Origin of the sequence: Mesonia algae (assembly GCF_003253545.1) — a bacterium.
In the GTDB taxonomy this organism is placed as follows: domain Bacteria; phylum Bacteroidota; class Bacteroidia; order Flavobacteriales; family Flavobacteriaceae; genus Mesonia; species Mesonia algae.
This window is the reverse complement of record NZ_QKYV01000001.1, coordinates 1-230686: the sequence shown is the minus strand read 5'-3', so window position 1 is coordinate 230686 and position 230686 is coordinate 1. Positions and strand designations below refer to the sequence as shown.

The following is a 230686-nucleotide window of genomic DNA, read 5'->3' as shown; positions in this document are numbered from 1 at the left end:
ATTGGGAGGTTCTCACTCTACAGTTAACTTAGAAAGTTCAAATTCATCAGATAAAGCTTCATCTACAACCTTTGATTATTTAGCAATGGCATTTCCTGCCGGTAAACTAGGATTTGGTCTGGGGGTCATTCCTTATACATCTGTAGGTTATGAGTTAGAAGATATTACAGGTGAAAGCTCAAGTAGATTTACTGGTAGTGGAGGTCTTAATAAACTTTTTCTAGCAGCCGGTTATGAAGTTACTAAAGAGTTACGTGTGGGAGTTGAAGGGAGTTATAATTTTGGTAATATCAAAAATAAGAATCTTCTTTTTCAAGATGGCCTTCAATTTGGTACTAGAGAAACCAATAGATCTGACCTTAGCGGATTTAAAGTTAATTTTGGTGCGCAATACGAAAAGCTTTTAGAGTCGGGATTGCAAGTTACAGGTTCTGCTAGTTTCTCTCCAGCAACTAAAATAGATTCTGAAAATGAGAGGCAATTGGCGACATTGCTTTTAAATTCAGATAATGATGAGATTATTGCTGATTTGAGAGATTTAGAAGTTGAAGACAGTGAGTTAACTCTTCCATCAGAATTGAAAGTGGGTGGAGGAATAGGGCAGCCTAGAAAATGGTTTGCAGGAATAGAATATGGTAAAAAATCTTCAAGCGATTTTACTAATAGATCTTTTGAGTTAAATAATGTGGTTTATAAAGATGCAAACAGCTACAAATTGGGAGGGTATTATATTCCGAATTATAATGATATTACAAGTTATTTTAAAAGAATTGTTTACAGAGCTGGAGTTAGATATGAAGAAACCGGTTTAAACATAAACAATGAAGATGTAAATGAGTTTGGCATATCTTTTGGAGTAGGTCTACCAGCAGGAAACTTTTTAACCAATGTAAATTTGGGAGTAGAGTACGGGCAAAGAGGTACGACATCTAACAATTTAGTACAAGAGCAATTTGTAAACGTATTTTTAAGCCTTTCCTTAAATGACAAATGGTTTGTCAGAAGAAGATTCGATTAAATAAACAAAACAATAACTATATTCAACTATGAAAACTAAATTCTTAATCTTATTATCAGGAATTTTTTTAAGTGCAGGAGTAACAAGTGCACAGGAGGTAGATTGTAATACCGAACTATCATTGTTCTCTCAAAGTGCAAAAATAAAAGATTATAAGGCAGCAAAGCCACATTACGACAAGTTAATTAAGAACTGCCAAGATGGAAATCTTGCATTGTATCAATATGGGGAGCGTATGCTTAAGCATTTTGCTAAAAATGCGCCAGAGGGTGAGAAGAAAGCTTCCGCGGAAGCGTTGATCGAAAACTATAAGTTAAGACTTAAAAACCATCCAGGTAAAACTGAGGTTGGTGCAACTTATGCCAACATTGGTGAAGCTATGTACGATAATAATATGGGTACTAAGGAAGAGCAGTTGGCGATGTTCGATAAAGCTTGGAAAGAAGATAAAGAGTCTTTCAAAGATCCTAGAGCTTTGTATGTTTACTTTAATATCATGGTAGAGTTACAAGATACTGGAAAGAAAGAGTTACAAGATGTATTTAATCTTTATGATGAATTAATTAAAAAGATTGAAGAGCAGGAAGTATCTCGTGCAAAACAAGCAGAACCTTTATTGAAAAAGCAGGAAGAGGGAGAGAAGTTAAATTCTAGCGATGCTAGAACGCTTAAAAATTCTGAAATCTATTTATCTAACTTTAGTAAAATTAAAGCGGGTATTAATGGATTGTTAGGTGAAAGAGCAGATTGTGATAACTTAATCCCATTATACAACAAAGATTTTGATGCTAAGAAAACTAATGTAGAATGGTTGCAAAGAGCTGCTAAAAGGCTTTCAGCTAAAGATTGTACAGATGACCCTATTTTCTTTAAATTAGTTGAAGCATTGCATACAGCAGAACCTTCTGCAAAATCGGCTCTTTATTTAGGTCAGTTAGCTGCCAAAGATGGTAAATCTGCGAAAGCATTAGAATACTATAACCAAAGTGCTGAGTTGGAAGATAATAACTTAGATAAAGCTAGAGTTTATATGAAAATTGCTGGTAACTATAAAGCTAAAGGTAGTTTTTCTACAGCGAGAAACTATTACAAGAAAGCGTTAAATTTCCAGCCTTCTTTAGGAGTAGCTTACTTACAAATTGCAAGCATGTATGCTTCTAGTGTAAATACTTGTGGTGATTCAGCTTTTAATAAAAGAGCAGTATATTGGTTGGCGGCAGATTATGCAGATAGAGCAGGTAGAGTAGATCCTTCTATTCAGTCTACAGCAAGTCAAACTGCAAGTAGCTATAGGGGAAGAGCTCCACAAAAATCTGATATATTCCAAGAAGGTGTTGAGGAAGGTTCAACGATTAAAATTGGATGTTGGATTGGAGAAAATGTAAGAGTACCATCTATATAATTAAGATGTTGCAAACATATCGAAATCATATTTTAAGCATTGTCGTGATACTTTTCGCGACAATGCTTTTTTCTTGTCAAGACCGGCTTAATGAAGTAAGAAAGTGGGATTTAGATGAGGGGAAGCCTCAAACTGCAGGTAAGGGAATTAATCTCTTTTATACCGATAGCGGAAAGGTTAAAGCTAATTTGAGAACGCCGTTAATGAAAGACTTTACGCATTTAGATTTTTCTTACAGAGAGTTTCCTGATGGATTAGAATTAGATTTCTTCGATGAAGAGGATAAAAAAAATACCATTATAGCCGACTATGGAATTATGTATGAGCAAACAGATTTGGTAGATTTGCAAGGCAACGTAGTAATTACCACTGCAGATAGTACTGTGCTTAAAGCAAAACAGTTATATTGGGATCAACAACGAGGTTGGGTGTTTTCAGATATTAACTATAATGTAAAGTTAAACAACGGAGCTTTAAATGAAGGTGAAGGCTTTGATGCTAATGAAAAATTTGATAAATTCATATCTAGATCCAATAAAGGAGTACAAATAGTAGAAGAGACAGAATAATATGATGAGATTTTTTAAATATTTTGAGTATGCGTATTTGGTAATTGCCGCGTTTTTTGCATTTGAATCTTATAGAATTTGGAGTGTAGATAGAGATAGAGCCTATGTGTTTATTTTCTTTGTAGCCTTAGCTATTTTTATGTATTTCTTTAAAAGGAAATTCAGGAAAAAAATAGAACAACGTAATCAACCATAAATGGAAGTAGATATACTTATAATTGTTCTTTCCTTAATCCTTTCGGCGTTTTTCTCTGGTATGGAAATCGCTTATGTTTCGGCCAATAAAATTCATATTGAAATAGAAAAAAAACAAGGTAGTTTTCTTTCTAATGTATTGGCGAGGCTTACCAAAAAACCTTCAAAATTTATAGCAACCATGTTGGTGGGCAATAATATTGCTTTAGTTGTGTATGGTTTTTTTATGGGAGATCTATTGGTAGAATTGTTAACAGCGCAAGTCCCGTTAGAAAACGCCTTTCTTAATTATTGGTTTACCGATGGATTAATAATAAGTCAAACTATTATTTCGACATTGGTGATTTTATTTACGGCAGAATTTCTTCCAAAAGTATTTTTTCAGATTTACGCCAACAACCTACTTAAGTTTTTTGCCTTCCCAGCATACCTATTTTACTTGCTTTTTACATTTGTTTCTTCATTTATAATCTGGATTTCCGATTTGGTTCTCAAATTTTTATTTAAAACCGATGGGGATGAAGTCCAGCTTGCCTTCAGTAAAGTAGAACTAGGAAATTATATTAATGAACAAATGGATTCGGTTGAAGAAGACGATGATATCGATTCAGAAATACAGATTTTTAAAAATGCATTAGAATTTTCTGAAGTAAAATCACGTGAAGTGATGATACCACGTACCGAAATTATAGCGGTAGATGTTTCAGAATCCCCAAAAAATTTAATCAACATCTTTACGGAAACAGGACTTAGTAAAATCTTAGTCTATAAAGAAACTAATGATGATATCGTAGGGTATATCCATTCTTTTGATTTATTCAAGAAACCAAAAGACATTAAGACCATTATGATGCCGGTTCTATATGTGCCAGAAACTATGTTGGTTAAAGACGTGCTTAATATTCTTATCAAAAAAAGAAAAAGCATAGCGGTAGTGATAGATGAATATGGTGGGACGAGTGGAATTATGACTGTTGAAGATATTGTGGAAGAGCTTTTTGGTGAAATTGAAGATGAACACGATCCTGTAGTATTAATAGAAGAAGATTTAGGCAACGGTACGTATAGGTTTTCAGCAAGAATGGAAGTAGACTATATTAATGAAACTTATAAGTTAAATCTTCCTGAAGGAGAAAACTATGAAACTTTAGGGGGTTTTATCGTGCATCATACTGAAGAAATTCCTGAGAAAAACGGTCAGGTAACCATCGATGGTTTTAAGATTTTAATCTTAGAAGTTTCTAACACAAAAATAGAATTAGTACAAATTCAACCGATTGAAGAAGACTAATTTTAATATTCTTTAACTTTTTAAGGAATTTCTGTTTTATAGTTTCGGTAATTATCTTATTTTCGCCCACTATATTTAGACAAATTCATATTCAAAAATGGCAGTATTAAATAAAATAAGGCAACGTTCGGTTTTTTTGATCGTAATTATTGCATTAGCATTGTTTTCATTTGTGTTAGCAGATGTAATTAGAAACAGTGGTTTCTCAAAAAATCAAAGCAATGTTGGCGTAGTAAACGGTAACGAAATTTCTAGAGAAGATTTTGCAAGACAAGTAGAAGCTGTACAGCGTAATGGTCAAGGAAACGTAACTACTGCGCAAGCTGTAAATAGAGTTTGGGAGAATAAATTACAAGAAACTCTATTAGATGAGCAGTTAGATGAATTAGATATTGAGGTTGGTCAAGGGCAAATCAATAATATTTTAAAGCGTCAGTTTACAGGAAATCAAAACTTCATGAATGAAGCTGGTTTATTTGATTTTGCTGTAATGCGTGAATATGTAGCAAATCTTAAAGCTACTTCTCCAGAAGCTTATCAGCAATGGTTAGCTGTAGAAGAAAGTGCTGCAAAGCAAGCAAAAGCTTCTATTTACTATAACATGGTGAGAGCGGGAGTTGGAGCAACTTTATTAGAAGGAGAGCAGGCTTACAAAATGGAGAATGATAATATCGACTTAAAATTCGTGAAAATTCCTTATGAAACTGTTGGTGAGATTGAGGTCTCTAAAGACGAAATTAAAAGTTATTTAAAAGATCATAAAGATAAATATGAAGTAGAAGCTTCTAGAGATATTCAATATGTATTCTTTGAAGAAAAAGCTTCTGTTAAAGATGACGCTGATACGAAAGTAGCATTAGAAAAATTGATGAAAGACCGTGAGGAATACAATGAGGTTTCTCAAGCTAACGAAATGTTAGACGGTTTTGCAAAAACATCTAATAACGAAGAATTTGTGAATGAGTTTTCAGATCTTCCTTATGAAGAGCGTTTTACTTTTAAAGACGAATTAAATAAAGATAATGCTGAACAAATTTTCAGTCTTTCTGAAGGACAAACATTTGGTCCTTATAAAGAAGGAGGTTTTTGGAAAGTAACTAAAGTAACTGGAGTAAAGCAATTAACAGACTCTGTGAAAGCAGCTCACATTTTAGTAGCTCATAAAGATAGTCCTGTAGGAAGTGATTTAGAAAGAACAAAAGAAGAAGCTAAGAAATTAGCTGATAGTATTGTTACTCAAGTAAAATCAAATGATTCTTTATTTGCTAACTTAGCAAAAGATTATTCATCAGATACTACTTCTAAAGAGAATGGTGGAGATTTAGGATGGGTAAATTATAGAAATACGACTTCTTCAAAATTTATTGATTATATTTTTGATTCAAGTTCAGAGAAATACGGAGTTGTAGATACAGAATACGGTTACCACGTTGTGTTAATTGAGGAAGCAAAAGCGACACAAAAAGCGGTAAAAGTGGTTACTTTAAGTAAAGAAATTGAGCCTTCAGAAAAAACTACTAACGACTTATTCGCAACAACTACAAAATTTGAAATCGCTGCAGCGGATAAAGGTTTTGATGAGGTAGCTAAAGAAAACAGTTACGAAGTAAGACCTGTAAAAGGAATTAAAGCGATGGAAGAAGCTTTAAGAGGTATAGGAAATCAAAGAAGAATTGTACAGTGGTCTTTTAACGAAGAAACAGCTACAGGTGATATTAGAAGATTTGACTTGCCAAATGGTTATGTAGTAGCGCAGGTAACTGCTAAAAATGAGAAAGGATTGATGAGCGTAGAGGAAGCTTCTGCAACAGTAACACCGATCATTAGAAAAGAAAAGCAAGCTAAAATGATTAAAGATAAAATTTCTGGAAGTACTTTATCAGAAATAGCATCTAATCAAAAATCATCTGTAGAAACTGCTTCTGCTGTAAATCTAAGCAGTCCAGTTTTGCCAGGAGCAACGTCTGAGCCTAAAGTTGTAGGAGCTGCATTTTTCTTGGAAAAAGGAAAAGTAAGCAAGCCAATTGCAGGAGAAAAAGGAGTTTATGTAGTAGAGGTTACTAATAGAACTGAAGCTGCACCACTTAACTCTTACAGAATGATCGCTGCAAGAAAAACAAAAGAACGTGCTGCTCAAGCAACAACTCGTTTAGTTGAGGCTTTAAAAAGCAGTGCTGAAATTGAAGATAATAGAGCTAACTTCTATTAATCTTTAAATTCTATAAAAATAAAAAGTCCGCTATTTTAGCGGACTTTTTATTTTTAGTAAAATAGGTATTTACACTTTGATTAATTATAGTGTATACTTAACTAGTTTTTGGGTTACATATTATTATTAAAAACCATTTCACTAAATGGAATAATGGTAGTGTAGCCTAAGTCTTTAAAATAAGACATCATCTTGAAACTTCCTGTAACCAAAATAAAATCACCACCCCATCCTCCAAGGCTTTTAATGCTTCCTTTATAGTTTTTAAATAACTGTTCTTTAATAGTAGGTGTTTTTAATACTTTAGATAAAATTTCTTCGTGCTTATTAATGAGTTGTTCAAATTTAGATAGACCTATAGTTGGGTCAAGAATACTATCTGTAATCTTATTAATTTCTATTGTAGCCTCTTTTTTAGCAACCTGATCTAATGATCTATAATGCTGAATGGCTTCTCTGCTATTCTTTTTCTGATTTAAATAAACAAAGAAAATTTGATCGTTAAAGTTTGGTTGAAACGAGACTGATTTTACAAACGGATTTTCTTCATTTCTCTGGTAAATTATGGGAGTGTTTCTATCCGCGCAAGCGATATCATAACCGCTGCCTCCAAAAGTCTTTTTAAGCAGCTGGTAAGGGTTAATTTGTGCCCATTGAGATAGGTTATGAATTAATGTAGAAGAGGAGCCTAATCCCCAATCTCTTGGAAATTCCAAAAAAGAATTAATTTCGTATCCGTTCTTAAAATCTAATTTTGAAGAAAGCTTAAAAACTTCTTGTAAAATGAAGTTCAAGTTTTTAATGACATCTTCATTTTTGAGGTTTTCTTTCTTTATTCTATAATAGATCTGTTGATTATCAAAATTAAATTCTTGAGAAAACCATAAGCTACCATCTGCTAAAAAACTACTCCATTTAATACCAGATTTGTCGGTGTTTTTTACGCTTAATTTTTGTCCCAATTTGGTAGGCAATGCCAAAGCCTTTGCATCATCGAGAACAAGGTACTCTCCTGTAATTAGTAGCTTTCCGTGAGCATAATAAGTTTTATGCATTTCTTAATTTTTCTAAGACTTCTACTACGGCACTATGAGAAACGGTGTTGTTTTTAAAATGAGCCTTAACTTCTTGCTTTTCGGAAGGGCTAGCATTAAATTGGTTAAGAATATTCATAAGGTGCATTTTCATATGTCCTTCTTGAATACCCGTCGTTACCAATGATTTTATGGCTGCAAAATTTTGAGCTAAACCAGCTACCGCAACAATCTTCATAAGTTCTTTAGCAGAAGGGTTTCCTAACATTTCTAATGCCAATTTAACCAAAGGATGTAAATTGGTAAGTCCTCCTACTGTACCCAAAGCTAAAGGAATTTCTATAGAAAAAGTAAACTTTCCGTTTTCTACTTTAGCAGAAGTTAAGCTGCTGTACTGTCCGTTTCTTGATGCATAGGCATGTATGCCAGCTTCAACGGCTCTAAAATCGTTCCCTGTGGCAAGAACAACCGCATCAATACCATTCATAATTCCTTTATTATGAGTAACAGCTCTGTAAGGTTCCGCTTTAGCGATATTAACAGCTTCAATAAATTTATGAGCAAAATGTTGAGCATCTTCCTTATTTGGAAGTAAATCTTCAACAGGACAAGAAACCTCGGCTGTGGCGATACAATTAGGAACATAATTAGAAAGTATGCTCATGATAATCTCTAAGGGCTGTTGGTCTTCGCTAGCGTTAAAATATTTAGCAGCTTCTTCTTTTAATGTTGCAGCAATTTCCTCTAAACAGGAATTAATAAAATTGGCTCCCATAGCGTCTAAAGTTTCAAACTCAGCATGAATTTGATAGTAATTCGCTAATGCGGAAGTCTTATCTCGAAGTTCTAAGCTTAAAACTCCACCTCCTCTTTTTTCCATATTTTTGGTGAGAGGTTGGAGGCGATTAAAAATTAAGCTTTTTGACTCATTAAAAAATTGCTCTAACGCCGGGAAGTTTTGAGAAGATAAAAAATGAACTTGCCCCACCTTTCTGGTGTCAATAACGTTCGCTTTAAATCCACCCTTATCACCCCAAAATTTTGCAGCATTACTAGCAGCAGCAATAACAGAGCTTTCTTCTATTGCCATAGGAAGAGCATAAATTTCTCCGTTGATATTAAAATTTGGAGCTACTCCAAAAGGGAGGTAATAATTAGAAATGGTGTTTTCGGTAAACTCATCATGGAGCTTCTGTAATTTTTTATCGTCGTTCCAATATTGTTTCAATAAATAAGTAGCATTTTCACTATCCTTAAAGTAATTTTGGGTTAGCCATTCTACTTTTTCGTCTTTACTTAATTTAGAGAATCCTAAAATTTGCTTCATGAGTTGTTTTGTATAAAACACAAATATACGATTATGATAATTTTAGGATGTTAGTTTTAAAAGAAGAATAAGACAAATGCGACAGCTCCCTTATTGTTAGTAAGTAGGTATTTAACACTAAATGCCCTCCATTTTTAAGGATTTTTTAGTAAACTTGGGATTCAAAAATTCGATTTCCTCAACTTATGAAAATTTTAAAATTCGCATTGGTAGTATTTCTAACTACCACGAGCATATTAAGTGCTCAAAATAAACAAGTTACATTAGAAGAGATTTGGGGCGGAACATTCCGTCAAGAATATTTACAAGCATTACGTTCTTTAAATAATGGTGAAGAATATGTGGTTCAAAGTTATGACCGTAGCGCTAAAGCGATGAATGTAGATGTGTTTAGCTATGAGACAGGAAAAAAAACAAGAACACTAATTTCTTCTGCAGATATTGACGAGTTAGATTTTTTTCAAAGTTATTCATTAAGTGAAAATGAAGAAAAAGCCATTTTAGGAGTAGATGTAGAGTCTATTTTTAGAAGATCTTCTAAAGGAATTTTTTATGTATACGACTTAAAATCTAAGGAATTAATCAAAATCTCTGAAGATAAAATACAAGAGCCAACGCTTTCTCCTAGCGGTAAAGAAGTGGCTTATGTTTTTGAAAATAACATTTACATAAAAGACCTTGCTTCTGCTAAAGTAACTCAGGTGACCACAGATGGTGTAGACAACAAAATTATAAATGGGGTTACCGATTGGGTTTACGAAGAAGAATTTGCTTTTGTACAAGCTTACCAATGGAATAAGGATGGAAGCAAAATAGCTTTCTTAAGATTTGATGAAACTCAAGTTCCAGAATTTTCTATGGATATGTATGGCACTTACGGTAAGCAGCTTTACCCTAAACAAGAAGTTTTCAAATACCCAAAAGCGGGAGAAAACAACTCTAAAGTAAGCTTACATATGTATGATGTGTCTAAGGGACAAACCGCTAAAGTCAACTTAGAAAAAGAATATGAGTACTTGCCAAGAATAAAGTGGAGTAATGATGCTAATATTCTTACCGTGCAGGCTATGAATAGACATCAAAATAACTTAGACCTTATTGCTGTGAATGCTTCAAGCAAGGAAGCTAAAGTTATTTTAACCGAAAAGGATGAAGCTTATATCGATGTAACCGATAATCTTACTTTCTTAAATGATAATAGCTTTATTTGGACAAGTGAAAAAAATGGTTGGAACCATATTTATCATTATGATAGAAACGGAAAGTTAATTGATCAGGTAACCGACGGCCAGTGGGAAGTAACCGATTATTATGGTTTCGATGCAAAAACGGGAAGAATTTACTTTCAAAGTACAGAAAACGGAAGCATTAATAGAGACGTATTTTCTATAAGAGCCAACGGTAAAAATAAAGCACAGTTAACTCAAAAAAGAGGAACAAATAGTGCAGATTTTAGCGCAGACTTCACTTACTTCATCAATTCTTACACAAGTGCAACTACTCCTTATGAGTTTACGTTGCACCAAGCAAAAAACGGTAAGAAAGTACGAGATATTAAGGATAATAAAAAGCTATTAAAGCAATTAGAGCCTTATAATTTCTCTAAGAAAGAATTTTCAACTATTTCCGTTAACGGAAATGATTTGAATATGTGGATGATTAAACCTTCTAATTTTGATCCAAATAAGGAGTATCCATTATTTATGTTTCAATATTCGGGACCTGGTTCACAATCAGTTTCGAACTCATTTTTTGGAACCAACGATTACTGGTATCAACTCTTAGCAAATGAAGGATATATCATCGCATGTGTAGATGGTAGAGGAACTGGTTTTAAAGGGGCAGAATTTAAAAAAGTAACTCAAAATGAATTAGGAAAATATGAATTAGAAGATCAGATTGATGCTGCAAAGCAATTAGGAGATAGAACTTATGTAGATACGAATAGAATCGGAATTTGGGGATGGAGTTATGGTGGTTTCATGTCGTCTAATGCTATTTTAAAAGGAAATGATACTTTTAAAATGGCTATTGCAGTTGCTCCTGTAACAAGCTGGCGTTTTTATGATAGTATCTATACAGAACGTTACATGACAACTCCGCAGGAAAATGCTTCTGGTTATGATGAAAATTCACCAATCAATCACGTAGAAAAATTAAAGGGATCTTATCTTTTAGTACATGGAGGTGGAGATGATAATGTTCATGTTCAAAACTCTATGCAAATGATAGAAGCATTAATACAAGCTAATAAACAGTTTGATTGGGCCATTTATCCAGATAAAAATCATGGTATATATGGAGGAAATACAAGACTTCATTTATACACTAAAATGACCAACTTCATTAAAGAAAATTTATAAATAACTAACAATTACTATATGTCGTCAGTAGCTCAAGCTAATAGAAAAGAACTTTTTGGCCACCCAGTAGGTCTGTTTATACTGTTTTTTACAGAAATGTGGGAGCGTTTCTCTTATTACGGTATGCGTGGGATACTTACCTTATATATTGCAGCTTCGGCTACAGCTATAGATCCTGGGTTAGGTTGGAGTAATAAAGATGCAATTTGGTTATACGGTTGGTATACAATGTTAGTGTATGTGGCATCTATTCCTGGAGGTTGGATTGCCGATAAATTTTTAGGACAAAAGAAAACTGTTTTAATTGGTGGTATCCTTTTGTGTTTAGGACATGGGGTGTTGGCCATTCCGCAGGATTGGGCATTTTTTACAGGACTTATTTTAATCATATTAGGAGTTGGAGGTTTAAAACCGAATATTTCTACAATGGTAGGTGGTCTTTATAAAGAAGGAGATATTAGAAGAGATAGTGGATTTACTATATTTTACATCGGTATCAATGTTGGAGCCTTTTTAGCAAGTATTTCTGTAGGATTAGTAGCTTATTATTACGGATGGCATTACGGTTTTGGTCTTGCCGGAATAGGAATGGTGCTTGGGCAGATCGTCTTTATGTGGGGACAAAGGTTTTTAAAAGGAGTTGGTGAGTTTACTGGTGGAGAAAATGTTTCAGAGGCAGAAAAAGCAGCAGCGAAACGACCATTAAACAAAATAGAGAAAGATAGAGTAATTGTACTTTTAATCTCTTTCTTAATCGTAGTTGTTTTCTGGGGAGCTTTTGAACAAGCTGGAGGGTTAATGAACCTTTATACAGATGCTAAAGTAGATAGAACTATTGGATTGAGCTGGTTACAGGAAATTCCTGCGGCAGTTTTCCAATCTTTAAATGCTGGATATATTATTATTTTTGGAACTCTAGTAGGTGGTTTTTGGATTACCGTAAAGAAAAAGGGCAAAGAAGCTTCTTCATTATTTAAAATGGCTGTAGGGACCATTATTATGGGACTTGGTTATGTGTTTATGATGTTTGCTTCTCAAGAAGCAAGTGCAGAAGTATTTGGGAAGGCAGCAATGATTTGGATTTTCTTAGCTTATCTTTTTCATACTATCGGAGAATTATGTACATCTCCTGTAGCACTTTCATTTATTACTAAATTGGCACCTCTTAAATATGCATCTATAATGATGGGTGTTTATTTCGCAGCAACAGGTTTTGGTAATAAACTTGCTGGAAGTATTGGAGAATCTGCGCAACTAGAACCTTTTGAAGGAACTATGATCGTGCAAAAGCAAGAGGTTATTCCATTTATGGAAAAAGACAGTATTGAGGTTAAAAATAAACAGAATAAAGTAGTAGATGTTTATGATTACCCAATTAACTTAGATAAAAACTTCAGTATACGAAGTGATGTTTATTTGCAAGATGGAGAGGTGGTCTTCAGTCAAATTGATTCAGATGAGAATTTAAATAGATTGTTTCAACTTTCTAATGGAGAAGATAGCAACACTCCAGAACTCAAAGAAACTCTGAATGAAAATAACGCTACTGCAGAAAACCCTTATCATGCGAGTATCATCTTTGAAAAAGATCCAGATGCAGCTAAGGTTGCCGAAAATGTAGGTGATGGTAAGAATTACGGAGTTTCTTTCGTGTTAGAAGAAGAGCAGAGTGAGCAAGAATATAAAACGTTTATGTACCTAACAATATTCACTGTAGCTTTTGGTTTCTTAGTAATTTTATTCTTAAAGAAATTAAAGAAACTTACCCACGGCGCAGAGGATAACGAGAGAAGTATAGACGGCGATGAAAAAGATAACGAACCATTTGAAATAGCAGATCCAGAAATAAAGAATTAATATATGTCAACACTATCATCAACTCAGCACGATGAGTTTTTTAAGAGTAAAGTTTTAGGTCATCCAGCAGGATTATTTGTACTTTTTTTTACCGAAATGTGGGAACGTTTTTCCTTTTATGGAATGCGTGTACTTTTGATTAACTTTTTAACCATGGCTATTGTAGGCGTAGATTTTCCCGGCTGGGGATGGTCTGCAGAAAATGCAGGAGCTCTATTTGGTACTTATGCAGGTCTTCTTTATCTAACCCCAATCGTTGGAGGTCTTATTGCCGATAAATTAATTGGTTATCGTTGGGCGGTAGTTGTAGGGTCAATTTTAATGACGTTGGGACATGCGGCCATGGCAATAGAAACTGAAATTATGCTTTATGTAGGTCTTGGTTTTCTTATTTTAGGAACAGGATTTTTTAAACCCAACATTACTTCTATTATTTCTGAAATGTATAAATACCTTCCAGAGAAAAAAGATGGTGCATATACCATTTTTTATATGGGAGTAAATGCAGGAGCTTTCTTTGGGATGTTACTTTGTGGTTACCTTGCTGAAAAATTAGGTTGGAGCTGGGGATTCGGTTTAGCCGGAATTTTCATGTTATTAGGTACTTTACAGTTTTGGTTATCTAAGCCTCTTTTTGGTACTGTAGGTGGTGTGCCAGAAAAAGGTAAAGAAATAGAAGTTTCAGAAGAAGAAAAGAAAGATTATAAAGCGAATCCATTTACAATGATCGATAAAGTATTGATCGTTGCAAGTACAATTATTGGGTTTTTATATCTTATTAATGATCCAGTTTCAAAGATTGGAAAAGTCGATTTATTACCTCAAAAATTCTTTGTAGATCTTAGCTTTGGAGGAGAACCTATATCGGGATCTATTGGATATGCTTTGGTAGGATTACTCTTATTTTTAGTATTAGTAATAAGAAGAATATCGAGGTATAGTAAAGTAGTGAGAGATCGAATGATTGCCGTAGTAGTTTTTGCTTTTTTTACCGTAATCTTCTTTTTATGTTTTGAGCAGGCAGCTTCATCTTTAGTTTTGTTTGCGCGAGATTCTGTAGATAGAGAACTCACAGGTGCCGCAGCTCTATCTTTTAATATTATTAATGCATTGCTTACCGTTATTCCATTGGGAATTATTACTTGGGTTCTAGTTTCATTATGGAAACAAACTCATACAAAAATATTAGGAGCTAATATCGTATTAATGCTTTGCTTTTTGGGAATTTGGGCATTGGTATTATGGATGCTTTATAGAGAATTTTCTGGTGGAGATGTAGAAATTACAGTTTCATGGTTTAGTATTCTAAATTCGTTCTTTATTATTGCTTTTGCATCATTTTTCTCTAAATGGTGGGAAAGTAAATACAATCCATCTGCAGCTTTAAAATATGGGATAGGATTAGTACTTGTAGGATTAGGATTTGGTTTACTTGCCTTTGGATCTTACGACTTAGCTGAAGGAGTTAAAGTAAGTATGGTTTGGCTTATTTTGGCTTATTTGTTTCATACCTTAGGAGAGCTTTGTTTGTCTCCTGTAGGCCTCTCTTACGTGAGTAAATTAGTGCCAGCAAGAATGATTGCTCTTATGTTTGGAATGTGGTATTTGGCTATTGCCATCGGTAACAAAATTGCAGCTTCTCTTGGAGGAATGGTAGATCAAATTAAGGAAGATTATAGCTTATCTACTTTCTTCCTAATATTCACTATTATACCAATTGCAGCTGGAGTGTTAGTAGCGGTCTTAAACCCGCTTCTCAAAAAATTAATGCACGGAGTTAAATAGAATTAACATTTATACCATTCTCAATCTAAGGATTGGAATGGTATTTGATTTATTTTAGAAATGAAAAAAATATTAATTATAGCAACGGTTTTAATTTCGGCAGTAACTACTGCGCAAGAAATTAAGTGGATGAGTATGAATGAAGCTTTAGAAGCTCAAAAAGAAAATCCGAAGAAAATTTTTATGGATGTTTATACAGATTGGTGCGGACCTTGTAAGCTGCTAGATAAGAAAACATTCGCCAATAAAGACGTTGCTAATTATGTAAATAAACATTTCTATGCTGTAAAATTCAATGCGGAGGGAACAGAAAAGGTAGATTATCAAGATTTTACTTATACTAATCCTAATTATAAAAAGGGTCGCAAGGGTAGAAACAGTCAACACCTGTTTGCACACGCTTTAAAAATCAATGCATATCCTAGTATGGTATTTTTTGATGAAGAAGGTAATTCTTTACCAACAGTTACAGGATATAAAACTCCGCAGCAATTAGAGCTTTATTTAAAGATGATCGCAAATGATGACTATAAAAATATAACGACTACAGAAGCTTGGCAAGAGTATCAGTCTAACTTCAAAGGAACATTTAAAAATTAAAAGTTGATGAGAGAAATGTGCTAAGATGTTCAATTATCAATGACGAAAGTCCCTTTTTTACCAGTATGGTGAAAAGGGATTTTCTTTTTTATAGCTGTTTCTTCCCAACGTTTTAGGTAAGAATAGTAATTGCTTCCATCAGCAATAATATATTTAGGTTGTAGTTTATCAACAACTCTATCTAAATTTACTTTCGGTGAATTCATTAGGACTAAATAGTCAACCGAATTCAATTCTTTTATGTTATAAACAGCTGTACTATCGATTATAAATATACTTTTATGAAAGACATTGTAATAATTCTTTATAGTAGTTTTAAAATTAACATGTTTCAAATTGTCCTGAATCAATAAACCTTCAAAGGGTTTTAGTAGTAATGAGTCGGAGGTAATGAAGGCAAGTTGTTTGTTGGTTTGTAAACCTAAAATATTCTTCTTGTTTTGATGAAAAATGTAAAAACGTTCTTGTTTCCGTAAAGAATAAATTTCAGAAATATATAATCCCTCTATTATAAGCAAGCTAAGGCTTAGCAACCATAGGTAACGCCATTTTCTTTGATATACATAAAAAACCAACAAGAGTAACGCTATTAATGAAAAGTAGAGCATGCTTTGAGAAAAGTAAACTCTTTCTATAATAAATTGGTTTTGGGACGCAATAAAATGTACAAAGTTCAATACAGCTTCAATAATATATTCGAAAACAACTCTTGCAAACTCTGGAATAGGTGCAATAAAACTCCATGAAATACACAATATACAGGCTGTTAATACCAAAAATATAAACGGAATAAGAAGTAAATTACTAAGGAGAAATAAACCTGGTATTTGGTGAAAATAAAATAATGAAAGTGGAAAAACACCTAATTGTGCGGTGAGCGTTACGCAACATATTCCCCAAATTTTTCTAGGTAACCAATATTTAAAATATAATTGGCGGTTAAGTATAGGATACAAAGTAATAATAGAAAATACAGCAGCATAACTTAATTGAAAACCTATATGAAAGATATAACAAGGGTCATAAATCAATAACGCTACAGCGGAAAGAAAAAGCATATTTAGACTACTACTTTCTCGTTTAAATGTATGTGCAAAGGCAATGAAGCTAAACATGGTTACTGCTCGAGTAATAGATGGAGTAAATCCTACTATAAATGCATATCCCCATAAAATGACCACAATACAAATACTACTCACTATACGACCTGTTTTATGATAAGATAAAGGCTTAAAGAGAAACTGTAGGATAAGTAGAATAAAACCTACGTGTAATCCCGATACTGCTAAAATATGCAGCACACCAGCTTTAGAAAAATCATTATATATGTTTTTAGAAAGCAAGTCTTTTTTACCTAAGACCAAGGATTCTATAAATGCAACTTGGTTTAACTGAAAGCCCGATGCGTATAAATTAGCTCGTATTTTTTCTTTAAGATCTATAGAAATTTGTCGCCATGAAAATTCTTGAGAATGGATTGTGACCATCTCATCACGTTTAAATATGATCTTCCCATACACGTGTTGATGCTTCAAATAATTTCGGTAATTAAATTGATGCGGAATTTTAGGCTCGTTAACCAAAGAAATTCTCTTTTTAATAAATACACGATCTCCAGTATGTAAATGTGGAGTAAGTGAATCTCCATGAAATTCGGTTAAAAGAATTTCAAAAGGTTTGCTCTTTCGGTTTCCCGGAATTACTTCAGCGGTATAATTATGAGTGTAAGCATTGGGTTTTAAGGATTTTATGATTCTTAATTGGATGCTGCTTTGCTCATGGAATAAACTAGAGTCAATCGAATGATTTTGAAAAATATGAGCGCTAGAAATCATCATACCAAGTGCTAGAAAGCAAATAAAAGCAATGCTGATAAAAGTGTATGGCTGTGTGAATAGTCGCTTAGTGTAGAAATAAGCAACACCTAAAATTACCGTAGCAACAAGGCTTACAAATAATAAACTTTCTTGAGGTAAAGGAAAATAAAGTCCTAGTAAAATCCCTAAAATAAGAGAAATACATATAAGGACTAAAGGAAGATTAAGCAACTTCATTCTTAAAGTTACTCAAAAAATATGAATGTTAGAAAACCCGTCGAGCCATAACGTAAGCAGAATTCCAATATTTTTCATTGAGAGAGGATACAATAACACCTCTCGAAGTAGTGGAGTGTATGAAGCTTACATTCCCTGGAACAATCTCCACAACCAAACCTACATGGTTAATAACCTTTCGGCTTTTATTAGTTTGGAAAAACAGCAAATCACCAACATTAACTTGGTTGGTGTGAATTTTATAACCTCGTTTTGCCATATCTCTAGAAACTCTAGGCAATTGAATTCCTTCTTCTTGAAAAGAAGTATAGATTAAACCAGAACAATCCATTCCTTTCTTTGTAGTTCCGCCGTACTTATAACGTGTTCCTTGAAAACCTAAAGCATAATTGGTAATGCGAGTGGCTTCGGGTACAGGATCGTATTTATAAGAACTGCTTTTTTTTATTTTTGAGTTCGCAACTTTTCGGCTAGAACCACAAGAAGCTAAACTTGCAATGATCAATAACAGTAGAATTTTTTTTATCATGGTTGTAATTTTTCATAAATTAAAGAAGCAGTTTTTTCACTGGCGCCAATTCCGCCAAGCTTATTTTTAAGCTCTTTGTATTCTTTCAATATATTTTCTCTTTTCGGATTCTCTAAAATCAAATCGAGTTCGTTTTTTAACTTTTTAGAATTAAATTCTCCCTGGATTAATTCTTTTACAACCTCTTTATCCATTATTAAGTTGACTAAAGAGATGTAATCTAAGTTAATAATACGTTTAGCAATTTGATAAGAAATAGAGCTTCCTTTGTAGCAAACCACTTCGGGGACATTAAAAAGCGCAGTTTCTAAAGTAGCGGTTCCAGAGGTGACTAATGCAGCGCTAGCAACACTTAATAAATTGTAAGTTTTATTGCTGATAAGAAAAACCTGATTCTTTTTTAAAAACTGTTGGTAATATGCTTCATCTTGACTTGGTGCTCCCGCAATGATAAATTGATAATCAGGATAATGCGGAGTTATACTCAGCATAGTTTCTAGCATTTTAGAGATTTCTTGTTTTCTACTTCCTGGTAATAAAGCGATAATAGGCTTGTTGGGAAGTTGATTTACTTCTATAAATTGCTCGAAAGAAATTTCTTCACGTTGATCAATAGCATCCAATAAAGGATGGCCCACAAAATGAACAGGATATTGATGTTTCTTTTCGTAAAAATCTTTTTCAAATGGAAGTATGACATACATTTCATCCACATCACGCTTTATGGCTTTGATTCGGTTTTCTTTCCAAGCCCAAATTTGCGGAGAAATATAGTAGTGCGTTGGTATGTCTTGTTGTTTTGCCCACTTGGCAATTCTAAAATTAAAACCTGGGTAATCTATAAAGATAATGACATCGGGTTCATAAGCAAGTATATCTTTTTTACACAAAGCAATATTCTTGAAGATAGTCCTTAGGTTGGCAATTACTTCTGCAAAGCCCATAAAAGCTAGCTCTCGATAATGTTTCACTAAAGTACCGCCTACGGCTTGCATAAGATCACCACCCCAAAATCTAAAATCCGCAGCAGCGTCTTTTTCCTTTAAAGATTTCATAAGGTTTGCAGCGTGTAAGTCTCCAGAGGCTTCACCAGCAATAAGGTAGTACTTCATAATTTATAAAATTGGTCCGATGACATTAAAGTTAATAAGGGCAATTAAAATCCCAGTAAGAATGGTAAAAATAATAACTCCTCTAGCTCTGTAAATTTTGTTTTTCTTTAAAAAAACAAAAAAAGGAAGAAAATTAAGAATTGCTCCGAGGGCAATAACACTTCCTAAACGATTATTAGATTGCGCTATTTTTAAAGATTCCATCAAATCTGGATTTAAAAATAGCGTAGAATATAAAAATACTCCTGCGCAAGTGGCTAATAAGCCTATCAAAAAACCAATAAAAATCTCTTTCTTAATCATTGAGTTGCCAACTGTTTAATTCTTGTATAGAATGGTGTGCTGTTAAATCAAATTGAACCGGAACTACAGAAACATATCCGTTTTCTAAAGCCCATTCATCGGTATCCTCTCCTTTATCTTCATTTACAAACTTACCTGTAAGCCAGTAATAATCTCTGCCTTGTGGATTGGTTCTTTTATCAAACTCTTCTACCCAATGCGCTTTTGCTTGCCTACACACTTTAATTCCTTTAATTTCTTTTGCAGAAAGTTTAGGGATATTAACATTGAGAACCACTCCTTTTGGAAGTCCGTTTTCTAAAACATTATTTACTATGGTTTCAATAAATTTTGTGGTAGGTTCAAAATTAGCAGAAAGAGAGTAATCTAATAGAGAAAACCCTATAGCAGGAATACCTTCGGTACCCGCTTCTACTGCGGCGCTCATCGTTCCTGAGTAAATTACATTAATAGAAGAGTTAGAACCGTGGTTAATACCGCTTACGCATAAATCTGGTTTGCGTTTTAAAATTTCTTGTTTTGCGATTTTTACGCAATCTGCAGGAGTTCCAGAACAACTATACTCCTTGTGATCCTCTGTTTCTTCTAACTTTACAGGGTCACAATATAAATTATCATTAAGAGTAATTGCGTGTCCCATTCCACTTTGAGGGCTATCGGGAGCTATTACAACTACGTCTCCAATCTTTTTCATAATAGAAATAAGATGTCTTATTCCTGGAGCAGTAATACCATCATCATTGGTAACTAAAATAAGTGGCTTTTTCTTTGACATGGAAGAATTTTTACGCTAAAATACAGAATTAAAAACAATCTAGATCCATCAGAAAAATAAGCTTCCAACAACTTAACAGGATTTTAGCTGTGCACCTACGAAAAAAATATTAATTTAGGTCGATCTTTCGAGAACATACAAAAAATCAAAACGATTAATGATAAATGGCATAATTTTTAATGCTATATTGATAGAATGCTAATGAAAATAAAAAGATTTATGAAAAGGAACTATAAAATTTTCTTGTTAGGGTTGTTGCTAGCTGTTGCTTCTTGCAGTTTTACAACTAACAAAATAGAAACTGACGGAGATTCAGATAAAGATGAGGTGCTTATCGAACTTATATCTTTTGTATTAACGCAAGGTCATTACAGTCCAAAGGATATTAATGATGAATTCTCACAGGAAGTTTATAAAGATTACCTTAACGGAATTGATCCGCGTAAGCGATATTTTTTAAAGAGTGATTTAAAAGATTTTGAATCTTCTAAAAACAAAATCGATGACGAAATTTTAGCTCATAAAATTGACTTTTTCAACCTTACTTATAATAGATTACAAGAGCGTTTAGAAGACACAAAAGACTTTTATGCAGAATTGCTAGAGAAACCATTTGATTTTTCTGAAAAGGAAAGCATCAATACTAATTATGATGATTTAGAGTATGCTTCTAATAAGAAAGAATTAAAAGAAAGATGGAGAACTCAACTCAAATTTTCTGCACTTTCTACATTTTACGATTTAAAAGAGCAAGAAGATAAAAAGGTAGAAGATGATGAATCTTACCAGCCTAAGAGCGATAAAGAGTTAGAGAAAGAAGCTAGAGAAACTACAAAACAATCTTTAGATGAATTTTACAGCCTTAATGATGATTTAGAAAGAAAAGATTGGTTTTCTCTTTATATTAATGCCATTGTAGAAGAGTTTGATCCTCATACTTTCTACTTTGCTCCAGAAGATAAAGAACGTTTTGATATTCAAATGTCTGGTAGTTTAGAAGGAATAGGAGCACGTCTTCAAAAAAGAATGGACGAGATTAAAATTGTAGATGTTATTTCTGGAGGTCCAGCTTGGAGAGGAGAAGAATTGGAAGTAGGAGATATTATTCAAAAAGTAAAACAAGAAGACGAAGAAGAGTCTGTAAGCCTTATAGGGATGCCTTTAGACGATGCGGTTAGCTTAATCAAAGGGCCAAAAGGTACAAAAGTTGTTCTCACGGTAAAAAAAGTAAGTGGTTCTATTGAAGATATTGAAATCATTAGAGACGTAGTAGAGATTGAAGAAACCTACGCTAAAAGCTCTATGGTTGAAAAGGAAGGAAAGAATTATGGTTTGATTAACCTGCCAAAATTCTATTTTGATATGGAGAATAGAAAAAATAGAAATGCAGCTTCAGACATTGAAAAAGAAATCATAGCCCTTAAGAAAGAAAATATGGATGGTCTTGTTATAGACCTAAGAAATAACGGAGGAGGATCTTTATCTGCCGTAGTTGATATTGCTGGTTTATTCATTAAAGAAGGACCTATAGTGCAAGTACGTTCTGGAGATAATAAAGTAGAAGTATTACCAGATACAGACGATTCTATTTTATGGGACGGACCTCTAGTGATTTTGGTGAATGAATTATCAGCTTCTGCTTCAGAAATTTTAGCTGCAGCAATGCAAGATTATAAAAGAGCTATTATTATAGGAGGCAAGCAAACCTATGGTAAAGGAACTGTACAAGGTGTTGTAGATCTTAATCGTTGGATGAGAAATAGCGATTTAGGAGATATGGGAGCTTTAAAAATTACTAGACAAAAGTTCTATAGAGTTAATGGAGGATCTACTCAGTTAGAAGGAGTGAAAAGTGATGTAGTAGTTCCAGACCGTTATAGCTATATCGATTTAGGAGAAAAAGATATGGATAATCCTTTACCTTGGGATCAAATTGATTCTGCAGATTATGAGATTTGGGATGGTTATATTGGTTTTGAAGAAACCATTGAAAGTAGTAAAAAACGAATGGCTAAAAATGAACAATTAAAGCTTATCGATGAAAGTGCTCAGTGGATTAAAGAACAACGTGGGGTTGAAACTTTTAGTTTAAACTATGAGGAATATAAGTCGCAAATTGAAGAAAGCGAGAAAAAAGCAGAACGCTTTGATGTAATTAATGATTACAATAGCGATTTAACTTTCACTTCATTGCCTTACGAAGTAGAGCTGTTTAAAACAGATACTACCTTAGCGGAAAAAAGAACCCGTTGGCACGAGAATTTAAGTAAAGATGTATATGTAGAAGAGGCTATTCACGTACTTGAAGATCTGAAACTAAATAATATTAAAAAGTCTAAGATGGCAACGATCAAAGACTAAAGTTAAATGAATAAAAAGAAATCTAGTTCATTAACCCATTTAGCGCTCCAAAAGTTTAAAAAAAACTTTTGGGGCGTTTTAAGTTTCTGGTTTGTAGTTTTTTGTTTGCTTTTGGCTGTTTTTGCCTACACTCTTGCTCCAGATGATACGGCGAATGCTAACCAAATGCATTTATCTATACATTCTAAAAACCCTGGGTTTTCAGTGAAAATGTTGAGTTTTCCTATAGAAACTTCTTCTCAATCTGCTATTTCTTCTTTTTTCTTTGGGGAGAATATTTCTTCCGCAGAGATTCCAATTACCAATTACAAAATAAGTAATGATACTCTTTATGCAGCACCTTATACAGGTGAAGGAATAGAGGGATTAGCAAAGACCTATACGTTAAAAGAAGATTTTAAAGGTGTAGATTCTTGGCAACATGTAGAAGAACAGTTTATTCGGCAGAAGACATTTCTTTTAGGAACCGACAAATACGGACGGGATATGTTGAGTAGAATGTTGGTGGGAATTAGAATTTCTTTATCCATTGGGTTTGTAGCTGTTTTTATTTCATTAGTCATAGGTATTTCTTTAGGAGCTATTGCGGGATATTACGGTGGTAAAATAGATCAAGCCATTATGTGGCTTATCAATGTTACTTGGTCCATTCCTACCTTGTTGTTGGTAATAGCAATTACACTTGCTTTAGGTAAAGGTTTTTGGCAGGTTTTTATAGCGGTAGGACTCACTATGTGGGTAGAAGTAGCGAGAGTCGTACGTGGCCAAGTACTTGGAGTGAAAAAACTACAGTATGTAACTGCTGCAAAAGCCTTAGGGTTTAGTAATTTTAGAATCATTCAAAAACATATTATTCCTAATATAATCGCTCCCGTTATTGTGATTTCAGCAGCAAATTTTGCCGCTGCTATTTTGGTGGAAAGCGGTTTAAGCTTTTTAGGTATTGGAGCACAACCTCCTATGCCAAGTTGGGGTGGAATGATAAAAGATCATTACAGTTACATTATTCTAGGAAAGCCATATCTAGCCATTATTCCGGGCTTAGCAATTATGAGCTTAGTTATGGCATTTATGTTAATTGGGAATGCTTTACGAGACGCTTTAGATGTAAGAACTTAATTTTATACCTTTAAAATAAAAATATATGTCAACGATATTCACAAAAATTATCAACGGAGAATTACCAGCAAATAAGGTTGCTGAAACCGATGAATTTCTAGCTTTTTTAGATGTTAACCCAAATGCAAAAGGTCATACCCTTTGTATTCCGAAAAAGGAGGTTAATAAACTGTTCGATTTAGATGAAGAAACTTACCAAAATCTCATGAAGTTCTCTAGAAAAGTAGCTTTAGCTTTACGGAAAACAATTCCGTGTAAACGTATTGGGATGTCTGTGGTTGGCTTAGAAGTGCCTCACGTTCACGTACATTTAATCCCGTTACAAGAAATGGATGACATCCGCTTTGAACGTAAAATAAAAATGAGTAGTGATGAAATGGAGAAATTAGCGAAACAAATAGCAGCTAATTTTTAAATACAACTTATTTTAAAAGTTAGCAAATTTTCTTTGCTAACTACTTAATCATAAATTTCAAGAAAATGAATAGAATGAAAACAACGCCATTAATAGTTATTCTTTTAAGTGTTTTATTAATGTCTTGTAATGACAAGAAAGAGTCAAAATTAGAGGAAAAGACCTCAAAGTCTTTTAAAAATAAAGGACATGAGTTAGTTTCTACTATGGTTAATGAAGTAGGAGATTACCAAACATTATTAGATAAAGAAGATGTGGTCTACACTTATACGTATACGACTGCAGATGGAAAATCTGATATTTCTACAGAGAAATATATTTTTGATGGTGAGCTGTCTTATGGATCGTACGAGCATCACGAAAGAACATTTCCCGATCTTGAAGGACAGATTGAACAAGGATTTGACGGAGATGAATATTGGCTAAAACATAATGGAGAAGTTGTACAGGATGAAAAACGTTTAAAAAAAGTTGCTTTTAATAGACCTACTAATTTCTATTGGTTTGCTATGTTTCAAAAGCTATTAGACTCTAGCGTAAACTATGAATTTGTTAAAGAAGAAACAATAAATGAAGCTGAGTATGATATTGTGAAAATCACATTTAATTCAGATGATAATCAACCTACCGATATCTATCAGTTATACATAAATAAAGAAACCTCTATGGTAGATCAATTTCTTTTTACTGTAGCTGATTTTGGAGTGATTGAAACCCCATATTTAATGATATTGGATTATGATGAAGTTGATGGTATGCTAATTCCAGCTAAGCGTACGTACAAAAAATCTACTTGGGATGCAGCGATCACAGAAGGTCCTTGGACGACTGTGAATTGGACTAATATTCAATTTAATAATGATCTAAGTAAAGAGGTTTTTAAGAAGTAAATTTATGAGGTTTCGGTTTTCTTAAGAAGTTTTATCTCAAAAGTAGTCCCTTGGTTAAGTTCGCTTTTAAGTACTTTAATTCTGCCTTCATGATAGATTTCTATAATTCGTTTAGCTAAAGAGAGACCAAGTCCCCAACCTCTTTTTTTAGAGGTTACTCCAGGTGTAAAGATCTTTTTAAACTGACTTTTAGGGATACCCTTACCGTTATCGGAAATTAAGATTTGTACCCATTTGGTTTCTTCGTTAATTTCAATTTTTATGTCTCCTTTTCCTTTTAAGGCATCAATGGCATTTTTTACAAGATTTTCTATAGTCCAGCTATAAAGTTCTTCATTAAGGTCTACCATAATCTCTTTCTGCGGAAGCTTTATCTCAAAATGTATAAGTTTTGAGGTTCGTGCTTTTAAATAATCATAAGAATCTTGAGTAGCTTCTATGATATTTGTGGGTTGTAGCTTAGGTAAAGAGCCTATTTTAGAAAAGCGTTCGGTAATGGTTTGTAACCTACTTACATCCTTTTCTATTTCTACTAAATAGGAAGGATTAACATTTTCACTTCTTAAAATTTCTGTCCAACCTACTAAAGAAGACAAAGGTGTTCCTATTTGATGAGCAGTTTCTTTAGCCATTCCCGCCCATAGCTGACTTTGTTCGTGAGATTTTGAAGTTGAAAAGAAGTAGTAAATGATTCCTAAGAATAGTAAAATGATTAAAATTATAATAATAGGAAAGTACTTTAATCGTATCAATAAATCTGAATAACCATAATAAACAATGCTTACTAACGTATCACCATCGTAAACTTCTATGGGTTGATATTGTTCTTTAAAACTCTCGATGAGCTCTAACTTTTTCTCTGGAGAATTAATCTCTTCATCGGCAATATTTCTAGAGCTATAACTTTCATCATTTACTCCAAATACAATCATTGGAGTAGTGCTATTGGTAGACAATATTTCTACAATAATATCATTGATGTTATCATCATTATTGCTTTTAGAAATTTCGGAATAGGCACTTCCTAAAATTTCCATTTTATTACGCTCTTCTTCTTTTATCTTATCAAAGAAGATAGAGACATTCCATAAGAATAAACCTATAATAATGATGGAAGATAAAGTGACAAACCACCTAAAAAATTTACGCTCTTTCGAGTAAAACATATAAAAATCTATAATGAATTTGAAATATAATCTTTTTTATAAATATAAGCTCATTTTTTCATTGCTCACAAGATTAATTATCTTTGCGGAAAAGAAACTTACATGCTCACAATAGATCCTAAAAAAGTACCTGTTAAAAAAACATACGGACTTATGGTAAGTGCTGTTGGACCTCGACCAATAGCTTTTGCAAGTACCGTAAATGAAAAAGGAGAACCTAATTTGGCACCTTTTAGTTTTTTTAATGTATTTAGTGCAAATCCGCCAATTCTTGTTTTTTCACCCGTATTAAGAATTAAAGACGATTCAGAAAAGCACACGTTAGAAAATGTAAAAAATCATAAAGAAGTTGTAATTAATATCGTGAATTACGATATGGTACAACAAATGTCTTTGGCAAGTACAGATTATGCCGACGGTATTAATGAGTTTGAAAAAACAGGTTTAACCATGCAGGAATCTGAAGTGGTAAAACCTTTTAGAGTGAAAGAATCTCCGGTTCAATTTGAATGCAAGGTAAATGAAGTAAAACCTTTAGGTGATAAAGGCGGAGCTGGAAATTTAGTGATTTGTGAAGTGTTGAGAATTCATGTAAGTGAAGATGTGTTGGCAGAAGGAGAAAAGATAGATCAGCATAAGTTAGATCAAGTTGCGAGAATGGGAGGAAACCTGTATTCTAGAGCAAATATGGGTGTTTTCGAAATTCCGAAGCCGCAAACCACTTTAGGTATCGGGGTAGATAATATTCCGCAAAGTATTAGAACAAGTACAATTTTAACGGGTAATGATTTAGGTAAATTAGGCAATGTAGAAAACATACCTGATGAAACAGAAATTACTGAATTTTTATCAGAAAATAAATTAGTAGATTACGTTAAGGAGAGTTCAGAAGAGAAAATTCATGCTATCGCTCAAGAATATCTTAAAAAAGAGGAAGTAATGAGTGCATGGAAGATATTATTAGCAAAAAATAAATAGTAAATTATGGAAGTTCAAGGAAAGATTAAAAAGATTGATGAGACTAAAACTTACGGGAGTAACGGGTTTAGAAAGAGAGAGGTAGTAGTAACGACAGAAGAGCAATACCCACAACATATTTTAGTAGAATTTATTCAAGATAAATGTGATTTGCTAAATAGCTACCAAGAAGGGCAAGCAGTAAAAATAGGAATTAACTTAAGAGGAAGAGAGTGGGTTAACCCTCAAGGAGAAACCAAATATTTCAACTCTATCCAAGGTTGGAGAATCGAGAACTTACAAGCAGGAAATTCTCAAAATAACGCTCCAATTCCTCCAGCAGATCAATTTGAGCCAGCAACTAATCTTAATGAAGAAGATCACGACGATCTTCCTTTCTAAAATAAGCATATGAAACTAGGAGCATTTTCAATGAGTTTAAATGTAAAGGACTTGCAAATATCTAAAGCCTTTTATGAAAAATTGGGTTTTAAAGCCCTTGGCGGAAATGAAGAAATGAACTATTTAATCATGAAGAATGAAAATGCGATCATTGGTTTATTTCAAGGAATGTTTGAAGTTAACATTCTTACTTTTAATCCTGGATGGGATGAAAACGCTCAAACTTTAGAGAACTATAATGATGTTCGAGAGATTGAAAAATCTTTAAAAGAAAGTGATATTGTTTTAGAACAAGAAGTGAAAAAAGAAACCCAAGGTCCTGGCAGTTTAATTGTAAAAGACCCTGATGGAAATGTAATTTTAATCGATCAACATATCTAAAAATTATAAGCTTTTTCAGCAGAAAATCCGACTTAAAAAGTCGGATTTTCTTATTATTAACCTTGTGAAAAACAAATTCAAAAAAGCAATGATGAACAAAAATTTAATCTCAAAAGGTTAACTCAAATATCGTTAAAAATTTGAAAACGAGCAATGTAAATTTAATATAAATGATTATTTTTTCTTTTTAATGATAATTTTATACGATAAAGAACCCTTCCCTGCTGTAGAAAAAGCAGATGATCAAGGCTTGTTAGCTATTGGCGGAAAACTATCTCCAGAGCGTTTATTAGAAGCTTACCGCTCAGGTATTTTTCCATGGTTTGAAGAAGGTGATCCTGTCTTGTGGTGGAGTCCAGATCCTAGAATGGTTCTTTTTCCTAAAGATTTAAAAGTTTCTAAAAGCATGAAACAGCTTTTTAAAAAAAGTGCTTTTAAAGTGACCTACAATCAAAATTTTGCGGAAGTCATTCATAATTGTTCCCAAGTATATAGAAAAGACCAAGAGGATACATGGATTACTCCAAATATGATTTCGGCTTATATGAAGCTACATGAGTTTGGCCATGCGCTATCAGTCGAGGTTTGGGAAGAAAATGTACTTGTAGGAGGTTTATATGGCGTCTATTTGAAGGAGAAGCAGGTGTTTTGTGGAGAAAGTATGTTCACTAAAGTAAGCAATGCTTCTAAATATGGGTTTATCTCTTTAGTAGAGAAACTAAAAGCTGAAAATATAAAACTTATCGATTGTCAAATGCATACTAAACATTTGGAAAGTTTAGGGGCAAAAGAAGTGCCTCGCGAAGTGTTTTTAAGCTATTTGCAACAAGATTAGAGAGATATTTTTAATCCGCTAAGGAGAAACACTTCCACATAAGGAGAATGAGTGTAATCTCGGTGTCTATATTCAAGTCCTAGGTTGAGTCTAGTGTTTTCAAATAGTCGATAATTGATTTGAGCAGCAAAACGTTGACCTAAATTAGGTCTTTCCTTTTTTCCCATTTCCCAAACAGCTTCGGTAGAAGCAACTAAAGAGAATTCTTTTGGGTTAACTTTATCTCCTTGCAAAGGAAATTCTGCTGAAAATCTGTACCGAGTCCTAAACGTTGTAATTTCTCTATAACGTTGAGCCAGTCTTAGGCGGTGAGCAATTTTAATTCTACCTATTTTTTTGGAATAAGCATATTGTTCTATAATACGGGTTTCATTCTTTCCATCTTCAAATCGGTAACGAATACCGGCACTAACCTTACTATGAAAACCTATTTGTCTACTAGTATAATGATTAAGCTCCAAAAACTTATATTGAAAGTCTAGTTCTTTATCAAAATCATTTACATTTTCATAATCTGTATAAACTACGTCTCTTTGAGCTATACCAAAAGAATGAGACCAAGGACTTTCATTAGAAATATTTATTGATATTTCAGGGTTAATATAGCCAGTAAAGTTGGTTTGTGAATAACCAGTGTAAGAAATAAATAGAAAAAAAACAGATAATGCGAATTTAGAAAATGAGGTAATCAAATTGATTTTTAACCACTTTTCGTTTCTCTTTATAATCTCCGCTAGCATCAAATAAAATTTCATATTTATAATAGCTTCCCTTTAGCCTTGTTTGTACAATGATTTCAAAATTATCGGGATGGTTTGTAAGTAAAAGTGACTTTTCAAATACCTCTTTCGCTACCCCGTTTTTAAACTGTTTTTGTACTTTAACTATTTTAAATGCATCAAAATTATCTTTTAAAAAAGATTCTATTTTATTTAAAGGTTTTTGAGGAATTTGCTGCTTTTTTATAACAACTTCAACGTCCTCAAGTTTACCTTTAGGCGAGAATTCTACACTATAAACACTTTTATTATAAATGAATTTTGCTTCGTAACTCCCTCTATTTCCGTCTTTTTCAAAAAAATAATGCTCTTTTTTAAATTTTCTATCATTAAAAAAATCTAAAATTTGAAGAGCTTCTAGAGGCATTTTATCTCTAGTGATACGTTGTTCAACTTCTTCTTTTTTTGATTGTGCAATAGTACTCAAACTAAAGATTATAAACAGAAAAAAACATAACTTTTTCATAACTGAAAATTAATGTTGAGCAATTTCCTTGTGCCTAAAGCAAGAAGTTTCATGATCATTAACCATACCTGTAGCTTGCATATGTGCATAAACAACAGTAGATCCTACAAACTTAAAACCTCGCTTTTTTAAGTCTTTACTGAGTAAATCACTTAACGGAGTATTAGGCGGAGCCTCTTTGTAGTTTTCAACTTTATTTTGGATGGGTTGATGGTCTACGAAATCCCAAATATATTTACTAAAGCTTCCAAACTCTTCTTGTATGTTTATAAAAGCTTGTGCGTTGGTCACAGCAGATCTAACCTTAAGCTTGTTCCTTATGATTCCTGAATTTTGTAGTAATTCTTCAATCTTTTTCTCGGAATATTTTGCAATTTTTTGATAATCAAAATTATCAAATGCTTTACGGAAATTTTCCCGTTTTCTTAAAATGGTAATCCAGCTTAATCCAGCCTGAAATGTTTCTAATAAAAGAAACTCAAATAGGGTTTTATCATTAAAAACAGGCACTCCCCATTCTTGATCGTGATAAGCCTCATAAAGTTCATCGCCTTCACACCAACCACATCTTTTCTTTTTCATAATTTAAAAATTTACTCTAATTTAGTAAGTTATAGTAAGCAAATTACGACCTACCTAAAAATTAACTTAATGAAAACAATATCTTTAAAAAAGACGATAGAAGATGCATTAGAAAATGCGATGTCTTATACAGAATATAAAACTTTAATGAATGATTTGTTGGCCGAGAATAAATCTACAGCAGCAATTCAAGAAGAAAGCTTGGTTGAATATTCTAAACTTAACCAACGCCGAATGAAGCGTTGGGAAAAAACTTTAAAAATAACCGAAGAAGCTGAAGCATTCTTTAAAAACTACGATCAAAAAATGCTTTGGTTAGTGGTCTCTGAAGGCTGGTGTGGAGATGCTGCACACGGGTTGCCCGTTCTTAATGCTTTAGCAGAATTAAACCCTCACATAGAATTGAAAATTGTTTTACGAGATAGTGAAGACGATTTAATTAATCAATTTTTGACCAATGGAGCAAAATCAATTCCAAAATTAATCATGCTTAAAGAAGAAAATTTAGAAGTGATAGAAACTTGGGGTCCAAGACCTTCAACAGCGGCAAAACTTACTGCAGATTATAAGCAAGAATTTGGTCAATTAGACGCTAGTTTTAAAGAAGATTTACAGCGTTGGTATAATCAAGATAAAGGACAAACTACTATAGAAGATTTACAAGCTTTATTAAGTTAAGTAAGATTTACTCCCTCGGAGATTTTGGTGGAAGTGTAGCTATAAATCTATCTAGATCATAGGAATCATTAACATTAAAATCTCCAATTTTTATTCTTCGTAAAGCCGAAAGATGTCCGCCACTTTCTACAGCTTTTCCAAAATCGTGCGCTAGGCTTCTAATGTAAGTGCCTTTGCTGCAGCTCACTTGAAAATCTACTTCTGGTAAATCTATCCGCGTAAGCGTAAATGAAGAAATACTCACTTTTCTAGAATCTATTTTTACCTCTTCGCCTTTTCTGGCATATTCATAAAGCCTTTTACCTTCTTTCTTTAATGCTGAAAATACGGGAGGGTATTGTTCAATTTCTCCTAAAAATTGGGGAATAGCATTATTTAAAACCTCTTCGTTTAGGTGATCTATAGGGAAGGTATTATCAACTTCGGTTTCTAGATCGTAAGAAGGAGTGGTGGCCCCTAGGGTAAATGTGCCTGTATATTCTTTTTCTTGACCTTGCAACTCTTGTATGCGTTTGGTAAATTTTCCTGTACAGATGATTAAAAGTCCTGTTGCTAAGGGATCTAAAGTCCCAGCGTGTCCTACTTTTATTTTTTTAATTCCGCAGTGAGAACGAATAAGCCAACGCACTTTATTAACCAATTGAAAGGAGGTCCATTCTAGAGGTTTATCAAAAAGTAAAATTTGTCCGTTTTTAAAATCTTCAGCAGTAAAATTATCCATTCATATAGCTTACGGCAATTGCAATAATTCCCACAATTAAACAATAAATGGCAAAGTAACTCAATTTACTTTTTTTAACCAAAGCAATCATCCACGTACAGGCAATTAATCCTGCTATAAATGCAGCGATAAAACCTACGCACAAACTCGTGGCGTTTTCTGTGGTAAAAGTTAAATCTCCGCTAAGAAGATCTTTAGCAATTTTTCCCAAAATTAGAGGAACAACCATTAAAAATGAAAACCTTGCAGCTTTGGTTTTATCGTTTCCTAAAAGAACCGATGTAGAAATGGTAGCACCACTTCTAGAAATACCAGGAAGCATGGCTATGGCTTGAGAAATTCCAATGACGAAGGCATTGGAGTAACTTACAGGTTTTTCGGTGTTTTTAGCTTTATCGGCTAGCCAAAGTAAAAGAGCCGTGATGATAAGCATAAAACCTACAAGCATAACACTTCCACCAAAAAGCTGTTCTAATTCTTCTTCAAAAAGAACTCCAATAATTGCTGCAGGCAGCATAGAAATAATAATTTTTAGAGAAAACTGCGTTTCTTCATTCCATTTCAACTGAAATAAACCTTTTAGTATTTCTAAAATATCTTTACGGAAGACTACAAGGGTACTTAGTGCGGTTGCAAAATGCATGACTACCGTAAAAAGCATAGATTCTTCGGGAATACTGTTGTCGCCTAAAATGGCTTTTCCTAATTCTAAATGACCGCTAGAAGAAACTGGAAGAAATTCGGTTAAACCTTGAATAACACCAAGGATTAAAGCATCAAGTACTTCCATTATTTTTTATTTGGGTTTAAGAGTATAGCATAAACTTCTATACCAAAACCTAGTAGAACGAGCATAGGAGCTAAACGAATTCTTCGCCAGCTAAAAATTTCGGGATTAAAAACTTCGGGGTCATCGCTACCACCGCCTGCCATGAGTATAAAACCTAAAGCGATTACGCCTAGGCCAATGGCCATCATCACGTAATTTTTCTTTTCAAAAATAAAGTAAGGTTGGGTTTTTTCTTCTTTAACTTCTCGTCTTTTTTGCTCTCCCATAACATTTTAATTAAGGTTTCAAAAGTAATGAAAACTTCTCGAAAATAAATTAATAATAAAGTTCGTCTGTCTTTAAGTTTAAGAAGCGTTGTGTAGCAAAGAAGGTGCTGAACCAAGAGATAAGAATTCCCAGTAAAAAAACTGCTAAGAATAAAGCTCCTAGAATCATTTCATCTTTAAGTAAATTTAATTCAGGGAAACCTTTATCAATATAATATAGAACTGCTGCCATGCCGATTAAAGCGACAACGGCACCTACTAATCCAAGTTTAATACTTTTCCAAATAAAAGGTCGGCGTATAAATCCTTTTGTAGCACCTACCATTTGCATGGTTTTTATCGTAAATCGTTTAGAATAAACGGAAAGACGAATAGAACTGTTGATCAACAACACCGCAATAAAAGTAAATAAGCCACTAACTACTAGAATCCAAAAACTAATTCTTTTTACGTTATCGTTTAATAAAGCGATAAGGGGTTTGTCATAAACCACTTCATCTACAAAATCTTTTTCGCCAAGGTCACGAGAGATTTCAGCGATTTGAGTTTCAGAAACATAATCGGCGTTAAAATAGACATCAATCGAATTTTGTAACGGATTGTATCCAAGGAAATCCATAAAATTTTCTCCAATTTCTTCACTATGCGCTTTCGCAGCATCTTCTTTGGATACGAAATTGGTAGATTTAGTAAATTCGGCTAAAGCCAAACTTTTTTCAAGCTGATTAATTTCTACTTCTTTCGCCGTGTCTTTTAAATAAACCGTTAATGCGATTTGTTCTTTAAAATGATCGGCTACTTTTTTTGTATTCAATACTAATAAGCCTAGCAATCCCAGTAAAAAAAGTACTAACGAGATGCTAATGACAACAGAAAAATAAGACGAAATTAAACGTCTTTTTTGATATCTTTCAAAAGAAGAACTCATAAATTAACCAGTTGTTTTTTTGTAAAAATAAGAAAGTAATTGAAACTCTATTCTTTAAAACGTTCAAACTTTTCACTTTCGTACATTAATAGTACTTTTGCGACTTAATTTTGATGATTCGTAACGACGATAAATAGATAAAATGAGCTACAATTTTAATGAGATCGAAGCCAAATGGCAGAAATATTGGGAAGAAAACCAAACTTTTAAAGCATCTAACAACAGTGAAAAACCTAAATTTTACGGTTTAGATATGTTTCCTTATCCCTCTGGTGCTGGGCTCCATGTGGGGCATCCGTTAGGTTATATTGCCAGTGATATTGTAGCAAGGTATAAACGCCATCAAGGTTTTAATGTATTGCACCCACAAGGCTATGATTCTTTTGGTTTACCAGCAGAGCAATATGCGATACAAACCGGTCAACATCCTGCAGATACCACTCTGGTAAATATTGAAGGAGGTGTAGATAAAGCAGGAAACAAAATTGCAGGTTACCGCAATCAACTCGATAAAATTGGTTTTTCATTCGATTGGAGCCGAGAGGTGAGAACGAGCGATCCTAATTATTATAAATGGACGCAGTGGATTTTTATTCAGTTGTTTGAAAGTTGGTATGATAATGAGGCGGCTAAAGCTAGACCTATTTCTGAGCTTATTGAAATTTTCTTAGCCGAGGGAAATGAAAAAGTGAACGCGGTGTGTGATGATGAGGTAAAAGATTTTTCCGCAGCAGCGTGGTCATCTTTTTCCGATAAGGAGCAACAAGAAATTTTATTACAATATAGATTAACTTACTTGGCCGAAACCGAAGTTAATTGGTGTCCCGAGTTAGGAACTGTTCTAGCTAATGATGAGATTGTAAATGGTGTATCAGAACGTGGTGGTCATCCTGTGGTAAGAAAGAAAATGAAACAGTGGAGTATGCGTATTTCTGCTTACGCGGAAAGATTACTGCAAGGTTTAGAAAATATCGATTGGACCGAAAGTCTTAAGGAAACACAGCGTAATTGGATAGGAAAATCGGTGGGAGCATCGGTTACGTTTAACGTGAAAGATCACGAAGACACTATTGAGGTCTTCACCACTCGTCCCGATACTATTTTTGGCGTAACTTTTATGACTCTAGCTCCAGAACATGAGTTGGTTTCAAAAATTACCACACCAGCGCAAAAAGAAGCCGTAGAAAATTATATTCAAGCAACTGCAAAACGTAGCGAGCGAGAGCGAATGGCCGATGTAAAAACCATATCGGGAGTATTCACAGGAGCTTATGCAGAACATCCATTTACCAAAGAATCTGTTCCTGTTTGGATTGGAGATTACGTATTGGCGGGTTATGGTACAGGAGCTGTCATGGCGGTACCTTGTGGCGATCAACGTGATTATGATTTTGCGAAACATTTTGATATTCCCATCAAAAATATTTTTAAAGATGTAGATATTTCTGAAGAAGCACACGCCGGTAAAGACGGAACTGTGATTGCTGATTCAGATTTTTTAAACGGTCTAACCTATAAAAAAGCATTAAAAACGGCGATCTACGAACTAGAGAAATTGGGACAAGGTGAAGGGAAAACCAATTACCGACTTCGTGATGCGGTATTTAGCCGTCAGCGTTATTGGGGAGAACCTTTCCCAGTGTATTACGTCAACGGAATGCCGCAAATGATTGAAGCTGAGCATTTACCTATTCATTTACCCGAAGTAGAGAAATACTTACCTACCCAAGAAGGAGAGCCGCCATTAGGTCGCGCCGATGTTTGGGCTTGGGATGCTACAAAAAACGAAGTGGTAAATAATAATCTGGTGGATAATGAAACGGTGTTTCCGTTAGAATTAAATACTATGCCAGGTTGGGCAGGAAGTTCTTGGTATTTCTTTAGGTATATGGAAGATCAAAAGCGAGATGAGGTTTTCGCTTCCGCGGAAGCGATGCAATACTGGCAAAATGTAGATTTATATATTGGAGGTAGTGAACACGCGACAGGACACTTACTTTACGCACGTTTTTGGACTAAGTTCTTAAAAGATCGTAACCTCGTTCCTGTAGATGAACCCTTTAAAAAACTCATCAACCAAGGAATGATCTTGGGAGAGAGTGCATTTGTTTATAGAGTTGAAGGAGAGAATAAATTTGTATCGGTTAACTCAAAAGATAACTATAAAACTCAAAGTATCCACGTAGATGTTTCTTTTGTAAATACATCAAACGAGTTAGATGTTGAAAGTTTCAAAAATTGGCGAGAAGAATTTAAAGATGCTGAGTTTATTACTGAAGAAAACGGAAAGTATATTGTAGGACGCGAAGTAGAAAAGATGTCGAAGTCTAAATACAACGTCGTGAATCCTGATGATATTTGTAAAGAGTACGGCGCCGATACTTTACGTATGTACGAGATGTTTTTAGGTCCGTTAGAGCAAGCGAAACCTTGGAACACCGCAGGAATTACAGGAGTGCATAACTTCTTAAAGAAGCTATGGAAGCTCTACCACAATGGCGAAGAGTTTTTAGTAAGCGATGAAAAAGCGAGTCCAGAGAGTTTGAAAACCTTTCATAAAACTATTAAAAAGGTAACCGAAGATATTGAGGAGTTTAGTTTTAATACATCAGTTTCTACGTTTATGATTTGCGTGAACGAACTGGCTGCTCAAAAATGTACCAGTAGAGAAGTTTTAGAGCCTTTAGCGGTTTTAATTTCGCCTTATGCGCCACATATCGCAGAAGAATTATGGCGTTTGATGGGGAATAAAGAAAGTATAGCTACTGCTAATTATCCTCAATTTGAAGAAAAATTCTTGGTAGAAAGCACCAAAACCTACCCGGTGTCCTTTAATGGAAAAATGCGTTTTACGTTAGATCTATCTTTAGATCTGTCTAAAGACGAGATAGAAAAAGCAGTAATGGAAGATGAAAGAACACAAAAACAATTGGACGGTAGAACCCCTAAAAAGGTAATAATTGTTCCTGGCAAGATTGTGAATATTGTAGGGTAGAATGACAAAATAACAGCAAAAAATAACCTCGCTTCTTTGGCGGGGTTTTTGCTTTTAAAAAGACTATATTAGAGTTTTAAAAAAATAAAAATTATGATAGGGATGGAATATTATATTCTTATTGGCGCAATTATGCTAGTAAGTTGGTACGTAAGTCACAAGCTTAAATCTAAGTTTAAGCAGTACTCAAAAGTACATTTGCAAAATGGGATGAGCGGAGCAGAAATTGCTCGTAAAATGCTAGAAGATAATGGGATTTACGATGTAAAAGTCATTTCAACTCCAGGACAATTGACAGATCATTATCATCCTCAAAAAAAGACTGTGAACTTGAGTGAATCGGTTTATGCGCAACGTAATGCAGCCGCAGCGGCTGTAGCAGCGCACGAATGTGGTCACGCAGTACAACATGCACAAGCTTACGGATGGTTAAAAATGAGAAGTACTTTAGTTCCTGTTGTAAGTGTAGCTTCTAAATATAGTCAGTTTGTGATTATGGGAGGAATTATCTTAATGATGATGGTCGCTGGTGGAGTAGGACAAATGGTGCTGTTGGCAGGGATTATTATGTTTGGGATGGGAACTTTATTTAGTTTTATTACCCTTCCGGTGGAATATGATGCGAGTAATAGAGCTTTAGCTTGGCTTAAAGCCGAAAATATTGTAACTCCGCAGGAATATGAAGGTTCTAAAGATGCTTTAAAATGGGCAGCAAGAACTTATGTTGTTGCAGCAATTGGTTCTTTAGCTACATTACTTTATTTTATCGGGATCTTTCTAGGGAGAGATTAAATCGGAAAAAATATAGATTAAAAAATCTCATAATTTATACTGGAAAACGCCTCTACTTAGAGGCGTTTTTTTATTTTTAGGCTATGAAGACTTTTATAGAAGAAACCTTAGATACCTTACTGTCTAATCCCGATTTTAATTTTGAAAAAACCACGTTTATCTTGCCGAGTAAACGAGCAGGAAGTTTTTTAAAAGAAAAGATTAAAAGTAAAGTGCATACAACTATTTTTATGCCAGAGGTTTTGAGTACCGAAGATTTTATTGCGCAAATTACTCAGCTTATTCCCTTAGATAATACAGGGAGTATATTTGAGCTTTATCAAACTTATGTGCAAACTATAGACAAAGAACATCAAGAATCTTTTGATAGCTTTTATGCTTGGGCACAGACCTTAATTTACGATTTTAATGAAATCGATAGGTATTTAATAGATGCCGATCATTTTTTTAATTACCTCTCTAGAATACAAGATATTAATCACTGGTCTAAAAGTGAAAATCAAACCGACTTAGTAAAAAATTATTTATGGTTTTGGAAGCAGCTACCCGAACTTTATAAAAACTTCACTCATCGCATTATTGAAGATGGGAAGGCGTATCAAGGTTTAATGTATAGAGAAGCTTCAGAGAAGATCGTTTCTTATTTAGAAGAAAATACACAAGACTATATTTTTATTGGTTTTAATGCTTTAAATACAGCCGAGCAGAAACTAATTCAGTATATATTAAAACAAAATCGCGGAAAAATATTTTGGGATCTCGATGAGGTTTTTTATCAAAATTCTAATCACGAAGCTTCTTTGTTTGTTCGTAATTATGTGAAAAAATGGGACTATTTTAAAGAGAATCCTTTAAAAGGTTTACCGAGAAATTATGAGCAACCTAAAAACATTCAGCTTACAGGAATTCCAAAAAATATAGGTCAAGCCAAATATATAGCACAAATTTTAAAAGACCTTCCAGCAGAAGAAATCAAGCAAACGGCAGTCGTGCTTAATGACGAAGGTTTATTACCTGTTTTACTCAATTCTTTACCAGAGAATGTAGAGAAGATAAATATTACGATGGGATTGCCTTTGGGGGATACTCCTTTAGCTTCCTTATTTGAGAGTTTATTTAAAATACAAGAACGAGAAGAGGATCAGCTTTATTTCAAATGGGTTTTAGAAGTTTTAAAACATCCATTTGTGTTACAAATATTTGCATTAGAAAGCGAGCAGCTGCAAAAAGAAATCATTGCCTCCAATCTGGTTTTTATTAGTTTAAATAAAATTAAATCGGTAGAGAATTCCGCATTTAGCGAATTTTTAAATCAAGCTTTTCAATTACATCAATCCACCAAAAGTTTCATCCAAGCCATGCTGAATATAATTCAAGTCTTGCGAGGAAAAGAGGTTGATAACTATGCTTTAGAAACCGAGTATTTATTTCATTTTAATGCGCTATTTGTTCAGTTAAAGAATATTTTAGAAGAGCAAAGTACTGTAGATCATATTAAGGTGTTGTATAAAATTTATAGAGATAGTTTAACGACCAAATCTTTAGATTTTGCAGGTTCTCCTTTTGACGGCTTACAGCTTATGGGGATGTTAGAAACAAGGGTAATTGATTACAAAAATGTAATACTTACATCGGTTAACGAAGGTGTTTTACCTGCAGGAAAAAGCAGTAATTCGTTTATTCCTTATGATCTCAAAAAAGAATATGGTTTGCCTACCTACAAAGAAAAAGATGCGGTTTATACTTATCACTTTTACCGATTGATGCAACGTGCTGAGAATATTCATATTTTATATAACACCGAGCAAGACGGACTTAATGCCGGAGAAAAAAGTAGGTTTATTACCCAATTGGAGGTCGAGAAAAAATTAGAATCCACTTTTGTTAATCCTAAAGTGCCTTCTATATCGAGCCAACTTTTAGAAATAGAAAAAACTCCTGCGGTAATTAAAAAGCTAGAAAAACAAGCCGCTTATGGGTTTTCACCCTCTGCTTTGACTACCTATATTCGAAATCCTTTAGATTTTTACAAGCGTTATGTATTGGGGATAAAAGAGGAGCAAGAGGTAGAAGAAACTGTTGCCGCAAATACGTTGGGAACTATTATACACGATAGTCTTGAGCAAATGTTTCTTCCGTTTGTTGGGAAAGAGATCTGTAAAGAAGATGTGGAGAAACTTGTTAAAACCAGTGATGATGAGGTTTTGAAACAATTTAAAAAAGTATATAAGAATGCTCCAATTCACAAGGGTAAAAACCTATTGATTCATGAGGTGGCTAAACGTTATTTACATAATTTTTTTCAGTTTCAGAAAAATGAATTAACACAACATTCGGTTCAGATTATTAGTTTAGAAGCCGAAGAAAAAATACAAGTAGAGATTCCGCAGCTGCAAATCCCCGTTTTTATCAAAGGAAAAGTAGATCGCTTAGATTCCCTTGACGGAATTAAAAGAATTATAGATTATAAAACAGGAAAAGTAGAAGCAAAAGATGTTACCATTAAAGATTGGAATTTGCTGGGAACCGATTATAAATTCAGTAAAGCATTTCAAGTTTTATGTTATGCGAAAATGATTTTAAAAGACGAAGATTTTGATAAAGCTCAAGGCGGAATTATTTCTTTTAAAAATTTAAAATCAGGTTTTTTAGAATTAAAAGAAGGGAAAGAGACCTTAATTAGTAAGGAAATGATGATTCAGTTTGATGAAGTATTACAGAATTTAATTCTCGAAATTCTCAATCCTGAAATTCCGTTTAAAGAAAAAGAAGTATGATAAGAGAAAAGAATTTTACACTAAAAGGAAGTAATGGTTTACCAATTGTCATCGACGCATTTTTTAAACCCGATCAATCTCCAAAACCCATCGTTGTTTTTTGCCATGGTTATAAAGGATTTAAGGATTGGGGTGCTTGGAATTTAGTAGCCGAACATTTTGCTGAAAACGATTTTTTCTTTGTTAAATTTAATTTTTCCCATAATGGAGGTACACCTGAGCAACCAATAGATTTTCCAAATCTAGAAGCTTTTGCACAAGATAATTATACCAAACAGTTGCACGATTTACAGTGTGTGATAGATTGGTTGGTAAGCGATAATCGATTTGCTGCAAATATTAATGCCCAGCAAATTCATTTAATAGGTCACAGTAGAGGTGGCGGAATTGTTTTATTAAAAGCCAACCAAGAAAAAAAAGTGAGCACGGTCACCACGTGGGCAGGAGTTAGTGATTTTGCTTCTCGATTTCCTTCGGGAGAAAAGTTAACCCAATGGCAAAAGGATAAGGTCTATTATGTGGAAAATGGAAGAACTAAGCAGCAAATGCCCCATGATATTCAGTTTTATGAAGATTTTATAGAGCATAGAGAAGATTTAGACATTTCTAATGCGGTGCAAAATTTAAAAATTCCGCAACTTATACTCCACGCCAAAGGAGATACTTCCGTTAAGGTGAAAGAAGCCGAACGTTTACAAGAATGGAACCCTAAAGCAAAAATGTTTTTATTAGATGAAAGTAATCACGTTTTTGATACACAGCACCCTTGGGAAAAAGAGGAGATGAGTGTAAGTTTAAAACACATAGTAAGTAAGAGTATTCACTTTATTAAAGACAATTAGATGGAATCTCAATATTTTATACTTGTAGGTTCTTTGCTGCTGCTTATGAGTATTTTAGCAGGTAAAACTTCTTATAAATTTGGAGTGCCAACATTAATTTTATTCCTCTCTGTAGGAATGTTGGCAGGATCTGAGGGAATCTTAGGAATTAATTTTGATAATCCCAGTTTTGCTCAGTTTATAGGAATAATTGCCCTTAATGTCATCTTGTTTTCAGGAGGCTTAGATACCCGTTGGAAAGCTGTAAAACCTGTGGCCGCAAAAGGATTTTTATTATCCACACTTGGGGTTTTTATTACAGCGGGAGCTGTGGGAGGTTTTACATATTACTTGTTAGATTTTACACTTATTGAAGCATTTTTACTTGGCGCTATTGTATCTTCTACAGATGCTGCTGCGGTATTTTCTATTCTAAGATCTAACAACATTAACTTAAAGTATGGGATTAGACCTATGCTTGAGTTAGAAAGTGGGAGTAACGACCCGATGGCTTACTTTCTAACCACCTTATTTACGGGGATGGTCGTAGCGCAAGAATTTTCTTTAACCTCCTCTGTATTAGATTTGGTTTTACAACTTGTTATTGGAGGAGTTTCTGGATATTTTTTAGGAAAAGGAAGCAAATGGCTTATTAATAAAATCGCTTTAGATTTTGAAGGTCTTTATCCTGTTTTAGGTTTAGCCTTAAGTTTTATTATTTATTCCTTTACGGAAGTGATTCATGGAAATGGTTTCCTAGCTGTATATGTATCTTCGGTTTTGTTAGCGAATAGTGAATTGGTTAAAAAGTATGCTTTACGTCAGTTTTTTGATGGTTTTGCTTGGCTAATGCAGATTATACTATTCTTAACTTTAGGATTGTTGGTGTTTCCTTCTAGAGTAATTGATATTTTACCTATTGGTTTGGCTATTGCATTGTTTCTCATATTTGTAGCTCGTCCTTTAAGTGTTTTTATAAGCTTAGCTTTTTTTAAGGTAAATATAAGGAGTAAGCTTTTTATCTCTTGGGTGGGATTACGAGGAGCGGTGCCCATTGTTTTTGCAACTTTCCCGATGGTAATGGGGTTAGATAAAGCCGATTTAATCTTCAATATCGTATTTTTAGTTACCTTGGTTTCTATTATGCTACAAGGAACTACCATTAATAAAATGGCACAATGGCTTGGTGTGCAAGACAATGAAATTAAAACTCTAAAGAAGGCTAGAGCATTTGAGTTTTCTGAAGATTCTAAAACTGAAAGTGCAGAAATTTATATTTCTTCTAACAGTAAGGTAATTGGTAAAAAGATTCACGAATTAGATCTGCCAAAAGACAGTTTAGTGGTAATGATTATTAGAAAAGCGAAATATTTTGTTCCATCTGGATCAACAGAATTAAAATACGGAGATACCTTACAAGTCATTTCAACAAGCACTAAAGATTTAACTAAAATGGCTCAGGATTTTGGATAAATGTTTTACATTAGCTTTTGGATTGGGGGATTAGCTCAGTTGGCTAGAGCGTTTGGCTGGCAGCCAAAAGGTCATCGGTTCGACTCCGATATTCTCCACAAAAAAACCTGCTAGATTATAGCAGGTTTTTTTATAAATATTTAATGAAGCTTATCCTACAATATTATCTTTGTTGTAACCTAAATAATCTACTTCTTTTTCAGTAAATTCAATTCCATTTTCAGCTAATTCTGCTAAAATAGGCTCATAAACTTCTTTGCTAATAGGTCTTAAAACCCCTGGAGTGGTGATTTCTTTGTTTAAAATCTTAACGGTTGCAATCGCTACAGGTAAACCTACAGTTTTGGCCATTGCAGTATAAGTTTGATCTTCACCAATATGAACCATGGTAGAATCAATTTGTTTTTTCTTTCCGTCAAGTTCATATCCAAATTTATGATACATCACGATCATATCTTTATCATCTTCTGCTAAGGTCCATTTGTCTTCAAGAATTTTTTGGAGCGCTTGAGCAGGTGTTGCATCTTTAATTCCTATCTTTTTATCGGTGTTGAAAATATCAAGTTCCAAAAGTTTTTCCCACATCAAATCATCTTGATCTATTTTAAGGGAATAACGCATTTTAAGCTCCACAGAATCTGTAGGGGAGTAAGGAAGAAATGAGTTTACAAACTCTCTATAACTCATATTTTCTGAGTTTTGCATAAAATAGGTGTCATCGGTCATTCCTAATTGAACAAACATATTCCATGCTTTACTAAAGCCTACTCTTCTTAAAGTTCCTCTATATAAAGTTTTAATGCTATCTAAACCATAAACACTTTGATAAGCAAGAGAGTTTCTGTTGGCAAGTCCTTCAAATTTTCCGTAGCCTTCAACTTCTAAAAATTCGGTTCTTCTAAAAAGTCGGTGATATGGGATATATTTATACTGCCCTTCTTGCATAAACTCTGCAGCACCACCTTGACCTGCTACTACAACGTTTCTAGGGTTCCAAGTAAATTTGTAATTCCATAAATTGGTATCGCTCTCTGGAGCTACTAAACCGCCAGTAAAAGATTCAAAAAGCAATAGCTTGCCGCCATTCTCCCTAATTTTGTCAATAACTTGCATGGCACTCATATGATCAATGCCTGGATCGACACCAATCTCATTCATAAATACTAAACCTTTATTTTTTACAGCTTCATCTAGAGCTTCCATTTCTTTGCTTACGTAAGAAGCGGTAACCATATTTTTACCAAATTCTACACAATCTTTAGCGACTTCTATGTGGAATCTTGCGGGAAGCATTGAGATAACAATATCTGCATTTTTAATAGCTTCTTTACGCTCTTCTTCTTTAAAAATGTCAAGAGAAATTGCTTTGGCATTTTCATGATCTCCAGCAAATTTTTGAGCATTTTCTATAGACAAATCGCCAATAGTTAAGAAGAGTTTTTCTGAAGTTGATTTTTCTTTTAAATATTTAATGAGGGAAGAGGTAGATTTTCCTGCTCCAATAATTAATATGTTTCGCATCTTAAATAGTTGTTTAAATTTGCAGTTATTCTTCAAAGTAATTAATTAATTACCGGTAAAAAAAATAATAGATGCATAGAAAGTTGTTAATTTTAGGAAGTTTAAGTGGATTCCTCGCAGTAATTCTTGGTGCTTTTGCAAGTCACGGATTAGAGAAGGTTTTATCTATGAGTGAATTAAGTACTTTTGAGGTGGGGATTAGATATCAATTTTATCATACACTTTTAGCTATTTTGTGTGGAAGTATTTCCGCGTTAAGTGAAAAAAGTAAAAACACTATATTTTATTTAATTCTTATAGGGATGATTTTATTTTCGGGATCTATTTATGGCTTAGCTACCAATAATTTATCTGCTTTCGATTTTAAAACCATTGCATGGTTAACCCCTGTTGGAGGCATATTTTTAATTTCTAGTTGGTTAGTGTTGTTTTTTAACGTGTTGAAAATGAAAAAGAAATAAAAAAACTAAGTAAACCTGTATTTGTTTGGTATTATTTATATTTTTGTTCTAAAGAACACAACAAATCAATTTTATGGTGGAAAATAATAAAACCACGAAAATGTTTTCATTAGAAAACTACGGAATAAAAGATACTAAGACTCACTATCAACTATCTTCAGAAGAGCTTCACAAAATTACAGTAGAAAAAGGACAAGGCGTAGAAGTAAGTTCAGGTGCCTTGGCAGTCAATACAGGAGAGTTTACTGGAAGATCTCCTAAAGACCGTTTTATTGTAAAAGATGAGGTGACTAAAGATGAAATTTGGTGGGGGGATGTAAATATTCCTTTCGACCCAGAAAAATTTGATCAGCTATATGATAAAGTAACCGAGTACCTTTCAGGGAAAGATATATACGTGAGAGATGCTTACGCTTGCGCGGATGAAGAATATCAATTAAATATTCGTGTAATTAATGAGTATCCTTGGAGTAATATGTTTGCTCACAATATGTTTTTGAGACCTACGGAAGAAGAATTGAAAGATTTTACTCCAGAGTGGACGGTTGTAAATGCCCCAGGCTTTATGGCAGATCCAGAGGTTGATGGAACAAGACAGCATAACTTTGCAATCTTAAACTTTTCTAAGAAAATTGCTTTGATTGGTGGAACTGGTTATACTGGCGAAATTAAAAAAGGTATTTTTTCTGCTTTAAACTTTATCTTACCTGTATTTAAAGATACATTATCGATGCACTGCTCTGCTAATGTTGGAGACGATGGTGATACAGCAATTTTCTTTGGTCTTTCAGGAACAGGAAAAACAACTTTATCTGCAGATCCAGAAAGAAAGTTAATTGGAGATGATGAACACGGATGGACGAAAGATAATAAGGTGTTTAATTTTGAAGGTGGTTGTTATGCAAAAGTAATTAACCTTTCTAAAGAGAATGAACCAGATATCTTTAATGCGATCAAACCGGGAGCTATTTTAGAAAATGTCATTATAGATGATAAGGGTGATGTAGATTTTGAAGATGTTTCTATTACACAAAACACGAGAGTAAGCTACCCTATATACCATATTAACAATATTCAGCAGCCCTCTGTAGGAGAAAACCCAAAGAATATTTTCTTTTTAACCGCAGATGCTTTTGGGGTATTGCCTCCAATTAGTAAGCTAACTCCGGGTCAAGCTGCTTATCACTTTATTAGTGGTTATACAGCAAAAGTAGCAGGAACAGAGGCAGGAATTACCGAGCCAGTACCAAGTTTCTCTGCTTGTTTTGGAGCGCCATTTATGCCATTGCACCCAACACGCTATGCAGAAATGTTAAGTAAAAAAATGCAAGATGCAGGTGTAAACGTATGGTTGGTTAACACAGGATGGACTGGAGGTCCTTACGGAGTTGGTTCTCGTATGAAGTTAAAATATACAAGAGAAATGATTTCTTCTGCCTTAGAAGGGAAATTAGATAAGGTAGATTATGTAACGCATCCTATCTTCGGATTAGAAATGCCAAAAGTGTGCTTAAACGTGCCTTCTGAAGTTTTAAACCCAAGAGAAACTTGGAAAGATAAAGAAGCATACGATGTGAAAGCAAATGAATTAGCATTGTTCTTTAAAAATAACTTTAAGATGTTTGAAGATAATGCAAGTGAAGAAATATTAAAAGGCGGACCTATCGTTTAGGTTTTTCTTTTAGAGATATTAAAAATCCGGTTGAAAATTTTTCAACCGGATTTTTTTATGATAAAAAAATATAGCCTAGTTGATGTCAACTAGGCTATATTTTTAATTTGATATTTGGTAAACTACTTCTTGTTTTGCTCCTTTATGTACTTCTCTAAAGCCATAGTCATAGAAGGGGTTTCTGGAGTAGGAGCTTTGATATTAGCCACTAACCCATGTTCTTTCGCAGCTTTTATGGTAGAATTTCCAAAGACAGCAATACGTGTATTGTTTTGTTTAAAGTCTGGGAAATTCTCAAAGAGAGATTTTATTCCGCTAGGACTAAAGAAAACAACAATATCATAAAACACTTTTTCTAAGTGTGATAAATCACTTACTACTGTTCTATAAAAAATACCTTTTGTCCAATCTACTCCTAATTTATTCAATTCTTTAGGGATATCTGGCTTCAACATATCAGAAGAAGGAAGTAAGAATTTTTCTCCTTTATACTTTTTGATGGTTGGAGACAATTCTGCAAAAGTTCTCTTACCAACATAAATTTTTCTTTTTCTGTAAACTACATATTTTTGTAGATAATAAGCAACAGCTTCACTCAAACAGAAATATTTTAAAGTATCGGGCACTTTATAGCGCATTTCTTCTGCGATTCTAAAAAAATGATCTACTGCATTTCTACTTGTAAGAATAATGGCTGTGTATTGAGTTAAATCAATTTTTTGCTGTCTTACATTTTTTGAAGAAACTCCTTCAACGTGAATAAATGGTATGAAATCAATTTTTACTTTTTGTTTTTCTTCAAGTTCAGAATATGGAGAATTTTCAACCTTAGGCTCTGGTTGAGAAATTAAAATTGTTTTCACTTTCATATGCGTACAAATTTAGAGTTTTGAAACTTAGCTTTTATGTAATTACTTTATATAAAATAATATACGGTGCTATTTCAAGGGTGCAAAGGTACAAAATAAAATAAAACGAATACTTAAAAACAAGTTTTTGGTTTTTTAAATAATATTTTAATAGAATAAATAAATTTAATAAAAGGTATAAGAGTGTAGATATAATAAGGGTTATAGGACTTGGTGTCCAGCTATATATGAAGACTAATAAGACGGGGAATAAGGTAAAAGCCAGTAAGTTTTTATAGGTAATCTTATAAAAAATATAATTATCGATGACTTTATCTATCGTAAAAATAGAAGCGATGATTTTTTCTACAAGGTATTTTATTCCGATAAGGACATTTAACAGAATAAAAATCTGAAGAAAAAAAAGGAAATTATATTCCACTTTTAAAAATCCCATTACTTTAAATAAGGTGAAAAGTCCTAAAGAAAGGATAACACTATGGGATAAGTAAAGAATAAAACTAAAAAAATTAAAGACCGATGGTTTTTTTTGGTGTGAGGTAAAATACTTACCCGAGAAGAATAGATTTCTAAAATCAGTAAATTTTTCAGGATATAATTGATTGCTAACTAATACTAAGAGTAAAACAAATAAAAAGGTTAAAGTAACCCAATTGTTATGCTCCATATTTCTTACAATCACTTCCAAAGTATAGAATTTTGAGCAAAGTTAAAAATTAAATAGCTAGGATTTGCTAAAATTTTGAGGTTAAAAATAGTTACATTTGCCAAAAAAAGAGAATGCCCCAGCGCTTAGTAATTATACCTACATATAATGAAATTGAAAATATAGAGCGTATTATTCGTAATGTGTTTTCACAAAAGCACGATTTTCATATTTTAGTTGTAGATGATAATTCACCAGACGGCACAGCCTCTTTAGTTTCATTATTACAAAAAGAATTTGATAATAAGCTCTTTCTAGAAGTTAGAAAAAATAAATCGGGTTTAGGGACAGCTTATATTCATGGGTTCAAGTGGGCTTTACAAAAAGATTACGAGTTTATTTTTGAAATGGATGCCGATTTTTCTCACAATCCAAACGATTTAATTCGTTTGTACAATAGTTGTGTTAAGGAGAAAGCAGATGTTGCTATTGGCTCGCGATATGTTAAAGGTGTAAATGTAGTTAACTGGCCTATGAAACGGGTTTTGATGAGTTATATGGCCTCTAAATATGTAAAAGCAATTACTAGAATGCCAATCCAAGATACTACGGCAGGGTTTGTGTGTTATCGAAGATGTGTATTGGAGAAAATCAACCTTAATTCTATTCAATTTGTGGGGTATGCTTTTCAAATTGAAATGAAATTTAAAGCTTATCTATTAAATTTTAAAATTGTTGAGGTACCTGTTATTTTTACTGACAGAACTCGTGGAGAATCAAAACTAAGCAGCAATATTATCTCTGAAGCTGTTTTTGGTGTGTTAAAAATGAAGTTTAAAAGTCTATTTGGTAAAGAAGTATGAAAAAGATACTAATAAAAAATGCTAAGATTGTAAATGAAGGCATCGTTAAAGATGGAGAAGTTTACATTGAAGATGATATCATTAAAGAAGTAGCAGACATTATAAGTGTAAAATCTCATGATGTTCAAGTTATTGATGCAGAAGGGCAATACTTATTGCCAGGGGTAATAGATGATCAAGTTCATTTTAGAGAACCAGGATTAACTCATAAAGAAGACATCGCATCGGGGTCTAGAGCTGCCGTAGCAGGAGGAATTACTTCTTTTATAGAAATGCCTAATACCAACCCGCAAACCACCACGATAGAACTACTAGAAGAGAAGTTTGCTACAGCAAAAGAAAGTTCTGTTGCCAATTATTCATTTATGTTTGGTGGCACCAATGATAATCTTGAAGAGATAAAAAAAATTAATCCTAAAAATACGGCTGCTTTAAAGTTGTTTTTAGGATCTTCTACGGGGAATATGTTGGTAGATGATGAAAAGACATTAGAAGAAATTTTTAAACATTCTCCAGTACTTATTGCGGTACACTGTGAAGATGAACAGACGATAAAAGATAATTTAGCTAAGCACAAGGAGGAATTTGGTGATGATATTCCTATGGTTTATCACCCAAAAATAAGAAGCGAAGAGGCTTGTTATTTATCTTCTTCAAAAGCGGTAAAACTTGCAAAGAAAACAGGAGCAAGGTTACATGTATTTCATTTAAGCACAGCAAAAGAATTAAGTTTATTTGACGGAAAAAAACCGTTAAAAGACAAAAAGATAACAGCAGAAGTTTGTATTCATCACCTGTGGTTCAATAACTCAGATTATGAACAAAAAGGAACGAGGATAAAATGGAACCCTGCCGTTAAAACGGAAAAAGATCAAAAAGCATTATTTAAAGCATTGCTGGAAGATAAACTAGATGTAATCGCAACAGATCACGCTCCTCATACTAAGGAAGAGAAAGATCAGGTATATACCAAAGCACCAAGTGGCGGACCCTTAGTGCAACACGCTTTACCTGCGATGTTAGAATTTTACCATCAAGATAAAATCACATTGCCTAAAATTGTCGAAAAAATGTGTCACAATCCTGCCATTCTATTTCAGATAGAAAAAAGAGGTTACATTAAGGAAGGGTATAAAGCAGATTTAGTTTTAGTAGATTTAAATGCTCCTTGGACCGTTCAAAAAGATAATATTTTATATAAATGTGGTTGGTCTCCATTTGAAAAAACCACTTTTAAGTCTAGAATCACCCATACATTTGTAAATGGAAAACTAGTCTATAAAAACTTTAAAGTTTTAGAGGTTAAAAATGCAGAACGCTTAATGTTTGATAGGTAATGAAAATCAAATTTTTCATCATATTTGTCGTCATTTTAGGAGCTTGTCAAAATGTTAATAAAGCACCAAAACCAGATAACCTTATTCCTGAAGATAAGATGGTTGATATTTTGGTTGATCTTCAGCGGTTAGATGCGGTTATTCAGAAGAATGACCAACAGTTCGAAATGAGAAATGTAAAGGCTAAAGATTTGATTTTAGAAAAATATAAAGTTGATAGCTTGCAAATAGCAAATAGCAGTAATTATTATGCAGAAGATTTTTCAGTAAATGAGAGCATTTACGAAAAAGTAAAATCTATCCTTGAGGCTGAAAAAAAGTTAGTCGATAGTCTTTATGCTAATAAAAAAACTGAAATGGAAAAAGCCAAAGCTAAGAAAATAACAGCAGTAGATAGTCTCTAATTATTATTTTCAATATAATACTTAGAGACTCTTTTAATGGTTTTTTGTAAGGGTGTAAACTGTAAGTCTACCGCTTCTTCAATCTTAGTAGTGTTATAAAAAGTCTCATTAAAAGCTGCTTTTATAGACAATTGAGTGATTTCTTGTGGAGTTCCAAATAGCTTTCTTCCTATCGATTGAAAAATCCATCCTAGAGTAATCATCCAAGACTTTATTGCTTTTTTAGGTTCTCGGCATTTTAATTCTTTAGCAATTTGTTGAAGAATTACCTTAAAAGATAAGTTCTCTCCAACCAAAATAAAGCGTTCTTGCTTTATATGAGAAGTCATAAGGCTTACCATAGCTTGAGTGACATCTTTCACATCTACAAACCCTGTTATTAAAGGAATGTAATAGTTTAACCCTTTTTTTACTTTACTGAATAATAATCCGCTGCCGCTTTTCCAAAATCCTTCTCCAATAATAATTCCCGGGTTAACAATAACTACATTTAAACCTTCTTGAGAAGCTCGCCAAACTTCCATTTCTGCCCCATACTTTGTAATTGAATAATTATCGTATTTTTTTTCATTGTTACGAGGAGAAATTTCAGTAACCATTTTTTTATTTAACTCACTTCCCAAAGTTGCGATAGAACTTACATGACAAAACTTCTTTACGGAATGAGACAAAGCCAAATTAACCATATTAGAGGTGCCTTCAATATTCACTTTTCTCAGCTTCTTGTATTCCTTTTCAGAAGGATTATAAGAGATGTAGCCCGCACAATGATAAACTTCATCAATTCCTAGAAAAGTGTCAGATAGTTGTGGGATGTTTTCTAAGGTAGCATTAACCCATTCAATTTGCTCCAATTGTGAGGCAGTAAGATTAGGGTAGCACGAAAGGAGTAATTTTTCTGCGTAAATTACTTTTTCTTGAGACCTATAAATAGCTCTTATAGGTTTGTTTAATTGTAAGAGTTGGGCAAGAAGGTGGCTTCCTACCAAACCTGTGGCGCCAGTAACTAAAATCATGCTGTAAATATAGCGAAATCCTTATAGGAAAATTTTGAGTTTCCTATATCTTTGCGCTTTGCTATAATTAAATAATAAAGCCATGACCAAAAATTTTGTACAAGAAATAACTTGGAGAGGAATGTTGCATGATACCATGCCAGGAACAGAAGAACATTTACAAGAAAAAATGCGAGCAGCATATGTTGGGATAGATCCTACGGCAGACTCCCTTCATATTGGTCATTTAGTAGGGGTGATGATGTTGAGACATTTTCAGTTAGCTGGGCACAAGCCTTTTGCTCTTATAGGTGGTGCAACAGGTATGATTGGAGATCCATCAGGGAAATCTAAAGAGAGAAATTTGTTAGATGAAGAAACTTTAGCCCATAATCAAGCAGCTCTTAAAAGTCAGTTAGAGCGTTTTTTAGATTTTTCTAAAGACGAAGCGAACGGAGCAGTTTTAGTGAACAACTACGACTGGATGAAAGATTTTAGTTTTCTAGAATTTGCTCGAGATGTAGGAAAACACATTACCGTAAATTATATGATGGCAAAAGATTCTGTAAAAAAGAGACTTTCTTCTGAGTCAAAAGAAGGAATGAGCTTTACGGAATTTACATACCAATTGTTACAAGGCTACGACTTTTTACATTTGTATAATCAGCATGAGTGTACTTTACAAATGGGAGGAAGCGACCAATGGGGAAACATCACTACGGGAACAGAACTTATTAGGAGAATAGGTAATGGGAAAGGTTATGCACTTACCTGTCCATTAATTACTAAAGCAGACGGGACCAAATTCGGGAAAACCGAAGGAGGGAATATCTGGTTAGATGCCGAAAGAACTTCACCTTATAAATTCTACCAATATTGGTTAAATACCAGTGATGACGACGCTGCTAAATATATTAAGATTTTTACTTTTTTAACTCAAGAGGAAATTGAAAACTTAATAAAAGAACATCATGAAGCGCCGCATTTAAGACAATTGCAAAAAAAGCTTGCCGAAGAAGTAACTACAATGGTGCATTCTAAAGAAGATTTAGAGAATGCCATAAAAGCTTCTAATGTGTTATTTGGTAAAAGTACTGCAGATGATTTAAGAACTTTAGATGAAAAAACCTTTCTAGATATTTTTGAAGGTGTTCCGCAAGCAGAGGTAAAGCACAGTCTTATTGAAAGTGGAATGGATATGATTGCAGCTCTGGCCGCTGAAACCAACTTCTTGAAAAGTAATGGTGAGGCAAGAAGAGCACTTAAAGAAAATTCTATTTCAGTAAATAAAGAAAAAGTAAAAGAAGATTACAACATTACTGAAAAAGACTTGATAAGTGGAAAGTACATTATCATTAATAAAGGAAAAAAGAACACCTATATTATTAAAGCGATTTAAATAGATTATAATTGCTAAAATAGATAAAAACAGAAACCCCAAGCATCACACTTGGGGTTTCCTACTAACTAACCAATCTATTATGAAAAAACTTTCATCTTAGCACTTATTAAGACGTAGTAAAAATAGTTTAATTACAGCCTAAGCTGAATTTTAACATAATTATAATACCATTAGATTACAGCCTCTAACATCACTGGCATCAAACCTTCCTAAAATCTCAAATCGATTGTCATCAATTTTTTTTCCTAAATCTTGAGTTGCAATAAATGAGCAAGAATCTACATTTGCCAAATCAATTATATTTAAGCCCCCCGTCTTTTGCATAGAAAGTAGACTTAAAGGATCTTCAGAGTCACGAATGAGTATATCCATATGATTAGGGCAAGAAAAGATACCATCACCTTTAGAGTAGGCTTGCGAAAGTAATTCGGTCATTCCGTATTCACTGTGAATTTTATTCACTTGAAAAGCTTGGGCTAAAATTTCGTGTAATTCAGTTCTAATCATTTCTTTTCTCCTTCCTTTCATTCCCCCAGTTTCCATTACAATGGTATTTTTTAGCTGAAGCGGAAATTTTTCTGCTAAATCTAATAGGGCAAAAGAAACCCCAATAAGCAAAGTTTTAATCCCTCTTTCTTCTAAACCTTGAAGCGTATGAGTAAGCTCTTTTAAGTTATTAAGATAAAAGCCACTTTCCTTATACTTACTTCTTTTTATAAAATCATTAGCCATATAAACTAAAGAAGATCCTTTTCTTTCTAAATAGGCCGGTAATAAAGCAAGAACGGCATAATCTTCTAAGTTGCCGTAAAATTGCTGAAATCCGTTAAGGAAAGATGTTTCATAGATGCTAAGATCTTTTACGAAATGCCGACTTACTTGGCTACCTGTTGTTCCGCTGCTTGTAAATGTCTCTTCAAAATTTGAATTTTGACAGATAATTTTTTTTGATTTAAAGAATTCTATAGGTAGAAAAGGAACCTCTTGCAAGGAGTGAACAGAAGATATGTCTTTGTTTAAATGATGACAAAAGTTTTGGTAAACCTTATTATGTTTATATTGATATTGAAAAACTTCAATCGCTATAGTTTCAAACTCTTGTTTGTTTTGAATGGAGAAAATACGTTCGGTTAAAGACATGGTAAGTATTATGTACTTTGCAAAAATAAAAAAAGCGCCTCTATTATGAGGCGCTTTAAATATGAATTAAATGAAAGATTACTCAATCACTAATTTTTTAGTAGCTGACTTTCCTTCAACAGAAACTTTTACTAAATAAACACCGCTAGATAAGTTAGCAACATTTAAAGTAGAGTTAGTTAATGTTTGAGAAATTACTTGCTTACCTAAAAGGTTGTATACCTCTACTGCAGCAGCTTCGTTAGAAGCAGTTTCAATAGTTACTAAACCTGTATTACTTGGGTTAGGGTAAATACTTACATTTGTTAAAGTATTGCTGCTAGCCGATAAGTTAGCATCTACATTCGTAGGGAAAATTTGACCTTCGTCGTTAAATTGACTAGCAATTCCCACTACATTTACAGTAGATGAAGGTAATGCTGTACCGATGTAGGCTGCATCGAAAAAGTTAGTTCTAAGAGTAGTTACATCACTACCTTGTGTAAGGTCATAATTTTCACCTGTTTGGTAAGTACCATCTCCTTCTGCTATATCTGCAATAGTTACATCTGCAAATGCGATAAGCTCAGACTCATAAATTTCAGAATTAGCCATAAAATCTGCAACCATTAAAACTTGAGGAGCTACATCATTATTATTAGAAGTTGCCTCACCTGGATCAGACTCAGGAATAAATTGCATTATTCCATTAAACTCAGATAATTCACCTGTTATATTAGTGATTCCGTCACCTACAGTATATGTAGTAGTAATATTTCCATCATTATCATCTATTAAAATAGCAGCAGTTGCATCTTGAATATACTTTTGGTTTCTAAAGCTCTGTTGGTATGTTAAAAACGCTTCTCCTGTAAGTGTATAAATATTACCTACTGTACCTTCTCTTAAAGCTGCAATGTTTGAAACATTTGATGAAGGTTCACATTCTGGAGATGGAACTGTAGCTTCAATATCACAACTAGAACTAGTTATGCTATAAATTAAATCTGTTCCCTCAGGAATTCCAGTAACAGTTATAGTACCTTCTTCCATAGAAGAAATTTCATCAGTGCTAACTACTGTACCTTCGTTAATTGTAAAAGTATATACTTCTGTTCCACCACCTGTAAAGGTACCAGTTACCGTATAAGTATCTGAAGTAGCTCCAGTAGTTTCTGTATCGCAAGTTACACTCGTAAGAGTAACTATTAATGGGCAAGCTACTGTCCCTGGAGTAAATGTTCCAATTCCTATAATAGACTCAAAACTATTTCCTCCTTGACATAATCCTTCACCGTCTAAAACACCATTGTTAAAAGTCCAATCTCCTGCATTAAAAGCTCCATTTGGTAAAGTACCATTATTTCTTTTAGCATAGCCGTCTTTATACTCCCAAGCTGTATCGGTACCATCTTCTTGATTTCCGTATTGGTCAATTACAGTCATATCACTATCTAATACAAGTCTAATAGGATCATCTCCATTAAAGTTGGCCGCATCAGATGTAGTAGCCAGTTTATTTGTTGCATTAGGGAAATTGGCGTCGAAAAAAGAATTGTCACCATCATCTGTTCCGTCTTTATAAACGTATACAAAATCATCAGTAACGGTCCCTAGATCTGTTAGATTTAATGTACTTGAAAAATCCCCTCCATTTGGAGATTTAACTAAAGAATAATTAGAAAAATCTACAGCTCCATCAGCATAAATTTCCACTACTTTAGGAAGTCCACCAGGACAATCCCCGTCAGAGATCATAGTAATAATAGGCGTTTGTGCCATTGATGTTATTGCAATAAACATAAATGACATTAAAAAAGTAATTTTTTTCATAATAAATATGTGTTTTTATAATACGGTCAAAGATACAAAGATGTTAAATGAAATTTTAGAATATATTTGATTATTTATGTGTCTTAACTATAAGATAATAGATAATCTTCAATAAAAAGCCACCCTATTAGAGTGGCTTTTGTGTATAAAAATGTATGTTTATTAATTTAATGCCCATGCAAAAGTAGAAGCATCTACGGTAGCTGCAGCATCATAATTCATAGAAGGATCTGCATCTACACCTTCAATTTGAACATTTGATAATGGACCATCATTTGCCATATCAATAGTTGTATCATAACCGCTTAAAGATAAGCCAGTAATAGTAGCTCCAGAATCAGCTTTAAATTGTAATGCTTTACCATCTGCTTGAGAAACTGCTGTGAAATTCACGATTGTAGGGTTGTTGTTTACCCCATCTGCTTCTAAAGCCGTAGAGAAACCAGATTGTGTATGTAAAACGTAAGTATTAGTTAAAGTACCATTCCATCCTTCAGTCCAATCGATTGCGTCATCTTGTAAATCTTTTACATATACGTTAGTCGCACTAACTGTACCTCCAAAAAACTCAATTCCGTCGTCATCACCACCGATAAAAGCAACATTATTTATCACAGTTTCAGATCCTACAGCATAAAGTGTTAAACCATTGTATTGAGAATCTGAGTTTATTTGAGCACCAGATTGTTTGATGATTAAATATTCAATAGAACCTGAATTATCAGTGTCATTTTCACCACCGTAAATAAGTCCTCCAACTTCTGCGGTTGCATTTGTTCCTGCGGTAGTTGTAGCATCTCCAAGTAATAATAAACCTCCCCAAGTTCCTTCTGTTGTAGGAGCCATAGTTACTGGGTTGCTTTCTGTACCTTCTATGAAAATTTGACCTCCTTTTTGAACAGCGATATATACATCTGTCCCTATTCCTGTTTCAATAGTTGTACCTGCAGGTATAGTTAGAGAAGCTCCATTTTCTATGCTTAAAATCCCTTGTAGATTATAAGTAATAGAAGCATCTAAAGTAACATCAGAAGTAATAGATCCGTTAAGTAAGTTATCACTTCCTGCATTAGCTACCCAAGCAAAGTCAGCAATATTTACAGTGGCAGGACCTGTGTAAGTATTTTCTAAATCTGCATCTTCAAGAGTTCCTAACTCATTTTCAATCTGAACATTAGATAATGCACCGTTATCAGCAAAATCTAAAGCAGTATCATAACCACTTAAAGACAGTCCAGTAATAGTTGCACCAGAATTAGCTTTAAACTGTAATGCTTTACCACCTGCTTGAGAAATTGCGGTGAAATTTACAATTGTAGGGTTGTTATTTACTCCATCTGCTTCTAAAGCCGTAGAAAAACCACCTATAGTATGCAGTACATAGGTGTTGGTTAAAGTACCGTTCCAACCTTCAGTCCAATCGATAGCATCGTCTTCTAAGTTTTCAACATATACATTAGAAGCATTTACTGTTCCTCCAAAAAATTCAATACCATCATCAGTTCCGTTAAGGATAGCGACATTATCGATGGTAGTTCCAGACCCTACAGCATACAGTGTTAAACCATTGTACTGTGAACCAGAGTTAATTTGTGCTCCAGATTGTTCAATAATTAAATATTTAATAGAACCTGAATTATCTTCATTGTTAGTTCCTCCGTAGATAAGTCCACCAACTTCTGCAGTGGCATTAGAACCGGCTGTAGTTTCAGCATCACCTAATAAAAGTAAACCTCCCCATTCTCCAGAACCCGTTGGTCCCATCTTTACAGGTGAGCTAGCTGTACCTTGGATATCTATTTGAGCACCTTTTTGTACTACTACATATACATCGGTTCCAGTACCGGTATTAATTGTAGTTCCTGCAGGGATAGTAAGTTTAGATCCTTCTTCTACACTTAAAACTCCTGTTAAGTTGTAGGTTGTTGACGAGTCTAATGTGGTGTCTTCTGTAATCATTCCGTTTAATTCTGAAGCCTCTCCAGATCCTTCGTCATCTGAATTTGAATCATCATCACTACTACAGCTAATTGCAGTCATGCTTAATACTGCTACTGAGCATAAAATTGATAAGTTCTTAATTGCTTTTTTCATTTTTTTAGTTTTAAATTAATTTGTTGTGTTAAATGGTTATTTTTAAAATTTATAGTTGACCCCAAGAGATACGCTTACTCCGTTCTTGTAAGATCTTGTAGTTTCTGAATATTCTCTATCTGATGCAAAATCATATACATCTTGAGTTCTCTCAATCTTTGGATTAAGTAAATTATTTGCTTTAAAGCTTAGGTTAATCTTATCAGTGATTTCTTGACTTATAGTGGTGTTTAGAATAACAAACCCTTTCTCAATTATCTCATTATTGTATAATTTAGAATCAGAAACAGTTTGACTGTCGGGAGCACTTCCTATAGCGTATATTTTATCTGAAGCGTAATTGGCTGAAACATTTGCGTTAAATTCTCTTTCCCAGTTGGTAGAAAGGTTGAGTGCGGTGTTTAGAATGTAATCTGATGCACCTTCTAAACCAACTTCACTTTTATTGTTATATTTAAATGTGCTTTCTATGTTACCGTCTTCACCATAGATAGTTTTTAAGTCTTGCTCATGCCACATTCTGGTGAAGTTGAAACTCATATCTAGATTAACACCTTTTTCATTATCAGACTTAATTAGCCCTAAATTAGCCTCTAGTTCTAGACCATATACTTCTGCTTTATCACTTGTATTGTAGTAAGTAAAATATCCTGAAGATCCCCTTAAGAATGTTTTGTTAATAGGATCTTGGATACTTTTATAAAATCCTGTAACAGATATCAACTCTTTATTGGTCGGGAAAAATTCCCATTTAGCATCTAGATTATATACATTACTGGCTTCTAAGTCTAAGTTCCCGACAACAATTTGATTGGTTGGAGAAACATAAGGGAAAGGTGATATTTCTTTAAATTCTGGTAAGGTAATGGTCTTACTGGCAGCTAAACGAAAGTTATTCTTATTATTGAGCGCATATTTAATATTTATAGCAGGGTAAATATTGCTATAATCTTTAGTAGTGCTTCCTTCTCTACCTCCTGGGGCACCTGCAACATCGTAATCTACATTAATTTCATCTTTTTGGTATCTAGCACCTAAATTGAAATTGAATTTTTTAATTCCATAATTAAAGCTTACGAATCCAGAAGCGGAGTTTAATTCACCATCATAAGTATCACTTTTCGATTGTGTGATTAAATTTAAATTCCCATTGTCAAAATTTTCTTGAGTAAAAATTGCATTTAAATCATCGATAGATGGAGGTGTTACTTGGCCAGGTGCTCCTGCTTCATCAACTCCAAATTTATCAGATTCAAAATCTCTAGTTTTGTATCTAAAATTACCACCAGCAGATATTTTTAAAGAAGAAACAGTATCGTTTTCAAATACTTTAAATTCGTTTTTTAAGCGTGCATTGTATTCTAAATCATCAATAATTTGAGAAGATCTTCTTTGCTGAAACCCTCCTTGGTTAGCAAGTTCAATTAACTCAGGATCTGTGTCTGTAGCTTTCTTAATATTTACTTCGTTACGTAAACGATTAGGCTCATCTGCATCTACCTGGTTATAACCTAACCCCCAAGTAAGATGATTTCTTTCTCCAATTTCATGGTCACCCAAAATTTGGTTTACCCATAATTTTGTTTGTTTAGTATTTTGATCTTTAACATACTGACCGTATTGGTCTTCGTTATTTACTTCTTCAAAAACAAAACCTTCACGGTTTCTACCAGACTCGTATACTTCATCTGTCATTTTGTTGACGAACATGCTCAAGGCTCTAACTTCATTTTTCTTGTTAAAAGCATATTTTAAGTCAATAAGACCGGTGGTGTTTACCGTATTCCTGTAATAAGTAGCATCGTTAAATTTAGAATCATCTATGTTACGGTTAAATTGCTGAAAAATACCTTCATTATATTCAAAGTTACTTGATTGAGAACCTGTGAATAATACTTTGAATTTTTCTCCAAATTTTTTACCAGCCGTAACGGTGTATTTGTAATTCATAGGGAGTTTTCGGCTCTCTGTATTCCAATTTTGGTTTACGATAGCATCTTCAGAAGCTGTTTTTTGATTGTAGAAACCTAAGCTTATATCATTCGAATTGACAGATTGTTTAAAATTCTCTTCTCCAATGGCATTGGTATTAACACCAACTTGAGCTCCAAAACCTAGCTCGCTTAAACCTACTAAGCTTTTAGAATTGATGTTCACGCTCCCAGAAGATTGATCTGCCGAATTTTCTGCCGAAAAGTTTTTACTTACCGAAACACTCTGTACAACACGTGTAGGAAATAAGCCAAGGTCTATATTCTTTTTATCAATATTATCAGAAGGAACAGGTAGGCCATTTAAAGTAGTATATAAATAGCGATCTCCTAAACCTCTTACGTAAACATCTCCAGATGCTTCACTACTACTAACTCCAGAAATTTTTGTGGTGGCTGTAGCAGCATCACTTACACCAAGCTTGGTAAGTTCTTGAGAACCTATACTTTCTTTGATATCAACAGCATCTTTTTGATCAAGTAAAAGAGCTACTTCAGAGTCTCTTCTACTAACTGTAGTGATCATTACTTCATCTAATGCAGCAGCACTTGCTCCTAAGCCAGTATTTATTTCAATAACCTTATCGGCTTCCACTTTTACATTGGGAATCTCTACGGTTTCGTATCCAATAAAACTAAATACAATGGTATAAGTCCCAGTAGGGATGTTTTCAATTTTGTACAATCCGTCAAAGTCAGAGGTTGTACCTTTAGAGGTGTTTTTAACGGTTACGTTTGCAAAAGGCAAAGGTTCGTTATTCATTTCTTTATCGCTAAGGGCACCAGCGATAGTTCCAGTTTCTTGGGCAAATGCGAAAGCTGAAAAGAAAAATAAGATTTGGGCAAAAAGTTTTTTCATTACATGTTTATTTACGCTGCAAAGAAAAACAAGTGATGCTTAACGGGTGTTACCCATGAGTTAACTTTGAAAGGGGGTAATGTTAGAAAAACGTTACCAATGTTATGTGATTGAAATATTTGTTAACTTAGAGGTTTTAATATTATATTTACTTTTACCTCTTAAATTTTTAACCACGTTTGTTATGAGTAAAAATGACATGAGTATACTGCTTGTAGATGATGATCCAGATATTCTAGAGATTGTAAGCTACAACCTTTCTGCAGAGGGATATCAAGTATTTACTGCCGAAAATGGAATAGAAGCCGTAAAAAAAGCAAAAAAGAAAAAACCAGATTTAATCATTCTAGATGTGATGATGCCAGAAATGGATGGGATTGAAGCTTGTGAGCAAATAAGAAAAATACCCTCTTTAGAAAACACCATTATTACCTTTTTAACAGCTAGAGGAGAAGATTACTCTCAAATGGCTGGTTTTGATGCAGGAGCAGATGATTACATCACCAAGCCTATAAGACCTAAAGTATTAGTAAGTAAAGTAAAAGCTTTATTAAGGAGAGTAAGTTCAGAAGAGATTGAAACCAATATTGTCGAGATAGGAGACCTTACTATTAATAGAGATGAGTATAAAATCCTTAACGGAAAAGAAGAAATTATTTTACCAAGAAAAGAATTCGAACTTCTTTCTCTCTTAGCTTCACAACCCGGTAAAGTTTTTAAAAGAGAAGACATTCTTAATAAAGTTTGGGGAAATGAAGTAATTGTAGGAGGTCGAACTATTGACGTACACATTAGAAAGTTAAGAGAAAAAATAGGAGATAAAAAGTTTAAAACCGTAAAAGGGGTAGGGTATAAATTTGTAATTTAATGGCGAAAGAATTTAAACGATCATATAAATTTGCTTTTTATACCTCTTTGTTTGTTACCTTATTTATGGTAACTCTTCTTATTATTTACCAATTTGCTTATTTAAAAATTTTTAACTGGCAGCCTATTATCATTTTCGGGTTAGGTTGCTATGTTTTCTCTTTCCTTATTATCCAACTTAGAATAGAACATTTTATCTATAAAAGAGTAAAAGCGGTTTATGATAAGGTTTCGTTGTTAGAGTCTTCTAGTCTAGAAGAAAAGCAAATCACTACAGATATGGCAACTCTAACTAAAGAAATAGAAAAATTTGCCAAAGGAAAGAAGCTAGAAATAGAATCTTTAAAAGTGAGAGAAAACTATAGAAAAGAGTTTATGGGAAATGTTTCTCACGAATTAAAAACTCCTCTTTTTACCGTTCAAGGTTATATTTTAACCCTATTAGATGGAGCTGCAAATGATAAGAAAATTAGAGATAAATATTTAGAGCGTGCAAGTAAAGGCGTAGACAGACTCATCTATATTGTAAGAGATCTAGATATGATCACTAAGTTAGAAACAGGCGATTTACACTTGTACAAAGAAAAGTTCAATATCATAGAGCTTGTAGAAGGACTTTTTGATATGTTAGAAATGAAAGCCTCCAAAAAAAATATCTCTCTAACTTTCGATATGGATTATGAGCAAGAGATTATAGTTTTCGCCGATAAAGAAAGAATACAGCAGGTAGTTACCAATTTGATCGTTAACTCCATTAAATATGGTAAAAATGGAGGAACTACCGAAGTAAGTATTGAAAACCTAATTAAAAATAAAATTATTGTAAGAATAACAGATAACGGAGAGGGGATAGAACAAAAAAACATTCCTCGTCTTTTTGAACGTTTTTACAGAGTAGATAAAAGTGGTTCTAGAAAAGAGGGAGGTTCTGGGTTAGGACTCTCTATTGTAAAACATATCCTAGAAGCACATAAAGAAAAAATCTACGTAGAAAGTGACTTTGGAGTAGGGAGCGAGTTTTCATTTACGCTCGAAAAAGTTAAAAAAACTGCTTAGAGGAAGAAAGCTTTTATATTCCATAAGTCCATTATAATCCTTTAAATTCTTTAAAAGAGATAATTTAAATTCGTGCTGTCTACAGCTAGGAGCTATATTTTTTCGGGTCAAGCGTTTAGCCAGGTATTCTTGTTCGGTTTGACCAGGAGTTGGGATAAAAAATGCTTTCTTCTCTAATTTGGCAACATCCATTATGGTAGTATAACCAGCTCTAGCAATGATAAATTTACTTTCATTAAATGCATTTTCTAAAGCTTTTCCTGTAAGAAAATTATAAAAAGTAACATTGTCTTCTTGCCAGCGTTTTTGCTCTTCTTCCATTTTTCCGCAAATAAAAAGTATCTTGTTTTCGCTTCCGCGGATTTCTTCTCGCAATCTTTTTTCTAAAAGTCCGCGTTGAGGTTCGGGGCCAGAAAGGATAAATAGATACTCATATTTTAAAGGAATGTCTTTTTTAGAGAACCTGCTTAAAGGACCAATATAGGTAATTTCAAATTTCCTTTTCTTTTTAAAGTGACCTAGTTTTCCGCTGAGGCTAGGAGAAAATTCCACATCAGGGATCCAGCACGTATCAAATTTTCTTATGTAATGTTGATGTAACCAAGAGGTGATAAAGGTAGTGCTGCCAGAAAGCACGTTTAGTTGATGTGTGATAAAAGCACTTTTTACATAAGAAAGTCTTACTCCTAATCGATTGTCAGATATAATTCCGTTAAGGTTTTCATTTTTATGAATTTGTAACGTTGCTTTTTGTTCTGCCCAAATAGCTTTTACCACATGATAACTTCGTAGTAAGAATTTAAATTTGAAGAAATATCCCTTTTTCGCATAGCTTATTTTGTAAGAAGGTAATACGTAGGTTTTTAAGGTAGGGAATTCTTTTCTTAAAAGCTGTAAAGCATCCCCATCTGAAGCTAAAATAGGTTCAAATCCGCTCTCTTGCAACGCATTTATAATAGGAATACACCTAGTGGCATGTCCTAATCCCCAATTAAGAGGAGCTACTAAAATTTTCTTTTTTGCCATAAACAAAAATAACATGAATTACCTCTGCATTATTTTAGTTAATTTTACCAAAATATTAAATGTAAGTTGTGGGAAGTAAAAATAAGTTAAAACGTTTTAAAGAAAACGAAACCTTTACAAATGTAATTCAACCCTCTAGAGAAGAAATAGTAGATCAAACATTTCCATTAAAAGGAAAATGGAGGAAAGATTTTTTTAAAAACGAAAAACCTATTGTCTTAGAGTTAGGTTGTGGTAAAGGAGAGTACTGCTTAGGACTTGCAGAAATGTTTCCTGAAAAAAACTTTTTAGGAATAGATATTAAAGGTGCAAGATTTTGGCGCGGAGCTAAAACAGCCTTAGAAGAAGGAATGGATAATGTAGGTTTTCTAAGAACACAAATAGAACTCATCGATCATATCTTTGCAGAAAGTGAAGTAGATGAAATTTGGATCACCTTTCCAGATCCTCAAATTAAATACAAAAGAACCAAGCATAGATTAACGAATACTGAGTTCTTACAAAAGTATAAGCATATCCTTAAAGAGGATGGCGTGGTAAACTTAAAAACCGATAGTGAGTTTATGCACGGTTATACTTTAGGTTTACTGCACGGCGAAGGCCATGAGATTTTACACGCTAATCATCATGTATATAAAAACGAATACAGCCCTAAAGAAGTAATTGGTATACAAACTTTCTACGAAAAGCAGTATCTTGAACAAAATAAACCTATTACTTACATAAAATTTAAGGTAAAATAGATTTGATAGAAGCAGCTCAACTTTTTTTGATTACCTATTTTGCGGCTTTTGCCGGAGTAATACCACCAGGATTGGTTAATATGACAGTAGCAAAAAGTTGCGTCGAAAAAGGGAAGAAAAGTGGCGTGTACGTAGCTTTAGGAGCTTCGATTATTGTTTTTGCCCAAGCTTTGGTCGCCATACTTATGGCGAAGTATATTTTTACACATCCTTATGTGCAAAAGATGATGTTGCGTGCAGGTTTGGTCGTTTTTGTCATTATGGGGATTCACTTTTTTGTAGCCGCAAGAAAGAACAAAGCAAAAGAAAAAGTACGTACCTCTAAAAAGAGTTCTGCTAAAAGTTTTTTAAAAGGAGTTATGATCGCTTCGGTCAATGTGTTTCCTATTCCTTATTTTGTAGCGATTAGCATGGCATTTAGTCCTAATGATGATTATGGGTGGCCTACTATCATCGCTTTTTCTATTGCTGCTGCTTTAGGTACGTTTACAACATTATATATCTATGTAGTTTCCTTTTTAAAAATTGAAAAAAACACCCAAGCTTTTTCCAAATACTCTAATTATTTTATGGCAGGTTTAATGGCCTTGCTTATTTTAATAACAATTATTAGAATTTTCTATTAAATGCCTAGCGATAATTTTTATCAAAAAGTATATGAAGTAGCTCGAAAAATTCCTTACGGAAGGGTGACGAGTTATGGTGCTATTGCTAAAGCCATAGGAGCTGCTAAAAGTGCTCGCATGGTAGGTTACGCGATGAATGGAGCAGCAGCAATGCAAGATGTTCCTGCGCATCGGGTGGTCAATAGAAATGGTTTACTTACAGGGAAGCACCATTTTTCTGGTACTCATTTAATGCAACAATTATTAGAGAGTGAAGGAGTGATGGTAGAAGACGATAAAGTCCAAAATTTTAAAACATCTTTTTGGGATCCTATGTGTGATTGCTAAAAGTAAAATCACCATCAATAAATTCAATCAATCTCTTTCCGTGTTACGCACTTAACCCTTATATTTGCACTTTAGAATTATTCTAAGTAAGCATTAACAGAAAGAAGACTTTTTATGAAGTTGCAAAAGAAAGAAATCCTTAAAGCATTAGAAACCATTAGTGTTTCTGGTGAAGGTCAAAATATGGTAGAAAGTGGTGTGGTTAAAAACATACTTACTTTTGGTGATGAGGTAATTGTAGATTTGCTATTAACTACTCCTGCAATGCATATTAAAAAGAGAGCAGAGGTAGATGTAATGAAAGCTATTCATGAACACGTTTATGAGAAAGCAAAAGTGAAAGTGAATATCAAGGTGGAAGCTCCTCAAGAAAAAAAGAACGAAATTAAAGGGAAAGCTATTCCTGGAATAAAAAATATTGTAGCGGTAGCCTCTGGTAAAGGAGGAGTAGGGAAGTCTACGGTCACTGCAAATCTAGCGGTAAGCTTAGCAAAAATGGGCTTTAAAGTAGGTTTATTAGATGCAGATATTTACGGACCATCAGCTACGATTATGTTTGATGTTGAAAGAGAAAGACCTCTTTCAGTTACTGTAGATGGAAAGTCTAAGATGAAGCCTGTTGAAAATTACGGAGTAAAAATACTTTCTATTGGTTTCTTTACAAAGCCAAACCAAGCGGTGATCTGGAGAGGGCCTATGGCAGCAAAAGCGTTAAATCAAATGATTTTTGATGCCGACTGGGGAGAACTTGATTTTTTATTGGTAGATCTTCCTCCAGGAACAGGAGATATTCATTTATCAATTATGCAATCTTTACCAATAACAGGTTCTGTTATTGTTAGTACGCCTCAAAATGTAGCTTTAGCAGATGCTAAAAAAGGAGTAGCTATGTTCCGTCAAGAAAGTATCAACGTACCTATTATAGGAATCATTGAAAATATGGCCTATTTTACTCCAGAAGAATTACCAGAAAATAAATATTATATTTTCGGAGAGAAAGGAGCTAAAAATTTGGCCGAAGATTTAGAAATTCCATTTTTAGGAGAACTTCCATTGGTACAAAGTATTAGAGAATCTGGAGATATAGGGAGACCTGCAGCACTTCAAGAAAATACTCCAATTGCAAATGCTTTAGAGGAAATTACTAAGAATGTAGTTCAACAAACCGTAAGCAGAAATAAAGATTTACCACCAACGGAGGCAATTAAAATTACTACTATGGCAGGTTGCAGCGCCGTTAAAAACTAAACCTATGACAACAGTAAATCACGAATTAAGAGCAAACGTAGAAAAGGCATTAGATGAAATTAGACCGTTTTTAAAAAACGACGGGGGAGATATTTCACTGGTTGAAATTAATGAAGATGAAAACGTGGTGAAAGTTCAGTTAGAGGGAGCTTGCGTAGGCTGTAGTGTTAACCAAATGACACTTAAATCTGGCGTAGAAATGACTATTAAAAAATATGCTCCTCAAATTGAAAGAGTGATTAACGTTAGTTAAATGATGTGATTTAATTTCCGTCAAGCGGATTTTAAGACCTAAGAGTAGAAAAAAAGTTATGATTAAAACAGATATACTGATTATTGGAGCCGGCCCCACTGGTTTATTTACAGTGTTTGAAGCAGGTTTATTAAAATTAAAATGTCACCTTATAGATGCTTTGCCTCAACCAGGAGGACAATGCTCAGAGATTTACCCTAAAAAGCCTATTTACGATATTCCCGCTTTCCCTGAAGTTTTAGCAGGAGACTTAGTGAATAATTTGATGGAACAAATAAAAGCATTTGAGCCAGGATTTACTTTAGGTGAGCGAGCACAAACTATAGATAAATTAGATGACGGCACATTTATCGTCACTACCAATAAAGGAACAAAACACCACGCCCCAGTTGTAGCTATAGCAGGAGGCTTAGGTAGTTTTGAGCCTAGAAAACCTCCTATTGCTAACATTGCAAACTTCGAAGATAAAGGAGTAGAATATATTATTAGAGATCCAGAGCTTTACCGCGATAAAAAAGTGGTTATTGCGGGAGGTGGTGATTCTGCATTAGATTGGAGTATTTTTCTAGCCGATGTCGCTTCAGAAGTTACCCTAGTTCATCGTAGAAATGAGTTTAGAGGTGCTTTAGATTCTGTTGATAGAGTAAAAGAATTAAAGGATATCGGGAAGATTAACCTAATCACTCCTGCAGAAATTGATCAGGTAAACGGTAATGAGAAATTAGAGTCCGTTTTAATCCGTAAAAATAATGAAGCTTCCGAAGAAATTCTTTTAGAAGTAGATCACTTTATTCCGTTATTCGGACTTTCACCTAAGTTAGGTCCTATTGCAGATTGGGGATTAGAAATTGAAAAAAATGCCATTAAAGTAAATAATAGCTTAGATTATCAAACAAACATTCCTGGCATTTACGCTATTGGCGATGTAAATACTTATCCAGGAAAATTAAAGCTTATACTTTGCGGATTTCATGAAGCCACTTTAATGTGTCAAAGTGCTTACCAGCGAATTTTTCCAGACAAAAAGTATGTGATGAAGTATACTACGGTAGGCGGAGTTACGGGATTTGATGGTACTAAAAAAGAAGCGCCAAAGGCCGTGGTTAAAGCAATTAATTAGCGATGAGTGATATAAAAGTTACGATAATTGATAGAGATAATGTAGAGCATACGATAGATGCGCCTACAGATATGGCGATGAATTTGATGGAAGTGGTACGTTCATATGAGCTCGCTCCAGAAGGAACAATTGGTGTTTGTGGCGGAATGGCGATGTGTGCCTCTTGCCAGTGTTATGTGCTTTCTGATACTGAATTGCCAGAAATGCAAGATGAAGAAGAAGCCATGCTAGCAGAAGCCTTTTACGTAGAAGATAATAGCCGTTTAGGTTGCCAAATTCCTATTCTTCCAGAAATGGAAGGCTTAAAGGTAAAACTTGCTCCAGAGTCTTAAAATTCAATTTTCCTATAAAATAATAAAGCCCCTAGAAATAGAGGCTTTATTGTTTTATAGCTATAAGGTTTCTTCTGTTTACTTAAGAAGATAGGCTTGCTTCAATTCCATCCCACAGCATAATTCTGTGTTGTAAAGACTCTATCGAGATGGCTTCGGCTTCTTTCCATTTTTGCTCATCATTTTCACAAAGCTCTTTGACCATTTGCAAAGCCATAGGTCCGTGTTCATCCTCATCCAATTCAATATGCCGATCAAAATAGTACTTAAATAAACTAAGGTCCTGCTCCGGGAAATTACGTTGTACTTTTTCAATAATAGAGGTAAACATTGCTGGAATTAAATTTTCTCTTCCAAAAGTAAAGGCGGCAGCAACTAAATGTGGTTTTCTACTATAGATTACATCAAAGCTAAATTTTAAAAACTTTTTAATGCTTGCAGGAATATCACTCGATGCAATAACCAGATAAATATCGGTACCATGCCGAATATGATCTACAAAATTGTGGATAGCTTCTGTGTTGGCTTCACTTTTTTGCATCGCATCCAAATACATTTCAAAGTGGCTTTGTCTTTTTCCGTCAAGGTTAATATCGGTTTCTTCTGCTAATACAATTTCGTTAATAAGATATCGAAGTTCAGGATTACCAACGGGGTACCAAGGAAAAGAAGTATGTGTTAGACTAGATTGTAAAGATTTTAATAGAGACATAAAATCCCATACAGCAAAAACGTGATGCTCCATAAAAACCTGCAGGTCTCTAGGAGTTTTAATCTTTTCGTATAAAGTATGTTCTAGTAATTGCTTTTTATAAGGTTCAATTGCTGATTCTATATGCGCTAAATTCATATCAATTTTTTTGCAAAATTACAGCGAATTGAGCGTATTTACAATGTGTTATTTAACTTTCCAAAAGAAAAAGCTGTACGGTTTTTGTTGGTAATAAATTATGATTGGAATTCTTATTTTTTATTCTCGAAGATCGATAGATTTTCTTCAAGTAGATGGAGTAATCTCTGCTACTTCAAAACCTTTGAAGAAAAAATGTTGTGATAAATATATAAAAAAGGGCAAGCGTTGTAAACGTTGCCCTTGTATTGATCTTCTTTAGGTGTATCTTATTTAAAAGCAGAAATACCAGTTACATCTAATCCTGTAATTAATAAATGGATATCATGTGTTCCTTCATAGGTAATTACACTTTCTAAATTCATCATATGACGCATAATGCTGTATTCTCCACTAATTCCCATTCCGCCTAACATTTGTCTAGCTTCACGAGCAATAGTAATCGCCATGTCTACATTATTTCTTTTAGCCATCGAGATTTGTGCGCTGGTAGCTTTATTTTCATTTTTTAATTGACCTAGACGTAAAGCTAATAATTGAGCTTTGGTGATTTCGGTAATCATTTCAGCAAGCTTTTTTTGTTGTAACTGAAAACCAGCAATTGGTTTGCCAAATTGAATACGTTCTTTTGCATAGCGTAAAGCCGTATCATAACAATCCATCGCTGCTCCAATTGCTCCCCAGGCAATTCCGTAACGCGCAGAATCTAAACAACCCAATGGAGCTCCCAGTCCGCTTTTGTTGGGTAATAAATTCTCTTTAGGAACTTTTACATCTTGAAAGATCAGCTCTCCCGTAGCAGAAGCTCTCAAAGACCATTTGTTATGAGTCTCTGGAGTCGAAAATCCTTCCATCCCACGTTCCACGATAAGACCGTGTATTCTTCCTTCTTCGTTTTTTGCCCACACTACGGCAACGTCACAAAAAGGAGAATTAGAAATCCACATTTTAGCTCCGTTTAATAAATAATGATCGCCTTTATCTTTAAAATTGGTAGTCATTCCACCCGGATTAGAACCATGATCGGGTTCGGTTAAACCGAAGCTTCCCATAAATTCTCCCGTAGCTAATTTGGGTAAATATTTTTTTCGTTGCTCTTCGGTACCATATTTCCAAATAGGATACATCACCAACGAAGATTGTACAGAAGCTGTAGAACGAACACCACTATCGCCACGCTCAATTTCTTGCATGATTAAACCATAAGAAATTTGATCTAATCCTGCACCACCATATTCTGCAGGAATATAAGGACCAAAGGCACCAATTTCGGCAAGACCGCCAATTATAGATTTAGGGAATTCTGCTTTTTGAGCAGCTTCCTCAATAATTGGAGAAACCTCTTTTTTTACCCAATCGCGGGCAGCGTTTCTCACCATTAGATGTTCTTCGGTTAATAAATCGTCTATATTGTAATAGTCTGGGGCTTGAAATAAATCAGGTTTCATCTATATAAGTTTCTTTGTGTTAAAAATCTTAGGGGTAAAGTTAACGAATGAGGTGTTAGTCGCCAATTTTATAAGTAAATATTTTATATCATAAAATTTATACACGATCTTTTTACTTTAATTTAAAATTTTAAAGATTTTTTTCGCAAAAAAAATAACTAATGCAAAAACATTATATTATATACATTTTCTTCTGTCTATACTTTTTGACAAGTTGCAAAAACAATCAAAAAAGCCAATCTAAAGAATTTCATAAAAAAGACGATAAATCTTTAAGAAATACCGCGGTTACTGATATAGTTTGGACTTCTGATTCAGCAAGTTTTGACAAAATAGAATATGTTCAAGTGACTAATTATGGATATTTCTATGGGGTAGATCCAGATGAGAAAATAAGTAAGTATACGGGTTTGAGAAAAGAAGAATCTAAACTTTTTATTCCAAATATAAGGAAGCCGCAAGTGCTTGAAATTCGTAGTGGAATTAAACTAAAGGAGGGTATAAAAGTTTTTAACACTTGAGTTTTTGCAAGTCCAGGTGACAGTCTCCATTTTATCATCGATGGAGGAGGTATTAAATTTGAAGGAAAAAATGCAGCAAATTATAATTTCTTCTCCGAATTAGATCCTGGCAATTTGGCTTGGTCTAAAGTGGGTTATCAAAACGATTTAATAAATTATAAAAACCGAGCAAAAAACCTTTACAATTCCCGAAAAGTATTTTTTGAAAATTATATTAAGCAGAATGCCCAGGTTTCAAAGGAGTTTGTCAAAGAAGTAGAAAAAGAACTCTATTTTGAGTATTTGTATAATTTATTGTCACCAAGATCTAAGTGGGATCCTGTAAATAGGTTGTACGTGAACACGATGCAGGGTTTAAATTCAATTATTAAAAAAAATGAAAACTCCACAGAAGTACCATTTAATTTAGAAACTTATTTGGATGACATTCAAATAAGAGATTTTGATCAGCCAGATCTTGTGGGGAATGATTATTATCAACGTAGTTTGGAAGCGGTTATCCAGAGTTATTTTTCAGGAAATAAATCTGCTAAGTTTACCATTGAAAATTTTAAAAAAGAACTTCAATATATAGAAGATAATATCGAGAATCCTTTGATGACTAACCTACAAGGAAAGTTGATTAGGCGTTACTATTATAATGGTGGTTTTGGTAGGGGAAGTGTAGAGAAGGAGTTTCTGCAAAAGCAAATTTCAGCCTATAGAGAAAAAGAACTAACTGCTTCTCAAAAAATGGCTATGAGTGAAATTGAAAATAAACTGCAAAGTAGTAGCTCACAAATCCCTTCTTCTTTCTTAGAGGAAAAAATTATTAGTTTTTCCACAGGTGATACTATGACCTTAAAAACGGTATTAACAGAAAAGCAATTTAGTGTTTTATATTTTGATAGGTTTTTACCTAATGAGGATATAGATATGCAAAAAGGAAATTTAACTCGTAAGAAATTAGAAAAATCACAAGAGGTGCAATTCATATATATAAATTTAAATAAGTCAATTTCCACTTGGGAAAAAAGAGCGCAATTATATGAAGAGGAACTCGGTGTTCAAAATCAATATAGACTATTAAATATAGGTGATTCTAAATTGTTAAGGTTTTTAAAAGTAAGAACGCAACGAGTTCTTCATTTTCCCTCACTTTCTTTGATTGATAGAGATGGTAATTTATTGAGAAACGATTTGCCGTTACCTTCAACAGGTGTTCCTTTTGAAAGATCTGTTGAAAACGCTTGGGAATAAACAATCTTTTATTCAAAATGAATGTTTATAACAGGATAGCTCGAAGAGAATATAAAATCCCTAAAATAAGCGTACCTTTGCGGCTTATAACAAGATATGACATTTAAAGAATTGGGCGTTATTGAGCCCATATTAAAGGCGTTAGCCGAAAAAGGATATACACAACCTACACCTATTCAAGCACAGGCGATCCCTGTTTTATTAAAAGGTAAAGACTTGTTGGGATCAGCACAAACAGGAACGGGGAAAACAGCAGCTTTTACCATTCCTATTTTACAGCATTTGGCAGAAGGTGTGCCGCCTAAAAAACAAAGAAAAATACAAGCGCTTATCATCACTCCAACACGAGAGTTGGCAATTCAAATTGATGATAATATACGAGCTTATGCTCAGCATACCGATATTCGAAGCACCGTTATTTTTGGAGGTGTAAAGCAAGAATCACAGGTAAAAACCTTAAAAAGAGGAGTAGATGTACTTACAGCAACTCCTGGGAGGTTACTCGATTTGATTAATCAAGGATTTATTTCTTTGAAAAATGTAAATCATTTTGTGCTTGATGAAGCCGACCAGATGTTGGATATGGGCTTTGTACATGACATTAAAAAGATTTTAAAAAAGTTACCTCAAGAAAGACAATCATTGTTTTTTTCGGCCACCATGCCTAAATCGATTATTGAGCTTTCAAAACAAATTTTAGGAGATTTTGAACGTGTAAATATTGCGCCGCAGCAAACCACTGCCGAGCGTGTAGATCAAGCCATTTATTTTGTGCCTAAGAAAAATAAAACGAAGTTGCTGGTTCACGTATTGAAGACTGAACCTTTTGAGACTGTTTTGGTGTTTTCTAGAACAAAACACGGAGCTAATAAAATTGTAAAAAAACTCAGTCAAGCTGGAATTCAATCTGCTGCGATTCATGGAAATAAATCGCAAAACCAACGTCAGAAGGTGTTGAATGAATTTAAAGATGGAAAAATCAATGTATTGGTCGCTACCGATATCGCTGCCCGCGGAATTGATGTTTCACAACTTTCATTAGTAGTACAATTTGATTTGCCTAACGTACCAGAAACCTATGTACATAGAATAGGAAGAACAGGCCGGGCGAAAGCAAGTGGAAATGCAATTGCTTTTTGTGATAAAGATGAGCGTCCGTACTTAAAATCAATCGAGAAACTTATCGATCAGCGTTTACCTGTGGTTAAACATGAGTTTAATGAAGTAGTGGCAGAGGAAGGAGATTCAAGCTCAGCTAAACCCCAAAAAAAATCCTATAAACCTAATTCTCGAAGAAATTCGAATTCTAGGAACAAGAAAAAATCAAATTAAAGTTTTAAGTAAAAGTCTTTAACTAATTCGGTATAAGCTTCCGTATAAACGTGTCTTTCTTTTTCAATAATGAGAGTTTGCTCTTCTATCGGTGTTTTTTCAAAACCCAATTGGAGTAACACACGTTTTATGGGAGTGGTTTGGTTGCCTTTTACGTAGGTGACCCGCTGTAAATAAAGTTGGTTTTTACGGGCTAGTTTGATAAAATCCTCATATTCAGAAAAAGGAATTATCGTTTGAAAAGTTCCTTTTTTTGAAAGTAGTTGCGCGGTATTTTTTAAGAGATCTTCAAAAGGCAACGCATCATAAAAACGGGCTTTCTTTCGAGCTTCAGGTGTTTCTTCCGATAAGGAAGGTTCAAAGAATGGAGGATTGCTTACGATTAAATCGTAGGTTTCGTCCTCAAATTCTTCCGTAAATTCATCTAAATCGGCATGGTAACAAAATACACGATCTCCCCACGGACTGTTTTCAAAATTATCCACACATTGTTCGTAGGCGTCTTCGTCAATTTCTAAAGCATCGATCAATTCTGCCTGACTTCTTTGAGCAAGCATTAAGGCGATAACGCCTGTTCCTGCGCCAATATCTAAGATAGAAAAAGTGTTATCTTTAACTGAAGCCCAAGCGCCTAGCAAAACCCCATCGGTGCCAATTTTCATCGCACAACGATCTTGTTCTATGGTAAATTCTTTAAATTGGAAGGGTTTGGACATAGTGTTTAGAAGTCAGTTTCGTTTCTACTTATAGATATCCTTGCTCAATTCTAACTTCTCACAACTGCTTAAAGATACATTTCAATCAAGCCTTCTGGAACGTCTAGATGTATAACTTTATTCTCTTTGTCAATTTTACTGATAAAATCATCATTTAAAGGAATAAGAATCTGTTTTCCTTGATGATCAATTTCAAATAAAGCTTGCGCTGTATTGGTATTAACACCCGTGAGCGTGCCAATTTCACCAAAATTTTTGTCTATAGATTGGTAACCAATAATTTCATGGTAATAAAATTGATCGGCTTCTAGAGCTGGCAATTGGTCTAAGGGAAGATAGACTTCTCTTTTAAGGAGATCTTCAGCATCTTCTTCGGTATCGATATCTTCAAATTTTACACGAAGAAGTTCACTTTTCTGTAAGGAAGATTTGTCAATAAAAAATGGAACCAATTTTTTGCGGTATTCCACAAAAACTGATTCCATTTCTAAATAATGTTCGGGATCGTCGGTATCTAATTTGATCAACAATTCACCCTTAAAGCTAAACTTACTAACGATTTTACCTAAATAGAAACAATCTTCTTTACGCACGTCGTTAGGTTGTTTTAAACTTCTTTTTCTTCTTCAGTTGCATCAGCACTAGCTTCAGCTTCTTCAGTTTTTGCTTCATTTTCAGCAGCAGCGGCAGCTAGAGCTTCAGCTTCAGCAGCTTTTGCATCAGCTTCACGCTTGTCATTAACTTCTTTTTCAGCAGCTAATGCTTTGTCTTTAGCTTCTTGATCTGCTTTAGAAAGGTTTTCTTTCTTCGCATCAATTCTTCCAGACTTTTCTTCTACCCAAGCATTAAATTTCTCTTCCGCTTGTTCTTCAGTTAAAGCGCCTTTACGAACACCTCCAGCTAAATGATTTTTTAATAAAACACCTTTGTAAGAAAGGATGTTTTTAGCAGTTGCTGTAGGCTGTGCTCCATTTTGAAGCCAGTTTACAGAACTGTCTACATCTAACTCAATAGTTGCAGGGTTTGTGTTTGGATTGTAAATTCCTAATTTCTCTAAGTATTTACCATCTCTTTTTGAGCGCACATCTGCAGCTACGATCCAGTAAAAAGGTTTTCCTTTTTTACCGTGTCTTTGTAATCTTATTTTTACAGGCATAAAAATTAAATTTTGAGGTTCTCGACCTCGATTATTAATAATCCGGCAAAGATACATCATATTTTTTTACTGTTAATAAAAAGATTATTATTTTTTCTTTTACATTTGTAACTATTATAACCAAATTTAACCTACCCATGAAAAAAATCTTTTTAATTGCGCTGCTTAGTCTTTTTGTCATAAGTTGTGGAGACGATATCGAAACCAATACACCTTCTATACAAGGAGAGGTAGAGGATATTTTCTTTAGATCGGGAAGTTCAGTAGCAACGCTTAACGAAGATGGGTCGGTGACCTTAACGGGTAGTTCTTCAGATGAAGTGGTAACCTTAACAGCTTCTGCTTACGAAGAAGGGATTTACTCTTTTGGAGGTAGTGTAACTAATGAGGCTACTTTTGAGGACTTTAATGGAGTCTTATATTTAACCGGTGAAAATGGAGATGGAGAAATAGAGATTACTAAAATAGAAGGTGGGAGACTTTCGGGAGAATTTTATTTTAATGCCTTAGAGAATGGAGTAGGAGATACTATTAATTTTAGTAAAGGTTCTTTCTTTGATGTGCCTTTAACTAACCCAGGAACTCCAAGTACTCCGGGCTCAGATTTAGATTGTGAAGAAGCTCAAAATATAAGATTAGCGGCTAAATTAGCTTATGATAATGTAGATCCTAATAATGCAGAACAATTACAATTAGTATGTAATGCGTATCGTAATGCGTTAAATCAAGAAATAGATACTTGTGGTGATGAAAGCGGAGATTTACAAGCCATTTTAGATACTTTAGGAAGTTGTGAAAGCTAAATTGTTTTCAACGATCTAAAACAAAAAAAACTTTAGGAAACTAAAGTTTTTTTTGTTTGTGCACAATACTTTAAAAATAGTTACGTTATCTATAAACCTACAAGCAAAAACACATTTTGCCCCAAATTTTAAAGACTATTTTTTATAGATAGTCTTTTTTTTTGTTGATAACTAAACTTTCCTAAACCTAAATGAATTCCTAATTTTATACGTTCAATAGTTGCAAAAAATTAGGCGTACATGTATTTAATCTTCGATACCGAAACTACCGGATTACCAAAGCGTTGGGATGCTCCAATTACCGATTCAGATAATTGGCCAAGAGCAATTCAAATCGCTTGGCAGTTGCATGATGAGATGGGGAATTTGATTGAGAATGAAGATTTTCTAATTCGCCCTGACGGATTTAACATTCCTTATGATGCCGAAAAGATTCACGGAATTTCGACTGAGCTCGCTCAAGAGGAAGGAATTTCTTTAGAGGAAGGCTTAGCGAGATTTAAAACGGCTTTATCAAAAACTAAATTTGTTGTCGGTCAAAATGTAGGTTTTGATATCAATATCATGGGAGCCGAATTTTTCCGTGAAGGGGTAGAAAACAACCTAACAGAGCTTCCAGTTTTAGATACGTGTACCGAGACAACCGCGCAGCTTTGCCAGATTCCTGGAGGTAGAGGAGGGAAATTTAAACTTCCTACCTTAACGGAATTACACGAGCATCTTTTTAAACAACCATTTGCTGAAGCTCATAATGCTACAGCCGATGTAGAAGCTACTACCCGATGTTTCTTGGAGCTGATTCGTCTTCGTGTTTTTACCGCAGAAGAACTGGATGTAAGTCCAGATTATTTTGAAAATTTTTCTGAAGAGAATCCACAAGTTATTCCGTTAATAGGTTTAAAACACATTAACCTTAAAAAAGCTTCGGAAGCCATTCGTAAGAAAATGGCAAAAAAGGAACCTCAGCAAGACCTTTCTGAAGCGGAGATTCAAGAAAATATTGAAGTGCTTCAAGATGAAGATTTTGTTCATCTGCACAATCACAGTCAATTCTCCATTTTACAATCTACCATAAGCGTACAAGATTTGGTAGCTGCAGCCGCAAAAAAGAATATGCCAGCAGTAGCTTTAACTGATCATGCGAATATGATGGGGGCTTTTCATTTTGTTTCCGCAGTAGCGAAACATAATGGGGAGATAAAAGCAAAAAGAGAAGCAGCTTTAGAGAGTGGTGAAGAATTTAAGGAGAGAGAAATTAAAGCCATTGTAGGCTGCGAATTTTTTGTTTGTGAAAATCATTTAGATAAATCTAGAAAAGATAATGGCTATCAAATTGTACTGTTGGCTAAAAATAAGAAAGGCTATCACAATTTAGCAAAAATGTCTTCGGTCGCTTATACCGATGGTTTCTACTATGTGCCTCGTATAGATAAAGAGGTGATCAAAAAATATAAAGAAGATATTATTGTCCTTACCGGAAATCTTTACGGAGAAGTGCCGAGTAAGGTTTTAAATATTGGAGAAAACCAAGCTGAAGAAGCTTTGCTTTGGTGGAAAGAGGAGTTTGGAGAGGATTTATATATAGAGTTAATGCGCCACGGGCAGGAAGATGAGGACCGTGTAAATCCTGTATTGGTGAAATTTGCAGAGCAACATCAGGTAAAGATGATTGCGAGTAACAATACCTATTACTGCGATAAAGAAAATGCGAATGCTCACGACATTTTATTATGTGTAAAGGACGGAGAAAAACAGGCAACGCCTATAGGTAGAGGACGTGGTTATCGTTACGGTTTGCCTAACCAAGAATATTATTTTAAGTCGGCTACAGAGATGAAAGATCTCTTTAAAGATTTGCCGCAAGCGATTACCAATATTCAAGAGGTGGTCGATAAAATTGAGCCGTTTGTATTAGCTCGAGATGTCTTATTACCTGCGTTTACGATTCCAGAAAAGTTTTTAGATGTAAAAGATGAAGAAGATGGCGGTAAAAGAGGAGAGAATGCGTATTTAAAATACCTTACTTTTAAAGGTGCCGAAGAGCGCTATGGAGAACTTACTGATGATATTACCGAGCGTTTAAACTTCGAACTTTCGGTAATTGAAAACACAGGTTACCCCGGATATTTCTTAATTGTAGAAGATTTTATTCGAGAAGCAAGGAAGATGGATGTTTCGGTGGGACCCGGAAGGGGTTCTGCGGCAGGAAGTGCTGTGGCCTATTGCTTAAAGATTACCAATATCGATCCTATTAAATACGATTTGCTTTTTGAGCGTTTCTTAAATCCAGATCGTGTAAGTATGCCCGATATTGATATTGACTTTGATGATGAAGGTCGGAGTCGAGTGATGGATTATGTGATTGAAAAATATGGAGCCAATCAAGTAGCGCAAATTATTACCTACGGAACCATGGCCGCAAAGTCGTCCATTCGAGATACAGCTAGGGTATTAGATTTACCTTTAAGCGAAGCCGACCGGATTGCGAAGTTGATTCCAGATATGTCGAAGCTGCATAAGATTTTTGCACTAGACGAAAAGGGAATCCGATCTAAGTTTAGAAGTGAAGAAGTAGATAAAGTAAATGAACTTCTTAATATAGCAGAAGGGAGTGATCTAGAAGCACAAACCGTTAATCAAGCTAGGATTTTAGAAGGTTCGGTAAGAAACACCGGGATTCACGCTTGTGGGGTGATTATTACTCCGGGAGATATCACCAATTATGTACCGGTTTCTGTAGCAAAAGATTCAGATTTATATGTTACCCAGTTTGATAATTCCGTCGTAGAAGATGCTGGATTATTAAAAATGGATTTCTTGGGATTAAAAACCTTAACCCTGATTAAGGATACGGTTAAAATTGTAAAAGGCCGACATGGAATCGATTTAGATCCAGAAAACTTTCCGCTTGACGATGAAGAAACTTACGCTTTGTTCCAACGCGGAGAAACCGTAGGGATATTTCAATATGAATCTCCTGGAATGCAAAAACATATGCAAGCTTTAAAGCCGACCGTTTTTGAAGATCTTATTGCGATGAATGCCTTGTACCGACCAGGTCCAATGGAGTATATTCCTAGTTTTATTGCCAGAAAACATGGGGATGAAGAAATTACTTATGACTTGGAGGATATGGAAGAATACCTGCAAGAAACCTATGGGATTACAGTATACCAAGAGCAAGTGATGTTGCTTTCACAAAAGTTAGCCGATTTTACCAAAGGTGAAGCCGATGTTTTGCGTAAAGCCATGGGTAAGAAGCAGAAAGCAGTATTAGATAAAATGAAGCCTCAATTTATCAACCAAGCTGCATCGAAAGGTCATGATCCCGAAAAGTTAGAAAAAATATGGAAAGATTGGGAAGCCTTTGCAAGTTATGCTTTTAACAAATCGCATTCTACTTGTTATGCTTGGATTGCTTATCAAACCGCTTACTTAAAAGCACATTATCCAGCAGAATATATGGCGGCGGTGCTTTCTAATAACATGAATAATATTAAAAACGTTACCTTCTTTATGGAAGAATGTAAGCGTATGAAGTTGGAAGTTTTGGGTCCAGATGTGAATGAATCCTATTTTAAATTTTCAGTAAATAAAAATAATGCTGTTCGTTTTGGAATGGGAGCGATTAAAGGTGTAGGAAGCGGGGCGGTACAAACCATTGTAGAGAATAGAAAAGATGGCGCTTACAGGTCTATTTTTGATATGGCTAAACGCATCGATTTAAGAGCAGCCAATAAAAAAGCTTTTGAGAGTTTAGCCCTAGCGGGAGGTTTTGATGGCTTTAAGCCGACGCATAGGGGTCAGTACTTCCATGATGAAGGAGACGGGGTTACTTTTTTAGAAAAGGTGGTGAAATATGCGGCAAAGTATCAAGAGAACCAAAACTCTTCTCAAGTGAGTTTATTTGGAGAGGCGAGTGATGTACAAATTCCAGAGCCTGTAGTTCCTCCTTGCGAAGAATGGGGAACGATGGAAAAACTCCGTAAAGAAAGAGAAGTAGTGGGTATTTATATCTCGGGACACCCATTAGATGATTTTAGGTTAGAAATGAAATATTTCTGTAACTCATCTTTGGCTTATTTAAGTGATCTAAGCACTCAAGTAAATAAAGAGTTTACGATGGGGGTAGTAGTAAGTGATGTGCAACATAGGGTGAGTAAAAATGGAAAAGGTTGGGCGATATTTACTGTAGAAGATTATAATGAATCTTATGAGTTTAAAATTTTTGGAGAAGAATACTTAAAACATCGTCATTTTTTAATGATTAACAATTTTGTGCGCGTAAGGTTATTTATTAAAGAAGGATGGACAAATAAAGACACAGGAAAAAAAGGAGAACCTAGAATACAATTTAGAGATTTTAGTTTGCTGCACGATGTCATCGAAGAAAACGCAAAAAAACTCACCATTCAATTGAATGTTGAAGAGTTAAGCGATCAGCAAATTATATCTCTTCAAGAATTGTTTCACATTCATAAAGGAGATCATTTGCTCAATTTTGTGGTGTATGAATTGCAAGAAAAAATAAAACTCCATATGCCTAGTAGGCGTCAGAAAGTAAAAATTTGTCAAGAATTAATTACAGAACTAGAGTCTCAAAACATCCAATACAAGTTAAATTAAATTTGAAATCATTGAGGTATAACTTAAATTGATGCTTAAATAATAGAAACCCATTCTTAAGTGTAAGGATGATCTAAAATATTTGACTATTTTTGTATATCAATAAAAATTAAAATTATGGCATTAGAAATAACAGACGCTACATTTGAAGAGCAAGTATTAAATAGTGATAAGCCTGTATTGGTAGATTTTTGGGCTGCTTGGTGCGGACCTTGTAGAATGGTTGGACCAATCATCGATGAAATTAGTAAAGACTACGACGGGAAAGCCGTAGTAGGTAAAGTTGATGTAGATGCTAACCAAGAATTTGCTGCTAAATACGGAGTAAGAAATATTCCTACAGTATTGGTTTTTAATAAAGGTGAGTTAGTAGGTCGCCAAGTAGGAGTTTCTCCTAAAGATGCTTATACAAAAGCAATTGACGAGTTATTATAAATCACTCTTTTAAGATTATAGAAAAAAGGTTTAGCTTAATTGCTAAACCTTTTTTATTTTAGACAAAACTCCAACCATTAATAATGAAGCTGCAAGAAGAAATAAATAAGAGTGAAGGATTTGGAAATTTAGACCATTTGGCCAATCAAATTGTAGAGGGGTTTATTTCGGGAATGCATAAAAGTCCGTTTCACGGCTTTTCGGCAGAGTTTGCAGAGCACAAGATTTATAATAGTGGAGAAAGTACCAAGCATATAGATTGGAAGCTGTACGCAAAGACAGATAAGCTCTACACCAAACGCTATGAAGAAGAAACCAACCTACGCTGTCATGTGATCATTGATAATTCCTCTTCTATGCATTATCCACGATTAAAAATACAGAGCCTAAAAGAATACAATAAGATTGGTTTTTCCGCCTTAGCGACGGTAAGTTTAATGAAGTTGTTGAAGAAGCAGCGAGATGCCATGGGATTAAGTCTATACAGTGAAGACTATGATTATTATTTACCAGAGAAGGGGAGTGAAAGGCATTTTCAATTATTAGTACATCAATTAGAAGAAACGTTAAAGAAAATTCCGCAGCAGCGAAAAACAGAAACCTATACCTATTTGCACCAAATTGCAGAGAAGCTAAAGCGGAGATCTCTTGTTTTCTTGTTTACGGATATGTTTCAGGCAGAAGAGGAGGAGCAGCGCTTATTTGAAGCTCTCCGGCATTTAAAATACAACAAACATGAGTTAGTGTTGTTTCATACATTTGATAAAGAAAAAGAAATCGATTTTGAATTTGATGAAACTCCTAAGCGGTTTACTGATGTTGAAACAGGAGAGGTGATACCGCTTTACGCGGAAAATGTAAAAGAAGCCTATCAAAAAGAGTTAAAAGAATATGCAAAACATTTATCACAGATGTGTCTTCAATACCGAATTAAATATGTTCCCGTAGATATTAAAGAAAATTTTGATAAAATTTTGACGACCTATCTTGTTGAAAGACAAAAATTTAAATAATTTATTGAAAATAAATTGAAAAAAAGTTCTAAAAAATTTTGCTGAAGTGATAAAAGAGTATATATTTGCACTCGCAATTAAGCAACGGTCTGGTAGTTCAGTTGGTTAGAATACCTGCCTGTCACGCAGGGGGTCGCGAGTTCGAGTCTCGTCCAGACCGCAAAATTGTTAAAAAGCTTCAATGTCACATTGAGGCTTTTTTTTACGAAGTTGTGTTGTGTATGTCAAGTTCAAGCTTGACATCTAGGTTTAAGTAGTGTTAAACCAATGAAGAGCTTTTCCTGTAATAAGGAGAGGCTTTTTTTATTTGGAAGCTGTTGAAGTCAAAAGTCAACTTTGGAAGAGTGTCAGAGCTACTCTAAGTTCTAAACAAAGGGCTACGGTATGATTTAGAAATACGTACAAAGCAAAAAAGCCTTTTCATCATTTGAAAAGGCTTTTTTAATTTGTAGTACTGTAAGTTTATTCTACCGTATAAGTAAATTGATGACCTTCAGAGAGTCTAAAATAACCCAAAGCATAATTTTCCGTTTGGGTTTGGTTGATGATGTTCCCTCTTATATTTGCTGGAGGAGTCGAAAAAGGGTTTCCGCTGGTAGTTTCAAGAATTAAATTCATATAGTTATAGAAAGAAGCTGAAATTCCTCTAAACGTAATTCTTATATCGTCTCCAACTTCTAAATCTTCATTGGAGAAACTGTCTTCAATTTCATTTCCGTTATAGAAATCGTCATCGGTAAGATTGTACTCAGGAAGAGGTAAGAAAGTGGTGCGTATATCAGTTAAATAGAAATTAGTTTCGTCTATGGGGTCATTGTAAAAAAAGCTCACTTCAATTTCATCTCCTAAAAATCCACCTTCATCATCTTGTTCTATTCTGTTAATTTCAGGTACAGGCATCAGCATTTCCGTCGCAGTATAAAGTTCTTCATCGACCACAATCTCCAACGTGTAGGTTTCTAGTAATTGAGGAAGAAAATCGGTACACTTATAAGTGCCTTCCTCTTCTGATTCTTGAAATATAAAACTCTCGCCTGCACTGTTTTTAATGAGAACTTGAGCATCGGAAACCTTGATTGTCTCGGTTTCATAATAATTGGTTAACCGACTTAATTTGATTTCTTGTTGAGTGCCATCTGTTTGTTTCTTCCAGAGGATTTCAGCATCAATCACCAGCCGTTCACTGCTAGAGTCTAAGTCAACATCTATAACATCCTCGCAAGAGGTGAAAAGGAGAGTAGAGAAAAGTATTAAAAACAGACTTAATTTTGATATATATGGTTTTAATAGATTCATGGTTTAAAATTTAAAGTTATAAGAAACACTTGGTAAAATGCCGAATATAGATAAGCGTCGGGCTTCATTTATTCCAGTATCATCATTGGTGGTAAAGCGAATGGATGCAGCGTTTTTTTGATTGTAAACATTGTAAATACTAAACACCCAATAGCTTTGCCAGTTTTTCTCTTTTTTTTGTGTTGGGGTATACGTAGCAGCTAAATCTAAATGGTGATAAGTAGGGAGTCGGTTTTCATTTCTAAGCGAATAATTAGGAACTGGAATCCCGCCAATTTCATAATAGCCATTAGGAAAAGTAACGGGTTGTCCTGATTGCAAATTAAAATTGGCGCTAAAAGACCACTTATCACTATAATCATAATTTCCGGTAAGGTTAAGGTTGTGTAGCTTATCATAAGGCGATAAGTACCAATCACCATTGGCAATACCTGGATCTTCTGCCGTATTTCCAGTTGTTTTTTGTTCGGCTCTAGAAAGGGTGTAAGATGCCCAACCTGTAAATTTCCCTTTGTTTTTTCTGAATAGAACTTCCAATCCGTAAGCGCGAGCTTTTCCGTTTAAAATCACGCGCTCTATATTATTGTTTGCTACAAGGTCGGCGCCATCTACATAATCTATACGATTGTCAATATTTTTATAAAAGACCTCGGTTTCTAAAGAGTACATTTTGTTACTGAAGTTTTTAAAATATCCAAAAGCATACTGGTTAAGGAGTTGAGGTTCTATAAACGGACCGCTAGGAGTCCAAATATTCACAGGAGAAGGGGATTGGCTATTAGAGATCATATGAAGGTACTGTGCCATTCTATTGTAACTAGCCTTAAAGGAAGTGTCATCGTTTAACGCATAAGAAATCGCTATGCGGGGTTCAAAATTGTCAAAGCTAGAAATTTTCTCTCCCTTTTCGTAGTTGTTGGCTCCATTGGGTTCTGCTTCTTCATAAATATTAAAATCAGCATTATAAATCACGGGTTGATTATTTTCATAGGTGCTGATGCTTTGCGGACCAAAACGATAGAACATGCTATAGCGTAAACCATATCGTACATTAAGTTTTTCGGTAATACGTTGTTCAACATCAAGAAAAAAGGAAGGTTCTAAAGCATACTTTTTATCTAATTGCTGATAGTTAAACTGGGAAGTTTCTCCTTCTGGCTGCAAAGTACCTGGGTTAAATGTATAGTAAATCGCTTGTGCACCATAGTTGAGCTGTATATTTTCAGATAGGTAATGTTTCCAATCGTAGGTAAGTCCGTAACTTTTAATATTGCTTTCCCATTTAAAATCTAAAGAGTTAAAACTTAAATTAAACTGGTAATCACTATAAAAAAGGGAGAGGTGCGTATTGATGTCATCATTAAAACGATGTTGCCATTTAAGATTAGCCATCGTATTTCCATAGGTGCTCAAAAAATTATTACTAATATCAAAGATGTCATTCCCGTAGTAGGCAGAAAAACTTAAAGCATTTTTGTCATTCAATCGGTAGTTGAGTTTGGTATTGATATCATAAAATTGAGCTGAATTATTATTATCGGCTAATTTTAAAAATAAGTGCGCATAAGAAGTTCTTCCGGCAAGCATAAAAGAACCTTTGTCTTTTTGTAAGGGTCCCTCAACTTTTAGCTTACTAGAGATAAGCCCAATGCTTCCTTCGGCATCAAAATTTTGATCATTTCCAGTATGTTGATGCACGTCTAAAACCGATGATACTCTCCCACCAAACTTAGAGGGAATCCCGCCTTTGTACAATTTTAGATGATTCACGGCATCAGCATTAAAAACCGAGAAAAACCCAAACATATGCGAATCGTTATAAATAGGAGTACCGTCTAAAAGCACTAAATTTTGATCTGCCGCTCCGCCTCGTACATTAAAACCAGAGGAGCCTTCTCCAGCATTGGTTACCCCAGGCAGGGTTAAAAGAGATTTTAAAGGATCGGGTTCGCCCATCGCTACAGGAATTTGCTTAATTTCTTGCATCGACAGACTGTTAACGCTCATTTGTGGTTTTTTAATATCTACTGCTTTATCATTTTGGGTAATGATCACTTCATCTAATGATTCTCCGCTTTCTTCCATAGAGAGGTTAAGCTTGGTGTTTTTAGTAAGTTTTACGATTTCTTCTCTATCAGCAAAACCTAAATACGTGATGATCAACGTGTAAGTTCCTTGTGGCAATTGTAGCGAGAATTCTCCTTTTTCATTTGTGGTCGTTCCTGTAGCTTGCTCTTTTACATAAATATTTACTTCTGCTAAAGCCTGTTCATTAGGGTCTACTATGGTTCCAGAAAGCTGAAATCTTTGTTGTGAAACATTCTTAAGAGCTTTTACGGTAATGGTATTTCCGATAAGGTGAAAGTTATAGCGTTGATTCTGGTTGAGTTGCTCAATTAAATTTTCTTTATTCAGCTCATCAAGTTTCATAGCATCAGATATTTTCCAATTCAGGTTAACGCTATCGCTATAAGCAAAGGTATACGGAGTTTGTTCTTCTATTTGCTGAATAAAATCTTTTAAATTAGAGGGTTCCTTTTTTAGATGTATTTGTTGGGCTTTTAGGTGTTGAAAACAGCAACAAAAGAATAAGATTAAAAGCGTTGGCTTCATAGTGAGGTTAAGTTAGTAAGATGAGGTATTAAGATTGAAATGTGATGCGTTTCTGTTGGTGATCTATATGGTAATCTAAGTTGTAAACTTGAGCTAAAACCTGAATCACATGATCTAATGATTCACGCTTCTTAATTTTAAGGGTGATGTTTTTGTCGATTTTCTCTGATTGAAATTCAACTTTATATTGGTAATTAGTCTCTATATAATTGATCAACTCGTGTAGGGGGGCGTTCTTAAATTCTTTAAACAAATTGAAAGCTATTATCTTTACTTGGTCATCTTCAGCAATAAAACTTTCTCCTGGAGCAATTAACCAATTTTTAGCAGAGCCTTCAACATTCATTTGAATACTTCCTTCATATAAGTCTACTTGAGTTTTATTTTTTACAGGACTGCTGATGCGGAAAGAGGTTCCGAGCACGGTAGTAGTGGTTTGCTTGTAATCAACTTGAAATGGATGTTCTTTGTCTTTGGTGACGTTAAAAAAAGCTTCTCCTTTTAAGTGTACCTTTCTATTTTGTTTAAATTCTTTAGCATAACTGATTTCAGCCTGAGGGGCGAGATCAATTTGAGAACTGTCAGGTAAATACACCAACTTAAGGCTGGTAGTAGGGTTTTTGATAATGTTAGTTTCTGCTAATAACGGAGTACTAGTGCTGGTTTCATGCGACAGGTAAGGGAGTAAACCGCTAACCCCTATTAAAATCAGAAGAGAAGCTGCTATAGCATATTTATAATTCGGGGTTTTCTGTACTTTTTTCTCTTTAAATACCTCTTGGTTAAACTTTTCCCAAGCGGCTTCTTTTTTTTCGGCAGCTTTTTTAGGATGAGACTTATGCCAAAGGTCCTCAAATTCCTTATTTATATGATTAGAATCCATAATTTACAATTTTTCGCAGAGGTATCCCTCTTGGAGTAGAACATTTGAAGTTAAATCAAAATTTTCTCGATTGCCTTCCATCCTTAAAATACGATCACGATCCTCCAAGTAAAAATTAATATGACAATCTGAAAAATAAAGTTGTAAAATTTTTATCATCCGCTCTACTTGGCGAACTGTGGAAACATTGGTTTTAAATACTTCTACCATCTTAATAGATCTCTTTTCTTATAAGACAAACGAGAAAGTAAAAGTTCCTAATGCTTATTCAACTTTTTTTAAAATAAATTGATGGGCAAGATAAATGTGGTTAGCTATAGTCTTTGGAGAGAGCTGGGTGATTTCAGCAATTTCTTTATAGGAATAGTTTTGTAATTTATGGAGGCTATAAATTTTTTGTTGCTGTCGCGGAAGCTGCTGTATAAGTCGATGTAGTTGTTCAATTTGAAGCTCAATTTCTTTAAGTGAACTTTCCTCTTCCTCAATCTCCTTTAAAAATGAAGGTTCTAACCGAATCACTTTATTTTCTCTTTGAAGATGATTTAAGATGAGGTTTTTGCAAATGACAAATAACTGTTTTTCAAAACTTACTTCTTCTTTTAAAAGTGTTCTGTTTTCATACACTTTAAGGAAAGTTTCATGAACAAAATCTTCAGGAGCTAATAATTGAAAGTTAAAATAAGAACCCACGCCAATGAGGTGATCGTAATATAAGAAATAAGCTTCTTTATACGCTTTAGGATTACCCTTTTTAAGAAGCTTTATAAGTTTTTTATCGTTATTTTTATTTATCACCGCGATACAATTAGCTAGAGATATAACTATTTACTTTGAAAAATATTTTATGAAAGCTTAAAGAAACTCCTTATAACTTATCGGAAATATTTTTAGGACTAATATTACTAAAGGAAGCTATTTGATGAGGTTGAACATGATTTTTGTCGATTTTAAAGTCATCGATATTTACGGGGATATATTCAGGAACCAAGAATTTTAGCTTCTGTAGCGCCTCTTTAATGTTGTTTTGTTTAATGAGTTGCAATAACTCAGATAACTGCGTATTTTGAGAAGAATCGTAGGTATGTGTAGCCTGTGCAATCATAATTTTTTCATGATGCGTAGGTAAAGTAGTTTCCTTATCGGCTAGTAATTCTTCATACAGTTTTTCTCCAGGTCTTAAACCTGTAAATTCTATCGCAATATCTTCATTAGGAACTAAACCTGTTAATCGAATCATGTGGTGTGCTAAATTGATGATTTTAATGGGAGAACCCATATCAAAAACATAGATCTCGCCTCCATTTCCCATTCCTCCCGCTTCTAAAACCAACTGGCACGCTTCATCAATGGTCATAAAATAGCGCGTAATTTCAGGGTGGGTCACCGTTACAGGTCCGCCTTCTTCAATCTGCTTTTTAAAGTGAGGAATAACCGATCCGTTCGAACCTAAAACATTTCCAAATCTTGTAGTGATAAAGGTGGTTTTTTGTTGAGGAAGTTTGGCTAAAGACTGTATGTAAATTTCAGCAGCTCTTTTAGAGGCACCCATAATATTGGTAGGATTTACCGCTTTATCGGTACTTACAAAAACAAACCTTTCTATCTTAAACTCCGTAGCCAGTTCTGCCAAATTTCGAGTTCCGTAAAAGTTAACGCTTAAAGATTCTATGGGATTAGCTTCCATCATAGGAACATGTTTGTAGGCAGCTCCATGAAATACAATTTGTGGTTGATAGGTTTCAAAAATTTCCCTCAATCTTTTTTTACTGCGTACATTGGCAATTACTTTCTCATACGTCAAACTAGAAAATTCTTTGTCCAAGCATAGTGAAATATCATGCAACGGAGTTTCAGCCTGATCCAATAAAATAATTTTCTTTGGAGAAAAAGGAATGAGTTGTTTTACAATTTCACTACCAATAGATCCCGCCGCCCCAGTAACCAAGATAACTTTATCCTTATAAAGCTCAGATAATTTAAGGTTGTTGAGTTTAATAGGAGAACGCTGTAAAAGATCTTCTATTTTAACTTCTTTTAAAGAGCTAAAAGACGGATTATTGTTGTAATCTTGAATTTTAGGGAGCTTATATATCTTTAATTTGAGGTCTAGTAGCTCATTTAAAATAGAACTGTCTTCATTTTTTATGTGCTGCAATTTTTCATCGCTAACAATAATCGCATTTGCTAGCGTGTTAGATGCTTTTAGTTGAGAAATAGAATAAATAGGTAAATTATAAATACGCGTAAGCATTTTACGATTATCTAAATTTACAAAACCAATAATATTGAAAGAATCAGAATGTTCAGAGATCAATCCTTCTCCCATAGCAATATCTGCTCGATCGGTTCCCAAGATATAAGCACTAATAGAATTTTTACTAGCATTAATGCTTTGGTAGGTTCTTTTTACCAATACCCTAAAAAAGAAAAGTAAGGAAAAGGTAATAAACCCGTAAATAATTACTCCCGCATCTAAGATAAGCTTAGTGCTACTCGTTAAATAATAAATATGATTTATCAAGAGTATGGTTACAACACTCAAGGAAGTTACTTTTAATTGCGTAATTACATCTCTAAAACTAGAGTAGCGCACCAATCCAAAATACGACTTGACGACAATGTAATATAGGGCTTGAATGGTTACGATGGCAAATAGAGGCCAAGTAAAAGTGAAAATAGGATGATCTGTTCCGGTAGCGGAGTGGATAAGAAAAAATGCTGCCTGTGCCGCTATAAAAGCAATACATACATCAATAATAAAGATAAACCTTCTAGGGACATAGTTTTTAACCATGGGCCTAATCAGCTTAAGGAATTGTACTTTTATTTTTTTTGCGATAGCCATGCAGCTAGTAATTTTAACGGACAAATATATACTTATGGCGGGGATGTTTCATTAAATTTATATTAAATTTTAACAATTTGCAAGTATAGATGCATGAAATTTCAGGATATTTTAGAGCTCAACATGAGGCAACTAAATCCATAGATTGCCACATAAAATTAAAAGTTGATTATATTTGCAGCTATGAAAAAGATAATTTTAACATTTATTTTTTGCGTACTTCTCTTTAGTTGTGCGACAAAGAAAGAAGTTTTGTACTTTCAAGATATCAAAGAAACGAGTTTAGTAAAAGTAGATCAAATCTATAGCCATCCTATTATCGAAGTAAATGATATTCTTAAAATAGACCTTACCGCTTTAAGTCAAGCGGCCATTCTACCCTATCAATTTGATAAAAATATGGGAGGGCAAGTGCAACAAAGACAAGGTGACATATTAAAGTTGGAAGGTTACCTAGTCGATGAAGAGGGAAATATCAATTACCCGGGTTTAGGTTTGGTCAAAGTGGAAGGTTATACCACACAAGAATTGCAAAAAAGATTTGAAACTCAGCTTTCACAGTTTGTAAAAGATCCTACGGTGAGAATACGTTTGGTAAATTTTAAAGTATCTGTAATCGGAGAGGTGAGAAACCCAGGTACCTATACCATTGCCGAAGAAACGGTGAGTTTACCCCAAGCTTTAGGTTTGGCAGGAGATTTGACCATACAGGGAGAAAGAAAAGAAGTTTTATTAATAAGACAAACCAAAGAAGGAAGAGAACACGTGCAAATAGACTTAACTTCTAGTGAGTGGATGAATAGCGAATATTATTTTTTAAAACAAAACGATGTCGTTTATGTACAACCCAATAATGCTAAGGTGAAAACAGCAGGAATCATTGGAAATTTAGGAACCCTACTTTCCGTATTTTCTATATTGTTAAGTACCGCAATTTTGATATTTAGATAAGATGACAGAGCAACAGCAATGGGATAAAGATGAAGCTGAAAATGGGGAAGATTTAAAAAATCTTTTGTATCGCTATTTTCAGTATTGGCCGTGGTTTGTATTGGGAGTGATTCTTTCAGTGACCACCGCATTTCTATACCTGAGATACAGTACAGAGGTATATAGTACACAAGCTAAAATAAAAATTTTAGACGAGTCCAATGATGGAGGTTTAGATTTGTCTGGTTTAAGTGGCTCGAGTAGTCTGTTTAATTTAAGCAAAGTCAATTTGGAGAATGAAATTCAAATTGTAAAATCTCGCAGGTTATTAGAGCGCGTTACCCAAGCCTTAGATTTAAATACCGCCTATTATAGTAATGCCACGATTAAATCTTCCTTATATTATAATCAGGACATGCCCGTCCAGGTGACATGGATTCAAAATGACACCACTTCTCAGAGTTCCTCTCCACTTATCGAGTTTCATGCTACAGGTGAAAATGCTTTTAGCCTTAAAGAAGAAACCTTAGGAAATCTAAAAGGAACCTATGGAGATACCCTACATTATGCGGACTACGCCTTAAGAATAGATAAAAAAACCACTCCAATAAAAAGCAGCGAGTCTTCCGATAAAGATAATTTCTTATTTAGGTATGTGAGCACAGAGAGTGCTATTCAAGGCTTATCCAGCAGTATGGGGGTAGAGCCTATCGGGGACAAAAGTCACGTACTTAGCTTGTCTATTCAAGGCTCCAATGTGAAAAAAAATGAAGCGGTTTTAAATGAATTGATCAAGCAGTTCAATCAAGATGGGATTGAAGATAAGCGCTTGGTCTCTAAAAGAACCCAAGAATTTGTAGAAGAGCGCTTGGTGTTTTTAGTACAAGAGTTAGACACGGTAGAAGAGGGTATGGTCACCTATAAGAATGAAAAAGATCTAATCGATGTTCAGGCCAATGCTACCCAACTTTTTGGTAAGGAAGCAGAAGCGGAAAAGAAGCGTTTTGAAGTACAAACTCAATTGGCGGTGACCAAAGACTTTCAACAGTTTCTAGAAAATCAAAGTTCTTATGAGCTATTGCCAGCCAATATAGGAATTAGCGATGCTTCTGTTAATGAACTTACAGGAGAATATAACCAATTAATACTAGAAAGAGATAGACTTTTAATTTCTGCAACCTCTGAAAATCCTGCGATCCTTAATCTTAATCAGGAATTAGGCCGTCTTCAAGCCAATATTAATGCGAGTGTCAAAGCCTATATGCAAAGCTTGCAAATCACCTTAAACAGTTTACAAAGACAAGAAGGTTATTCGAGTGGGAAATTAGGAGGTTTTCCGCAAATTGAGAAAGAAGTACGTTCCATTACCAGACAAAGAGAGATAAAGGAGCGGTTATATTTATTTTTATTACAAAAAAGAGAAGAAGCGGCTTTAAGTTATGCAGTAACTGCGCCTACGGTAAAAGTGGTCGATTATGCGTATACGTCATCTATTCCAATCTCTCCTAAAAGACAAATTGTAATGCTCGCTTCTCTAATTATAGGGGTGCTTATTCCATTCGGTATTTTATATGTCTTGTTTCTATTAGATACCAAAGTAAATACCAAAGGCGACTTGCAAAAAAAATTAGCTAATCTTTCTGTGGTAGGTGAAATCCCACAGTTAACTAAAAATGCTAAAGCGGTGATAGGAGCCAATGATAGAAGTGTCTTAGCAGAAGCTTTTAGGATTTTAAGAACCAATCTGAATTACTTTAAATCTCCAAACGATCTAAAAAATAGAGGACAGGTGGTTTTTGTGACTTCTACTACCAAAGGAGAAGGAAAAACCTTTGTAGCGGTTAACTTGGCTAATATTTTGGCGGCGACTAAAAAGAAAACCTTATTGATAGGTTGTGATTTAAGAAACCCGCAGGTGCATACCTACATCAACAAAGATAAAAACTATAAAGGAGTCTCTTCTTTTTTACATAATGCTTCCGTTCAATTGGAAGATTTAATATTAAAAAAGGCTTTTAACTTCGAAAATTTAGATGTAATGCTTTCGGGAACTATTCCGCCAAACCCTGCCGAATTGCTGCTCAACGGAAGATTCGAAGAATTAATAGAAGAAGCTAAAAGCAAGTATGATTATGTCATTATAGATACAGCGCCTACCATCTTGGTGACCGATACGCTATTGATCTCTAAGTATGCCGATGCGACCATGTATATGGTAAGAGCAGGCTATACCGATGTGAAATTATTAAAGCATATAGAAGAGCTTCAAAAACACCGTAAACTTAACAATATGGGAATTGTTCTTAACGGGGTAAAAGAAGATGGTGCCTATGGTTATAATTACGGCTATGGATATGGTTATTCTGAGGAGGTAAAGAAAAAGCCTTTATGGAAATTTTGGGCTAGATAAGCTGCTGTTTTTCTAAAAATAAAAACACCTCCTTCAAGTTTTAATTTTTTTAACACTTGGGGGAGGTTTTCTTTTTTAATTTTGCGCTATGATTTTGTCACTGCATCTTAAGAAAAGACTTTCTGTATTTTTTCTGCTTGCTTTTATTTTTATAAAAGTAGGAGGATTACATAGTCTTACTCATACGGAAGAGGCAAATGATCAACAAGAATGTGTGTGGTGTCACTTATCGGGAACCGATGCTCATACGCCTTTACTGGCCGCAGGAGAAGCTTACGAAATACTTAGCATTCCTGTTACTCCACCACAACATCTACAAAACAATTATTACCGTTCGGTCGTTTCTTCAAAACCTCCGGTATGTCTTATCTTTAATAAGCCTCCACCTTTTTATACGGCTTAATTTTTTCTTTACTGAATTTACGATGCATTCGCAGGCTTTATGATCATATCTTTTTAATGAAAAGAAGATGCGTGAGCGCTAGCTAATAAAATCACACGAACTTAGGTTTTTTACCCTTGTTATAAGATATAATAGTAAAGAAGTGCAATTTTATACTTCTTTCTTAATTTATAGCATAAGAGGCAATTCGTCGATTTAACGCTTTCTTATAAATTAATTATAGGTTATCGCAATAACGTTAAGGTTGATCATAGCTCAGATAAAGAAAAAAGAAACTGATTACAGATCTATCTTTTAAAAAGAAATACTGGCTCAAGTTTAGAGCTGATATTTCAGGAAAAAAGAATAATTCATTAAAAACTTACTTTTTGAATAGCTCTATTTCCAATTAAAATAAGAGATAGAAAAGAAAGATGAATAACTTTTTTTGATTACTGATTCAAATTTAATACCTCAACATGAAATTACAACATTTCCTTCTTTTATGTTTTCTTGCTTTAACTGCATCTAAAGCCTATACACAAGAATATTCCGTTAAGGGAAAAATTATAGATTCTCTAGGAACACCTATAGAAGGAGCTCATGTGCATACTTCTCAACGTTTTACTTTAAGTCAAGCTGATGGTAGCTACCATCTATCTAACGTATTGGCAGGAGCGCACCATCTAAGAGTATCTTATATGGGCTATAGGACCATAGATACTTTAATCAAGCTTTCAAAAGATAGGACGCTCAACTTTCAATTGCAACCGGACACTTCTACTCTAGGAGAAGTACTGATTCAATCTTCTTCTATAGAACAAACCACGATAAGTCGAGAAGTGGTCAATCAAGAATACCTTCAAAAAGAATTTACAGGTTCTTTAGCCAAAAGTTTAGAGAAATTACCCGGCTTAAATGCGATGGAAATCGGCGCAGGAACTTCAAAACCTATTATTAGAGGTCTAGGCTTAAACCGAGTAGCCGTAGCCGAAAACGGTATCAAACAAGAAGGACAACAATGGGGCGCAGATCACGGCTTAGAATTAGATGGCTTGGCGATAGAAAATTTAGAAATTCTTAAAGGCGTAGGCGCTATTGAATATGGTAGTGACGCTATTGGCGGAGTCATTAAAGTCAATAATACTAAACCTCCAAGTGCAAATGGCCTTTCAGGTCATGTGACTACCTTAGGGAAATCGGTAAACAATACCATAGGTTCTTCGCTTAATTTAAATTATAAAGGCGATCGATTTTTTTATAAACTAAAACTTACGGGAATGGAATACGGCGATTACTCTTTACCTACCGATACCATTTCCTACCTCAATTTTAAGATGCCTATCCATGAGGAGCAACTTAAAAATACCGCTGGGAAAGAATTAGATATGTATGCTCAAGTAGGTTATAGGGGAGAAAAAGTAGAATCTCTGGTTAGCGTGAGTAATGTATATCAAAAATCAGGTTTTTTTCCAGGAGCTCACGGTATTCCTTCCATAGACAGGGTGCGTTCAGATGGAGATGAAAGAGATATAGATTACCCTTATCAACGTGTGAATCATTTTAAGGTCATTAATAATAACAAAATCTATTTTGATAATGATTACCTAGAAGTCCTATTGGGCTATCAAAAGAATAAACGACAGGAGTGGAGTTTGTTTCATACCCACTACGCCAATCAACAACCCCCAGCGGTAGATCCAAATTTAGAGTTGAACTTTGAGTTAGATACCTATGATGCCCAAGCCAAATACACCAAAAAGTTTTCTAAAAGTCATATTACGACGCTAGGTGTTCAAGCCAAATGGCAAGAAAATTCTATTGGCGGATTTAATTTTTTACTTCCTCAATATACCAGTAATAACTTTGCGGCCTTTGCTACTCACGAGTTTAAATACAGCAACAAATTATTGTATAGCTTGGGGATGAGATACGATAAAAACAGCATCTCTATAGGAGAGCATTACGATCCTACTTTATACGATTATTTAATCGGGGCGGGACAAAGCGTAGAAGAGGCTTCTGCTTACGCGGAAAGAAGTCCAGATGTAGATAAAGACTTTGGCAGTTTTAATGTCATGGCAGGTGTGCGGTACGAGTTCAACCCTCAATGGACGCTTAATGCGAATGCAGGAACCAATTTTAGGATTCCTACAGCCATAGAACTCGGAGCTAACGGAATTCACCACGGTTCTTTTAGACATGAACAAGGAGATGTCAATTTAGATCCTGAAAAAGGCTGGGTAGCCGATGCTAAACTGTCCTATGCCAAGAAGAGCTTTTCTTGGGCCGTCAACCCGTATGCTTATTATTTTTCTAATTACATTTATTTAAAGCCTTCAGGAAATTTTTCGGTCTTGCCACATTCGGGACAATTGTTTAAATACACGCAATCAGAAGCGCTTTTGTCTGGAATTGAGATGGAAGTAGAAAAGACATTTTTCTCAAAATTAAGAACTTTAGCCATTGCAGAATACTTGTATAATAAGCAAATTACATCCGATAGCTCTAAAAATTACCCCTTACCCTTTACACCCGCTAATAATTTGTTTTTAGAAGCAGGCTATACGTTGTTCAAAGAAAATAAAACCTTCCAAGGAGTAGAAGTTTATGCGAATGCACGCCTAGCGATGGAGCAGGATGAAATTGCTCAAGGAGAAAAAATAACTCCGGGTTACGAGCTTTTTGGAGCAGGTCTTAGCGGGAGTGTTCATATACAAAATATAGAAGCTCGGTTCAACCTTCAAGTGACTAATTTATTTAATACCAAATATTTTAACCATACCAGTTTCTATAGACGATTAGAGATTCCAGAAATGGGAAGAAATATTCAACTTAATTTAACCATTCCTTTCGGTAATCGTTCGTGAAACTCCTAAAGCAACATATTAGTATAGGATTAACTATCGTTTTTTTAACGGTACAGTTCATTACGTCTATACATTATGTTAGGGTAACGCACCTCTCTGTGCCAGCTTACAAAGTGGAGCAAGAGCAAATGAGTGCTACCGCTTTAAAAATAGGACATTATTGTGACCATCTTCACTTCAAGTTTCATGAGTTCTTTTGGGTAGAAAACGAGATGGGTATAGGTTTTAAAAACTTAAGTTTTGTTTATCAAAACTCTTATTATTTGGATAGCCCCAAACAAGAATGGAAGTTTATATTTTATACCCGAGGTCCCCCAGTTTGGGAACAGATAAGTTAATACACCAACCCATTTCTTTTTAAAAAGCTAGAAAAAATATAAAAACAAAAACATACTAGTAAGACCTCAAGGATAAATCCTAAAAGGCATAGACAATTTTAAAAATAACAAAATGAAGAATTATAAAATAGTAACATTAATCGCTTTAGTAAGCCTATTCTTTACCTCTTGTAGTAGTGATGATGATAACGGAGGATTAGACAACCAAGCGCCTGTTATCACCATCAATGAACCTACTTTAGAAGAAGTGTTTAACGTAGGAGGAGAAGTGCATTTAGATATTGATGTAGAAGACGATAAAGAGTTAGCTTCCTATAAGATTGACATTCACAATAACTTTGACGGTCACGATCATGGAAGATCTACTAGTGCGGCAAATGTAGAGCCTTGGTCTTTTTCGCAGTCTTTCGACATTGAAGCTGGACTTACTAGTTTTAATATTCACGACCACTTAGAAATCCCACAAAATATTGCAGAAGGGGAATATCATTTAGGAATTTTTGTAGTAGATGCTGCAGGAAACCAAAGTGAAGCTTTTGTAGAAATTATGGTAGGAGAAGCACATGGTGATGATGATCACGAGATGAGTATTACCAATATTTCTGTAGCTAATGTAGTAGCGGGTGAGACTTTAGAGGCGCACGCAGATCTTCAAGCAGAGCATGGTATTCAAACCGTATCTATAGAGATTCACGGTCATGATTTAACCCCAACAGCAGATCAAATCGCTTGGGAATTTGATCAAAACTATACCTCTTATACAGGAACTACAGCTGAGTTGCATGAAGACATTTCAGTGCCAGCTAATGCTGCCCCAGGAGATTACCATATGACTATTGTGATTATAGATGAAGATGGAAATTCGCATGCAGAAGGAGTTCATTTTGAAGTATTGTAAGTTTTCTAAAAAGTATCTTTTTAAAGCTGATAAGAACTAAAGCTTATAGAAAAAACCTCACGTTAATCGTGAGGTTTTTTTATTTCCAAAAACAGGCACAAATCCTAGCGAAAACGGCTATCCTTAAGCTTTTCATAAAGATTCTCCACATGAAACTTTACCTTTACAAAAAAAACCTATGCTATACGTTAACCAAATTTCATTTGCCTACGAGGAACAAGAGACCTTACATGAGATCAGCTTTAGCGTAGAAAAAGGAAGCCATGTGAGTGTTATCGGAGAAAGTGGTTGCGGAAAAAGCACGCTGCTCAAAGCGGTGTACGGACTTATAGATCTGCATAGCGGAGATCTGTTTTGGGATAAGGATCAGATTTTAGGTCCGGCCTATCACCTTATTCCGGGGCATCCTCAAATGAAATATTTACCTCAAGAATTTGAATTGATGCCCTATATTTCCGTAAGGCAAAACATTGAAAAATTTTTAAGCCGTCAAAAAGCAGCTTATAACCAAGAACGCGTAGACGAATTGCTACAAGTTATCGATATGCAAGCTTTTGCAGAGACCCATGTAAAGAAGTTGAGTGGCGGACAAAAACAACGGGTAGCTCTAGCGCAAGTTTTAGCGAAAGAACCCCAATTTTTATTATTAGATGAGCCTTTTAATTTTATAGATAATTTTAGAAAGAATAAACTCCGTCGGGACCTATTTAATTTTCTCAAAAAGAAACAGATCACCTGTTTATTTGCTACGCACGATAGTAAAGATATGCTGGGTTTTTCAGATCAAGTCTTGGTGATGAGAGAAGGTAAGGTCATTGCCAAGGATACTCCGCAGCAGCTCTATCAATCCCCACCCAATGCTTATGTTGCTTCTCTTTTTGATGAGGTGAACGTGCTAGATATTAGGCTTTTTAAGAAGGGGTTAGATAGCCAATCCGTACTTCTATATCCTCATGAATTACAGCGATCCGCTCAGGGCCATCTAGAAGTTCAAATAGAGCAGAGCTATTTTAATGGGTCTACCTATATGATTATCGCTAAAGCTGAAAAAAACGAACAACAAATTCTTTTTCACCATCCAAAAGCCATCTCTCCCGGAACCCGAATAAGTCTTCAAGTAGATGAAGAACTTCTAAAAAGAAGAATGGGGTCTTAATGATTTTTTCTTGGCACTTCGAGCCGAGTCGAGAAACCTGTCTGTCATTTCGATGGACAAAGGACTGAGAAATCTACTTCAACAGGAATTCAAAGTATTAATTAAAAAGATGCTTCCCTTCACTGCGTTTCGTTCTGCATGACAGGTTCTTTTATGTCTGTCATTTCGATGGACGCAGAACTGAGAAATCTACTTCAACAGGAATTCAGAGTGTTAGTTAAAGAGATATTTCGACTCCGCTGCGCTGCACTCAATATGACAGTAATTTTTGATTTCTAATCATATTTTTACTTTTTCCCATCGCCGGAAAAAGTAACAAACCCGCCCGACCGGTACGGGCAGGAAGGTCTAGGCTTACGAAATTTGCTCTAAATTTATCATTCGAGGTCTAAATTTTAAGAACTCACTACGTTCAAACAGCTTAAAATTTTACGTCCTTTTTACTTTAAATTTCACGTGCAATTTTCGATAAGCCGTGTATTTTCTAATGATATTTTTCACTTTTAATAATAAGTATTAACTTAAATTTTACAATCAATTTTCGATCCTCTTAATGCTTTTCGTAATCGGAAGAAACGACCTACCTAAAAATATATTGAAAATCAAGGAAGCAGCGAGGGCTAGAAAATGAAAAGCTGTTTGAGACCGACTGATAAGGAGGATGAGTTCTTTTCATTTGTGGTTGGGGATTCCGTAGTATTTTTTTATAGATTTTTAGTCAGTCTTGATCTTTTGCTTCGTTTTATATCAAGATAAAATGAAGGAATCATTAATGTAATTTATATTTAACAAGTGAGAGCTCAACTTCTATAATTGTTATTCATTAACCGAAGAAAAGATATTTCGACTCCGCTGCGCTAAGCTCAATATGACAGTAAGTGATTGTCATTACAACAAACTTGTCATTTCGATGGACGAAGGACTGAGAAATCTGCTTCAACAGGAATTCAGAGTATTAATTAAAAAGATGCTTCCCTTCACGTTGTTCCGTTCTGCATGACAGCTTATTTTATGTCTGTCATTTCGATGGACGCAGGACTAAGAAATCTTTTTAAGCAGGAGTTAGAATTTTAAATTAAAAGATATGTCATTAAAAAATGAAACTTCTAACTAAAAATTCATTCCATTTTTAAATGCTTTCCGCGTGATTAGATCCGAGTATAAATGATATCAATCTTGTTTGATAAATTCCATTTTTCTATCTGATGAGGTGATTTCCATCAAGGTTTGGTAGATGTAATTAGAGGTCAGTACTATTCCAGGAATATTAAGTTGCTCTATCGTATCGGTAGGTTGGTGGTAATGTTCGTGACCCCCAGTATGCAGACCTAAAACTGAAATCTCTTTTTGATAAAAGGAAACATGATCAGAACCGCCTACAGAACCTGCGTGTACAATCGGATTTAATTGAAGACGCTCTCCTAGATTTTTCATGAGTTCTACGCCTCCAGGGAAAGTCCCTGCGCCACCCATATATACGTGTTTTTGTTCGTTTAAATGTCCTAACATATCCATATTGAGCATAAGAACAATATTTTTTATAGGTACAATGGGATTTCCAACAAAAAATTTACTTCCTAATAAACCTTGTTCCTCGGCACCAAAAGCAATAAAAATAACACTGCGTTGAAGCAGGTGTTCGTTGGCTTTTAGTTTTTCTGCGATTTCTAATAAAGCAGCAGTTCCGCTAGCATTATCGTCTGCTCCGTTATAGATGTGATCCCCCTTTGTTCCTAAATGATCATAGTGTGCACCTAAAATCACTACCTCTTCTTTAAGAAGAGGATCTTTACCCTCTAGAAAACCTAAGACATTCCAGGTGGTAACGGAGCTACTGTCTTTTCTCATTACAGCAGGAAACTCTTGTATTAAAGTTTGAATACCATGTGATTTAAAATCCTCAACTAAATAATTGACGATACTATCGTTTTCGGGTGTCCCAGGATAACGTCCTTTTAAGTCGTCGGAAGTCAAGTATTCAATATGCTGTTTTAGTTCTTGTTCGGTAATTTCTTGCTGAGCATAAACATGGCAGCAAATTAAAACGAAAAGACCTGTAAGAGATTTTATCATAATAAAAATTTTGATAAAGATACTAAGTTTGCAAGGATTTTTGATGTCTGTCATTTCGATGGACGAAGGACTGAGAAATCTTTTTAAAAAGGAGTTAGAATTTTAATAAAAAGATATTTCGACTCCGCTGCGCTACGCTCAATATGACAGGGAGTGTTTGTCATTCCGACAAGTTTGTCATTTCGATGGACGAAGGACTGAGAAATCTGTTTTAACAGGAATTCAGAGTGCTAATGAAAAGATGCTTCTCTTCACTGCGTTTCGTTCTGCATGACAGGTTCTTTTATGTCTGTCATTTCGATGGACGAAGGACTGAGAAATCTGCATCAACAGGAATTCAGAGTGTTAATTAAAAAGATGCTTCCCTTCACTGCGTTTCGTTCTGCATGACAGGTTCTTTTATGTCTGTCATTTCAATGGACGAAGGACTGAGAAATCTTTATAAAAAGGAGTTAGAATTTTTAATAAGAAGATATTTCGACTTCACTGCGCTACGCTCAATATGACAGTAAACGATTGTCATTCCGACAAGTTTGTCATTTCGAAGAAGGCACGACTGAGAAATCTGTTTCAACAGGAATTCAAAGTGCTAATAAGAAGATATTTCGACTCCGCTGCGCTACGCTCAATATGACAGTGAGTGTTTGTCATTCCAACAAGTTTGTCATTTCGATGGACGAAGGACGGAGAAACCTGCTTCAACAGGAATTCAAAGTGTTAAAAAACAAAAAACTATGACTGTTTAATCCAGAGCTCCTATTTTCCACTAACCACTAACCACTAACCACTAACCACTAACCACTAACCACTAACTGCTAATAAAATAAAAACACGCCATAAAGATTTCAAAAAAGCTAGAAGATGTAAACAAACATAATTATCTTTGAAATCCTTCAATACGAACTAACTATGAGAAAAATCTTATTCCCATTCATTGCGTTGGCTTTTATCGCTTGTAATGATTCAAAAGAAAATCAAGAAACTGCAGAAAAAGACATGGCATTAACCTACCCTGAAACAAAAAAAGTAGATACCGTCAATACCTATTTTGGAACCAAAGTAAAAGATCCTTACCGCTGGTTAGAAGATGATCGAAGTGAAGAAACTGAAGCTTGGGTAAAAGCAGAAAATGAGGTAACCTTTGATTATTTAAGTAAAATCCCTTATCGAGATACCTTAAAAAACCGACTTTCAGCATTGTGGAATTATGAAAAAGTAGGCGCTCCCTATAAAGAAGGAGATTATACCTATTTCAGTAAAAATGACGGCTTACAAAATCAATATGTGATTTATCGTTATAAAACTGGAGAAGATCCTGCTACGGCAAGCGTTTTTTTAGATCCCAATCAATTTAGTGAAGATGGGACTACTTCTTTGGGAGGGATGAGTTTTTCTGAAGATGGTAAAACTTTGGCGTATTCCATTTCTGAAGGCGGAAGTGATTGGAGAAAAGTAATGCTGATGAATGTGGAAACTAAAGAGATCATAGAAGATACCTTAGTAGATGTGAAGTTTAGCGGCATGTCTTGGAAAGGGAATGAAGGTTTTTATTATTCTAGCTATGATAAGCCTAAGGGGAGTGAGCTTTCAGCAAAAACAGATCAGCATAAATTATTTTACCACCAATTGGGAACTCCACAAAAAGAAGATCAGCTTATTTATGGTGGTACATCAGAAGAAAAACATCGATATGTAGGAGGAAGTGTGACCGAAGATAACCGTTATTTAATCATTAGAGCGAGTACCTCTACCTCGGGAAATAAACTCTTCTTAAAAGATTTGTCACAGCCCAATAGTGAACTTGTTACCATTATTGGAAATACCGATACCGATACCTATGTGATTGAAAATAAAGGGAGCAAACTCTTTATAGTCACCAATAAAAATGCTCCGAATAAAAAGATTGTCAGTGTTGATGCAGCGCAACCTCAACCTGAAAATTGGGTAGATTTTATCCCAGAAACGGAACATGTATTGAGTCCATCTACGGGAGGAGGTTATTTCTTTACAGAATACATGGAAGATGCAGTTTCTGCCGTAAAACAATACGACTATGAGGGGAATCTGGTTAGAGAGGTACAGCTTCCAGGTTTGGGCAGCGTTGGAGGTTTTGGCACGAAGAAAGACGAGAAAGAGCTTTATTTTTCTTTTACCAACTATGTGACACCAGGGAGTATATATAAGTATGATATTGAAGCAGGGACTTCAGAATTATTTCGTCAGCCTCAAATAGATTTCAATTCAGCTGATTACGAAAGTAAGCAGGTATTTTATACCTCAAAAGACGGGACTCAAGTTCCTATGATGATTACTTACAAAAAAGGAGTAGAACTCAACGGGAAAAATCCTACCATTCTGTATGCTTATGGCGGATTTAATATAAGTCTGACACCTTCTTTTAGCATCAGCAATGCCGTATGGATGGAGCAAGGCGGTATTTATGCGGTAGCTAATCTTCGTGGGGGTGGAGAATACGGAAAAGAATGGCACGATGGCGGAATTAAAACTAAAAAGCAAAATGTGTTTGACGATTTTATCGCTGCTGCGGAATATTTAATCGATAAGAAATATACCTCTAGTGATTACTTGGCGATTCGTGGAGGATCCAATGGAGGATTGCTAGTGGGTGCCACCATGGTTCAGCGTCCAGAGCTTATGAAAGTGGCTTTACCTGCAGTAGGTGTGTTAGATATGTTACGCTACCATACTTTTACCTCGGGTGCAGGTTGGGCTTATGACTATGGTACGGCCGAAGACTCTAAAGAAATGTTTGAATATTTATATAAGTATTCTCCGGTTCATAATGTAAAAGCAGAAACTGAATATCCAGCCACCTTAGTGACGACGGGAGATCATGACGATCGTGTAGTGCCAGCGCACAGTTTTAAATTTGCGGCAGAACTGCAAGCCAAACAAGTTGGAAGTAACCCCGTATTAATTCGTGTGGAAACCAACGCAGGTCATGGTGCTGGGACTCCGGTAAGTAAAACCATTGAGCAATACGCCGATATTTATGGTTTTACCCTTTGGAATATGGGAATTAAAAATTTATCTGAAATAAAAAAATAGATAACGTATCAAAATCATCTATCGGACTAGTGATTCAAGCGGACTCGGAATTGTCAATGCTAGTAAGTTTGTCATTCCGACAAGTCTGTCATTTCGATGAAGGCACGACTGAGAAATCCTTTTAAAGAGAGGTTAGGGTTTTTAATGATAAGATATTTCGACTTCGCTTCGCTACGCTCAATATGACAGTAAGCGATTTTCATTCCGTCAAGTTTGTCATTTCGATGAAGGCACGACTGAGAAATCTTTATAAAAAGGAATTCAAAGTGCTAATAAGAAGATATTTCGACTCCACTGCGCTGCGCTCAATATGACAGTAAACGATTGTCATTCCGACAATTTTGTTATTTCAATGGACGAATGCTATTTGTAAACGGAAGAAACGACCTATCTAAAAATATATTGAAAATCAAGGAAGCAGCGAGGGCTAGAAAATGAAAAGCTGTTTGAGACCGACTGATAAGGAGGATGAGCTCTTTTCATTTGTGGCTGAGGATTCCGTAGGATTTTTTTATGGATTTTTAGTCAGTCTAGATTTTTGTTTAGCTCACGCATTGCTATTTTATTGGAGTTTGTGCATCTTCTATCGAAGAGGTTTTTTTAGCGATAAAAAAGAAAAAGAAGCCTTTTGGGTAATGCAAAAAGTAAAATAGGTTTGATATAATCTAAAATTTAGTGAGGGAGTATGCAGTTTAAGTTCCTGTATCTAGATTGGGAAGGTTGGGTTGCAAATCTCAAACTTCTCATTTCGATGGACAACGGACTGAGAAATCTGTTTGAAAAGAAGTTCAAGTTATTAAGGAGAAAGATGCTTCATTTCGTTTCTCTCCATTCTGCATGACAGGTTATTTATGTCTGTCATTTCGATGGACGAAGGACTGAGAAATCTGCATCAAGAGGAATTCAGAGTGTTAATTAAAAGATGCTTCATTTCGTTTCTCTCCATTCTGCATGACAGGTTATTTTATGTCTGTCATTTCGATGAAGGCACGACTGAGAAATCTTTTTAAAGAGGAATTCAAGATATTAATTAAAAAGATGCTTCCCTTCACGTTGTTCCGTTCTGCATGACAGTAAGCGAATGTCATTCCGCAAGTAAACTTTTTTATTACCTCAATTTTAAATCCTGTCTAGATGTTTATAACCCGTCTAAGTATTTGGAAGTTAGTAGTCATGCACCTATAAAGCTTAAAAATAATACATGAATTCACTTTCAATTCACTCAAAAGCTTATATCTTAGCCCCCTGATTTAAAAAGAAAGACATTGACACCAGCAGTTACTACCATAGGATTAGGTTATATAGGCCTACCCACTTCCGCTTTAATAGCTTCCAATCAAGTAAACGTTTGGGGAGTAGATATTAATCCAAAAGTTGTAGAAACCCTTAATCAAGGGAAGATCCATATTGTAGAACCCGACTTAGAGGGGATCTTAGCCAAAGCAGTGAAAGAAGGCTTTTTTAAAGCCGACACCAAGCCTAAAGAGGCAGATACCTATCTGATTGTAGTACCTACCCCTTTTAAGGGAAACCACGAGCCCGATATTTCGTATGTAGAAGCTGCTACTAAAGCGGTAATTCCGTTGTTGAAAAAAGGCGATCTATATATTATCGAATCCACTTCCCCAGTGGGAACTACCGAAAAGATGATGAAATTGATCTATGCAGAGCGTCCTGAACTGGAAGGTGAAATTCATATCGCTTACTGCCCTGAACGTGTGCTGCCTGGAAATGTGATGCACGAGCTCGTTCATAACGACCGAGTGATTGGAGGAGTGGATGAGGCAAGTACTCAAAAGGCCATCGATTTCTACCGTGCATTTGTAAAAGGAGAGTTGCATGCCACCAATGCCCGTACCGCAGAAATGTGTAAACTCACCGAAAATTCAAGTCGGGATGTGCAAATTGCATTTGCGAATGAGTTGTCTTTAATTTGCGCTAAAGCGGATATCAATGTGTGGGAGTTGATACATTTAGCAAATAAACACCCCCGAGTAAATATCTTACAACCAGGTTGCGGAGTAGGCGGACATTGCATTGCTGTAGATCCTTACTTCATCACTTCAGAGTTTCCAATGGAGTCGCAGATTATTGGAAAAGCGAGAGAGATCAACAATTACAAAAGCTTTTGGTGTGCCGAGCAGATCAAAACAGCGAAGCATGACTTTCAGCTCAAACACGGAAGAAAGCCGTCTATTGCTCTAATGGGCTTAGCTTTTAAACCCAATATTGATGATTTAAGAGAATCGCCTGCCAAATACATCGTACAGAAAGTATTACAAGACGCACAAGATGAAAATTATTATATCGTAGAACCTAATATAACAAGTCATCAGGTATTTAAAATTACTCCTTATCAAGAAGCCATCGAGAAAGCCGATATCGTTGCTTTCTTAGTCGCACATCAAGAGTTTAAAGAGGTAAGCTTAAATGAAAATCAAGTCGTATTAGATTTTTGTGGAGTTTTAAATAAAGCCTAGAATCTATCTTCAAACCTGTTTTCGATATAGGAGACTTTTCTCTGTCATTTCAATGGACGAAGGACTGAGAAATCTTTTTAAAGAGGAATTCAAGGTACTAATGGAAAGATGCTTCCCTTCACGTTGTTCCGTTCTGCATGACAAGTTCTTTTCTTCCTGTAATTTCGAAGAAGGCTCAACTGAGAAATCTTTTTAAAAAGGAGTTAGAATTTTAATAAGAAGATATTTCGACTCCACTGCGCTACGCTCAATATGACACCATACTAGTAGTCATTCCGACTTGTGGAGGAATCTGTTTCATAGCTTCTAAAAATGTTAAAAAAAACTATGTCCGTTTAACCCAGATCTCCTATTTTCCGCTAACCGCTAACCGCTAACCGCTAACCGCTAACCGCTAACCGCTAACCGCTTTCCTAAGCAAGTCTTATTCTAATAATAACAAAACTTTAAAAAATAGTAAAATATGTGATAAGAGACTGGTGAACAGATAGATTTCGGTGTCATACTTGGCGATAATCCGTAAATTTTGTCCGTTCAAAGGAATTAAATTCATAATAATCAGCTAAATTCGCACTCAGAATAAAAATGGAATAAATTCAGATGCTCAATTTTGGGTTATACCAACATAATTCGGGAAGAGAATTGAATTATATATTAAGAATATCATTAGATGACTAAAATAAATAATATCTGCTGTATCGGCGCAGGATATGTAGGTGGACCTACCATGGCGGTGATCGCTAGTAAGAATCCAAACATAAAGGTAACGGTAGTCGATATCAACGAAGAGCGAATTAAAGCGTGGAATGATGAAGATTTAACGAATCTCCCTATCTACGAACCAGGTTTACCTGAAGTGGTGCAAAAAGCCCGTGGTAAAAACCTCTTTTTTTCTACACAGGTAGATGAGGCTATAGCGGCAGCAGATATGGTTTTTATTTCAGTGAATACCCCTACCAAAACCTACGGAAAAGGCAAGGGTATGGCAGCCGATTTGAAGTATGTAGAGTTATGTGCCCGACAAATCGCTCGCGTAGCGACAAGCGATAAAATTGTGGTTGAAAAATCAACCTTACCAGTACGTACCGCACAAGCTATCAAAACCATTTTATCAGAAACAGGAAACGGAGTGAATTTTCAAATTCTTTCCAATCCCGAATTTTTAGCTGAGGGAACTGCTATCCAAGATTTAGAAGCCGCAGATCGCGTTTTGATCGGAGGAGAACAAAGTCCGGAAGGAGAAGAAGCGATTCAAGCCTTAGTGAATATTTATAAAGCCTGGTTACCCGAAGAGCGTATTTTGACCACCAACGTATGGTCTTCAGAGTTATCTAAATTAACCGCGAATGCTTTTTTAGCACAACGTGTATCTTCCATCAATGCCATATCAGAACTCTGTGAAGCCACGGGAGCTGATGTTGGAGAGGTGGCGAAAGCCATTGGAATGGATTCGAGGATCGGACCTAAATTTTTAAATGCTTCGGTAGGATTTGGAGGTTCTTGCTTTCAAAAAGATATCCTTAATTTGGTGTATATCGCTAAGTCTTTAGGCTTAGTACAAGTGGCAGATTATTGGGAGCAGGTAATTATTATGAACGACCACCAAAAGAACCGCTTTGCCGAAAAGATCGTAAGCACCTTATTCAATACGGTAGCCGATAAAAAGATCGCCTTTTTAGGTTGGGCTTTTAAAAAAGACACCAATGATACCCGAGAATCGGCAGCTATCTATGTAGCCGATAAATTGTTAGACGAACAAGCCAAGATTACGGTCTATGATCCTCAGGTAAAAGAAACGCAGATGCAACGGGACTTAAATTACCTACAATCCCGTACAGAACAAGAGAATAAAGAAAACTTAACCACTACTCCTGATGCGTATGCGTGTTGTCAAGAAGCTCACGCCATTGCGATTTTAACAGAGTGGGATGAATTTAAAAAACTAGACTGGCAAAAAATATACGACCAGATGCCAAAACCTGCCTTTATTTTTGATGGGCGAGGGATTTTGGACGAAGAAAAAATGAAAAACATAGGCTTTAATTACTTTGTGATTGGAGGGTAAAAAGTAGCAAATGGATATATTATCTTTAATAGGAAGAGATCAAGAGTTATTTAAGCAAGATATTAGCCAACGGGAAGGAGAGCTCTTTTAAGATAGTTTGCAGATCATTATTTCGTGTGTGGAAATAATCTTTTGATAAAAAAATATTAAAGTGATGAGCAAAAAGCAAACCTGACGATAAAGGTGGGTCACACATTGATAATAATAAAATATAAAGTTGAAAAAAATAATAAAAAATCTTAATACTTTCTTAAAAGAAGGGAATGTAAGATCAATTAAGGCAAAGAAAAATATTCTATTATCTTTTGCAGCTAGTGTTTTAGCTATTGCTATAAGTTTTATATTTGTTCCTTTACTTTTAGAATATCTTGACGCTGAGAGGTATGGGATATGGTTAACGATGACCTCAATTGTTGGGTGGTTTACTTTTTTTGACGGAGGATTAGGTAAAGGTCTAAAAAATAATTTGGTTATAGCATTAAGTAAAGATAATAAAATCTTAGCGAGAGAATATATTAGTACAACCTATGCAATTCTTTCAGGAGTCTTTTTTATTTTATTAGTTGTTTTATATAGTATAAACCCTATTCTGGAATGGAAAAAAATATTAAATGTAAAAAGTATTTCAGAAAGAGAATTAAGTTTGTTAGCACTGGTAGTTTTTACATTCTTTTTTTTGAGGTTTATACTCAAAATTATTGAAGTAGTTTCGGATGCTAAACAAGAGCCAGCAATTAATAAATTTTTTGCACCCATTGCTAGTGTTTTAAGTTTAATAGCAATATTAATTTTAATAAAAACTACACAAAGTAACTTGGTACTTCTTGGTTTTATTTTAAGTTTTACGCCGGTATTAGTTTTATGTATTGCAACTATAATATTATTTGGTATAAGGTATAAAGATCTTAAACCAAGTTATAGGTTGGTTAAAATAAAGCATGTGAGAGAATTAAGTGTATTAGGAGGAAAGTTTTTTTTTATTCAAATTTCTCGTCTAGTTTTATTTTCTCTTTCTAGTTTTTTGATCATACAGTATTTGGGGCCTGAAGAAGTAGCTCAATATAACATAGCTTTGAAATATTTTCAAGCTCCAGTGATGGTATATGGGATTGTAATGACGCCGATTTGGGCAGCTACGACAGATGCATATGTTAAAGGAGATATGCATTGGTTAAAGAATGTATTGAGGAAATTAAATATTCTCTCAGTACTTTTTGTATTAGGAATTATTTTAATGTACTTTATTGGAGATTGGGTTTATAGAATTTGGTTAAATGATGCAATTGAAATACCAACCGTTTTAAATATTTCTATGATGTTTTATGCAATAGTTACAGTTATCTTATCCCCTTATTCACAATTTATTAATGGTTTTGGGAAACTTGTATTGAGTATAAGAATTACTATATTTAAAATCGCTTTATTCATACCTATCGCTATTCTGTTTTTGAAAAGTCCGCTAGGAGTAGCAGGTGTAATGGTCACTACTGTATTATTTAGTATATTATCATCTCCTTTTTATATAATTCAAGTAAATAAAATAATAAATAATAAAGCAGAAGGGACTTGGTTCAAATAATTAAATTATGGGGGAAATAATAAAAGTTTTAGTAAAAAAAGAAGATGGTTTTAACTTCGAAATTGAACTAAATAAAGCAAATAGTATTTACCAACCTAGAATGATTCATCTACAAAATGAAAAAGGGAGAATTCAATTTACAGAAGCTGAATTTATAACTATTAGTTCTGTTTTCTTAGAGGCTATAAACAATTTTAAAATATTAAAAAAAATAAATGAATAAGTTCGATAAGCAAGAAATTATTTCTTTTTTTGGAATTTTAAATAAGAATAATATTAATTATATCCTTTTGAGAAATATTGGGAATGAACTTCCTGATAATCTCTCAAAGACAAAGGACATTGACATTATTGTCAAAATTCAAGATAAGCAAAAGTTGGAAAACGTTTTGCTAGAAAATAAATGGGAGAAAATTAAACATCCACATAGGAGGGTACCATATTTGTACTCTATGAATGCCTTCGATTTTTATAATTTAAAGGGACTACATATAGATGTTGCTTATGAACTAGCTTGTCGAAGTATTATAACTAGACAATGGATACCTCTTGATCAAAAAATCCAAGATAATGTATGGAGATATAAAAGAGAAGTGCATAATTCACCTTGGAAATATTTGTTATCTTATGAAATCGAGATGGTACATCTTTTGACTAGGTGTATTTTTGATAAAAAAATTTTTACTAAGGGTTATATTTCAAGGATTGATGAAATATATCCATTATCTAATAAAGATGTTCTTGCGGAATATTTGGATTTGGTTTTTTTTAAGTTTAGATATACATTATTAAAAAAAGTAAAACACAAAGAATATAATACTATCATAAATGAGTATTTAACCTTTAAAGATTATTAAAAATGAGCAATCCTGCAGTTATAATATTATCAAAAAGCGCTCATACTAAAAATAAATTTGTTGTTGAAGATAATATCGGAGAATCTATTCATTTGCATTATAATGATTTAAGAATAGATTTGAATACTAAAGAATTTTTGAATCTTGAAAAGGTTATAGAAAATTCTCTTGAAGAATTAATTGACATTAAAAACTTTGAACTCAAATATTTTGATCCTTCATTTATTCAATCTATATCAAGTTTTTTACCAGATTTAAAAAAAGTAACTATAGAGAATATAGAAATAGAAAAACTGATTATCCAAAGACAAGGATTTTTAAGTTTGCCTGTATTAAAACCGATTAACCAGTCCCGAGTACTTAGAGCTTTGCGAGGCGATAAAGAAGAAAATAATTCTTATAATCAAATAAATTTGTTTGGCAAATCTAATCATGAAAGGGTCAAAGATATTAATGACCTTATAAGAACAAAGGGATATCCTTACAACGATAAGTATATCATTTTATTTAACAATCAAAATATTATAAGAGATGGGCAGCATAGAGCCTCTTCCTTAATTTATAACGGATTTAAGGGTGATATTCCAATCATTAGGTTTCACTTTAAAAACAGTAAATATAATGTCCCAAAGCGTCCGTGGATTAAGGTGTTTCATCACGCGATAATGGCGGTAATAAGAAGAATAATTGGAAGAATATACAGAATTATCAAGAAATTTGTTGGTTAGAAAATTTATCAAATGAATAAACAGCAACAAACAATACTTCTTCATGTAATTATTGCATTCTTATGCTTACCTATTCATTATTATATGGGAGAAGTTTTTAAATTAGCTCTTCTCCCTTATGTGCTTTACCTGCTGTTTTCGAAAAACCCTAATTACTTACCAGCTTTAATAATACATGCTGTTCCGGGAAATACAGTTTCTCTGGTTTTGCTCTTTTCGTGTATTTGGATATCTATGGCTAATTATAAAAAATTAAAAAAATATAGAGTTACTTTGATATTTAAAGCACTTATAATATTACTTCCTGTTTTTTTATTTTTTTTTTATGAAGGAATTTTTTTAAAAAAGTATGGTATATCACTCTCTCTTCAATATTTAAGTTTTTTTTTAAGTTTTTTTGGTTTTTTCTATGGTATTTTACTTGCTAATAAGGTTAATAAAAATCATTGGCGAGCGATAATATTAATCATATTTCTTATGCCATTAATAATGTATCTACCTTCACCACAAAAAATTATCATTAGATTATTTTGGCTAGCTTTACCATTGGCGATAACCATTTTAGTAGCTAATTTTTTAGGAGCTAAATTGAAAGTCCGGAAAAACCTAAAAACATGGAGTGCTCTTTTCGTCCTTTTAATTGGTATACCTTATGGTTTAAAATTCACCCCTATTTTTAGTGCAATAATTGCAATTTCGATATTACTATTTTATATTAAAGATTATAAATTGTTTTTTAATATGTTGACAAAACCAAGAATTGGTGTAATTGTCATCATTTTAATGATATTAGCCATATATAGTATTGATGATTTCACTATGCGTCAAAACTTCAATGTAGCGGATTATAAAATAAATGATCTTAATTCTTTTATGGCTTATCTTAAATTTAAAACTTTCGATGATAGGGCAATCTTATGGAAAGGCGGTTGGGATTTTTTAGTAAATTCTCTTCATTATTGGCCAACTGGCGAGGTGCCTTCTTATAGTTATATATCTGCTAAAGGTGGAAAAATAGACGAAATAGAATTTGGGATGCACAATATAGGGCTTGAAATGATGAGAAATTATGGAATAATTATCGGCGCCTATCTAACTTGTGTATATATGATAATTATAACAAAACTGCATATAGTCTTTAAAAATGTTACGAGTTCATTTCTTCTAATACTTAGCGCCACTTTACTTGGGTTAGGAATTGCGGAAGGTATTGTCGGCCAAGCTGTATTAATGCCTATGTTTAGTTTTACATTTTTAGGACTTACAGGCATATGTTATGGGATTGCTGAATCAAATAGAACATAATATGAAAAACAAAATTAAAATTTTATTTATACATCACGCAGCTGGTTGGGGTGGGGCACCTATTAATATGATAAACATTATTAATAAACTGGATAAAACAAAATTTGAACCTCATGTTTTGCTATTAAAAGATTCTGTGGTTAAGAATAGATTGCTAGAGCTTAACATACCTTTTACTTTATGTACATCAAGTTTTTATCTAAATAAATATCGCTATTTATCTCATACTGATGCTGGTAAAATAAAATTATTTAAGGTGTTAACTATATCAAAGGTTTTTATATCATGGTTTTTAAGTAAATATGTTTATGCGTCTAAGGTGTTAAAAGGATTTAATTATGATATTGTTCATTTAAATTCTTCAGTGTTAAGTGACTGGATTTATCCGGCAAGTAAAAAGGGTAAAGTAATCTATCACATTCAAGAGCCAATTTCAAAAGGAAGATTTGGTTTTAGATATAACTTTATTCGTTCTGAAGTTGCAAAGTATGCTGATATGGTCATAGCTATTAGTAAAGATAATGCGGATAGAATAAACTTACCTCAAAAAACAAAAATAGTTTACAATTTTATCGATATTCCCAATGGGCAAAAGATTGGTCGCGGAGTGAAAAGTATACTATATGTAGGTGGTTGGGCTAAAATTAAAGGAATTAGTGTCTTACTGGATGCGATACCTGTGATTGATAAAAGTATTCAAATAAATATGATGGGTCAATATCCAAAATTAAAGCCAATAGGAAAATTTAAGAAGATAGTTTACAAATTATGTTATCCTTCAGCATATAAATTAAGAAATAAATTGATTAATATATCAAATTTTGAAAATGTTAATATAATTGGTGCTCTACCTTCTATAGCGTCTACTCTTTATGAGAGCAGTCTGGTAGTTTCTCCTTTTACAGTACCGCATTTCTCAAGACCTGTTATAGAAGCTTTTGCCTATGGTAAACCAGTTGTTGCTTCGGATATATTAGGTATGGATGAAATTGTAAATGATGCTGTCGACGGAATACTATTTAAAAATGGTGATGCAAAAGCTTTGGCTAAAGCTATAAATACATTAGTTAATAGACCGGAGAAATTAAAAAAAATGGGAGAGAATGGTCGAAAAAAATCAAATGAACTTTTTAACCCTGAAATAAATACTAAAAAAGTAGAGGAGGTTTACCTAGAGTTAATGAATGGACGTGATAATTTCAAATAGTTTTCAACATTAAAAAAATAGTCTTCATGCAAGTTAAAATTTTTATAAACTCTAATCCATATTATTCCTCGTCGGCAACAGGAAACAGATGGCTGACCTTAATTGAAGGATTAAATAATCTAGGCGTAGAAGTTAAAATTTTTATTATTGGAAATTACAAAAGTGTTGAGGAAAAGAGAAAATTTCAAACCAATACAGAAATCGATGGTGTGAAATTGAATTATTTTAATTCTAAAATAGTAGATACAATCTGGAAAAAAAGATATTACAAGTATATTAGTAGCCACTTCAATCTCGTAGCAAATAAGAGAAAAATTTATAAGGAATTAAATGGTTTTGAAGGAATTGTTTGGTCTGAAAATGATTTAATGTTATGGAAGATTATTGCTTCATTTCCAAATAAAGCTTTTAAACTAATTTCCGAAATGAGTGAGTTTCTTGATATTCATCATGATAATAAAGGCAATGTTTTGCAGAAAAGATTGGGGACTGTTAAACAACAATTTTTTGAGAAGAAATATATAAACAAATTGGATGGTTTAATTTTGATGACAAAAAATCTCATTAATCATTATAATAGTTTTAAAGATGTTCCCTTATTATTTCATTTGCCCATGACAGTAGATCTGGATAGGTTTAAAGTAAGAAACACTCCTCCAGAAGAATTCAAAAGCCCTTATATAGCATTTGTAGGAGTTATGAATGATGCTAAAGATGGGGTAAATATTTTGATTGAAGCTTTTAATAAAATTTCTTATAATTATCCTTCATTAAATCTTTATTTAGTTGGAGCTTGGAATTACGATACACCAAGTCATCAATCACGTATTAAGGAGTTGAATCAAGCTAAAAGAATAAAATGGATGGGAGAATATTCTAGGGATTTAATACCTTCAATTATTAGCAATGCCAAATTATTAGTATTACCAAGACCAGACTCTAAACAAGCACAAGGTGGTTTTCCTACGAAATTAGGAGAATATTTAGCAACAGGTAATCCAGTTTGCGCTACGTCGGTGGGTGAAATCCCAGATTATCTCGAAGATAAAAAATCTATTTACTTTGCTGAGCCAGGGTCGATTAATGCTTTTGCACAAGTATTAAGCTTTGCTTTAGAGGAACCTACTGAAGCAAAAGAAGTAGGTCTAAAGGGGAAGGAAATAGCAGAAAAATATTTCAATAAAAATATACAAAGTAAAAAGTTATATCATTTTTTAGAAAGAATTTATTATGAACATAAAAAGTAATACACTTCTAATTACTGGAGGTACTGGTTCATTTGGAAATGCAGTGCTCAATCGGTTTTTACATACGGATCATTTTTCAGAAATCCGTATTTTTTCACGAGATGAAAAAAAACAAGATGATATGCGCAACGTCTTACAAAGTGAAAAACTTAAATTTTATATTGGGGACGTAAGGAACTATGACAGTATTGAAAGAGCGATGAGGGGAGTAGATTACGTATTCCATGCAGCCGCATTAAAGCAAGTACCTTCTTGTGAGTTTTTTCCATTAGAAGCAACACGAACCAATGTGATGGGTACTCAAAATGTGATTGATGCCGCAGCATTTAATAAAGTAAAAAAAGTAATCTGTTTAAGTACAGATAAGGCAGCTTACCCTATTAACGCCATGGGTATATCGAAAGCTTTAATGGAGAAGGTGGCTATTGCTGCCTCAAGAAACTTAAAAGATACCACGGTTTGTTTAACGAGGTATGGAAATGTAATGGCATCAAGAGGATCTGTTATTCCATTGTTCTTACAACAAATTAAAGAAGGGAAAGAATTAACGATAACAGATCCTAATATGACACGGTTCTTGATGTCTTTAGACGAGGCGGTAGAATTGGTGCTATTTGCTTTTGAAAATGCTAATTCTGGTGATTTGTTTGTGAATAAAGCACCTGCAGGAACGATAGGAGACTTAGCTCAAGCTATTAAAGAACTGTGCAAATCAGATGCTCCCATAAAAATTATTGGAACACGTCACGGGGAAAAAGTATACGAAACTCTATGTACGCGGGAGGAGATGACCAAATCTGAGGACATGGGGGAGTTTTATAGAATACCTGCAGATAATCGTGATTTAAATTATGATAAGTACTTTTCAGAAGGGAGTGAGACTATTGCAGAAATTGAAGATTATAACTCATCTAACACCCAACAGCAAGATGTGGAGGGAATGAAAAAACTCTTAAAGTCTTTGCCGATTGTGCAAGAAATGATGAAATAGAAACTAGATTCAGTTAATTTATGAAAATACTAATTACAGGTTCGCAAGGATTTATAGGAAAAAACTTAGTAGCAGAACTTAATAACATTAAAGAAAAGAAATCTACATGTGCACATATCAGTTCTGAACTTAGCATACTTGAATTTAATAGAAATACCGATGTAAGTTTATTAGATGAATATTGCAAAGAAGCTAACTTTATTTTTCATTTGGCTGGAGTAAATAGGCCTAGGGAAGAAAAAGAATTTATGGAAGGAAATTATGGTTTTACAAAAGATTTACTTTCACTTTTAAAAAAACACCAAAATGCTTGCCCTATTATGATTTCATCTTCTATCCAAGCAACATTAGATAATCCTTATGGTAAATCTAAAAAGGCTGGAGAAGACTTACTTTTAAAATACAGCCAAGAAACTGGTGCTGAGCTTTTTATTTATCGATTTCCAAATGTTTTTGGTAAATGGTGTAGACCTAATTATAATAGTGCGGTAGCAACTTTTTGTCATAATATAACTCACGATTTACCCATACAAGTTAATAATCCAAATGTAGATATGACCTTAGTGTATATTGATGATGTGGTGAAAGAGTTACTTAACTGTTTAAATATTTCAGAAAATAAAACTGAAAATTACTACAAGGTTTCTAGCGAACGTAAAATTAAATTAGGTAGCATAGTAGAATTAATAGAATCCTTTAAAGAAAGTCGAAAAACTTTACAGGTTCCTAAATTTTCAGATCCTTTCACCAAAAAACTTTATTCTACTTATTTAAGTTACTTGCCAGAAGATCAGTTTTCCTATCCTCTAAAGATGAATATAGATGAAAGAGGTTCTTTTACCGAGTTTATAAAGTCATCAGATCGAGGACAAGTATCTGTTAATATCTCTAAACCAGGAATTACAAAGGGCAATCATTGGCATCATACCAAAAATGAGAAGTTTTTAGTAGTTTCAGGAAAAGGTGCCATACGTTTTAGAAGAGTAGATGAACCATCTAAGGTGATTGAATATTTTGTTTCGGGCAACAAGTTAGAGGTTTTAGATATTCCGGTTGGCTATACACACAATATTGAAAATTTGGGAGAATCAGATATGGTTACCGTAATGTGGGTCAATGAAATTTTTGACCCTAAGCGTCCAGATACTTATTTTGAAGTGGTCTAATAGCTAGTTGTATATGAGAGAGCCTCAAATTATCAAAGGAAATAATCATCGCGACGATCGAGGGGAAATTCAATTCAATAACAAGTTTAATGCAATAGAGGTAAAACGCATATATACGATTGAAAATAAAGAACTGGAATTCATTCGGGCTTGGCAAGGACATAAAATTGAAAAAAGATGGTTTAGCGTTATACAGGGAAATTTTGAAATAAAATTAGTCAGAATTAATAATTGGCAAGAGCCAGACCCTAAGTCCGAAATTATCACATTTCAAATTGATGATAAAGGACTTCATATTTTATATGTCCCCCCAGGATTTGTAACGAGTATACAAGCATTAGTAGAAAATTCTAAATTATTGGCCATGTCAGATTATATGCTTGGAGAGGTCAATGATGAATATAGATTTAATGAAAATTATTTTACAAAATTATAAAACATGGAGAAATTAAAAGTGATCACCGTTGTAGGAACTCGACCAGAAATTATAAGACTTTCAAGAGTTTTATTGGCATTGGATTCTTCTGAGGCCATAGAGCATATCCTAGTACATACCGGTCAAAATTATGATTATGAATTAAATGAAGTATTTTTTGAAGATCTCGGCATACGTAAACCCAATCATTTTTTGAATGCTGCAGGTTCTAATGCAACCACAACCGCAGGTCAAATTTTAATAAATATAAACCCTATTTTAGAGGAAATACAACCGGATGCATTTTTAGTTTTAGGAGATACCAACTCTTGTTTGTGTGCAATTGCAGCCAAGAAAAGAAAAATTCCAATTTTCCACATGGAAGCAGGAAACAGATGTTTTGATCAGAGGGTGCCAGAAGAGACCAATAGGAAAATAGTTGATCATACCGCAGATGTAAATTTAACCTATAGTGATATTGCTCGTGAATATTTATTAAGAGAAGGTTTGCCTTCAGATCGTGTGATCAAAACAGGTTCACCAATGTTTGAGGTATTAAATTATTATTTACCTCAAATTAAAAGATCAAGGGTGTTAAATAAATTAGAGTTAGAACAAGGAAAATATTTTGTGGTTTCTGCCCATCGGGAAGAAAATATTAGTTCTGATAAAAATTTTAAAGGTCTTATGGAAAGCTTAAATATAATAGCAGAAAAATATGGATATCCTGTTATCGTTTCTACACATCCAAGAACGAGGAAAATGCTTGAAAAGAAAAAGATGGAGACACATAATAATATCAAGTTTTTAAAGCCTTTAGGTTTTCATGATTATAATGCCTTGCAAATGAATTCATTTGCAGCTCTTTCCGATTCTGGTACCATCAGTGAAGAATCTTCTATATTAAACTTTAGAGCACTTAACATACGAGAAGCTCACGAACGTCCTGAGGCTATGGAAGAGACCTCGGTTATGATGGTGGGTATGAATGCAGAAAGAATACTTCAAGGCTTGGTGCAATTAGAAAGGCAAAAAATAGAAGGTGAACGCAACTTTAGGGAGGTAGCGGATTATAGTATGCCTAACGTTTCTGAAAAAGTGGTTCGCATTATTATTAGTTATACAGATTATATTAATCGGGTAGTTTGGAGTAAATAATATGAAATTTCATTTTCATTGAGTTAAGTCCAAATTCTTATTTATCCTAGAAAAAGTCAAAACCAGTTATGACCCTAAAAGTCATTATAATATATTAAATAAATTCTTATTAATATTTGGAGATTCAAAGATTAATTAAAAATATTGGTTATTATTGCTTCAAGAGATCCTCTTTTCATTAGTGAGTTTGAAATGAATTCGAAAAAACATTATTAATAAATATTACTTTATCTTGGCAAGATTTAAAAAAGTAAATATTCAAGTTTTTTTTAATAAACAATTTATTTCCAATTTCGCATAATAACATAGTTATTTGACAAATATAACTATGGTCTTTAAGAGCTAATTTCAATTTTTTAAGTATATTAAGCTAAGTTGATAACTTATGAAAATAAATAATATAAAACCTTATATTGGGCGAAATATTTTAAATGCAAAGGGTTGGAAAACTAGGCGTAAAATAGTGGTAATTGAATCTGATGACTGGGGAAGTATTCGAATTCCTTCAAAAGAATCAATTGAGACTTTAAAAAGAAAGGGTTTTAAAGTAGATCGATGTCCTTATATGCAAAATGACAGTATAGAAAGTGACGAAGATTTAGAATCGTTGTTTTGCTGTTTGGAAAATCGGAAAAAGAAGCCAGTAATAACTGCCAATTTTTTAACAGCTAATCCTGATTTTGATAAAATTAGGGAGTCCAACTTTCAAAAATATTATAATGAAACTCTGGATGATACATTAAAGAAATATACTGGTCGAGAAAATGTAAAGAAACTTTGGCAAGAAGGAATTGATAATAAAATATTCATTCCTCAATTACACGGTAGAGAACATTTAAATATTGATGCTTGGATGCACGATCTGCAAAAGGGTAATAAAGAAACCCTTGAAGCATTTAAACTTAATATTTTTGGTGTAAGTGCTAACATTGTTACAGAATCAAGAGATAGTTATCAAGCTGCTTTTGGAATATCTAAAGGAGGTTATAGTTATAGTTATAAAAATATTCTTAGCGAAGCTTATAATCAATTTCATAAACTTTTTGGTTTTGCATCAAAAACATTTATTGCACCAAATTATACTTGGGATGAGGAAATAGAAAACTATTTAGCTGAACTGGGTGTTACACACATTCAGGGAGTTAGTGCACAAAGAGTGCCTAATCATTCAAAAGATTCTCTAATAATAAAAAGAAATTATTTAGGTAAGACCAATCAAAGTGGGCAAAAATATCTAATAAGAAATGTTGTTTTCGAACCTTTTTCTAATGCAACTAAAGATTGGGTAGGCTTGAGTCTTAAGGAAATTGAAAATTCATTTTTTTGGAACAAACCTGCTATTATTTCAATACACAGGGTAAATTTTATTGGCAGTATAAACGCTAACAACAGAAAGCTAAATCTGGCACTATTTAATGAGTTATTAGATGAAATTGAAAAAAGGTGGCCAGAAGTAGAGTATTTATCATCTAATGAATTAGCTAAATTAATCTAAATGAAAGTTTTTATTACAGGTGATTACTGTCCAATTAATCGAGCAGATTTAAGTCTAGATACGTCTAAAAAAATATTAAAGGATGACTTTAAAGTGCTTTTGAATGAAGCAGATTTTAGATTGACTAACTTGGAGTGTCCTCTAACTTCACATGATAATGCGATAATTAAATCGGGACCTTCTTTAAAAGCAGATCCAATTAATATTTTATTTCTCAAAGAAAACAAGTTTGATATAGTTACACTCGCTAATAATCATATTATGGATTATGGGAGTGCCGGTTTAAAAGAAACTCTAATACATTTAGATGATAATAATATCGAGTATGTTGGAGCGGGTAAAATTAATACAGAAAGAGATATTATTTATAAAATTAAAAATGACGTTAAGTTAGCAATTATCAATGTTTGTGAGAACGAGTGGTCTACTAAAAATAGAGAGGGGTTTAAAGCCAGTGGGTTTTCGGAAATGGACATGTTTTATTTAATTAGCAAAGCAAAGAGAAAAGCCGATAAAGTAATTGTAATTCATCATGGGGGCCATGAAATGTACAATTTGCCAAGCCCCAGACTTAAAAAAACATTTCGCTACTTTATTGATTGTGGTGCTGATGCTGTAGTGAACCATCATACACATTGTATAGGAGGAGAAGAGGTTTATAAAAATGCTCCAATATTTTACTCTTTAGGTAATTTTATTTTTGATAATCCTAAACAAAGAAATACAATTTGGAATTATGGTATGGCCGTCACCTTGAGCATATCAAAAGAAAAAATTACTTACAAAAAGCATTATTTCGAACAATTTAATCGAGATGCGGTAATTCAAGATATTGATGAGCGGAACTTACCTTATAATATTGAAAATTTAAATAGAATTATAAAGAATGATTCGACCTTAAATGAAAAATTTGATGATTTTGTAAATCGGAAGCAGGCATTATATAATGCTTATATAGAACCAGTAAAATCCAGATATATATTAGGGTTAATTAATAAAGGCTTTTTGCCAAGTTTCTGGAATAAAAGAAAGAAGATAATTTTAAGCAACCTTATTTCTTGTGAGTCGCACAGAGAAATATTATCTAATATATTGAATCGTAAAATTGATTAAATGTTAAAATATTCATTAAGAAAATTAGAACTCAGAACAATCATGAAAGAATGAATATAGCTATTCATAATAGCAAGAGAGGGTTTCATCAACATTGGGTATCTTACTGTAAAAGTAATAACATCCCGTATAAATTAGTGAACTGCTATGAATCTGATATTATTCGACAACTAAAAGGTTGTGACGCTTTACTTTGGCATCATCACCATAACGGTATAAAAGACGTTTTGTTTGCAAAGCAATTACTTTTTGCTTTGCAGAAATCGGGAATCATTGTTTTTCCTAATTTCGATACAGGATGGCATTTTGATGATAAAGTGGGTCAGAAATACCTCTTAGAGGCTCTAGGTCTGCCCTCAATTAATTCTTATGTCTTTTATGAGAAGAGAGATGCTGTTCGTTGGGCAAATAGTACAAATTTTCCAAAAGTATGGAAACTTAGAGGAGGGGCTGGCTCATCTAACGTGGATTTGGTTCAAAATAGAAAAGAGGCTCTTTCAAAAATACAAAAGGCATTTGGAAGTGGTTTTGAAAGTTATAATAGTGTTTCAGCATTGAGAGAGAGGTACAGGAAATATAAAAATAAAAAGACAACGCTTAAGGAGGTGTTTAAAAGTTTTTTAAGAATTTTTTCTCCCCCTAAATACTCTAAAGTTTTAGGAAAACAGATAGGGTATATTTATTTTCAAGATTTCATTCCAAACAATGATTCAGATTTTAGAGTGATAGTTATAGGCGGCAGAGCGATAGCTATTAAAAGAATGGTTAGAGATGGGGACTTCAAAGCTTCAGGCAGTGGTCATTTTTTATATGATGTTGAATTGTTCGATAGAGGTTTGATAGAGAAAGCTTTTGATTCCGTAAAAAAACTGGGTTCTGAATGTTGTGCATTTGATTTTGTTTACCTTGATGGGGTGCCGCTTATTGTAGAAATAAGTTATGGTTTTGCTTCATCAGGTTATGACGCCTGTCCTGGTTATTGGGATTCTAATCTAAACTTTCACTTTGATGAGGTAAACCCCTATAATTGGATTGTTGATGATATTATAAAAAAAATAGCTGTTGGTTAAGAGTGTCTATAAAAACTTAGCTTTCATAGTCGTTTCTCTTGAATCAGGAGGAACGGAAAACTACCTATTGCGTTTTTTAACCTATTTGCAGGGAGAAAACCCTAACATGAAGATTACGATTATCTGTAAAGGAGGGAAAACAGGCTCACTGTTACCAGAATATGAAAAGTTAAAAGTCAACATTGAGGTATTAAAATTAGGCTATATCAACTGGCGAAATATTAAAAAATTAAAAAACAAGCTTAATCATGATTATGATGTAGTTTGCGATTTAACAGGGAATTTTGCAGGTATAAGCATGCTGGTAGGAAAATGGAATAATATCTCCAAAAGGATTTCTTTTTACAGGGCATCGACTAATCATTTTAGTCCTACAATTTTTAATTTAGCCTATAATAAATTAATGAACAGGCTGGTAAGAAAATATGCAACCGTTATTTTGTCAAATTCGACTGCCGCATTCAAATATTTTCATCCTAGTCTATATAAAAAGGATCAACGCTTTAAGGTAATTAAGAATGGAGTGTATGTAGACGTATTTTCTAAATCATTGAATAAAGCAGCTTTAAGGAAAAAATATGGTTTGCCTCTAGAAACTATTCTTGTGGGACATGTAGGAAGGTTAAATGCTGCCAAAAATTTTGAAACTTTTTTTAAGGTCATTCAACATTTTAAAACTAAAATAGAACATAAAAAACCTGTTCAATTTGTTTTCTGTGGAAGGGGTACAGATACTGAAGCCTTTAAAGACCGATTGGAGAACTTCAAAATAAAAGAATATTGTTTTAGTTTAGGTCAACAAGAGAAAGTTTATGAAGTGTTACAATGTTATGATCTTTTCTATTTTCCTTCAGTAACTGAGGGGCAGCCCAATGCCTTAATTGAAGCTATGATAAGTGGATTACCTTTTGTAGCATCCAATATAGCAGCAATTAAAGAATCTGTGCCTAAAGAAGCTTATGGTCAATTGGTAGACCCTTTAGATGTAGGTGGAAGTGCAGTAAAGATTTTAAACACGATAAATGCCTCTCATCCTTTAACATTCCAAAACTGGGCAATCACTGAGTATGAAGCAAAAAAACGATTCGAGGACTTTAAAAAAGTGCTCTTAGATTAAGAAATTTTCTATGAACGCAACATTAGTGATAGAACATCGATTTAGAAGAGATCGTGAAGGTAAAATTTATGCATCAAGTAATAGTGTGAATACCTTATTATGGGATCGCTATTTAGAAATATTTGACCACTTAACCGTGTTTGCGAGAATAAAAGAAGTTAATGAAATTATTAGCGAAGAATACTTGGTTTCTCATGATAAAGTTACTTTTCAACCTATTCCCTATTATGTAGGTCCTAAGCAATTTATTAAACAGTATTTTAAAATCAATAAAATAATAGAAGCCCAAGTAGTTAATAATCATGCGTATATTTGTAGGCTGCCAAGTATTTTAGGAGCAATTTTAATAAAGAAATTAAAGAAGAATAGAATTCCTTATGTAGTAGAGTTAGTAGGAGATCCTTGGGAAGTTTTTGCGCCAGGATCATTGAAAAATTCTTTAGCATTTATTCATCGTTATCGAAGTTATTTATCGCTGAAGAAAAATGTAAAAACGGCTTCAGGAGTTGTGTATGTTACCGAAAAAAAGCTGCAACAGCGCTATCCCGCAGGTAAGGAATCGATTGCCGTACATGCTAGCAATGTAGTGTTAAAGAAAGAAGCAATAGCAAAAGAACCAAAAAGGTACCCCCATAAAATAAATCATCTAAAAATGCTTTCTATAGGATCTTTAGAGCAACTATATAAATCACCTGATGTGGTGTTGAAAGCGCTGGAGCTATTAAAAAAACAAGGCGTCAATTTTAAATTAACGTGGTTAGGCGACGGTATCCATAAAAAGGAAATGCAAGATTTAGCAGAATCACTCGAGATTGCTGAATATGTAGAATTTAAAGGTAATGTTATTGCAGATGAAGTATTGAAAGAACTAAATCAAGCAGATTTATACATTCACGTTTCTAGAACGGAGGGTTTGCCGAGAGCAATTATTGAAGCAATGGCTCAAGGCTTACCCAGCATTGGGACAAGGGTAGGAGGTATTCCTGAACTTTTAGGAGAAGAATTGCTTATTAATAAAAATGATGTAAATGCACTTGTCGAAAGAATTTTGTATGCTTTAAATCATCCTGAATTTATGGAACGAATGGGTAAAATAAATTTGAATAAAGCGAAGGAATATGAATATAGCATTCTTGCACAACGAAGAAATAGGGTGTATAATCATCTTAAAAAATTAGTGGAATGAAAAAAGTACTCATAGTACCTTCAAATACAGATTTAAATAGGGGAGACCAATCCTTAACTTGGGCAAGTATCACCATTGCAAAAGAAGTTTTTAATGAGGAGGTAAGCATTTTTTTATACAGAACAAAAGGAAAGCTTGCTGAAAAAACAAAAACAAATCATCAAACGGAGAAGTTAGGATATCCCTTTCTAACGAGGATTTTGTCTCATCCACGCAGAGATGATACTAATAATGAAGTAAGTTTTTCAAAACTGATATTAATCAAATGGGGTTTCCGAGCTTTGTTTGATTTGGTGGGGACTTTTTTACTACTGTCAAGGTTTAAGCTAATCAATAAATTGGGAATTCAGTTTTTAAACAAAGAACAAAGATACACCTACCATTCTTTTAAAGATTTGGATGCCTTGTTTGTTAAAGGAGGGGGATTTCTGCATAGTTACGGAAGTTTGGTAGATCCTTATATTATGTACTTTCAGCTGTTTGACGTCTTCTTAGCTAAAAAATATAAAGTACCCGTATTTATTCTACCTAATTCTATAGGGCCTTTAAAAAATGGTTTTGCCAAAAAGATTGTACTTGCTGCATTAAAGTATGCTAAGGTGGTTTATGTTAGGGAAAGCACTTCTTTAGAATATTTAAAAACACAAGATATTCGAGCTTTAAAATCCCCAGATTTGGGCTTTTACTTAAAACCGAGTAAGCAAGATTTTAAAAGTTACCTAAAAGAAAAAGGTGTTCTATTAGATGACAAAAAGTGTGTGGCAATAACCCTGCGACCATACAGGTTTGATGGAAGCCCAAATGCAGATCAACTCTATGAGAATTACCTTACTCAAATTAAGGAGTATATAGAGAACTTGCTGACGAATGATATAAGTGTTACATTGATGGCTCACACCCTCGGCCCTAGTGCACACGAAGACGATACCATTCCTTTAAAAGAGATATATAATGCGATAGAGGCTCATAAAGATTTTATTTATTTACACGATCGAAATTTAAATTCAGAAGATTTGGAAAAAATATATTCTTATTACGATTTAGTGGTAGGAACCAGGTTCCACTCTGTGATATTCTCGTTAAACGTCAATACGCCAGCATTAGCTATTGCTTACGGTGGTAATAAAGCAGTTGGGATTATGAATGATATGGACTTAAGTGACTTTGTAGTGCCTATAGAAAATCCAGAAGCTACTAGGCTAATAAATCTTTCTTATACTATTTTGAATCATACAGAAGAATATATTTCTAAAATAGAGAAATATAAAGTAAGGCTTCTACATGAAAAAGAGGTATTGGTTAATCAAATTAAAGGATTCTATAACGATTAGGTTATGTCTAGAAGAATAAAAAATATCATTGCGGTTGTTTTTTCGCTTATTAGGTTTTCTTTACTGAAAATCATACACGGGAATCGTTTTTGTTTTAAGGGTATACAAAGATTTTCACCGCAAACTCAATTATTTTTTTTAAACAAGGGTAAAATATTATTGGGAAATAAAGTACGAGTACATACAGGAACAAAAATCCGTGCGATTTCTGGAGGTGTGGTAGAAATTGGAACTAATGCAACCTTTAATTATAACTGTATGATTGTTGCCTTAAAAAATATAAAAATAGGAGCGGGTGTCGAGTTTGGACCAAATGTTTTAGTGTATGACCATGATCATGATTTTAGAGCTAAAGGCGGACTAAAAGCTAATAAATATAAATACGGAAGTGTAGAAATAGGAGATAATTCTTGGGTTGGGGCTAATACCATTATTTTAAGAGGAACTAAACTGGGAAAGAATTGCGTGGTAGGCGCTGGATGTGTCATTAGTGGGGAGTTCCCAGATAACTCAATAATAACTCAAAAACGAGAAACTACAGTAAGAAGCGTATAAATAAATGAAGAAGAAAATATTATATACAGCATCAACAGATATTCATTTAATGAATTTTCATGTTCCTTACATAAAGCTGTTATCCGAACGTGGATATGAAGTTCATGTGGCCTGTAATGGAAACCGTAAAATTCCTTACGCTACCAAACAATATAGGATTGCTTTCCAAAGATCGCCTCTCGCAAAAAAAAACATAGAGGCTTATAAAACTCTAAAAGAGCTTATTGTAGAAAATGGGTATGCTTTAATTCATTGTCACACGCCAACTTGCGGTGTTATAACTAGGTTAGCAGCTAGAAAAGCAAGAAAAAAAGATACAAAGGTAGTGTATACTGCCCATGGTTTTCATTTTTATAAAGGGGCATCAAAAAAAAACTGGGTAATATTTTATCCAGTAGAAGTACTGCTTTCTTACATCACCGATGGTATTATAACTATGAATGAAGAGGACTTTAAGCGATTATCTACTTCTGCATTTAAGACTAAAAATAAGTATCTTATAAACGGGATAGGAGTGAATCCTGAACGTTTAAAATTTGATACCCATGAACTTGTAGATTTAAAAGAGGAATTACAACTGCGGCCTCAAGATGTTGTTGTCCTTTATATCGCTGAATTTATACCCCGTAAAAATCATCAGTTCATTTTTAATCAGTTGAGAGCGATAATTGATCAACATAAGAATGTAAAGTTTTTATTTGCAGGAGGTTTTGCCTCAGAAAAAATAAAATTAGAAGAGCAAGCGGTAAGAGAAAACATACTTGATCATATTAAATTTTTAGGGTATCGTGATGATATAGGTAAAATTATAACTTTGGCAGATATAGGAATCTCATCGAGTATTGCAGAAGGTTTACCTATTGGTGTTTTAGAATTGATGTATAATAACATCCCAGTAGTAGCCTCAAATATTAGAGGTCACGAAGATATCATTTGTGATGGGAATAATGGTTATTTGTTTAATTTTGATACAGGAGAAAAATTTAAAAATGTGGTGGTTAAACTTATTGCAAATAATGAATTTAGAAAAGAGTTAGGCAAGAAAGCAAAAAGTTCTATAACTAAATTTTTGTTGCCTCCAGCAGTAGATAGGATGTCGAATATATATGATGATTTTTTGAATTGAGATGAAACAAATAATAGCAAATTACTTAAAAAACATTTCTGGGTGGCGAACCCACCGTAAATTGGTGATTCTCTCGGTTGACGATTATGGAAATGTAAGGCTTAATTCCAAATCGGCTTTGGGTAATTTGGAAAGTTCTCAACTCTCATTTAGTTCTCATTTTGATCGTTTAGATACTCTAGAAACTCGAGAAGATCTGGAAGCTTTATATGAAGTTTTATCTTCGGTAAAAGATAAAAATGGTCGATCTGCGGTGTTTACTCCATTTGCTTTGCCGTGTAATATTAATTTTGAGGTAATGGAAGAAAATGATTATCAAAAATATGAATATGAAATACTTCCAGAAACCTATAAAAAGCTAAGTGCTAAAGATCCAAAGGCTTATGAAGGAACTTGGAATCTTTGGCAAGAAGGTATAGAAAAAGGTTTGATGAAACCTCAATTTCACGGACGTGAACATTTTAACTTAACTATCTTTAATGACTTGCTTGTTAAGCGTAGTGATAATCTAATAAAGCTTTTAAAGCAAAACTCTTACGTATCCATACCCGAACATAAGGTTTATAGGCAGGGTTGGACTGCTGCCTACTCTTTTGAAGAACTCGGAGAAACTGAAGACTTTTTAAGTAATGTGGAAGATGGCTTAAAAGCCTTTAAAAAAGTATATGGCTATACTCCTTCAGTATTTACGCCTCCAGCCCAACAATTCCCTTTACATTTAGAGAATGAATTGGAAAGTTTAGGTTTAAAGTATTTGGACAGACCCCGCAGTCTGAAAAGACATCTCGGAAATGGAGAATATCAAATAGAGAAACACAGTTTAGGGGATGGAGATGTGATGACAGAGCTTGTACGTAACGTTGTTTTTGAACCTACTACCTCTCGGGTTTCAGATTGGGTACATTATAGTTTTAAACAAGTTGAAGCTGCATTTCACATGAAAAAACCTGCGAATATAAGTTCACATAGAGTAAATTTTTGTGGACACATTGATGAAAATAATAGAAAAGTTGGCTTAGCAGCCTTAAAGCAATTATTAAACAAAATTGTAAAACGTTGGCCAGAAGTAGAGTTTATAAGTGCAGAGGACTTGGGAGACGCAATTCATAAAACAAAATAACCATGCTAAGAACGATCTATTTAGGGTATTATTTAAAGCAGATGAACTGGTCTTTGCTAAAAGAGTTTCTTGCGTATGCATCAAAAAATTCAGGGAGATCTAAAGCTTTCCTGATGAAGGAAAGTATTCAAGCCGTATACCAATACAATATTTCTATTTTAGAATATTTTCAATTTGGGTTTTATAATAAAGCCAAAGAAGAAAAAGAAATGTGGGCAGGTACGGGTACTATGTACGAGTTTCAGAAAATTGCGAATCCAACAAATCAGCGTAATATTTTGGATGACAAACGCTTGTTCTATACTACCTATAAGGAGTTTTTTGTTCATAAGATGTACATCTTAGAGGAGTTACAAACAAATTCAGGAATTATCGATACGCTACTTGCCAAAGAAAAAATAGTACTAAAAGAAGCTAGTGGTAAATGTGGGGCAGGGGTTAAAATTTACACTACAAGAGATCTAACACGTGAAAGTCTCATCAGTTTGATGGAGAAAGGCAAGTTTGATATTTTAGAAACTTATATTAAACAGCATTCCAAAATTCAAGAATTATCACCGTCTGCAGTGAATACCATTCGTATTTTTACACAAATTCGCAAAGATGGACAGTATGAGGTATTAGGGTGCAGGATGCGTATTTCCGTAGACTGTGAAGTAGATAATTTAGCAGCTGGAAACTTAGCCGCTCCTATTGATGAAAAAACAGGGATAATTAATGGAGCAGGGGTGTACTCTAACATTACCAAAGCTCCGGAAGTAATTCACCCTATAACGGGAACCTCTATCGTAAGTTTCCAAATTCCATATTGGGATGAAATTTTGATTATGGTGAAACGGGCATCCCTCAAACATCCACAGAACCGATCTATAGGTTGGGATGTTGTGGTGACCGAAAATGGACCTGGGCTTATTGAAGGGAATCACGATTGGTGTAAACTCGTATGGCAATTACCCGTGAATAAAGGATTGAAAAATAAATTGGATGTATAAACATTTTTTAAAACCTTTTATTGATTTTTTGGTTGCCCTTTTAGGGTTGATCTGTTTAAGTCCAGTGCTTATTTTTATAGGAATAGCTCTTGCTTTTCAAAATAAGGGAACTCCTTTCTTTTTTCAAACCCGTCCGGGAAAAGATCAAAAAGCGTTTCAAATCATCAAGTTTAAAACGATGACCGATGAAAAAAATGCCCAAGGCAATTTATTGCCAGATGTAGAACGCGTAACAAAATTAGGGAAGAGCATAAGGAAATTATCCCTAGATGAGTTACCGCAGCTAATTAACGTACTTAAGGGAGATATGAGCTTAATAGGGCCTCGGCCTTTATTATTTAAATATATTCCTTTATTTTCCAAAGAACAATTACGAAGACACGAGGTAAAGCCTGGGATTACTGGCTGGGCACAAGTCAACGGAAGAAACTCAATTTCATGGACAAGAAAGTTTGAATTGGATATAGAATATGTAAAGGAGTTAAACTTTCTATTGGATATAAAAATTATTTATTTAACCTTTTTCAAAGTGGTCAAAAAAGAAGGGGTAAATCAGCAAGGGGATCGACCTATGCAACCTTTTAATGGTAAAAATTAATAGTATGGCAATTACAATTTTAATAAATGGTGTAGGAGGGCCTACTCCTAGAAGTATCGCAAGATCATTACACCGTTATGGCAAGCAAGAAGTACGCTTAATAGGGACAGATATTAACCCTTTGGCATATGGTTTATATGAAACAGATTTGTACCATAAAACCTATGTCATACCTCCTGCAGGAGATCCAGACTATTGGTCAGCACTAGAAAAAATTGTAGAAGAGCATGATATAGATCTGGCTCTTGTTCAGCCAGAGTTAGAAGTTTTAGAGTGGTCTCGCCACAAATCAGCAGGTAAAGAATGGCCATGTAAAACCTTGCTACCCGATCATGAAATCGTAAAGTATTTGGTAGATAAATCTTTAATGACTGCATGGTTAAAAGAAACTGATTTGGTGCCTAATTCATTAGATATCTCTCCCAATGAATTAGACTTTAAGACTATAGAAAAAAAATTAGGTTATCCTTTTTGGATTCGCTCTACTTCTGGGTCTAGTGGTCTAGGTTCTTTAAAGGTAGAAGATCAAAACAGCTTAAAAAATTGGATTACCATTAATCCCGAGGTGGATCAATTTATAGGAAGCACTTTTTTGCCAGGAAGAAACTTAGCATGTAAGCTGTTATTTCATGAGGGGAAACTTTTAAGGGCAGCTTCAGGAGAAAGAGTAAATTATATTATGAGTAAAGTGGCACCATCGGGTATTACGGGTAATACTTCTTTTGGAAGGTTATTAAACGAACCTAAATTAGTAGAGCGTTCAGAGAGAGCGTTACGTATTATAGAAGAAAAATCAGGTAAAATTTTACACGGTTTTTTTACAGCCGATTTTAAGGAAGATAATGAAGGTAAAGCTTATCTCACCGAAATAAATGTGCGTATGGTAGCATTTAATATGTTATTTGCGGCAGGCGGAGCTAATTTTAGTGAAGATATAGTCAACTTGCTTACTAATATAAGTAACTTCGATATGAACTATAAAATGTATGAATTTGAAGATGATCTTATCTTTTTAAGAGATGTAGATGCAGAGCCTATTTTAATGAAAGAAACAGATTTACTTAAGAAAGGATGATCGATGTATTTCTTACAAAATAACACCCAATATGAAAAACTTCTTATTTCTTTTACTATTCCTGTTCAGCTCGTTAATCCCGAGCTTCTCTGCGGCCACATTACCTAAACAGGTTGAGCGAATACAACCTCTTACAGAAGTAGTCTATGTGACCAAAACAGGAAAGAAATTTCATAAGAGTAGCTGTCGGTATTTAAAAAGCAGCAAGATCAAAACTTCTAAAGCTGAAGCTAAAGAAGCGGGGTATACGGCTTGTAAGGCGTGTAAGCCGTAAGGATGGGTTTAGGTCCAAGAAAAAATTCTTTAAAAAGGAATTCAAGGTGTTAAATAAAAAGATATTTCGACTGCGCTGCGCTCAATATGGCAGATTATTTTATGGCTGTCATTTCGATGGACGAAGGACTGAGAAATCTGTTTAAAAAGAACTTCAAGATATTAAGGAGAAAGATGCTTCATTCCGTTTCTCTCCATTCTGCCTGACAGTAGATGGTATCATTCCGCCAATTTTGTCATTTCGATAGTGTTAATTCAAAAATCACAATCAATTTTCGATAGGCCGTGTAATATTCATAATTATAGGAAACGACCTATCTAAAAATATATTGAAAATCAAAGAAGCAGCGAGGGCTAGAAAATGAAAAGCTCTTTGAGGCCGACTGATAAAGAGGATGAGTTCTTTTCATTTGTGGCTAGGGATTCCGGAGTATTTTTTTTAGATTTTTAGTCAGTCTTTACTCCTGCCCGTACCGGTTGGGCGGGTTTGCTTCGTTTTATATCAAGATAAAATGAAGAGGTGTTTTATTATATACAAGATATTTCGACTTCGCTTCGCTGCGCTCAATATGACAGTAAGCGACTGTCATTCCGCCAATTTTGTTATTTCGATGGACGAATGCTTTTGTAAACGGAAGAGACGACCTATCTAAAAATATATTGAAAATCAAGGAAGCAGTGAGGGTAAGAAAATGAAAAGCTGTTTGAGGCCGACTGATAAGGAGGATGAGTTCTTTTCATTTGTGGCTGGGGATTCCGTAGTATTTTCTTATCGATTTTTAGTCAGTCTAGATTTTTGTTTCTTTTTAGCGATGAAAAAGAAAAAGACCTCTTCGATAGAAGATACACGAACTCCAATAAAATAGCAATACGTGAGCTAAACAAACCCGCCTGACGTACGGGCAGGAATCTAGACTGATTTTCCTGAACTTGAAAATCAGCTAAAAAACTTTAACCTGCAGATAGCAAATCGCTTCGTTGGGCTATCCTCCCATCCAAGGCTTAGTTTTTTCTTGATTTTACTACGCTTATGAAAAGTAGGCCATGTCTCTTATAATGTACAATTAAGGTCTCTTTAAATAATAGATAAACTATACTTAGGAAGCATTCGGCCTATCGGAAAAACAAAATAAATTTATAACAACTCAATATCTAAAAACTATAAAAAAGTAATCAAAAAAGCTTTAACCTAAATCTATATAATGTAAATTACTTAAAAAGAGGAGAGAAACTTTTCCGTCTAGTGAAGTATAGAATTACCATAAAAACAAAGAAAATACCACCTAAAAGTGCTCCTTTAGGGTTAAACACCAGATGAATTAAAACTATATTCAACATTATTGGAGCTAGGATTATCAATCCAATGGAAACGAATTTATTAGTAAGTAATGATAAACCTGAAGCTATTAGAATAGTATTTACTATTGGAAATACATAACCCGCCCTATATAAAGAATATAAGAAATTTACTTCAGCTTCAGGTCCTTCTGGAGGTGTAAACCAATCGAAGAATCCATTCATTCCAAAAAATAAAATTCCAATCCCTAAGAGCATTCTTATTACAAAATCTATTTTTTTCATAATTATAAGTTTTATTATTATTAAGATTATGGTTAACGATTATTTGATCTTCACCATTTGATTTAAGCATTTTTTTATTAAAGAAGTAGTTATCATTGATAAAGGCAAGGCTACAAAAAATGTAACACTAACACTTTTAATGCATCTAATTAGAAAATCATTCACATACCCAATATTCACTATCATTACAACAAAAGACATCAAAATTGCCATTACAAGAGTAGTAGAAATGAGTCCATACATAATTTTATTTACTTCCACACTTGTCATTTTATATTAAAATTCTTAAAAAGCCCCCTACGTTTACATTGCTTTGAGAATACAAACCTTTACCCGCTTCTGAGAAGTTTACTGCCGGACCAACAATAAAGGATCCAAGCTGAGCACCTATCTTTAAATAGGCGTAGCTAAAATCGTGATTTCCATTTTCAGCCTTATATGAGGTTAATCCTTGAATACTTACAAAAGGATTCACTTTTTTATTTTTCATTGGGTGCCACTCAAGCAAGACAAAAACTTCGCCGACACCATCTTTTTCCAATTCAATACTTGGTTGTATTACTACATCAAAATTTCGATTGAAAAAGCTATAGGCTCCAGCAATTAATGGCTTAAAGCCTCCATGAGCTTTTAAATTGGCACCAGTCCCTAAACTAAAATTCTGATTGATGTTATAAAAAAAAATTGATTGAATGAGATAATTTTCTGGAGTTTCAGATTCATAACTCAATTCGTACTCTGACAAATTGAAAAAAGTATATTGATTATTATTTCCAAATTGCTTACTAAAAATCATTTGATATAAAGTTGATTGGTTTCCAACAGTAACTTGAATTGGAATAGGAGTCGAATGCAGTAATTGATCTTCTTCTGCTTGCTGTGCATAAAGGTTTATTGATACTGCAAAACACACTAATAATATTATAAATACTTTGTTCATTTTTATTGTTTAAAACATTACAATGCAAAATTACAAGGCTTTTAGATGTGTTTTAATGTTATAAATTAGGTTAAAACTGTAAATAATTAGGTAATTTTGATGTAATGCAGCATAGAACACCCGAAATAGAAAACATTAAAGAATTGCTGCAACATATGCATTTGGATGTTTACCAAAAGCATGAGGATTTCCATATCTTAAAATTCGAGAAGCATCTACATCAGATACCAAAAAAATTAAGCTTTACATCAAAAGGATTCTTTGAAATAACATTTTCGAAATCTAAAAGAACACATATAGATATAGATAGGAAAAATATAGAACTGGATAAGGAACATCTTCTTTTTTTATCACCAGGACAAACTATGAATGTGGATTCTACTGAAGAAACTGAAGTAGATGACACATTTATAATTTTTTTCACTTCTAAATTTTTAGATTTTTCTCCTTCTCAGTATCATATAATCAAACGTTTTCCTTTTTTTAATATGACTATCTTTTCTGTTTACTATACAAGAAAAGAAGTTAGTGAAATGTACCTTGATTATATGGAGAGGATTTATAATGAATTTCAAAATATAAATGCCGATTCTATTGAAATTATTAAGTCGTTACTAACTATGGTATTGTTCGAAACCAAAAGAAAATTGAATGAGCACTTAAATATTAGTCCACTAAACAATTCAAGAAAAGCCGAGATTACTTATAAATTTGAAAATCTGATTAAACACTCTGAACAAAAAAATCAAAAGATTAGTTTTTATGCTAAACAACTTCATATTAGTCCTGTTTACCTTTCGGAATGCATAAAAGCAACTACAGGTAAAACAGCTAAAAGTATTTTAACTGATTACATCTTGTTGGAAGCCAAAACTTATTTGAAAAATACTACAAAAAACATTGATACAATAGCTTTTGAATTGGGGTTTAATGATACCTCTAACTTTATTAATTATTACAAAAAGAATACTTCACTCACACCAAATCAAGAAAGAAAAAAAATATAACTACTGTCAACAAAAAACGGATGTGGTCACAGATGCTAAATCTTCATTAAATTTAAGACATACCTTACCTGTGTCGATACCTTTATAAACAGATTTAATGGTACACGTTTTCTTTTCTTTGAACTACCCCTTTACTAGAATTGAAACATAATTTTCTTTGTCCTAGATTTAGCGATGATAAATTTAGTGCTGTCGAAATATCTTTTAATTAAAAAATTCTACATCCTCATTAAACAGATTTCTCAGTCCTCCGTCCATCGAAATGACAAGTTTGAGATTTGCAGCCCAACCCTTCACAAGCTAGATACAGGAACTTAAACTGCATACTTCCTCACTAAACTCTAGATTATATCAAACCTATTTTACTTTTTGCATTGCCCAAAAAGACCTCTTCGGGAGAAGATGCACGAACTCTAATAAAATAGCTAAGTATGAGCTAAACAAACTCTCCTGACCTACGGGCAGGAATCTAAACTGATTTTCATATACTTGAAAATCTGCTAAAAAACTTTATTCTGTGGATAGCAAATCGCTTCGTTAGGCTATCCTCCCATTCAAGACTAAGTTTTTTCTTGATTATACTACGCTTACGAAAAGTAGGTCATGTCTCTTATAATGTACAATTAAGGTCTCTTTAAATAATAGATAAACTATCCTTAGGAAACATTCGGCCTAGCGAAAAAACAAAGTAAATTGACTAACTTTAGTCTCAGGCTACAAACCCTAACGGATCTTCCCGCCACTATTCTTAAGTAATTAAAAAAATCTAAAAACTAAACTTTGTTGTATATTTGTAACCAGTTACATAACAAGATATATATAATGGATTTTGATAAAATTGGAGAAATGGCATTAGGGAGTAGATTAAGAGCCTTAAGTGATTTAGTTACAGACGATGCGGAAAAAATTTATGAATTGTATAACATAGCCTTGAAACCTAAATGGTTTCCCGTTTTTTATTTTCTTTCAAATCAAAATAAAGGAAAATCTATTACATCAATTGCCAATGCTATTGGACATTCTCACCCTTCGGCAATAAAAATTGTTCGAGAAATGCATAAAGCTGAGTTAATTTTAGAACAAAAAAGTAAAACAGATAAACGTATAAAAAACATAGTTTTAACACCCAAAGGAATAAAAATATCACAATCAATAATAGCCCAATATAACGATGTTGAAAACACCATAAAAGATATGATGTATCAAACAAGACATAATATTTGGTTAGCTATTCAAGAATTTGAGTATTTATTAAATGAAAAATCTTTATTAGAAAGAGTGAAGGAACAGAAAAAAAGCAGAGAATCGCAGGAAATAGAAATTATAGATTATTTACCAGAACATAGAGACGATTTTAAACTACTAAACGAACAGTGGATTGAACAATATTTTCAAATTGAAAAAGCAGATCAAAAAGCTTTAGATAACCCTGAAGATTACATTATAAAAAGAGGTGGAAAAATTTTAGTGGCCATACAAAACAATACTACTTTAGGAGTATGTGCTCTATTGAAAAAACAAGATCAAAAATACGAATATGAACTTGCCAAAATGGCTGTTTCACCCAAAGCTCAGGGGAAAGGAATTGGTAATCTATTAGGAAAATCAATTATAGAAAAGGCTAAAGATTTAGGAGCTTCATACATATACCTTGAAAGTAATACAATACTTAAACCTGCGATTTCATTATATAGAAAACTTGGATTTAAAAAAGTTATTGGGCATCATACTCCTTACGAAAGATGTAATATTCAAATGGAACTTAAAATATAATAATAATGTAACAAAAAAACAAAATAGCAATAGTTGTAAAGAATGATTTAATGGATTGGCAAAAACTAAATGTCACATCTTTTTGTCCAATTCAGTAGCTATGAAATTCCTTAAAACTCACGGCAAAACATTGGTCAATGCCTCACATACAGAATAACTTATTTTTATCAAACATCTTATTCTTTTTAATTAAGTTGTCGATGCAAAGCAAATTAATAGAACTTTTTCAAGAGCCAAACAACATTATTTACATATAGGGGTTTTCAAAAATTCTCTTTTCTCAACAAAGAATGAAGAAGAAAATCATATCCAAATTGGTAAGTATATAGATGAAAATCAAAAGTTAATTGAAATCATTATTTATGGAGAAAAAAATAGACAAAACTCTAAATGGTCTTAAATTTCACCAATATAACTACTGCCAACAGAAAACGGATGTAATTACAAACGCTACTTCTTCATTAAATTTGAGACATACCTTACCTGTGTCGATACATTTATAAACAGCTTAAGGGTACACGTATTCTTTTCTTTTAACTCCCCCTTTTACTAGAATAGATACATAATTTTCATTGTCCTAGATTTAGCGATGGCAAAGGCTTGGTTGAAAAGCTTGTTATCTACTGATATCAAGACCAGTTTCTTACAAATGTCTTCCTTTCTTTCGTACCTCACTCTTCGGAGACAAGTCGCTACTAGGCATTCATAGATTTCCTTACAAACCTTTTTGTTTTTGTAGGCATTTACTGTGGATAAAAACAACTAATTTCTAAGCTTTAATTGGTTTTACCTTGCTCATACTCATTCTTTTCTCATCGGAAGTAATACTATTCTGCTTTTGCCACTCAATATTATTCCTCATTGCAGGGAATAAAACTCGAACCTTAAATGTTAAAAAAACACCCCATTCGTACCCCACTTGTGAACTAAAAAGAAGATTCGCCTTCATCTTTGACTTGTAGATCTTTTATACGATGCATCGAGATTTATGGGGTTTGAAAGGATGAACCTTTAATCATTCTGATTTTTTCACATTTCAAATTTTTTATTATGGACCAACAATCAGGGATTATCAAATTAAAAGGAACTCTAGGGGGATTTCTTTTTACAAGACTAGCGACGGCTATTTAGCCCGCGAAAAAGGAGGGGTAAGCGCACAGCGAATTGCTAGCGATCCGGCGTTTCAACGTACTCGAGAAAATAATGCAGAATTTTCAACGGCAGGAAAAGCAGGAAAATTAGTGCGTAATGCGTTACAGGTATTGCTACAAAATGCTAAAGATAAACGTTGTGTAGGACGTTTAACACGTGTGCTCTTAAGTGTAGTGAAAACCGATGCGGGCAATGCTCGTGGAGAACGCAAGGTGCAAGATGGAAATATGCGTTTTCTTCATGATTTTGATTTTAATGAGAACGGTAAGTTAGGCTCCACCTTCTTTAAGTGCTTTAGACCGTACCACAGGCGATCTTAGTTTACAAATTGATAGTTATCAGGCCGCAGTAAGAATTGCGGCACCTCAAGGTACGACGCATTATCGTTTGAGTTTAGGAGGTGTTGAACTTGATTTTGAAGAGCGAAGCTTTAATTTTTCGATGGAGCAAAGTGCTATTCTTCCTCACGATACCAGTGTACAACCCGCGAGTACCTTAACGGCAAGTCTTAACGCAGCAAGCACATTACCCATAGTGGGAGTGATGGGGGGAGAATTTTTTCAGGAAGTCAACGCCGAAATGTATCCGCTGAAGAACGGTAGTTTTAATGCTTTAGCCGTCGTGCTTGTTGATCAGGTTTAAAATGGATTTGGTGTTAAAACGGAGTTATTACCCAGGTGGCTGTAATGGGACACTCTTTATTAACGGAAAACAGCTATGCCATACCATCGAACTTCCTTGGCGGAATAATCAACGTTCCCAATCATGTATTCCAGAAGGGACTTATGGTTTGAAATTGAGATTTAGTCCGCGCTTTAAATGGCACCTACACGTGTTAGAGGTTGCACAAAGGGACTTGATCTTGTTTCATTTTGCCAATTATGCTCTAACAGAATTGCGAGGTTGTATAGCGCCTGTAAAAAGGCTAACAGGACCCGTTAGGGGACTGGAATCTAGATAGGCTTTTCAGCAATTGAAACAGTTGGTGTATCCAGCTTTTCAACGAAAAGAGAAGGTACAATTAATTATTAATTCTTAAAAAAACATAGAGTATGAAAATTATAGAAAGAGCGAAAGCTCCCACCCCAAAACTGTTTCGGTTATTGAGGAATATCGGCCTTACCTTGGCAGCAGTAGGGGGTGCCATTGTAACAGCGCCTGTAAGCTTACCTGCTCTGGTGACTAGTTTTGCTGGTTACCTAGCTGTTGCCGGAAGTGTCTTAAGTGGGGTAAGTCAGATAACTGTTCAAGAGAAGAAACAGCTAGAAGATGAAACCATTTAGTCTTACTTTAGGAGGAACGGCGGGAGGTACTTTGTTAAGCGTGATTCCTGTACTCGATTCTCAAGAAGTGATGCGAACCATTGCCTCAGCGGCGATTGGCGCGATGGTTAGCTTTATCGTTAGCTTTTTAATTAAAGCTTATTTGGATAAAGAAGAGTAGGTCTCAAAAAGATCGAAGCTTTATTAGAGACTGCCCTGCCTTGCGTAAGGCAGTCTTTTTTTGGTTTAAAACCTCTTGCAAATGGTAAAGTAGCTCTTGTTGCGGTTGAAGATGTTATGCAGACAAAAAAGTGATATACGAAAAAACACGCAAAACATTGATTATTCATATGTTTTATGCATTTCTAAATAGGTTGGTCTACTAACTTTAATGTTTAATACTAAAGTCAATTTGAAAAGTTCAGATTAGTTGTATGAGGAAATAAGAACAATAAAATTGTAAAATAAAGCAAGATTATATTTATCTTTAGATCATAACGTATCAAATGGTATACAAATTTTTAGTTTAATCATACTTGTCTGGAAACCTATTTTAGATTTAAAGCATGAAAATTAAAGTACCCATTTAAAAGTATGACATCTAATCTAAAATACTGGCATTTACACAATCATAAACTGTTTAGAAACTTAAGTTTTTCTGAGATTAATGGGCTATGTATTTTAAAACGATTTAAAAAATCAAAGAAAAATGAACTTTTAGATCTACCATTCAGTGAAAAAGAACGAGTTTATTTTTTAAAACACGGGACAATTAAACTCTTTAGAATAGATGAAGAAGGAACAGAGATTTTATTAGATATTCTTCAAAAAGGAGATATGTTTGGCGATTTAAATTTAGAGAAGTCTTCAGATAATGAGGAGTTTTTTAAAGTGGTATCTGACGAGGCTATTATTTGTACCTTCTATCGAGAAAAGTTGGAAGAGGTAATGTTTGCTAAGCCTCATTTCGCCTTAAATTATATAAAATTTATAGGTTTTAATTTTAAAAAAATTCAAAATAGCTATAAAAATATTTTATTTAAAGATGCGAAGACTAGGTTGTTATTACTCTTAAATACTATTATTGAAAAAGAAAATATTACAACATCTTCTTACATTCTACCAAATTACCTTACTCAAAAAGATATTGCCCAACTTATTTGTACTACTAGACAAACAATTATTTCCCTTTTTAAAGAATTAGAAAAAGAAGGCATATTAGAATATTCTCAAAAAGAAATCATTATACCTGATGTAAAAATTATAAAAACTTTATCTAAAATGTAAAATAGCTTACATTTTGCTATTTAAGAACATTATAATTTTGTCTTGTTAATAATAAAAAACAGACATTATGAAAAAGTTCATTTTAGTAATTCTACTTGGAGTATTCTCTTTAGTTTCAGCGCAAAACGCTTCAGAAAGAGTAAAACATTTTAATTTAGAAAAAGGTATAGCTATTAGTGGTTACGATCCTGTTGCCTATTTTGTAGCCAACCAAGCGATTGAAGGAAAAGATAAATTCGCTACGACCTATAAAGGAGCTACGTATTTATTTTTTTCAGAACTTAATCAACAAAAATTTATTAAGAACCCAACAAAATATGAACCTCAATACGGCGGATGGTGCGCATACGCAATGGGGGAAGAAAGTAAAAAAGTAGAAGTTGATCCAGAAACTTTTAAGGTTATTGATGGTAAACTTTACTTGTTTTACAATGCCTTTTTTAATAACACATTAAAAAGTTGGAATAAAGATGAAAACAATTTAAAAGCAAAAGCAAATAACAACTGGGCAAAAATTTTAAAATCTAATTAATATGAAAACTACAAACATAATTTCTTGGGTATTAAGAATTACAGTTGCTATAATTTTATTACAAACATTGTATTTTAAATTTACAGCTCATCCAGATTCGGTACACATCTTTTCAGCGTTAGGAGTAGAGCCTTTTGGCAGAATAGGCTTAGGAATAATAGAACTAATTACAGCAATTCTTATTTTATCACCCAGCACTAAAATAATTGGAATGCTATCTAGTTTAGGTATCATTACCGGTGCTGTTTTTTCACATTTATTTGTTTTGGGTATTAAGGTTGGCGGAGATGAAGGGAACTTATTTACATTGGCTATGGTTGTCTTTATTTGTTCTAGCTTATACATATATTTATATAGAGCAGAGTTTCTTATTCTCAAGAAAAAATACATTAAATAACTTGTCTATGAAAGTTTCGAGCATTACCACAGAAGCAAAATTAATTTTACTACAACTTGTAAAGTCTATCAACTTATTAACTCTAGATGAGTATACTGAGAATTTAGAAGTCTTAAGTTGCAGTACAATAGGGCAGCATAGTAGGCATGTTATAGAATTATTTCAGCAACTAAGCAATGGTTATGATAAAGGCAGCATAAATTATGACAAGAGAAATAGAGATATTCGTATTCAAAATAATATAGATTTTGCGACAGAATGTATTGCTGAAATTATAAAAACGTTAAATAGACATAATAAAAAATTACAGCTTATTTCTCTATATGATAATGCTTCTATTGAAACCAATTATTATCGTGAACTCATCTACAATATTGAACATTGCATACACCACCAAGCTATGTTGAAGATTGGTCTTAATTATTTAGGAAAAAACCAAATGGATGAAAATTATGGGGTTGCTAAATCTACTCAAATTTATAAACAAAAATGTGTACAGTAAGCTTCTATAAAAACGAAAATCACACTATTATAACTTCCAATAGGGATGAACACATTGATAGACCTCTAGCTATTGCTCCCAAAAAGTACACATTTAACGGTAAAACGGTGTATTACCCAAAAGATCCGAAAGCGGGAGGTACTTGGTTTGTTGTGACTATAAATGCTGAGGTCTTTGTTTTATTGAATGGAGCAGAAAAAAAGCATAGCCTACAATCAAAATATAGAAAAAGTAGAGGTATAATTCTTCTAGAATTATCTACTTCAGACTATTTAATAAAGGAATGGGAGAATATAGACTTAAACCGTATTGAACCCTTTACTATTGTAGCTTACACAGATCAAAATTTTGTACAATTACGATGGGACGGTTTATCTAAATCTTTAGTAAATCTAGATAGAGATCAACCTCGCATTTGGTCATCTGCAACTTTATATAGTGCTGAGGTCATTAAACATCGAGAAAACTGGTTTTCAGATTTTATGAATAAGAAATTAGAGCCAAAAGATTTAATCCATTTTCATACAAACACTCAAAGTGATGATTCTAAAAATGGATTGATGATTGATAGAAACCGGATTATGCTTACTAAAAACCTAACGCAATGTGTTGTGAATACTAACAGATTTAAGATTATACATTTCGATTATATATCAGATACAAAAAAACAAATCACAGAAAATATATTATGAAACTTTGGTGGCATAAATTAAATAATTGGGAGTATTGGCCAGTATATATTGTATACCTTCCTACGTTCTTTTTATGGGTTACTTATATGATAAAATTTCGATCGTTTCGGTTTTACAATTTAGTAAATCCGAAGATAAAAAATGGAGGATTTTATGGTGATGGTAAAATGGAGGTTTATAAATTATTTCCGCAAAAGCTATACCCTAAAACTCTTTTAATTAGCCATATTAAGACAAATAATTTTGAGAAATTACTGAAAGAGAATCAACTAGCTTTTCCAATCATTGTCAAGCCAGATGTAGGTTGCAGAGGCGTTTCTGTAGATAAATTGTACTCGTTAGATGCCCTCCAAACTTACCATTCAACCATCAACGAAGCCTATTTAATTCAAGAAAATATTGAGCTTCCCAATGAAATTGGTCTTTTCTATTGTCGTCTTCCCAACCAACCTAAAGGACAAATAACAGGTATTACAAATAAGAGATTTCTTACGGTAACGGGTAATGGTAAAGACTCGCTAGAACAACTATTACGCTTAAACCCGCGTTTTGAACTTCAAATACCAAAATTGAAAAATAAAATAGATTTATCTGAAGTATTATCCAACAACGAACAGAGATGTTTAGTCCCATTTGGCAACCACAATAGAGGGACTCAATTTTTGGATGGAAAAGACTTGATTACTGAAAAATTAGAACTCTATTTTGACTCTGTTTTATCTAAAATTGAAGGTTTTTATTTTGGCCGATTGGATATTCGGTTTAATACTTTTGAAGAACTTGAACAAGGTCTCAACTTTTCTATAATTGAGCTTAACGGAGTTAAAAGTGAGCCTACCCACATTTATGATCCAAAATATTCATTTTTACTTGGTCAGCAAGAAATTTTTAAACATCAAAAAATGATAAGTAAAATAGTAGAAATGAATGCCGTAAAAAGTAATTTGATATAACGCTTATTAAAAATCAATCTACTTTTTAATTTGAATTTGACACGGAACCCAACCATATACCCTAAATTATCTTTATGACTTTCTCGCATAATTTGAGTTGCATTACAACCTCTAAATATACTCACAATCGTATTTAACGATTCTATTAGTGTAAGTTTTTGAAAAAATTAAAAGAGAATTGATATCAAAACGGCTAAGTAATTGATTTGTTTTTTACACAGCCTAAACCTCATCGTATGGTAAAATTATTTAATTTAATATTAATTTTGTATCAGAGAACTTTTTCGCTTAAATAAATTTTATGACTGAAAGAGAAAAAATGTTGAATGGAGATGATTATAATTCTAGAGATGCAGAATTGTTAAAGATGTACCATAAGGCAAGAAAACTACTTAAAGAATATAATAGCCTGGACTCTGAATTAACCGAAGAAAGAGAGCGAATTTTAAATAATCTTTTGGAGTATAAGGAAACAGGGGTATGGATAGCGGCACCATTTTTCTGTGATTATGGGGAGAATATTTCTATTGGAGAAAACACATTTGTCCATATAAACTATATGTTTTTGGATAATAATAAAATAAGCCTTGGAAAAAATGGAATAATTGGACCTTATGTTTAAATATATAAGGTGAGCCATCCTTTAAAAGCATCTGACCGTATAATAAGCAAAAAAAATAAATTAACTTACCTTAAGTCAACCAGTTAAAATTGGAAGTAATGTTTGAATAGGGGGAAATACTGTAATTTGCCCGGTGTGATTATTGGGGATAATGTCACCGTGGGAGCAGGAAGTGTGGTGACAAAAAGTATTTCTAACAACTGTTTAGCATACGGCAATCCCTGTGTAGTAAAAAGAACACTCTAAGTTAACGGGTTTAAAAGACAAATATGATTATTCTTATTTCCAGGTTAATCTAAAAAACATCAATTTCCCGTCTTAATTACTTAGACCAAGAAAGATGATTTTTTCCATAAGTCTTACCTTTATACATAATGCTAAGCTATGAAGCTCTCGATTTTAGGTTGTTTTTAGTTGTAATTTAATTTATCAAAGCCTTAGACTCTATAGTTACAAAAAAACTTTATTTCAATAAGGCTATTTAATTTCCTTCTCTCCTTAGAATAATTAATTTTTACGAATATGTTTTTCGCGATGAAGCGAAAAAGTATTTAGAAACAAGAAAATGTTTATCCGTAAAATATAAAATATGTTGCTTAAGTACTGTTTTATCTAATGGTTCCCTACTTTTAATTTATTTTTTGTAACAAATTTTCGCTTCCCATACTTACCAGATGAATTCTAAAAAAAATAAAAATGAAACCATCAAAATTAATTACTGCCATCGCTGTATACCTTTTATTGATCAATTCTTTACAGGCTCAAGAAGAAATAAAATTAGAAAATTCTGTATTATGGAAAATTGAGCATGCAGACCTGCATGAGCCATCTTATATTTTAGGAACTCTACATTTAATGTGTGAAAAAGACTTCGAAATACCTAAAAAGGTAACTCAAGCACTTCAAATTGTGGATGCATTAGTTTTAGAAGTTAATTTGTCTAATCCAGAAGAGATTAAAATCATGCAAGAATCAATGAATAATACAAGAAAAATATCTGAAGAACTCTCCAAAGAACAATTTGATGAACTAGATACGCTTGTCACAAAGATAATGGGGGCATCTCTAATTAATTTTGATACGTATGGTCTTTCTATTCTAAACGTTTTAATGCTGCAAAAAATGCTGCCTTGGTCTCAAATAAAATCAGTTGATAATAAGATGATGTCATTGGCGATAAAAAATAATAAACCCGATTTACAGTTTGGAGAAAGTTAAAGAATAAAACACAAATTAAAAGATTTAATAAAAAAGCAAGGCTATGAATTTTGAAGAGATTAAACACAAAATGAATACAGATAGTATGGATGACAATCAGATTCCATCAAAGATAAAAAACATGGAAATAAGCAAACTGCCTATTTATAAAGTTAGAAAAAGTATGAGAAGTGAAATCATCACGCAAATAATGATAATTGCACTTTTTTTATAGTCCCTAGTATTATTGATATGCTAGGTTACCCCAAACGGTTTACTATATAAGTATGTTTATTACCAGCCTTATCACTTTTGGGTATTTGATAAAAATGACATGGTTTTTAAAAAAATCCAGCAATTTAAGTAATAATAGTCAAGAGACAGTTATAAGCTTTATTTATGAGCTTAAGTTAACTCTAGAAGTGTATAAGACTGCTATAATCTCAGGAAGTCTGTTACTTCCTATAGCTATGATAAGCTTAATTTTTGGTACTGTAAAAACGCCCGAAAACATTTTTAATAATTTAATTTTACTACGTGTATCAAACACAGCGCTTATTCTTTATACATTCGGGTATATATTAGTAGCTGTGCTTATCTATATAATGACGGTATCTTGGTCAAATAAACTCTATGGTGTACATATTAAAAAACTTGAAAAGATGTTGGGAGAATTTGATGTTTAATTGTGCATCATAGTAAATTACACTATATATTGAGAATAAGGATTTTTGATGCTAATCTCAATTACATAGAAATAAAATGAGAACGGCTGCAGTTGATGCTTACTTTATTGAAGAAGTTATCGTTGATAAATTTAGAAAGAGTTAACACGTCTATATTTAAAAACACTCGAGTAATTTAAATGGAAACGAATGTAGATGTGTAGATAAAACTTTATTTTAGCTGTAAAAGATTTAGAATCGTGTGAACAAGCAAACCAGTTTAATATTATCAAAATAATTGACAACCTTAGCATTCTACTTGCAGTTATTGGAAATAGCATTAGGTTGGCGGTATTCTTAGAAATTGTATAAATGGTGTACAAAACATAGCTAGAGTTTATCATATACTAAGTATACATTTTAAAGAAGAAGAAGCTGTTCTAAAAAAGGGTAATTTTACTTAAGAAATGCTTGGTTGCCTTGAAGCATATCCATCATAAAGAAAAATGAAAAATTTAAAGTACCTATTGATAATTTTTATATTTTTTTCTTGTCAACAAAAAGGCGAGACAAAAAAAATAACGAGTGATTTACAAACAGACATCGAAAAGGCTAAAGTTAGTCGCTCAACTGAATTAGTTCCTGAACCTGACATTTTGGATGGATTAAAAAGTCAAAAAATAATTATTGACTCTTTACAATCTCAAAACAAACTGACACTGGAGGTTTTAGTTAAAGAACCTAACAAAGAAAAGTTAACAATCGTACTTCATGAAAATTGGCCAGAAAATATAGAAACAACATATAATATTTGGAAACATCAAAATGGGAATATTATGCTCATTGGCGAATTTCCAACAAGCGAAAGCGGAGATTGGCATATTGGATATTTACACTATTTCGACAAGAAAAAGAAAACTTTTGCGTTTCAAAGAAATACAAATTTCTTTAACAGTATGTGTACTAACGAAGTTGCTTATGAAAAAATTACGGAATATTATAATTCTGATTTCCATAGAATTGAGCGGAATTACTCTTTGACCGATAAAAATGATAAGGAATTAAAAAAGGATGATTGTGCTATGCATTATGATTACCCATTTGAGGTTTCTAATCATCTAAATAGTTATCTAAAAAAAATAAATTACGGTAGCTAACAAAGAACCAGTGGTGAAATTTCAATAAGACCTCAGATGTGGTTCTAGGCGATAGTCATAAAACAGGTCTAATGGAGTTATAGAAAAAGCTTGTTTTAATAAAGGCTGGTAACAGAAGTTATAGTCAGATTTTAGTCCTAATTTCCTCCCAAGCCTTTTTCGCTTGTCAAATGCAAGACTAATTCTGTTTAGCGAAAAATTAAGATTCATTTTTAAGCTGTGAGTCCTATATAAAATAGTTGTAGTATAATAAAACCAAATCCTTTAAAAATGAAATATCTCTTTATTATTCTACTTTTTTACGCTGTAGAAGCACAAGCACAGACTTTTGAAGGAACTATTGGGAAGCACAAAATATTTCTAGAACTAAATTTAGATGATGAGAATAATCGAGCTACAGCATTCTATTTTTACAAGACTCAATTGAAGAACATCCATTTAAAAGGAGCATATAAAGGTTCGGTGTTAAGCCTTTTTGAAAATTATAGTGATAAAAATGAACATTTCACCTTATCTATAAAAAAAGATACCCTATTGGGGACTTGGGAGAATAAAGGAAATAAGTTAGATGTAATATTATTAGAATCAACAAAAAGTATTGATAAATATAGATGGCAAAAATTAGAGTTTGCAAGAGATAGTGTATCAAATTATGGAAATAAAGAACTTGTTTGGTTCACTGAAAAATATTCTAAAAAAAATCTATTTAGATTAGGCAATGGTTTTACTTTATCTCAAAGAGAATTTATAAACCAGCGACTAGATTCAATTCATGCTAGAAATGCCGTTATCGGTTTAGAATGTGAATGGGCCGATATACATATTGAAGTGAAGTTAGTTTCTGAACAATACCTTAGTTTTAACGAATATTCATCTATCTACTGTGGAGGAGCACATCCCAATTACAATCTTACAGGATATAATTTTGACCTTGAAAAAGAAATACAATTAATAAAGCTAACAGATTTATATCCAAATCTAGATCATTACCAAGTATTAAAAGAAAAATATAAAGAGGATAAGAGCCTACAATCGGAATGTGAATATTTTAAAAATAATAAGGAATTATGGAAGTATTATACATGGGTTCTCACCAAAAAAGGCATTACAATTACTCCATCCTATCCCCATGCCATGACACCTTGTGAAATAGGTTTTTCCTTGGAATTTGAGGAATTAAAGAAGAAATAAAATAACCCATGATATAAGAGAAATAGACTTGGAGCGATGTCTATGGTAAAATTGCACTTGATTAGAGCTTAAAATTTAGAACGCTTTATATAATGAGTGGAAAGCCTAATGGTAGATTTGATATATAAGGTGCAAATTGTAGGCAATAATTTATAATATTTGATGATTCCGTATATTTATGGAAGCTGATTTTTCTAGAAACGTTTATTTTTTCTGAACTAGGATTAACATTAGTCTTCACCTAAAAAAAAGTAATGAAATGATATTTAATGGAATTAATGACCAGAGTGTTGAGCTTAGAATAATTAATTATCAGTTTCCTGAAATAACCAATTGTGAATATGATTCCAATTGGCTTTTGATGTCTTTAAAAGTAGAAAGCCGTGATGGAAATTGGGAGATAGTTGATTCTTTTCTTTTAGTGAGGGAACTAAAAACCATGATAGAATGGTTTGAGAAACTCTCGCATGATGTGGAAACCGATTCTAGTTCCCTAATGTTTATAGAGCCGAATTTGGAATTTAAATTGATAAAAAAAACCAAAGCAGAAAAGCATCTTAAAATTATTTTTAACTTGGCACCTCAACACGAAAACGCATATGAGCATAAAGAGCATTTTGTTTATGCTGTATACAACGAAAAGGATTTGAATTTAATCGTAAAACAATTAAAAGAGGAAATAGAACACTACCCTCAACGCGCCATCTCATAACGCATCAACAGGTTAACCTAATATTTTATATCAAATAAATTGGAATAACAGGCTTGTGGTATGATCAATAAAAAATGGAATGAAAGCATTTACTTGTGAAACAGGAAGAGTTTGAACGCTCAAGAAAACAGGAATATCAACTACATACAACACTTTATAAATTGAACAAAATAAAATTTATCGTCATAGGTTTAGCCTCATTCTTATTATTGAATTGTCATACTTATAGAGAACAATTAAAAGAAGACTCTATAGGCATTACCACTACAGCAGAAGGTCTAACATTGTTAGGTGAAAATATAATATCAACCTCATTATACGAAAGAGATTTTGCCGTATCTCCTCAAAGTGATGAGGTGATCTATACCCTGGGCGATTACAAACAAGAGAAAAGAAATCTTGTATATCTAAAGCGAGTTCAAGGAAAATGGACAAGGCCACAAATTTTAAACATATCGGGAGAGTATCAAGATATTGAACCTTTTTATACGAAACAGGGTGAAAGATTGTATTTTGCGTCTAACAGACCTATTTATGGGGATGCCTCTAGAAAGGATTACAATATTTGGTATAGTGATCGTACCCAAACGGGATGGTCTGAGCCCGTCGCCTTAGATTCAATTATAAATACTAAAGGGGATGAGTTTTTTCCGTCTTTAAGCGATGCGGGGAATCTATTTTTTACCGCGACAAAAGATAACGGAATGGGAAAAGAAGACATTTTTAAATCTGAGTGTATAGCCGGTAAATTTCAAACTCCTAAAGCATTGCCTAAAGAAATCAACACTGCATCCTATGAATTTAATGCTTATGTAAGTCCGGATGAAAACCTGATCATTTTTAGTTCATTTGGAAGACCAGATGGGTTTGGGGGAGGAGATTTGTATATAAGTAGAAAAGATAGTTTAGGGAAATGGTCCGCATCTAAAAACTTAGGAGCGATCATTAATTCAGATCGATTGGACTATTGTCCGTTTGTAGATTGGAAGTCCGGTAATTTTTATTTTACCAGTGAAAGAAATATCAGCGAGCCTAAAAAATTAGAAAGTATCGAGGCATTAAAAGCATTCGCTCATCGTACACAGAACGGTTTTGGAAATATCTATAAAATTGGGATTGACCAATTAGAATAATTCATTACTGAGCGAAGTGGTAACGAAGAAGGTTGATTACTGATGATTTACAATGATTTTATAAAGTAGGTAGAAAAGCAGATTTAGAAAAATTGAAGCATAGGTTTTACAACAAGAGTAGAAAAGAGCAAAATAGGATTTTAGGCGCAATCGCCTTGGGTTTTATGTTAATGATAACAGCTTCTATAATTATTTCTATTTATGCTGAGATCTATCTGATAGGAATATTAACTTTTGCCATAGGCTTATCTATAATAGCACCTTTTTTTGATATGCCATCTTTGAAAAAAAGTGGAAAAATCATTTATTATTCTTCTCTATTTATAGCTGAAAAACCTAAAAACGATATTCTTAAAATTCATGGAGGGACTTTATTTGATTACTATTATGTCCTCGATAAACACATGAAGGCAAAAGAGAGAACAAATTTTATACTTCAACAGTATGTAGAAGGATTGTTACGCCTTATGGCAGACTATAAGACTGATGAAAAACTAATAATTCGGGGGACAAGCTACATCATCAATAAAAGAACCGCTAAAAAAATAGGTTTCGAAATCCGTGAAACCGATAGCTTGCAAAAAATCATACTATATTATAATTACTTCAATATTTTGATTTCAAATTCAATAGCAAAGAAAAAATTATGCTTTCCGAATTTAAATAATACCAAGACATTTGAAGCTCATATCGGCCAACTGCTTGAGAAAAAAGAATATATAGAAAAATTAAATGTATCTTTAAAAGAGGTATGACTTAAAGTGTATAAAAGAATGTTTAACTTTTAGCCTGGTTTACCCATTGGTTAGTAGTAGTTTAGAATAGAGAATCAAAATATGAACATACGGGGTTGATCCCAGGATACCAAACGATAGCCAAATATCATAAAGCTAAGGATGCGGTAGTAATTCAGTTGACCAATACAGTCGATTTTGATGGTTACCAATGGAATTTATCAGAAATCATGTATAGTCGAGTGGTACGTATAATGAATGAAAAAGATTAAATAACCAGCTTTGGTTGATTATCTAATCCTATTTAAAAGTAAACTATGTTATAGAATGAATATTTTTGAGATATTTTTTAAAAGATTAGGTGAAGTTTGACTTTAAAAAGAGAGTTGCCTAAAGATGTATTTCATCAAAAGATCAGAGGAGACCCAAATCAATGCAATAGGTATATAAAAACTATTTTTACTAAATTTACGTCTTTAACGTTCCTCCACTATAATTAACCATGCCTATAGGTATTTATAAATACAACTAAAATGAAATATGCTTTTGTTACCTCTATACTCATTTTCTTATCTGTTTTTACCGTTCAAGGGCAAATTAATAAAAAGGTACTTTTTATAGGGAATAGTTATACCGGGGTCAACAATTTACCCTTACTTGTTCAAAATATTGCTATAGATATGGGGGATGTCTTGGTATATGATTCGAATACGCCTGGAGGCTATCGATTTATGAATCACGCAACCCATACAACCACCCTAAATAAAATTAATGCGCAGGCTTGGGATTATGTGGTTTTGCAAGCCCAAAGTCAGGAGACTTCTTGGTCTAATGCACAAATGCAAACCGAACTCTATCCTTATGCTGCTGCTTTGAGCAACGCCATAAGAACAAATAATGAATGCACTCAACCCATGTTCTATATGACTTGGGGAAGAGAGAATGGAGATAGTAGTAATTGTGGCAATGCCCCTTGGGTATGTACTTATGAAGGGATGGATGACGCTATTAAAAATACTTACAATTTTATGGCGGCCGACAATGAGGCTGAGGTAGCTCCTGTAGGAGCGGTCTGGAGGTATCTTAGAACACATTACCCCACGATAGATTTATATGCTGCTGATGGTTCACACCCCTCTCTTGAGGGTTCTTATGCCGCAGCTTGTGTATTTTATACCATGATATATAAAAAAGATCCTCTGGGAATCACTTGGAACTCTAGTTTGTCTTCTCTGGATGCGGATAGGATTAAAATGGCTACTAAAAATATAGTTTTCGATCAAATACCGACTTGGGATTTTACGGTGAACCCTGCAAAGGCAGATTATTCGGAGGTGATTAATGGAGATCAAATAACATTTACCAATACTAGTGATGATTTTGACAGTTTACTTTGGGATTTTGGGGATGGAAATACCTCTACAGACCTACACCCAATTCATTCCTATGGAGCTGTCGGGGATTATAATATATCTTTAACGGTATATAAATGTGGCAAATGGGATACAATGGTCAAAACGGTATCTATTGTTCAACTAACAAATAAAAATGCTTTATTAGAGCAAATAGAAATTTACCCTAACCCAGTGAAAGATAAACTGAGTATAAGCTTAAATTCTACTTATTACAATATTTTGCTAGAACTCTATGACCTTAGCGGAAAATTAATGCTAACGACCAAGCATAAACAAGGAAAAGATTTAAAAGCAGATATGTCCCATTTAAGCAGTGGAATCTATCTCATGAAATTATCTACAGAAAAACATACATTTGTTTCCAAAATATTGAAAAAGTAATTTCTTTACTCCACCTGAAATGGCTAGCTAAATAAGAAAAAACCCTTATGCCATTTTTAAGACAAGGGGTTATAACTAATAACAGGATTGTTTATAAGTGTCTTCTTATTTTAAGAGTATAAGTTTGGGCTTATGTGTTTCCGTAAACGGACAAGAAACTTGATCAGTACAAATCTTAACCAATAAGCGGAGCTGTTAGATATATAAAAATCAATCACTATTTATACAAGGATAATTCGATAATTCTTTTGAAAGATTTAATGAGAGTACGGAAAACCGTAAGGCAAGTCAATTGCATCTCCTTTACTTTGGCTATATAAAATAATTAAAGTCAATTAATCACTAAATCTAATTTCATGAAAAAATTACTATTACGAATTTCCTTAATGATGTGTATTAGCGTTTTATTTTCAAGTTGTGCAGCAGGGCTTACGGGCTATATGAATAATTCAGCTTCCTTAAGTTCAAATAACTATAGTTATGTAAAAAGAGACCTTCAAGGTAAATCTCAGGCAACTTATGTGCTTGGTATTGGGGGAATGAATAGAGAAGCAATTGTAGATGAAGCAAAGCAGAACATGCTCGAAAACCATACCTTACAAGATGCTCAGACCTTAGCCAACACGACGGTCAATTTTAAATATTCGAGCTTTTTAGGAATTATTTCTACAACAAAATGCTATGTAACGGCAGATATTGTGGAGTTTAAATAAATAGATACTCAATATATAAACGGATCAAACGAAAGTGTTTGATCCGTTTTTTTAGGTCTACTTCACAAAAAACACCTTTCAATATGCACAAACTTTGCTTTACCGAAAATTGTGGGGTTATAGAGTTACTCTAGTCTTTGAACGCTACAGTTATTAAAAACCTTTTCGGTAAGCTGTGTTAGAAAGCTTTTGTAATTTTTAAGCTCTAATGGAACATCGGCGTTTTTTTCCATATCATAAAAATGATGGCTGGCTAAGAGCTGCATTCCTGTAAAGGCATTCATTTTATGAAACCCAAACATCACCCCTTCATCCACTGAATGTTGTTCAAAAAATTCATCAGCTAAAGTAAAAGCTGTTTGAGGTGCATTCCAACTGGTAGTCAGTATATATTTTTTACCCTGCATCATTCCTCCAGTGCCATAATTGAGATGAGGGTTAGTTCTACTTCTTCCATCACTTTTATAAATTCCATTTTGGTGTCCTTCCGTAAAGACCTCATCTAAGTATTGCTTAAATCCAAACGGTAGTTGGAACCACCAGATAGGGGTGTGGTAAATGATCAAATCTGCCCAAACAAATTTTTCAACTTCTTCTTTAATTTCATAAGCTTCTCCCACTTGAGTAGTTTTTACCTGAAAACCTTCAATAGCTTTTAAGTGCGTTTGAGTTTGATGAAAAAGCGTTTCGTTAAACCTGCCTCCTGAATGTGCGAAAGGATGGCTTCCATTGATTATAAATATATTTTTCATAGTTCTAAATCTTTATAGCCACAAAATTATCATAGTTTTTGGTATTGAAAAAATAATACAAATCATACCTTTGTATTACAATTTTAATAGAAATGGTAAATTTAGAATGGTACAGAACTTTCAAGGAGATTTACGATAAGGGGACTCTGACCAAGGCATCGACGGCCTTATTTGCTTCTCAGCCTGGGGTAAGCGTACACTTAAATGCTTTGGAAGCTTACGTAGGTAAAAAATTATTTGAACGTACCTCAAGAAAAATGATTCCTACCGAGGATGGAAAGTTACTCTATGTTTCTATTATCGATGCGTTAAGTCAATTAGAAAAGGTAGAACAGCATTTTAAAAAAACAACTCAAGAAAAAAATTCTTCCCTTCATATTGGCATGTGTTCTGAAATGTTTCAACTCGTGATAGAACCCGAAATTCCCCATCTACGCTTCGATTTGTTAGCTCGGTTTGGGGGCCATACCGATTTAATTCATGATTTAAATCAAGGAATTTTGGATTTAGTCATTACCCCACATCAACAAAAGGATAAAAAATCATTGGTAGAATATACCCCTTTTTCAAAAGAAAGAATCGTATTGATAGCGGGAAACCAAACCGATACAACACGAATAAAAAAGCATCTAGAATCTAAAGACTTTAAGGCTTTAGAAAAAGAGTTACTGCAACACGTATGGTATAGTTCTTCTAACGAAATGGAACATTTTAGACGTTTTTGGTTTGAAAATTTTAAACAGAAACCCTCCTTTAAGCCTAATTATATTCTTCCCAGTATCACCTCTATCATCAGGTGTTTATCTCATAACAGAGGCCTAGCCGTAGTGCCCGATTTTTTATGCAAAAAGGAGTTACAGGGGCAAAAGATTGATTTATTATGGGAAGGAAGAGTAAAAACGGAGAATACTTTATACTTTGCTTCAAGAACAGATTTGAAATACAAAAAAGAATTAGATGCACTCCGTGAGTTATTTATTACCAAGTTAGCTTAAAAAATTTATTTTGGAATTTGAATGCTGATCAATACTAATGAAAAAAAGAAGTACTACATGCATTTAAGAAGACTGCTTTTTATAAGAGGTTCACGTTTTCTAATTCCTATAAAGGAATTAAACCTAATAGCTCATTTCAACTTTAATTTAATTCCGTAATTTTGAAAGGCTATAAAAGGAAAAGAAAGTGTTAACTAAAAGAGAACGGCTTAACAAAAGAGGTTTTGATATAATATTTTCCTTTGTGGGATTGGTCTTCACCTTCCCTTTAATTTTTGTAAGTTTTTTAGCTATTGTTATCAGTAGCCGCACTTCAGGTATTTATGCTCCTTACCGTATAGGCAGGCATGGGCTTCCTTTTAAAATCTACAAACTTAAGACCATGAGGGAGGTCAACGGACCTATTAACTCGGTCACGACAAAGAATGACCCTCGCATTACGAGTATTGGGAAGTGGTTACGGAAATTTAAAATTGATGAGCTTCCTCAGCTTTGGAATGTGTTAAAAGGTGAAATGAGCCTGGTAGGACCGAGACCCGATGTAGCAGGATTTGCAGATCAGCTTCAGGGTCAAGACCGAGAAATTTTATCCTTGTTACCAGGAATTACGGGTTTAGCCACTTTAAAATTTAAGCAAGAGGAAGAATTATTGGCTCAACAAAAGGATCCTATCGCCTATAACAGAGAAGTGATTTGGCCTGAAAAGATAAAGTTAAATAGGGAGTACATTAAAAATTATTCCTTTGGTTTAGACGTTCAAATTCTTTGGAAAACCATAGTAGATTCGTAGACAAGGCAATCATTCTTATCGGATTTTTTATGCTTTAAATCATCAAATCCAAAGCCTATTTTAAACTGAAATCTAGTATTTAAGGAGGCGGTTTCTAGATTATACTTTTGTTGATAGGTTAAATTTAAATAAGTACCTTTAAATTTTTAAAATCATCTCATGAAAAAGAAGAATTTATTAGTATTTGGAACACGTCCTGAAGCTATAAAGATGGCGCCTTTAGTAAAAGAATTACAAAAAAATCATCAGGATTTTGAGACTAAAGTCTGTGTAACGGCTCAGCACCGAGAAATGTTAGATCAAGTATTGGATTTTTTTGAGATTGTACCCGATTATGATTTGGACTTGATGAAACCGAATCAAAATCTACACCAATTAACGGCTGATATTATCACGGAATTAAAAACTGTGTTAGAAGAATATCAACCTCACTATGTTTTTGTTCATGGAGATACTACTACTACTATGGCTACAGCTATTGCTAGTTTTTATAGCGGAGCTAAAGTATGTCATATAGAGGCAGGATTAAGAACATGGAATAAAAACTCTCCTTTTCCTGAAGAGATGAATCGACAAATTACGGGGAGGATTACAGACTATCATTTTGCGCCTACGCAGCAGTCTAAAGAGAATTTGCTTTTAGAAAATATTAAAGAATCAAATATAAACGTTACGGGTAATACGGTAATTGATGCCTTATTAGAAAGTTCTGAACGTGTAAAACATTTAGAGAATGAGGAAATCACTCATTTAAAATCTATAGTTTCTACCCAGAAAGAGCTCATTCTCGTCACTGGACATCGAAGAGAAAATCACGGTCAGGGTTTTGTAAATATTTGCTCGGCTTTAAAGGAGATCGCTAATAAAAAGCCTGAAGTTCAAATCGTTTATCCTGTTCACTTAAATCCTAAAGTAAAAGGACCCGTAAATGAAATTTTAGGAGCGGTTTCCAACATTCATTTAATTGATCCTTTAGGTTATCCCGCTTTTGTCTGGTTAATGAACCAGTCGAAATTAATTATCACAGACAGTGGGGGAGTGCAGGAAGAAGCCCCAAGTTTAGGGAAGCCAGTTTTGGTGATGAGAAATAATACAGAGCGCCCAGAAGCAGTGGAAGCTGGTACGGTGATTTTAGTAGGTACAGAAACGTCTAAGATTGTAGAAGAGACCCTTTCTTTATTAGAAAATAAAGAGCGATATAAAGAAATGAGTGGAAAGCATAACCCTTATGGGGATGGAAAAGCTTGTGCGCGTATTGTAGCATTCCTAAAAGATCAAAAATAAATACTTTCCAGTAAGTCGATAAAGATGGATTAGGGATTATCAGTCTTATCAAATCCTATCCATTTTATACTTTAGGTAGATAAAAACAGAAAGCAGTTTTTTAAATCTGTAGTTTCCTTATGGAATTATAAAAAATAATAATCCTCACTCATGAATATGCTGTTAATGTGGCTTTCCATGAGTACGCTGTATTTTATTACTTACAAACCGGTTCTCAAACTCTATCTCATATTAGATAGAGGAAATAAAACAAAAAAGGCTATCCAAATGGATAGCCTTTTTTTATGATATATAAGGATTGAATTATTTCAATCTGAAAGTTACTCTTCTTACTAACTGACGAGCTTCTTTAGATGATTTATCAACAGAACTGTCGATTCCTTCTCCTCTATGCTCTAAACGATCTGCTGAAACTCCTGAAGCTATTAAAATGTCATGTACTTTTTTAGCACGTTTCTCTGAAAGTTGCATATTATAGGTAGCATTTCCAATCTCATCTGCATACCCAATCAATTCAGCTTGAGCTGAAGGATTGTTATTCATATACTTCACTAAGTAATTGATAGCTTCATAAGAATAGGTTTCTGGTTTCGTGCTATTGAACTCAAAGTACACATTTACGTAACCTTCGTTAATTAGCGTTTTTACATTAAGTCCTGCATTCGCAGCTCCGTTTGTAGAGCTTGCTTTAGCATAGCGCTTGTCTAAAGAACCTTCAATCTCATCTGGAACTCCGTTATTGTTTTTATCTACAGCAACCCCTTTGGTATCTGTAGCTACACCATTCATAGTGTTTGGTTCACGATCTAAATAATTAGGTACTCCATCTTGATCGCTATCGATCATGTTAGTTTCAATTTCAGCGATACGATTTGATAAAGAATCAATTTCTTGAGTTAATTCTTTTCTTGTCGTCATATCTACCCAATCAGCATGTTTTTCTTTTTTACCTAAGTAGATCTGAATCCCTGCTGCAAAAGTAGCGATGTTACCATCAAAGTAACGATCCCCATTATCTGCACGATTTCCGTCCCAAGAATATGTTTGAGATAAGTTGCCAGAAAGGGTCATATCTGCATAAAATGCAATATGGTCTGAAATTCTGATCTGCGGAGTTACTCCCACCATCAACATAGCACTAAAATCATCTTCATCTGCAAACGTAACGTTATCTCCTAATTTGATGTTAGCTACACCTGCTCCTGCGTGTCCTAAAAGGTTAAAGCGTTGTGTCCATTCTCTAAATCCAAGGATAGAACCCAAGTTAACCACTCCCTCTAAGTTTGCTCTATAGTAGGTAGTTTCAAAAGGAAGACTGTTGTCTCCTTCTGTAATTTGAGAATACATTCCTCCTAACTTAAATCCAAATTTTTCGTTGATCATATAACGCACTCCTAATTCTCCACCTATAGAACCGGTTAAAGAAGAGTTATACAAAGTTGTGGAATTATCATCACTATAGCCTGTTCCTGGCTCACTCATGTTAACCCCAGCTTCGATAGACCAGTGATTATATTCAGTTTCTTGTGCTTGGATCATAGACGATGCCAAGATGCACGATAATAAAAAGGTAATTTTTTTCATAATGATTAATGTAATGATTTTACATTCTGTTTTGCTGACAAATATATAACAGTTTTTAATCTAAAAAAAGAAATAGTATTTTAATTGTTAATTAGTTAGCTCATTAAATTTCACATAAATTTAGTTTATATATACTACGTTTATGTCAATTTTAACATTTATTATATGATCTACTATTCAAAAGTATCTCTTTGGACCTAATTTGATATTTTTTAAGGCCTTTTTCTTAAGATATATTTAATAAATAAATATAATTTAGAAAAAGTATATTTGAAAAAAAAATAAATATGCGTATTCTTATATGGGGAGTAATTTTGGTATTTTGCTTACCACTTCAGGCACAAAAAAGTTACAATCAGCTCTCTTTAGATCTAAAATACGGGGCTTCAATCCCTATTTCTCCTGTAGAAAGAATCTCTAGGTCTGAATACATTTCCTTTAAGAATTTTCAAGTGGGAGGTAGGTATATGCTCAATCGAAAGTTCGGTTTATCAGGCGCTTACACTTATCAAGGCTTCGGAAATCAAAATGCAGGTTTAAGTTTTCATCGACTTTCTTTGGAAGGGGTGGCTAGTCTTAGTCATATTTTAAATTTCCCTTATTATATCAAAGAATATATTAACCTTCAAGTACATGCAGGGCCGGGAATATCAATCGCTTCTCCCAATAACACTAGCAATTATGATCGTATGGGTAATATACTAATGGGAGGAAGTTTGCTTTTTAATCTTTCATCTCATTTAGCGCTAGTAGGAGATCTTTCTTATTCCTATCAAATTGGACAATGGTATGGCTATGACGGTAAGGTGTTAAATACGCAAGAAAATTCCGATAACGGAGCAAATCTACTTGTGAGCTTTGGTGTTTATATTTATCTGGGAAAAGAAAAATACCATGCTGATTGGTATTAAAATGTTATTTATTAGACTTCAAAGAAGAACGTTTTTGTGGCGTGAATAGATTTATTTTTCATTGAACATCGTAAAAACTATATTGTTTTATTTTAGATATAAGGTAGCTGATATTCTATATTCCTTTCTAAACATTCTTATAGTTTGTCTTACTAGGTGAAGCAAAACCTACAAGACTTAAAATAAAAAAGCTGAACTATGATATCATAGTTCAGCTTTTTTGGTAAAATATTCCTTTATAGAATTAAGACTTGATAAGTTTTATTTCATAGGTATGATCATTTTCAAGGTCAATCATTTTCAAAAAATAAATTCCGCTAGCTGAAAATGGAATTGAATCGATTTGAAGCGTTTTCTCTGCGTTAGGAGATACTATTTTCTCAAATATCTGCTGTCCTAATACATTATAAACTTTAAGCTCTAAACGATTTCCATGATGTTGAGGTAGTTGAAGGTATACTTCGTTCCCCGTTACTGGATTAGGATATACTTGAAGTCCTTGAGTTGTTACTGAATTAGCGTCCAAAACATTTCCGAAACTCAAACTAAATCTATCGGTGGCTATACTTGCAGGAATAGAAGCATCAACTTGGAAGTTAACGTATTGTGTTCCTGTAGAGAGTAAAGTAGAAGTTTGTAAATAGGCGTCTTCTAGATATACCTCATAATCAAAAGCATCAGTTAAATCTACCTGTAAAACATAATCTTGGTAGCGGTATTGATACGTAAATAACGGCAATACTTCTCCCTCATAAGGCAGTGCTCTGTTTTCTATAGTTATATAATTTCCTTGATCAATTCGTGCCAAGTTTTCATCTAGATTAAAGAACTTAGGAGCATCCTGAGCGTCAATAGCATTATTAGCTTGAGCAGAAAACTTGATTCTTAATCCATCAGACGATGTTTGTTGGTTAGTGAAAGCTTCTTGAGTAAATAATTGTATATTGATTTCTTTACCCATTGCGAGTGTAGGCCTAAAGACTTGAGTAGATGCTACATCGACAGCCTTATTAGCTTCCGTAAAAGCTAAGGAAGGTGTTGTTCCTGCATTTCCAGTAAGAAAGAATGCTGCTTGCATAGGCTGTAGATACTGATTTGCATCTGAGCTTGCATTATTATTAGAGCCATCAGACAAATCTACCGTTACGTATCCACCGCGACCTCCAGGAGTACCTGGAGTAGGAGAACCTCCTAAGTCGGGATCATATACATAATAGTAGTTAGGAGTAACATTGTTGGTTGCTACATTTTTTAAAACCAAATCCATGTCAACTGCCGCATGGTAAGGATTACCAAAGAAGTTAGCAGCTCCACTGGCTGAGTTAAAGTTATTTTGAATTACATCGCCAGTGATCACACTTCCAATATTTCTTAATCTAGTATTTGTTGGAATGGCACTGTTAGAAGTTACATCAATAAAGCGATCTCCTCGAACAAGTAATCGGTAAGGTACTCCTGCCACTAAATTGGTATTATCAGTATTATTGATTTTTTGCCATTGAGATAAAACATTATCATAAGTGTACATAGAAGGGTTTCCAGATGGAGTGTAATCAAAACCATTGGTTTGATCAGGATTCGTATCTACACCCGTGATATGTGTACCATAGCCAAAATTAGGATCATGGGTATAAGAAATAGCAGCTTCTTGCCAATTGTTATGAATACTCTCTCCCGAATCTACTGAAGAAGTAATAAATCTAAAGGCTCTTTTAGCTTGGAAACACTGTTCTGTAGTGATATCTCCTGTAATTGCACCTTGTACATGGTCAATTTGTGCAGGACCGTTTATGAAATCACATCTTAAATAAACTTGATCGCCAGTGATTAAGCTTCCTTGGTTAATGCGCAGCACCTCATCGATAAATAGAAATTCATTAGTAGCTAAAGCAACAGTTACCCCTGAAGGGTTGTTAAGTTCAAATTCTCCCATAGAAAAACTATTGTTGGAAAAAGTCTGAGTAGTGTTTCCATTCAACCTAAAGCTAGCTTTCGAGCCATCAATAATTCCTAAGTTGTATATATCACCCTGTACGGAAAATTCAATTCCTGCATCAAAAATTACACCTGCACCAGAAGCAATATGAATACATCCCACCGAAGCATTTTCTGTAATAGCTGCTCCAGCATTGAGAACCACAAGTTTTCTTCCTTGATCATTGTTATTTGGTGCCCCGTCAATACCCGATCCATTAGCATAATTTGTCCCATCCCAAGTTATAGGTTGCACATCTTTGTAACGTAACGTAAAGTAATCGCCATCATTTAAATTTACACCTGTAAAACTGATGTTGTTACAGTTAAGTGTTCCCGAAATAAGCGTTGGCGAGGTAAATGCGGAATTATTGGCTATAACTAACTCAATTGCGCTATAATTAGCTGTACTCAAATTAATTTGATCTATTAAAAAATTAAGATCAACATTGCCTACATTTCCTTCTTCATCCACACGCCAAATTGTAGCTAATTTTTGCTCATCGACTGCGGGTGTTGAGCAATCAATGTCAGAAGCATCTAAGAAACCGATTTTTTGTCGATTAGCAGCAATTAATAAGTGCTCATCTGAGTCTAACGAGGAAGGATTGGTAATATTAATAATTCCTGTTCCTATTTGGGAAACATTTTTATTTTCTGCAGAAGTTTTGTAAATCCCTACAAGATTAAAATCGAAGTCTCCTTCAAGAGCACTGTCAAAAGCAAAGAAGTCATTGTTGCTTAAACTTAAGTTGTATTTAGAAGCATAGTAATTGTGTAAAACTCTTACTTGTACGGTATTTAAAGAAATATCATGAATTAAAAATTCGGCGATACTACCTTCAAAATAATCTCCTGTGCTATTGTTGCCATCTACCGTTATATTATCTGTATGTCCTCCTAAAGTTATGTCTCCTGTGTGTGCATATAAAAATCCGATATTTGATATCGTACCTGCTAACTCCCCATTTAGATAACAATGAATATTACCAGTGGTGGAAGAATTTCCTGCATATACATAGCTTAATACGTAATTAGTATTTGTGTTTATAGGAGTTTTAAAGGAAGTGTAGTTCCAAGGAGATCCAGCCCCGTCGTTTGCTTTATTAAACCCTCCGAAGTGTAGTTCTCCATCTTTGATGAAAAACTGAAGATTTCTTGTATTTCCTCCTTCTTCATAGAGCATTTGAGTATTTGTAATGTTTGAGCCAGAATTAAATACCATGCTGAATGTGCGGTTAGCGTAAGGTCCAGCAGTATTTAATTCTACATTATTAGGAATGCTAAGTTGATCATTATTACCGTCAAATTGCACTGCTGGGAAGCCATTCATTTGATTCTCTACATACAGAGGTTGTCTGTTTGAATTAGTTTGTGCTATCGCCAAACCATTTTGTCCTTGATTTATCCAAGAGCTTACTTTATCGTTAGATGCTAAGTTTAGATCTTCTGCTTGATACCAGAAACGGGTGTTCAATGAAGAAGCCACACCTCCTGGTATTGCAGTAGTAGAGTTAGATTGCGCAATTCCAAAACTTAAAAAGTCACCATTGGCTATACTTACATTGCTGAATGTAGCAACTCCACCACTGATAGAAGTAGCATTAATTTCGGTAGCACCAGTAAAAGAAGCATTATTGCTTATAAACATTACAACTTCAGAATTATCTCCCACATTCTCATTAAAATCATCGATGAGTAGTGAAAAGTCTACGGTACCGAATGTTCCAGATTTTGTTGCACGCCAATTACTGGTAAGTCTATACATAGATTTGTTAGAAGTAGAACAACCATAAGAAGAACTTTCTAAAGAGGTGTTATCAAATTCATCTGTAGCAATTGCTAAAAATTCATTATTAGCGAGAGGAGTGTTTTGAGCAACTCTCAGAATTCCAGTTCCCTCAGAAGAAGTTATATGCTGTTGGGTCGCATTTTGCTTCCCTATCCCAATAAAGTGAAAATCAAAATCATTTTCAGCAGGAACATCATATGGGTAAACATCATTTGCTCCTAAACTAATATTGTATTTAGAGGATAAATAGTTTTGTACGCTATAGCGCTCTGGGTTATTTAAAGACTTGTTATAAAAAATAAACTCAGCAATTTGGCCCCTAAAATAGGCTCCATCTCCACTATCAACACCGTCGTGATAATATGTATCTTCAACTTGAGCACCTAAAATGGCTTCATTATGATTGAAAAGTCTACCTATTTCTGTTAGATTCCCAAATGATACTCCATTAAGGTAGGTTTCAATAGTGCCCGTATTACTAGAATTTCCAGAGAATTTAAAAGATATAATATAATTTGTGTTTGCTGTGATAGAAGTACTAGTATACTTAAACCCCCATGCGGTATCTGAATCATCATCATTTAAATTATAGGCTCCTGCATAAAGAGAACCACCGTCGATATAGATATTTAAGCCGCGTATGCCGCCTCCTTCTTCGTAAATAACTTGACGATTTGTTACATTAGCGCCAGTGCGAACAGCCATGATAAGCGTTCTGTCTGCATAAGGGCCTCCTTGATTGATGGCATTATTATCCGCAATTTCTAAATAGTCATTTCCATTAAAACTCAATACAGGAAAACCATTCAATTGATTAGTTAGAAAGGTAGGACGACGATTAGGAGTGCTCTGTGTAGCATTTAAGGTATTACCACCTACGTTAGGAAACACAGAAACTTTGTTATTATTAGAGGTTGAAGAGCTTAAGGTGTTGGCGATAAACCAAAAAGGATTATCGGTATCTGAGCCTACTCCTCCTGGACCATTTTGTGCTATTGATAAGCTGGTAACACTGCAGCAAATCATACACATTATTATGGAAATGAAATGAAAGTATTTTTTTTTCATAATAAAGTAGATTAGTTAATGTTGAGTCTTGTCGTCCTTTAATTTTCTGTACCCTATAATTCCACCCATAAGGATTGCAAGACTTATAAATCCATCTATTGGTGCGGCCGGAGTTTCATCATCTACATCATCCATAAAACCTGGAAGTTGAGCTTGAACTGTCATAGGAAGTAGACTTAAACCAACTAAGGCGAAAGCGATTAAAAAAGATTTTTTATTTTTCATAAATTATAAATTTTACTTTCTAGTAATAATCTCTAACAAATTTAAAAGCAATACTTTAAATCAAATAGAGTTCCTTTAATTATTCGATTAAGGTGTGTGTTTTTCGGCTAAATGACCATTGGTTAAGATGTAAAAGGAAAAAACCCTAAGATTAGAATTTTTCTAAGCTTAGGGTTTTGAAAACAATGGTTTTTATATTAATTACCGGGGAATTATATTTTTTCTGCTTTACCTAAATTTAAGAAGGTAAAAATCATTTTGAATATAGCAGATTTCTATTACTGAATAATTAATTTCTGACTAAGTTTTTTATCACTCTTAGAGTCAATTACTTCTAATATATAAACTCCCGTGCTTAATTGAAGGTTTGATAATCTTACCTTTCCATTGGAGTCCATTCTCTTTTGGGTGGCATAAACAACTTGCCCTGTAATATTGGATATAATGAACTCTAAATCACTAGAGAAATACGTTGGGATTTCTATGTTTACTAATCCTTCAGTAATTGGATTAGGGTAAACCTGTAGTTTCTTCAACTCCTGTTGTTGACTTGTTAAATTATTGGTTACAAACTTCAATTCAAATCGCTCAGGATTGATACTTTCATCTATTTCCGTGTCAACGTTAAATTGATGAATGAAAGAATTAGAAGTTATTTCAGTTTCAGTAGTTAAATAGTGATCTACTAAATAAACATCGTAAGAAGAAAGTTCTGTTGTTTGAATCTTTAAAGTGTACTGAGTTGAAACGTGTCCCGTTAAAAATAAAGGTATAATTTCTTGATCTAATGGGAAATCACGACGATTGATAGCTAAATAATCACTACCAACTTTGCTTGCAAAAGTTTCATCTAGATTAAAAAATTTAGGTGCATCTTCTGCGCTAGCATTATTTTGATAATTGCTATCAAATTTTATTTTTAGTCCGTCTGATGCCGTTTCTTGGTTTATATAGGCTTGAGTTGGAAATAAAGTCAATTCTATAGAAGCTAAAGTATTTTGCGTTCTAAAAACAGTAGTTTGATTAACATTAACATTTTTAAAGCTCTCTTCAATGTTTAATTGAGGGGTTGTATTCGCAGGTCCTGTTAATAAGAATGCTGCTTGTCCCGGTTGTAGAAATTGATTAGCATCTGATCCTGCTGTAGCAGAATTATCATCCATATCTATCGTAACATATGCCCCACGTCCATTAGCTCCGCCAATAGTGGGGTCCCAAATGTAATAGTCTGATTGAAAATTGGTAGTATTAATATTGTTTTTTAATACTAAACTCATATCAATGGCAGCAGGATAAGGATTTCCGAAGAAATTAGCACTACCAGACATATCGTTAAAATTGTTCATCGTAACTGTACCGCTGGTAATGTTACCTTGAGAACGTAAGATCGTATTTGATGGCAGGCTTGCATTAGAAGTAATATCCGTTGAACGATCTCCTCTTACCATAAGGCGATAAGGAACTCCCGCTATTAAAGAGGTGTTATCGGTGTTAGGCATTTTCTCCCATTGAGAAGTAGTATTATTAAACGTATACATACTTGGATTTCCTGAAGGAGTATAATCAAATCCATTAGTACCGTCAGCAGCACCATCTACCCCAGTAATGTGAGTTCCGTATCCAGGGTTAGGGTTATCAGTATAGTTAAGTGGGTCTTCTTGCCAGTCCTCTCGAATCGTATTGGTACTTGTTACAGTAGAGGTTAAAAAACGAAAAGCTCTAGTCGCAGGGATACATTGTTCTGTTGTAATTTCTCCAGTTATGGTACCATTGCTAAGATTGTCAATTTGCGCTACTCTTTGAGTAAGGTCATCAAATCTACAAGCTAATGTTAATTGATCATTGGTTTCTAAGCTACCATTCTCAACTGAAAGTATAGAATTGATCCTTAACGTTTGGTTGGTATCTAAGTTAATTACAAGATCGGTACCTTGATTGATTGTTAGATTTTCTGTCTCAAAAGAATTTCCATTGATGGTTTGTAGTGTTGCTCCAGTAAACTCTAGGTTAGTCGCCCCTGCGGGAATGCTTCCGTAATTGTTTAAATCTCCTGTAAGGCTAAGAGTGTTATTGGAGGTTAGGCCTACTTGAGCTCCTTCCTTAATAGTTAGCTCATGGATAGAAGCTGTTGAAGGAAAACTAGGGTAGTTTGGGACATTAGCGGGAACTAAAATATCTGAGGTTCCGTTCGCACTAGGCAATCCGCTACACCAGTTTCCTGATTGTGTAGGATCGGTGTCTATCGAACCTGTCCACACGAATTCATTAGGATCATTATCGGGACCGAATAAATAATTGAAAGCTAGGGCTCCAATAGATGCTCCAAAGAATTCTTTTACACTAAACTCAATTTGAGAATTTGTACCTAAAAAACCTTGCCATACATTAGGTGTTGCTACATTGCTATCCCAACCATTACGTTGATAAACATCTACACCGTCAATCGTTAATACCACGTCATCATCATGTCGCGGAATATCCAATTGATAATATCCGCAAGGAAAGCCTTCTCGTCTATAAATATAAGAATGATTTTCGTTTTGAACAGGTGAACCCGTGTACCCAGGAGCAGTCGAAGGATTACTAGGCGTTCCCCATAAGGTAGAAGTGTTAAAATCTAGTCCAGTATGCGTATAATTACCAGCATATTCTTGAAGGCTGTTTCCGTCAAAAACAGCTACAACCCACTCATTATTTCCGAAAGTTTCAGGATCAGGGGTTGTGGTGTCTTCAAGGATTTGAAGTCTTCCATAGGAAGCTCCAGCATTTTCAGCCCATACAAATTCAATTTCTGTTGTGTTATCTAACGCTCCAGACCAAACTCCGTAATGCGTGTCACAACAACTATTATGACTCCATACTTCTGTTCCGTCGATAATTAATTTTGCAGAATCATCATGCCCACTTTCTCCATTTTGTCCTGCTAGGTTGATAACATAATTTCCAGTAGGAAATCCTTTTCGTTTGTAAGAAACTAAATGGTTATTGTTGGTTACGCTACAGCCCTCATAACTAGTGTTCGTAGAGCTGCTAGGGGTAGAGTTGATTCCCCAATAGGTATCTGAATCTATATTTAAGTTATTTATTCCATATCCAGCATCGATATAATAGCCTCTGTAATTAGAATAATCAAAATTAGTTGCATTGTAAGTGTTGAACTGGTAGACATAAGCGGTCCATTGATCCTGCACAAAGCTACCTGGTGAAGGATCTGTATCAACATCTGTACATTGAGCAGAAGACGTTATAGAATAAAATGTGCTTAATAAAACTAAAAGAAGTTTGAGAATGTAATGTTTTAGCATAACTTAAATCGTTGATGGATACTTATATAATCACAAATTTATAGTGCTAAAACTTCTTGATGAATGCTTATTTAGTATTTTCGATTAAACGCAATATTCTTAGGTTTATAGTAAAAAAAAAGGGTGCTATTTGAAATAGCACCCTTATATAAATTATTTTTTTAGTCGTTTGACGCCTAAGGCAGCACCAGCGGCTAAACCTGTATAAATAAGCAGGTCAATTGGAGCTGCAGGGGTCTCATCATCTACGTCATCCATAAATCCAGGTAATTGAGCAGAAGCTAAATTGGAAAATGAAAGAAAGATGAATAACGGTAATATATATATAATTTGTTTATAACGTTTCATAATATCCTTTTTTAAGGGTTGATGACTTTAGTTGTGTAATTAAGACCCGTCTCATTATGGGTAATTGTTAAATAGTAAATACCAGAAGGAAGAGTTAAATTGTTAAGTGAAATTTTGTTTTTTCCAGTAGTGTCTACAGTTCTGCTAAGTACTTTTTGTCCCATTACATTAAGCATACTCACGCTAAGTTGGTTACTGCTGTAAGCTTGTGGTAATTCAATATGTAGTGTATGGTTTGATATTGGATTAGGGTAAATGTAAAAGTCTTTTGTTTGTTGAGCATCAGTATTTAAATTAGCTTCCCCAAATCTTAATGTAAATCTTGTACCTGATATGCTTGCAGGAATAGATTCGTCTACTTGATAAGCAATCGCATTGGTGCCTGTTCCTATCAAAGTAGAAGTTTGAAGGTAAGCATCATCTAAATACAGATTATGTTCAAAAGTTTCATTTAAATTAATACTTAACACGTAGTCATCATAACGGTATTGATTAATAAATAAAGGTAGTTCTTCATCTTCGGTAGGTAGCTCTCTTTTTTCAATTGCTAGGTAGTTTTGATTGTCTAATCGTGCTATGTTTTCGTCTAAATTCCCCATCTTAGGAGTATCGCTATAATTAATAGCGTTATCAAACTGAGGTGCGAAACTAATTCTTAAACCGTCTGAAGGAGTTTGATGATTTGTAAATGCTTCTTGAGTATAAAGATTGATCGCTATGCTATTGTAATTTATTGGGGTAGATCTGAAAACATCGGTAGCCGTTGCTTCAACATTTTTATCACTTTCTCTAAATACCAATTGCGGAGCTACAGATTCATTACTTGTAACAAAGAATGCAGCTTGCATAGGTTGTAAGAAACGATTTCCTTCAGAAGTTCCTGATGCTCCTTGTAAAACAGAACTTGATAAATCATCTAAATCTATAGCAACAAAAGCACCTCTTCCTCCAGGTTGTCCAACCGTTGGACTTCCTCCTAGGTTAGGATCGTAAATATAGTAACTTCTTGTAGTGTTAAGGGTTAGTGAGTTATTGAAAACTTTTCTCATATCTACAGCAGCGGCATAAGGATTTCCAAAGAAATTATAGGCTCCTTCACTAGCATTAAAATTGGTTAAAGTTATTGTGCCTGTTTGAATTTCCCCCGTAGCTCTTAATTTTGTGTCTTTTGGGATAGCCGAGTTATCTAGTACATTAATACTTCTATCTCCTCTAACAAATAAACGATAAGGGTTACCTGCGTTTAAGGGTACCAAGGTGCTTGGGATAGCACTCCAGCTAGCGTTAGTATTATCAAATGTGAATAAAGATGAATTTCCACTTGTATTATAGTCAAAACCGTTCGTCCCGTCATCAGAAGTATTTGGGTTAGGCCCAAGTCCGGTTATATGAGTTCCATACCCTGGGTTAGGATTGTTATCGTATGCAGACGCACCTTCTTGCCAATTTGCTCTAATGGAATTAGATGTGGTAACTGGTGAGGAAACAAGTCTAAACGCTCTTCGTGCTGGAAAGCATTGTTCGATGGTCATCTTACCAGATATAGAACCTTCTACACGATCAACTTGAGCAGCTCTTAACTGAGTGAAATGGCATACTAACGTAAGGTTGTCGTTTGTATTAAAATTTCCTTCTTTTATTTTTAATATTTCTGATATAGATAATGTGGTATTAAGCGCAACTCCAGCTGAATTTTCAATAGTTAGTTGAGCTAGATTTCCATTAATAAGTCCATTTTCGATAGATTGTGGGTTACTTCCAGAAAAATATAAATTGGATCCTGGAGTGCTACCGTCAATAAAATTTCCTGATCCGTTTTGTGCAATTGTACCTTCAATGGCAAATAAAAACCCATTAAGATTAATCGTTGCTCCGATACCTAAAGTTAAATTTTTTACCCCAGCATCGATATCTAGAATCGGATAATTGGGTACAGGGCTACCTCCAAAAGTATTTGGAATAGTTAAGTTTACATTAGCATTAGGTACGCCGTTAGACCAGTTACTTGGATTGCTCCAGTCACTACTTACAGCTCCTGTCCAAGTGGTATCTCCACAAGAAGGGTCTTGAGCAATATTGGTGGTGATAGCAGGTTCTAAGCTAGAGCTTTCAAATATAATTTGATGATCGCCTCCAATCTCAAATTCTAAATTATGAAAGATTACCTTTCCTGTTCCATCCGTTAATTTTGTGGTCGTCCCTAAAAGTTCACCAGGACCTGAATATATAGACGCAGTTATGGGAAATCCTGCCTGAGGAATAAAAGCTCCATTAAAATCTTGAACTTCTACTTGAAAATTAGAACTCATCGTTCCGTCACATTCAGAATCTGTAGGTTGAGCTAAGATAGCAAGCTTACTCGCTACACCGATAGATTGTTCGTTATAAGCAATAAATGCAGGATCTGAACTTCCTCCTGCAGTATATACCAATGCTACTACATCATCGTAGTTATCACTATCGATATTAAATTCAGAAAGCTCAATAGGTAAAAAACGAATGTTTCTTTGCGTTTTTACATAACCGTCTCCTCCAGAAGTGCTGTTAAATTTATAGAAGTCTACCAACCAGCTTCCAACAATTGGGCTGGTGCTATTGTCATTCATTTTAATATCAACTGCATCTCCTACTACGTCACCGTTAGAGTCAACGAATTTTAAATTATCAAGATTATTGCCGCTAGGTTGGGCTATATTAGATACGACTATATCTGGAATACCGTCGCTAATATCTGCAAGTGTAATTTTATTGCTACTTAAATCAAAGCGAATTTCTTGTCCAGTTGGAGTATTGGCAATACCTGTTCCTAAGTCAAGTCCTTTATCTCCATCGGTTAGGAAGTAGGCTAGATCTGCGTCAGAAGTGATAGGATTAAAAGGGTTATCAGGGTCCTCATCCATTGCATTATCTAATCCGTCGTAAAGTTGACCTAAGCCCACAAAATATGATCCTCCAGAGGCGCTAGAAGATAATCCTGAAAGTGGAAGTCCTCTAAAATTATCTGCGGTAAAAGAACCAACAGCATTTGCGGTTAAGGCAGCATCATTTACCCCTGTTGAGTAAGTTACTCCGTTAAACTTAAACCCTAATAAGAGATGTGAGTTGTCTGGTTTGGTATCGTTAATGCTCCCAGAATTGGATTCCCAGAAACCTTGGTAATCAGTATAGATTCCTGTAATTTGACTGTAAGAATAGCTAGAGATCAATAAAATTAAACTCAGCGCAAAGTAAACTTTTTTCATTCAAATAAAAATTGGTTAGAACTCTTTTTTAAGTAATTAGCGCCAAATGTATAAGTTCTTAAGCCTTAAAAACTATCTTTTCAAGGTTTTTCGTTTAAAGGGTTAATTGATAAGTTGAACTGTATAGAGAAGTGTTGTTTTTTAGAATACATTAAAAAAAAACCCCATCGTGATGATGAGGTTTTGTATATAAATGGTAGTAATTATTAGTCCTTTAAAAGACCTCTTGAAATTACAATTTTTTGAATTTCTGAAGTTCCTTCGTAGATCTGAGTAATTTTAGCATCTCGCATTAAACGCTCTACGTGGTACTCTTTTACATAACCATTGCCTCCGTGCACTTGTACAGCTTCCACAGTCGTATCCATAGCAACTTGAGAAGCGTAAAGTTTAGCCATAGCGCCACTCATATCATAATTGTTTCCTTGATCCTTGTCCCAGGCAGCTTTCATCACCAAGTGTCTTGCTGCTGAAATTTGAGTATGCATATCAGCTAATTTAAAGGCGATAGCTTGATGGTTGCAAATTTCCGTTCCAAAAGCTTTTCTAATTTTAGAATAATCTCTGGCTAATTCGTAAGCTCCACTTGCTATTCCTAAGGCTTGTGCGGCGATCCCAATTCTTCCTCCTGAAAGGGTTTTCATAGCGAATTTAAAACCAAAACCATCTTCTCCTATACGGTTCTCTTTTGGTACTTTAACATCGTTAAAGTTAAGGGTGTGGGTGTCACTTCCGCGGATTCCTAATTTTTGTTCTTTAGGGCCTACTTCAAAACCTTCCATTCCTTTTTCAACGATAAAGGCATTGATTCCTTTGTGCTTTTTCTCTCTATCGGTTTGGGCAATGACTAAATAATAATCTGCGCTATTACCATTGGTGATCCAGTTTTTTGTTCCGTTAAGGATATAGTGATCACCTTTATCTATCGCTGTAGTTCTTTGCGATGTAGCATCACTACCTGCTTCGGGTTCACTTAAACAAAAAGCTCCAATAGATTCTCCTGTAGCTAACTTGGTAAGGTATTTTTTCTTTTGCTCTTCATTACCGTAAGTTTCAAGTCCCCAGCAAACCAATGAGTTGTTGACAGAAACTATAACAGAACAAGAAGCATCTATTTTAGAGATTTCTTCCATGGCTAAGACATAAGAGACTGTGTCCATCCCACCACCGCCATACTCTGGCGATACCATCATTCCTAAGAAACCTAACTCCCCCATCTTTTTTACTTGCTCGGTAGGGAACTCCTGTTTCTCATCTCTTTCAATTACTCCAGGGAGTAACTCATTTTTAGCAAAATCTCTTGCAGCATCTCTTATCATTAAATGCTCTTCTGTTAACTTAAAATCCATTGGATGTTGATTTAAATTTAATAAAACGTGGCAAATATACTTCTTCGAGTTTAAAAATTCAATCAAATACCTTTAATTTTACGGATATGGAAAACTTAACTTATCGGGTAGTAGGTGTCATGTCGGGTACCTCTTTAGACGGAATTGACCTAGCGCTCATAGATTTTGTAAAATCTAAAGAAGGCTGGGGTTTTAATATCCTCTTGGCAGAAACCTTAGCTTACTCTAAGGAATGGAAAGATAGATTAGCTCAAGCCTCACATTTATCCAAAGAAGAAATAACTCATCTAGATGTTGCCTATACCGATGAGCTGGCTGCGGTTATTTCCTCATTTTTAAGTCGGCATAGCATTTCTGTGAGTAGTTTAAATGCTGTTTGTTCTCATGGTCATACGGTCTTGCATCAACCTGAGTCGGGAATCACTATTCAAATAGGGAATTTACCCGTATTAGCTCAAAAAATAGGAATGCGGGTGGTGTGTGATTTTAGGGTAGAAGATGTAGCATTGGGCGGACAAGGAGCGCCATTAGTTCCTATAGGAGATCAAATGCTCTTTACGGAATTTGATTATTGCTTAAACTTAGGCGGTTTTGCAAATATTTCATTGGAAGAAAATGGAAGTCGTTTAGCTTATGATGTTTGTGCTGTAAATACAGTACTTAATGTGTTATCTCAAAAGATGGGTGTAGATTATGATGAAGATGGAAGAATAGCTGCTTCGGGGGAAATAGATCAAGACTTATTGAGAAAATTGAATGAACTCAGTTTTTATCAAAAATCACCACCTAAATCGTTAGGGGTAGAGTGGGTGGTAAAAGATATAATGCCTTTGTTGGAAGAAACTCATATTTCTATACCTCATAAAATCACCACTTTTACCTATCATATAGCTCAGCAAATAGCTAATAATTTAGCAAAGGACACCTCTAAAAAAGTATTGGTTACTGGTGGAGGAGCATATAATAAAACACTTATTGAATTTTTAAAATCGATGAGTGTAGTAGAAGTGATCATCCCTTCTAAAGAAATTGTAGAGTTTAAAGAAGCTTTAATTTTTGGTTTTTTAGGATTGCTAAAACTGGAGAAGGAAGTAAATGTCCTAAAATCGGTTACTGGGGCTTCAAAAAACCATTCTTCAGGCAAGGTGTTTCTTCCTTAAATTTCTAAGCGTTAAAGTCTTCTTAACATTTTGGTTTGTTTATATTTGCGAAGCAAAAAATTAACCTACTTATGAAAGAACTACTTAAACTCTACGAAAATAAACAACCAGAAATTGTTTTTAACTGGAAAGACTCTGAAACTGAGGCAGAAGGTTGGACGGTAATTAATTCACTACGAGGCGGAGCAGCTGGAGGGGGAACCCGTATGCGTGAAGGTTTGGATATGAACGAAGTATTGTCGTTAGCTAAAACCATGGAAGTGAAATTTACCGTATCTGGGCCGACAATTGGTGGTGCAAAATCGGGAATCAATTTTAATCCGCATGATCCTAGAAAGAAAGGTGTTTTAGAAAGATGGTATAAAGCCGTTTCTCCTTTATTGAAGAGCTATTACGGAACGGGTGGAGATTTAAATGTAGATGAAATTCATGAAGTAATCCCTATCACAGAAAGTTGTGGTGTATGGCATCCTCAAGAAGGTGTTTTTTCAGGACATTTTCAACCTACTGAAGCCGACAAGATTAATAGAATCGGACAATTACGTCAAGGGGTAATTAAAGTATTAGAAAATACCGATTTCTCGCCAGATGTATCTAGAAAATACACCGTTGCCGATATGATTACAGGATACGGAGTAGCGGAAGGCGTAAGACATTATTATGAGATTTATGGCGGTGAAGTAAAAGGAAAGCGTGCGGTAGTACAAGGATTCGGAAATGTGGGGTCTGCGGCAGCTTATTACTTAGCTCAAATGGGAGCAAAAGTAGTTGGGATTATCGATAGAGACGGCGGATTGATTAATGAAGAAGGTTTCTCTTTTGAAGAAATTAAGCAACTTTTCTTAAATAAAGATGGGAATACCTTAGTCTCAGATCAAATGATTCCGTTTACGGAAATCAATGAAAAAATTTGGAATTTAGATACAGAAATTTTTGCGCCTTGTGCAGCATCTCGATTAATTACCAAAGAGCAAATTTCATCTATGATAGAGAGTGGATTAGAAGTTATTTCTTGTGGTGCGAATGTGCCTTTTGCTGATAAAGAAATTTTCTTCGGGAATATTATGGAATACACCGATGAGCGTGTAAGTTTAATTCCAGATTTTATTTCTAACTGTGGTATGGCGAGAGTTTTTGCTTACTTTATGGAAAGAAAAGTGCAAATGACCGATGAGGCTATCTTTAATGATACTTCTATGACGATCAAAAATGCTATTCAAAATACATTCGACCATAATAGCGATAAAACGAATATTAGTAAAACAGCTTTTGAAATAGCTTTAAAACAATTGGTGTAAGCCTTGGGCTTATCGTTTCAATCTTATCGTCATGTTAAAAAATTTCTTGGGGAGTAGCCCTGTATGGTTTAAATTTACCATAGTTTTCTTTCTCATTTTTAATGTTTTTTCGCTTTACATTTTAGGACCAACCCTTACCGCTTGGTTTTTCATAGCAGAGTTTATTTTTACACTCGCTATGGCCTTAAAATGTTACCCTCTGCAATCGGGTGGTTTATTAGCGATAGAAATATTGATACTTAAGTTAACTTCCCCGGAAGCTGCAAAAGTAGAAGTGATTCAAAATTTTGAAGTCATCTTTTTACTGATGTTTATGGTGGCTGGGATCTATTTTATGAAGCCTTTACTCATGTATATTTTTAGTAAGGTATTTATAAAAGTGAAATCAAAGGTAATTTTGTCGCTTTTGTTTTTAACCTTATCTGCGGTTCTATCTGCATTTTTAGATGCTTTGACTGTCACGGCTGTTCTTATAAGTGTTGCAGTTGGGTTTTATGGAATTTACCATAAAATCCAATCTGCCGACACCGACTATAACGCGAGCGGTATATTAGACCGTAAAGAGCTGAGTGGAGAAACCCTTGAAGAATTTAGAGCATTTTTGCGAAGCCTTATTATGCATGGGGTAGTAGGTACTGCTTTAGGAGGAGTTTGTACCTTAGTGGGAGAACCCCAAAATTTATTGATTGGAGAAAAGATGGGCTGGGACTTTGTTGCCTTTTTTGTTCATATGGCGCCTATAACTCTTCCTGTTTTAGTAGCGGGAATGTTCACCACTATATTTTTAGAAACTACCAAGACTTTTGGTTTTGGAAGAAAACTACCTCGGCCAGCAAGAACTATTATAGAAAATTATACCTTAGAAAAGGATAGAAATCGTACCCCTTCGCAAAAATACGGGCTTATAATCCAAGCGATTTCAGCGGTATTTCTCATTTTCGGACTTGCATTTCATATCGCGCCTGTCGGTTTTATAGGTTTGGGGCTTATTGTAATTCAAACCGCTTTTATGGGGATTGTTGAAGAACATAGCTTAGGGAAAGCCTTTGAAGAAGCCTTACCCTTTACAGGTTTAATTGTGGTCTTTTTTGTGATTGTAGCTATGATTCATGATCAGCATTTATTTCACCCCATTATTAATTGGGCGTTGTCATTAGAACCCGATCATCAGCCAGTAGTGTTTTATGTAGCAAATGGTGTTTTATCGATGATAAGTGATAATGTGTTTGTGGCGACGGTATATATAGGAGAAGTGAAAAACGCTTTTGATGCAGGCCAAATTTCTGCAGATCAATTTCGTCGTTTAGCAATAGCGATTAATACAGGGACTAACTTGCCAAGTGTAGCGACACCCAATGGTCAGGCTGCCTTTTTATTTTTGTTAACTAGTTCTTTAGCACCGCTTATTAATTTGAGCTACGGTAAAATGGTAAAAATGGCATTACCTTATACTATTGTGTTGAGTGTTATTGGTTATTTAGGTGTGTTATTTTTTCTGTAAAAGAAAATTATAACTTAGCTTTAACTATTAATATAATTTATAATCCTTTTTTTCGTTACTAATTTAGATACTTAATAAAAAACTTATGTTGGCGATTACTTTACAAGAAACTGCAGAAGCTGCTGCTCAAAATGGAGAGACTGTCGTAGAGGAAAAAACACTTTCTTTTATGGACTTACTTTTTAGTGGAGGCTTAGGGGGTACGATTATTATTTCTATTCTTTTTGTTCTTTTTGTTGCTGCAATTTATATTTATTTCGAACGTCTTTTTGCGGTAAAAGCAGCATCAAAAACAGATGCTAATTTTATGCACCAAATTAAAGATAATGTGGCGACAGGCAATATTGAAGGTGCGAAAATACGTTGTGCTCAAGAAAATTCCCCAGTAGCAAGACTTACGGCTAAAGGGATATCACGTATTGGTAGTCCGTTAGAAGATATCAATACAGCTATAGAGAATGCAGGAAGGTTAGAAGTATATAAATTAGAAAAAAATGTAAGTGTATTGGCTACCATTGCTGGAGCAGCGCCTATGATAGGATTCTTGGGAACTGTAATTGGTATGGTTTTGGCTTTTCACGAATTGGCTACCAGTAGCGGTCAAGCCGAAATGGGGTCGTTAGCAGAAGGGATTTATACCGCTATGACAACTACAGTTGCTGGACTAATTGTAGGAATCGTTGCTTATATTGGGTATAACCATTTAGTAGTGAAAACCGATAAAGTAGTGCATCAAATGGAAGCTACCGCAGTAGATTTTCTAGATTTACTAAACGAACCAGCATAATATGAACTTAAGAGGAAGAAATAAAGTGAGTCCAGAGTTTAGCATGTCTTCTATGACAGACATCGTTTTTCTCTTGCTTATCTTTTTTATGTTAACATCTCCGGTAATTACACCAGAAGCTTTAGATCTTATTCTTCCCAAAGCAAAAGGGAAGACAAGTAATGTGCAAAGTTTAGCGGTAAGCATTAATAAAGACTTAGAAATTTTTATCAATTCAGATCAGGTATCTAGTGATCAATTGGAGCTAGAGCTGCAAAAAAGATTATCGGGAGAAGAAGATCCTACCATTATTTTACGTGCAGAAGAAAGTGTGCCTATTCAAAATGCTGTAAGCGTGATGGATATAGCCAAGAGAAATAAATATAAAGTAGTTTTAGCTGTAAAGCCATAAATATGAGTTTACTAGAAACCAAATACGAGAAGAAGTCTGCTATCATTACTACGGTAATATCAGTGGGTCTTATTTTATTGTTATTGTTTTTTGGTTTCACTTATTTAGATCCGCCGCCAGAAAATGGGATTGCGATTAATTTTGGAACGAGTAATGTTGGTTCAGGTGATGTTCAGCCTACAGAGCCTGTAAAATCGGCACCCCAACAAAATACAACACCACCTAACGAGCCTCAAGAAGAAATGAGTACTCCGTCAGAGGAAGAGGTGGCTACGCAAGATACCGAAGAAGCTCCTGTAATCGAAAAAGAAAAAGAGCCGAAAAAAGATAAATCTCAAAAGGAAAAGAAAGTTCAAGATCCAGTAAAAGAGGTAAAACCTCAAAAGGAAAAAGAACCAGAGAAAGCACCAGATCCTAAACCTGAAAAGTCAACTTCAGATGCTTTAAATAGTATTCTTAACGGTCCGGAAAAGGATGGAAAAGCAAATGGAGGAGAAGGGAATGATAATCAGGCTGGAGATAAAGGAGATCCCAATGGAGACCCTAATGCAAGTTCGTACTACGGACAAGGAAAAGGTCTGGATGGAGATGGTAATTACCGTCTAGGGGGAAGAAAACCTCTAAATAAAGAAAAATTTCTGCAAGACTGCAATGAGTCTGGTGTAGTTGTAGTAAAAATAGAAGTGAACCAACAAGGAAAAGTGATTAACGCCGTCGCTGGTTCTCGGGGAACAACCAATACTGCACCCTGTCTTATGGAGCCTGCAAAACGTGCAGCTTTGGCGACTAAATTTAATAGTGATGCCAACGCACCTGTAAAGCAAACGGGTTATATCGAATACGAGTTTAAACTTTCTGAGTAACAATTTTATGACTTACCAAGAAACCTTAACTTGGATGTTTGGGCAGCTACCTATGTACCAACGCCAAGGAAAATCGGCCTTTAAAAAAGACCTTACCAATATTCTCGCTTTCGCGGAAGTTTTACAGCAACCACAAAATAATTTTAAAAGCATTCATGTAGGAGGAACCAACGGGAAAGGTTCTACAAGTCATATGCTCTCTTCAGTTTTACAAGAAGCAGGTCATAAAGTGGGTTTATATACTTCTCCGCATCTTAAAGATTTTACCGAACGAATTAAGATTAATGGCAAAGAGATTCGTAAAGAATTTGTTGTAAATTTTATAGCGACACACCGAGAGTTTTTAGAGCAACAACACCTTTCTTTTTTTGAAATGACTGTGGGGATGGCTTTTGATTATTTTAGTCAAGAAAAGGTAGATATTGCTATTATAGAAGTAGGCCTTGGAGGAAGATTAGATAGCACTAATATTGTAAACCCCATACTTTCCATCATTACCAACATAGGAATGGATCATACCCAATTTCTAGGAAATACAATTAGTCAAATTGCTACTGAAAAAGCTGGAATCATAAAAAAAGAGACTCCCGTAGTTATTGGAGAAACTTCAGCAGAATCAAAAGATGTCTTTATTCAAAAAGCAAACTCAGTGAAATCACCTATCGTATTTGCTGAGGATGAAAAGAAAGTGAACTTAGAATCTGATTTAAGAGGAGATTATCAAGAAAGTAATAAGCAAACCGTAACAGTAGCAGTCCGCCAACTTAGAGATCAAGGCTGGAGTTTATCTAAAGAGAATCTTCAAAATGGGTTGGTAAATGTAGTTCAGAATACAGGATTAAGAGGTAGGTGGGAGGTATTGCAAGATCAACCTAAGGTTATTGCAGATACGGCTCATAATAGAGAAGGTTTAGAAATAGTCCTTCATCAGTTAAAAAAGTTACAACCTAAAAAGCTTCATATGGTTTTAGGCTTTGTAAATGATAAAGATTTAGATCAACTTCTTCCTATGTTTCCAATAGACGCTATTTATTATTTTTGTCAGCCAAATGTGATAAGAGGAATGGAGGTAAAAGTATTAGCAGACAAGGCTGCGGCTTTTGGCCTAGAAGGAAAAATGTATACATCTGTTACAGAGGCCTTAACTCATGCTAAAACAAATGCTGGTTCAGAAGAAATTATTTATGTGGGAGGAAGTACATTTACAGTGGCAGAAATAATTTAAAAGTTTTATTCTTTTTCTTGTGATATCTCTAAAATGTATTATATTTGCACTCGCATTATATGCGGGCGCTTAGCTCAGTTGGTTCAGAGCACTTGGTTTACACCCAAGGGGTCGGGGGTTCGAATCCCTCAGCGCCCACTAAACCTGGAGTTTGCTTCAGGTTTTTTTAATCTACTATAATGTACGGGCGCGTAGCTCAGTTGGTTCAGAGCACTTGGTTTACACCCAAGGGGTCAGGGGTTCGAATCCCTTCGCGCCCACACAAGAAAAAAGGCTTCCTAATCTAGGAAGCCTTTTTTTTATGTCCATAGCTCTAAGAGTCTTTCTAGTTGCATTCCGCGAGATCCTTTTATTAGAATAGTGTTGTTTTCTAGTGATTGTTGAGAAACGTATAATTTCATTTCATTAAACTCTTTAAAGGAAATGACTTTATCGGTGTGAGTTTTGTAGAAGTTTTCACCGCAAACTATGGCTAAATGGAAATCTAGATTTTCTAAAAGCTCTACAATTTGTTGATGTTCTTCATCTGAAGTTGGGCCGACTTCAAACATGTCTCCTAAGATAATGGTTTTTTGTTTTGAGGATAGAGTGTCTAAGTTTTCTATAGCTAACGCCATACTGGTAGGATTGGCGTTATACGCATCTAAGATGATAGTGTTGTGATTAGTTTCAATAACTTGTGATCTATTGTTACTTGGAACGTAATTTTCTATCGCTTCTTTAATCGAGTTAAGCTCTACTTTAAAATATAGTCCGATTGCTGTAGCTGCTGCCATATTAGCGCTATTATACTTGCCGGTGAGTTGAGAGTAGATAATTTTATTATCGTGCGTAATGGAAGCTGAATGGTTGTGAGAATGGTTGCTAATGGCGTAATTAGCTTCTTTCATTTCTCCAAAGCTAATGGTATTTTGATAGGAATTACATTTCTCTACTTGAATTTTATCTTCAGTATTTATGAAAATGATTCCTTGGTTAGAAATTAGATAATTGTATAGTTCACTTTTCCCTTTAATTACACCTTCAATTCCTCCAAAGCCTTCTAAGTGAGCTTTCCCGAAATTGGTAATATAGCCAACATTTGGTTCAGCAATTTCACATAAAGCTCTTATTTCTCCTTGATGGTTTGCGCCCATTTCTACAATTCCTATTTCTGTTTCTTTGGTCATAGAAAGTAGGGTGAGGGGTACGCCTATATGGTTATTTAAGTTTCCTTTGGTGGCAACTACCCGATATTTTTTTTGAAGAACTGCTGTGGTGAGTTCTTTTGTGGTTGTCTTCCCGTTACTTCCTGTAATAGCAATGATGTCTATCTTGAGGTAGTTGCGATGATAATTTGCTAGAGCTTGTAATGCTTCAAGACAATTATTTACCAAGATGGTATTTTCGCTTTCAAAATCTTTGTCATCTATAATTGCTTTAGTCGCGCCTTTATCAAGAGCTTGTTTTGCAAATTTGTTTCCGTTGAATTGATTTCCGCTTAAAGCGAAAAATAAATTGTTGATTTTTAGAGAGCGAGTATCAGTAGAAACTCCTGTGCTGTCTAAAAATAGTTGATGTAGTTTAGAAATATCCATAGAATGAAAAGTAAAAAAAAGCCCTTTCGTGACGAAAGGGCTTTTTTGTGATATGTGTAAATAATATAATTAGTCTCTAGCTCTTTTCCCTTTTTGAGATTTAGAACCTACTCTAGACATTGCATTTCTAAACCCGATATAATCTGTAGCCATATCTTGTGGGAAATATCTTCTTTGTGCAGGATCTAACCAATAAGCTCGATCTCTCCAAGAACCTCCTTTATAAACTCTAACTTCATTATCAATTAAGGTAGTTCTGTTAGCGTCTGTATCATATTGTCTGTCTAATCCAGTAGCGTTACCCGTACTGTCTTTTTGTACATTTACTTTATGTTGAGGAGAGTTGTACATTCTAGTCTTGTCACTTTCAGAGTAATCTCTACTTGAGCTAAGGTCACCATCTCTAAAGTCTCTATTGTCACTTTCTGAGAATTGAGTTCTTAAGTAAGTGTCTTCTGAGGTTACTGCTTCTTGAGCAATTTCTCCTGGAAGAGCTCTAGCGATGATACTACCATTACTTAGTGTATCGAAAATAACACTATCTGATTGTACAATTTTTACCGTACCATCTTTATTGATTGCATTTTTAGTATATACGTTACCTCTATAGTAGTTAAAGTCATTAAATTCATCATCTACAATTGGTCGGTAAACATCGGCTACCCATTCGGCAACATTACCTGCCATATCGTAGATTCCAAAATCATTTGGAGAGTAAGATTTGATTTCAGCAGTAATGTCAGCTCCATCATCAGACCATCCAGCGATTCCACCGTAATCTCCATCTCCTTGCTTAAAGTTAGCTAACTGATCTCCTCTTTTTCTTCGGCCACCATCTCTAGTGTATTGTCCATCCCAAGGATATTTTTTTCTACCTCTATATTTGTTGTACTCTCTTACTGAAGACATTCCTAAGGCTGCGTATTCCCACTCTGCCTCGGTTGGTAGTCTGTAAGCTGGTAATAATACACCATCTTTACGCTGTACATAATTATGAGTAGAATCTTCATCTACAACTTCTACAAGTCTTGCTGAAGCTCTTCCTCCTTTTGTTAAAGAGTCGTTACCTCCATATACTTTAGACGGAGCGTTGATATACGTTTCTGAGTTGAAAGTTGAAGCAGGGTCAGCTTTAAATCTTGCTCCCTTTGCTGTATAGCCTTTCTCTTCTAAAACCATTTCATTAACACGGTCTGTTCTCCATTTGCTAAATTCTGTAGCTTGGATCCAGTTTACACCTACAACAGGATAGTTTTGGTAAGCTGGGTGACGAAGGTAGTTATTGGTCATAGTTTCATTATAACCTAATCTATTTCTCCATACTAACGTATCTGGTAAAGCACCGTAATAAATATTTCTATACTTTTCTTCGGTTGGATCGAAAGTGTACTTTAGCCAATCTAAATATTGAAGATACATACGGTTAGTTACCTCTGTCTCGTCCATATAAAAAGACTGTACGTGCTGTTGAGTTGGAGTGTTGTTCCAATCGTGCATTACATCATCTTGAACTTTACCCATTGTAAAAGTTCCTCCTTCTACGAATACTAAACCGGGACCGGTTTCTTGCTCGTCATAGTCGGTTTTGTATTTTAAATTACCATCTTTTCCATCGAGCCTCCATCCGGTTGCACGGGAATTGTCTTTGTAATCTTCAGAGTTGTTACATGCCGTAAAAGAAGCAGTTATAGCAATTAAAAAGATTGATTTAAAAACAGTTTTTAATCTCATATCACAGTAAGTTTGTAAATATTTTGGGCTTGCAATATAGTAATTAACGTGAAATTAACAAGTTTGTTTTGAAAATTTAGCAGATATATTACTTTTTTTTGCGTAATTCTTAATTAGATAAACGCCTAAAGCTTAAGAATCGTATGTTGATTATTTAATATATTTTTGAAAGCTGTAAATATACTACAATAATATATTTAACGTTTAATTTGATGATGAAGTATTTCTACATTTTATTTTTGATTGGTACTATAGCAGTTTCTGCCCAAGAAAGAACTATTTTAATACCAGATGATTTTCAAGAAAAATCAAATTTTTCAATTGATGATGACGCTAAGCAAATGACTTACAATTATCAATGGAAAGAAAATGGATCTATTAATAACTACCAAGTTAAAAGTGTGTCCTATGAGTCTAATGAAAAAATAGATTTGAATAGGATAGATAAGAAGTTAATCCCGTCTATTCCAAAAGTGAAGCTTGTAAGCTCTATAGCTAGAGATGATAGTTATTTTGTAGCTTCTGTAAATCCTTTAGTGAATCAAAACGGGCAAATAAAAAGAATTTCTTCTATTACGATTTCTTACACTAAGTTGTCTGGTCGGCCATCATCTGTTTCCAGCACGCCATCGATATCTAATTCTGTTCTAGCTTCTGGGGAATGGGCTAGATTTTATGTACCTAAAACGGGAGTGTATAAACTTTCTAAAACTTTTTTAAATAGTCTAGGGGTTGATTTATCTAATCCTAACTCTATAAAGATATACGGTCACGGCGGAGAAATGCTTCCGTTAAGAAATAATGAAAATGAATTTTATGATATTCCGCAAATCTCTATTCAAGTTGTTGGTGGGGAAGATGGAAGTTTTGATGGAAGCGATTATATTTTATTCTACGGAACTGCTGTGCATAATAAATGGAGTGATGAAAATGAAACTACTCAAAATTTGTATGCAGATCGCTCTTACTATTATATAACCTCTGGCGGAAATAATGGATTAAGGGTTTCTAGTTATATAGAACCTACAGGTAGTGCGCAAGTGAGCATTAATACTTTTGATGAAGAGCAAGTGTATGAAGTTGATGAATATAGTATAGCTAAAGCTGGAAGAAAATGGTTTGGAGATCGCTTTGATGTGGAGAATGAGAAATCTTATGAGTTTACATTTAAAAATCTTGTAACCTCAGAACCTGTACAAATTATAGGTAATGTGGTTGCGGCTTCTGAAAGTTCTACAACGATGAATGTATCGCTTAACGGTCAAAGTTTAACAGATTTAAACTTTTCTACAATTAATGATGATATTTACGGAAGAAGTGCCATTATTAATGAGGTTGCAAGTGTAAATGGTGATGAAATTAACGTAGATTTAGTTTACAATAATTCGGGGAATCCTTCTAGTTTAGCATACTTAGATTATTTGCGTATTCAGGCTAAACGTTCACTAATTGCAGACAACACCCAGATGCAATTTGCTTATAATGATGCCGCGACTACCTCGGGAATTGGGGAGTATGTAATTCAAAATACGGGGTCTATTTCACAAATTTGGGATATTACTAACAGAGATAATGTAAGGTCTATTTCTAATTCACAAAATACCAATACCCTAAATTTTAAAGCGGTAATGGGAGAGAGAAGAGAGTATATCGCTATTTCGGATAACGACTTATATACCCCGCTTAAAGAAGTAGATGCATCTGTAGCAAATGTTAACTTAAAAGGAAATGTATTTAGAGATAGTCAAGGTAATTTTCAAGATTTAGATTATTTGATTGTGACTAATCAGGATTTGTTGAATCAAGCTAATCGTTTAGCTCAATTCCGTAAAGATCGTGATGGGTTAGCGGTAAAAGTAGTGTTGGTGGATGATATTTATACAGAATTTAATTCAGGTAAACAAGATATTGGAGCTATTCGGAATTTTGTAAAGTATATATATGACAATGCTTCTAGTCCGGCTAAGCGTATTAAGTATTTAGGACTTTTTGGCGATGCATCTGTTGATTATAAAAATAGATTAGAGAATAACAATAGTATTGTACCTACATTTCAAAAGTTATATAGTCTTGGAGTGGGTACATCTTCAGCGGCATCTGATGATTTTTTTGGAATGATGGATCCTCAGGAAGGATCTATGAGTTTTGATAAGTTAGATATCGCTGTAGGAAGGATTTTAGCTGATACACCACAATTAGCAAAAATAGCAGTAGATAAAATTATAAATTATGAGAGTAAAGATTCTTATGGGAGTTGGCGTAACAATTTTGTTTTAATTTCAGATGATTCAGACAGGGATACCACGAATGGTGGTTACGGGTTACAGGTACAGCTAGATGCTCTAGGAGATAATATTTCGGCAAATAAACCTTTTATAAATGTTAAAAAAATACACAGTGATGCTTTTGAGCAAGTTTCTAGCTCGGGTGGCTTTAGGTATCCTCAGGTAAATGAAGAAATAGCGAATGCTATAGAAGTAGGTACAAGTGTTATTAATTATTTGGGACACGGGAACGAAAATGGATTAGCTTCAGAGCGTTTGGTCACAATCCAAGATATTGAAAGTTGGCAAAATGAAAATAAGTATAATGTATTTGTAACCGTTACCTGTGAGTTTACAAGATTCGATAATCCATTAAGGCTTTCTCCAGGAGAAGTAAATTTGTTTAAAGAGAAAAGTGGTTCGGTTGCTATGGTGACCACCACACGTTCTATAAGTGTTTCCGATGGAGTAGATTTTAATAATGACTTCGCTCCATTTTTATTTAATTATTCGGGTAGTGACGATAGTGTAGCAGAGGCTGTAAGAAAGGGAAAAAATACTTTAGCAAGTGGAGGTAGGGTTATTTTTTATTTTGGGGATCCAGCGATGAAACTTCAATTGCCAGATCCTCAAATTAATTTAACAGCTATAAATGATGTGCCTATTTCACAATCTATAGATACACTTAAAGCATTAGATTACGTTAAAGTAGCTGGAGAGGTGGTAAACACAGGAGGTGGACTTTTAACTAATTATAATGGGGAGTTATCTACTATAATTTTTGATAAAAGAATAGACAGGCAAACTTTAGGAAATGATGGTACATCCGATAGTGATAATAACCTTCTAATTATGGATTTCACTACGTTAGGAGAAATTATTTTTAGGGGAAGAGCCTCAGTAACCAATGGTAAATTTGAATTCGATTTTGTAGTCCCAAAAGACATAGCGATTCCTGTAGGGAATGGTCGTATTAGCTTTTATGCTGAAAAAGAAAATGAGTTAGAGGATAATAAGGGATATAACAATGACATTCTAGTAGGGGGTATTAATGAAGATGCTCCAGAAGATAATATAGGACCGCAAATAAAACTTTATATGAATGATGAAAGTTTTGTTTCGGGCGGAGTGACTAACTCGTCACCGTTTTTATTAGCAAAGCTAGAAGATGAAAATGGGATAAATACTGCCAGTGGTATAGGTCACGATTTGGTAGCAATATTAGATGGCGATGAGACAAACCCTTTTGTTGTCAATGATTATTATGAAACCGAACTCGATGATTATATGCGTGGAAATGTAAATTATAAGCTACGAGATTTAGAAGAGGGTTTACATACACTTACTTTTAAAGCATGGGATGTTTACAATAATTCTAGCACGGCAGAAATTCAATTTGTAGTGGCGGGAGATGAAGATTTGAAAATCACCAATGTTTTAAACTATCCTAATCCATTTCATAATTATACCGAGTTTTGGTTTAACCACAATAGACCTTTTGAGCCATTAGATGTGCAAGTGCAGGTATTTACCGTTACCGGAAAAGTGGTTTGGACGAGGAATCAACAAATAAATACGAAAGGGTTTTTGTCTCGAGAAATCACATGGAACGGAAAGGATGACTTTGGAGATGCGATAGGAAAAGGAGTGTATATTTATAAATTAACGGTTAAATCTATGCTAACCAATAAGAAAGTAGAGAAATTTGAAAAGCTGGTTATTCTATAACTCGAATAAAACTATATATTTGCAAACATTTAAGAAATCATATGAAAAAGATAACAATATTCCTTTTAGGAGCTATTACATTATTTAGTTACAAAGCAAATGCGCAAAGTGAAACTGAAGCCCCTGGCATTTCAGATCGAGTAATTACGACAGGTGTTCCGTTTTTATTAATCTCTGGAGATGCTCGAGCATCTGGTTTAGGAGATCAAGGGGTGGCTACACCAGTAGATGCTTACTCTCAACAATGGAATCCAGCAAAATATGCTTTCGCGGAAAAACAACAAGGAGTGGGGCTTTCTTATGTTCCTTATTTAAGAGAGTTAGTGACCGATATTAATTTAGGGGTATTAACTTACTATAATCGCTTTAGTGAACGTAGTGCAGTATCTGCTAGTTTGCGTTATTTTGGTCAAGGGGAAATTGAGTTAAGAGATACTCCAGAACAGCAACCAGATATCGTTAGTCCTAATGAATTTGGTTTAGACGTCTCTTATGCCTTGCGTCTAGGAGAAGAGATTTCGATGGCAGTAACAGGACGTTATATTCGTTCAGATTTAAAAATAAAATCAGATGTGAATGATGCACGTGCCGCTAATTCTTTTGGAGTAGATATTTCAGCTTTCTACCAAAGTGAAGAAATTGCCTATAGCGATTTCAACGGTCGTTGGAGAGGGGGAGTTAATATTTCTAACATCGGTCCTAAGATTAAATATGATGATGCTGGTTCAGAAAATTTTATTCCGACTAATTTTAAAGCTGGAGCCGGATTCGATTTTATTCTAGATGCCTCTAATACTATTGGAGCTTATGGAGAATTTAATAAATTATTAGTACCAACACCAAGCGATTCTAATGGAGATAATTTAATTAACTCTGAGGATGATTGGTATAATGAAAGTTCTTTTGGAGCCGTTTTCTCTTCTTGGGGAGATGCACCAGATGGATTTAGTGAAGAGTTAAAAGAAATTACTTGGTCGTTAGGAGCAGAGTATTGGTATGAAGATAGTTTTGCTTTTCGTTTAGGGTATTTTAATGAAAGTGAAGAAAAAGGATTTAGAAAATTCTTAACCTTAGGAGCAGGATTTAAATATTCTATTACGCAAATAGACGTTTCTTACTTATTTTCAACCTCAAAAGCAGTAGCCAATCCGTTAGAAGGAACTTTAAGGTTTAGTTTATCTTTTAATTTTGGAGAAGATTACAGTGAATATTAATAACATTCTTTAAGATAGTTTTAAAATGCCGAATTACAATTCGGCATTTTTTTGCTTTATATTGTTCCGCCTAAAAAAGTGTAATGAAAGAAAAGAAAATTATAACAACCGTTCAGGTTTTTGAATCGATTGATGAATTACCAAAAGATGCTCAAGCCTTAATGATGGAGGCTCAGAAAATACGAGGCAAAGCTTATGCTCCTTATTCTAATTTTTTAGTGGGAGCAGCTTTACGACTCGACGACAATACAATAGTGACGGGAAGTAACCAAGAAAATGCCGCATACCCATCAGGCTTATGTGCAGAGCGTACAGCAATTTACTATGCGGGTTCTCAATATCCCGACAAAAAAATTAATTCTATGGCTATATGTGTAAAGTCACCACAAAAGGTAATTACACAACCTACACCTCCTTGTGGGTCTTGTAGGCAAGCTATAGCAGAATATGAGGTAAACCAACAACAGCCTATAGAAATTTATTTTATGGGAGAAAAAGGAAATGTAATCAAAGCAAAAGCGTTGTTAGACCTCTTACCCTTGGCTTTTGATGCAAGTTTTTTGTAATTTTAAATTATAAAGCGCTAAAGTGTTTTTCCTTTAGTAGTTATTATATTATTTTTGCTTCTCGCTAAAAATGGCTTAGCGATAAAATAAAATTTTCATGAGAGAAATCACCAAAGAAACTTACCTTAAATGGTATGAAGATATGTTGTTTTGGCGCAAGTTTGAAGACAAGCTAGCGCAAGTGTATATTCAACAAAAAGTACGTGGATTTTTGCACTTATATAATGGTCAAGAAGCAATTTTGGCTGGTGCTTTACATGCGATGGACTTAGAGAAAGATAGGATGATTACCGCTTACCGTAATCACGTTCAACCTATTGGTATGGGCGTAGATCCTAGAAGAGTAATGGCAGAGCTTTACGGAAAAAAAACTGGAACATCTCAAGGTTTGGGAGGTTCTATGCATATTTTTTCTAAAGAACACCGTTTTTATGGTGGACATGGTATTGTAGGTGGTCAAATTCCTTTAGGTGCAGGAATGGCTTTTGGAGATAAATACTTTAAGAGAGATAATGTTACACTCACCTTTTTTGGAGATGGAGCTGCAAGACAAGGTACTTTGCACGAAGCCTTCAATATGGCGATGAACTGGAAATTACCAGTAGTTTTTTGTGTAGAAAACAATGGTTATGCTATGGGAACTTCCGTAAAGAGAACTTCTAATCACGAAGATATCTGGAAGTTAGGTTTAGGTTATGAAATGCCTTGCGGACCTGTAGATGCGATGAATCCAGAAAAAGTAGCAGAAGCGATGGATGAAGCTATCGAAAGAGCTAGAACTGGAGGAGGACCTACTTTCTTAGACTTAAAAACTTATCGCTATAGAGGTCACTCTATGAGTGATGCTCAAAAATATAGAACTAAAGATGAGGTAAAAGAGTATCAAAAAATTGATCCTATTACTCAAGTTTTAGATAAAATTAAAGAGAACGATTGGGCAACCGATGAAGAAATAAAAACGATCGATAAACGCGTAAAAGATTTAGTAAGCGAATGTGAGAAGTTTGCCGATGAATCTGAATATCCATCAACGAGTTTGATGTACGATGCGGTTTACGAACAAGAAGATTACCCTTTCACTCCTCATAAAATATAATTCTTATGGCAGAAGTAATTAAAATGCCTCGATTAAGTGACACCATGGAAGAAGGTACGGTGGCACAATGGCTTAAGCAAGAAGGTGACAAAGTTGAAGAAGGAGATATTCTTGCTGAGATTGAAACCGATAAAGCTACCATGGAGTTTGAATCTTTTCATGAGGGAGTCTTACTTCATATTGGGGTTGCTGAAGGTGATACCGCTCCGGTAGATCAATTGTTAGCAATTATAGGAGAAGAAGGAGAAGATATTTCAGATTTGATCAATGGTGATGATTCTGCTAAAGCGGATAAAAAAGAGGAAAAGAAAGACGATAAAGAATCTTCTAAAAAGGAAGAGGAATCTGAAAAAGAAAACGATAAATCAGAAGCGACAGAAGAATCTGAAAATGAATCAGATGATGACGCTAATGAAATTCCAGAAGGTGTAGAGGTTATAAAAATGCCTCGATTAAGTGACACCATGGAAGAAGGTACCGTGGCAACTTGGTTAAAGCAAGAAGGTGATCAGGTAGAAGAAGGAGATATTTTAGCCGAAATAGAAACCGACAAAGCTACCATGGAGTTTGAGTCTTTCTATGAAGGAACTTTACTTCACATTGGTGTAGCCGAAGGAGAAACTGCTGCAGTTGATTCCGTTTTAGCTGTTATAGGACCAGAAGGAACTGATGTTTCTGCTGTTCTTAACAATAATGGTGGAGGTACTCAAAAATCCTCAAGTAGTAAAAAAGACAATTCAGCTAAAGAATCTAAAAGTGAATCTGAAGAGAAAGAATCTTCAGAGGTGCAACACGAAGATGAAAGCGGAGACAGAATTTTTGCTTCTCCATTAGCTAAAAAAATGGCTGCAGATAAAGGTATTGATTTAGGGAAGGTAAAAGGCTCTGGTGAAAACGGTCGTATCGTTAAAAAAGATATCGAGAACCATAAACCACAACAGCAAGAAGCTTCCGCGAAAGCAAAATCAGAACCTGCTACCAAAACCGAAAGCGGAAATAAGGTTGAGGCTTATATGCCAGCAGGAGAAGAAAGTTTTGAGGAGATTAAAAATTCTCAAATGCGTAAAACCATTGCTAAACGTTTAGGAGAATCTAAATTTACAGCACCGCACTACTACTTAACGGTAGAAGTGAATATGGAAAACGCTATACTTTCTCGTAAGCAAATTAATGCGATCCCAGATACTAAAGTATCATATAACGATATGGTGATCAAAGCTTCTGCAATTGCTTTAAGGAAACATCCACAAGTGAACTCGCAATGGACAGGTGATGCTACTAAAATTGCTAAGCATATTCATATAGGAGTAGCTGTGGCTGTAGATGAAGGCTTGGTAGTACCAGTACTTAATTTTGCTGACCAAATGAGTATGACTCAAATTGGAGGAAATGTAAAAGATCTCGCAGGAAAGGCGCGTAATAAAAAACTACAGCCTAAAGAAATGGAAGGCAGTACTTTTACCGTTTCTAACTTAGGAATGTTTGGGATTACAGAGTTTACCAGTATCATTAATCAACCTAATTCAGCTATTTTATCTGTTGGCGCTATTGTAGAAAAGCCAGTAGTCAAAGATGGACAAATTGTGGTTGGTAATACTATGAAAGTAACTTTGGCTTGTGATCATAGAACTGTAGATGGTGCTACAGGAGCAAAATTCTTAGAAACTCTAAAACGTTATTTAGAAAATCCAGTAACTATGTTGGCTTAACCCACATTACTGTTTTATAAAACCTTAAAAATCCCGCTCTAAAAAGCGGGATTTTTTTATCTTTAGCCTTATGAGAAAAATAGTATATATAATCGTTTTCGTTGCGATTTCGGCTTGTGCACAGCATCAAGGAAAGGAAAAAGTGGATTCATCAACATCTTCTAAAAATTACAATTTCCAAGAAGCTGAAATTAAAAAATCACTTCAATTTTTGAGTTCAGATGAATTAAAAGGAAGAAGTACTGGTAGCGAAGGGATAGAAGCCGCAGCTTCTTATGCAGAAGATATTTTTAAAAACTACCAATTAAAACCTTATTTTGAAAGTTACCGAGATAGTTTTGAGGTAAAGGGGAAAACTGGATACAATATGGTTGCTTTTAAAGAAGGAACAGACCCTCAATTGAAAAATGAGATTATTATGTTGGGGGCTCATTACGATCATATTGGGATAGAGACACAAAGTAAAAGAATTATAGATAACGATTCTATTGCCAATGGGGCGAATGATAATGCGGCAGGTAGTGTAGCGGTTTTAGAAATGGCTAAATATTTTGCAAATAAAGAGACGAAAAGAAGTCTCATGTTTGTGCTTTTTTCAGCTGAAGAGATGGGGCTTTTAGGTTCTAAGCATTTAGCAAAGCGACTAAAAGAAGAAAAAGCACCTGTCTATTTTATGCTTAATTTTGAGATGATCGGGGTTCCGCTGCCACATCAAGATTATCTGGCTTATCTCACAGGCTTTGAGAATTCTACTTTAGCTGAGCGTTTTAATGAAGAAACGGGGAAAAATACCTTTGGTTTTTTTGAAAAGGCAAAATCCTTTCAACTGTTCAAACGAAGTGATAATTATCCCTTTTATGAAGAACTAAATGTTCCTGCACAAACATTGTGTACATTCGATTTTTCTAACTATCCTTATTATCACCATGTAGATGATGAAATGGAGTTTTTAGACATCACGCATATGGAAAACTTATTAAAAGAAGTGGTGGTGGGAATCGAAGCATTAGCTAATGAAAATGAAAAAACGATACAGTTAAAATAAAAGAATGAGCAAAAAAAAAATAATTGTTACAGGTACAAGTAGAGGAATAGGTTTAGAACTAGTGCAGATTCTTGCTAATGAAGGACATGAAGTTTTAGCGCTTTCGCGGAATGAAAAACCAGTTAAAGATTTACAACACGACCATATTCATAGCTTTCCTTTTAACTTAAATGAAGAAGAAGATCTTCATAAAGTAAGTGCGTTTGTGGAGAAAGAATGGGGTGGAAGTTTAGATGTTCTTATTCATAATGCTGGAAGTTTGGTGAATAAACCCTTCGAAGAAATTTCAGCTAAAGAACTCATGACGGTGTATCAAACCAATGTATTTGGTGTTTTTCAGCTTTCACAACAATTGATAGGGAAAATGTCGAAAAATGGACATGTAGTGACCATAAGCAGTATGGGCGGAGTACAAGGGAGTATGAAATTTGCAGGCTTGTCGGCTTATAGTTCTAGTAAAGCTGCTGTAATTAATCTTACCGAGTTACTTGCCGAAGAATACAAAGAAAACGGTCCTAGTTTTAATGTATTAGCTTTAGGAGCGGTACAAACCGAAATGTTACAAGAAGCATTCCCTGGTTATGAAGCGCCAACTTCTGCTAAAGAAATGGCCCAATATATAGCAGATTTCTCCCTTAACGGAAATAAATATTACAATGGTAAAATGCTTCAGGTTTCTAATTCTACTCCTTAAATAGATTCATGCAACAGGTGTTAGCTAAATATCTTCCAGAGCGAGCTGTACAGCCTTTGTTTCAGTTAATCGAGAACCATGCAATTCATTTAAAAATCGTAAATGAACGCAAAACACGGCACGGTGATTACCGCCAGATGGGTCAAGTGCATCAAATTACCATCAATGCCAATTTAAATAAGTATAGGTTTTTAATTACTTTGGTTCACGAGATTGCTCATTTAGTAGCTTTTCAAAAGTATGGAAGATTTATAAAGCCCCATGGAAAGGAATGGAAACATACCTTTCAACAATTAATGCTGCCATTATTAAATCCGTCTATATTTCCGTCAAGGTTATTACCATTATTAGCAAGACATTTTAAAAACCCAACGGCGAGTAGTGATACCGATGCTGTTTTATCTGTAGCATTAAAAGAATACGATCCCACTAGTGATAAAAACTATATATTTGAAATTCCTATGGGAAGCACTTTTAGAATCCCTAATGGGAAAATATTTAAGAAAGGAAAAAAAAGAGTGAAGCGCTATGAGTGCTTAGAAATGGAAAGTGGAAAAGTTTATATTTTTCAGCCTAATGCTCAAGTAGAATTAATAAAAGTTTGAAATTGATGGATAATAAAAATTATTTTGCAGTATTAATGGCAGGAGGCGTAGGTTCTCGTTTTTGGCCAGTAAGTAAGAAAAGCTATCCTAAGCAATTTCATGATATGTTAGGTACGGGAGAAACGCTTATTCAAAAAACTTTTTCTAGATTAGAAAAACTAATACCTGCAGAAAATATATACATTTTAACTAACGAATTGTATGATGACTTAGTTAGAGAGCAATTACCAAAAGTACAAGATCATCAAATTGTTTTAGAACCTTCTATGAACAACACCGCGCCTTGTATTTTATTATCTTCTCTAAAAGTTCAAAAAGAGAATCCAGATGCAGTGATGATCGTAGCTCCTTCAGATCATTGGATAGAAGATGAAGATGCTTTTATTGAGAATGTACAAACTACTTTTGATGCTTGCCAAAGAGATCAAAGCTTATTAATGACCTTAGGGATTCAACCTACATTTCCCCATACTGGTTATGGGTATATTCAATATCAAGAACAGGGGGCGACACCTATAAAAAAGGTAACTAATTTTACAGAGAAGCCAGACTATGCGACGGCAAAATCTTTTTTACAACAAGGAAACTATGTCTGGAATGCAGGTATTTTTATTTGGAGTGTAAAGGCAATCACTACTGCTTTTAAAAACTGTTTGCCAGATATGTATTCGCTTTTCGCGGAAGGAATTAATGATTATAATACCGCTACCGAAAAGCAATTTATAGAAGAGAATTATTCCAAGTCAGAGAATATATCTATCGATTATGGAATTATGGAAAAATCTGAACACGTCTCCGTCTTACCCGCAAAATTTGATTGGAACGATTTAGGATCTTGGGGTTCTCTTTACGATAAATTAGAAAAGGACGAAGCTAAAAACGTGGTCGTTAATGCTCAATCCTATATTGAAAATTCTACTGGAAATATCATAAGAACTACTAAAGGAAAAACAGTAGTGCTTAAAGATCTAAATGATTATATTGTGGTAGAAAATGAAGAGGTTTTACTTATTTGTCCTAAAAAAGACGAACAAGAAATTAAAGTGTTGAGAAATTCCGTAAAGGAAAAATTTGGAGACGAACTTATTTAATTTAGTACTTGGAAGAAAACAATACACATACCAACCCAGCAGAGGAGAGTCAAAAAGAAATCGTTAAACGAGATTTAAAAGGGACTTTTAAGAGCTTAAAACAATTTCTAAAAGATCTGTTAGATATAAGAACAGATACCGATAGAGATTCTACCATAGAAGCTGTAAAGAAAGATATTACCTTTAAGGGGCATAATGCTTGGATTCTTATCTTCTCTATTTTTGTGGCATCCATTGGACTAAATGTAAGCAGTACTGCCGTGGTGATTGGAGCGATGTTGATCTCCCCTCTTATGGGTCCAATCGTTGGGATGGGACTATCTGTTGCTATTAATGATGTAGATATGCTTAGGCGTTCTCTTATTAATTTAGGAGTGATGGTTGTTTTGAGTGTGCTTACCGCATTCTTGTACTTTTTAATTTCTCCGTTAAACGGAAGTAATGCCGAATTAGAAGCAAGAACGTACCCTACTATTTTAGATGTGCTTGTAGCTATTTTTGGTGGTTTGGCTCTTATTGTAGCTAAAACTAAAAAAGGGACGATAGCGAGTGTAATCTTTGGGGTTGCAATTGCTACCGCTTTAATGCCCCCTTTGTGTACTGTAGGTTATGGTTTGGCTCAAGGCAGCTGGTCTGATGCTGGTGGAGCTCTTTACTTATTTTCTATTAATGCAACTTTTATTGCACTTTCAACCTTTGTAGTTTCTAAATTATTAGGCTTTCCATTGGTGAAATATGCCAATTCTAAGCGAAGAAGGTTTATTGCCCAAATGGCTTCGGCGATTGCAATTATTGTTATGGTTCCTAGTATTTATTTGTTTTACAATATGCTAAAGGAATCTTACTTTAAGCAAGATGCCCAAGAATTTGTAGAGGAAGAATTGATGATTTATAAAGAATCTTTTCTTCAAAAAAATTCGACGATTGCTACTTTTGATGGTGGAAACGATCCTAAAATTGAAGTATCTTTCTTAGGAAAAGAAATTCCTAATTCTGTCATAAGCTTATGGAGGGAGAAAATGAAGAGGTATCCTAATTTAAAAAATACTTCACTTATTATCCTTCAAAATGAGAATACAGAATCTTACGATCAATTAGAATATATGAAAGAGTTTAAAAGACGAGACTCCTTGAATATTCTCAATAAAGATGAGCGTATTGCTTATTTGGAAGATGAGGTTTCTAAATTAGCTAGATTTAGTAAGAATGAAATTCCGTTTCAGCAAATTAGCAAAGAAGCTCAGTTAAATTATGAAGACATTCGGGCCTTTGGTTATGCCCAAAAAATAATTTCAGATTTTAATAAAGTTGATACTATCCCAGAATTTAATGTAGTCTGGAATGATAGTATAACTAAAGAAAAGAGAAATAAGGATGAGGTTAAGTTAAAAAAGTGGCTTCAGTTTAAATTAAATTTAGATACTATTTCTATGCAATCGAGTATAGAAAAAGCATCACCAAAAATTTCAGCGAAAGCTAAAAGTTAAATAATTTTAAAGGCCTTGTAATTGCGCTTTTCTAACTTTTTGAAACAAATCTGAGGAGTAAACAAAACTGGTTAACGACTCATTATCGGTTTTATAGATAATGCTTTTATCTCCTTGCCATTCTAATCTACCATCTTTTAAGAAGACTATATTTTCTCCAATTTCTAACACCGAGTTCATATCATGGGTGTTTATCACGGTAGTAATGTTATTCTCTTTAGTGATTTCGTGAATAAGATTGTCAATTAAAATTGCAGTTTTAGGATCTAAACCTGAGTTAGGTTCATCACAAAAAAGATATTGAGGTTTATTTACAATGGCTCTAGCAATAGCAACTCTTTTTTGCATTCCTCCACTAATTTCAGAAGGGAACTTATTATCTACTTTAAGTAGGTCTACACGATCAAGAACTTCTCTAACGCGTTCCATTCTTTGTTCTTTGCGTTGTTTGGTGAACATTTTTAAAGGAAACATTACATTTTCAGCAACACTCATAGAATCAAACAAGGCGCTACCTTGAAAAACCATTCCCATTTTCTTTCTAAGTTCTCTCTGCTGCTCTTTATTTAAAGTAGAGTACGCTTTCCCATCATACTCAATAGTACCATCGGTTGGAAGTATTAATCCTAATAAGCACTTTAAAAATACTGTTTTTCCAGCTCCAGACTGACCAATAATAAGGTTGGTTTTACCTTGAATGAATTCAGTATCTATACCTTTTAGAATTTCTTCTCCGCTAAAGCTTTTATGTAAGTCATTTACTTTTATCATTAGCTTAGTAATAATTGAGTGAGTATATAATTGGCGATAATTAAAATAACACTAGTCCACACAAAGGAAGTGGTACTAGCTTGTCCTACTTCTAAGGCTCCTCCCTTCATATAATAACCATGATAAGAAGGTACGGTCGCTAAAATAAGAGCGAAGATGAAACTTTTTATAAAAGCATAAGCTAAATGAAAAGGTATAAAATCGTTTTGTAAACCTTCTAAAAATTGATCACTCGCTACAAATCCTCCCATTACACCAGCCATGTATGCTCCTCCAATCCCTACGAACATAGCGATAGAAATAACAAAAGGATATAATAGCATAGCTACGATTTTAGGTAACACTAGATAATTTAGTGAGTTGATACCCATGACTTCTAAGGCATCAATTTGTTCGGTTACACGCATAGTTCCTATACTAGAAGTAATGTAAGAGCCTACTTTTCCTGCCATAATGATAGAAATAAAAGTAGGAGCAAATTCTAAAATGATAGATTGTCTTGCTGTAAAACCAATTAAACTTTTTGGGATTAAAGGATTGTTTAAGTTTAAAGCTGTTTGAATTGTAACAACTCCACCAATAAAGAATGATATGAATATAACAATACCCATAGAATTGATAATAAGATCATCAACTTCTTTAAAGATTAATGTTTTAAGCACCGAAGGTTTTGTCATCCTTCTAAAGATGTCCTTTAACATTATAAAATACTCACCAATATCGTGAAGGTACCTCATTCAAATATATTTTTTGTAAATCTAAAATAGAATACCCAAAAACAAAAGTATTTAACTTACAATTAATTTTAAATCCTTTTAACATGTGTATTTTTGTGTTTTTAAAGAAAACTCATGAAAAAAATAACTCTCTTATTGGTTTTAACCGCACTTTTTTATCAGTGTAAAACATCAAAATTAGACCAAAATAATTCGCTTACGGACGGTATAGATTCTACATCTACTAATCCGCTTTCTCAACAACCAAAATTGGTAGTTGGAGTAGTGGTAGATCAAATGCGGTACGATTACCTTACCCGTTTTTGGGATCACTTCCGCGAAGACGGTTTTAAAAAATTAGTTGGGGAAGGGTTTACCTGCAATAATAATCATTACAATTACGTACCCACCTATACGGGTCCTGGTCACGCTTCTATTTATACAGGTACTTCACCTAAAAATCATGGTATTATTTCTAACAATTGGTATGATAAGTTTTCTAACGAATATGTGTATTGCGCACAAGATGATACACGAGAAACCATTGGTGCCGAAACTACTGCAGGGCAAATGTCTCCTTGGAGAATGCAAACTACAACGGTATCAGACCAAAATCGTTTACATACCCAATTTAGAGGAAAAACAATTGGAGTAGCTTTAAAAGATCGTGGGGCGATTCTACCTGCTGGTCATACAGCAAATGCAGCCTATTGGTTTTATGGAAAAGATAAAGGTGTATTTATAACCAGTTCTTTTTATAGAAACGATTTACCGCAATGGGTGAAAGATTTTAATGCTTCAGGTAAAGTAGAAAGTTATTTAAAGCCTTGGAATACTTTAAAAGATATCACCACTTATATAGAAAGTGGAGCTGATAAAAATGATTTTGAACATCGCTTTCGCGGAAAAGAAACAGCAACATTTCCTTATGACTTAAATGAATTAAGCGAAGAAAATGGAGGTTACGATATTCTAAAATCAACACCTTACGGAAATAATATTTCAACCGATTTTGCTCTTGCTGCCATCGATGGAGAGCAGTTAGGACAAGATGAATTCACCGATTTTTTAACGCTAAGTTATTCTAGTCCAGATTATATAGGTCATAGTTTTGGAGTCAACTCAAAAGAAGTTCAGGATAATTATGTGCGTTTAGATGAAGACATTGCACGATTGATTAAAAATTTAGATGAAAAAGTAGGTAAAGGTAATTACACTTTATTTTTAACTGCCGATCACGGAGCCGTTCATGTACCTAATTACTTAAAAAGTAAAAAGATTCCTGCGGGTTATATGAATAGTAAAGCGTTGAAAGAAAAAGTGAATCAATTTTTAGGAGAAGAATACGGTATTTTAGATCTCATTAAAAATGTTTCTAACAATCAGATCTTTTTCGATAAAGAGATGTTGAGAGAGAAAAACATTAAGGCTATAGATTTAGCTAATCACCTAAAAGGATTTTTAATAGATCAGCCTCATCTTTATAAAGTATATACGCGTGAAGAAGTGGAAGCGATGAATAGTAACGACAAGTTAAAACACTTTGTAGAAAATGGATTTCATCAACAAAGAAGCGGAGATGTGATTTTCTTGTATGATCCAGCTTTTATATCCTATTCAGGAGTGGGAAGTACCCACGGTAGTTCTATGACTTATGATACCCACGTACCTTTAATTTTTTATGGTATGGGAATACAAAAAGGACAAACCTATGCAAAAACCGAAATTACAGATATTGCGCCAACCATTTCAGCTTTATTGGGAATCGCATTTCCTAATGCCGTAACGGGAGAAGTAATTCAAGAAGTTTTAGAAAAGAAATAATAAACGGATATTAAAAGAGCTTCTGCTTCATCTTTTTCCAGCGGTAAGCTCTTATCCATTTCCCTTCTTCGGGAGAGACCATAAAAGGAAGGTTGTTTTTTTTTGAGATAAGAAACCCCTTGATGTAATCAATAAACAAACGAGGTTGTTGTTTTTTCAACGCTAATTTAAGTGCGGCAATACAAGTAATTGAAAATCCGTATCGCATCTTATAAAAAGCTTCACCTTGTTTATAACGGGCTTTCGCATGATAGGTTTTTCCAGTAGGACGCAAATGTTTTACAGTTAGGTCTGAAGAAACACATATATCAAATCCATGATATTTTGCCAGTAGTTCATCTACGGTGTCCCAACCCATCACATTTTTAAGTCCGTTAATTTTGTCAAAACACTCTTTTGTATATGCCTTTAAAGCGCCTCTAAGATGATCTTTATTGGTTAAGGACTCTAGTTTCCATCCATTTTTGTGTGGAATCAAACAGACTCCACCAGCCATTCCAAATTTAGGATTTTCAAGAAATGCTTTTGAGATATGGGCTAGATAATTATTAGGGAAAATAAGATCGGCATCAAATTTACATAATACATCGTAGTTGTCATCTAACCTCTCAAGACCTTTGTGAAAAGCATTAATTACTTTGCTGCCAGGTAAATGTTCTTCGCTAGAGGAAATGTTGATGTAATTTATAAAACTATATTTTTCAGCGAAAGCTTTTAAAATATTTTCGGTATTATCGGTAGAGTGGTCGTTAACCACCATTATTTTTTTAGGAAGTAATGTTTGCTCTGTTAGAGACTGCAGAGTTTTGTCTATAAATGCAGCTTCATTATGAGCGGGGATAATGATGTAAATATCCATTTATGATACTCTTTCGGCGTAGACAATATAATAACGTGGAGTTATTTTTCTAAGTAAAGGTCTTATGCCAATTTTATTCACAGGGTTCGTCCACTTTTTAGAGTCGATTATTTTCCAACCTGCCTTTTCTAATAACCAATCAAATTGCCAATCTTCAAATTCGTGATAATGACGATCCCATTTATCGGTTTTACTTCTGTAGGCAGGAGAAAACCATAAACGTAACGGGATGCTGGTTACAAGTTTATCAGCTTTAATTTCTCGTAACACGTTAAAAGGAGCGATGAGGTGTTCAAATATTTCAAAAGCGGTAACAACATTTGCGTTAGAATGAATAACCGATGAAAAATCAAGATCTAAATCTTCCCCTTTTGTATTCTCAACTTGATACCCAGTAGATTTAAGACGTTCCGTTAACGGATTTTCAACTCCTAAATCTAAAAGTTGAGAATCTTTCGAGATATGTTTTTCTAAAAAATCTAGGGTTTCTTGGTATCGCTTATGCGGAAAATTTTTCTCGTACAATGGTGTAATCTTAAAATTTGTAAACAGCAGCGTTAATGTTCATACCTGCTCCAACACTCGCAAAGAGTACTACATCTCCTTTCTCTATCGATTGATCTTTGAGTTGTTTTCTTGTGACCAAATCTAATAAAGTTGGTAAAGTAGCCACCGAGCTATTTCCTAATTTTTGAATGCTCATAGGCATGACATTTTTAGGGGCAGGAACATCAAAAAGTTGATAAAACCGATCGCAAATAGCCTGATCCATTTTTTCGTTAGCTTGATGAATTAATAATTTTTTCACATCTTTAATAGTATATCCACTTTCATCTAAACAAGCTTTCATAGCAGCTGGAACTTTGGTAAGTGCAAAATTGTAGATTTTCCTTCCACTCATTTTAATATACTTGGTAGGCTGCAAATTTTCTTTATTGTAAGAACCATCAAAAGTTAAATAGTTTGCTTCCGCGGAAGCGTATGTAGCCGATTTGTGTGCGATAATACCTACATCTTCGCTATCTTTATATTCTATAATGGTAGCGCCTGCACCATCACTAAAAATCATACTATCGCGGTCGTGATCATCTACCACTCTAGATAAGGTTTCGGTACCAATAACCAAAATGCGTTTGGCCATTCCCGATTTTATAAATGCTCTTGCGTGAATCATTCCTTCGAGCCAACCTGGACAACCAAAAAGTAAATCGTAACCTACACAATTAGGGTTTTTGATTTTCAATTCATATTTCACTCGGGTCGCTAAACTAGGAACGGTATCTCCTTGAACATTTTTATTTTGTAAGTCGCCAAAATTATGGGCGACAATGATATAATCTAGCGTTTCAGGATCAATTTTAGCATCATCTATAGCTTTTTGAGCTGCGATGCTTGCCATATTAGATGCGGTAACACCTTCTGGTGCGTATAGCCTTTCATCTATACCAGTAATGGCTTGAAATTTTCTAATTATATTATCGTTAGTATCATTAATGGCAGAACCATCTTCATTTAAAAAACGATGATTCAAAAAATGAGAATTGATGATTTTTGTTTGAGGGATATAGCTTCCAACCCCTATAATTACTTCAGCCATAGATCTAAATATTGGTACAATGTAGTCATTTCTTTATATCCTAAAGAATATTTTATTAAAAATTAAGAAACCTTAAAGGAGGCTTTAATTATTAAAAAAAAATCAAAATGTTGAATTAATAATTTTTTATCTACTAAAATGCAAGTATGATAATTTAAGCTTTAAAATATTTTACTTTTTTATTGAAATGGTAAAATATTTAGTTTTTAAAAGTCTATTAATGTTTAAAACTTATAAAAATAAAAAAGCCCATAATTAATTTACAGGCTTTTCTATTTTAATAAATAAGAGTTTACATATATTCTTCCATTGGTGCACAAGTACACATAAGGTTGCGATCTCCATAAGCATCATCTACACGTCTTACTGATGGCCAAAATTTATTATCTGACACATATGGTAAAGGATAAGCTGCTTTTTCTCTAGAATAAGGAAAGTCCCAATCACTAGAAGTAAGCATTTTTAATGTATGCGGAGCATTTTTAAGAACATTGTTAGGTTCTTCTTTTACAACGGTGCTAATTTCTTCTCTAATAGAAATTAAAGCATCGCAAAAACGATCTAATTCTTCTTTGCTTTCACTCTCTGTTGGTTCTATCATCATTGTTCCTGCTACTGGAAAAGAAACTGTAGGAGAATGGAAACCATAGTCAATAAGGCGTTTCGCAATATCTACTACTTCAATTCCTTTTTCTTTAAAAGGTCTGCAGTCGATAATCATCTCATGAGCTGCTCTTCCTCTTTCTCCAGAGTACAACGTAGTGAAATGACCTTCTAAACGATTTTTAATATAATTTGCATTTAATATAGCATGCTCTGTACTAGATTTTAATCCTTTAGGACCTAACATAGTAATATAGGCATAAGAAATAAGGCATACTAAAGAAGAACCCCATGGTGCGGCAGAAATTGCATTTATAGCGTTTTCTCCTCCCGTTTTAATGATTGGGTTTCCTGGTAAAAATGGAACTAATTGCTTTGCAACACAAATTGGTCCAACACCTGGGCCTCCACCTCCGTGAGGAATAGCAAAGGTTTTATGTAAATTAAGGTGACAAACATCTGCGCCAATATTTCCTGGATTGGTTAAGCCCACTTGCGCATTCATATTTGCACCATCCATATAAACTTGTCCGCCGTTATCGTGAACGATTTGTGTAATTTCTTTTATGGCAGATTCGTACACCCCATGCGTAGATGGGTAAGTAATCATTACTGCCGAAAGATTATCTTTATGTTTTAAAGCTTTTTCCTTTAAATCTTCTACATCAATACTTCCAGATTCATTTGCTTTGGTTACGACCACTTTCATTCCTGCCATTACTGCACTTGCTGGATTAGTACCGTGAGCGGAAGAAGGAATTAAACAAATATTTCTGTGGTGATCTCCACGAGATTCGTGGTAAGCTCTAATTGCCATTAATCCTGCAAATTCTCCTTGAGCACCGGAGTTGGGCTGAAGTGAGGTTGCAGCAAAACCAGTAATTTCAGTTAACTGGTCTTCTAATTTTTTTAATACTTCTTGGTAACCTTGTGCTTGATCAATGGGTACAAAAGGGTGAATATTTCCCCATTGAGGGTAGCTTAACGGAAGCATTTCTGCTGCAGCATTTAGCTTCATTGTACAAGATCCTAAAGAAATCATAGAGTGATTTAAAGATAAATCTTTACGCTCTAATTTCTTGATGTAACGCATCAATTCAGTTTCAGAATGGTATTTATTAAATACTTCATTCGTCATAAAATCACTATCTCTCGCTACGTTTTCTTTATCGATAATATCTTTCTCTAAAGAAGTAACTTTGATAGAAGCTTTTCCTGCTACGTGAGCAAAAACAGCAATAATATTGTTAAGATCGGTTAAGCTAGTTGCTTCGTTTAAGCTAATAGAAACCGTGTCTTCTTCTGGGTAGTAAAAATTAATTTCGCTAGCTTCAGCAACTTCTTTTATTTTGGCTGCATTCGTTTTAATGCGAATCGTATCAAAATAATAGTCGTTTTCTTGGTAGTAGCCTAATTGTTCTAGAGCATCGGTAAGTTCGGCTGCAGAGCGGTGAACTTTATTGGCTATATATTGTAGACCTTTTGGTCCGTGATAAACACCATACATAGAGGCCATTACAGCTAGTAATACTTGTGCAGTACAAATATTTGAAGTGGCTTTGTCTCTTTTTATATGTTGCTCGCGTGTTTGTAAAGCCATTCTTAAGGCTACATTTCCGTCAAGGTCTTTAGTTACCCCAATAATTCGTCCTGGGATATTTCTTTTATATTCTTCTTTGGTTGCAAAATATGCTGCGTGTGGTCCTCCGTAACCTAATGGAATACCAAAACGTTGCGTGGTACCTACAACTACATCTACACCAAAGTTACCTGGAGCTTGTAGTTTTACTAGGCTTAAAATATCTGCAGCGACAGCAATTTTAATTCCTGCTTCTTTAGCTTGAGCGATAAACGGAGCGTAATTGTAAATCCTTCCGCTGGTTCCTGGATATTGAAGAATAGCTCCAAAGAAATCTTCAGAGAAATTAAATTCTTCGTGGTTTCCTACCACCAGTTCAATCTCTAAAGGATTGGCTCTGGTTTGCAATAAAGAAAGTGTTTGGGGTAAAATCTCTTCAGAAACAAAAAACTTTACTGCTTTTCTTTTCTTTTGGTCACGATCTCTAACCGCAAACAAGAGTGTCATGGCTTCCGCAGCAGCGGTAGCTTCATCTAAAAGTGAAGCGTTTGCCAACTCCATTCCTGTAAGATCGGCCACCATGGTTTGAAAGTTAAGAAGCGCTTCTAGTCTACCTTGAGCAATTTCTGCTTGGTAAGGAGTATAAGCTGTATACCATCCTGGATTTTCTAATACATTTCGCTGAACTACAGGAGGAGTAATAGATTGATGGTATCCTAAACCTATATAGGTTTTAAACATTTTGTTTTTAGCAGCAAGTTTGGTAATGTGCTCCAAATATTCTTGCTCGCTTAAAGCTTCGTTTAAATCTAGGTCTTTTTGTAACCTTATGTTGTCTGGAATGGTTTCGTAAATCAATTGATCTAAAGAATCTACTCCTACAGTTTTTAGCATTTCTGCTATGTTTTCTGGTCTAGGACCAATATGTCTTAATGCAAAAGAATCTGTGTTCATGTATTAAAAAATATAGTTGTGTTTGTGGTTTGCAAAAATACATTTTTTCTAAAGAAAACAATGTTAATTCTGTAGCTTATCAGTATACTTTAAAAGGCATAGTTAAGGTCTCATTTTAAAGCTTTATTTTTGAATTATGAACCTCTTTAAAAAAGCGATTAACTTTTATATTAACAGCAGTATTCACGTAGCTTTGGCGGTTACTGGTTTAACAGCAGTAACAAGCATAAGTTTTTTAGGTAAGCTTAATCTTCATGTTCTTCTTTTCGTGTTTTTTGGGACTATTTCTGGCTATAATTTTGTGAAATATGCTGGGATTGCAAAATTGCATCATTACAGCCTTACGAAGAATTTAAAAATGATTCAGGTCTTTTCATTATTCGCATTTTTAGGTTTGCTTTACTTTTTTTCTCTTCAATCTACTAATTTTTTAATTCTGACTGGCTTTTTGGGTTTTTGTACCACCTTGTATGCTATACCTTTTTTACCAAAGCATAAAAACCTAAGAAATTTAAGAGGGACAAAAATTTTTATCATCGCTTTTGTTTGGGCAGGAGTTTGTGTTTTATTACCTCTTGTAGATGAAGTATCTCTTTTAAATTATAAAGTATGGGTAAAGTGGCTTCAAGTTTTTTTATTTGTGATTTCGATCACCATTCCTTTTGAGATAAGAGATCTAAAATTTGATGATGATGGTTTAGGTACTTTGCCTCAGTTGGTAGGAGTAAAGCAAGTGAAAAGAATAGGCTATTTGCTAATAGCATTGGTAATGGGTATGCAAGGAATTTTAAGTGAATTAAAATTTATAACGATGTTACCAGTAATCCTTATCGGAATTTTAAGTGCAATTTTTATAAAGTTAGCAAGAAAGCAGCAGCGTGAATTTTATGCTTCTTTTTATGTAGAAGCAGTTCCTATAATATGGTTTTTATTAGAATTAGGAATAGGGTATATAAAGTGGTAGGAATGATTTATGAATTTTTAGAACTTGAGTTTTGCATTTGCTTTTGAAGTAGCATTTTAAAACTCTCTTGTTCTTCTGGGGTTAAATTACTAAGCTTCGCATTTTTAATTACTTCGCTAAGCTGAGTGTTTTTTTGAGAATATTTTCGGCATTCTCCACACATAATTAAATGGAATTTTAATTTGAGTTTTTCCCAAATACTTGCCTCGTCATATTGACATTTATCACAGAACACTCCGTATTTTTCACAGAGTGAATGTCGTAAATTTTTTGATGTACTCATATTATAACCATTTGTCTTCCATACAATCAGCCATTTTTTTTCTGGCTCTATGTATAATTACCCATAAATTAGACGGACTAATATTTAAATCATTACAAATTACTTCGGTATCGTAATTGTCAATGGTTTTCATTTTAAAGACTTTTGCTTGTTGTTCTGGGAGGGAAGAAAGGCAGTTAAATATAGTGCTTTTTAGCTCATCATTCATTAAAGTATCTTCAGCAGTAACATCATCATGATCAGCGACCTGTTCCTCTAACCAATCCCCGTCATCGCCTTCGTTATTATAGTTTATTTTAACTTCAGCTTTTCCTTTATTAGAGTTTATTTTACGGTAATAGTCAATAATCTTGCGTTTTAAAATGGAAACTAACCAAGTACGTTCGGTGGCTTCTCCTTTAAAATTCTTCATAGATTTTAATCCGGCAAGAAAAGTTTCAGAAATAAGATCTTTTGCAATATCTCTATTGTTTACCCGTGTTATGGTATAATTAAAAAGAAAATCAGAGTAACGATCTACCCATTTTTCTGGATTAATTTGATTTTCTTTGCTCGGTGGCATGATAGAATATTAATTAGTGCGATAAAGCTACAAATAATATAAGGTATATTTTTGTTGTTAACTGTGAAAAAAAACATAAAATGAAGCAACTTCTTATCATAGGTTACATTTGGCCAGAGCCTGCTTCTTCGGCGGCAGGGAGTAGAATGATGCAACTCATAGATCTATTTTTAGAAAAAGGTTACCAAATAACTTATGCCTGTCCTGCTAGATTTTCTGAATATGCAGTTAATTTAGAGGAAATTGGGATAGAGCAAGTACAGATTGAAGCCAATAAAAGTGAGTTTGATAGCTGGTTAAAAGAGCTTAATCCTTCTATAGTGATGTTTGATCGCTTTATGATGGAAGAGCAATTTGGATGGCGAGTAGCAGAGCAATGCCCTAATGCTTTTCGTATTTTAGATACCGAAGATTTACATTTTTTTAGAAAAGCTCGTTACGAGGCTGCTAAAAAAAATAGGGTATTAACTAAAACCGATTTGTTTTCTAAAGAAGCTAAAAGAGAAATTGCCAGTATTCTACGTTGTGATCTCACCTTAATTATTTCTGAAGCAGAAAGAGATTTGTTAACCGAAAAATTTAGAATTGATAGAGACCTTTTACTCTATATTCCGTTTTTAGTTCCTAAAGAGCGTACCTCTCCTTCAACCGAGCTAACTAACTTTGAAGAACGCGAAAATTTTATTTTCATAGGAAATTTTTTACACGATCCTAATTGGGATGCCGTGCTATATTTAAAACAAAACATTTGGCCTATTATTAGAAAGGAATTGCCAAAAGCAGAGTTGCATATTTACGGGGCTTATGCTACCCAAAAAGTAGAACAATTACATAATAAAAAAGAGAAATTCTTTATAAAAGGGAGAGCCACTGAAGCATTAAGTACTATAGAGAAATATAAGGTATTACTGGCGCCTCTACGATTTGGAGCAGGAATTAAAGGTAAGTTTATTGATGCTATGCTCACGGGTACTCCAAGCGTAACTACTACTATAGGAGCTGAAGGTATATGTGGAATTTACCCTTGGAACGGAGAAATTTCTAACAATGATCAAGAAATTGCCGATGCCGCATTTATGCTGTATACGCGAGAAAAAAGATGGAATAAAGCTCAGCAGAACGGTTTTAAAGTGATTCAGAATCGATTCCAAAAAGAAAATTTTAGCTCTCATTTTTTCGATACAATTAGACGTTTGCAAGAGCGTTTAGAAAAACATAGGCAACAAAATTTTATGGGATCTATGTTAATGCACCATACCTTACAAAGTACAAAGTACATGTCTTTATGGATAGAAGAAAAAAATAAAAAGAGCTAATGGCAGGTATTTATATACATATTCCATTTTGCAAACAAGCTTGTCATTATTGTGACTTCCATTTCTCTACAGGGTTAAATAAGCAGCCCCAAATGGTAGCAGCTATTCATAAAGAAATTTTGCTCCGCAAAGAAGAAATTAAAGAGGAAGTAAAGACTATTTATTTTGGAGGCGGTACGCCAAGTTTGCTGACCAAAGATCAAATTAAGGACATACTCGATACGATTTATAAGAATTATGATGTTTCGCTTAACGCGGAAATCACTTTAGAAGCAAATCCAGATGATTTATCTCTAGAGAAGATCCAGGAATTATCACAAACTCCAATCAACAGGTTAAGTATAGGAGTGCAGTCTTTTTTTGAAGAAGATTTACAGCTTATGAATCGGGCTCATAACCATGAGGAGGCGTTAACTTCTATTCGGGAAGCGAAGAAGTTTTTTGATAATATTTCTATAGATCTCATTTACGGAATACCTCATATGAGTAATGAGCGTTGGCAACAAAATCTCGATATTGCTTTATCTTTAGAGGTTCCTCATATTTCTAGTTATGCATTAACGGTTGAGCCAAAAACAGCTCTAAAAAAAATGATAGAAAAAGGAAAAGTAGCTCCTGTAGATGATGCGCTTGCTGCCAAACATTTTAAAATCTTGCAAGAAGTAATGAGTTCGGCAGGTTTTGTCAACTATGAATTTTCAAATTTTGGAAAACCTGACTACTTTTCAAAAAACAATACAGCTTATTGGATGGGAGAATCTTACTTAGGAATAGGTCCGTCGGCACACGGTTATCATCAAGGGGTGAGAAGTTGGAATGTATCTAACAATCCTAAATACATAAAGGCCATCGAAGAAAATCAACTTCCTATAGAAAAAGAAACCTTATCTAGTAATGATGCGTACAATGAATATATAATGACGCGTTTACGAACGATGTGGGGAATTAGCTTATTGGAAATAGAAGAACTTTTTGGAAATAAATATGTGAATTATTTACAAAAAGAGCTTCCTGTTTTTATAGAGAAAGGACTTATAAAAAAGAATGAAAATAATTATACCATCACTCAAAATGGAAAATTTTTAAGTGATGGTATAGCCTCAGACTTATTTTATATAACGTAGTTTTTGCGTTAGGGATTGAGCGGTTTGTCTGAGCTCTTTTGTTTTGATAAAAACAAAAAGCGAGTAGCGAAAGCCCGACCCGTAGGGAACGCCCAAAAATTAACCTAAAATATTGGCAACCTCTTTATTAATGTTCTCTAAGAAAGTTTCATCTTCTTTAGTGAAAGGATCTGGGGTATTCGAATCAATATCAATTTGTCCTATATTTTCACCATTTACAAATAAAGGAATCACGATTTCACTCTTCACATTGATATTGCATGAAATGTAATTGTCTTGTTCTTGTACATTAGGAACTACAAAGTTGGCATTAGATTCGGCTACTTGACCGCAAATTCCTTTTCCAAAAGGGATAATGGTATGTTCGGTTGGTTCTCCTGCATAAGCTCTTAATTTTAGCTCACGTTTATCACCATTTTTAAAGTAAAAACCTACCCAATTGTAGTAGGAGATATTTTCTTTTAATAAGGAGCACACTTCGTTAAGGCGGTGATCAATCGATAATTGCTCGTTTTGAATAAGCTCTGTAGCTTTAACTTGAATTTCTTGTAAGGTCATTTTCAATTTTTTACGCAAAAGTATTTATAAAATACCGCTTAGTGAATTTCTAATTCTATAAATTTGTATTAAAAGTTATTCCCTTGATAGAACTTATAAAAAAAAATAAGGCCGTTGTAAAGTTTCTTCTATTGTTTGGCGGCTCTTATGTGATCTTAGCTTTAGGTTATCAATACTATTTGACTCACTTTTCTTCTCAAGAATATTACCCAGACTATATAACCCATTTGGTGACTAAACAGAGCAAATATGTAGTAGAAAGCTTAGGGTATGATGTGCGTATAGCTCCTCATCCTAATGATTTATCTATGAAGTTTATTGTAAACAATAACTATGTAGCTAGAATTGTAGAAGGTTGTAATGCCATAAGTGTTATGGTTTTATTTGTCGCTTTTATTATCGCTTTTCACAACAGTTTTAAAAAGACTTTTCTTTTTGCTTTTACAGGTGCTACACTTATTTATGCTTTAAATATTATTAGAGTAGGCTTGCTTTGTATAGGAATTCACGAGTATCCAGAATATGCTTCTTTTTTACATGATATTGTTTTTCCTGGATTTATCTACGGAGTCGTTTTCTTGCTTTGGATGATTTGGGTGCGAATGAGTACGGAGAGAAAAAAAGTTAACACATGAAAATCATCAAATGGGTTTTAGGAATAGGTTGTTTAATTCTCCTAGTGAGCGTACGCTTATTTGAAGAAGTTCTTTTTCATGATCCTTTGGTAGATTTTTTTAGATCTAACTTTACCCAGGCAGAACCGCCTGTATTGGAGAAATGGAAGTTGATGAGTTTGACCTCTGCCAGATTCTTTATCAATACGCTTTTATCATTAATCATATTATATCTAGCATTTTCAAAGAAGAGTATTTTAAAATTTTCGGGGTTATTTTATGCAGGAAGTTTTATTATTTTAATAGGTTTATTCTACTATCTTCTTTCTCCGCTTAAAGCGGAAAACTATATGTTTTTATTTTATGTGCGTCGATTTTTAATTCAGCCGCTCTTCTTAATTTTATTATTACCGGCATTTTATTACCAACAGAACATAAAAAAAACCGACTTGTAAGTCGGCTTTTTTATAAACAGATGATAATTTATCTATTCTTATTTCTTTACTTTCTCTGATGGTGATAATTTAATTTCTTTTAGAAATTTTTGATACTGCCCATCATCTAAGAATTTTTTAGTAGTTGATCTTAATGAATTTTCAAATTTTTCCTTGTTTAAAAAATATGCATCATCTTTTTTAGAAGCATTATTCACATGAATTTCTGTATTTAAATTATAAGCATAAAGACTTCTTTCCATTCTTTTTTGATCGTCAACATCTAAATCTAAACTTCTAGTTAACATTTCTACCTGCTTTCTAGTTTCTGTACGAATTTCATCGTTATTAACTCTCTTTTCTTGTGCATTCATATCTGGTGAAAATGTTAAGAATGCTAAACTGAAAGCAACAAGTGTAAGTATTTTTTTCATTTTAATGGGTTTTTAGTTAAAATATGTGGGATAAATATACATTTTTTTTCAAAAAAGATAGACAGAACTAATAATATTTGTCTGAAAACTATATGTTTTTATTCTATGTGCGTCGATTTTTAATTCAGCCGCTCTTCTTAATTTTTATTATTACCGGCATTTTATTACCAATAGAACATAAAAAAAACCGACTCGTAAGTCGGTTTTTAAATGATAATTAATAGTTGGAATTATCTTATCCTCTAGGGTCTAAAATAATATCTATTCTTTCTACTAAATCTTGTAAGTGGTATCTACTCATTTTATCTGATGTTCTACCAATAGCACGCTGTACTTCTCTTTTTAGATTATTAAGTTCTGCTCTTACTACAGGACGAATATCACTTTGCTCTACATTAATATCACTATGATTAATCCAATTTCTATATTTTGAAGGAATTGAGTTTTGCTTTTCTTTCATTAAGTAAGCCATTCTGTCTACATAGGCTCTTTGAAGGTTTCTTCTATAGATATCTATTGTATTTCCTCTAGAGAGTTCACTAAATACTCCAGATCTTAAATCGCTCATCATATCTAATAAACCATAAGCATTTTCATTGATGGTTTCATTTTCAATTAACCTTGCCATTCTTCCAAAATCAAGAATATTATTTAAGGTTCTTACTTGGTAGCTTCTCAAACGCTCTACGCTTCCGTCAAATTCAATTTTATTAAATATAGATGCATCTAATAACCACTCTGGTGTGGTAAACAATTGATCTTGTAAAAAGCTCATAGCTCTTTTTTGTTTTTCCGTGTCAACGTGAGTATAAACCGCGCCTTCTTGATCGTAAGTTTTGTAATGCTCATATACACCTCCAATATTAGCAGTTACATGGCCCATATATCTATTATACTGACTTAATATTTGTTTATATAAATCGTCTAAATCTTGATAGTCTTTACCGTCTTCTGCAGTCCACTCTATAAGATTAGGCACGATTCTTTTAAGATTTTTAATACCATACTCACTAGCTAACATGCTGTCATCTCCTAAATCTTCGGTTTGAGAACTTGGGTCGATAGTACTACCGCTTTGTTGGCTTCCGAAACGATACATTGGGTTTCCTGCATGTTCTAGAATCCATTCATCTAAAATAGGTTTTTCTTCTTTTGCAGATTTATCTAAAATAGGCCTGTAACCCCAACTAATAGAATACTTATCATAAATACCAATATTAGGCATTAAGGCAACATCACCATCTCCTGGTTGAGCGATATAATTGAAACGAGCGTAATCCATAATAGATGGAGCGGTTCCATATTTTTCAGTGAATTCTGGGTTACGTAAATCTTCTACTTTGTAGGCAACACTACTTCCCATATTGTGTGGTAAACCTAAAGTGTGACCTACTTCATGTGAAGAAACAAAACGAATAAGTCTTCCCATCACCTCATCTTTAAATTCTACACCACGAGCGTCTTCATTGATGGCTGCGGTTTGTACAAAAAACCAGTTTCTCAATAAAGTCATTACATTGTGATACCAGTTAATATCTGATTCTAAAATTTCTCCCGAACGTGGATCACTAACGTGTGGTCCATTTGCATTAGGAATAGGAGAAGCTAAATACCTAACTACAGAATATCTAACATCTTCTGGACTCCAGTCTGGATCTTCTTCTTTGCTTGGAGCTTCTTTAGCAATAATCGCATTTTTAAAACCTGCAGCTTCAAAGGCAACTTGCCAATCTTCAATCCCTTGTTTAATGTAAGGAACCCATTGCTTTGGAGTCGCTCTATCTATGTAATAAACAATTTGTTTTTTTGGCTCTACTAATTCACCATTTAAAAACTTTTGCTTGTCTTCTTCTTTTACTTCTAATTTCCAACGGTCTAAATAGGTAACCTCTTTACTTTTTTGTGCACTTAGACCATAATCGGTTTGACTTCTTGCAAACCAGCCCACACGCTCATCGAAATAGCGCCTTTTCATTGGAGTTTTTGGTAGCAATATCATAGAGTTGCTAAATTCTAAAGAAATAGAACCCGTTGCACTATTTGATGGTGGTTGCGAAGCGTTATAAGTTTTTACGTGTCTTACCTCAATGTTTTTAGGGAAACTTCTAATTGTATCGATGTAAGATCTATCGTCATCTAAACGAGAGATTTTATAATTTTTCCTTCTGGATTGTGGAAAACCAAGTGCAGCAATATCTTTCTTATATAAATCGGTTACTTCAATTACCGTATTATTATTGATAGAGTCTTTATGGAATGCTTTAATAGGAAAAGAATATAAAATAGGCTCAAAATTAGAGTTGACAACCGCCTCATGAACCGGAAGAGAATCTGCAGCTACTACTTCGTGAGAAACAACTCTAAGTAAGACATCATCGCCTTTTTTTTGCCAGCGAAGTACTTGAGTGTTTTGTTTTCCTCCCCCAAATCCTAGTCCGTTTGCAGTTTTAGCAATTCTTGTTACCATTAACATTTCACGGTTAAAAAGCGTATCTGGAATTTCGTAAAAATACTTTTTGTCTAGTTGATGGACGGTAAATAATCCTTGGTCAGATTTTGCATCTTTGGTAATTACCTTTTTATAATCTTTAATGTCTCCCTTTTTAGAGGTTTCGGCTTTAGCTTGCGGAGCTTGCTTTTTTTGAAAAATAGCACAACTGCTTAACGAAAGGCTTATTCCGATAAGGCAAGTTTTAAATAATAATGATTTATTCATGAATATATAGTTGATTTAAGTGTTTCTTATTACTTTGACCAAAGAAAAGTATAATGGTTTAACTCTACCTTAAGAATTTAATTTTCCTCTAGACTAATCTTTAGATGATTAATACTTTGTTGTTGTTTTATTTTACGGAAATCAAATTTTGACACATACTTTTTTTCCATAAATGTCCTCGACCAAAAACTACGTTTTATTATAAAAAAAGGATCTTTAATCATAAACTGCGGAATAAAATAGTACCATTTAATCCCTTGTCGCTTATAAAATGATATAGCTTTTTCTTTTAGTCCTAATTCTTTAGAGGCAGTAATGATAGCACTTCTTTGACATTTTGATCCTTTGTAATGATTCGCTGTTTTAGTATTGAATCCGTAAATATAAAATTGATCTTTTACTCGTTTATAGTTTTGATAACGTGACCAACCATCCATAAGCACTAGGAAAATATGTACAAAAGAAAATAGAAAGCTTACTAGCCAAAATACAGAAAATAAAGCGGAGGCATTTTGTAAAGCTTTATATAAAAAGTACCCATATATATAAGATTCTAAAACAAATAAGAATAGAGAAAAATAAAGAAGTTTCCCTACCTCTAAATAAGATATTAACCAATGTCGTTGTTTAGGAAGTTCTTGAGGGAACATATAGTTAGCTTGCTTGATAAAAAGACAGATGAGTTATTCGCTTCTAATTTACTATAAAAAAAACTTAGTGTTTCTATTTTCTTTAGTCTATGTAGCGTGAAAAATAAAAATATGTAATCTCATATAAATTAATTAACTTGTTATCGCAACTTAAATAAAATATACAATGGCATCAATTTTAGATTTATTAAAAACAGAAGCAGGTCAAAATTTAATCAATGGAGCAAGCAAAGAAGTTGGCGTTTCTAAAGAAAAAACAGGTTCGGTTCTTTCTATGGCTTTGCCCGCCATATTAGGTGCTATGAAATCTAACGCTAATACCAAAGAAGGAGAAGAGAATCTTAATAAGGCATTAGAGTCTGAAGAACATGATGGTTCTATTTTAAATAACCTTAGCGGAATGTTAGGTGGAGATAACAGCAGCTTATTGGGTAAAGGAGCTGGGATTTTAGGAAATGTTTTGAGCGGTGGAAAAGAATCTGCCTTAACAGCAAACATTAGTAAAATGACAGGAGTAGATGCTTCATCTGTTGGGAAAATCATTAAAATGGCAATGCCTTTGGTTATGGGCTTTTTAGGAAAACAAAAGCAAAATAGTGGCGGTGGTTTGTCATCTTTATTAGGTTCTGCGATGGGAACGAGCGGAGATAAAGATGCGTCTATGCTAAATGATATTGCTGGAAATTTTTTAGGAGGAAATAAAAAAGACGGCGGTGGTGGTCTTGGAGGGCTCTTCTAAAGAATCTTATCCATAGAAAAAATAAGCCTTTTTAAGAATTTAATTTCTAGAAAAGGCTTTTTCTTATTAATATTTCAATTAATCTATTGGGTTAGAATCAGATGAAGAGTCTAAAATATTTAAAAGTACTCCGTAGACATCTTTTTTTTCTATTTTAGATTTTATCCAAGAATAAAACCCTAACATCAAAATATCGGCAGGTTTTTTAGACATATCTATAAAACTATTTTCTAATTGATATTTGAGTTTCATTGAATTGTTATCCTCGGGATGGTCAAAGTAAAGTTTCACTAATTGCATAAATGTAAGAATTCGAATTTCACCTAAAACTTTAAGTCGGTTGCCAAAGCGTTTATAAAAAGATTGAAAATGATCATATACTAAATCTACTTTTTCTAATTCTATAAGAACTATAATATGAATCAAATTCTTTTTAATTACCCACAATAAATCTATTTTTTTCTCATACCAGTGATCGCTATGCTGAAATTCTTTTAATAAATGATAAGCTTTTTGATGCTTTTGTTGAAGAATAAAGCAAACCGCTAAGGTGAGGTTGAGGTTAGGAGTTTTAAGACTAGAATCTTCTAAAGTTATTATAGCGTTTTTAAGTTGATTGGTGTAAATAAGATTGAGTGCTTTAAGTAAAGTTAGATCTTCCTGAAAAATATCACCAAATTTGTTGTCTTGGGATTTCTCTTTTAATTCTCCTATAAGTAGAAGCGATTTTTTAAAATTCTTAGTTCTAAAATAAATATTAGCCATTAAGCTTAGCATATGTAGATAATAATACTGGTGTTTTTCTATAAGATGAGACTTCTTTTTTACGATGTTAAAGAGTGTAGTAGAATACCCTAAAATGTCAAAATAATCACTTTGTTGTTTCGCTGCCGCGGACAATATACTAAGCAGTTGAAATAAAGATTTAAAAGTAAGGGTGTCTTCTGCTTTAATATGAAATTTTGAAAACACATTTTCAACTAACTTTTTCGAGTTCTGAAGCGGATTCTTTTTAAGTCCTGTTTCAATTTCGGCGTAAGCCATATTGAGTAGAAACTCGTTATTAAAAGATGCTAAGTTTTTGTTGGCTTCATTAAAAAGATCAGATAAAGACTTGCTTTTTTGGTGTTTTGCGTATTGTATTTTGGTATGATAAACTTCATTAAGAATACTGTATAATTCAAATTTTTTAGCTAAATCTTCTGAACGTTGTAGCGTTTTTACTGCTAAAGGAAGAACTTGCTTTTCAAAAAATATACGACTGGCTAATAATAATTTTAAACATGTGATTTCTTCAGATGTTTCTCCCGAAAAGCTGTGCGCAGCAATAACTTCAATGATATTTTCTTGAAGTCGGTTACAGAGCGCATAAAATGCATTTTTGGATGGTTTGCCGTAAATTCTTTCATCTAAACAATCTGTTTTCCCTTTACGGATATAGTTAAACAATAAAATGTTTTTAGCATCACCACGTTGATTGTTGTCTTTTAAAAATTTGAGAACTTTTTGTTGCTCTTCAGCGCTTAGAGCTTCTACTAAATTAATTAATAACATAATTTAATCGTAAGTTAAATGTGCTAATATACTAGTAAATTTAGTATATAATTAAATTTTTATTTCATTTGAATCGTAAGAATATATAAAATTTAGATTAGCTGTAGGTTGAAGCTTCTCGCATCTTTGTAAGTACAAACATCAAAAACATAGAATTATGGAAATGCAAACAGATTTTAAAAATGAACAAGTAGAATTAAAGAAAACCAAAAGAAATCCGTTTAACGGAAAACCTACAGGAGCATTTGTATCTGCTTCTTGGTCGGCTTTATTTATAGGAATGATATCCTTTTGTATTGGATTATGGAATGCAGAGATGCTACTTAATGAAAAGGGATATTATTTTACCATCCTTTTATTCGGACTGTTTTCTGTGATTTCGGTACAAAAAAGTGTGAGAGATAAACAAGAGGATATTCCCGTAACCGATGTCTATTATGGTATTAGTTGGGTAACCACCATTGCTTCTATTTTGTTATTAATTATAGGACTTTGGAACGCCGATTTAGAATTGAGCGAAAAAGGTTTTTACGGCATGTCGTTTACCTTGGCTTTATTTAGTGCTATTGCGGTACAGAAAAACACAAGAGATATAAAATGGATTGATAGAGAAGATAAGTAAAACACCAAAACAGAACTTTAAATAAGTTCTGTTTTGATGTTTGTAAACGGCTCTAAATAATTATTTAGAGCCGTTTTTTCAAACTAAAGAAGAAGATGGAACAAAAAAAGGAATCATTCCGTAAAGAATGATTCCTTTTTTCTTTTATAAAATACCCTTTAAATAAGCTGAGGATAAAACTCTTTTATTTTTCTAAGGCTATAAACAAACCTTCGTCGGTTTTATTAACGTTCGCTAATTTATGTTTGCGCAAGCCTTTGGTAGCTTTATCCCATTTTTTATTACTTAGACCAGAAGCATTTTTTAAACTTTCCAATTCTTGTGGAGACTCCTTTTTTAGTAAATCTAAAATTGTTTTCTCTTCTTCGCTTAATTCTACTTTTTTACGTTCTGGGCGCATTTGTGGGAAGAATAATACTTCTTGTATAGAAGGATTGTTAGTTAAAAACATGATTAATCTATCCATTCCAATTCCTAAACCAGAAGTAGGAGGCATTCCGTATTCTAAAGCACGTAAGAAATCTTGATCTATAAACTCTGTAGCCTCATCGTCTCCTTTTTCAGCTAACTTTAATTGTTCTTCAAAACGCTCACGTTGGTCAATAGGGTCGTTCAATTCAGAATAAGCATTGGCAATTTCTTTTCCGCAGACCATTAACTCAAAACGCTCTGTTAAATCTGGATTATCTCGGTGCTCTTTACAAAGCGGACTCATTTCTTTTGGATAATCTGTAATAAAGGTAGGTTGTATGTAATTGCCTTCACATTTTTCTCCAAATATCTCATCGATCAACTTTCCTTTACCCATGGTCTCATCTACTTCTAATCCCATTTCTAAAGCCGCCGCTCGAAGTTCTTCTTCAGATTTTCCAGTAATGTCAAAACCGGTAAATTCTTTAATAGAATCGGTCATCGTTACTCTTTTATATGGAGCTTTGAAATTAATATTATGTTCCCCAAAAGTAGCTTCGGTAGTTCCGTTAACGGAAGTAGCACAATGCTCAAGTAGTTTTTCCGTAAAGTCCATCATCCAATTGTAGTCTTTGTAAGCTACATAGATTTCCATAGCGGTAAATTCTGGATTATGGGTTCTGTCCATTCCTTCGTTCCTAAAGTTTTTAGAAAACTCATAAACCCCATCAAAACCACCAACAATCAATCTTTTTAAATACAACTCATTGGCAATTCTTAAATATAGCGGAATATCTAAAGCGTTGTGATGCGTTACAAAAGGTCTTGCTGCTGCTCCACCAGGAATAGATTGTAGGATAGGAGTCTCTACTTCAAAATAACCTTTGTCATTAAAGAAATTTCGCATTGCGGTAAACAACTTGGTGCGCTTTACAAAAATATCTTTTACTTTAGGGTTAACGGCCAAATCTGCATAACGCTGACGGTAACGCATTTCTGGATCGTTAAACTTATCAAATTCTTTTCCTTCTTTATCTACTTTAGGTAAAGGTAAAGGCTTTAAAGCTTTGCTAAGTAAAACAAACTTCTTAACCATTACAGTTTTTTCACCCACTTGCGTATTAAAAAGTTCTCCTTCAATTCCTATAAAATCACCAATATCAAGTAGTTTCTTGTAAACGTCGTTATATTGGGTTTTATCATCGCCAGTACAAATCTCATCTCGATTAAAATATACCTGAATGCGTCCTTGAGAATCTTGTAATTCTGCAAAAGAAGCTTTTCCTTGTATTCTTCTAGACATTAATCTCCCTGCAATAATCACCTTTTTGCCTTCCTCAAACTCCTGTTTAATCTTTACGGAAGTATGGTTAACCGGATACAAATCTGCCGGATATGGGTTGATGCCTAATTTTCTTAGAGAAGCTAATTTTTCTCTACGTACAAGTTCTTGTTCAGATAATTGCATAGTTTCTATTTAAATGAAGCCGCAAAGATAATTACAAACTTTTTAGCAATCAAAAAAAGCAAAAGAAGCTTTTAGAGAAAAGTAGGATATTCTTAAAAAGGATTGTTCTATTTAAACTAACCTTAAACCTTTATGATGAAAAAACTACTACTATTGTTATTTATAGGTATTCAAATTCAAGTTTTTGCTCAAACTGCAAATCCAGCAACTTTAACGGTTTGTAGTGCTAGTATCACTGGAACTGCTATTTTTGATTTGATCATGGCAGATACAGATGTATTAGGTGCTCAGCCTGCAAATCAATTTGTTGTTACCTATCATTTTACACAAGCAGACGCTGCAAATGGAGTAAATGCGATTTCTTCACCTTATACAGGATTAAATGGAGACGTGTTATTTTCTCGCGTAGAAGAGATTTCAACCACTAATAGCGCAATTTCTACATTAAATCTAATCATTAATCATGCTCCCATAGCCAACCCAACTCCCGATTTAATTTATTGTGATATTGGAGGAGGCTTTGCCATATTTGACTTAATTCTTAATTCATCAGTAGTGCTAGGTACTCAAAACCCTACTATGTTCGATGTATCTTTTTTTCTCAGTCAAGCTGATGCAGATGCTGGAGTTAATGAAATAGCAAACCCTTCAGCATTTACAAATACCCATCAGCCCCAAACCATTTACGTTACTGTAACTAATGCCACTTCAGGTTGTGTTTCTATGACCACTTTTAATTTAATAGTCATAGATTGTACTATAGATTTAGATAACGATTTGGTAGGCACAGCAGTGGAAGATTTAGATGGTAACGGAAATTTAAATGATGATGATACCGATGGCGACGGACTAAGAAATTTTGAAGATAATGATGACGATGATGATGGAGTTCTAACTGCCGATGAAGATTATAATAATAATGGTGACCCTACCGATGATGATACCGATAATAGCGGAACACCAGATTATTTAGAATCTAATGTAACTTTGGCTGTTAGGACTCTAGATAATGTAGAATTAGATGTGTATCCAAATCCGGCGAACGGAAAAATTTATGTGAGTTCAAATAATTATTATTCGATTAATAAAATAGAAGTGTATAATATAATAGGACAGAAAGTACAATCTTTTTCTTTTTCTAAAGTTCAAAATATTTATACTTTAGATATTTCTAACTTAATTAAAGGGACATACTTCTTGCAAATACAAGGCGAAAGTCAAACAACACCACAAAAGATCATAATTTATTAAGTCTGTATTTACTTGAAGTTTTAAAAGGTACGATGAATAATCGTACCTTTGCTTTTTAAATTAAGTAAGACTTGCTTCATGAAAAATAACTTGGTTCAGCTTCAAGAATTAGGGTTAAGAGATTACAAAGAAACTTGGGAATATCAACAAGAAATTTTTCAAGAGATCTTAGATACAAAAATTAGAAACCGCAGAGAAGACGCTCAAGAACATACCAAAAATACATTGCTTATTGTAGAACACCCTCATGTATATACTTTGGGTAAGAGCGGAGATTTGAGCAATTTATTACTAAGCCAAGAACAATTAGCGCTTAAAAATGCAACCTTTTATAAGATAAATAGAGGAGGAGACATTACTTATCATGGCCCTGGACAAATTGTAGGCTACCCCATTTTAGATTTAGAGAATTTCTTTACCGACATTCATAAATATTTACGCTTTCTAGAAGAAATGGTAATTTTAACCTTAGCGGAATACGGCTTAAAAGCAGAAAGAAGCAAAGGGGAAACAGGAGTTTGGCTAGATGTAGGTACACCGTTTGCACGTAAAATTTGTGCTATGGGAGTTCGTGCCAGCAGGTGGGTAACTATGCATGGTTTTGCACTTAATGTAAATACTAATTTAGGCTACTTTGATCATATTATACCTTGTGGTATAAAAGGAAAAGCAGTCACCTCTTTAAATGTCGAGTTAGGGAAAAATGAAATTTCAATGGTTGAAGTAAAAGAAAAACTACTTAAACATTTTAGCACTTTATTTGAAGCAGAGTTAGAAACAAATTAGAGAAAGGTTTGTAATTTTGATAGGATACAGCTTTTATTTCGACTTCTTATAAGTAAAACTTAGACTGAAAAATATGAAATCTGGAAAAGTAAACTTTAAAAATCATCAAAACCAGCAACTAGCAGGTAAAATAGCACTTCCTTTAGATCAAGATCCTCATAATTTTGTGATTTTTGCGCATTGCTTTACCTGTACTAAAAATTTGCTTGCCATAAAAAATGTAAGCAATGCTTTAACTAGTCAAGGGTTTGGTGTTCTTAGTTTTGATTTTACAGGTTTAGGCGAAAGCGATGGAGAGTTTGCAGAAACCAATTTTTCTGGTAATGTTCAAGATTTAATAGCTGCAGCAGATTTTTTAAAAGAAAATTACAAAGCACCAACACTATTAGTAGGCCATTCTTTAGGCGGGGCTGCAGTATATTTTGCAGCAAACGAAATAGAAAGTATAACGGCTATAGCAACCATTGGAGCGCCAAGTGAGCCAGTTCATGTTAAAAAGTTATTGCAAGACAGTGTAGAGGAAATTTCACAAAATGGTGTGGCGAATGTTTTACTTAGCGGAAGACCATTTACCATTAAGAAACAGTTTCTAGATGATCTAGAAAATCAATCTTTATTAGATCTTGTAGCGAAGCAGAAAAAGGCAATTCTTGTATTGCATTCACCACAAGATACTACAGTTTCCATCAATAATGCAGAAGAAATCTACAAAGCCGCATTTCATCCTAAAAGTTTTGTTTCGTTAGATGGAGCAGATCATTTACTGTCCAATAAAAAAGATTCTTTATATGTAGGAAAAGTAATTGCAGGTTGGGCCTCTCGCTATGTTGAGATTCCGCAGCAAGCAAAATTATCTACTAAAGATGAGGTAGTCTCTAGTTTGTCTAAAGAGGATAATTTTCTTACACAAATGAAAGTAGGTAGTCATTATATGGTAGCCGATGAACCCATAGATATAGGAGGTAATGATTATGGCCCTAATCCTTATGAGCTGGTTGCGGCAGGACTTGCCGCTTGTACATCTATGACACTTCAGCTTTATGCTAAAAGAAAAGAATGGGATTTACAAAAAGTAGAAGTTCATATCTCTCATACTAAAGAAGAAGTAGAAGAGGAAGTTTTAAAAGATGTATTTACTCGACACATAGTGATGCATGGCGAGCTTGACGAAAAGCAACGAAAAAGACTTATCGCTATTGCTAATAAATGTCCTGTTCATAAAACATTGCATCAAGGGTCAAAAGTGGTAACTGTTGAAAGAGAATCACTTTAGTTGAGCGAATAAAGGAGAACACTATCATCTTCTCCTTTTACGATAAATTCTAAACTTCCTTTAGCATCAATATTTTCTATTTCAATTTCTGAATTTCCATATACTGGAAACCCAGGAAGCAATTCAGCTTGACTGTCAAAAACATATACTTTACTCGCTTGAGTATCGGTTATGGCAACATAAATTTTATTATGAATATAGAATATTTTTGGAGCTGTATAAAGGCCAAAATCTAAATTCACTTTTTTCCCTTTAATAACAAGTTCATTTTCAGAAAGACTTACTAAAGAGTTTGTGGTAGCATCTATTCGGTGAGTTTCAGTAAAAGATTTATTTTCTTTACTTGTTTTCCCGCTTTCGCTGATTTGAATTAAGTTTCCGTCAAGATCGGTAGAAGTAAATTTATTTTGATACAAATACCATTCATTGCTAGAAAAATCTATCTTCTCTTTTACTTTTACTCGTGCCTCACCTACACGATCTAAAATATGTAGCGTTTCATTTTCTTCGGGGACAACGATATAATCTTTAGAACCTATTCTTATGTGTTTTGGAGTTTGTGTAACGGTTGAGGTTGTTTTAGAAAATTTAAAACCTTTTACTTGTTTCCCTTCCTTATTCCACATACTTATTTTGTTGTCTTGTACAATTACAAATCTATATTTACTATTGTTAGAGTAGTCAAAAACTGCCAATTCTTGTGTGATGGGCGATTTAAAATCGATAGGAAATGGTTTTACACTGTTTCCATTTCTGTCGATAATGTAAAATTTATGCGGAGTGGTAAAGGCAAGCTGAATTCTACCATTATTGTAGATATCTATCTCTTGAGGGGTTCCAATAATATTTCCGTCAAGTTCTTTTTTCCAACTTAATTGTCCTTGACTATTATATGCTTTAATGAAATTATCTTGTGTTTGTACTATAATTTGTTTTTGCTTATTTCGCCAATTGGTAAATAGAAAAGGAGTTCCTTGAATATTCTTTTCTGTTTTAATGCTAGAAATTTGCTTACTACCAACGGTGGTTTCTTGTGCATCTGCCTTTTGAGTGATTGCATGAATGTGAGCAAAGTTTTTATCGTATATAAATTGAACAGCAAAGCTTTCATAGTCATTAACCTTTAGGTTTTTTACAGCTTCTTGCATATTTTCCTTTACGGAAGTATTTAATGCTTTATAAAACTGCTCATTAAATCCAACTATTAATAAACTTGATTCATCACTTAGCTTACTTAACGTGCTTTGAAAAGATTTTTGTGAGCTCCAAGTGGTTCGGTTTTGATAATTGGAGATCATATTTTCTAGTGCACTAGAGGTTTCCGCGAAAGCGAAATAATGATCTAATACTGTGTAGTATTTCAATTGCTGAATACGAATTAACGGACTAAAGGTTTGTGAAAAACTTTTAGGCTGGTCATAAGTATAAATGGGTATACCTCTAAACTCTTCAAATACTTGTTGATTGGCTATAAGGGCATTTTCTGTAATGGTGGCATCTATCGAATTAAGAACTACAACAGGTTTTTCTTGCTGATAAATAATACCAATTTCTTGAGCCGATTGAAAAAGTGCAGCTTGAGGGTTTTCTGTGATTACTTTTTGGTAATACTCTTTTAAATTTTCCTCTAGTTTTTCAAAACTATCATAAGTAAAGCTCAGGTATCCCGTAGCGTTTAAAGGAACTACTTCGGCCAGAGTACTTTTTAGCGGGTCTATATTTTTAAATAAAGAAAGTATTCTTTTTTCTGAAGGGTTAGATTGTGTAACTCCGTGTAATTCTATGGCATTGGTGCTTACATCAATATCTACTACGCTCCAATCTGTAAAATTTTGAAAGTTACTAGTAGACTTAACGCTATAATCTTGATAGATATCTACCACTCCTGCATAATTAAAGAATAGAGAAGCATGAGAATCATTTGCGACCCCATATATTTTTTTTAATGTAGGATCTATAGGAATGGGCTCGTTATATATTCTTATGATATTTTCTAATACTAATTTAGATGTGCTAACCACGTGCAAAGAAGCTAGGTTAGCAACATAAGCTTCTACATTTTCTAAGGTATAATGTTTTACAGTAATCTCGTCATACGTATAACTCTCTACTTGTTTATTAGCAATTTTAGAGAGGTCTTTAATTTTGGGGGTTTCTTTACTAATTAAAGTTAGTGCTACCTCTTTTCTACCAATTTTACTAAAGCAAAGTAAACTTTTATCATTTACACTAATGTATTCTAAGTTGGTAAACTCATCGCTAAAGAATGAAAACAAAGGAAACTCTCGGTTTTTTGATAGGTAAGAGTTTTCCTGAAGTTCTTTACTAAACTCTTCTAAATTATCTGTACTTAAAATAGCAGCTGTATTTGGAGGTACAAAATTAAGAAGATCTGAAGGTTTTTTTTCTTCTTCTTCGCAAGACCAAAAGGAGATACATATAAAAAGTAGAAGTAGTTTTTTCATAAAGACGATTGTAGGATAAATGTATATATTTTTAATAATCTAGTCTGTTAAACAAATATAAAAATATGTGATTTATGGGTTTGGGATTTCTAGAGAAAGCTGTGTAGGAAGTAATTTAAAGCTTTTACGATGATACTTTGTAATACCGTATTTTTCTATCGCTTCTCGATGTTCTTTGGTAGGGTATCCTTTGTTTTTTTTCCAATTGTACATAGGGTATTCCTCATGAATTTCCTCCATAAAAGCATCTCTAGCTGTTTTTGCTAAGATAGATGCTGCGGCTATATTTAAATATTTGCCGTCCCCTTTAATAACACAAGCATGATCGATATCTGGATATGGGTGAAATTTATTTCCGTCAACGGAAATAAACTCCGGTTTTACTGAAAGAGAATCAATAGATAAATGCATAGCTTTAATTGAAGCATTTAAAATGTTGATTTTATCAATCTCTTTCATCATTACATGAGCTACTCCATAACTAACGGCTTTCTCTTTAATGAGTATTTTTAAAAGATTTCTGTTTTTTAGCGACAGTTTTTTGCTATCGTTTAAAATTAAACTAGAAAAATCTTTTTTTAAAATTACAGCAGCAGCAGTCACAGGACCTGCTAAGCAACCTCTGCCAGCTTCGTCTGTGCCGCATTCAACTTTATCATCTGTAAACTGAAGGTCTAACATAACGGCAAAGTTATCATATTTAAAAGACAGTATATAGCTATCTTTTTAAGATAAATTAAATTGATTAAAAAAATTATACTTTTGTGGTCTTAAAGTGCTCCATGAAAAAGACTCTATTTTTAATACTATTAGTACTACCTATAATCACCTTGGCCCAAGACTTAAGGTTAAATAACGATGGGAGTACAAGCTCTAATCAACTTGACGATAATAAAACTGTTGTCGATAACCGAGAGAAACCTCCTATTACAGATTATAAAATCATTTCAGTAAAAAATGATACCACTTTTGTAGATACTACACTTACTATATATAAAGACTACAAGTTTAATTATTTAAGAAAAGATAATTTCGAACTTTTACCGTATTCCAACGTAGGGCAATCTTATACCAAGTTAGCTTATCAATTGGATGATGATAATTTGGTTCCAGGTATTGGTGCAGCTGCAAAGCAATATCCTTATTTAGAGGTAGACGATATATTCTATTATAATGTACCAACACCTTTAACTGAATTATTTTTTAAAACCACTTTTGAACAAGGACAAAATCTCGATGCTTTTTTTACCTCCAATATAAGTCCACAAGTTAATTTCTTTATTGCTTATAAAGGATTAAGGTCTTTAGGGAAATACCAAAACAATTTAACAAGTCAAGGTAGTTTTCGCTTTGGCGGGAGTTACCATTCAAAGAATAAACGCTATCAACTAAAAACCCATTTTGTATCCCAAGACTTATCTGCCGAAGAAAATGGAGGCTTAACAACATTAGCCAATCTTCAATACCAATCTGGAGCAGATGATTTTAGTGAGCGAAACTTATTAGAAGTTAATTTTCAAGATGCTGAATCCATCTTGTTAGCTAAACGTTTTTTCTTAAAACACGATTATGCAATAATAGCCCCAAAAGATTCTTTGTCTACTAACTCTGTAAAACTAGAACATACATTAAATTTTACAGATAAGGAATATCACTACAGTCAAAGTGCCGCATTTGCAGGCTTTGGAGAAGCCTTTGAGACATCGGGCTTAAGAGATGAAGCAGAATATCAAAACGTATCTAATACTCTTAAAGGTATATACGAAAATAAAACTTTAGGAAAGCTAAGTGTTAGGGCCAAGCATTATAATCTTAATTACGGTTACCAAACAAAACTTGTTTTAAATAACACTATTATTCCTAATCGTGTTCAAGAAGATGTAATTTCAGCTGGGGCAGAATATCAAAATAGAATTCAAGAATTTGACGTATATGGTAATATAGAGGCAAATGTTAACGGAGAATATACAGGATCTAATTTATACGGTGAAGCAGGTTATAGTTTAGATAAAGAAAACAGACTGTCGGCAAGCATCCAAACAATAAGTAGAACACCAGATTTTAATTACCTCTTATTTCAAAGTGATTACGTAAATTATAATTGGAGCAATGATTTTGAGAATATCGAAGAACAAAAAATCAAAATAGCTTTAAAGTCCGAGAAGTTGCTTAACGCGGAAGTCTTATTTGTCCAGATTAATAATCATACTTATTTTGGTTTTACAGATAACCCAGACCAAGAAAGTAGTGCAGATACGTTGGTTAAACCGTTTCAATACAGTCAAAAAATTGATTATTTAAAATTAAAAGTAAATAAGGTGTTTGCCTTCAATCGCTTTAAGCTAGATAATACCTTGATGTATCAACACGTAAGTAGTGGGGGTGAAGTGTTTCGAGTTCCAGATTTTGTTACAAGAAACTCTCTTTATTATGAAGATTACCTATTTAATAAGGCTCTCTTTCTACAAACTGGTTTTACTTTTAACTATTTCACTAAATTTAACCCTAATGCATACGATCCTATTTTGGGGGATTATGTAGTGCAAAATTCATTTCAATTAGATAATCAATATAGTGTAGACTACTTCTTTAATGCGAAAGTAAAGCAGACTAGAATATTTTTTAAGTTAGAGAACATGACTAGAATTTTCACAGGAAATAGTGATTATGCAGCTCCATCATACCCTTATAGAGATTTTGTTGTCCGCTTTGGTTTAGTGTGGAATTTCTTTTTGTAGGTCTATTTTCTAACTTTATAGATGGTTTTAAGAATGCATATTAATGTTAGCTAATAAAATTTCGTCTACACGTTTTTCATTATCAATGCATTAAGAAAATATTAAATAAAAGTTGCGATTTTATTTGTTGGTTAGGGAAAAAGGGTTGTATATTTGCACCCCGCTTAGCGCGGTAGTTCATTGAGTTTTAAGGATTGTTTTTTGGAGTTAAAAATAAAAAAAATTAATTTTCAAAAAAGGCTTGTTTAATTAAAAATAAGTATTAGTTTTGCATCCGCTTAGCGAAATAGAGTTGAGTGTGTTCATTGTGAGATTGGCTTTCAAAAAATAAAAAATAAAT

The 230686-nt window shown here is 34.0% G+C and carries 201 protein-coding genes, 4 tRNA genes and 1 pseudogene (1 of these 206 cut by a window edge); 142 read left to right on the top strand and 64 right to left on the bottom strand.

The window, feature by feature from the left end; genetic code table 11:
• The 6 genes from LX95_RS01030 to LX95_RS01005 all read left to right on the top strand — a co-directional run.
• A protein-coding gene (locus LX95_RS01030) for a hypothetical protein (RefSeq protein WP_111539564.1) crosses the window boundary here: on the top strand, positions 1 to 1018 show its 3' portion. Its footprint begins 224 nt before the window's first position; the window shows 1018 of its 1242 coding nt (coding positions 225–1242); its start codon lies off the left edge, out of view; the stop codon is at positions 1016 to 1018.
• Positions 1019 to 1046: 28 nt separating this feature from the next.
• The gene (locus LX95_RS01025) at positions 1047 to 2420 is read left to right on the top strand and encodes a tetratricopeptide repeat protein (RefSeq protein ID WP_111539563.1); all 1374 of its coding nucleotides are present in this window, start codon (positions 1047 to 1049) and stop codon (positions 2418 to 2420) included.
• 5 nt (positions 2421 to 2425) lie between these two features.
• Positions 2426 to 2989 (top strand): LPS export ABC transporter periplasmic protein LptC, encoded by a 564-nt coding sequence (gene lptC / locus LX95_RS01020; RefSeq protein WP_111539562.1) that lies wholly within the window; start codon positions 2426 to 2428, stop codon positions 2987 to 2989.
• Positions 2990 to 2993: 4 nt separating this feature from the next.
• On the top strand, positions 2994 to 3185 hold the full coding sequence (locus LX95_RS01015; RefSeq protein WP_317046995.1) for a hypothetical protein: 192 nt from the start codon (positions 2994 to 2996) through the stop codon (positions 3183 to 3185).
• Positions 3186 to 4475, top strand: coding sequence for a hemolysin family protein (locus tag LX95_RS01010; RefSeq protein ID WP_111539560.1), 1290 nt, complete (start codon positions 3186 to 3188; stop codon positions 4473 to 4475).
• Positions 4476 to 4572: 97 nt separating this feature from the next.
• Complete coding sequence (locus LX95_RS01005; protein ID WP_111539559.1) at positions 4573 to 6684, top strand: peptidylprolyl isomerase; 2112 nt, start codon at positions 4573 to 4575, stop codon at positions 6682 to 6684.
• 113 nt (positions 6685 to 6797) lie between these two features.
• On the opposite strand, the gene LX95_RS01000 is transcribed toward LX95_RS01005, so the two are convergent.
• Positions 6798 to 7739 carry a GYDIA family GHMP kinase gene (locus tag LX95_RS01000; RefSeq protein WP_111539558.1) on the bottom strand — a complete coding sequence of 314 codons (942 nt, stop codon included), beginning with the start codon at positions 7737 to 7739 and terminating at the stop codon, positions 6798 to 6800.
• Positions 7732 to 9045 carry a hydroxymethylglutaryl-CoA reductase, degradative gene (locus tag LX95_RS00995; RefSeq protein ID WP_111539557.1) on the bottom strand — a complete coding sequence of 438 codons (1314 nt, stop codon included), beginning with the start codon at positions 9043 to 9045 and terminating at the stop codon, positions 7732 to 7734. The genes LX95_RS01000 and LX95_RS00995 overlap by 8 nt, the downstream gene beginning before the upstream one ends.
• Positions 9046 to 9230: 185 nt before the next feature.
• Here LX95_RS00995 and LX95_RS00990 point away from each other — a divergent pair, with 185 nt between their 5' ends.
• Genes LX95_RS00990 through LX95_RS00975 form a run of 4 tightly spaced genes read left to right on the top strand, consistent with a single transcriptional unit; the run spans position 9231 to position 15650 of the window.
• The gene (locus LX95_RS00990) at positions 9231 to 11408 is read left to right on the top strand and encodes a S9 family peptidase (protein WP_111539556.1); all 2178 of its coding nucleotides are present in this window, start codon (positions 9231 to 9233) and stop codon (positions 11406 to 11408) included.
• Between the two features lie 18 nt (positions 11409 to 11426).
• Positions 11427 to 13265: a peptide MFS transporter gene (locus LX95_RS00985; protein WP_111539555.1), complete on the top strand. Its 1839-nt coding sequence runs from the start codon at positions 11427 to 11429 to the stop codon at positions 13263 to 13265.
• A gap of 3 nt (positions 13266 to 13268) precedes the next feature.
• Positions 13269 to 15050 (top strand): peptide MFS transporter, encoded by a 1782-nt coding sequence (locus LX95_RS00980; protein WP_111539554.1) that lies wholly within the window; start codon positions 13269 to 13271, stop codon positions 15048 to 15050.
• A gap of 60 nt (positions 15051 to 15110) precedes the next feature.
• Positions 15111 to 15650, top strand: a complete 540-nt coding sequence (locus LX95_RS00975; protein WP_111539553.1) for a thioredoxin family protein — start codon at positions 15111 to 15113, stop codon at positions 15648 to 15650.
• A 29-nt stretch (positions 15651 to 15679) separates the two neighbouring features.
• Here the strand turns inward: LX95_RS00975 and LX95_RS00970 are convergent, their stop codons facing one another.
• From LX95_RS00970 to surE, 5 genes are read right to left on the bottom strand one after another with little or no spacing between them, the layout of a single operon-like run.
• Positions 15680 to 17704, bottom strand: coding sequence for a ComEC/Rec2 family competence protein (locus LX95_RS00970; RefSeq protein ID WP_111539552.1), 2025 nt, complete (start codon positions 17702 to 17704; stop codon positions 15680 to 15682).
• Between the two features lie 28 nt (positions 17705 to 17732).
• Positions 17733 to 18233, bottom strand: coding sequence for a C40 family peptidase (locus tag LX95_RS00965; protein ID WP_111539551.1), 501 nt, complete (start codon positions 18231 to 18233; stop codon positions 17733 to 17735).
• The gene (lpxB, locus tag LX95_RS00960) at positions 18230 to 19345 is read right to left on the bottom strand and encodes a lipid-A-disaccharide synthase (protein WP_111539550.1); all 1116 of its coding nucleotides are present in this window, start codon (positions 19343 to 19345) and stop codon (positions 18230 to 18232) included. Before lpxB ends, LX95_RS00965 begins: the two co-directional genes overlap by 4 nt.
• Positions 19346 to 19348: 3 nt before the next feature.
• Positions 19349 to 19648, bottom strand: coding sequence for a hypothetical protein (locus LX95_RS00955; RefSeq protein WP_111539549.1), 300 nt, complete (start codon positions 19646 to 19648; stop codon positions 19349 to 19351).
• Positions 19641 to 20423, bottom strand: coding sequence for a 5'/3'-nucleotidase SurE (gene surE, locus LX95_RS00950; protein ID WP_111539548.1), 783 nt, complete (start codon positions 20421 to 20423; stop codon positions 19641 to 19643). The genes LX95_RS00955 and surE overlap by 8 nt, the downstream gene beginning before the upstream one ends.
• A 219-nt stretch (positions 20424 to 20642) precedes the next feature.
• Here surE and LX95_RS00945 point away from each other — a divergent pair, with 219 nt between their 5' ends.
• From LX95_RS00945 to LX95_RS00930, 4 genes are all read left to right on the top strand, one after another.
• Positions 20643 to 22784 carry a carboxy terminal-processing peptidase gene (locus tag LX95_RS00945; protein WP_111539547.1) on the top strand — a complete coding sequence of 714 codons (2142 nt, stop codon included), beginning with the start codon at positions 20643 to 20645 and terminating at the stop codon, positions 22782 to 22784.
• Between the two features lie 6 nt (positions 22785 to 22790).
• Positions 22791 to 23903 (top strand): ABC transporter permease, encoded by a 1113-nt coding sequence (locus LX95_RS00940; protein WP_111539546.1) that lies wholly within the window; start codon positions 22791 to 22793, stop codon positions 23901 to 23903.
• A gap of 25 nt (positions 23904 to 23928) precedes the next feature.
• A complete protein-coding gene (locus LX95_RS00935; RefSeq protein ID WP_111539545.1) occupies positions 23929 to 24318 on the top strand; it encodes an HIT family protein in 390 nt (129 codons plus the stop codon).
• A 74-nt stretch (positions 24319 to 24392) separates the two neighbouring features.
• Positions 24393 to 25208 carry a DUF6503 family protein gene (locus LX95_RS00930; RefSeq protein ID WP_245924702.1) on the top strand — a complete coding sequence of 272 codons (816 nt, stop codon included), beginning with the start codon at positions 24393 to 24395 and terminating at the stop codon, positions 25206 to 25208.
• 2 nt (positions 25209 to 25210) lie between these two features.
• Here LX95_RS00930 and LX95_RS00925 read toward each other — a convergent pair whose 3' ends face one another.
• On the bottom strand, positions 25211 to 26374 hold the full coding sequence (locus LX95_RS00925) for a sensor histidine kinase (protein WP_111539543.1): 1164 nt from the start codon (positions 26372 to 26374) through the stop codon (positions 25211 to 25213).
• A gap of 102 nt (positions 26375 to 26476) precedes the next feature.
• Between LX95_RS00925 and LX95_RS00920 the strand changes: the two genes are divergently transcribed.
• From LX95_RS00920 to aat, 4 genes are all read left to right on the top strand, one after another.
• Positions 26477 to 27352 carry a flavin reductase family protein gene (locus LX95_RS00920; RefSeq protein ID WP_111539542.1) on the top strand — a complete coding sequence of 292 codons (876 nt, stop codon included), beginning with the start codon at positions 26477 to 26479 and terminating at the stop codon, positions 27350 to 27352.
• Between the two features lie 6 nt (positions 27353 to 27358).
• Complete coding sequence (locus LX95_RS00915) at positions 27359 to 27733, top strand: DUF3127 domain-containing protein (protein WP_111539541.1); 375 nt, start codon at positions 27359 to 27361, stop codon at positions 27731 to 27733.
• 9 nt (positions 27734 to 27742) lie between these two features.
• Positions 27743 to 28114 carry a VOC family protein gene (locus tag LX95_RS00910; protein ID WP_111539540.1) on the top strand — a complete coding sequence of 124 codons (372 nt, stop codon included), beginning with the start codon at positions 27743 to 27745 and terminating at the stop codon, positions 28112 to 28114.
• A 190-nt stretch (positions 28115 to 28304) separates the two neighbouring features.
• Positions 28305 to 28949 carry a leucyl/phenylalanyl-tRNA--protein transferase gene (gene aat / locus LX95_RS00905; RefSeq protein ID WP_111539539.1) on the top strand — a complete coding sequence of 215 codons (645 nt, stop codon included), beginning with the start codon at positions 28305 to 28307 and terminating at the stop codon, positions 28947 to 28949.
• Here aat and LX95_RS00900 read toward each other — a convergent pair.
• From LX95_RS00900 to LX95_RS00890, 3 genes are read right to left on the bottom strand one after another with little or no spacing between them, the layout of a single operon-like run.
• Complete coding sequence (locus tag LX95_RS00900; protein WP_170116560.1) at positions 28946 to 29641, bottom strand: DUF2490 domain-containing protein; 696 nt, start codon at positions 29639 to 29641, stop codon at positions 28946 to 28948. The genes aat and LX95_RS00900 overlap by 4 nt on opposite strands.
• On the bottom strand, positions 29622 to 30155 hold the full coding sequence (locus LX95_RS00895) for a hypothetical protein (RefSeq protein WP_111539537.1): 534 nt from the start codon (positions 30153 to 30155) through the stop codon (positions 29622 to 29624). The genes LX95_RS00900 and LX95_RS00895 overlap by 20 nt, the downstream gene beginning before the upstream one ends.
• Before the next feature lie 48 nt (positions 30156 to 30203).
• Positions 30204 to 30776, bottom strand: a complete 573-nt coding sequence (locus LX95_RS00890; protein WP_111539536.1) for a DNA-3-methyladenine glycosylase I — start codon at positions 30774 to 30776, stop codon at positions 30204 to 30206.
• Between the two features lie 69 nt (positions 30777 to 30845).
• Here LX95_RS00890 and LX95_RS00885 point away from each other — a divergent pair, with 69 nt between their 5' ends.
• On the top strand, positions 30846 to 31454 hold the full coding sequence (locus LX95_RS00885; protein ID WP_111539535.1) for a thioredoxin family protein: 609 nt from the start codon (positions 30846 to 30848) through the stop codon (positions 31452 to 31454).
• A 7-nt stretch (positions 31455 to 31461) separates the two neighbouring features.
• Here the strand turns inward: LX95_RS00885 and truB are convergent, their stop codons facing one another.
• The 4 genes from truB to LX95_RS00865 are packed head-to-tail and all read right to left on the bottom strand — an operon-like array spanning position 31462 to position 34159.
• Positions 31462 to 32175 carry a tRNA pseudouridine(55) synthase TruB gene (truB, locus tag LX95_RS00880; protein WP_111539534.1) on the bottom strand — a complete coding sequence of 238 codons (714 nt, stop codon included), beginning with the start codon at positions 32173 to 32175 and terminating at the stop codon, positions 31462 to 31464.
• Entirely contained in the window at positions 32168 to 32965 is a 798-nt protein-coding gene (locus tag LX95_RS00875; protein ID WP_111539533.1) for an undecaprenyl-diphosphate phosphatase, read from the bottom strand. The genes truB and LX95_RS00875 overlap by 8 nt, the downstream gene beginning before the upstream one ends.
• Positions 32965 to 33231, bottom strand: a complete 267-nt coding sequence (locus LX95_RS00870) for a DUF3098 domain-containing protein (protein WP_111539532.1) — start codon at positions 33229 to 33231, stop codon at positions 32965 to 32967. The genes LX95_RS00875 and LX95_RS00870 overlap by 1 nt, the downstream gene beginning before the upstream one ends.
• Positions 33232 to 33280: 49 nt before the next feature.
• The gene (locus tag LX95_RS00865) at positions 33281 to 34159 is read right to left on the bottom strand and encodes a cell division protein FtsX (protein WP_111539531.1); all 879 of its coding nucleotides are present in this window, start codon (positions 34157 to 34159) and stop codon (positions 33281 to 33283) included.
• A gap of 142 nt (positions 34160 to 34301) precedes the next feature.
• Here LX95_RS00865 and leuS point away from each other — a divergent pair, with 142 nt between their 5' ends.
• The 6 genes from leuS to LX95_RS00835 all read left to right on the top strand — a co-directional run bounded on the left by leuS (position 34302) and on the right by LX95_RS00835 (position 43115).
• Positions 34302 to 37154: a leucine--tRNA ligase gene (gene leuS, locus LX95_RS00860; RefSeq protein ID WP_111539530.1), complete on the top strand. Its 2853-nt coding sequence runs from the start codon at positions 34302 to 34304 to the stop codon at positions 37152 to 37154.
• Positions 37155 to 37247: 93 nt separating this feature from the next.
• The gene (locus tag LX95_RS00855; RefSeq protein WP_111539529.1) at positions 37248 to 37946 is read left to right on the top strand and encodes a zinc metallopeptidase; all 699 of its coding nucleotides are present in this window, start codon (positions 37248 to 37250) and stop codon (positions 37944 to 37946) included.
• An 83-nt stretch (positions 37947 to 38029) separates the two neighbouring features.
• Positions 38030 to 40723, top strand: a complete 2694-nt coding sequence (locus LX95_RS00850; protein ID WP_111539528.1) for a PD-(D/E)XK nuclease family protein — start codon at positions 38030 to 38032, stop codon at positions 40721 to 40723.
• Positions 40720 to 41565, top strand: a complete 846-nt coding sequence (locus LX95_RS00845; protein WP_111539527.1) for an alpha/beta hydrolase family protein — start codon at positions 40720 to 40722, stop codon at positions 41563 to 41565. Before LX95_RS00850 ends, LX95_RS00845 begins: the two co-directional genes overlap by 4 nt.
• The gene (locus LX95_RS00840; protein WP_111539526.1) at positions 41566 to 43017 is read left to right on the top strand and encodes a potassium/proton antiporter; all 1452 of its coding nucleotides are present in this window, start codon (positions 41566 to 41568) and stop codon (positions 43015 to 43017) included.
• A gap of 24 nt (positions 43018 to 43041) precedes the next feature.
• Positions 43042 to 43115, top strand: a tRNA-Ala gene (locus LX95_RS00835).
• A 52-nt stretch (positions 43116 to 43167) separates the two neighbouring features.
• On the opposite strand, the gene LX95_RS00830 is transcribed toward LX95_RS00835, so the two are convergent.
• Positions 43168 to 44538 (bottom strand): saccharopine dehydrogenase family protein, encoded by a 1371-nt coding sequence (locus LX95_RS00830; protein ID WP_111539525.1) that lies wholly within the window; start codon positions 44536 to 44538, stop codon positions 43168 to 43170.
• Positions 44539 to 44609: 71 nt separating this feature from the next.
• Between LX95_RS00830 and LX95_RS00825 the strand changes: the two genes are divergently transcribed.
• Both LX95_RS00825 and pckA read left to right on the top strand, forming a co-directional pair.
• A complete protein-coding gene (locus LX95_RS00825; protein WP_111539524.1) occupies positions 44610 to 44999 on the top strand; it encodes a DUF423 domain-containing protein in 390 nt (129 codons plus the stop codon).
• A 73-nt stretch (positions 45000 to 45072) separates the two neighbouring features.
• Positions 45073 to 46671, top strand: a complete 1599-nt coding sequence (gene pckA, locus LX95_RS00820; protein WP_111539523.1) for a phosphoenolpyruvate carboxykinase (ATP) — start codon at positions 45073 to 45075, stop codon at positions 46669 to 46671.
• Between the two features lie 122 nt (positions 46672 to 46793).
• On the opposite strand, the gene LX95_RS00815 is transcribed toward pckA, so the two are convergent.
• Both LX95_RS00815 and LX95_RS14850 read right to left on the bottom strand, forming a co-directional pair.
• Complete coding sequence (locus tag LX95_RS00815; protein WP_111539522.1) at positions 46794 to 47540, bottom strand: uroporphyrinogen-III synthase; 747 nt, start codon at positions 47538 to 47540, stop codon at positions 46794 to 46796.
• Between the two features lie 34 nt (positions 47541 to 47574).
• Entirely contained in the window at positions 47575 to 48207 is a 633-nt protein-coding gene (locus LX95_RS14850; RefSeq protein WP_111539521.1) for a DUF4271 domain-containing protein, read from the bottom strand.
• Between the two features lie 113 nt (positions 48208 to 48320).
• Between LX95_RS14850 and LX95_RS00805 the strand changes: the two genes are divergently transcribed.
• From LX95_RS00805 to LX95_RS00795, 3 genes are read left to right on the top strand one after another with little or no spacing between them, the layout of a single operon-like run.
• Positions 48321 to 49049: a polyprenol monophosphomannose synthase gene (locus tag LX95_RS00805; protein ID WP_111539520.1), complete on the top strand. Its 729-nt coding sequence runs from the start codon at positions 48321 to 48323 to the stop codon at positions 49047 to 49049.
• Positions 49046 to 50386, top strand: coding sequence for a dihydroorotase (locus LX95_RS00800; protein WP_111539519.1), 1341 nt, complete (start codon positions 49046 to 49048; stop codon positions 50384 to 50386). Before LX95_RS00805 ends, LX95_RS00800 begins: the two co-directional genes overlap by 4 nt.
• Positions 50386 to 50790, top strand: coding sequence for a DUF4296 domain-containing protein (locus tag LX95_RS00795; RefSeq protein ID WP_111539518.1), 405 nt, complete (start codon positions 50386 to 50388; stop codon positions 50788 to 50790). Before LX95_RS00800 ends, LX95_RS00795 begins: the two co-directional genes overlap by 1 nt.
• On the opposite strand, the gene LX95_RS00790 is transcribed toward LX95_RS00795, so the two are convergent.
• Positions 50787 to 51806: an NAD-dependent epimerase/dehydratase family protein gene (locus tag LX95_RS00790; protein WP_111539517.1), complete on the bottom strand. Its 1020-nt coding sequence runs from the start codon at positions 51804 to 51806 to the stop codon at positions 50787 to 50789. The genes LX95_RS00795 and LX95_RS00790 overlap by 4 nt on opposite strands.
• Before the next feature lie 82 nt (positions 51807 to 51888).
• Between LX95_RS00790 and tyrS the strand changes: the two genes are divergently transcribed.
• Entirely contained in the window at positions 51889 to 53184 is a 1296-nt protein-coding gene (tyrS, locus tag LX95_RS00785; protein ID WP_111539516.1) for a tyrosine--tRNA ligase, read from the top strand.
• A gap of 162 nt (positions 53185 to 53346) precedes the next feature.
• Here tyrS and LX95_RS00780 read toward each other — a convergent pair whose 3' ends face one another.
• From LX95_RS00780 to LX95_RS00765, 4 genes are all read right to left on the bottom strand, one after another.
• The gene (locus tag LX95_RS00780) at positions 53347 to 54327 is read right to left on the bottom strand and encodes a LuxE/PaaK family acyltransferase (protein WP_111539515.1); all 981 of its coding nucleotides are present in this window, start codon (positions 54325 to 54327) and stop codon (positions 53347 to 53349) included.
• Between the two features lie 78 nt (positions 54328 to 54405).
• Positions 54406 to 56139, bottom strand: coding sequence for a T9SS type A sorting domain-containing protein (locus LX95_RS00775; protein ID WP_111539514.1), 1734 nt, complete (start codon positions 56137 to 56139; stop codon positions 54406 to 54408).
• 162 nt (positions 56140 to 56301) lie between these two features.
• A complete protein-coding gene (locus tag LX95_RS00770; protein ID WP_111539513.1) occupies positions 56302 to 58233 on the bottom strand; it encodes a hypothetical protein in 1932 nt (643 codons plus the stop codon).
• Positions 58234 to 58275: 42 nt separating this feature from the next.
• Entirely contained in the window at positions 58276 to 61083 is a 2808-nt protein-coding gene (locus LX95_RS00765) for a TonB-dependent receptor (protein ID WP_111539512.1), read from the bottom strand.
• Positions 61084 to 61267: 184 nt separating this feature from the next.
• Between LX95_RS00765 and LX95_RS00760 the strand changes: the two genes are divergently transcribed.
• Both LX95_RS00760 and LX95_RS00755 read left to right on the top strand, forming a co-directional pair.
• Entirely contained in the window at positions 61268 to 61951 is a 684-nt protein-coding gene (locus LX95_RS00760) for a response regulator transcription factor (RefSeq protein WP_111539973.1), read from the top strand.
• Positions 61951 to 63006, top strand: a complete 1056-nt coding sequence (locus LX95_RS00755) for a sensor histidine kinase (RefSeq protein WP_111539511.1) — start codon at positions 61951 to 61953, stop codon at positions 63004 to 63006. Before LX95_RS00760 ends, LX95_RS00755 begins: the two co-directional genes overlap by 1 nt.
• Here LX95_RS00755 and LX95_RS00750 read toward each other — a convergent pair.
• Positions 62971 to 64032 (bottom strand): glycosyltransferase, encoded by a 1062-nt coding sequence (locus LX95_RS00750; RefSeq protein WP_111539972.1) that lies wholly within the window; start codon positions 64030 to 64032, stop codon positions 62971 to 62973. The two genes, LX95_RS00755 and LX95_RS00750, sit on opposite strands and share 36 nt — an antisense overlap.
• Before the next feature lie 68 nt (positions 64033 to 64100).
• Between LX95_RS00750 and trmB the strand changes: the two genes are divergently transcribed.
• The 7 genes from trmB to LX95_RS00715 all read left to right on the top strand — a co-directional run bounded on the left by trmB (position 64101) and on the right by LX95_RS00715 (position 68681).
• Positions 64101 to 64775, top strand: coding sequence for a tRNA (guanosine(46)-N7)-methyltransferase TrmB (gene trmB / locus LX95_RS00745; RefSeq protein ID WP_111539510.1), 675 nt, complete (start codon positions 64101 to 64103; stop codon positions 64773 to 64775).
• Positions 64776 to 64777: 2 nt separating this feature from the next.
• Positions 64778 to 65401, top strand: a complete 624-nt coding sequence (locus tag LX95_RS00740) for a LysE family translocator (protein ID WP_317046994.1) — start codon at positions 64778 to 64780, stop codon at positions 65399 to 65401.
• Entirely contained in the window at positions 65402 to 65728 is a 327-nt protein-coding gene (locus tag LX95_RS00735) for an MGMT family protein (protein ID WP_111539509.1), read from the top strand.
• Between the two features lie 114 nt (positions 65729 to 65842).
• The gene (locus LX95_RS00730; RefSeq protein ID WP_111539508.1) at positions 65843 to 66976 is read left to right on the top strand and encodes an Mrp/NBP35 family ATP-binding protein; all 1134 of its coding nucleotides are present in this window, start codon (positions 65843 to 65845) and stop codon (positions 66974 to 66976) included.
• Between the two features lie 4 nt (positions 66977 to 66980).
• On the top strand, positions 66981 to 67229 hold the full coding sequence (locus LX95_RS00725) for a NifU family protein (RefSeq protein WP_111539507.1): 249 nt from the start codon (positions 66981 to 66983) through the stop codon (positions 67227 to 67229).
• A 58-nt stretch (positions 67230 to 67287) separates the two neighbouring features.
• Complete coding sequence (locus LX95_RS00720) at positions 67288 to 68349, top strand: NAD(P)/FAD-dependent oxidoreductase (protein WP_111539506.1); 1062 nt, start codon at positions 67288 to 67290, stop codon at positions 68347 to 68349.
• 2 nt (positions 68350 to 68351) lie between these two features.
• The gene (locus tag LX95_RS00715) at positions 68352 to 68681 is read left to right on the top strand and encodes a 2Fe-2S iron-sulfur cluster-binding family protein (RefSeq protein ID WP_111539505.1); all 330 of its coding nucleotides are present in this window, start codon (positions 68352 to 68354) and stop codon (positions 68679 to 68681) included.
• 82 nt (positions 68682 to 68763) lie between these two features.
• Here the strand turns inward: LX95_RS00715 and LX95_RS00710 are convergent, their stop codons facing one another.
• Together LX95_RS00710 and LX95_RS00705 are read right to left on the bottom strand one after the other, a co-directional pair.
• Entirely contained in the window at positions 68764 to 69531 is a 768-nt protein-coding gene (locus LX95_RS00710) for a DUF3050 domain-containing protein (RefSeq protein ID WP_111539504.1), read from the bottom strand.
• Between the two features lie 269 nt (positions 69532 to 69800).
• Positions 69801 to 70979 carry an acyl-CoA dehydrogenase family protein gene (locus tag LX95_RS00705; RefSeq protein WP_111539503.1) on the bottom strand — a complete coding sequence of 393 codons (1179 nt, stop codon included), beginning with the start codon at positions 70977 to 70979 and terminating at the stop codon, positions 69801 to 69803.
• 161 nt (positions 70980 to 71140) lie between these two features.
• On the opposite strand from LX95_RS00705, the gene LX95_RS00700 reads away from it, so the two are divergent.
• From LX95_RS00700 to LX95_RS00690, 3 genes are all read left to right on the top strand, one after another.
• On the top strand, positions 71141 to 71500 hold the full coding sequence (locus LX95_RS00700; RefSeq protein ID WP_111539502.1) for a hypothetical protein: 360 nt from the start codon (positions 71141 to 71143) through the stop codon (positions 71498 to 71500).
• Between the two features lie 114 nt (positions 71501 to 71614).
• On the top strand, positions 71615 to 72739 hold the full coding sequence (locus LX95_RS00695) for a hypothetical protein (RefSeq protein WP_111539501.1): 1125 nt from the start codon (positions 71615 to 71617) through the stop codon (positions 72737 to 72739).
• 96 nt (positions 72740 to 72835) lie between these two features.
• Entirely contained in the window at positions 72836 to 74071 is a 1236-nt protein-coding gene (locus LX95_RS00690; RefSeq protein ID WP_111539500.1) for a DEAD/DEAH box helicase, read from the top strand.
• Here LX95_RS00690 and LX95_RS00685 read toward each other — a convergent pair.
• From LX95_RS00685 to LX95_RS00675, 3 genes are all read right to left on the bottom strand, one after another.
• Positions 74068 to 74787 carry a tRNA1(Val) (adenine(37)-N6)-methyltransferase gene (locus tag LX95_RS00685; RefSeq protein WP_111539499.1) on the bottom strand — a complete coding sequence of 240 codons (720 nt, stop codon included), beginning with the start codon at positions 74785 to 74787 and terminating at the stop codon, positions 74068 to 74070. The two genes, LX95_RS00690 and LX95_RS00685, sit on opposite strands and share 4 nt — an antisense overlap.
• Positions 74788 to 74855: 68 nt before the next feature.
• Positions 74856 to 75380, bottom strand: a complete 525-nt coding sequence (gene rimM / locus LX95_RS00680) for a ribosome maturation factor RimM (RefSeq protein WP_111539498.1) — start codon at positions 75378 to 75380, stop codon at positions 74856 to 74858.
• 14 nt (positions 75381 to 75394) lie between these two features.
• Positions 75395 to 75943, bottom strand: a complete 549-nt coding sequence (locus tag LX95_RS00675) for a 30S ribosomal protein S16 (protein ID WP_111539970.1) — start codon at positions 75941 to 75943, stop codon at positions 75395 to 75397.
• A 137-nt stretch (positions 75944 to 76080) separates the two neighbouring features.
• On the opposite strand from LX95_RS00675, the gene LX95_RS00670 reads away from it, so the two are divergent.
• The 5 genes from LX95_RS00670 to LX95_RS00650 all read left to right on the top strand — a co-directional run bounded on the left by LX95_RS00670 (position 76081) and on the right by LX95_RS00650 (position 82980).
• Entirely contained in the window at positions 76081 to 76746 is a 666-nt protein-coding gene (locus tag LX95_RS00670; RefSeq protein WP_111539497.1) for a DUF6252 family protein, read from the top strand.
• A 240-nt stretch (positions 76747 to 76986) separates the two neighbouring features.
• Positions 76987 to 81372, top strand: coding sequence for a DNA polymerase III subunit alpha (dnaE, locus tag LX95_RS00665; RefSeq protein ID WP_111539496.1), 4386 nt, complete (start codon positions 76987 to 76989; stop codon positions 81370 to 81372).
• A 117-nt stretch (positions 81373 to 81489) separates the two neighbouring features.
• The gene (trxA, locus tag LX95_RS00660; protein ID WP_111539495.1) at positions 81490 to 81807 is read left to right on the top strand and encodes a thioredoxin; all 318 of its coding nucleotides are present in this window, start codon (positions 81490 to 81492) and stop codon (positions 81805 to 81807) included.
• Positions 81808 to 81890: 83 nt separating this feature from the next.
• Positions 81891 to 82820 (top strand): DUF58 domain-containing protein, encoded by a 930-nt coding sequence (locus tag LX95_RS00655; RefSeq protein ID WP_111539494.1) that lies wholly within the window; start codon positions 81891 to 81893, stop codon positions 82818 to 82820.
• An 86-nt stretch (positions 82821 to 82906) separates the two neighbouring features.
• Positions 82907 to 82980: transfer RNA gene (locus LX95_RS00650), tRNA-Asp, on the top strand.
• Between the two features lie 302 nt (positions 82981 to 83282).
• On the opposite strand, the gene LX95_RS00645 is transcribed toward LX95_RS00650, so the two are convergent.
• The 5 genes from LX95_RS00645 to LX95_RS00625 all read right to left on the bottom strand — a co-directional run bounded on the left by LX95_RS00645 (position 83283) and on the right by LX95_RS00625 (position 90457).
• Complete coding sequence (locus LX95_RS00645) at positions 83283 to 84116, bottom strand: DUF4249 domain-containing protein (RefSeq protein ID WP_111539493.1); 834 nt, start codon at positions 84114 to 84116, stop codon at positions 83283 to 83285.
• A 3-nt stretch (positions 84117 to 84119) separates the two neighbouring features.
• The gene (locus LX95_RS00640; protein ID WP_111539492.1) at positions 84120 to 86729 is read right to left on the bottom strand and encodes a TonB-dependent receptor; all 2610 of its coding nucleotides are present in this window, start codon (positions 86727 to 86729) and stop codon (positions 84120 to 84122) included.
• Positions 86730 to 86757: 28 nt separating this feature from the next.
• Positions 86758 to 87612 carry a FecR family protein gene (locus LX95_RS00635; RefSeq protein ID WP_111539491.1) on the bottom strand — a complete coding sequence of 285 codons (855 nt, stop codon included), beginning with the start codon at positions 87610 to 87612 and terminating at the stop codon, positions 86758 to 86760.
• Between the two features lie 264 nt (positions 87613 to 87876).
• Entirely contained in the window at positions 87877 to 88407 is a 531-nt protein-coding gene (locus tag LX95_RS00630; RefSeq protein ID WP_245924701.1) for an RNA polymerase sigma factor, read from the bottom strand.
• Positions 88408 to 88477: 70 nt separating this feature from the next.
• The gene (locus LX95_RS00625; protein ID WP_111539490.1) at positions 88478 to 90457 is read right to left on the bottom strand and encodes a polysaccharide biosynthesis protein; all 1980 of its coding nucleotides are present in this window, start codon (positions 90455 to 90457) and stop codon (positions 88478 to 88480) included.
• Between the two features lie 183 nt (positions 90458 to 90640).
• Here LX95_RS00625 and LX95_RS00620 point away from each other — a divergent pair, with 183 nt between their 5' ends.
• The 7 genes from LX95_RS00620 to LX95_RS00590 all read left to right on the top strand — a co-directional run bounded on the left by LX95_RS00620 (position 90641) and on the right by LX95_RS00590 (position 99441).
• On the top strand, positions 90641 to 91408 hold the full coding sequence (locus LX95_RS00620) for a polysaccharide biosynthesis/export family protein (protein WP_111539489.1): 768 nt from the start codon (positions 90641 to 90643) through the stop codon (positions 91406 to 91408).
• Between the two features lies 1 nt (position 91409).
• A complete protein-coding gene (locus tag LX95_RS00615) occupies positions 91410 to 93797 on the top strand; it encodes a GumC family protein (RefSeq protein ID WP_111539488.1) in 2388 nt (795 codons plus the stop codon).
• Between the two features lie 88 nt (positions 93798 to 93885).
• Positions 93886 to 94200, top strand: coding sequence for a hypothetical protein (locus LX95_RS00610; RefSeq protein WP_111539487.1), 315 nt, complete (start codon positions 93886 to 93888; stop codon positions 94198 to 94200).
• Between the two features lie 458 nt (positions 94201 to 94658).
• The gene (locus LX95_RS00605) at positions 94659 to 97049 is read left to right on the top strand and encodes a TonB-dependent receptor (protein ID WP_111539486.1); all 2391 of its coding nucleotides are present in this window, start codon (positions 94659 to 94661) and stop codon (positions 97047 to 97049) included.
• The gene (locus LX95_RS00600) at positions 97046 to 97387 is read left to right on the top strand and encodes a hypothetical protein (RefSeq protein WP_146240723.1); all 342 of its coding nucleotides are present in this window, start codon (positions 97046 to 97048) and stop codon (positions 97385 to 97387) included. Before LX95_RS00605 ends, LX95_RS00600 begins: the two co-directional genes overlap by 4 nt.
• Before the next feature lie 112 nt (positions 97388 to 97499).
• On the top strand, positions 97500 to 98285 hold the full coding sequence (locus tag LX95_RS00595; protein WP_111539484.1) for a DUF4625 domain-containing protein: 786 nt from the start codon (positions 97500 to 97502) through the stop codon (positions 98283 to 98285).
• 178 nt (positions 98286 to 98463) lie between these two features.
• Entirely contained in the window at positions 98464 to 99441 is a 978-nt protein-coding gene (locus LX95_RS00590) for an ABC transporter ATP-binding protein (RefSeq protein ID WP_111539483.1), read from the top strand.
• 1170 nt (positions 99442 to 100611) lie between these two features.
• Here LX95_RS00590 and LX95_RS00585 read toward each other — a convergent pair.
• Complete coding sequence (locus tag LX95_RS00585; RefSeq protein ID WP_111539482.1) at positions 100612 to 101514, bottom strand: M20/M25/M40 family metallo-hydrolase; 903 nt, start codon at positions 101512 to 101514, stop codon at positions 100612 to 100614.
• A 909-nt stretch (positions 101515 to 102423) separates the two neighbouring features.
• On the opposite strand from LX95_RS00585, the gene LX95_RS00580 reads away from it, so the two are divergent.
• From LX95_RS00580 to LX95_RS14670, 26 genes are all read left to right on the top strand, one after another.
• Complete coding sequence (locus LX95_RS00580) at positions 102424 to 104583, top strand: prolyl oligopeptidase family serine peptidase (protein WP_111539481.1); 2160 nt, start codon at positions 102424 to 102426, stop codon at positions 104581 to 104583.
• A 1265-nt stretch (positions 104584 to 105848) separates the two neighbouring features.
• Positions 105849 to 107063 (top strand): UDP-N-acetyl-D-mannosamine dehydrogenase, encoded by a 1215-nt coding sequence (wecC, locus tag LX95_RS00570; protein WP_111539479.1) that lies wholly within the window; start codon positions 105849 to 105851, stop codon positions 107061 to 107063.
• A 670-nt stretch (positions 107064 to 107733) separates the two neighbouring features.
• Positions 107734 to 109128, top strand: coding sequence for a UDP-glucose 6-dehydrogenase (locus tag LX95_RS00565; RefSeq protein ID WP_111539478.1), 1395 nt, complete (start codon positions 107734 to 107736; stop codon positions 109126 to 109128).
• A gap of 217 nt (positions 109129 to 109345) precedes the next feature.
• Positions 109346 to 110707, top strand: coding sequence for a lipopolysaccharide biosynthesis protein (locus tag LX95_RS00560; RefSeq protein ID WP_170116559.1), 1362 nt, complete (start codon positions 109346 to 109348; stop codon positions 110705 to 110707).
• A 7-nt stretch (positions 110708 to 110714) separates the two neighbouring features.
• A complete protein-coding gene (locus tag LX95_RS00555) occupies positions 110715 to 110930 on the top strand; it encodes a hypothetical protein (RefSeq protein WP_111539476.1) in 216 nt (71 codons plus the stop codon).
• Positions 110923 to 111564: a nucleotidyltransferase family protein gene (locus tag LX95_RS00550; protein ID WP_111539475.1), complete on the top strand. Its 642-nt coding sequence runs from the start codon at positions 110923 to 110925 to the stop codon at positions 111562 to 111564. The genes LX95_RS00555 and LX95_RS00550 overlap by 8 nt, the downstream gene beginning before the upstream one ends.
• Before the next feature lie 2 nt (positions 111565 to 111566).
• Positions 111567 to 112292 carry a hypothetical protein gene (locus LX95_RS00545; protein ID WP_111539474.1) on the top strand — a complete coding sequence of 242 codons (726 nt, stop codon included), beginning with the start codon at positions 111567 to 111569 and terminating at the stop codon, positions 112290 to 112292.
• Between the two features lie 12 nt (positions 112293 to 112304).
• A complete protein-coding gene (locus LX95_RS00540; RefSeq protein ID WP_111539473.1) occupies positions 112305 to 113597 on the top strand; it encodes a hypothetical protein in 1293 nt (430 codons plus the stop codon).
• Between the two features lies 1 nt (position 113598).
• Entirely contained in the window at positions 113599 to 114804 is a 1206-nt protein-coding gene (locus LX95_RS00535; RefSeq protein ID WP_170116558.1) for a glycosyltransferase family 4 protein, read from the top strand.
• A 26-nt stretch (positions 114805 to 114830) separates the two neighbouring features.
• Complete coding sequence (locus tag LX95_RS00530; RefSeq protein ID WP_111539471.1) at positions 114831 to 116051, top strand: glycosyltransferase family 4 protein; 1221 nt, start codon at positions 114831 to 114833, stop codon at positions 116049 to 116051.
• Positions 116035 to 117042, top strand: a complete 1008-nt coding sequence (locus tag LX95_RS00525; protein ID WP_111539470.1) for a polysaccharide biosynthesis protein — start codon at positions 116035 to 116037, stop codon at positions 117040 to 117042. The genes LX95_RS00530 and LX95_RS00525 overlap by 17 nt, the downstream gene beginning before the upstream one ends.
• Before the next feature lie 20 nt (positions 117043 to 117062).
• Positions 117063 to 118208: a capsular polysaccharide biosynthesis protein CapF gene (locus tag LX95_RS00520; protein ID WP_111539469.1), complete on the top strand. Its 1146-nt coding sequence runs from the start codon at positions 117063 to 117065 to the stop codon at positions 118206 to 118208.
• Positions 118209 to 118221: 13 nt separating this feature from the next.
• A complete protein-coding gene (locus tag LX95_RS00515; protein WP_111539468.1) occupies positions 118222 to 118644 on the top strand; it encodes a cupin domain-containing protein in 423 nt (140 codons plus the stop codon).
• Between the two features lie 3 nt (positions 118645 to 118647).
• Entirely contained in the window at positions 118648 to 119781 is a 1134-nt protein-coding gene (gene wecB, locus LX95_RS00510; RefSeq protein ID WP_111539467.1) for a non-hydrolyzing UDP-N-acetylglucosamine 2-epimerase, read from the top strand.
• 385 nt (positions 119782 to 120166) lie between these two features.
• The gene (locus LX95_RS00505; RefSeq protein ID WP_111539466.1) at positions 120167 to 121276 is read left to right on the top strand and encodes a hypothetical protein; all 1110 of its coding nucleotides are present in this window, start codon (positions 120167 to 120169) and stop codon (positions 121274 to 121276) included.
• The gene (locus LX95_RS00500) at positions 121277 to 122389 is read left to right on the top strand and encodes a CapA family protein (RefSeq protein WP_111539465.1); all 1113 of its coding nucleotides are present in this window, start codon (positions 121277 to 121279) and stop codon (positions 122387 to 122389) included.
• A gap of 50 nt (positions 122390 to 122439) precedes the next feature.
• Positions 122440 to 123459, top strand: a complete 1020-nt coding sequence (locus LX95_RS00495; protein WP_111539464.1) for an ATP-grasp domain-containing protein — start codon at positions 122440 to 122442, stop codon at positions 123457 to 123459.
• A 106-nt stretch (positions 123460 to 123565) separates the two neighbouring features.
• The gene (locus LX95_RS00490) at positions 123566 to 124576 is read left to right on the top strand and encodes a glycosyltransferase (RefSeq protein ID WP_146240722.1); all 1011 of its coding nucleotides are present in this window, start codon (positions 123566 to 123568) and stop codon (positions 124574 to 124576) included.
• A gap of 10 nt (positions 124577 to 124586) precedes the next feature.
• Complete coding sequence (locus LX95_RS00485; protein ID WP_111539462.1) at positions 124587 to 125762, top strand: glycosyltransferase family 4 protein; 1176 nt, start codon at positions 124587 to 124589, stop codon at positions 125760 to 125762.
• Entirely contained in the window at positions 125759 to 127093 is a 1335-nt protein-coding gene (locus tag LX95_RS00480; RefSeq protein ID WP_111539461.1) for a polysaccharide pyruvyl transferase family protein, read from the top strand. The genes LX95_RS00485 and LX95_RS00480 overlap by 4 nt, the downstream gene beginning before the upstream one ends.
• A 159-nt stretch (positions 127094 to 127252) precedes the next feature.
• Complete coding sequence (locus LX95_RS00475; RefSeq protein WP_170116557.1) at positions 127253 to 127648, top strand: acyltransferase; 396 nt, start codon at positions 127253 to 127255, stop codon at positions 127646 to 127648.
• Between the two features lie 4 nt (positions 127649 to 127652).
• Complete coding sequence (locus tag LX95_RS00470) at positions 127653 to 128774, top strand: glycosyltransferase (RefSeq protein ID WP_111539459.1); 1122 nt, start codon at positions 127653 to 127655, stop codon at positions 128772 to 128774.
• Between the two features lies 1 nt (position 128775).
• On the top strand, positions 128776 to 129894 hold the full coding sequence (locus LX95_RS00465; RefSeq protein WP_211307628.1) for a hypothetical protein: 1119 nt from the start codon (positions 128776 to 128778) through the stop codon (positions 129892 to 129894).
• 2 nt (positions 129895 to 129896) lie between these two features.
• Entirely contained in the window at positions 129897 to 130886 is a 990-nt protein-coding gene (locus LX95_RS00460) for a sugar-transfer associated ATP-grasp domain-containing protein (RefSeq protein WP_111539458.1), read from the top strand.
• On the top strand, positions 130879 to 131484 hold the full coding sequence (locus LX95_RS00455) for a sugar transferase (protein ID WP_111539457.1): 606 nt from the start codon (positions 130879 to 130881) through the stop codon (positions 131482 to 131484). The genes LX95_RS00460 and LX95_RS00455 overlap by 8 nt, the downstream gene beginning before the upstream one ends.
• Before the next feature lie 4 nt (positions 131485 to 131488).
• Positions 131489 to 132559: an ATP-grasp domain-containing protein gene (locus LX95_RS14670; RefSeq protein WP_211307627.1), complete on the top strand. Its 1071-nt coding sequence runs from the start codon at positions 131489 to 131491 to the stop codon at positions 132557 to 132559.
• A 1482-nt stretch (positions 132560 to 134041) separates the two neighbouring features.
• Here the strand turns inward: LX95_RS14670 and LX95_RS00440 are convergent.
• Genes LX95_RS00440 through LX95_RS00430 form a run of 3 tightly spaced genes read right to left on the bottom strand, consistent with a single transcriptional unit; the run spans position 134042 to position 135353 of the window.
• A complete protein-coding gene (locus LX95_RS00440) occupies positions 134042 to 134413 on the bottom strand; it encodes a hypothetical protein (RefSeq protein ID WP_111539455.1) in 372 nt (123 codons plus the stop codon).
• Positions 134414 to 134452: 39 nt separating this feature from the next.
• Positions 134453 to 134626, bottom strand: coding sequence for a DUF2798 domain-containing protein (locus tag LX95_RS14845; RefSeq protein ID WP_394340386.1), 174 nt, complete (start codon positions 134624 to 134626; stop codon positions 134453 to 134455).
• Positions 134627 to 134684: 58 nt separating this feature from the next.
• The gene (locus LX95_RS00430; RefSeq protein WP_111539453.1) at positions 134685 to 135353 is read right to left on the bottom strand and encodes a hypothetical protein; all 669 of its coding nucleotides are present in this window, start codon (positions 135351 to 135353) and stop codon (positions 134685 to 134687) included.
• 104 nt (positions 135354 to 135457) lie between these two features.
• Between LX95_RS00430 and LX95_RS00425 the strand changes: the two genes are divergently transcribed.
• The 25 genes from LX95_RS00425 to LX95_RS00315 all read left to right on the top strand — a co-directional run bounded on the left by LX95_RS00425 (position 135458) and on the right by LX95_RS00315 (position 154830).
• On the top strand, positions 135458 to 136360 hold the full coding sequence (locus LX95_RS00425) for a helix-turn-helix domain-containing protein (protein ID WP_111539452.1): 903 nt from the start codon (positions 135458 to 135460) through the stop codon (positions 136358 to 136360).
• Positions 136361 to 137182: 822 nt separating this feature from the next.
• Entirely contained in the window at positions 137183 to 138133 is a 951-nt protein-coding gene (locus LX95_RS00420; RefSeq protein ID WP_111539451.1) for a bifunctional helix-turn-helix transcriptional regulator/GNAT family N-acetyltransferase, read from the top strand.
• A 1241-nt stretch (positions 138134 to 139374) separates the two neighbouring features.
• Positions 139375 to 139605, top strand: coding sequence for a hypothetical protein (locus LX95_RS14825; RefSeq protein WP_317046992.1), 231 nt, complete (start codon positions 139375 to 139377; stop codon positions 139603 to 139605).
• A gap of 67 nt (positions 139606 to 139672) precedes the next feature.
• Positions 139673 to 139927 (top strand): hypothetical protein, encoded by a 255-nt coding sequence (locus tag LX95_RS14820; protein WP_317046991.1) that lies wholly within the window; start codon positions 139673 to 139675, stop codon positions 139925 to 139927.
• Between the two features lies 1 nt (position 139928).
• Positions 139929 to 140246 (top strand): DUF5675 family protein, encoded by a 318-nt coding sequence (locus LX95_RS14710; RefSeq protein ID WP_317047004.1) that lies wholly within the window; start codon positions 139929 to 139931, stop codon positions 140244 to 140246.
• A 91-nt stretch (positions 140247 to 140337) separates the two neighbouring features.
• A complete protein-coding gene (locus LX95_RS00400; protein WP_111539449.1) occupies positions 140338 to 140568 on the top strand; it encodes a hypothetical protein in 231 nt (76 codons plus the stop codon).
• Positions 140555 to 140728 (top strand): hypothetical protein, encoded by a 174-nt coding sequence (locus LX95_RS14555; RefSeq protein WP_170116555.1) that lies wholly within the window; start codon positions 140555 to 140557, stop codon positions 140726 to 140728. The genes LX95_RS00400 and LX95_RS14555 overlap by 14 nt, the downstream gene beginning before the upstream one ends.
• Positions 140729 to 141141: 413 nt before the next feature.
• A complete protein-coding gene (locus tag LX95_RS00395; RefSeq protein ID WP_111539448.1) occupies positions 141142 to 141834 on the top strand; it encodes a Crp/Fnr family transcriptional regulator in 693 nt (230 codons plus the stop codon).
• A gap of 67 nt (positions 141835 to 141901) precedes the next feature.
• On the top strand, positions 141902 to 142366 hold the full coding sequence (locus tag LX95_RS00390; RefSeq protein WP_111539447.1) for a YHS domain-containing (seleno)protein: 465 nt from the start codon (positions 141902 to 141904) through the stop codon (positions 142364 to 142366).
• Position 142367: 1 nt separating this feature from the next.
• Complete coding sequence (locus LX95_RS00385) at positions 142368 to 142763, top strand: DoxX family protein (protein WP_111539446.1); 396 nt, start codon at positions 142368 to 142370, stop codon at positions 142761 to 142763.
• 7 nt (positions 142764 to 142770) lie between these two features.
• Positions 142771 to 143265, top strand: coding sequence for a DinB family protein (locus LX95_RS00380; protein WP_111539445.1), 495 nt, complete (start codon positions 142771 to 142773; stop codon positions 143263 to 143265).
• A complete protein-coding gene (locus LX95_RS00375; RefSeq protein WP_111539444.1) occupies positions 143253 to 143957 on the top strand; it encodes an NRDE family protein in 705 nt (234 codons plus the stop codon). The genes LX95_RS00380 and LX95_RS00375 overlap by 13 nt, the downstream gene beginning before the upstream one ends.
• Entirely contained in the window at positions 143954 to 144910 is a 957-nt protein-coding gene (locus tag LX95_RS00370) for an ATP-grasp domain-containing protein (protein ID WP_111539443.1), read from the top strand. Before LX95_RS00375 ends, LX95_RS00370 begins: the two co-directional genes overlap by 4 nt.
• A gap of 301 nt (positions 144911 to 145211) precedes the next feature.
• On the top strand, positions 145212 to 145532 hold the full coding sequence (locus LX95_RS14705) for a maltose acetyltransferase domain-containing protein (protein WP_245924700.1): 321 nt from the start codon (positions 145212 to 145214) through the stop codon (positions 145530 to 145532).
• Positions 145533 to 145634: 102 nt separating this feature from the next.
• Entirely contained in the window at positions 145635 to 145778 is a 144-nt protein-coding gene (locus LX95_RS14840; RefSeq protein WP_262509652.1) for an LbetaH domain-containing protein, read from the top strand.
• Positions 145779 to 146228: 450 nt separating this feature from the next.
• Positions 146229 to 146750 carry a TraB/GumN family protein gene (locus LX95_RS00360; RefSeq protein WP_111539442.1) on the top strand — a complete coding sequence of 174 codons (522 nt, stop codon included), beginning with the start codon at positions 146229 to 146231 and terminating at the stop codon, positions 146748 to 146750.
• A 266-nt stretch (positions 146751 to 147016) separates the two neighbouring features.
• On the top strand, positions 147017 to 147415 hold the full coding sequence (locus LX95_RS00355; RefSeq protein WP_111539441.1) for a hypothetical protein: 399 nt from the start codon (positions 147017 to 147019) through the stop codon (positions 147413 to 147415).
• 485 nt (positions 147416 to 147900) lie between these two features.
• Positions 147901 to 148551 (top strand): hypothetical protein, encoded by a 651-nt coding sequence (locus tag LX95_RS00350; RefSeq protein ID WP_111539440.1) that lies wholly within the window; start codon positions 147901 to 147903, stop codon positions 148549 to 148551.
• A gap of 270 nt (positions 148552 to 148821) precedes the next feature.
• Positions 148822 to 149742, top strand: coding sequence for a hypothetical protein (locus LX95_RS00345; RefSeq protein WP_111539439.1), 921 nt, complete (start codon positions 148822 to 148824; stop codon positions 149740 to 149742).
• A 259-nt stretch (positions 149743 to 150001) separates the two neighbouring features.
• The gene (locus tag LX95_RS00340; RefSeq protein ID WP_111539438.1) at positions 150002 to 150454 is read left to right on the top strand and encodes a WapI family immunity protein; all 453 of its coding nucleotides are present in this window, start codon (positions 150002 to 150004) and stop codon (positions 150452 to 150454) included.
• Between the two features lie 95 nt (positions 150455 to 150549).
• Positions 150550 to 151587 carry a TolB-like translocation protein gene (locus LX95_RS00335; RefSeq protein ID WP_245924699.1) on the top strand — a complete coding sequence of 346 codons (1038 nt, stop codon included), beginning with the start codon at positions 150550 to 150552 and terminating at the stop codon, positions 151585 to 151587.
• Positions 151588 to 151679: 92 nt separating this feature from the next.
• Positions 151680 to 152342: a hypothetical protein gene (locus LX95_RS00330; protein ID WP_111539437.1), complete on the top strand. Its 663-nt coding sequence runs from the start codon at positions 151680 to 151682 to the stop codon at positions 152340 to 152342.
• 95 nt (positions 152343 to 152437) lie between these two features.
• A complete protein-coding gene (locus LX95_RS00325) occupies positions 152438 to 152593 on the top strand; it encodes a hypothetical protein (RefSeq protein ID WP_211307626.1) in 156 nt (51 codons plus the stop codon).
• 261 nt (positions 152594 to 152854) lie between these two features.
• Complete coding sequence (locus tag LX95_RS00320) at positions 152855 to 154117, top strand: T9SS type A sorting domain-containing protein (RefSeq protein ID WP_111539436.1); 1263 nt, start codon at positions 152855 to 152857, stop codon at positions 154115 to 154117.
• Between the two features lie 356 nt (positions 154118 to 154473).
• Complete coding sequence (locus LX95_RS00315) at positions 154474 to 154830, top strand: DUF6567 family protein (RefSeq protein WP_146240721.1); 357 nt, start codon at positions 154474 to 154476, stop codon at positions 154828 to 154830.
• 125 nt (positions 154831 to 154955) lie between these two features.
• On the opposite strand, the gene LX95_RS00310 is transcribed toward LX95_RS00315, so the two are convergent.
• The gene (locus tag LX95_RS00310; RefSeq protein ID WP_111539434.1) at positions 154956 to 155582 is read right to left on the bottom strand and encodes an NAD(P)H-dependent oxidoreductase; all 627 of its coding nucleotides are present in this window, start codon (positions 155580 to 155582) and stop codon (positions 154956 to 154958) included.
• Between the two features lie 92 nt (positions 155583 to 155674).
• Here LX95_RS00310 and LX95_RS00305 point away from each other — a divergent pair, with 92 nt between their 5' ends.
• From LX95_RS00305 to wecB (LX95_RS00295), 3 genes are all read left to right on the top strand, one after another.
• A complete protein-coding gene (locus LX95_RS00305) occupies positions 155675 to 156577 on the top strand; it encodes a LysR family transcriptional regulator (protein ID WP_111539433.1) in 903 nt (300 codons plus the stop codon).
• 187 nt (positions 156578 to 156764) lie between these two features.
• Positions 156765 to 157367 carry a sugar transferase gene (locus tag LX95_RS00300; protein WP_111539432.1) on the top strand — a complete coding sequence of 201 codons (603 nt, stop codon included), beginning with the start codon at positions 156765 to 156767 and terminating at the stop codon, positions 157365 to 157367.
• A gap of 159 nt (positions 157368 to 157526) precedes the next feature.
• Positions 157527 to 158651 (top strand): non-hydrolyzing UDP-N-acetylglucosamine 2-epimerase, encoded by a 1125-nt coding sequence (gene wecB / locus LX95_RS00295; protein WP_111539431.1) that lies wholly within the window; start codon positions 157527 to 157529, stop codon positions 158649 to 158651.
• A 303-nt stretch (positions 158652 to 158954) separates the two neighbouring features.
• On the opposite strand, the gene LX95_RS00290 is transcribed toward wecB (LX95_RS00295), so the two are convergent.
• Positions 158955 to 160235 carry an OmpA family protein gene (locus tag LX95_RS00290; RefSeq protein ID WP_111539430.1) on the bottom strand — a complete coding sequence of 427 codons (1281 nt, stop codon included), beginning with the start codon at positions 160233 to 160235 and terminating at the stop codon, positions 158955 to 158957.
• A 287-nt stretch (positions 160236 to 160522) separates the two neighbouring features.
• On the opposite strand from LX95_RS00290, the gene LX95_RS00285 reads away from it, so the two are divergent.
• Positions 160523 to 161146, top strand: a complete 624-nt coding sequence (locus LX95_RS00285) for a hypothetical protein (RefSeq protein WP_111539429.1) — start codon at positions 160523 to 160525, stop codon at positions 161144 to 161146.
• A gap of 244 nt (positions 161147 to 161390) precedes the next feature.
• Here the strand turns inward: LX95_RS00285 and LX95_RS00280 are convergent, their stop codons facing one another.
• The 6 genes from LX95_RS00280 to LX95_RS00255 form a co-directional block, all read right to left on the bottom strand.
• Complete coding sequence (locus tag LX95_RS00280; RefSeq protein WP_211307625.1) at positions 161391 to 165938, bottom strand: T9SS type A sorting domain-containing protein; 4548 nt, start codon at positions 165936 to 165938, stop codon at positions 161391 to 161393.
• 57 nt (positions 165939 to 165995) lie between these two features.
• Positions 165996 to 166205: a hypothetical protein gene (locus LX95_RS00275; protein WP_111539427.1), complete on the bottom strand. Its 210-nt coding sequence runs from the start codon at positions 166203 to 166205 to the stop codon at positions 165996 to 165998.
• Between the two features lie 278 nt (positions 166206 to 166483).
• On the bottom strand, positions 166484 to 169510 hold the full coding sequence (locus tag LX95_RS00270) for a T9SS type A sorting domain-containing protein (RefSeq protein WP_111539426.1): 3027 nt from the start codon (positions 169508 to 169510) through the stop codon (positions 166484 to 166486).
• 153 nt (positions 169511 to 169663) lie between these two features.
• A complete protein-coding gene (locus LX95_RS00265; protein WP_111539425.1) occupies positions 169664 to 169858 on the bottom strand; it encodes a hypothetical protein in 195 nt (64 codons plus the stop codon).
• Between the two features lie 11 nt (positions 169859 to 169869).
• Positions 169870 to 173100, bottom strand: coding sequence for a T9SS type A sorting domain-containing protein (locus LX95_RS00260; protein WP_111539424.1), 3231 nt, complete (start codon positions 173098 to 173100; stop codon positions 169870 to 169872).
• A gap of 206 nt (positions 173101 to 173306) precedes the next feature.
• Positions 173307 to 174449 (bottom strand): acyl-CoA dehydrogenase, encoded by a 1143-nt coding sequence (locus LX95_RS00255; protein ID WP_111539423.1) that lies wholly within the window; start codon positions 174447 to 174449, stop codon positions 173307 to 173309.
• A gap of 86 nt (positions 174450 to 174535) precedes the next feature.
• On the opposite strand from LX95_RS00255, the gene LX95_RS00250 reads away from it, so the two are divergent.
• The 9 genes from LX95_RS00250 (at position 174536) to LX95_RS00210 (ending at position 181934) form a co-directional block, all read left to right on the top strand.
• Entirely contained in the window at positions 174536 to 175609 is a 1074-nt protein-coding gene (locus LX95_RS00250; protein WP_111539966.1) for an anhydro-N-acetylmuramic acid kinase, read from the top strand.
• Between the two features lie 71 nt (positions 175610 to 175680).
• Positions 175681 to 176907, top strand: coding sequence for a Glu/Leu/Phe/Val dehydrogenase dimerization domain-containing protein (locus LX95_RS00245; protein WP_111539422.1), 1227 nt, complete (start codon positions 175681 to 175683; stop codon positions 176905 to 176907).
• Positions 176908 to 176938: 31 nt separating this feature from the next.
• The gene (nhaB, locus tag LX95_RS00240; protein WP_111539421.1) at positions 176939 to 178408 is read left to right on the top strand and encodes a sodium/proton antiporter NhaB; all 1470 of its coding nucleotides are present in this window, start codon (positions 176939 to 176941) and stop codon (positions 178406 to 178408) included.
• A gap of 85 nt (positions 178409 to 178493) precedes the next feature.
• Positions 178494 to 179195 carry a MotA/TolQ/ExbB proton channel family protein gene (locus tag LX95_RS00235; RefSeq protein WP_111539420.1) on the top strand — a complete coding sequence of 234 codons (702 nt, stop codon included), beginning with the start codon at positions 178494 to 178496 and terminating at the stop codon, positions 179193 to 179195.
• Between the two features lies 1 nt (position 179196).
• The gene (locus LX95_RS00230; protein ID WP_111539419.1) at positions 179197 to 179586 is read left to right on the top strand and encodes an ExbD/TolR family protein; all 390 of its coding nucleotides are present in this window, start codon (positions 179197 to 179199) and stop codon (positions 179584 to 179586) included.
• A 2-nt stretch (positions 179587 to 179588) separates the two neighbouring features.
• The gene (locus LX95_RS00225) at positions 179589 to 180449 is read left to right on the top strand and encodes an energy transducer TonB family protein (RefSeq protein ID WP_111539418.1); all 861 of its coding nucleotides are present in this window, start codon (positions 179589 to 179591) and stop codon (positions 180447 to 180449) included.
• Between the two features lie 7 nt (positions 180450 to 180456).
• Positions 180457 to 181674: a bifunctional folylpolyglutamate synthase/dihydrofolate synthase gene (locus LX95_RS00220; protein WP_111539417.1), complete on the top strand. Its 1218-nt coding sequence runs from the start codon at positions 180457 to 180459 to the stop codon at positions 181672 to 181674.
• A gap of 63 nt (positions 181675 to 181737) precedes the next feature.
• Positions 181738 to 181812: transfer RNA gene (locus tag LX95_RS00215), tRNA-Val, on the top strand.
• A gap of 47 nt (positions 181813 to 181859) precedes the next feature.
• Positions 181860 to 181934 (top strand) — tRNA-Val (locus tag LX95_RS00210).
• Positions 181935 to 181973: 39 nt separating this feature from the next.
• Here the strand turns inward: LX95_RS00210 and LX95_RS00205 are convergent.
• Positions 181974 to 183251 carry a UDP-N-acetylmuramoyl-tripeptide--D-alanyl-D-alanine ligase gene (locus tag LX95_RS00205; RefSeq protein ID WP_111539416.1) on the bottom strand — a complete coding sequence of 426 codons (1278 nt, stop codon included), beginning with the start codon at positions 183249 to 183251 and terminating at the stop codon, positions 181974 to 181976.
• A gap of 69 nt (positions 183252 to 183320) precedes the next feature.
• The gene (gene gldJ, locus LX95_RS00200; RefSeq protein WP_111539415.1) at positions 183321 to 184982 is read right to left on the bottom strand and encodes a gliding motility lipoprotein GldJ; all 1662 of its coding nucleotides are present in this window, start codon (positions 184980 to 184982) and stop codon (positions 183321 to 183323) included.
• Between the two features lie 215 nt (positions 184983 to 185197).
• Here gldJ and porU point away from each other — a divergent pair, with 215 nt between their 5' ends.
• The 10 genes from porU (at position 185198) to LX95_RS00150 (ending at position 198481) form a co-directional block, all read left to right on the top strand.
• On the top strand, positions 185198 to 188974 hold the full coding sequence (gene porU, locus LX95_RS00195) for a type IX secretion system sortase PorU (RefSeq protein WP_245924697.1): 3777 nt from the start codon (positions 185198 to 185200) through the stop codon (positions 188972 to 188974).
• A gap of 41 nt (positions 188975 to 189015) precedes the next feature.
• The gene (gene porV, locus LX95_RS00190; protein ID WP_111539413.1) at positions 189016 to 190188 is read left to right on the top strand and encodes a type IX secretion system outer membrane channel protein PorV; all 1173 of its coding nucleotides are present in this window, start codon (positions 189016 to 189018) and stop codon (positions 190186 to 190188) included.
• Between the two features lie 83 nt (positions 190189 to 190271).
• Positions 190272 to 190754: a cytidine deaminase gene (gene cdd / locus LX95_RS00185; RefSeq protein WP_111539412.1), complete on the top strand. Its 483-nt coding sequence runs from the start codon at positions 190272 to 190274 to the stop codon at positions 190752 to 190754.
• Positions 190755 to 190851: 97 nt separating this feature from the next.
• Positions 190852 to 191850 (top strand): pyruvate dehydrogenase (acetyl-transferring) E1 component subunit alpha, encoded by a 999-nt coding sequence (gene pdhA, locus LX95_RS00180; RefSeq protein WP_111539411.1) that lies wholly within the window; start codon positions 190852 to 190854, stop codon positions 191848 to 191850.
• Between the two features lie 5 nt (positions 191851 to 191855).
• Positions 191856 to 193559, top strand: a complete 1704-nt coding sequence (locus LX95_RS00175) for a pyruvate dehydrogenase complex dihydrolipoamide acetyltransferase (RefSeq protein WP_111539410.1) — start codon at positions 191856 to 191858, stop codon at positions 193557 to 193559.
• 70 nt (positions 193560 to 193629) lie between these two features.
• The gene (locus LX95_RS00170; protein ID WP_111539409.1) at positions 193630 to 194604 is read left to right on the top strand and encodes a M28 family metallopeptidase; all 975 of its coding nucleotides are present in this window, start codon (positions 193630 to 193632) and stop codon (positions 194602 to 194604) included.
• Positions 194605 to 194608: 4 nt separating this feature from the next.
• Positions 194609 to 195298, top strand: a complete 690-nt coding sequence (locus LX95_RS00165) for an SDR family NAD(P)-dependent oxidoreductase (RefSeq protein ID WP_111539408.1) — start codon at positions 194609 to 194611, stop codon at positions 195296 to 195298.
• A gap of 8 nt (positions 195299 to 195306) precedes the next feature.
• Positions 195307 to 195903, top strand: a complete 597-nt coding sequence (locus LX95_RS00160) for a SprT-like domain-containing protein (RefSeq protein ID WP_111539407.1) — start codon at positions 195307 to 195309, stop codon at positions 195901 to 195903.
• A gap of 5 nt (positions 195904 to 195908) precedes the next feature.
• Positions 195909 to 196994, top strand: a complete 1086-nt coding sequence (locus LX95_RS00155) for a mannose-1-phosphate guanylyltransferase (RefSeq protein ID WP_111539406.1) — start codon at positions 195909 to 195911, stop codon at positions 196992 to 196994.
• Positions 196995 to 197002: 8 nt separating this feature from the next.
• Entirely contained in the window at positions 197003 to 198481 is a 1479-nt protein-coding gene (locus LX95_RS00150; RefSeq protein ID WP_111539405.1) for a DUF389 domain-containing protein, read from the top strand.
• Between the two features lie 6 nt (positions 198482 to 198487).
• On the opposite strand, the gene LX95_RS00145 is transcribed toward LX95_RS00150, so the two are convergent.
• Both LX95_RS00145 and LX95_RS00140 read right to left on the bottom strand, forming a co-directional pair.
• A complete protein-coding gene (locus LX95_RS00145) occupies positions 198488 to 199252 on the bottom strand; it encodes an ABC transporter ATP-binding protein (RefSeq protein ID WP_111539404.1) in 765 nt (254 codons plus the stop codon).
• On the bottom strand, positions 199252 to 199989 hold the full coding sequence (locus LX95_RS00140; RefSeq protein WP_111539403.1) for an MlaE family ABC transporter permease: 738 nt from the start codon (positions 199987 to 199989) through the stop codon (positions 199252 to 199254). Before LX95_RS00140 ends, LX95_RS00145 begins: the two co-directional genes overlap by 1 nt.
• Positions 199990 to 200103: 114 nt before the next feature.
• On the opposite strand from LX95_RS00140, the gene pafA reads away from it, so the two are divergent.
• Complete coding sequence (gene pafA, locus LX95_RS00135) at positions 200104 to 201792, top strand: alkaline phosphatase PafA (protein WP_111539402.1); 1689 nt, start codon at positions 200104 to 200106, stop codon at positions 201790 to 201792.
• A gap of 10 nt (positions 201793 to 201802) precedes the next feature.
• Here pafA and LX95_RS00130 read toward each other — a convergent pair whose 3' ends face one another.
• The 4 genes from LX95_RS00130 to gcvP form a co-directional block, all read right to left on the bottom strand.
• Complete coding sequence (locus LX95_RS00130; RefSeq protein ID WP_111539401.1) at positions 201803 to 202651, bottom strand: glycosyltransferase family 2 protein; 849 nt, start codon at positions 202649 to 202651, stop codon at positions 201803 to 201805.
• Positions 202652 to 203176, bottom strand: coding sequence for a methyltransferase (locus LX95_RS00125; RefSeq protein ID WP_111539400.1), 525 nt, complete (start codon positions 203174 to 203176; stop codon positions 202652 to 202654). It lies immediately after the preceding gene.
• A 10-nt stretch (positions 203177 to 203186) separates the two neighbouring features.
• A complete protein-coding gene (locus LX95_RS00120; protein WP_111539399.1) occupies positions 203187 to 204248 on the bottom strand; it encodes a 3-oxoacyl-ACP synthase III family protein in 1062 nt (353 codons plus the stop codon).
• A 292-nt stretch (positions 204249 to 204540) separates the two neighbouring features.
• On the bottom strand, positions 204541 to 207384 hold the full coding sequence (gene gcvP / locus LX95_RS00115) for an aminomethyl-transferring glycine dehydrogenase (RefSeq protein WP_111539398.1): 2844 nt from the start codon (positions 207382 to 207384) through the stop codon (positions 204541 to 204543).
• A 136-nt stretch (positions 207385 to 207520) separates the two neighbouring features.
• Here gcvP and LX95_RS00110 point away from each other — a divergent pair, with 136 nt between their 5' ends.
• Positions 207521 to 208348, top strand: coding sequence for a UbiA prenyltransferase family protein (locus tag LX95_RS00110; RefSeq protein ID WP_111539397.1), 828 nt, complete (start codon positions 207521 to 207523; stop codon positions 208346 to 208348).
• 7 nt (positions 208349 to 208355) lie between these two features.
• Here the strand turns inward: LX95_RS00110 and LX95_RS00105 are convergent, their stop codons facing one another.
• Both LX95_RS00105 and LX95_RS00100 read right to left on the bottom strand, forming a co-directional pair.
• Positions 208356 to 208631 carry a hypothetical protein gene (locus tag LX95_RS00105; protein ID WP_111539396.1) on the bottom strand — a complete coding sequence of 92 codons (276 nt, stop codon included), beginning with the start codon at positions 208629 to 208631 and terminating at the stop codon, positions 208356 to 208358.
• A gap of 1 nt (position 208632) precedes the next feature.
• Complete coding sequence (locus LX95_RS00100; protein WP_111539395.1) at positions 208633 to 209193, bottom strand: sigma-70 family RNA polymerase sigma factor; 561 nt, start codon at positions 209191 to 209193, stop codon at positions 208633 to 208635.
• An 80-nt stretch (positions 209194 to 209273) separates the two neighbouring features.
• Here LX95_RS00100 and LX95_RS00095 point away from each other — a divergent pair, with 80 nt between their 5' ends.
• Positions 209274 to 210509 (top strand): glycosyltransferase family 4 protein, encoded by a 1236-nt coding sequence (locus LX95_RS00095; RefSeq protein ID WP_111539394.1) that lies wholly within the window; start codon positions 209274 to 209276, stop codon positions 210507 to 210509.
• Positions 210509 to 211633: a radical SAM family heme chaperone HemW gene (gene hemW, locus LX95_RS00090; RefSeq protein ID WP_111539393.1), complete on the top strand. Its 1125-nt coding sequence runs from the start codon at positions 210509 to 210511 to the stop codon at positions 211631 to 211633. The genes LX95_RS00095 and hemW overlap by 1 nt, the downstream gene beginning before the upstream one ends.
• A 99-nt stretch (positions 211634 to 211732) precedes the next feature.
• On the opposite strand, the gene LX95_RS00085 is transcribed toward hemW, so the two are convergent.
• Positions 211733 to 212191, bottom strand: a complete 459-nt coding sequence (locus LX95_RS00085; protein ID WP_111539392.1) for a GAF domain-containing protein — start codon at positions 212189 to 212191, stop codon at positions 211733 to 211735.
• Positions 212192 to 212274: 83 nt separating this feature from the next.
• Here LX95_RS00085 and xrtF point away from each other — a divergent pair, with 83 nt between their 5' ends.
• Together xrtF and LX95_RS00075 are read left to right on the top strand one after the other, a co-directional pair.
• Positions 212275 to 212826 (top strand): exosortase family protein XrtF, encoded by a 552-nt coding sequence (gene xrtF, locus LX95_RS00080; RefSeq protein ID WP_111539391.1) that lies wholly within the window; start codon positions 212275 to 212277, stop codon positions 212824 to 212826.
• Positions 212823 to 213260 (top strand): exosortase F system-associated membrane protein, encoded by a 438-nt coding sequence (locus LX95_RS00075; RefSeq protein ID WP_111539390.1) that lies wholly within the window; start codon positions 212823 to 212825, stop codon positions 213258 to 213260. Before xrtF ends, LX95_RS00075 begins: the two co-directional genes overlap by 4 nt.
• A gap of 38 nt (positions 213261 to 213298) precedes the next feature.
• Here the strand turns inward: LX95_RS00075 and LX95_RS00070 are convergent, their stop codons facing one another.
• A complete protein-coding gene (locus LX95_RS00070; protein WP_111539389.1) occupies positions 213299 to 213673 on the bottom strand; it encodes a hypothetical protein in 375 nt (124 codons plus the stop codon).
• 83 nt (positions 213674 to 213756) lie between these two features.
• Between LX95_RS00070 and LX95_RS14880 the strand changes: the two are divergent.
• Positions 213757 to 213847 (top strand): annotated as a pseudogene (locus LX95_RS14880) (exosortase F system-associated membrane protein); the annotation flags it as partial.
• Positions 213848 to 213908: 61 nt separating this feature from the next.
• Here the strand turns inward: LX95_RS14880 and LX95_RS00060 are convergent.
• Together LX95_RS00060 and LX95_RS00055 are read right to left on the bottom strand one after the other, a co-directional pair.
• Positions 213909 to 216389, bottom strand: a complete 2481-nt coding sequence (locus LX95_RS00060; protein WP_111539388.1) for a zinc-dependent metalloprotease — start codon at positions 216387 to 216389, stop codon at positions 213909 to 213911.
• Positions 216390 to 216466: 77 nt separating this feature from the next.
• A complete protein-coding gene (locus LX95_RS00055; RefSeq protein ID WP_111539387.1) occupies positions 216467 to 217039 on the bottom strand; it encodes a hypothetical protein in 573 nt (190 codons plus the stop codon).
• 166 nt (positions 217040 to 217205) lie between these two features.
• Here LX95_RS00055 and LX95_RS00050 point away from each other — a divergent pair, with 166 nt between their 5' ends.
• A complete protein-coding gene (locus LX95_RS00050; RefSeq protein ID WP_111539386.1) occupies positions 217206 to 217778 on the top strand; it encodes a DUF937 domain-containing protein in 573 nt (190 codons plus the stop codon).
• Positions 217779 to 217856: 78 nt separating this feature from the next.
• Here the strand turns inward: LX95_RS00050 and LX95_RS00045 are convergent, their stop codons facing one another.
• Complete coding sequence (locus LX95_RS00045) at positions 217857 to 219332, bottom strand: hypothetical protein (RefSeq protein ID WP_111539385.1); 1476 nt, start codon at positions 219330 to 219332, stop codon at positions 217857 to 217859.
• Between the two features lie 163 nt (positions 219333 to 219495).
• On the opposite strand from LX95_RS00045, the gene yiaA reads away from it, so the two are divergent.
• Positions 219496 to 219954, top strand: a complete 459-nt coding sequence (gene yiaA / locus LX95_RS00040) for an inner membrane protein YiaA (protein ID WP_394340385.1) — start codon at positions 219496 to 219498, stop codon at positions 219952 to 219954.
• A gap of 184 nt (positions 219955 to 220138) precedes the next feature.
• Here the strand turns inward: yiaA and lysS are convergent, their stop codons facing one another.
• Complete coding sequence (lysS, locus tag LX95_RS00035) at positions 220139 to 221833, bottom strand: lysine--tRNA ligase (RefSeq protein ID WP_111539383.1); 1695 nt, start codon at positions 221831 to 221833, stop codon at positions 220139 to 220141.
• A 135-nt stretch (positions 221834 to 221968) separates the two neighbouring features.
• On the opposite strand from lysS, the gene LX95_RS00030 reads away from it, so the two are divergent.
• The 3 genes from LX95_RS00030 (at position 221969) to LX95_RS00020 (ending at position 225143) form a co-directional block, all read left to right on the top strand.
• Positions 221969 to 223084, top strand: a complete 1116-nt coding sequence (locus LX95_RS00030) for a T9SS type A sorting domain-containing protein (RefSeq protein WP_170116554.1) — start codon at positions 221969 to 221971, stop codon at positions 223082 to 223084.
• A 78-nt stretch (positions 223085 to 223162) separates the two neighbouring features.
• Positions 223163 to 223870 (top strand): lipoyl(octanoyl) transferase LipB, encoded by a 708-nt coding sequence (gene lipB / locus LX95_RS00025; protein ID WP_111539381.1) that lies wholly within the window; start codon positions 223163 to 223165, stop codon positions 223868 to 223870.
• 73 nt (positions 223871 to 223943) lie between these two features.
• Positions 223944 to 225143 (top strand): bifunctional alpha/beta hydrolase/OsmC family protein, encoded by a 1200-nt coding sequence (locus tag LX95_RS00020; protein WP_111539380.1) that lies wholly within the window; start codon positions 223944 to 223946, stop codon positions 225141 to 225143.
• On the opposite strand, the gene LX95_RS00015 is transcribed toward LX95_RS00020, so the two are convergent.
• Together LX95_RS00015 and LX95_RS00010 are read right to left on the bottom strand one after the other, a co-directional pair.
• Positions 225140 to 227608, bottom strand: a complete 2469-nt coding sequence (locus LX95_RS00015; RefSeq protein WP_111539379.1) for a hypothetical protein — start codon at positions 227606 to 227608, stop codon at positions 225140 to 225142. The two genes, LX95_RS00020 and LX95_RS00015, sit on opposite strands and share 4 nt — an antisense overlap.
• Positions 227609 to 227680: 72 nt before the next feature.
• Entirely contained in the window at positions 227681 to 228289 is a 609-nt protein-coding gene (locus LX95_RS00010; protein ID WP_111539378.1) for a ribonuclease HII, read from the bottom strand.
• Positions 228290 to 228390: 101 nt separating this feature from the next.
• On the opposite strand from LX95_RS00010, the gene LX95_RS00005 reads away from it, so the two are divergent.
• Positions 228391 to 230346: a putative porin gene (locus tag LX95_RS00005; RefSeq protein ID WP_111539377.1), complete on the top strand. Its 1956-nt coding sequence runs from the start codon at positions 228391 to 228393 to the stop codon at positions 230344 to 230346.
• The last annotated feature ends 340 nt before the right edge of the window (positions 230347 to 230686 follow it).

Excerpts from the sequence above, each read along its gene's own strand:
- wecB (WP_111539467.1), top strand. The coding sequence starts at position 118,648 with ATGGAGAAATTAAAAGTGATCACCGTTGTAGGAACTCGACCAGAAATT.
- LX95_RS00060 (WP_111539388.1), bottom strand. The coding sequence starts at position 216,389 with ATGAATAAATCATTATTATTTAAAACTTGCCTTATCGGAATAAGCCTT.
- LX95_RS00460 (WP_111539458.1), top strand. The coding sequence starts at position 129,897 with ATGCTAAGAACGATCTATTTAGGGTATTATTTAAAGCAGATGAACTGG.
- LX95_RS00735 (WP_111539509.1), top strand. The coding sequence starts at position 65,402 with ATGCCTAGCGATAATTTTTATCAAAAAGTATATGAAGTAGCTCGAAAA.
- LX95_RS00350 (WP_111539440.1), top strand. The coding sequence starts at position 147,901 with ATGAAAAATTTAAAGTACCTATTGATAATTTTTATATTTTTTTCTTGT.
- LX95_RS00935 (WP_111539545.1), top strand. The coding sequence starts at position 23,929 with ATGTCAACGATATTCACAAAAATTATCAACGGAGAATTACCAGCAAAT.
- LX95_RS00050 (WP_111539386.1), top strand. The coding sequence starts at position 217,206 with ATGGCATCAATTTTAGATTTATTAAAAACAGAAGCAGGTCAAAATTTA.
- LX95_RS00720 (WP_111539506.1), top strand. The coding sequence starts at position 67,288 with ATGATTAAAACAGATATACTGATTATTGGAGCCGGCCCCACTGGTTTA.
- LX95_RS00170 (WP_111539409.1), top strand. The coding sequence starts at position 193,630 with ATGAGAAAAATAGTATATATAATCGTTTTCGTTGCGATTTCGGCTTGT.
- LX95_RS00245 (WP_111539422.1), top strand. The coding sequence starts at position 175,681 with ATGAAAGAACTACTTAAACTCTACGAAAATAAACAACCAGAAATTGTT.
- LX95_RS00795 (WP_111539518.1), top strand. The coding sequence starts at position 50,386 with ATGAAAATCAAATTTTTCATCATATTTGTCGTCATTTTAGGAGCTTGT.
- leuS (WP_111539530.1), top strand. The coding sequence starts at position 34,302 with ATGAGCTACAATTTTAATGAGATCGAAGCCAAATGGCAGAAATATTGG.
- LX95_RS00490 (WP_146240722.1), top strand. The coding sequence starts at position 123,566 with ATGAAGATTACGATTATCTGTAAAGGAGGGAAAACAGGCTCACTGTTA.
- LX95_RS00780 (WP_111539515.1), bottom strand. The coding sequence starts at position 54,327 with ATGTCTTTAACCGAACGTATTTTCTCCATTCAAAACAAACAAGAGTTT.
- surE (WP_111539548.1), bottom strand. The coding sequence starts at position 20,423 with ATGTCAAAGAAAAAGCCACTTATTTTAGTTACCAATGATGATGGTATT.
- LX95_RS00805 (WP_111539520.1), top strand. The coding sequence starts at position 48,321 with ATGCCCCAGCGCTTAGTAATTATACCTACATATAATGAAATTGAAAAT.
- LX95_RS00760 (WP_111539973.1), top strand. The coding sequence starts at position 61,268 with ATGAGTAAAAATGACATGAGTATACTGCTTGTAGATGATGATCCAGAT.
- LX95_RS00530 (WP_111539471.1), top strand. The coding sequence starts at position 114,831 with ATGCAAGTTAAAATTTTTATAAACTCTAATCCATATTATTCCTCGTCG.
- LX95_RS00840 (WP_111539526.1), top strand. The coding sequence starts at position 41,566 with ATGGAATCTCAATATTTTATACTTGTAGGTTCTTTGCTGCTGCTTATG.
- LX95_RS00550 (WP_111539475.1), top strand. The coding sequence starts at position 110,923 with ATGAATAAGTTCGATAAGCAAGAAATTATTTCTTTTTTTGGAATTTTA.
- dnaE (WP_111539496.1), top strand. The coding sequence starts at position 76,987 with ATGTATTTAATCTTCGATACCGAAACTACCGGATTACCAAAGCGTTGG.
- LX95_RS00255 (WP_111539423.1), bottom strand. The coding sequence starts at position 174,449 with ATGGATTTTAAGTTAACAGAAGAGCATTTAATGATAAGAGATGCTGCA.
- LX95_RS00430 (WP_111539453.1), bottom strand. The coding sequence starts at position 135,353 with ATGAACAAAGTATTTATAATATTATTAGTGTGTTTTGCAGTATCAATA.
- LX95_RS00985 (WP_111539555.1), top strand. The coding sequence starts at position 11,427 with ATGTCGTCAGTAGCTCAAGCTAATAGAAAAGAACTTTTTGGCCACCCA.
- LX95_RS00380 (WP_111539445.1), top strand. The coding sequence starts at position 142,771 with ATGAAAGTTTCGAGCATTACCACAGAAGCAAAATTAATTTTACTACAA.
- LX95_RS00310 (WP_111539434.1), bottom strand. The coding sequence starts at position 155,582 with ATGAAAAATATATTTATAATCAATGGAAGCCATCCTTTCGCACATTCA.
- LX95_RS00360 (WP_111539442.1), top strand. The coding sequence starts at position 146,229 with ATGAAACCATCAAAATTAATTACTGCCATCGCTGTATACCTTTTATTG.
- LX95_RS00555 (WP_111539476.1), top strand. The coding sequence starts at position 110,715 with ATGGGGGAAATAATAAAAGTTTTAGTAAAAAAAGAAGATGGTTTTAAC.
- LX95_RS00005 (WP_111539377.1), top strand. The coding sequence starts at position 228,391 with ATGAAAAAGACTCTATTTTTAATACTATTAGTACTACCTATAATCACC.
- LX95_RS00235 (WP_111539420.1), top strand. The coding sequence starts at position 178,494 with ATGTTGGCGATTACTTTACAAGAAACTGCAGAAGCTGCTGCTCAAAAT.
- LX95_RS01025 (WP_111539563.1), top strand. The coding sequence starts at position 1,047 with ATGAAAACTAAATTCTTAATCTTATTATCAGGAATTTTTTTAAGTGCA.
- LX95_RS00595 (WP_111539484.1), top strand. The coding sequence starts at position 97,500 with ATGAAGAATTATAAAATAGTAACATTAATCGCTTTAGTAAGCCTATTC.
- LX95_RS00590 (WP_111539483.1), top strand. The coding sequence starts at position 98,464 with ATGCTATACGTTAACCAAATTTCATTTGCCTACGAGGAACAAGAGACC.
- LX95_RS00705 (WP_111539503.1), bottom strand. The coding sequence starts at position 70,979 with ATGAAACCTGATTTATTTCAAGCCCCAGACTATTACAATATAGACGAT.
- LX95_RS00605 (WP_111539486.1), top strand. The coding sequence starts at position 94,659 with ATGAAATTACAACATTTCCTTCTTTTATGTTTTCTTGCTTTAACTGCA.
- LX95_RS00340 (WP_111539438.1), top strand. The coding sequence starts at position 150,002 with ATGATATTTAATGGAATTAATGACCAGAGTGTTGAGCTTAGAATAATT.
- LX95_RS00995 (WP_111539557.1), bottom strand. The coding sequence starts at position 9,045 with ATGAAGCAAATTTTAGGATTCTCTAAATTAAGTAAAGACGAAAAAGTA.
- LX95_RS00355 (WP_111539441.1), top strand. The coding sequence starts at position 147,017 with ATGTTTATTACCAGCCTTATCACTTTTGGGTATTTGATAAAAATGACA.
- LX95_RS00975 (WP_111539553.1), top strand. The coding sequence starts at position 15,111 with ATGAAAAAAATATTAATTATAGCAACGGTTTTAATTTCGGCAGTAACT.
- trxA (WP_111539495.1), top strand. The coding sequence starts at position 81,490 with ATGGCATTAGAAATAACAGACGCTACATTTGAAGAGCAAGTATTAAAT.
- LX95_RS00635 (WP_111539491.1), bottom strand. The coding sequence starts at position 87,612 with ATGGATTCTAATCATATAAATAAGGAATTTGAGGACCTTTGGCATAAG.
- LX95_RS00670 (WP_111539497.1), top strand. The coding sequence starts at position 76,081 with ATGAAAAAAATCTTTTTAATTGCGCTGCTTAGTCTTTTTGTCATAAGT.
- LX95_RS00830 (WP_111539525.1), bottom strand. The coding sequence starts at position 44,538 with ATGCGAAACATATTAATTATTGGAGCAGGAAAATCTACCTCTTCCCTC.
- LX95_RS00730 (WP_111539508.1), top strand. The coding sequence starts at position 65,843 with ATGAAGTTGCAAAAGAAAGAAATCCTTAAAGCATTAGAAACCATTAGT.
- LX95_RS01005 (WP_111539559.1), top strand. The coding sequence starts at position 4,573 with ATGGCAGTATTAAATAAAATAAGGCAACGTTCGGTTTTTTTGATCGTA.
- LX95_RS00290 (WP_111539430.1), bottom strand. The coding sequence starts at position 160,235 with ATGAAAAAAATTACCTTTTTATTATCGTGCATCTTGGCATCGTCTATG.
- LX95_RS00420 (WP_111539451.1), top strand. The coding sequence starts at position 137,183 with ATGGATTTTGATAAAATTGGAGAAATGGCATTAGGGAGTAGATTAAGA.
- LX95_RS00520 (WP_111539469.1), top strand. The coding sequence starts at position 117,063 with ATGAAAATACTAATTACAGGTTCGCAAGGATTTATAGGAAAAAACTTA.
- LX95_RS00075 (WP_111539390.1), top strand. The coding sequence starts at position 212,823 with ATGAAAATCATCAAATGGGTTTTAGGAATAGGTTGTTTAATTCTCCTA.
- LX95_RS00750 (WP_111539972.1), bottom strand. The coding sequence starts at position 64,032 with ATGGCAAAAAAGAAAATTTTAGTAGCTCCTCTTAATTGGGGATTAGGA.
- LX95_RS00770 (WP_111539513.1), bottom strand. The coding sequence starts at position 58,233 with ATGAAAAAAGCAATTAAGAACTTATCAATTTTATGCTCAGTAGCAGTA.
- LX95_RS00015 (WP_111539379.1), bottom strand. The coding sequence starts at position 227,608 with ATGAAAAAACTACTTCTACTTTTTATATGTATCTCCTTTTGGTCTTGC.
- LX95_RS00265 (WP_111539425.1), bottom strand. The coding sequence starts at position 169,858 with ATGAAACGTTATAAACAAATTATATATATATTACCGTTATTCATCTTT.
- LX95_RS00875 (WP_111539533.1), bottom strand. The coding sequence starts at position 32,965 with ATGGAAGTACTTGATGCTTTAATCCTTGGTGTTATTCAAGGTTTAACC.
- LX95_RS00710 (WP_111539504.1), bottom strand. The coding sequence starts at position 69,531 with ATGAATTTAGCGCATATAGAATCAGCAATTGAACCTTATAAAAAGCAA.
- LX95_RS00225 (WP_111539418.1), top strand. The coding sequence starts at position 179,589 with ATGAGTTTACTAGAAACCAAATACGAGAAGAAGTCTGCTATCATTACT.
- LX95_RS00085 (WP_111539392.1), bottom strand. The coding sequence starts at position 212,191 with ATGACCTTACAAGAAATTCAAGTTAAAGCTACAGAGCTTATTCAAAAC.
- LX95_RS00990 (WP_111539556.1), top strand. The coding sequence starts at position 9,231 with ATGAAAATTTTAAAATTCGCATTGGTAGTATTTCTAACTACCACGAGC.
- LX95_RS00155 (WP_111539406.1), top strand. The coding sequence starts at position 195,909 with ATGGATAATAAAAATTATTTTGCAGTATTAATGGCAGGAGGCGTAGGT.
- LX95_RS01000 (WP_111539558.1), bottom strand. The coding sequence starts at position 7,739 with ATGCATAAAACTTATTATGCTCACGGAAAGCTACTAATTACAGGAGAG.
- LX95_RS00885 (WP_111539535.1), top strand. The coding sequence starts at position 30,846 with ATGAAAACAATATCTTTAAAAAAGACGATAGAAGATGCATTAGAAAAT.
- LX95_RS00825 (WP_111539524.1), top strand. The coding sequence starts at position 44,610 with ATGCATAGAAAGTTGTTAATTTTAGGAAGTTTAAGTGGATTCCTCGCA.
- LX95_RS00645 (WP_111539493.1), bottom strand. The coding sequence starts at position 84,116 with ATGAATCTATTAAAACCATATATATCAAAATTAAGTCTGTTTTTAATA.
- LX95_RS00565 (WP_111539478.1), top strand. The coding sequence starts at position 107,734 with ATGACTAAAATAAATAATATCTGCTGTATCGGCGCAGGATATGTAGGT.
- LX95_RS00315 (WP_146240721.1), top strand. The coding sequence starts at position 154,474 with ATGAAAAAATTACTATTACGAATTTCCTTAATGATGTGTATTAGCGTT.
- LX95_RS00130 (WP_111539401.1), bottom strand. The coding sequence starts at position 202,651 with ATGGATATTTACATCATTATCCCCGCTCATAATGAAGCTGCATTTATA.
- LX95_RS00815 (WP_111539522.1), bottom strand. The coding sequence starts at position 47,540 with ATGAAAGTGAAAACAATTTTAATTTCTCAACCAGAGCCTAAGGTTGAA.
- LX95_RS00110 (WP_111539397.1), top strand. The coding sequence starts at position 207,521 with ATGAACCTCTTTAAAAAAGCGATTAACTTTTATATTAACAGCAGTATT.
- LX95_RS00280 (WP_211307625.1), bottom strand. The coding sequence starts at position 165,938 with ATGATTTGCTGCAGTGTTACCAGCTTATCAATAGCACAAAATGGTCCA.
- LX95_RS00285 (WP_111539429.1), top strand. The coding sequence starts at position 160,523 with ATGCGTATTCTTATATGGGGAGTAATTTTGGTATTTTGCTTACCACTT.
- LX95_RS00610 (WP_111539487.1), top strand. The coding sequence starts at position 93,886 with ATGATTTTGTCACTGCATCTTAAGAAAAGACTTTCTGTATTTTTTCTG.
- LX95_RS00690 (WP_111539500.1), top strand. The coding sequence starts at position 72,836 with ATGACATTTAAAGAATTGGGCGTTATTGAGCCCATATTAAAGGCGTTA.
- LX95_RS00625 (WP_111539490.1), bottom strand. The coding sequence starts at position 90,457 with ATGGCTATCGCAAAAAAAATAAAAGTACAATTCCTTAAGCTGATTAGG.
- LX95_RS14710 (WP_317047004.1), top strand. The coding sequence starts at position 139,929 with ATGGATTTGGTGTTAAAACGGAGTTATTACCCAGGTGGCTGTAATGGG.
- LX95_RS14555 (WP_170116555.1), top strand. The coding sequence starts at position 140,555 with ATGAAACCATTTAGTCTTACTTTAGGAGGAACGGCGGGAGGTACTTTG.
- LX95_RS00675 (WP_111539970.1), bottom strand. The coding sequence starts at position 75,943 with ATGCCTGTAAAAATAAGATTACAAAGACACGGTAAAAAAGGAAAACCT.
- LX95_RS00010 (WP_111539378.1), bottom strand. The coding sequence starts at position 228,289 with ATGTTAGACCTTCAGTTTACAGATGATAAAGTTGAATGCGGCACAGAC.
- LX95_RS00205 (WP_111539416.1), bottom strand. The coding sequence starts at position 183,251 with ATGGATATTTCTAAACTACATCAACTATTTTTAGACAGCACAGGAGTT.
- wecB (WP_111539431.1), top strand. The coding sequence starts at position 157,527 with ATGAAAAAGAAGAATTTATTAGTATTTGGAACACGTCCTGAAGCTATA.
- lysS (WP_111539383.1), bottom strand. The coding sequence starts at position 221,833 with ATGCAATTATCTGAACAAGAACTTGTACGTAGAGAAAAATTAGCTTCT.
- LX95_RS00620 (WP_111539489.1), top strand. The coding sequence starts at position 90,641 with ATGAAAAAGATAATTTTAACATTTATTTTTTGCGTACTTCTCTTTAGT.
- LX95_RS00425 (WP_111539452.1), top strand. The coding sequence starts at position 135,458 with ATGCAGCATAGAACACCCGAAATAGAAAACATTAAAGAATTGCTGCAA.
- LX95_RS00095 (WP_111539394.1), top strand. The coding sequence starts at position 209,274 with ATGAAGCAACTTCTTATCATAGGTTACATTTGGCCAGAGCCTGCTTCT.
- LX95_RS00655 (WP_111539494.1), top strand. The coding sequence starts at position 81,891 with ATGAAGCTGCAAGAAGAAATAAATAAGAGTGAAGGATTTGGAAATTTA.
- LX95_RS00250 (WP_111539966.1), top strand. The coding sequence starts at position 174,536 with ATGGAAAACTTAACTTATCGGGTAGTAGGTGTCATGTCGGGTACCTCT.
- hemW (WP_111539393.1), top strand. The coding sequence starts at position 210,509 with ATGGCAGGTATTTATATACATATTCCATTTTGCAAACAAGCTTGTCAT.
- LX95_RS00495 (WP_111539464.1), top strand. The coding sequence starts at position 122,440 with ATGAATATAGCTATTCATAATAGCAAGAGAGGGTTTCATCAACATTGG.
- LX95_RS14845 (WP_394340386.1), bottom strand. The coding sequence starts at position 134,626 with ATGGCAATTTTGATGTCTTTTGTTGTAATGATAGTGAATATTGGGTAT.
- LX95_RS00100 (WP_111539395.1), bottom strand. The coding sequence starts at position 209,193 with ATGCCACCGAGCAAAGAAAATCAAATTAATCCAGAAAAATGGGTAGAT.
- LX95_RS00230 (WP_111539419.1), top strand. The coding sequence starts at position 179,197 with ATGAACTTAAGAGGAAGAAATAAAGTGAGTCCAGAGTTTAGCATGTCT.
- LX95_RS00965 (WP_111539551.1), bottom strand. The coding sequence starts at position 18,233 with ATGATAAAAAAAATTCTACTGTTATTGATCATTGCAAGTTTAGCTTCT.
- LX95_RS00765 (WP_111539512.1), bottom strand. The coding sequence starts at position 61,083 with ATGAAAAAACTTTTTGCCCAAATCTTATTTTTCTTTTCAGCTTTCGCA.
- LX95_RS00930 (WP_245924702.1), top strand. The coding sequence starts at position 24,393 with ATGAAAACAACGCCATTAATAGTTATTCTTTTAAGTGTTTTATTAATG.
- LX95_RS01010 (WP_111539560.1), top strand. The coding sequence starts at position 3,186 with ATGGAAGTAGATATACTTATAATTGTTCTTTCCTTAATCCTTTCGGCG.
- LX95_RS00845 (WP_111539527.1), top strand. The coding sequence starts at position 40,720 with ATGATAAGAGAAAAGAATTTTACACTAAAAGGAAGTAATGGTTTACCA.
- LX95_RS00715 (WP_111539505.1), top strand. The coding sequence starts at position 68,352 with ATGAGTGATATAAAAGTTACGATAATTGATAGAGATAATGTAGAGCAT.
- LX95_RS14705 (WP_245924700.1), top strand. The coding sequence starts at position 145,212 with ATGACTGAAAGAGAAAAAATGTTGAATGGAGATGATTATAATTCTAGA.
- LX95_RS00615 (WP_111539488.1), top strand. The coding sequence starts at position 91,410 with ATGACAGAGCAACAGCAATGGGATAAAGATGAAGCTGAAAATGGGGAA.
- LX95_RS00940 (WP_111539546.1), top strand. The coding sequence starts at position 22,791 with ATGAATAAAAAGAAATCTAGTTCATTAACCCATTTAGCGCTCCAAAAG.
- LX95_RS00055 (WP_111539387.1), bottom strand. The coding sequence starts at position 217,039 with ATGTTCCCTCAAGAACTTCCTAAACAACGACATTGGTTAATATCTTAT.
- LX95_RS00030 (WP_170116554.1), top strand. The coding sequence starts at position 221,969 with ATGAAAAAACTACTACTATTGTTATTTATAGGTATTCAAATTCAAGTT.
- LX95_RS00925 (WP_111539543.1), bottom strand. The coding sequence starts at position 26,374 with ATGTTTTACTCGAAAGAGCGTAAATTTTTTAGGTGGTTTGTCACTTTA.
- LX95_RS00865 (WP_111539531.1), bottom strand. The coding sequence starts at position 34,159 with ATGAGTTCTTCTTTTGAAAGATATCAAAAAAGACGTTTAATTTCGTCT.
- LX95_RS00370 (WP_111539443.1), top strand. The coding sequence starts at position 143,954 with ATGAAACTTTGGTGGCATAAATTAAATAATTGGGAGTATTGGCCAGTA.
- LX95_RS00700 (WP_111539502.1), top strand. The coding sequence starts at position 71,141 with ATGCAAAAACATTATATTATATACATTTTCTTCTGTCTATACTTTTTG.
- LX95_RS00920 (WP_111539542.1), top strand. The coding sequence starts at position 26,477 with ATGCTCACAATAGATCCTAAAAAAGTACCTGTTAAAAAAACATACGGA.
- LX95_RS00500 (WP_111539465.1), top strand. The coding sequence starts at position 121,277 with ATGAAAGTTTTTATTACAGGTGATTACTGTCCAATTAATCGAGCAGAT.
- LX95_RS14670 (WP_211307627.1), top strand. The coding sequence starts at position 131,489 with ATGGCAATTACAATTTTAATAAATGGTGTAGGAGGGCCTACTCCTAGA.
- LX95_RS00980 (WP_111539554.1), top strand. The coding sequence starts at position 13,269 with ATGTCAACACTATCATCAACTCAGCACGATGAGTTTTTTAAGAGTAAA.
- gcvP (WP_111539398.1), bottom strand. The coding sequence starts at position 207,384 with ATGAACACAGATTCTTTTGCATTAAGACATATTGGTCCTAGACCAGAA.
- truB (WP_111539534.1), bottom strand. The coding sequence starts at position 32,175 with ATGGATAATTTTACTGCTGAAGATTTTAAAAACGGACAAATTTTACTT.
- tyrS (WP_111539516.1), top strand. The coding sequence starts at position 51,889 with ATGACCAAAAATTTTGTACAAGAAATAACTTGGAGAGGAATGTTGCAT.
- LX95_RS00890 (WP_111539536.1), bottom strand. The coding sequence starts at position 30,776 with ATGAAAAAGAAAAGATGTGGTTGGTGTGAAGGCGATGAACTTTATGAG.
- LX95_RS00970 (WP_111539552.1), bottom strand. The coding sequence starts at position 17,704 with ATGAAGTTGCTTAATCTTCCTTTAGTCCTTATATGTATTTCTCTTATT.
- LX95_RS00455 (WP_111539457.1), top strand. The coding sequence starts at position 130,879 with ATGTATAAACATTTTTTAAAACCTTTTATTGATTTTTTGGTTGCCCTT.
- LX95_RS00540 (WP_111539473.1), top strand. The coding sequence starts at position 112,305 with ATGAATAAACAGCAACAAACAATACTTCTTCATGTAATTATTGCATTC.
- LX95_RS00790 (WP_111539517.1), bottom strand. The coding sequence starts at position 51,806 with ATGATTTTAGTTACTGGCGCCACAGGTTTGGTAGGAAGCCACCTTCTT.
- LX95_RS00485 (WP_111539462.1), top strand. The coding sequence starts at position 124,587 with ATGAACGCAACATTAGTGATAGAACATCGATTTAGAAGAGATCGTGAA.
- LX95_RS00685 (WP_111539499.1), bottom strand. The coding sequence starts at position 74,787 with ATGTCCAAACCCTTCCAATTTAAAGAATTTACCATAGAACAAGATCGT.
- LX95_RS00945 (WP_111539547.1), top strand. The coding sequence starts at position 20,643 with ATGAAAAGGAACTATAAAATTTTCTTGTTAGGGTTGTTGCTAGCTGTT.
- LX95_RS00020 (WP_111539380.1), top strand. The coding sequence starts at position 223,944 with ATGAAATCTGGAAAAGTAAACTTTAAAAATCATCAAAACCAGCAACTA.
- pdhA (WP_111539411.1), top strand. The coding sequence starts at position 190,852 with ATGAGAGAAATCACCAAAGAAACTTACCTTAAATGGTATGAAGATATG.
- lpxB (WP_111539550.1), bottom strand. The coding sequence starts at position 19,345 with ATGAAGTACTACCTTATTGCTGGTGAAGCCTCTGGAGACTTACACGCT.
- lipB (WP_111539381.1), top strand. The coding sequence starts at position 223,163 with ATGAAAAATAACTTGGTTCAGCTTCAAGAATTAGGGTTAAGAGATTAC.
- gldJ (WP_111539415.1), bottom strand. The coding sequence starts at position 184,982 with ATGAGATTAAAAACTGTTTTTAAATCAATCTTTTTAATTGCTATAACT.
- LX95_RS00465 (WP_211307628.1), top strand. The coding sequence starts at position 128,776 with ATGAAACAAATAATAGCAAATTACTTAAAAAACATTTCTGGGTGGCGA.
- pckA (WP_111539523.1), top strand. The coding sequence starts at position 45,073 with ATGGTGGAAAATAATAAAACCACGAAAATGTTTTCATTAGAAAACTAC.
- LX95_RS00850 (WP_111539528.1), top strand. The coding sequence starts at position 38,030 with ATGAAGACTTTTATAGAAGAAACCTTAGATACCTTACTGTCTAATCCC.
- LX95_RS00385 (WP_111539446.1), top strand. The coding sequence starts at position 142,368 with ATGAAAACTACAAACATAATTTCTTGGGTATTAAGAATTACAGTTGCT.
- LX95_RS00480 (WP_111539461.1), top strand. The coding sequence starts at position 125,759 with ATGAAAAAAGTACTCATAGTACCTTCAAATACAGATTTAAATAGGGGA.
- LX95_RS00915 (WP_111539541.1), top strand. The coding sequence starts at position 27,359 with ATGGAAGTTCAAGGAAAGATTAAAAAGATTGATGAGACTAAAACTTAC.
- LX95_RS00375 (WP_111539444.1), top strand. The coding sequence starts at position 143,253 with ATGTGTACAGTAAGCTTCTATAAAAACGAAAATCACACTATTATAACT.
- LX95_RS00160 (WP_111539407.1), top strand. The coding sequence starts at position 195,307 with ATGCAACAGGTGTTAGCTAAATATCTTCCAGAGCGAGCTGTACAGCCT.
- LX95_RS00175 (WP_111539410.1), top strand. The coding sequence starts at position 191,856 with ATGGCAGAAGTAATTAAAATGCCTCGATTAAGTGACACCATGGAAGAA.
- LX95_RS00045 (WP_111539385.1), bottom strand. The coding sequence starts at position 219,332 with ATGTTATTAATTAATTTAGTAGAAGCTCTAAGCGCTGAAGAGCAACAA.
- LX95_RS00400 (WP_111539449.1), top strand. The coding sequence starts at position 140,338 with ATGAAAATTATAGAAAGAGCGAAAGCTCCCACCCCAAAACTGTTTCGG.
- LX95_RS00470 (WP_111539459.1), top strand. The coding sequence starts at position 127,653 with ATGAAGAAGAAAATATTATATACAGCATCAACAGATATTCATTTAATG.
- LX95_RS00440 (WP_111539455.1), bottom strand. The coding sequence starts at position 134,413 with ATGAAAAAAATAGATTTTGTAATAAGAATGCTCTTAGGGATTGGAATT.
- LX95_RS00275 (WP_111539427.1), bottom strand. The coding sequence starts at position 166,205 with ATGAAAAATAAAAAATCTTTTTTAATCGCTTTCGCCTTAGTTGGTTTA.
- LX95_RS00270 (WP_111539426.1), bottom strand. The coding sequence starts at position 169,510 with ATGCTAAAACATTACATTCTCAAACTTCTTTTAGTTTTATTAAGCACA.
- LX95_RS00800 (WP_111539519.1), top strand. The coding sequence starts at position 49,046 with ATGAAAAAGATACTAATAAAAAATGCTAAGATTGTAAATGAAGGCATC.
- LX95_RS00220 (WP_111539417.1), top strand. The coding sequence starts at position 180,457 with ATGACTTACCAAGAAACCTTAACTTGGATGTTTGGGCAGCTACCTATG.
- LX95_RS00070 (WP_111539389.1), bottom strand. The coding sequence starts at position 213,673 with ATGAAAAAAATACTTACACTTGTTGCTTTCAGTTTAGCATTCTTAACA.
- LX95_RS00525 (WP_111539470.1), top strand. The coding sequence starts at position 116,035 with ATGAACATAAAAAGTAATACACTTCTAATTACTGGAGGTACTGGTTCA.
- lptC (WP_111539562.1), top strand. The coding sequence starts at position 2,426 with ATGTTGCAAACATATCGAAATCATATTTTAAGCATTGTCGTGATACTT.
- LX95_RS14850 (WP_111539521.1), bottom strand. The coding sequence starts at position 48,207 with ATGGAGCATAACAATTGGGTTACTTTAACCTTTTTATTTGTTTTACTC.
- porU (WP_245924697.1), top strand. The coding sequence starts at position 185,198 with ATGAAGTATTTCTACATTTTATTTTTGATTGGTACTATAGCAGTTTCT.
- LX95_RS00505 (WP_111539466.1), top strand. The coding sequence starts at position 120,167 with ATGAAAATAAATAATATAAAACCTTATATTGGGCGAAATATTTTAAAT.
- LX95_RS00320 (WP_111539436.1), top strand. The coding sequence starts at position 152,855 with ATGAAATATGCTTTTGTTACCTCTATACTCATTTTCTTATCTGTTTTT.
- LX95_RS00165 (WP_111539408.1), top strand. The coding sequence starts at position 194,609 with ATGAGCAAAAAAAAAATAATTGTTACAGGTACAAGTAGAGGAATAGGT.
- LX95_RS00140 (WP_111539403.1), bottom strand. The coding sequence starts at position 199,989 with ATGAGGTACCTTCACGATATTGGTGAGTATTTTATAATGTTAAAGGAC.
- LX95_RS00515 (WP_111539468.1), top strand. The coding sequence starts at position 118,222 with ATGAGAGAGCCTCAAATTATCAAAGGAAATAATCATCGCGACGATCGA.
- LX95_RS00305 (WP_111539433.1), top strand. The coding sequence starts at position 155,675 with ATGGTAAATTTAGAATGGTACAGAACTTTCAAGGAGATTTACGATAAG.
- LX95_RS00260 (WP_111539424.1), bottom strand. The coding sequence starts at position 173,100 with ATGAAAAAAGTTTACTTTGCGCTGAGTTTAATTTTATTGATCTCTAGC.
- LX95_RS00545 (WP_111539474.1), top strand. The coding sequence starts at position 111,567 with ATGAGCAATCCTGCAGTTATAATATTATCAAAAAGCGCTCATACTAAA.
- LX95_RS00580 (WP_111539481.1), top strand. The coding sequence starts at position 102,424 with ATGAGAAAAATCTTATTCCCATTCATTGCGTTGGCTTTTATCGCTTGT.
- LX95_RS00535 (WP_170116558.1), top strand. The coding sequence starts at position 113,599 with ATGAAAAACAAAATTAAAATTTTATTTATACATCACGCAGCTGGTTGG.
- LX95_RS00725 (WP_111539507.1), top strand. The coding sequence starts at position 66,981 with ATGACAACAGTAAATCACGAATTAAGAGCAAACGTAGAAAAGGCATTA.
- LX95_RS00855 (WP_111539529.1), top strand. The coding sequence starts at position 37,248 with ATGATAGGGATGGAATATTATATTCTTATTGGCGCAATTATGCTAGTA.
- cdd (WP_111539412.1), top strand. The coding sequence starts at position 190,272 with ATGAAAGAAAAGAAAATTATAACAACCGTTCAGGTTTTTGAATCGATT.
- yiaA (WP_394340385.1), top strand. The coding sequence starts at position 219,496 with ATGCAAACAGATTTTAAAAATGAACAAGTAGAATTAAAGAAAACCAAA.
- LX95_RS01015 (WP_317046995.1), top strand. The coding sequence starts at position 2,994 with ATGAGATTTTTTAAATATTTTGAGTATGCGTATTTGGTAATTGCCGCG.
- LX95_RS00105 (WP_111539396.1), bottom strand. The coding sequence starts at position 208,631 with ATGAGTACATCAAAAAATTTACGACATTCACTCTGTGAAAAATACGGA.
- LX95_RS00145 (WP_111539404.1), bottom strand. The coding sequence starts at position 199,252 with ATGATAAAAGTAAATGACTTACATAAAAGCTTTAGCGGAGAAGAAATT.
- pafA (WP_111539402.1), top strand. The coding sequence starts at position 200,104 with ATGAAAAAAATAACTCTCTTATTGGTTTTAACCGCACTTTTTTATCAG.
- porV (WP_111539413.1), top strand. The coding sequence starts at position 189,016 with ATGAAAAAGATAACAATATTCCTTTTAGGAGCTATTACATTATTTAGT.
- LX95_RS00755 (WP_111539511.1), top strand. The coding sequence starts at position 61,951 with ATGGCGAAAGAATTTAAACGATCATATAAATTTGCTTTTTATACCTCT.
- LX95_RS00910 (WP_111539540.1), top strand. The coding sequence starts at position 27,743 with ATGAAACTAGGAGCATTTTCAATGAGTTTAAATGTAAAGGACTTGCAA.
- LX95_RS00870 (WP_111539532.1), bottom strand. The coding sequence starts at position 33,231 with ATGGGAGAGCAAAAAAGACGAGAAGTTAAAGAAGAAAAAACCCAACCT.
- nhaB (WP_111539421.1), top strand. The coding sequence starts at position 176,939 with ATGTTAAAAAATTTCTTGGGGAGTAGCCCTGTATGGTTTAAATTTACC.
- LX95_RS00955 (WP_111539549.1), bottom strand. The coding sequence starts at position 19,648 with ATGATTAAGAAAGAGATTTTTATTGGTTTTTTGATAGGCTTATTAGCC.
- LX95_RS00775 (WP_111539514.1), bottom strand. The coding sequence starts at position 56,139 with ATGAAAAAAATTACTTTTTTAATGTCATTTATGTTTATTGCAATAACA.
- LX95_RS00345 (WP_111539439.1), top strand. The coding sequence starts at position 148,822 with ATGAAATATCTCTTTATTATTCTACTTTTTTACGCTGTAGAAGCACAA.
- LX95_RS00120 (WP_111539399.1), bottom strand. The coding sequence starts at position 204,248 with ATGGCTGAAGTAATTATAGGGGTTGGAAGCTATATCCCTCAAACAAAA.
- LX95_RS00585 (WP_111539482.1), bottom strand. The coding sequence starts at position 101,514 with ATGATAAAATCTCTTACAGGTCTTTTCGTTTTAATTTGCTGCCATGTT.
- LX95_RS00390 (WP_111539447.1), top strand. The coding sequence starts at position 141,902 with ATGAAAAAGTTCATTTTAGTAATTCTACTTGGAGTATTCTCTTTAGTT.
- aat (WP_111539539.1), top strand. The coding sequence starts at position 28,305 with ATGATAATTTTATACGATAAAGAACCCTTCCCTGCTGTAGAAAAAGCA.
- LX95_RS00395 (WP_111539448.1), top strand. The coding sequence starts at position 141,142 with ATGACATCTAATCTAAAATACTGGCATTTACACAATCATAAACTGTTT.
- LX95_RS00640 (WP_111539492.1), bottom strand. The coding sequence starts at position 86,729 with ATGAAGCCAACGCTTTTAATCTTATTCTTTTGTTGCTGTTTTCAACAC.